The organism is Synechococcus sp. NB0720_010, from assembly GCF_023078835.1.
Classification (GTDB): Bacteria; Cyanobacteriota; Cyanobacteriia; order PCC-6307; family Cyanobiaceae; genus Vulcanococcus.
Genome location: NZ_CP090898.1, coordinates 109635 through 330644 on the forward strand (window position 1 = coordinate 109635; position 221010 = coordinate 330644).

The 221010-nt window shown below is 63.1% G+C and carries 234 protein-coding genes, 2 tRNA genes and 1 riboswitch (1 of these 237 cut by a window edge); of the genes, 126 read left to right on the forward strand and 110 right to left on the reverse strand.

Annotation, left to right across the window (positions count from 1 at the left end):
• The first annotated feature begins 57 nt into the window (after window positions 1-57).
• From LY254_RS00595 to asnB, 5 genes are all read left to right on the forward strand, one after another.
• Window positions 58-513, forward strand: a complete 456-nt coding sequence (locus tag LY254_RS00595) for a secondary thiamine-phosphate synthase enzyme YjbQ (RefSeq protein ID WP_371820478.1) — start codon at window positions 58-60, stop codon at window positions 511-513.
• Between the two features lie 3 nt (window positions 514-516).
• The gene (locus LY254_RS00600) at window positions 517-786 is read left to right on the forward strand and encodes a hypothetical protein (RefSeq protein ID WP_247477976.1); all 270 of its coding nucleotides are present in this window, start codon (window positions 517-519) and stop codon (window positions 784-786) included.
• Complete coding sequence (locus tag LY254_RS00605) at window positions 786-1064, forward strand: cupin domain-containing protein (protein WP_247477978.1); 279 nt, start codon at window positions 786-788, stop codon at window positions 1062-1064. Before LY254_RS00600 ends, LY254_RS00605 begins: the two co-directional genes overlap by 1 nt.
• A gap of 36 nt (window positions 1065-1100) precedes the next feature.
• Window positions 1101-1385 carry a 4a-hydroxytetrahydrobiopterin dehydratase gene (locus tag LY254_RS00610; RefSeq protein ID WP_247477980.1) on the forward strand — a complete coding sequence of 95 codons (285 nt, stop codon included), beginning with the start codon at window positions 1101-1103 and terminating at the stop codon, window positions 1383-1385.
• 77 nt (window positions 1386-1462) lie between these two features.
• The gene (gene asnB / locus LY254_RS00615; protein ID WP_247477981.1) at window positions 1463-3211 is read left to right on the forward strand and encodes an asparagine synthase (glutamine-hydrolyzing); all 1749 of its coding nucleotides are present in this window, start codon (window positions 1463-1465) and stop codon (window positions 3209-3211) included.
• Window positions 3212-3220: 9 nt separating this feature from the next.
• On the opposite strand, the gene clpB is transcribed toward asnB, so the two are convergent.
• From clpB to LY254_RS00630, 3 genes are all read right to left on the reverse strand, one after another.
• Window positions 3221-5839: an ATP-dependent chaperone ClpB gene (clpB, locus tag LY254_RS00620; protein ID WP_247477992.1), complete on the reverse strand. Its 2619-nt coding sequence runs from the start codon at window positions 5837-5839 to the stop codon at window positions 3221-3223.
• 136 nt (window positions 5840-5975) lie between these two features.
• Window positions 5976-6338, reverse strand: coding sequence for a hypothetical protein (locus tag LY254_RS00625; protein ID WP_247477994.1), 363 nt, complete (start codon window positions 6336-6338; stop codon window positions 5976-5978).
• A gap of 51 nt (window positions 6339-6389) precedes the next feature.
• Complete coding sequence (locus tag LY254_RS00630) at window positions 6390-6743, reverse strand: hypothetical protein (RefSeq protein ID WP_247477996.1); 354 nt, start codon at window positions 6741-6743, stop codon at window positions 6390-6392.
• 44 nt (window positions 6744-6787) lie between these two features.
• Here LY254_RS00630 and LY254_RS00635 point away from each other — a divergent pair, with 44 nt between their 5' ends.
• The gene (locus LY254_RS00635; protein WP_247477998.1) at window positions 6788-7018 is read left to right on the forward strand and encodes a hypothetical protein; all 231 of its coding nucleotides are present in this window, start codon (window positions 6788-6790) and stop codon (window positions 7016-7018) included.
• A gap of 282 nt (window positions 7019-7300) precedes the next feature.
• On the opposite strand, the gene petJ is transcribed toward LY254_RS00635, so the two are convergent.
• From petJ to LY254_RS00680, 9 genes are all read right to left on the reverse strand, one after another.
• Complete coding sequence (petJ, locus tag LY254_RS00640) at window positions 7301-7642, reverse strand: cytochrome c6 PetJ (protein WP_010316724.1); 342 nt, start codon at window positions 7640-7642, stop codon at window positions 7301-7303.
• A gap of 94 nt (window positions 7643-7736) precedes the next feature.
• The gene (locus LY254_RS00645) at window positions 7737-8735 is read right to left on the reverse strand and encodes an NAD(P)-dependent oxidoreductase (protein ID WP_247478001.1); all 999 of its coding nucleotides are present in this window, start codon (window positions 8733-8735) and stop codon (window positions 7737-7739) included.
• Window positions 8732-9790 carry a uroporphyrinogen decarboxylase gene (gene hemE / locus LY254_RS00650; RefSeq protein WP_010316726.1) on the reverse strand — a complete coding sequence of 353 codons (1059 nt, stop codon included), beginning with the start codon at window positions 9788-9790 and terminating at the stop codon, window positions 8732-8734. The genes LY254_RS00645 and hemE overlap by 4 nt, the downstream gene beginning before the upstream one ends.
• 26 nt (window positions 9791-9816) lie before the next feature.
• On the reverse strand, window positions 9817-12150 hold the full coding sequence (glgB, locus tag LY254_RS00655) for a 1,4-alpha-glucan branching protein GlgB (protein WP_247479949.1): 2334 nt from the start codon (window positions 12148-12150) through the stop codon (window positions 9817-9819).
• Window positions 12151-12217: 67 nt separating this feature from the next.
• Complete coding sequence (locus tag LY254_RS00660; RefSeq protein ID WP_247478004.1) at window positions 12218-12982, reverse strand: DUF3887 domain-containing protein; 765 nt, start codon at window positions 12980-12982, stop codon at window positions 12218-12220.
• Window positions 12983-13003: 21 nt separating this feature from the next.
• Complete coding sequence (locus LY254_RS00665) at window positions 13004-14551, reverse strand: CocE/NonD family hydrolase (protein WP_247478021.1); 1548 nt, start codon at window positions 14549-14551, stop codon at window positions 13004-13006.
• Window positions 14548-14832 (reverse strand): hypothetical protein, encoded by a 285-nt coding sequence (locus tag LY254_RS00670; protein WP_247478023.1) that lies wholly within the window; start codon window positions 14830-14832, stop codon window positions 14548-14550. Before LY254_RS00670 ends, LY254_RS00665 begins: the two co-directional genes overlap by 4 nt.
• 61 nt (window positions 14833-14893) lie before the next feature.
• Window positions 14894-15298, reverse strand: coding sequence for a DUF4332 domain-containing protein (locus LY254_RS00675; RefSeq protein WP_247478024.1), 405 nt, complete (start codon window positions 15296-15298; stop codon window positions 14894-14896).
• On the reverse strand, window positions 15295-15768 hold the full coding sequence (locus tag LY254_RS00680; protein ID WP_247478026.1) for a DUF2518 family protein: 474 nt from the start codon (window positions 15766-15768) through the stop codon (window positions 15295-15297). Before LY254_RS00680 ends, LY254_RS00675 begins: the two co-directional genes overlap by 4 nt.
• Window positions 15769-18918: 3150 nt before the next feature.
• Here LY254_RS00680 and LY254_RS13045 point away from each other — a divergent pair.
• The 8 genes from LY254_RS13045 to LY254_RS00720 all read left to right on the forward strand — a co-directional run bounded on the left by LY254_RS13045 (window position 18919) and on the right by LY254_RS00720 (window position 25875).
• The gene (locus LY254_RS13045) at window positions 18919-20217 is read left to right on the forward strand and encodes a translocation/assembly module TamB domain-containing protein (protein WP_371820544.1); all 1299 of its coding nucleotides are present in this window, start codon (window positions 18919-18921) and stop codon (window positions 20215-20217) included.
• 11 nt (window positions 20218-20228) lie between these two features.
• A complete protein-coding gene (locus tag LY254_RS00690) occupies window positions 20229-21116 on the forward strand; it encodes an ROK family protein (RefSeq protein WP_247478032.1) in 888 nt (295 codons plus the stop codon).
• 102 nt (window positions 21117-21218) lie between these two features.
• Window positions 21219-22460 (forward strand): glutamate-5-semialdehyde dehydrogenase, encoded by a 1242-nt coding sequence (locus LY254_RS00695; protein WP_371820545.1) that lies wholly within the window; start codon window positions 21219-21221, stop codon window positions 22458-22460.
• Window positions 22457-22828, forward strand: a complete 372-nt coding sequence (folB, locus tag LY254_RS00700) for a dihydroneopterin aldolase (protein ID WP_247478051.1) — start codon at window positions 22457-22459, stop codon at window positions 22826-22828. Before LY254_RS00695 ends, folB begins: the two co-directional genes overlap by 4 nt.
• 3 nt (window positions 22829-22831) lie before the next feature.
• Window positions 22832-23431, forward strand: coding sequence for a triacylglycerol lipase (locus LY254_RS00705; RefSeq protein ID WP_247478052.1), 600 nt, complete (start codon window positions 22832-22834; stop codon window positions 23429-23431).
• A gap of 76 nt (window positions 23432-23507) precedes the next feature.
• Window positions 23508-24212 carry a DUF6629 family protein gene (locus LY254_RS00710; protein ID WP_247478054.1) on the forward strand — a complete coding sequence of 235 codons (705 nt, stop codon included), beginning with the start codon at window positions 23508-23510 and terminating at the stop codon, window positions 24210-24212.
• 19 nt (window positions 24213-24231) lie between these two features.
• Window positions 24232-24777, forward strand: a complete 546-nt coding sequence (locus LY254_RS00715; RefSeq protein ID WP_247478055.1) for a hypothetical protein — start codon at window positions 24232-24234, stop codon at window positions 24775-24777.
• Window positions 24778-24780: 3 nt separating this feature from the next.
• A complete protein-coding gene (locus LY254_RS00720; RefSeq protein ID WP_247478057.1) occupies window positions 24781-25875 on the forward strand; it encodes an alpha/beta hydrolase in 1095 nt (364 codons plus the stop codon).
• Here the strand turns inward: LY254_RS00720 and LY254_RS00725 are convergent.
• The 6 genes from LY254_RS00725 to thrS all read right to left on the reverse strand — a co-directional run bounded on the left by LY254_RS00725 (window position 25864) and on the right by thrS (window position 34956).
• Window positions 25864-27252 carry a hypothetical protein gene (locus LY254_RS00725; RefSeq protein ID WP_247478059.1) on the reverse strand — a complete coding sequence of 463 codons (1389 nt, stop codon included), beginning with the start codon at window positions 27250-27252 and terminating at the stop codon, window positions 25864-25866. The genes LY254_RS00720 and LY254_RS00725 overlap by 12 nt on opposite strands.
• Before the next feature lie 38 nt (window positions 27253-27290).
• Entirely contained in the window at window positions 27291-29411 is a 2121-nt protein-coding gene (locus LY254_RS00730; RefSeq protein WP_247478062.1) for a M3 family metallopeptidase, read from the reverse strand.
• Window positions 29412-29473: 62 nt separating this feature from the next.
• Window positions 29474-31096: an NAD(P)H-quinone oxidoreductase subunit 4 gene (locus tag LY254_RS00735; RefSeq protein WP_010316748.1), complete on the reverse strand. Its 1623-nt coding sequence runs from the start codon at window positions 31094-31096 to the stop codon at window positions 29474-29476.
• A gap of 154 nt (window positions 31097-31250) precedes the next feature.
• Complete coding sequence (gene thrB, locus LY254_RS00740; RefSeq protein ID WP_247478072.1) at window positions 31251-32195, reverse strand: homoserine kinase; 945 nt, start codon at window positions 32193-32195, stop codon at window positions 31251-31253.
• A gap of 31 nt (window positions 32196-32226) precedes the next feature.
• Entirely contained in the window at window positions 32227-33231 is a 1005-nt protein-coding gene (gene glk / locus LY254_RS00745; RefSeq protein ID WP_247478074.1) for a glucokinase, read from the reverse strand.
• 6 nt (window positions 33232-33237) lie between these two features.
• Complete coding sequence (gene thrS / locus LY254_RS00750; protein ID WP_247479951.1) at window positions 33238-34956, reverse strand: threonine--tRNA ligase; 1719 nt, start codon at window positions 34954-34956, stop codon at window positions 33238-33240.
• A gap of 152 nt (window positions 34957-35108) precedes the next feature.
• Here thrS and LY254_RS00755 point away from each other — a divergent pair, with 152 nt between their 5' ends.
• Window positions 35109-35471 (forward strand): DUF2605 family protein, encoded by a 363-nt coding sequence (locus tag LY254_RS00755; protein ID WP_247478077.1) that lies wholly within the window; start codon window positions 35109-35111, stop codon window positions 35469-35471.
• Here the strand turns inward: LY254_RS00755 and LY254_RS00760 are convergent.
• From LY254_RS00760 to LY254_RS00780, 5 genes are all read right to left on the reverse strand, one after another.
• Complete coding sequence (locus LY254_RS00760; protein ID WP_247478080.1) at window positions 35462-36124, reverse strand: glycoside hydrolase family 104 protein; 663 nt, start codon at window positions 36122-36124, stop codon at window positions 35462-35464. The genes LY254_RS00755 and LY254_RS00760 overlap by 10 nt on opposite strands.
• A gap of 210 nt (window positions 36125-36334) precedes the next feature.
• Complete coding sequence (gene trpS / locus LY254_RS00765) at window positions 36335-37363, reverse strand: tryptophan--tRNA ligase (protein ID WP_010316758.1); 1029 nt, start codon at window positions 37361-37363, stop codon at window positions 36335-36337.
• Window positions 37364-37424: 61 nt separating this feature from the next.
• On the reverse strand, window positions 37425-37868 hold the full coding sequence (locus tag LY254_RS00770; protein ID WP_247478082.1) for a hypothetical protein: 444 nt from the start codon (window positions 37866-37868) through the stop codon (window positions 37425-37427).
• Window positions 37869-37887: 19 nt separating this feature from the next.
• A complete protein-coding gene (locus LY254_RS00775) occupies window positions 37888-38400 on the reverse strand; it encodes a hypothetical protein (RefSeq protein WP_247478085.1) in 513 nt (170 codons plus the stop codon).
• Complete coding sequence (locus tag LY254_RS00780; RefSeq protein ID WP_247479954.1) at window positions 38393-39322, reverse strand: cation diffusion facilitator family transporter; 930 nt, start codon at window positions 39320-39322, stop codon at window positions 38393-38395. Before LY254_RS00780 ends, LY254_RS00775 begins: the two co-directional genes overlap by 8 nt.
• A 191-nt stretch (window positions 39323-39513) precedes the next feature.
• Here LY254_RS00780 and LY254_RS00785 point away from each other — a divergent pair, with 191 nt between their 5' ends.
• From LY254_RS00785 to LY254_RS00800, 4 genes are all read left to right on the forward strand, one after another.
• Entirely contained in the window at window positions 39514-40833 is a 1320-nt protein-coding gene (locus LY254_RS00785; protein ID WP_247478087.1) for a YcjF family protein, read from the forward strand.
• 186 nt (window positions 40834-41019) lie between these two features.
• Window positions 41020-42096 carry a photosystem II q(b) protein gene (gene psbA / locus LY254_RS00790; RefSeq protein ID WP_010316763.1) on the forward strand — a complete coding sequence of 359 codons (1077 nt, stop codon included), beginning with the start codon at window positions 41020-41022 and terminating at the stop codon, window positions 42094-42096.
• Between the two features lie 154 nt (window positions 42097-42250).
• Window positions 42251-43051 (forward strand): PfkB family carbohydrate kinase, encoded by an 801-nt coding sequence (locus tag LY254_RS00795; RefSeq protein ID WP_247479957.1) that lies wholly within the window; start codon window positions 42251-42253, stop codon window positions 43049-43051.
• Window positions 43044-43235, forward strand: a complete 192-nt coding sequence (locus tag LY254_RS00800; RefSeq protein ID WP_029626273.1) for a hypothetical protein — start codon at window positions 43044-43046, stop codon at window positions 43233-43235. The genes LY254_RS00795 and LY254_RS00800 overlap by 8 nt, the downstream gene beginning before the upstream one ends.
• Here the strand turns inward: LY254_RS00800 and LY254_RS00805 are convergent.
• Complete coding sequence (locus tag LY254_RS00805; protein WP_010316767.1) at window positions 43193-43486, reverse strand: cell division protein SepF; 294 nt, start codon at window positions 43484-43486, stop codon at window positions 43193-43195. The genes LY254_RS00800 and LY254_RS00805 overlap by 43 nt on opposite strands.
• Before the next feature lie 87 nt (window positions 43487-43573).
• Here LY254_RS00805 and zupT point away from each other — a divergent pair, with 87 nt between their 5' ends.
• Both zupT and LY254_RS00815 read left to right on the forward strand, forming a co-directional pair.
• Window positions 43574-44449 (forward strand): zinc transporter ZupT, encoded by an 876-nt coding sequence (gene zupT, locus LY254_RS00810; protein ID WP_010316768.1) that lies wholly within the window; start codon window positions 43574-43576, stop codon window positions 44447-44449.
• 8 nt (window positions 44450-44457) lie between these two features.
• A complete protein-coding gene (locus tag LY254_RS00815) occupies window positions 44458-45618 on the forward strand; it encodes a DUF4336 domain-containing protein (RefSeq protein ID WP_247478090.1) in 1161 nt (386 codons plus the stop codon).
• Here the strand turns inward: LY254_RS00815 and LY254_RS00820 are convergent.
• Both LY254_RS00820 and lepB read right to left on the reverse strand, forming a co-directional pair.
• Window positions 45615-45962: a DUF760 domain-containing protein gene (locus LY254_RS00820; RefSeq protein ID WP_247479959.1), complete on the reverse strand. Its 348-nt coding sequence runs from the start codon at window positions 45960-45962 to the stop codon at window positions 45615-45617. The genes LY254_RS00815 and LY254_RS00820 overlap by 4 nt on opposite strands.
• 29 nt (window positions 45963-45991) lie before the next feature.
• Entirely contained in the window at window positions 45992-46573 is a 582-nt protein-coding gene (gene lepB, locus LY254_RS00825; RefSeq protein ID WP_247478092.1) for a signal peptidase I, read from the reverse strand.
• 113 nt (window positions 46574-46686) lie between these two features.
• On the opposite strand from lepB, the gene menD reads away from it, so the two are divergent.
• The 7 genes from menD (at window position 46687) to LY254_RS00860 (ending at window position 54258) form a co-directional block, all read left to right on the forward strand.
• A complete protein-coding gene (menD, locus tag LY254_RS00830; protein ID WP_247479962.1) occupies window positions 46687-48405 on the forward strand; it encodes a 2-succinyl-5-enolpyruvyl-6-hydroxy-3-cyclohexene-1-carboxylic-acid synthase in 1719 nt (572 codons plus the stop codon).
• A 7-nt stretch (window positions 48406-48412) separates the two neighbouring features.
• Window positions 48413-49243, forward strand: coding sequence for a 1,4-dihydroxy-2-naphthoyl-CoA synthase (menB, locus tag LY254_RS00835; RefSeq protein WP_247478093.1), 831 nt, complete (start codon window positions 48413-48415; stop codon window positions 49241-49243).
• Between the two features lie 49 nt (window positions 49244-49292).
• Window positions 49293-49898 carry a L,D-transpeptidase gene (locus tag LY254_RS00840; RefSeq protein WP_247478096.1) on the forward strand — a complete coding sequence of 202 codons (606 nt, stop codon included), beginning with the start codon at window positions 49293-49295 and terminating at the stop codon, window positions 49896-49898.
• A gap of 41 nt (window positions 49899-49939) precedes the next feature.
• On the forward strand, window positions 49940-51466 hold the full coding sequence (gene glgA / locus LY254_RS00845; protein ID WP_010316779.1) for a glycogen synthase GlgA: 1527 nt from the start codon (window positions 49940-49942) through the stop codon (window positions 51464-51466).
• A 101-nt stretch (window positions 51467-51567) separates the two neighbouring features.
• Entirely contained in the window at window positions 51568-52215 is a 648-nt protein-coding gene (locus tag LY254_RS00850; protein WP_247478100.1) for a hypothetical protein, read from the forward strand.
• A gap of 4 nt (window positions 52216-52219) precedes the next feature.
• Window positions 52220-53578, forward strand: coding sequence for a UDP-N-acetylmuramoyl-tripeptide--D-alanyl-D-alanine ligase (gene murF / locus LY254_RS00855; RefSeq protein WP_247478102.1), 1359 nt, complete (start codon window positions 52220-52222; stop codon window positions 53576-53578).
• 29 nt (window positions 53579-53607) lie between these two features.
• The gene (locus LY254_RS00860; protein WP_247478104.1) at window positions 53608-54258 is read left to right on the forward strand and encodes a Coq4 family protein; all 651 of its coding nucleotides are present in this window, start codon (window positions 53608-53610) and stop codon (window positions 54256-54258) included.
• Here LY254_RS00860 and glmU read toward each other — a convergent pair.
• Genes glmU through aroA form a run of 3 tightly spaced genes read right to left on the reverse strand, consistent with a single transcriptional unit; the run spans window position 54255 to window position 57808 of the window.
• Window positions 54255-55595 (reverse strand): bifunctional UDP-N-acetylglucosamine diphosphorylase/glucosamine-1-phosphate N-acetyltransferase GlmU, encoded by a 1341-nt coding sequence (glmU, locus tag LY254_RS00865; RefSeq protein ID WP_247478105.1) that lies wholly within the window; start codon window positions 55593-55595, stop codon window positions 54255-54257. The genes LY254_RS00860 and glmU overlap by 4 nt on opposite strands.
• Before the next feature lie 28 nt (window positions 55596-55623).
• Window positions 55624-56526, reverse strand: coding sequence for a tRNA (5-methylaminomethyl-2-thiouridine)(34)-methyltransferase MnmD (locus LY254_RS00870; protein WP_247478107.1), 903 nt, complete (start codon window positions 56524-56526; stop codon window positions 55624-55626).
• Entirely contained in the window at window positions 56501-57808 is a 1308-nt protein-coding gene (gene aroA, locus LY254_RS00875) for a 3-phosphoshikimate 1-carboxyvinyltransferase (RefSeq protein WP_247478109.1), read from the reverse strand. The genes LY254_RS00870 and aroA overlap by 26 nt, the downstream gene beginning before the upstream one ends.
• Window positions 57809-57895: 87 nt before the next feature.
• Here aroA and LY254_RS00880 point away from each other — a divergent pair, with 87 nt between their 5' ends.
• On the forward strand, window positions 57896-58147 hold the full coding sequence (locus LY254_RS00880) for a Nif11-like leader peptide family natural product precursor (protein ID WP_010316784.1): 252 nt from the start codon (window positions 57896-57898) through the stop codon (window positions 58145-58147).
• Here the strand turns inward: LY254_RS00880 and LY254_RS00885 are convergent.
• The gene (locus LY254_RS00885; RefSeq protein ID WP_247478111.1) at window positions 58144-58578 is read right to left on the reverse strand and encodes an Rrf2 family transcriptional regulator; all 435 of its coding nucleotides are present in this window, start codon (window positions 58576-58578) and stop codon (window positions 58144-58146) included. The two genes, LY254_RS00880 and LY254_RS00885, sit on opposite strands and share 4 nt — an antisense overlap.
• Window positions 58579-58581: 3 nt before the next feature.
• Window positions 58582-60147, reverse strand: coding sequence for a UbiD family decarboxylase (locus tag LY254_RS00890; protein ID WP_247478113.1), 1566 nt, complete (start codon window positions 60145-60147; stop codon window positions 58582-58584).
• 63 nt (window positions 60148-60210) lie between these two features.
• Between LY254_RS00890 and LY254_RS00895 the strand changes: the two genes are divergently transcribed.
• From LY254_RS00895 to sds, 5 genes are read left to right on the forward strand one after another with little or no spacing between them, the layout of a single operon-like run.
• Window positions 60211-60966: a 2-phosphosulfolactate phosphatase family protein gene (locus LY254_RS00895; RefSeq protein WP_247478126.1), complete on the forward strand. Its 756-nt coding sequence runs from the start codon at window positions 60211-60213 to the stop codon at window positions 60964-60966.
• 36 nt (window positions 60967-61002) lie between these two features.
• Window positions 61003-61821 carry a carbon-nitrogen hydrolase family protein gene (locus LY254_RS00900; protein ID WP_247478128.1) on the forward strand — a complete coding sequence of 273 codons (819 nt, stop codon included), beginning with the start codon at window positions 61003-61005 and terminating at the stop codon, window positions 61819-61821.
• Window positions 61822-61867: 46 nt separating this feature from the next.
• The gene (locus LY254_RS00905; protein ID WP_247478130.1) at window positions 61868-62947 is read left to right on the forward strand and encodes an N-acetylmuramoyl-L-alanine amidase; all 1080 of its coding nucleotides are present in this window, start codon (window positions 61868-61870) and stop codon (window positions 62945-62947) included.
• A complete protein-coding gene (gene murI, locus LY254_RS00910; protein ID WP_247478131.1) occupies window positions 62944-63780 on the forward strand; it encodes a glutamate racemase in 837 nt (278 codons plus the stop codon). The genes LY254_RS00905 and murI overlap by 4 nt, the downstream gene beginning before the upstream one ends.
• Before the next feature lie 50 nt (window positions 63781-63830).
• On the forward strand, window positions 63831-64802 hold the full coding sequence (sds, locus tag LY254_RS00915; protein ID WP_010316792.1) for a solanesyl diphosphate synthase: 972 nt from the start codon (window positions 63831-63833) through the stop codon (window positions 64800-64802).
• Between the two features lie 3 nt (window positions 64803-64805).
• On the opposite strand, the gene LY254_RS00920 is transcribed toward sds, so the two are convergent.
• Window positions 64806-65468 carry an HAD family phosphatase gene (locus LY254_RS00920; protein WP_247478133.1) on the reverse strand — a complete coding sequence of 221 codons (663 nt, stop codon included), beginning with the start codon at window positions 65466-65468 and terminating at the stop codon, window positions 64806-64808.
• 90 nt (window positions 65469-65558) lie between these two features.
• Here LY254_RS00920 and acs point away from each other — a divergent pair, with 90 nt between their 5' ends.
• Entirely contained in the window at window positions 65559-67529 is a 1971-nt protein-coding gene (gene acs, locus LY254_RS00925) for an acetate--CoA ligase (protein WP_247478135.1), read from the forward strand.
• On the opposite strand, the gene LY254_RS00930 is transcribed toward acs, so the two are convergent.
• Entirely contained in the window at window positions 67514-68239 is a 726-nt protein-coding gene (locus tag LY254_RS00930) for a DUF1350 family protein (protein ID WP_247478136.1), read from the reverse strand. The genes acs and LY254_RS00930 overlap by 16 nt on opposite strands.
• Entirely contained in the window at window positions 68236-68700 is a 465-nt protein-coding gene (locus LY254_RS00935; protein ID WP_247478151.1) for a peroxiredoxin, read from the reverse strand. The genes LY254_RS00930 and LY254_RS00935 overlap by 4 nt, the downstream gene beginning before the upstream one ends.
• Window positions 68701-68777: 77 nt before the next feature.
• Here LY254_RS00935 and LY254_RS00940 point away from each other — a divergent pair, with 77 nt between their 5' ends.
• Together LY254_RS00940 and LY254_RS00945 are read left to right on the forward strand one after the other, a co-directional pair.
• Window positions 68778-69686, forward strand: a complete 909-nt coding sequence (locus LY254_RS00940) for a 3'-5' exonuclease (RefSeq protein ID WP_247478154.1) — start codon at window positions 68778-68780, stop codon at window positions 69684-69686.
• Window positions 69687-69775: 89 nt separating this feature from the next.
• Entirely contained in the window at window positions 69776-70039 is a 264-nt protein-coding gene (locus LY254_RS00945; RefSeq protein WP_247478165.1) for a hypothetical protein, read from the forward strand.
• A gap of 78 nt (window positions 70040-70117) precedes the next feature.
• Here the strand turns inward: LY254_RS00945 and LY254_RS00950 are convergent.
• The 7 genes from LY254_RS00950 to LY254_RS00980 all read right to left on the reverse strand — a co-directional run bounded on the left by LY254_RS00950 (window position 70118) and on the right by LY254_RS00980 (window position 74002).
• Window positions 70118-70191 (reverse strand) — tRNA-Pro (locus LY254_RS00950).
• A 15-nt stretch (window positions 70192-70206) separates the two neighbouring features.
• A complete protein-coding gene (locus tag LY254_RS00955) occupies window positions 70207-70593 on the reverse strand; it encodes a hypothetical protein (protein ID WP_363155066.1) in 387 nt (128 codons plus the stop codon).
• Between the two features lie 42 nt (window positions 70594-70635).
• Window positions 70636-70818 carry a hypothetical protein gene (locus tag LY254_RS00960; RefSeq protein WP_247478182.1) on the reverse strand — a complete coding sequence of 61 codons (183 nt, stop codon included), beginning with the start codon at window positions 70816-70818 and terminating at the stop codon, window positions 70636-70638.
• Window positions 70818-71111, reverse strand: coding sequence for a hypothetical protein (locus LY254_RS00965; RefSeq protein WP_010316802.1), 294 nt, complete (start codon window positions 71109-71111; stop codon window positions 70818-70820). Before LY254_RS00965 ends, LY254_RS00960 begins: the two co-directional genes overlap by 1 nt.
• A complete protein-coding gene (gene msrA / locus LY254_RS00970; RefSeq protein ID WP_371820546.1) occupies window positions 71111-71848 on the reverse strand; it encodes a peptide-methionine (S)-S-oxide reductase MsrA in 738 nt (245 codons plus the stop codon). Before msrA ends, LY254_RS00965 begins: the two co-directional genes overlap by 1 nt.
• A gap of 55 nt (window positions 71849-71903) precedes the next feature.
• Window positions 71904-72158, reverse strand: coding sequence for a hypothetical protein (locus tag LY254_RS00975; RefSeq protein WP_010316804.1), 255 nt, complete (start codon window positions 72156-72158; stop codon window positions 71904-71906).
• 83 nt (window positions 72159-72241) lie between these two features.
• On the reverse strand, window positions 72242-74002 hold the full coding sequence (locus tag LY254_RS00980; protein WP_247478201.1) for an ABC transporter ATP-binding protein: 1761 nt from the start codon (window positions 74000-74002) through the stop codon (window positions 72242-72244).
• 140 nt (window positions 74003-74142) lie between these two features.
• Between LY254_RS00980 and LY254_RS00985 the strand changes: the two genes are divergently transcribed.
• The 9 genes from LY254_RS00985 (at window position 74143) to LY254_RS01025 (ending at window position 84624) form a co-directional block, all read left to right on the forward strand.
• A complete protein-coding gene (locus LY254_RS00985) occupies window positions 74143-74406 on the forward strand; it encodes a DUF3288 family protein (RefSeq protein WP_371820480.1) in 264 nt (87 codons plus the stop codon).
• A gap of 41 nt (window positions 74407-74447) precedes the next feature.
• A complete protein-coding gene (trpD, locus tag LY254_RS00990; protein WP_247478204.1) occupies window positions 74448-75476 on the forward strand; it encodes an anthranilate phosphoribosyltransferase in 1029 nt (342 codons plus the stop codon).
• Window positions 75477-75501: 25 nt separating this feature from the next.
• Entirely contained in the window at window positions 75502-76647 is a 1146-nt protein-coding gene (gene carA / locus LY254_RS00995; protein ID WP_247478207.1) for a glutamine-hydrolyzing carbamoyl-phosphate synthase small subunit, read from the forward strand.
• 101 nt (window positions 76648-76748) lie between these two features.
• On the forward strand, window positions 76749-77096 hold the full coding sequence (locus LY254_RS01000) for an STAS domain-containing protein (RefSeq protein ID WP_010316811.1): 348 nt from the start codon (window positions 76749-76751) through the stop codon (window positions 77094-77096).
• A gap of 49 nt (window positions 77097-77145) precedes the next feature.
• Complete coding sequence (locus LY254_RS01005; protein WP_010316812.1) at window positions 77146-77502, forward strand: ribonuclease III domain-containing protein; 357 nt, start codon at window positions 77146-77148, stop codon at window positions 77500-77502.
• 18 nt (window positions 77503-77520) lie between these two features.
• Window positions 77521-79170 carry a 23S rRNA (guanosine(2251)-2'-O)-methyltransferase RlmB gene (rlmB, locus tag LY254_RS01010; protein WP_247478210.1) on the forward strand — a complete coding sequence of 550 codons (1650 nt, stop codon included), beginning with the start codon at window positions 77521-77523 and terminating at the stop codon, window positions 79168-79170.
• A 53-nt stretch (window positions 79171-79223) separates the two neighbouring features.
• Window positions 79224-79469, forward strand: a complete 246-nt coding sequence (locus LY254_RS01015) for a DUF1816 domain-containing protein (RefSeq protein ID WP_247478213.1) — start codon at window positions 79224-79226, stop codon at window positions 79467-79469.
• Between the two features lie 48 nt (window positions 79470-79517).
• Entirely contained in the window at window positions 79518-80978 is a 1461-nt protein-coding gene (gene gatA / locus LY254_RS01020) for an Asp-tRNA(Asn)/Glu-tRNA(Gln) amidotransferase subunit GatA (protein WP_010316816.1), read from the forward strand.
• Window positions 80979-81084: 106 nt separating this feature from the next.
• Complete coding sequence (locus tag LY254_RS01025) at window positions 81085-84624, forward strand: DNA polymerase III subunit alpha (protein ID WP_247478215.1); 3540 nt, start codon at window positions 81085-81087, stop codon at window positions 84622-84624.
• Here LY254_RS01025 and LY254_RS01030 read toward each other — a convergent pair.
• The 3 genes from LY254_RS01030 to ruvA form a co-directional block, all read right to left on the reverse strand.
• On the reverse strand, window positions 84599-85030 hold the full coding sequence (locus LY254_RS01030; protein WP_247478217.1) for a PAM68 family protein: 432 nt from the start codon (window positions 85028-85030) through the stop codon (window positions 84599-84601). The two genes, LY254_RS01025 and LY254_RS01030, sit on opposite strands and share 26 nt — an antisense overlap.
• A gap of 1 nt (window position 85031) precedes the next feature.
• Window positions 85032-85301, reverse strand: coding sequence for a 30S ribosomal protein S15 (gene rpsO, locus LY254_RS01035; RefSeq protein WP_010316819.1), 270 nt, complete (start codon window positions 85299-85301; stop codon window positions 85032-85034).
• 62 nt (window positions 85302-85363) lie between these two features.
• Window positions 85364-86017 (reverse strand): Holliday junction branch migration protein RuvA, encoded by a 654-nt coding sequence (ruvA, locus tag LY254_RS01040; protein WP_029626278.1) that lies wholly within the window; start codon window positions 86015-86017, stop codon window positions 85364-85366.
• A 22-nt stretch (window positions 86018-86039) separates the two neighbouring features.
• On the opposite strand from ruvA, the gene LY254_RS01045 reads away from it, so the two are divergent.
• Window positions 86040-86519: a hypothetical protein gene (locus LY254_RS01045; protein ID WP_247479965.1), complete on the forward strand. Its 480-nt coding sequence runs from the start codon at window positions 86040-86042 to the stop codon at window positions 86517-86519.
• Here the strand turns inward: LY254_RS01045 and LY254_RS01050 are convergent.
• A complete protein-coding gene (locus LY254_RS01050; RefSeq protein WP_247478220.1) occupies window positions 86516-87391 on the reverse strand; it encodes a DMT family transporter in 876 nt (291 codons plus the stop codon). The genes LY254_RS01045 and LY254_RS01050 overlap by 4 nt on opposite strands.
• Window positions 87392-87437: 46 nt before the next feature.
• Here LY254_RS01050 and dnaG point away from each other — a divergent pair, with 46 nt between their 5' ends.
• Both dnaG and LY254_RS01060 read left to right on the forward strand, forming a co-directional pair.
• On the forward strand, window positions 87438-89534 hold the full coding sequence (gene dnaG / locus LY254_RS01055; RefSeq protein WP_247478222.1) for a DNA primase: 2097 nt from the start codon (window positions 87438-87440) through the stop codon (window positions 89532-89534).
• Window positions 89535-89654: 120 nt separating this feature from the next.
• A complete protein-coding gene (locus tag LY254_RS01060) occupies window positions 89655-89909 on the forward strand; it encodes a hypothetical protein (RefSeq protein WP_247478225.1) in 255 nt (84 codons plus the stop codon).
• A 4-nt stretch (window positions 89910-89913) separates the two neighbouring features.
• Here LY254_RS01060 and LY254_RS01065 read toward each other — a convergent pair whose 3' ends face one another.
• Window positions 89914-91191, reverse strand: a complete 1278-nt coding sequence (locus LY254_RS01065) for a Y-family DNA polymerase (protein ID WP_247478227.1) — start codon at window positions 91189-91191, stop codon at window positions 89914-89916.
• On the reverse strand, window positions 91184-91630 hold the full coding sequence (locus tag LY254_RS01070; protein ID WP_247478230.1) for a LexA family transcriptional regulator: 447 nt from the start codon (window positions 91628-91630) through the stop codon (window positions 91184-91186). Before LY254_RS01070 ends, LY254_RS01065 begins: the two co-directional genes overlap by 8 nt.
• A 52-nt stretch (window positions 91631-91682) precedes the next feature.
• On the opposite strand from LY254_RS01070, the gene LY254_RS01075 reads away from it, so the two are divergent.
• Window positions 91683-92879 (forward strand): choloylglycine hydrolase family protein, encoded by a 1197-nt coding sequence (locus LY254_RS01075; protein WP_247478232.1) that lies wholly within the window; start codon window positions 91683-91685, stop codon window positions 92877-92879.
• Between the two features lie 16 nt (window positions 92880-92895).
• Here the strand turns inward: LY254_RS01075 and LY254_RS01080 are convergent, their stop codons facing one another.
• Together LY254_RS01080 and LY254_RS01085 are read right to left on the reverse strand one after the other, a co-directional pair.
• Window positions 92896-93333, reverse strand: coding sequence for a hypothetical protein (locus LY254_RS01080; protein ID WP_247478243.1), 438 nt, complete (start codon window positions 93331-93333; stop codon window positions 92896-92898).
• Window positions 93334-93345: 12 nt separating this feature from the next.
• Complete coding sequence (locus LY254_RS01085; protein ID WP_247478246.1) at window positions 93346-93828, reverse strand: pentapeptide repeat-containing protein; 483 nt, start codon at window positions 93826-93828, stop codon at window positions 93346-93348.
• 137 nt (window positions 93829-93965) lie between these two features.
• Here LY254_RS01085 and LY254_RS01090 point away from each other — a divergent pair, with 137 nt between their 5' ends.
• From LY254_RS01090 to LY254_RS01130, 9 genes are all read left to right on the forward strand, one after another.
• Complete coding sequence (locus LY254_RS01090) at window positions 93966-94205, forward strand: hypothetical protein (RefSeq protein WP_010316837.1); 240 nt, start codon at window positions 93966-93968, stop codon at window positions 94203-94205.
• An 82-nt stretch (window positions 94206-94287) separates the two neighbouring features.
• Window positions 94288-94590, forward strand: a complete 303-nt coding sequence (locus LY254_RS01095) for a YraN family protein (protein WP_371820547.1) — start codon at window positions 94288-94290, stop codon at window positions 94588-94590.
• 38 nt (window positions 94591-94628) lie between these two features.
• Window positions 94629-95465 carry a 16S rRNA (adenine(1518)-N(6)/adenine(1519)-N(6))-dimethyltransferase RsmA gene (gene rsmA, locus LY254_RS01100; RefSeq protein WP_010316841.1) on the forward strand — a complete coding sequence of 279 codons (837 nt, stop codon included), beginning with the start codon at window positions 94629-94631 and terminating at the stop codon, window positions 95463-95465.
• A complete protein-coding gene (gene ispE, locus LY254_RS01105) occupies window positions 95458-96390 on the forward strand; it encodes a 4-(cytidine 5'-diphospho)-2-C-methyl-D-erythritol kinase (protein ID WP_247478248.1) in 933 nt (310 codons plus the stop codon). Before rsmA ends, ispE begins: the two co-directional genes overlap by 8 nt.
• Window positions 96391-96411: 21 nt before the next feature.
• Window positions 96412-96744 (forward strand): DUF3082 domain-containing protein, encoded by a 333-nt coding sequence (locus tag LY254_RS01110; protein ID WP_247478250.1) that lies wholly within the window; start codon window positions 96412-96414, stop codon window positions 96742-96744.
• 172 nt (window positions 96745-96916) lie between these two features.
• Window positions 96917-97900: a pyruvate dehydrogenase complex E1 component subunit beta gene (locus LY254_RS01115; RefSeq protein ID WP_010316850.1), complete on the forward strand. Its 984-nt coding sequence runs from the start codon at window positions 96917-96919 to the stop codon at window positions 97898-97900.
• 1 nt (window position 97901) lies between these two features.
• Entirely contained in the window at window positions 97902-99383 is a 1482-nt protein-coding gene (gene secD / locus LY254_RS01120; RefSeq protein WP_247478253.1) for a protein translocase subunit SecD, read from the forward strand.
• Window positions 99383-100360 (forward strand): protein translocase subunit SecF, encoded by a 978-nt coding sequence (gene secF, locus LY254_RS01125; RefSeq protein ID WP_247478262.1) that lies wholly within the window; start codon window positions 99383-99385, stop codon window positions 100358-100360. The genes secD and secF overlap by 1 nt, the downstream gene beginning before the upstream one ends.
• Window positions 100357-100554: a hypothetical protein gene (locus LY254_RS01130; protein WP_247478263.1), complete on the forward strand. Its 198-nt coding sequence runs from the start codon at window positions 100357-100359 to the stop codon at window positions 100552-100554. The genes secF and LY254_RS01130 overlap by 4 nt, the downstream gene beginning before the upstream one ends.
• Before the next feature lie 2 nt (window positions 100555-100556).
• Here LY254_RS01130 and LY254_RS01135 read toward each other — a convergent pair whose 3' ends face one another.
• The 4 genes from LY254_RS01135 to mnmH are packed head-to-tail and all read right to left on the reverse strand — an operon-like array spanning window position 100557 to window position 104117.
• Window positions 100557-101558, reverse strand: a complete 1002-nt coding sequence (locus LY254_RS01135) for an AI-2E family transporter (protein ID WP_010316859.1) — start codon at window positions 101556-101558, stop codon at window positions 100557-100559.
• Complete coding sequence (locus tag LY254_RS01140; RefSeq protein WP_247478265.1) at window positions 101558-102613, reverse strand: AI-2E family transporter; 1056 nt, start codon at window positions 102611-102613, stop codon at window positions 101558-101560. Before LY254_RS01140 ends, LY254_RS01135 begins: the two co-directional genes overlap by 1 nt.
• Window positions 102614-102662: 49 nt before the next feature.
• Window positions 102663-103031, reverse strand: coding sequence for a photosystem II reaction center protein Psb28 (psb28, locus tag LY254_RS01145; RefSeq protein ID WP_247478268.1), 369 nt, complete (start codon window positions 103029-103031; stop codon window positions 102663-102665).
• Window positions 103032-103055: 24 nt separating this feature from the next.
• Window positions 103056-104117 carry a tRNA 2-selenouridine(34) synthase MnmH gene (gene mnmH, locus LY254_RS01150; RefSeq protein WP_247478270.1) on the reverse strand — a complete coding sequence of 354 codons (1062 nt, stop codon included), beginning with the start codon at window positions 104115-104117 and terminating at the stop codon, window positions 103056-103058.
• Between the two features lie 97 nt (window positions 104118-104214).
• Here mnmH and LY254_RS01155 point away from each other — a divergent pair, with 97 nt between their 5' ends.
• Window positions 104215-104937 (forward strand): GUN4 domain-containing protein, encoded by a 723-nt coding sequence (locus LY254_RS01155; RefSeq protein ID WP_247478272.1) that lies wholly within the window; start codon window positions 104215-104217, stop codon window positions 104935-104937.
• A 61-nt stretch (window positions 104938-104998) separates the two neighbouring features.
• Window positions 104999-105388, forward strand: coding sequence for an ATP-binding protein (locus tag LY254_RS01160; protein WP_010316868.1), 390 nt, complete (start codon window positions 104999-105001; stop codon window positions 105386-105388).
• Here the strand turns inward: LY254_RS01160 and LY254_RS01165 are convergent.
• Window positions 105385-105717, reverse strand: coding sequence for a DUF6439 family protein (locus tag LY254_RS01165; protein WP_247478274.1), 333 nt, complete (start codon window positions 105715-105717; stop codon window positions 105385-105387). The two genes, LY254_RS01160 and LY254_RS01165, sit on opposite strands and share 4 nt — an antisense overlap.
• Window positions 105718-105726: 9 nt before the next feature.
• On the opposite strand from LY254_RS01165, the gene LY254_RS01170 reads away from it, so the two are divergent.
• Window positions 105727-105999: a hypothetical protein gene (locus LY254_RS01170; protein ID WP_010316870.1), complete on the forward strand. Its 273-nt coding sequence runs from the start codon at window positions 105727-105729 to the stop codon at window positions 105997-105999.
• Between the two features lie 10 nt (window positions 106000-106009).
• On the opposite strand, the gene LY254_RS01175 is transcribed toward LY254_RS01170, so the two are convergent.
• Window positions 106010-106324, reverse strand: a complete 315-nt coding sequence (locus LY254_RS01175) for a copper-binding protein (protein ID WP_247478276.1) — start codon at window positions 106322-106324, stop codon at window positions 106010-106012.
• Between the two features lie 42 nt (window positions 106325-106366).
• A complete protein-coding gene (locus tag LY254_RS01180; RefSeq protein ID WP_247478278.1) occupies window positions 106367-107422 on the reverse strand; it encodes a class I SAM-dependent methyltransferase in 1056 nt (351 codons plus the stop codon).
• A 189-nt stretch (window positions 107423-107611) separates the two neighbouring features.
• On the opposite strand from LY254_RS01180, the gene LY254_RS01185 reads away from it, so the two are divergent.
• Complete coding sequence (locus LY254_RS01185) at window positions 107612-107815, forward strand: hypothetical protein (RefSeq protein ID WP_247478285.1); 204 nt, start codon at window positions 107612-107614, stop codon at window positions 107813-107815.
• 54 nt (window positions 107816-107869) lie between these two features.
• Here LY254_RS01185 and glnA read toward each other — a convergent pair whose 3' ends face one another.
• Window positions 107870-109288 (reverse strand): type I glutamate--ammonia ligase, encoded by a 1419-nt coding sequence (glnA, locus tag LY254_RS01190; RefSeq protein ID WP_010316874.1) that lies wholly within the window; start codon window positions 109286-109288, stop codon window positions 107870-107872.
• 242 nt (window positions 109289-109530) lie between these two features.
• Here glnA and LY254_RS01195 point away from each other — a divergent pair, with 242 nt between their 5' ends.
• Together LY254_RS01195 and LY254_RS01200 are read left to right on the forward strand one after the other, a co-directional pair.
• Window positions 109531-110061: an allophycocyanin subunit beta gene (locus tag LY254_RS01195; protein ID WP_247478287.1), complete on the forward strand. Its 531-nt coding sequence runs from the start codon at window positions 109531-109533 to the stop codon at window positions 110059-110061.
• A gap of 54 nt (window positions 110062-110115) precedes the next feature.
• Window positions 110116-111306, forward strand: a complete 1191-nt coding sequence (locus tag LY254_RS01200; protein ID WP_247478289.1) for an alanine--glyoxylate aminotransferase family protein — start codon at window positions 110116-110118, stop codon at window positions 111304-111306.
• On the opposite strand, the gene LY254_RS01205 is transcribed toward LY254_RS01200, so the two are convergent.
• Window positions 111236-111784: a nucleoside deaminase gene (locus tag LY254_RS01205; protein WP_247478291.1), complete on the reverse strand. Its 549-nt coding sequence runs from the start codon at window positions 111782-111784 to the stop codon at window positions 111236-111238. The genes LY254_RS01200 and LY254_RS01205 overlap by 71 nt on opposite strands.
• 55 nt (window positions 111785-111839) lie before the next feature.
• On the opposite strand from LY254_RS01205, the gene LY254_RS01210 reads away from it, so the two are divergent.
• The gene (locus LY254_RS01210; RefSeq protein WP_247478292.1) at window positions 111840-113249 is read left to right on the forward strand and encodes a pyridoxal-dependent decarboxylase; all 1410 of its coding nucleotides are present in this window, start codon (window positions 111840-111842) and stop codon (window positions 113247-113249) included.
• A gap of 140 nt (window positions 113250-113389) precedes the next feature.
• Here the strand turns inward: LY254_RS01210 and LY254_RS01215 are convergent, their stop codons facing one another.
• From LY254_RS01215 to LY254_RS01225, 3 genes are all read right to left on the reverse strand, one after another.
• Window positions 113390-114964 (reverse strand): YcjF family protein, encoded by a 1575-nt coding sequence (locus LY254_RS01215; protein ID WP_247478294.1) that lies wholly within the window; start codon window positions 114962-114964, stop codon window positions 113390-113392.
• A gap of 61 nt (window positions 114965-115025) precedes the next feature.
• Window positions 115026-115475 carry a signal peptidase II gene (gene lspA, locus LY254_RS01220; protein ID WP_010316882.1) on the reverse strand — a complete coding sequence of 150 codons (450 nt, stop codon included), beginning with the start codon at window positions 115473-115475 and terminating at the stop codon, window positions 115026-115028.
• A complete protein-coding gene (locus LY254_RS01225) occupies window positions 115475-116047 on the reverse strand; it encodes a biotin transporter BioY (protein ID WP_247478301.1) in 573 nt (190 codons plus the stop codon). Before LY254_RS01225 ends, lspA begins: the two co-directional genes overlap by 1 nt.
• Window positions 116048-116102: 55 nt before the next feature.
• Here LY254_RS01225 and LY254_RS01230 point away from each other — a divergent pair, with 55 nt between their 5' ends.
• Window positions 116103-116321 carry a DUF3148 domain-containing protein gene (locus tag LY254_RS01230; RefSeq protein WP_010316884.1) on the forward strand — a complete coding sequence of 73 codons (219 nt, stop codon included), beginning with the start codon at window positions 116103-116105 and terminating at the stop codon, window positions 116319-116321.
• Here the strand turns inward: LY254_RS01230 and LY254_RS01235 are convergent.
• Window positions 116318-117601, reverse strand: a complete 1284-nt coding sequence (locus LY254_RS01235) for a pitrilysin family protein (RefSeq protein WP_247478302.1) — start codon at window positions 117599-117601, stop codon at window positions 116318-116320. The two genes, LY254_RS01230 and LY254_RS01235, sit on opposite strands and share 4 nt — an antisense overlap.
• On the reverse strand, window positions 117598-118947 hold the full coding sequence (locus LY254_RS01240) for a M16 family metallopeptidase (RefSeq protein ID WP_371820482.1): 1350 nt from the start codon (window positions 118945-118947) through the stop codon (window positions 117598-117600). The genes LY254_RS01235 and LY254_RS01240 overlap by 4 nt, the downstream gene beginning before the upstream one ends.
• Between LY254_RS01240 and LY254_RS01245 the strand changes: the two genes are divergently transcribed.
• The 11 genes from LY254_RS01245 to LY254_RS01295 all read left to right on the forward strand — a co-directional run bounded on the left by LY254_RS01245 (window position 118925) and on the right by LY254_RS01295 (window position 129718).
• On the forward strand, window positions 118925-119656 hold the full coding sequence (locus LY254_RS01245) for a phycocyanobilin:ferredoxin oxidoreductase (protein WP_247478306.1): 732 nt from the start codon (window positions 118925-118927) through the stop codon (window positions 119654-119656). The genes LY254_RS01240 and LY254_RS01245 overlap by 23 nt on opposite strands.
• Complete coding sequence (locus LY254_RS01250; RefSeq protein ID WP_247478308.1) at window positions 119656-120564, forward strand: HlyD family efflux transporter periplasmic adaptor subunit; 909 nt, start codon at window positions 119656-119658, stop codon at window positions 120562-120564. Before LY254_RS01245 ends, LY254_RS01250 begins: the two co-directional genes overlap by 1 nt.
• The gene (gene devC / locus LY254_RS01255) at window positions 120561-121748 is read left to right on the forward strand and encodes an ABC transporter permease DevC (protein ID WP_247478309.1); all 1188 of its coding nucleotides are present in this window, start codon (window positions 120561-120563) and stop codon (window positions 121746-121748) included. The genes LY254_RS01250 and devC overlap by 4 nt, the downstream gene beginning before the upstream one ends.
• Before the next feature lie 4 nt (window positions 121749-121752).
• On the forward strand, window positions 121753-122463 hold the full coding sequence (locus tag LY254_RS01260) for a DevA family ABC transporter ATP-binding protein (protein WP_247478311.1): 711 nt from the start codon (window positions 121753-121755) through the stop codon (window positions 122461-122463).
• A gap of 47 nt (window positions 122464-122510) precedes the next feature.
• A complete protein-coding gene (locus LY254_RS01265; RefSeq protein ID WP_006850288.1) occupies window positions 122511-122666 on the forward strand; it encodes a hypothetical protein in 156 nt (51 codons plus the stop codon).
• A 72-nt stretch (window positions 122667-122738) separates the two neighbouring features.
• Complete coding sequence (locus tag LY254_RS01270; protein WP_247478312.1) at window positions 122739-123671, forward strand: glycosyltransferase family 2 protein; 933 nt, start codon at window positions 122739-122741, stop codon at window positions 123669-123671.
• A 140-nt stretch (window positions 123672-123811) separates the two neighbouring features.
• Window positions 123812-124531, forward strand: a complete 720-nt coding sequence (gene rpsB / locus LY254_RS01275; protein WP_010316910.1) for a 30S ribosomal protein S2 — start codon at window positions 123812-123814, stop codon at window positions 124529-124531.
• 106 nt (window positions 124532-124637) lie between these two features.
• Window positions 124638-125294, forward strand: a complete 657-nt coding sequence (gene tsf, locus LY254_RS01280; protein WP_010316911.1) for a translation elongation factor Ts — start codon at window positions 124638-124640, stop codon at window positions 125292-125294.
• Between the two features lie 31 nt (window positions 125295-125325).
• Complete coding sequence (locus LY254_RS01285; protein ID WP_247478314.1) at window positions 125326-126546, forward strand: hypothetical protein; 1221 nt, start codon at window positions 125326-125328, stop codon at window positions 126544-126546.
• Between the two features lie 14 nt (window positions 126547-126560).
• A complete protein-coding gene (recG, locus tag LY254_RS01290; protein ID WP_247478316.1) occupies window positions 126561-128996 on the forward strand; it encodes an ATP-dependent DNA helicase RecG in 2436 nt (811 codons plus the stop codon).
• Window positions 128996-129718, forward strand: a complete 723-nt coding sequence (locus tag LY254_RS01295) for a M15 family metallopeptidase (protein WP_247478318.1) — start codon at window positions 128996-128998, stop codon at window positions 129716-129718. The genes recG and LY254_RS01295 overlap by 1 nt, the downstream gene beginning before the upstream one ends.
• On the opposite strand, the gene sir is transcribed toward LY254_RS01295, so the two are convergent.
• Complete coding sequence (sir, locus tag LY254_RS01300; RefSeq protein WP_247479971.1) at window positions 129707-131437, reverse strand: sulfite reductase, ferredoxin dependent; 1731 nt, start codon at window positions 131435-131437, stop codon at window positions 129707-129709. The two genes, LY254_RS01295 and sir, sit on opposite strands and share 12 nt — an antisense overlap.
• 174 nt (window positions 131438-131611) lie before the next feature.
• Between sir and glyS the strand changes: the two genes are divergently transcribed.
• Complete coding sequence (gene glyS / locus LY254_RS01305; RefSeq protein WP_247478319.1) at window positions 131612-133777, forward strand: glycine--tRNA ligase subunit beta; 2166 nt, start codon at window positions 131612-131614, stop codon at window positions 133775-133777.
• A gap of 161 nt (window positions 133778-133938) precedes the next feature.
• On the forward strand, window positions 133939-134964 hold the full coding sequence (locus tag LY254_RS01310; RefSeq protein ID WP_247478320.1) for a fatty acid desaturase: 1026 nt from the start codon (window positions 133939-133941) through the stop codon (window positions 134962-134964).
• A gap of 53 nt (window positions 134965-135017) precedes the next feature.
• Here the strand turns inward: LY254_RS01310 and chlP are convergent, their stop codons facing one another.
• On the reverse strand, window positions 135018-136382 hold the full coding sequence (gene chlP, locus LY254_RS01315; protein ID WP_247478322.1) for a geranylgeranyl reductase: 1365 nt from the start codon (window positions 136380-136382) through the stop codon (window positions 135018-135020).
• A gap of 195 nt (window positions 136383-136577) precedes the next feature.
• On the opposite strand from chlP, the gene LY254_RS01320 reads away from it, so the two are divergent.
• The 8 genes from LY254_RS01320 to ccsB all read left to right on the forward strand — a co-directional run bounded on the left by LY254_RS01320 (window position 136578) and on the right by ccsB (window position 145761).
• Complete coding sequence (locus LY254_RS01320; protein ID WP_247478325.1) at window positions 136578-137282, forward strand: D-alanyl-D-alanine carboxypeptidase family protein; 705 nt, start codon at window positions 136578-136580, stop codon at window positions 137280-137282.
• A gap of 16 nt (window positions 137283-137298) precedes the next feature.
• Window positions 137299-139809 (forward strand): U32 family peptidase, encoded by a 2511-nt coding sequence (locus LY254_RS01325; protein WP_247478335.1) that lies wholly within the window; start codon window positions 137299-137301, stop codon window positions 139807-139809.
• A 268-nt stretch (window positions 139810-140077) separates the two neighbouring features.
• Window positions 140078-141886 carry a translational GTPase TypA gene (gene typA, locus LY254_RS01330; protein WP_247478336.1) on the forward strand — a complete coding sequence of 603 codons (1809 nt, stop codon included), beginning with the start codon at window positions 140078-140080 and terminating at the stop codon, window positions 141884-141886.
• Entirely contained in the window at window positions 141883-142278 is a 396-nt protein-coding gene (locus tag LY254_RS01335; protein WP_247478337.1) for a DUF309 domain-containing protein, read from the forward strand. Before typA ends, LY254_RS01335 begins: the two co-directional genes overlap by 4 nt.
• Before the next feature lie 50 nt (window positions 142279-142328).
• Window positions 142329-142868, forward strand: coding sequence for a hypothetical protein (locus LY254_RS01340; protein WP_247478338.1), 540 nt, complete (start codon window positions 142329-142331; stop codon window positions 142866-142868).
• Entirely contained in the window at window positions 142865-143593 is a 729-nt protein-coding gene (lptB, locus tag LY254_RS01345) for an LPS export ABC transporter ATP-binding protein (protein WP_010316925.1), read from the forward strand. Before LY254_RS01340 ends, lptB begins: the two co-directional genes overlap by 4 nt.
• Complete coding sequence (locus tag LY254_RS01350; protein WP_247478339.1) at window positions 143590-144792, forward strand: LptF/LptG family permease; 1203 nt, start codon at window positions 143590-143592, stop codon at window positions 144790-144792. Before lptB ends, LY254_RS01350 begins: the two co-directional genes overlap by 4 nt.
• 54 nt (window positions 144793-144846) lie before the next feature.
• Entirely contained in the window at window positions 144847-145761 is a 915-nt protein-coding gene (gene ccsB, locus LY254_RS01355) for a c-type cytochrome biogenesis protein CcsB (RefSeq protein ID WP_371820483.1), read from the forward strand.
• 82 nt (window positions 145762-145843) lie between these two features.
• Here ccsB and rpe read toward each other — a convergent pair whose 3' ends face one another.
• Window positions 145844-146512 (reverse strand): ribulose-phosphate 3-epimerase, encoded by a 669-nt coding sequence (gene rpe / locus LY254_RS01360; protein ID WP_010316929.1) that lies wholly within the window; start codon window positions 146510-146512, stop codon window positions 145844-145846.
• A 239-nt stretch (window positions 146513-146751) separates the two neighbouring features.
• Here rpe and glpX point away from each other — a divergent pair, with 239 nt between their 5' ends.
• From glpX to LY254_RS01395, 7 genes are all read left to right on the forward strand, one after another.
• Entirely contained in the window at window positions 146752-147756 is a 1005-nt protein-coding gene (gene glpX / locus LY254_RS01365) for a class II fructose-bisphosphatase (protein WP_010316931.1), read from the forward strand.
• A gap of 86 nt (window positions 147757-147842) precedes the next feature.
• Entirely contained in the window at window positions 147843-149147 is a 1305-nt protein-coding gene (locus tag LY254_RS01370; RefSeq protein ID WP_247479974.1) for a glutamyl-tRNA reductase, read from the forward strand.
• Window positions 149148-149283: 136 nt separating this feature from the next.
• Window positions 149284-150579: a glucose-1-phosphate adenylyltransferase gene (locus tag LY254_RS01375; protein ID WP_247478340.1), complete on the forward strand. Its 1296-nt coding sequence runs from the start codon at window positions 149284-149286 to the stop codon at window positions 150577-150579.
• A 155-nt stretch (window positions 150580-150734) separates the two neighbouring features.
• Window positions 150735-152150, forward strand: a complete 1416-nt coding sequence (gene gndA / locus LY254_RS01380; RefSeq protein ID WP_247478341.1) for an NADP-dependent phosphogluconate dehydrogenase — start codon at window positions 150735-150737, stop codon at window positions 152148-152150.
• A 13-nt stretch (window positions 152151-152163) separates the two neighbouring features.
• Window positions 152164-152889: a 6-phosphogluconolactonase gene (pgl, locus tag LY254_RS01385; RefSeq protein WP_247478342.1), complete on the forward strand. Its 726-nt coding sequence runs from the start codon at window positions 152164-152166 to the stop codon at window positions 152887-152889.
• A gap of 23 nt (window positions 152890-152912) precedes the next feature.
• A complete protein-coding gene (locus LY254_RS01390) occupies window positions 152913-153464 on the forward strand; it encodes a CIA30 family protein (RefSeq protein WP_247478343.1) in 552 nt (183 codons plus the stop codon).
• A gap of 2 nt (window positions 153465-153466) precedes the next feature.
• Entirely contained in the window at window positions 153467-153850 is a 384-nt protein-coding gene (locus tag LY254_RS01395; RefSeq protein WP_247478345.1) for a hypothetical protein, read from the forward strand.
• On the opposite strand, the gene ilvD is transcribed toward LY254_RS01395, so the two are convergent.
• From ilvD to upp, 3 genes are read right to left on the reverse strand one after another with little or no spacing between them, the layout of a single operon-like run.
• The gene (ilvD, locus tag LY254_RS01400) at window positions 153847-155523 is read right to left on the reverse strand and encodes a dihydroxy-acid dehydratase (protein ID WP_247478347.1); all 1677 of its coding nucleotides are present in this window, start codon (window positions 155521-155523) and stop codon (window positions 153847-153849) included. The genes LY254_RS01395 and ilvD overlap by 4 nt on opposite strands.
• A gap of 42 nt (window positions 155524-155565) precedes the next feature.
• Complete coding sequence (locus LY254_RS01405) at window positions 155566-155862, reverse strand: hypothetical protein (protein ID WP_247478349.1); 297 nt, start codon at window positions 155860-155862, stop codon at window positions 155566-155568.
• A gap of 25 nt (window positions 155863-155887) precedes the next feature.
• Entirely contained in the window at window positions 155888-156559 is a 672-nt protein-coding gene (gene upp / locus LY254_RS01410; protein WP_247478351.1) for a uracil phosphoribosyltransferase, read from the reverse strand.
• A gap of 55 nt (window positions 156560-156614) precedes the next feature.
• Here upp and LY254_RS01415 point away from each other — a divergent pair, with 55 nt between their 5' ends.
• From LY254_RS01415 to LY254_RS01425, 3 genes are all read left to right on the forward strand, one after another.
• The gene (locus LY254_RS01415; RefSeq protein ID WP_247478353.1) at window positions 156615-157151 is read left to right on the forward strand and encodes a pentapeptide repeat-containing protein; all 537 of its coding nucleotides are present in this window, start codon (window positions 156615-156617) and stop codon (window positions 157149-157151) included.
• A gap of 5 nt (window positions 157152-157156) precedes the next feature.
• Window positions 157157-157305: riboswitch (cobalamin riboswitch) on the forward strand.
• 24 nt (window positions 157306-157329) lie between these two features.
• Complete coding sequence (locus LY254_RS01420; protein ID WP_247478355.1) at window positions 157330-157920, forward strand: HupE/UreJ family protein; 591 nt, start codon at window positions 157330-157332, stop codon at window positions 157918-157920.
• A gap of 2 nt (window positions 157921-157922) precedes the next feature.
• Window positions 157923-159029, forward strand: coding sequence for a GTP-binding protein (locus LY254_RS01425; protein ID WP_247478365.1), 1107 nt, complete (start codon window positions 157923-157925; stop codon window positions 159027-159029).
• On the opposite strand, the gene LY254_RS01430 is transcribed toward LY254_RS01425, so the two are convergent.
• A complete protein-coding gene (locus LY254_RS01430) occupies window positions 159026-159358 on the reverse strand; it encodes a hypothetical protein (protein WP_247478367.1) in 333 nt (110 codons plus the stop codon). The two genes, LY254_RS01425 and LY254_RS01430, sit on opposite strands and share 4 nt — an antisense overlap.
• 92 nt (window positions 159359-159450) lie before the next feature.
• Between LY254_RS01430 and purS the strand changes: the two genes are divergently transcribed.
• From purS to LY254_RS01445, 3 genes are read left to right on the forward strand one after another with little or no spacing between them, the layout of a single operon-like run.
• A complete protein-coding gene (gene purS, locus LY254_RS01435; RefSeq protein WP_247478372.1) occupies window positions 159451-159720 on the forward strand; it encodes a phosphoribosylformylglycinamidine synthase subunit PurS in 270 nt (89 codons plus the stop codon).
• Between the two features lie 3 nt (window positions 159721-159723).
• A complete protein-coding gene (purQ, locus tag LY254_RS01440; RefSeq protein ID WP_010316953.1) occupies window positions 159724-160377 on the forward strand; it encodes a phosphoribosylformylglycinamidine synthase subunit PurQ in 654 nt (217 codons plus the stop codon).
• Window positions 160374-161339 (forward strand): LD-carboxypeptidase, encoded by a 966-nt coding sequence (locus LY254_RS01445; protein ID WP_247478373.1) that lies wholly within the window; start codon window positions 160374-160376, stop codon window positions 161337-161339. Before purQ ends, LY254_RS01445 begins: the two co-directional genes overlap by 4 nt.
• A gap of 50 nt (window positions 161340-161389) precedes the next feature.
• Here the strand turns inward: LY254_RS01445 and LY254_RS01450 are convergent, their stop codons facing one another.
• A complete protein-coding gene (locus tag LY254_RS01450; RefSeq protein WP_010316955.1) occupies window positions 161390-161980 on the reverse strand; it encodes a peroxiredoxin in 591 nt (196 codons plus the stop codon).
• Window positions 161981-162133: 153 nt separating this feature from the next.
• Here LY254_RS01450 and LY254_RS01455 point away from each other — a divergent pair, with 153 nt between their 5' ends.
• Together LY254_RS01455 and rpaB are read left to right on the forward strand one after the other, a co-directional pair.
• Entirely contained in the window at window positions 162134-162466 is a 333-nt protein-coding gene (locus LY254_RS01455) for a hypothetical protein (protein WP_247478375.1), read from the forward strand.
• 110 nt (window positions 162467-162576) lie between these two features.
• Complete coding sequence (gene rpaB / locus LY254_RS01460; protein ID WP_247478376.1) at window positions 162577-163338, forward strand: response regulator transcription factor RpaB; 762 nt, start codon at window positions 162577-162579, stop codon at window positions 163336-163338.
• Here the strand turns inward: rpaB and LY254_RS01465 are convergent.
• From LY254_RS01465 to LY254_RS01485, 5 genes are all read right to left on the reverse strand, one after another.
• Window positions 163328-163507, reverse strand: a complete 180-nt coding sequence (locus tag LY254_RS01465; RefSeq protein WP_010316962.1) for a hypothetical protein — start codon at window positions 163505-163507, stop codon at window positions 163328-163330. The two genes, rpaB and LY254_RS01465, sit on opposite strands and share 11 nt — an antisense overlap.
• A 65-nt stretch (window positions 163508-163572) precedes the next feature.
• The gene (locus LY254_RS01470) at window positions 163573-164223 is read right to left on the reverse strand and encodes an alpha/beta family hydrolase (protein WP_247478378.1); all 651 of its coding nucleotides are present in this window, start codon (window positions 164221-164223) and stop codon (window positions 163573-163575) included.
• On the reverse strand, window positions 164220-164765 hold the full coding sequence (locus LY254_RS01475) for a hypothetical protein (protein WP_247478379.1): 546 nt from the start codon (window positions 164763-164765) through the stop codon (window positions 164220-164222). The genes LY254_RS01470 and LY254_RS01475 overlap by 4 nt, the downstream gene beginning before the upstream one ends.
• Window positions 164766-164812: 47 nt before the next feature.
• Window positions 164813-165301: a DUF3828 domain-containing protein gene (locus LY254_RS01480; RefSeq protein ID WP_247478381.1), complete on the reverse strand. Its 489-nt coding sequence runs from the start codon at window positions 165299-165301 to the stop codon at window positions 164813-164815.
• Between the two features lie 510 nt (window positions 165302-165811).
• Window positions 165812-166054: a hypothetical protein gene (locus LY254_RS01485; protein ID WP_247478382.1), complete on the reverse strand. Its 243-nt coding sequence runs from the start codon at window positions 166052-166054 to the stop codon at window positions 165812-165814.
• A 199-nt stretch (window positions 166055-166253) separates the two neighbouring features.
• On the opposite strand from LY254_RS01485, the gene LY254_RS01490 reads away from it, so the two are divergent.
• The 9 genes from LY254_RS01490 (at window position 166254) to LY254_RS01530 (ending at window position 171569) form a co-directional block, all read left to right on the forward strand.
• On the forward strand, window positions 166254-166901 hold the full coding sequence (locus LY254_RS01490; protein ID WP_247478384.1) for a C39 family peptidase: 648 nt from the start codon (window positions 166254-166256) through the stop codon (window positions 166899-166901).
• 113 nt (window positions 166902-167014) lie between these two features.
• Entirely contained in the window at window positions 167015-168025 is a 1011-nt protein-coding gene (gene arsB, locus LY254_RS01495) for an ACR3 family arsenite efflux transporter (RefSeq protein ID WP_247478385.1), read from the forward strand.
• A 254-nt stretch (window positions 168026-168279) separates the two neighbouring features.
• The gene (locus LY254_RS01500) at window positions 168280-168429 is read left to right on the forward strand and encodes a hypothetical protein (RefSeq protein WP_247478386.1); all 150 of its coding nucleotides are present in this window, start codon (window positions 168280-168282) and stop codon (window positions 168427-168429) included.
• A gap of 169 nt (window positions 168430-168598) precedes the next feature.
• Window positions 168599-168964, forward strand: coding sequence for an AbrB family transcriptional regulator (locus LY254_RS01505; RefSeq protein WP_247478401.1), 366 nt, complete (start codon window positions 168599-168601; stop codon window positions 168962-168964).
• 751 nt (window positions 168965-169715) lie between these two features.
• Complete coding sequence (locus tag LY254_RS01510; RefSeq protein ID WP_247478403.1) at window positions 169716-169901, forward strand: hypothetical protein; 186 nt, start codon at window positions 169716-169718, stop codon at window positions 169899-169901.
• A 152-nt stretch (window positions 169902-170053) separates the two neighbouring features.
• Window positions 170054-170470, forward strand: a complete 417-nt coding sequence (locus LY254_RS01515) for a hypothetical protein (protein ID WP_247478405.1) — start codon at window positions 170054-170056, stop codon at window positions 170468-170470.
• Window positions 170470-170790 (forward strand): hypothetical protein, encoded by a 321-nt coding sequence (locus LY254_RS01520; RefSeq protein WP_240789403.1) that lies wholly within the window; start codon window positions 170470-170472, stop codon window positions 170788-170790. The genes LY254_RS01515 and LY254_RS01520 overlap by 1 nt, the downstream gene beginning before the upstream one ends.
• Window positions 170791-170821: 31 nt before the next feature.
• Entirely contained in the window at window positions 170822-171277 is a 456-nt protein-coding gene (locus LY254_RS01525; RefSeq protein WP_247478407.1) for a hypothetical protein, read from the forward strand.
• Window positions 171278-171407: 130 nt separating this feature from the next.
• A complete protein-coding gene (locus LY254_RS01530) occupies window positions 171408-171569 on the forward strand; it encodes a hypothetical protein (protein ID WP_161971436.1) in 162 nt (53 codons plus the stop codon).
• A 38-nt stretch (window positions 171570-171607) separates the two neighbouring features.
• Here the strand turns inward: LY254_RS01530 and LY254_RS01535 are convergent, their stop codons facing one another.
• Genes LY254_RS01535 through LY254_RS01545 form a run of 3 tightly spaced genes read right to left on the reverse strand, consistent with a single transcriptional unit; the run spans window position 171608 to window position 172811 of the window.
• Window positions 171608-171880 (reverse strand): hypothetical protein, encoded by a 273-nt coding sequence (locus LY254_RS01535; RefSeq protein ID WP_247478408.1) that lies wholly within the window; start codon window positions 171878-171880, stop codon window positions 171608-171610.
• Window positions 171881-171885: 5 nt separating this feature from the next.
• The gene (locus LY254_RS01540; RefSeq protein WP_240789404.1) at window positions 171886-172113 is read right to left on the reverse strand and encodes a DUF3721 domain-containing protein; all 228 of its coding nucleotides are present in this window, start codon (window positions 172111-172113) and stop codon (window positions 171886-171888) included.
• Window positions 172110-172811 (reverse strand): DUF305 domain-containing protein, encoded by a 702-nt coding sequence (locus LY254_RS01545; RefSeq protein ID WP_371820484.1) that lies wholly within the window; start codon window positions 172809-172811, stop codon window positions 172110-172112. Before LY254_RS01545 ends, LY254_RS01540 begins: the two co-directional genes overlap by 4 nt.
• A gap of 58 nt (window positions 172812-172869) precedes the next feature.
• On the opposite strand from LY254_RS01545, the gene LY254_RS01550 reads away from it, so the two are divergent.
• Complete coding sequence (locus LY254_RS01550) at window positions 172870-173247, forward strand: MerR family transcriptional regulator (RefSeq protein ID WP_226424081.1); 378 nt, start codon at window positions 172870-172872, stop codon at window positions 173245-173247.
• A gap of 24 nt (window positions 173248-173271) precedes the next feature.
• Here LY254_RS01550 and LY254_RS01555 read toward each other — a convergent pair whose 3' ends face one another.
• The 5 genes from LY254_RS01555 to rppA all read right to left on the reverse strand — a co-directional run bounded on the left by LY254_RS01555 (window position 173272) and on the right by rppA (window position 178004).
• Complete coding sequence (locus tag LY254_RS01555; protein ID WP_371820485.1) at window positions 173272-174750, reverse strand: multicopper oxidase family protein; 1479 nt, start codon at window positions 174748-174750, stop codon at window positions 173272-173274.
• On the reverse strand, window positions 174747-175463 hold the full coding sequence (locus tag LY254_RS01560) for a glutaredoxin (RefSeq protein ID WP_247478412.1): 717 nt from the start codon (window positions 175461-175463) through the stop codon (window positions 174747-174749). Before LY254_RS01560 ends, LY254_RS01555 begins: the two co-directional genes overlap by 4 nt.
• 31 nt (window positions 175464-175494) lie before the next feature.
• Entirely contained in the window at window positions 175495-175905 is a 411-nt protein-coding gene (locus LY254_RS01565; protein ID WP_115070381.1) for a DUF411 domain-containing protein, read from the reverse strand.
• 60 nt (window positions 175906-175965) lie between these two features.
• Window positions 175966-177219: a cell wall metabolism sensor histidine kinase WalK gene (locus tag LY254_RS01570; protein WP_247478413.1), complete on the reverse strand. Its 1254-nt coding sequence runs from the start codon at window positions 177217-177219 to the stop codon at window positions 175966-175968.
• A gap of 74 nt (window positions 177220-177293) precedes the next feature.
• Window positions 177294-178004, reverse strand: a complete 711-nt coding sequence (gene rppA / locus LY254_RS01575; RefSeq protein WP_247478414.1) for a two-component system response regulator RppA — start codon at window positions 178002-178004, stop codon at window positions 177294-177296.
• Between the two features lie 107 nt (window positions 178005-178111).
• Between rppA and LY254_RS01580 the strand changes: the two genes are divergently transcribed.
• The 6 genes from LY254_RS01580 to LY254_RS01605 all read left to right on the forward strand — a co-directional run bounded on the left by LY254_RS01580 (window position 178112) and on the right by LY254_RS01605 (window position 185184).
• Complete coding sequence (locus tag LY254_RS01580; RefSeq protein WP_247478415.1) at window positions 178112-178687, forward strand: hypothetical protein; 576 nt, start codon at window positions 178112-178114, stop codon at window positions 178685-178687.
• Window positions 178680-181811, forward strand: a complete 3132-nt coding sequence (locus LY254_RS01585) for an efflux RND transporter permease subunit (protein ID WP_247478416.1) — start codon at window positions 178680-178682, stop codon at window positions 181809-181811. Before LY254_RS01580 ends, LY254_RS01585 begins: the two co-directional genes overlap by 8 nt.
• Window positions 181808-182977: an efflux RND transporter periplasmic adaptor subunit gene (locus LY254_RS01590; RefSeq protein WP_115070378.1), complete on the forward strand. Its 1170-nt coding sequence runs from the start codon at window positions 181808-181810 to the stop codon at window positions 182975-182977. The genes LY254_RS01585 and LY254_RS01590 overlap by 4 nt, the downstream gene beginning before the upstream one ends.
• Before the next feature lie 27 nt (window positions 182978-183004).
• Window positions 183005-184081, forward strand: coding sequence for a DMT family transporter (locus LY254_RS01595; protein WP_247478417.1), 1077 nt, complete (start codon window positions 183005-183007; stop codon window positions 184079-184081).
• 483 nt (window positions 184082-184564) lie between these two features.
• Complete coding sequence (locus LY254_RS01600; protein WP_247478422.1) at window positions 184565-184879, forward strand: hypothetical protein; 315 nt, start codon at window positions 184565-184567, stop codon at window positions 184877-184879.
• A gap of 137 nt (window positions 184880-185016) precedes the next feature.
• On the forward strand, window positions 185017-185184 hold the full coding sequence (locus LY254_RS01605) for a DUF2811 domain-containing protein (protein WP_363159692.1): 168 nt from the start codon (window positions 185017-185019) through the stop codon (window positions 185182-185184).
• A gap of 62 nt (window positions 185185-185246) precedes the next feature.
• Here LY254_RS01605 and LY254_RS01610 read toward each other — a convergent pair whose 3' ends face one another.
• From LY254_RS01610 to LY254_RS01645, 8 genes are all read right to left on the reverse strand, one after another.
• The gene (locus LY254_RS01610) at window positions 185247-186455 is read right to left on the reverse strand and encodes a hypothetical protein (RefSeq protein WP_247478424.1); all 1209 of its coding nucleotides are present in this window, start codon (window positions 186453-186455) and stop codon (window positions 185247-185249) included.
• Between the two features lie 303 nt (window positions 186456-186758).
• Window positions 186759-186832: transfer RNA gene (locus tag LY254_RS01615), tRNA-Met, on the reverse strand.
• A 54-nt stretch (window positions 186833-186886) separates the two neighbouring features.
• On the reverse strand, window positions 186887-187939 hold the full coding sequence (locus LY254_RS01620; protein WP_247478426.1) for a peptidoglycan DD-metalloendopeptidase family protein: 1053 nt from the start codon (window positions 187937-187939) through the stop codon (window positions 186887-186889).
• A gap of 155 nt (window positions 187940-188094) precedes the next feature.
• Window positions 188095-188568, reverse strand: coding sequence for a tRNA (cytidine(34)-2'-O)-methyltransferase (locus LY254_RS01625; protein WP_247478428.1), 474 nt, complete (start codon window positions 188566-188568; stop codon window positions 188095-188097).
• Between the two features lie 5 nt (window positions 188569-188573).
• Complete coding sequence (cobU, locus tag LY254_RS01630) at window positions 188574-189149, reverse strand: bifunctional adenosylcobinamide kinase/adenosylcobinamide-phosphate guanylyltransferase (RefSeq protein ID WP_371820486.1); 576 nt, start codon at window positions 189147-189149, stop codon at window positions 188574-188576.
• Window positions 189142-190287, reverse strand: coding sequence for a proton extrusion protein PcxA (pxcA, locus tag LY254_RS01635; protein ID WP_247478432.1), 1146 nt, complete (start codon window positions 190285-190287; stop codon window positions 189142-189144). The genes cobU and pxcA overlap by 8 nt, the downstream gene beginning before the upstream one ends.
• A gap of 7 nt (window positions 190288-190294) precedes the next feature.
• A complete protein-coding gene (gene psb32, locus LY254_RS01640) occupies window positions 190295-190939 on the reverse strand; it encodes a photosystem II repair protein Psb32 (protein WP_371820526.1) in 645 nt (214 codons plus the stop codon).
• 72 nt (window positions 190940-191011) lie between these two features.
• On the reverse strand, window positions 191012-191437 hold the full coding sequence (locus LY254_RS01645; RefSeq protein WP_247478435.1) for a tellurite resistance TerB family protein: 426 nt from the start codon (window positions 191435-191437) through the stop codon (window positions 191012-191014).
• Between the two features lie 96 nt (window positions 191438-191533).
• Here LY254_RS01645 and LY254_RS01650 point away from each other — a divergent pair, with 96 nt between their 5' ends.
• The gene (locus LY254_RS01650; RefSeq protein ID WP_247478437.1) at window positions 191534-192196 is read left to right on the forward strand and encodes a cofactor assembly of complex C subunit B; all 663 of its coding nucleotides are present in this window, start codon (window positions 191534-191536) and stop codon (window positions 192194-192196) included.
• Here LY254_RS01650 and lptC read toward each other — a convergent pair.
• A complete protein-coding gene (gene lptC, locus LY254_RS01655) occupies window positions 192129-193337 on the reverse strand; it encodes an LPS export ABC transporter periplasmic protein LptC (RefSeq protein ID WP_247478443.1) in 1209 nt (402 codons plus the stop codon). The genes LY254_RS01650 and lptC overlap by 68 nt on opposite strands.
• On the reverse strand, window positions 193337-194905 hold the full coding sequence (gene metG / locus LY254_RS01660) for a methionine--tRNA ligase (RefSeq protein ID WP_247478444.1): 1569 nt from the start codon (window positions 194903-194905) through the stop codon (window positions 193337-193339). The genes lptC and metG overlap by 1 nt, the downstream gene beginning before the upstream one ends.
• Before the next feature lie 73 nt (window positions 194906-194978).
• Here metG and LY254_RS01665 point away from each other — a divergent pair, with 73 nt between their 5' ends.
• Window positions 194979-196790: an FAD-dependent oxidoreductase gene (locus tag LY254_RS01665; protein ID WP_247478445.1), complete on the forward strand. Its 1812-nt coding sequence runs from the start codon at window positions 194979-194981 to the stop codon at window positions 196788-196790.
• A gap of 3 nt (window positions 196791-196793) precedes the next feature.
• Here LY254_RS01665 and LY254_RS01670 read toward each other — a convergent pair whose 3' ends face one another.
• The 3 genes from LY254_RS01670 to rpmG all read right to left on the reverse strand — a co-directional run bounded on the left by LY254_RS01670 (window position 196794) and on the right by rpmG (window position 199288).
• Complete coding sequence (locus LY254_RS01670; RefSeq protein WP_247478446.1) at window positions 196794-198587, reverse strand: ribonuclease catalytic domain-containing protein; 1794 nt, start codon at window positions 198585-198587, stop codon at window positions 196794-196796.
• Between the two features lie 237 nt (window positions 198588-198824).
• On the reverse strand, window positions 198825-199046 hold the full coding sequence (rpsR, locus tag LY254_RS01675) for a 30S ribosomal protein S18 (protein ID WP_010316983.1): 222 nt from the start codon (window positions 199044-199046) through the stop codon (window positions 198825-198827).
• Between the two features lie 47 nt (window positions 199047-199093).
• Window positions 199094-199288 carry a 50S ribosomal protein L33 gene (rpmG, locus tag LY254_RS01680; RefSeq protein ID WP_010316985.1) on the reverse strand — a complete coding sequence of 65 codons (195 nt, stop codon included), beginning with the start codon at window positions 199286-199288 and terminating at the stop codon, window positions 199094-199096.
• Between the two features lie 116 nt (window positions 199289-199404).
• Between rpmG and pheT the strand changes: the two genes are divergently transcribed.
• Entirely contained in the window at window positions 199405-201867 is a 2463-nt protein-coding gene (pheT, locus tag LY254_RS01685) for a phenylalanine--tRNA ligase subunit beta (RefSeq protein WP_247478447.1), read from the forward strand.
• On the opposite strand, the gene rlmD is transcribed toward pheT, so the two are convergent.
• On the reverse strand, window positions 201856-203232 hold the full coding sequence (gene rlmD / locus LY254_RS01690) for a 23S rRNA (uracil(1939)-C(5))-methyltransferase RlmD (protein WP_247478448.1): 1377 nt from the start codon (window positions 203230-203232) through the stop codon (window positions 201856-201858). The genes pheT and rlmD overlap by 12 nt on opposite strands.
• Window positions 203233-203340: 108 nt before the next feature.
• On the opposite strand from rlmD, the gene LY254_RS01695 reads away from it, so the two are divergent.
• The gene (locus tag LY254_RS01695) at window positions 203341-203835 is read left to right on the forward strand and encodes an allophycocyanin subunit alpha-B (protein ID WP_010316991.1); all 495 of its coding nucleotides are present in this window, start codon (window positions 203341-203343) and stop codon (window positions 203833-203835) included.
• Window positions 203836-204508: 673 nt separating this feature from the next.
• Here LY254_RS01695 and LY254_RS01700 read toward each other — a convergent pair.
• Both LY254_RS01700 and LY254_RS01705 read right to left on the reverse strand, forming a co-directional pair.
• On the reverse strand, window positions 204509-205573 hold the full coding sequence (locus LY254_RS01700) for a molecular chaperone DnaJ (RefSeq protein WP_247478450.1): 1065 nt from the start codon (window positions 205571-205573) through the stop codon (window positions 204509-204511).
• A 25-nt stretch (window positions 205574-205598) separates the two neighbouring features.
• Window positions 205599-207164, reverse strand: a complete 1566-nt coding sequence (locus tag LY254_RS01705; protein ID WP_247478451.1) for a DUF3370 family protein — start codon at window positions 207162-207164, stop codon at window positions 205599-205601.
• Between the two features lie 222 nt (window positions 207165-207386).
• On the opposite strand from LY254_RS01705, the gene LY254_RS01710 reads away from it, so the two are divergent.
• Window positions 207387-207521: a hypothetical protein gene (locus LY254_RS01710; RefSeq protein WP_363155472.1), complete on the forward strand. Its 135-nt coding sequence runs from the start codon at window positions 207387-207389 to the stop codon at window positions 207519-207521.
• On the opposite strand, the gene LY254_RS01715 is transcribed toward LY254_RS01710, so the two are convergent.
• From LY254_RS01715 to LY254_RS01735, 5 genes are read right to left on the reverse strand one after another with little or no spacing between them, the layout of a single operon-like run.
• The gene (locus tag LY254_RS01715) at window positions 207466-208149 is read right to left on the reverse strand and encodes a sigma-70 family RNA polymerase sigma factor (RefSeq protein ID WP_247478454.1); all 684 of its coding nucleotides are present in this window, start codon (window positions 208147-208149) and stop codon (window positions 207466-207468) included. The genes LY254_RS01710 and LY254_RS01715 overlap by 56 nt on opposite strands.
• Window positions 208150-208209: 60 nt before the next feature.
• Window positions 208210-209049, reverse strand: coding sequence for an ATP adenylyltransferase (locus tag LY254_RS01720; RefSeq protein ID WP_247478455.1), 840 nt, complete (start codon window positions 209047-209049; stop codon window positions 208210-208212).
• 36 nt (window positions 209050-209085) lie between these two features.
• Window positions 209086-209982, reverse strand: coding sequence for a PhzF family phenazine biosynthesis protein (locus LY254_RS01725; RefSeq protein ID WP_247478457.1), 897 nt, complete (start codon window positions 209980-209982; stop codon window positions 209086-209088).
• Between the two features lie 6 nt (window positions 209983-209988).
• Window positions 209989-210909, reverse strand: coding sequence for an NAD(P)H-dependent glycerol-3-phosphate dehydrogenase (locus LY254_RS01730; RefSeq protein WP_247478466.1), 921 nt, complete (start codon window positions 210907-210909; stop codon window positions 209989-209991).
• Entirely contained in the window at window positions 210906-211286 is a 381-nt protein-coding gene (locus tag LY254_RS01735; RefSeq protein ID WP_029626305.1) for a DUF2237 family protein, read from the reverse strand. The genes LY254_RS01730 and LY254_RS01735 overlap by 4 nt, the downstream gene beginning before the upstream one ends.
• 128 nt (window positions 211287-211414) lie before the next feature.
• Here LY254_RS01735 and LY254_RS01740 point away from each other — a divergent pair, with 128 nt between their 5' ends.
• A complete protein-coding gene (locus LY254_RS01740) occupies window positions 211415-211642 on the forward strand; it encodes a hypothetical protein (protein ID WP_010317004.1) in 228 nt (75 codons plus the stop codon).
• Window position 211643: 1 nt separating this feature from the next.
• Here the strand turns inward: LY254_RS01740 and LY254_RS01745 are convergent, their stop codons facing one another.
• Genes LY254_RS01745 through LY254_RS01755 form a run of 3 tightly spaced genes read right to left on the reverse strand, consistent with a single transcriptional unit; the run spans window position 211644 to window position 216478 of the window.
• Complete coding sequence (locus LY254_RS01745; RefSeq protein WP_247478468.1) at window positions 211644-211916, reverse strand: DUF4090 family protein; 273 nt, start codon at window positions 211914-211916, stop codon at window positions 211644-211646.
• 25 nt (window positions 211917-211941) lie between these two features.
• A complete protein-coding gene (metH, locus tag LY254_RS01750; protein ID WP_247478469.1) occupies window positions 211942-215553 on the reverse strand; it encodes a methionine synthase in 3612 nt (1203 codons plus the stop codon).
• Window positions 215554-215560: 7 nt separating this feature from the next.
• Entirely contained in the window at window positions 215561-216478 is a 918-nt protein-coding gene (locus LY254_RS01755) for a branched-chain amino acid transaminase (protein WP_247479693.1), read from the reverse strand.
• Between the two features lie 86 nt (window positions 216479-216564).
• On the opposite strand from LY254_RS01755, the gene cobN reads away from it, so the two are divergent.
• The gene (gene cobN / locus LY254_RS01760; protein WP_247478471.1) at window positions 216565-220254 is read left to right on the forward strand and encodes a cobaltochelatase subunit CobN; all 3690 of its coding nucleotides are present in this window, start codon (window positions 216565-216567) and stop codon (window positions 220252-220254) included.
• On the opposite strand, the gene LY254_RS01765 is transcribed toward cobN, so the two are convergent.
• Together LY254_RS01765 and LY254_RS01770 are read right to left on the reverse strand one after the other, a co-directional pair.
• A complete protein-coding gene (locus tag LY254_RS01765; protein WP_247478473.1) occupies window positions 220251-220784 on the reverse strand; it encodes a hypothetical protein in 534 nt (177 codons plus the stop codon). The two genes, cobN and LY254_RS01765, sit on opposite strands and share 4 nt — an antisense overlap.
• 27 nt (window positions 220785-220811) lie before the next feature.
• Window positions 220812-221010: the 3' end of a PHP domain-containing protein gene (locus LY254_RS01770; RefSeq protein ID WP_247478474.1), read on the reverse strand. 449 nt of this gene lie beyond the right edge of the window; only the last 199 of its 648 coding nucleotides appear in the window; its start codon lies off the right edge, out of view; it ends in the stop codon at window positions 220812-220814.

Here is a 221010-nt window from a genome sequence, read left to right on the forward strand (position 1 = left end):
GCCCTGGCTCTCCGTGGCTGATCGCTTTGACTGGAGCCGGGTTGCGCTGGATCAGTGATGGGCTTGCAGCAGGCGCTCGAGCAATTCGAGTTCAACAGCAGCGGCAAGGGGTTCTTGCGCATCGACCCTGAGCTGAACCGCTGGATTCGCTCCACGGGCCTGCGACAGGGCGTCCTGCATCTGAGTGCTCTCCACACCAGCTGCAGCCTGACCATCAATGAGAATGCCGATCCGCGGGTTCTCGATGACCTGGCGGCCTGGATGGAGGCCGTGGTTCCTCAGGTCGCCCATGGCGCCTTGGATGGCTCTGATTCCCTGCGCCGTTATCGCCATGACGACGAGGGGCCTGACGACATGCCCGCCCACATCCGCTCGGCGCTGACCAGCCAAACCCTCTCCCTGAGTGTTGTGGATGGGGAGTTGCTGCTTGGCATCTGGCAGGCGGTTTACCTCTGGGAGCACCGCTCGAGGCCCCAGCGCAGGCGGGTCGCGGCCCATCTGGTCGGGGAGTGAGTGATGACGCTTTCTCTTGAGGAACTGACCCTGGCGCTGACGCGCCTGCAACAGCGGGTGGAGACGCTGGAGGCGGAACTGGCATCCCTGCGTGGCCGGGACCTCTCGCCTTCAACCCAGTTGGCGCGGCGCAATGCCGAGCGACTGGCGGAGGAGGTGCGGCGCCGCAGGGAGACCACACCGGAGCCTGAGGAGGACACGGATATTGATCTGCTGATCGATCGCTTGCACGATCTGGCCCTTGAGAATGGCCCCAGTTCTGGCAGCCGTTGATGGCCTCATCAATCACCGTTGTCCATGGGCCTGAGCCTGCCCAGCTCGAGGCGTTGGGGGTGGAGCAGTGGCCGATCTGGAGCTGCGAGATCAGTTCCTTCCCCTGGACCTACGACGAGCAGGAAACCTGCCTGCTGCTGGAGGGGGATGTCACGGTGACTCCCGAGGGCGGTGAACCGGTGCGCTTTGGTGCCGGTGATCTGGTCACCTTTGCGTCCGGTCTCTCCTGCCACTGGGATGTGCATCAGCCTGTACGCAAGCACTACCGCTTCGGTTGAGGGGCGCCAGCCTGGGTGCAGTACTGGTGATGATTGATGGCTGCTGTTCCGCTGACTCCGGCTGAGATTGATCAGCTGCCGCAGCAGTTGCTCGGCTGGAGTCTGGTGGATGGAAAGCTGCACCGAGAGCTGGTCTTTGCTGATTTCAACGAGGCCTTTGGCTTCATGAGCCGGGTGGCCCTGATCGCCGAAGCCATGGGCCATCACCCGGAGTGGCGCAACGTCTGGAACCGGGTTGTCGTTGATCTCACGACCCATGACACCGGTGGGCTCTCCAACCTGGATCGGCAGTTGGCGCAGCGGATCAACGCGTTGCTTTGACCGTAGATTCACTCCACTGAGGGGCGCCTCGCATGTGCGGATTGGCAGGCGAACTCACGCGTGGATCGGCCGAGACCATGCCTCGCGCCCAAGCCGAGCGCATTGCTGAACTCCTGGTCCACCGCGGCCCTGACGATGCCGGGATTTGGCAGAGCCCGACCTGCACCCTGATCCACCGCAGGCTCTCGATTCAGGACCTCTCCCCGGCGGGGCACCAGCCGATGCAGTCCCCCTGCGGGCGCTATCGGCTGGTTTTTAACGGCGAGATCTACAACTACAAAACCCTGCGTGCCCAGCTGGAGGCCGAGGGTGAGACCTTTGTCTCCACGGGCGACACCGAGGTGCTCCTGCGGCTGTTGATCCGTGAGGGGGCCTCAGCCTTGCCTCGCCTGCGCGGCATGTTCGCGTTCTGCCTGTTCGACCAGGAGCGCCAGAGCGCCCTGCTGGGCCGGGATCCCTTTGGGATCAAACCGCTCTATCTCTACCGATCGTCAGACCAACGCCTGCTGTTCTCATCGGAGGTGCGGGCGCTGCTGCGCAGCGGATCAATCCCTCGTGAACTCAATGGGGAGGCGCTGCAGCACTACCTGATGTTCGGCTGCGTTCCCCAGCTCGGGACCTTGGTCGAAGGATTTAACGCCCTGCCGCCTGGCCATCTGGCCCGTTGGGCCAACGGCGCGTTGACGATTGAACGCTTTTGGCAGCCGCGCTTTGGGGAGGAGAAGGGCGACTCCTATGGCGCCTTGGTGGAGCGCACACGAACGGCCGTCAAGGAGAGCGTCGAAGCGCACATGGTCTCCGATGTGCCCGTGGGTCTGTTCCTCTCTGGTGGACTGGATTCATCGGCGATCCTGGCGGCCTCTGACCAACGGCTGACGACCCTCTCGATCGGTTTTGAAGAGGAGGCTTTCGATGAAAGTGTCCTCGCCGAGCAGGTGGCCCAACGCTTTGGTTCCGACCATCGCCGCCTCTTGTTGCGACGCGACAAGGCTTGGTCCCGTCTCCCGGCGTTCTTTGATGACCTGGATCAACCCAGCACCGATGGCTTCAACACCTACTGCGTTTCGGCTGAGGCGGCGGATGCGGGATTGAAGGTGGTGATGAGTGGCTTGGGGGGCGATGAACTCTTCGGCGGCTACCCGCTGTTCCAAACCGTTCCGAAGTTGCTGGCGTTGCGTCAACGGCTCGGGCCGGCCGCCTGGGCCGCCTCCCAGCTGATTCGGCCGATCAAGCGTGCCAAGCTCCAGCGCTTCTCGGACTACCTGGCCAGTCCGCCCGGTGTGCCCGCGGCCCACCGCTGCATGCGCACGATTTTTTCAGCCCGCGAGGCCTCCCGTTTGATCAAGCTCTGGGATCTCCCCGCTCCATCAACGCCTCCCCTGCATGAGGGGTTGGAGTCTGCAGCTCTCGCCGATCAGATCGCCTGGCTCGAGACGTCGAGCTACATGGGAGCGATGCTGCTGCGCGATAGCGATGCCCTCTCCATGGCGAGTTCACTGGAGCTTCGGGTGCCGCTGGTCGATGTCGCTCTCTTTGAGGCTCTCGCGCCCATCGCAGCCTCAGAGCGCTTGGCCCAGGGGAAGCAACTGCTGCGGGATGCCTTCCCGGAGGTGACGGCGGTTCTGCAGGACGCCCCCAAGCGTGGGTTTGTGATTCCCTTTGACCAGTGGCTCCGCTCGCCATCGGCTAGTAGCGGTCTTCCTCAACTGGATCTGAAGGCGGCATCGCGGCGGGTTGACCTCAGGCCCTGGGCGCGCCAGTGGGGACTGCTGGTTCTGGCCGATTGGTTGGAGCGCAACATGGGGATTGCGCTCCAACCCGGCTAGTTCGAGGGACTAGACCAACAGCGGCAGCTTGCTGGGGTCCACCTGCTGGAAGCGCAATGTCTCGCCTTCCACGTCGACTGCCACGTCGTGCCCGGCGCTGAATTGCCCCGCGAGGATCCCTTTGGCAATCGGAGTCTCCAGCTCCTTCTGGATCGCGCGTTTCAGAGGGCGGGCGCCGTAGACGGGGTCATAGCCAACTCCGGCGAGCCAGTCGAGGGCATCGGCATTGACCTGCAGCCCCAGCTTCTTGTCCTCTAGGCGCTTGGCCAGCCGCTGGATCTGCAGCTCCACGATCTGCCGCAGTTCCTCCTGCTTGAGGCTGTGGAAGATGATCGACTCATCGAGTCGGTTGAGGAACTCGGGGCGGAAGTGTCCGCGCAGGGCCTCATTGACTCGTGCTTCCATCTCGCTGTGGCGAGCGGGATCACCGGCGAGATCCAGAATCGACTGGCTGCCGATGTTGCTGGTCAGGATCAGGACGGTATTGGTGAAATCCACGGTGCGCCCCTGGCCATCGGTGACGCGACCGTCATCGAGGATCTGCAGCATCACGTTGAAGACGTCGGGGTGCGCCTTCTCCACCTCGTCAAAGAGGATCACGGCGTAGGGCCGGCGGCGAACGGCCTCAGTGAGTTGTCCTCCTTCCTCGTAGCCGACGTAGCCCGGAGGCGCTCCGATCAGACGGCTGACGGTGTGTTTCTCCATGTACTCGGACATGTCGATGCGCACCATCGCCTCCTCGCTGTCGAACAGCTGGGAGGCCAGGGCCTTGGAGAGCTCGGTCTTGCCCACACCGGTGGGGCCGAGGAAGAGGAAGCTGGCGATCGGGCGGTTGGGATCGCTTAAACCAGCGCGGGAGCGTTGGATGGCATCAGCCACGGCGGTCACCGCCTGCTCCTGGCCGATCACCCGGGTGTGCAGTTCATCCTCGAGCTGCAGCAACTTCTGCATCTCGCTTTGCACCAGCTTGGCCACAGGAATCCCGGTCCACTTGGCGATCACCTCAGCGATGTCGTCTTCAGTGACCTCCTCACGCAGCAGCGACTTGTCATCGCCCTCGCCCGTGAGTTCCTCTTCTTTGGCGGCAAGCTTCTTGTGCAGACCCGTCAGGGTGCCGTACTCCAGCTCGGCGGCCTTGTTGAGGTCGTAGCTGCGTTTGGCCTGCTCGATCTGCAGCTGCACTTGCTCGATCTCCTCTTTGATTGAGCTGAGCTCATCGATGGAGCCTTTCTCTTTTTGCCACTGGGCATTCAGGGCGCTTTGCTGCTCACTGAGGTCCGCGAGTTCCTTCTCCAGCCGCTCCAGCCGGTCCTTGCTGGCGGCATCGGATTCACGTCCGAGCGAGAGCTTCTCCATCTCCAGCTGCAGGATGCGGCGATCGAGTTCGTCGATCTGCTCCGGCTTGGAGGTGATCTCCATCTTCAGGCGCGCGGCGGATTCATCCACCAGGTCGATGGCCTTATCCGGCAGGAAGCGATCAGCGATGTAACGGCTACTGAGGACAGCAGCAGCCACCAGGGCGTTGTCGGCGATGCGCACGCCGTGGTGCACCTCGTAGCGCTCCTTCAGGCCCCGCAGGATTGAGACGGTGTCCTCCACCGTGGGCTGGTCGACAAAGACCTGCTGGAAGCGGCGCTCCAGGGCCGGGTCCTTCTCGATGTGCTGACGGTGCTCATCAAGGGTGGTGGCCCCGATGCAGCGCAGCTCACCGCGGGCGAGCATCGGCTTGAGCAGGTTGCTGGCATCCATGGCGCCACCGCTGGCACCGGCGCCGACCACGGTGTGGATCTCGTCGATGAACAGCACGATCTGTCCCTCGGAGGCCGTGACCTCCTTGAGCACAGCCTTGAGCCGCTCCTCGAATTCACCGCGGTACTTGGCCCCGGCGATCAGGGCCCCCATGTCCAGGGCAATCAGTTGACGGTTCTGCAGGGCCTGGGGGACGTCTCCATTGACGATCCGTTGGGCAAGCCCCTCGACGATTGCCGTTTTGCCCACCCCGGGTTCACCGATCAGGACGGGGTTGTTCTTGGTGCGGCGGCTGAGGATCTGAATCGTGCGGCGAATCTCCTCGTCGCGACCGATCACCGGATCGAGTTTTCCATCGCGGGCGGCCTGGGTGAGATCGCGGCCGTATTTCTCCAGGGATTCGTAGGTGCCTTCGGGGTTCTGGTCAGTCACTTTCTGGGATCCGCGAATCGCCTGAACGGCCTCTTTGAGCTGGGCGGCATCGCTGCCGGCCTGCTTGAGCAGTTGTTTGCCGCAGCGATCATCACTCGCCAGGGCGAGTAGTAAATGCTCAATGGCGATGTAGCTATCGCCGTAGGACTCCTTGAGGCCATTGGCTTGATCCAGGACGCTGTTGAGTCCTTTGCCGAGATAGACGTTCTCAGGCGGAGAGCTCAAGGAAGGCTGCCCTTCGATGAAGGCCTCGATGGTCTGGCTGAGGGTCCCCACATCCACCCCGGCCTTCTCGAGCACCCGATTGGCCAGACCCTGTTGAGCCAGGAGCGCGGCGAAGAGATGCTCGCTTTCCATCTGCTGCTGCCGGCGCTGCTGCGCGAGCTGCTGCGCTGCAACAACTGAGGCCCAGGCTTTCTCGGTAAACAGTTCGGCGGTGGGATGCATGGCGGTCCTCCCTCAACTGGGTGGTGACCAAACCGTATGGCGATTGTTTGGCTTTGAAGGAGGGGAGAACCGAAGTTGCAGCTTCGGTCCTCCACCCCTCGGGGATGCAGGCCGTCCGCTCCGGACGGTTTTCCGATCAGCGGGGCGAGCCGTTGTAGATGACGTTGCTGACCGTGCGGCCATCGCTTGAGATCTGGATCTCGGTTTCCGTGGTGGCGGGAGTGCCCTGCTGCTGCCAGCCGGGTGCACCGCCGAGGAATTTGAAGCGGAAGCCCTGGCTGTTGTTCTGCGTCAGGCAGCTGCCGCCGCCATCACCGGTGTTGAACATGCAGGCGGCGGGACGATAGACGCTCAGGCCACCGTTGTTATCCACGGCCCAGTTGCGGGCGGAATTGAGGGCCCGGACGTTGGCGGCGCTCACCTGGGCGAGGGCAGGAAGGCTGCTGAGTACAGCGGTCGTTGCGACCAGCACAGAGGTCTTCACCAGCGACTTGAACATGACCGTTGCTGCGGAATGAGAGGAGTCCTCCTCAGTGTGTCCAGAGTTTCTCTATTGGGCAGCCGGCAGGGTCAAGACACCACTGGTCTGGCTGCAGAGCCTGGTCGGGCAGCCGTCGGCTCCGTAGATCGCATCCGCCGGGGACAGACAACCCAGGCGGTTTTTCGCCGCAACGGCACTCGGTGCGATCCGTAGGGGTTGGAGTGCTGGCAGCTCTGGGTTGACCACCAGTCGGCAGCGCTTGGCCTCAAGGATGCGCAGCGCATTCGGCCCAATCGCAGCCGGTGTCCCCCCTCCTTGAATCAGTTCGAGTGGGGCGAAATTAGTGCTGGACTGGGCTTTGACCGTCGTCCCCAGCAGCGTCAGGCTCAGCAGCAGTAGCGGCCAGGCTCTCTCTCTCGCCATCATGGCTGGGTCCAGTGACTCCAGTCTGGTCAAGACACGCCGAGATGCCCGTCGATTCAGCAGAGCAAGAACCTTCCCGGTCTGAATTGGTGCAGCGGTTAGCCCAGGAGTCCTTCACCTTCGACGGCACAGCCCGCGACCCTGAGCGCAATTGCTGGCTTGTGGTGCATCGCCATCAGCACGGTTGCCTGCCGAGTGAATACGACATCCGCGAGGTGGATGAGGCGCTCTATCTCGAGGTGCTTGAGGCCCGGCGTGCTCTGGCTCAGTCCTGACTCCAGTGGCGCTCGGCGGTTTGTTGTGCACTGCCCGTACCGCCGTCAGCTGCATTTCTGAGCGGTGGAATCGCGGCGAGTTTCGAGCGCTTGAGAAAGTCCACGACCGATTGCTCTTGAGTCGTTCTGCTCCTCTCGTGGCCTGTGCGGTTGCCCATGGCGTTGGCTGTTGCGCATCGTTCACCCTCGCGCGCTCAGCCTTGTACGGCAACGGCTCTCGCCTTTAGCAGGCATAAAAAAACCGCCCCCGAAGAGGCGGTTTGGTCTGTGGGGTCTGAGAGATCAGGCCCAGCCGTTCTGGCTCTGGGACTCGACGTAGGCAGCGACGTCAGCGATGTCACCTTCGCTCAGCTTGCCGCCGAAGGCGGGCATGGCGTTCTTGCCATTGGTGACCTGGTACTGGATGGCCTCTTCGTGACCAGCGCTGTAGTTAGCGAGGTAGGACTCGAGGGCCTCTTTCTTGAGGGTGCGCTCTGCGTTCACCACGTTGCCGCCGCCCATGTGGCAAGCAGCGCAGTTCGCGGAGAAGATTTGAGCGCCGTGGTCGGCATCAGCGGCGAAGCTGGGGGAAGCACCCAGCACCAGCGCCAGGCAAAGGGCAATCAGGGAGAGGAGACGGCGCATCTGAGCTCGTGCAACCTGGCCAAATTAAGAGGCCGAAGTGGCCCTCGTCGCGTTTGCTGCAGAGGTTCGCAACATTTGAAACCTCCTGTTGTGATTAGCCCCGGTGTTTCAGCCCGGCGTCCTCGAAGACCGCCTCGAGCGTGGGCGCATGGCTCACCAAGCCAAAGCGCTCCGGAGGGCTGATCGGGTCGTGGACAAAGTGCCGCTGGCGGATCGAGAAACGATCCCAAGCATTCACTTCGATCCGCAGGAGCTTGATCAGGCCTTCAATCAGCCAACCCTGGAGATCCAGGCCAAATGGTGGGTACCAGGCGCGGCGCCAGCGGCAGAGGCGTCTGACGGTTTCATCCACCGTCACCATCGGCTGTCCCAGCACCAAGCGTCGGACGGCACCCTGGCCGACCTCTGGATTGGGCTGATGGGGATGGGTCGCCAGCTGGACGCAAACCCGGGCGATGTCGGCCGCATGGATGAAGTGGAAGCTGGCCTCGGCCCGCAGCCACTTGGCCAGCCAGAGCCAGCGGGCGCCTTCCTTCAGTCCGGCCGTCAGGTAGCTGGTGGGGAATTTGCCGCCGCCGTCCACCCGTCCGCCAAACACAAGTGTCGGGAACACCGCCACGATGCGCTGGGCTAAGGGATGCTGCTCCAGCTGCTCCAGGCACTGGGCTTTGGTTTGGATGTATTCGGTGCCGTAGGGCATCGCCTCCGGCAGCAGCTTCAGGTCCTTGTTGAGGATGCTCGCGGTGGAGAAATAGACCACCTGCTCCAGCACCTCTGGATTGGTGGCCGCCAGCATCTGCTTCACCGCCACCACGTTCACCTGTTGGGCCCGTTCGGGATCGCCCCAGGCGGTGGCGGTATGGATGATGCGGGTGGCCGAGGCGATCTGGGCGCGGTGGGGTTCCACATCGCGTAGGTCGCCCACCAACAGGGTGATGCGCGGATCGTTGGCCGGGACGGCGGTCAGCTTGCTGGGATCGCGAAGCCAGAGCAACAGCTCGGCGTCGCTCTCGCGGTAGAGCAGATCAGCGATGTGCTGGCCAACGCAGCCGCTGGCCCCAGTAATCAGGATCCGTGCGGGGGCCGAACTCAAACCGCAGCTCCGAGGCGGTCCATCACGGACTTGCCGGCTTCGAAGAAGAACTGACCGTTCTCTTCAGGGGTTCCAGGAAGGATGCCGTGACCCAGGTTCAGGATGTGCTTCCGGCCGCGGGCCTTACGCACGCAATCGTCGATGCGATCGCGGATCGCGTCTTGGCTGCCGAAGAGCAGGCCGGGGTCCACGTTGCCCTGAACACCGATGTGCTCGGGCATGCGGGCCAGGCCTTCGGCCATGTCCACGGTCCAGTCCAGGGAGACGATGTCCACACCGGTCTTGGCCATCCGCTCAATCACGCCAGCGCTGCCGGAGATGTAGAGGATGAAGGGGGTGTCGGGGTGGGTCTGCTTGACCAGGTCCACCACCTTCTTTTGATAGGGCGCGGCGAAGGTGTCGTAGTCAGCTGGGCTCAGCTGACCGGCCCAGGAGTCGAACATCTGCACCACCTGTGCACCGGAATCGATCTGGTAGCGCAGGTAGTTGGCGATCGACTCGGCGAAGTGATCCAGCAACTTGTGCAGGATCTGGGGTTCGCGGAAGGCCATGGCCTTGATCACCGCGTAGTTCTTGCTGCTCTTGCCCTCAACGACGTAGGCCGCCAGGGTCCAGGGGGCACCGACAAAACCGAGGACGGCAGCCTCGTTGCCCACGCTTTGGCGCAGGCGGCCCAGCACCTCACCCACAAAAGGCATGGTCTCAGCCGGGTTCAGGGGAGTCAGGGCCTCCACCTGAGCCATCGAGCGGATGGGGTCCTGGATTTGGGGCCCCTTGCTCTCGATGATGTCGAAGTCAATGCCCATGCCGGGCAGGGGCGTGAGGATGTCGGAGAAGAGGATGACGCCGTCGGGCTTGAAGGCGTTGAACGGCTGCATCGAGATCTCGTAGGAGAGATCCGGGTTCTCCGAGCGCTCGCGGAAGCTGGGGTATTTGTCGCGCAGGTCGCGGTAGATCTTCATGTACCGCCCGGCCTGGCGCATCATCCAGACCGGAGGACGCTCCACCTGCTCACCACGGGCGGCGCGCAGCAGCAGAGGGGCGTTGGAAGACATGAGGACCAGCGAAGGGGCCTTGGAACCTACCCGAGCAGACCCCCGATTGAGGCCTTCCAGGCGCCGGGTTCCGCCGCATCGTCATGAACTTCAGTCTCGCCGGCAGCCTGGCCCTCCTGGCTGCGCTTCTCATCCCGCTTGAAGACCAGCACCGACAGGGGGGGCAGGCAGAGATCGAGGGAGTTCTCGTAGCTGTGAATGCCCCACTCGTCGGTGAACTTGCCGCCGAGGTTGCCCAGGTTGCTGCCGCCATAACGGGCGGCATCAGTGTTCAACACCTCGGTGTAGAAGCCGCTCAGCGGCACGCCCACCCGGTAGTGCGAGTGGCTTTGCGGGGTGAAGTTCGCCACCACGACCAACCATTGGCCGGTCGTGCTCTCCCGGCGCATGAAGCTGATGACTGAATGACGGTTGTCATTGCAGTCGATCCATTGGAAGCCGTACTCCTCAAAGTCATCCCGCCAGAGAGCTGGTTGTGACTTGTAGAAGACGTTCAGGTCATCCACCAAGCACTGCAGGCCTTGATGGGGCTCGTACTGCAGCAGATCCCACTGCAGGTCACCCCAGACATTCCATTCGGCCCGTTGACCGAATTCCATCCCCATGAAGATGGTCTTCTTGCCGGGATGGGTCCACATGTAGGCCAGCAGTGCCCGGGTGTTGGCGAACTTCTGCCAGTCGTCCCCAGGCATCTTGTGGAGCAGGTTGCTCTTGCCGTGCACCACCTCGTCGTGGCTCAGGGCGAGCATGAAGTTCTCGGTGTAGGCGTACCAGATCGAGAAGGTGACGTTGTTCTGGTGGAACTGGCGGAACCAGGGGTCGAGCTCGAAGTAATCGAGCATGTCGTGCATCCAGCCCATGTTCCATTTGAGGTTGAACCCCAAACCGCCCATGTCCGTGGGCTTGGTCACCATCGGCCAGGTGGTGGATTCCTCGGCAATCGAGAGGGCCCCAGGGAAGTGCTGGAAGAGCACGTGGTTGGCCTGCTGGAGGAACTGAACCGCTTCGGTGTTCTCCCGCCCGCCGTGCTCATTGGCAATCCACTCGCCATCGGGACGCAGGTAATCCCGGTAGAGCATCGAGGCCACCGCATCGACGCGGATGCCATCGATGTGGAACTGCTCAAACCAATAGATCAGGTTGGCAACAAGGAAGTTGCGGACTTCGTTGCGGCTGTAGTTGAAGATCAGCGTTCCCCATTCCTTGTGCTCACCGATGCGGGGATCAGCGTGCTCATAGAGGTGGGCGCCATCAAAGAAGGCCAGGCCATGGGCATCCTTCGGGAAGTGCCCAGGAACCCAATCGAGAATCACGCCAATGCCTTCGGCGTGGCAGCGATCGACGAAGGCCCGGAATTCATCGGGCCGGCCAAAGCGGCTGGTGGGCGCATACCAACCCGTGACCTGGTAGCCCCAGGAGCCATCGAAGGGATGCTCCGAGATCGGCATCAATTCGATGTGGGTGAAGCCCCGTTCCTTCACATAGGGGATCACCCGATCGGCTAGCTCGGGGTAGGTCAGGAGGCGCGCGCCGGGCTTGAGGTCGGCGGCGGGGACGGGCGCACGGGCTTTGCCGTCGGCCTCGATGTAGGGCTGATCGGCGCTGGCGTGCATCCAGCTGCCCAGGTGCATCTCATAGACCGAGATCGGCTGGTCGAGGGGATTGCGGCTATCCCGCTCCTGCATCCAGCTGCTGTCCGCCCAGGTGTAACCCTCCAGGGCTTCGACCACCGAGCCGTTATCGGGCCTGACCTCGTGGCGGAAGCCGTAGGGATCGGCTTTTTGATAGCAGTGCCCCTGCTGGCTGCGGATCTCGTACTTGTAGATCTCGCCAGGCTTGAGCCCCGGGATGAACAGTTCCCAGCAGCCGCCCAGGCGCGACTGCATGGGGTGATGACGACCGTCCCAGCCATTGAAGTTGCCCAGCACCGAGACGCTGCGGGCGTTCGGAGCCCAGAGGCAGAACATCACCCCGGCGACACCATCGCGGCTCACCACATGGGCGCCCATCCGCTGCCAGATGTGGTGGTGGTTGCCTTCGGCAAAAAGATGGCGATCGAGATCGCCCATCCACTCGTCGCGGAAGGCCCAGGGGTCATGGGCGACGTGTTCGATGCCGCCGCGCTGCACCCGGACCTGATAGCCGCTGCCGGGGTTGCTGGGCAGCTCAGCCTCAAACACCCAGGGGTGATGGGGCGTTTCCATCGCCTGGGGGGCGCCTGCGCCGATCAGTTCAACCCGATCGGCCTCAGGCATCCAGACCCGGACCACCCATTGACCGTTGTCGAGGGGCTGTGGACCGAGGACAGCCTGGGGATGGTCATGGCGGCATTCCGCAAGGCGCTGACCGTCTTCAACCATCCACTCGAGCTGAGCCAGCACAGGACCTCAAGGCAAAGCGTGGCTGGGAGCTTAAGCGGGTTTTTGCCTAAGAAGCTGCAGCCGGTGCAGCAGGTTGTTCGGGGAAGTCGACGCCGGTGATTTGGTTCTCGTTGTTGAGGATCACGTAGAGGTTGTCGCTGAGGCGGTTGAAGTGAACATTCACCAGAACCAGACGCATCTCCGGCGTCGACTCCGCCTCAACGACGCGGTTGATGTTGACGAAGTTTCCGGTGATGCGCTGCAGCCCGAGCCACTTGCGCTGGAGGGCGTCAGGGGTGATCTCCTCCTGGAAGGAGGGGCTGAGGAAGCTTTGGGCCGTGATGAAGTTCCCCGTGCTCACGGCCTCGATGAAGCTCTTGGCCACCAGGCTCGTGGCATCGTCGGCACGGTCGACGTAGTAGCGGGAGAGTTTGCCCTCGCCATTGAGGACCATGAAGACCACGCGCTTACCGGCGCTGGTGTTCAGTTCCGCCTCGACGATGCTCTTGCCCATGCCGCTGCGAACACTCAGCAGGGTGTAGCCCAGGATCTTGGGCTGGGTGCGCATGGTGGCCGCGATCATCGAGGGGCTGGTGATCGCTTGCCGTTCAGCCGAAAACTGGGCGTAGCGGGCGTTGGCATCTCCGTCTTTAACGGCCTTCAAGATCCGGAGTGCCGCTGCCCTGGCCTGGTCCACGCTCAGCGCGCTGCCTTGGGCAATGGCCTTGGGCTGCGGATTGGACACCGCTTGCCCAGGCGCGGGGCTTGCCAACAGGCCAGACGTCGCCATGGCCAGGAGACCGGCGGAGAGCAGGCGCAGGTGGCGCGGCATTGCTGAGGCTCAAAGTGGGCCTCAGTTTGCCCCAACCATCGGAAGAATGCTGAGGGCTGCGTTGCCCAGCCTGAGGGACACCGTGATCACGCGATGGTTGGGGCCCGCACCGGAGCGGGGCTGCGAGCCATCGCCCGGATTCACGGCAATCTGAGGCCAAGCAGCCAGGGCGATCGACAGCCTGAGGGCACAGCCCGCGTCGACGTTCAGCAGCAGCGGCTGCAGTGAGACCGTGCGCCGCTGAGACACCTGGGCTGATGCGCCAAGGATGCGGGAGAACCCCGTTGAGAGCTGCTCAATCCGGCCATCGCCATGGCAGAGCGAGAGGGCGACGCAGAGATCAAACCCCGGTTGATCCGAGACAGCCTCCAGCTCCAATTGCGGTTGGCCAAACACCTCGGTCGGGCGATCAAAGCGGGCGCTGGTGAAACAGCCCACGTCGGTGCGTGCATCGAGATCACGTCGATCGACCAGGCCCGCATCCAGTCCGAGGTGTCCTCCGCGGCCGGCCATGGGGCGCCATGGGTCGTGCACGATCACCACCTCCGGAGAGGGAGTGGCGTCCTGGCGGAGTTGCCCTTCAGCGGCGAGGCCGTTGCTGGCCAGGGACCAGCGTTGGCCGCTGCACTGCCGTGGTGATCGCTGCTGCCAGGCGCCGGAGCCCATCTCCATCAACTGGGTTTCCGGCAACGGCTGGGCTGGGGGCCGTCCACAGAGGTGCTCCTGGAAAAAGTCCAGCTGCAGCTGATCTAGTCCCCCCTGCCAGTTCAGGTGACTCCAGGCGCCAATGCGCAGCAGGCTGGATCCGCCGGCAGCCGTGGAACGTCTCCAAAGATCCAGCACACCCCTGAGGTGGGGGTCATGCCACCCGCCAATCAGAAGCATCGGCCGCTGCCAGAGTTCCTCAGGCGGCTCGTAATGCCTCCAGCCCTCTGGACGCTCTGGGTCGCTCTTCAGCCAGCGCAGCCCCATGCCTGTGGGGTCGAAGCGCTCCAGCAAGTCCCAGCCTTCGCGCAAGAAGGATCCGCTCTCGAGGCTGCGGCGGATCTCCTCCCAGCCTTGATGATCCCCCTGCCGCTGGCAGCGTTGGGCGGCAAGCTGCAGCGCCCAGCCCAGGCCCAGGGCCCACCAATGACAGCCCCCCTCGCTGGCCCAATGCAGCCGTTCATCCAGGCCGCACATGGCCGGTGCAAGGGCATCCGGCAGATGCTCCGAGCCGGAGAGCAGTAGCTGGCTCAGTCCCTGGTAGGAGAAGCCGTAGGTCCCCACCTTTCCGTTGCACCAGGGCTGTTGGCGGATCCAGCGCAGGGTTGCGGTGGTGTCGCTGGCCTCCTGCTGGAAGCCGAGGAACTCCCCCTCCGAATCGCCGCGGCCGCGGACGTCTTGGACGAGAACGGCGAAGCCCCGCCTGGCGTACCAACTGGGGTGGGCGTAGGTGACGGTTGAGGCGATCGCCCGCCCGTAGGGCTGACGCATCAACAGGGAGGGCCAGGGACCTTGGCCCTCTGGCTTCCAGAGGGTTGACCTCAGGGCAGTCCCGTCAGAGCAGCGCAGCTGCTCTTGACTCACCGGACTTTCGGGCAATACAGGCCCACCACATAGGTGGAGAGGATCTCGGCGTCGGTGGTGTTCAGACCCTGCTGCTTGGCGACCAGGGCTGTCGCCTCAGGGGAGTTGTAAGAGATGCCCTTGGCGTTGAGAGCCTGCAGTTCTCCGCAGAGGGCCTTGGCTTTCTGGGGGTTCTGCTTGACCGACTCCAGCAGCGCAGAGTCCGCAAGTGCCGGAGCGGCCTGGATGAAACAGAGGGTTGCAGCGGCCAGGGACAGGCCGCAAAGGCGGAGGCGTGTCACTGAAAGGACTCCCGATGGATCTATTTGAGGTCGCCTGTGCTACAGCGCTGCGCGCTAGGGGTCACTTCGTCGAGCGACTGGCCGCCTGCGCCCGTTTGATCCAAGTTCGAATCAGGGCGGGTGTGATGCGTGCCGGGGCCATCCCAGTCAGCGAGCGCTCGAGGCGCCCCAGCTGGGTCAAGAGCTGCTGGGGCGATGCCGCCGCTAGGCCCTGACGATTGGCGATCCCCGCGTAGAGCAGGAGGGCCGCTTGGTAGGGCTCAAGATCGAGCTCCACCACCAGCTGGGCCTGACCGCGCAGTTTGCGCAGCTGACGTTCCAGCGCCCCACCCCGTCTGGAGAGCTGATCGAGGTCCCGATCGGAGAGGGCGGCAATCGCTGGCCAGCTTTGGATGCCGGCTTCCATCAGGACAGCCTGCTCCCTGGCGAAATGTGAGGGAAGCGGATAGGGGCTGCCTTCGCTCACCGCTTGGCGTTGACGCTCACTGTCACGTCGCCCGTGGCCCAATCGCGAACGGCGGTGGCCAGCACCACGGGGCGATCAACGCCATCGCCTTGGGGTTCGACCCGGCGGAGGCGGACTTCAACGGTGGGGTCCTTGCGGCCGCTGCCGCGTAGGTTGCGGGCGACCTGTTCCACGCTGGGTCCAAAGGTCTCGGCAGCGAGGTCCGCTGGTGCGGCTGCCACGACGAGATCAGAGCCGTTGTCGAAGACCACGGGAACACTGACGGCCCCCTCCACCAACAGCCGGGGCGCGTAGCTCACGGCAAAGGCCAGACAGGACAGCGAGAGGAGCACGGTGAAGCTGGTGACGCCCACCAAGCGGAAGCGGAAGCCCCAGCGGGCCAGAAAGGCCACCACGGTGATCAGCAGTAGTCCACCAGCGGCAATCCCCAGCCATTCGCCAGCCGTGAGCAAGAGGGGATCGGCGCGCATGGCGGATGTTCTGGATCAAGAAACACTCTTATATTGCGGCCTTCTCAGCCCCCGAGACCCACGGGCCCAGCGCGCCGCCGAAGGAATCCCAGAACGCGCGGCCCCGCGGCCTCTTCCCTGCCTGCCCTGCTGGCGGCCGCGGGGATCGCGCTGACTTGGTTTGGCCTCGATCGTGTCGCGGCCTGGCAGTACGGCCTGCGAAAGCCCTGGCTCGAGTTCCTCGCCAGTCGCTCCATGGGGCATCCCCTGGAGCTCGGTCCCTATCGCGGATTGCGGCCCCTCGGTCTGGCGGCCGGCGCCAGTCGCTTCACGCCGGGGCTCGACAACCCATCCACGATCGAGGCCCAGGCGGTTTCGGTCTCCCTGGACCCCCTGCGCAGCCTGCTGACCCGCAGCTGGGTGTTGCAGTTTCAAATTGATCGTGCCCGCGTTGACCTGCGGCGCAACAGCCAAGGCTCCTTCTGGCAACTGGGGCGTGTGCCTGCGGGGGGACAACCGCCCGCATTGACACTGCGTTATGGCTTGAGCGGCGGCCCCGCCCAGGTGCGCATTCACGGGGCGAAGGGTGAGTCGACGTCCCTGGCGCTGGAGGGATCCCTGTCGGTGGATTTGCGCCGGCGGCGTCTGGATACCAACACTCAGCTGCGCAGCCGTGAGGCGGGGCAGCTTCGCGTTGAGGTCCGCAATGACTGGCAACGCCAACGGCTGCAGTTGCAGCTTCAGCCCCAGGCGCTGAAGCTCGCCTCCCTCTTGCCGTTCCTTCCGGGTGAGGTCAAAGCCGATGTCAGGGGCGCGCTCAATGGCCGGCTGCGCCTGGAGCGCAGCGCCTCAACGAACCGCTGTCAGGGACAGCTGGATCTGACCGATCTGCGCTGGGCGCCAGGGGGGGCAATGGAGCCCTTGACCTCCGCTCGCTTGGATCTGCGCTGCAGTCCTCAAGGACTGCGCCTGGCCTCTTCCCCCCTGCGCTGGAGTGGTTGGCGCGGCCAGCTGCAGGGTGAGTTTCCCCTGGTGGGGGCACGGTCCAACCAGCTTCAGCTTCAACTCCAGGCCCGTGAGTCCAAGGCGGGCCACCGCTTCAGCGCCGCGCTTGCTGGGCCGCTGGCTGAGCTCCAGCTCCAACTCGATGGTCAGCTGGCCGGTGTGGCCGTAGCCAATCAACCCCCTCAGCCCTTGGTGTTGCAGGCCCAGGCTCTCCTGCGCAACCAAGCAGGCCTAAGCGCTGAGCTGAAGCGGTTGCTGCTTCGCCAGGGTGGCGGTGAGCTGGTGGCGAGCGGTCAGCTTTGGCCCAACCTCCAGCTCCGCAGTCGGACACTCAGCCTGGGACCACGTCAGCAGAAGGCCTGGGGCCCTGTCATTGGCTCGCGTCCGAACCTGCAGCTTGTGCTCAAGCAACTGGGCCCCTGGAGCAAGCCCCAACTGAGCCTTGAGCTCGAGCAACAGCGCAACCCGCTGCTGGGTTCGGTTCGCTCCCAGCTGATCTGGCGCCCCTCGGCCCTGCGGTTGGAGCGCTTCGAGTCGCCCTATCTGACGGCCCAGGGGCCGCTGCCGCTTGGGCGCACGCCGATGGACCTGGAGATTGACCTTCGGCGCTTTCCCCTGGAGCGCCTCTCTGCGTTGCTGGGGACAGAGCTGCGGGGGCAACTCAGTGCCTCGGGGGCACTCCGCGGTTCCCTGCAACGCCTTAGACCCGACCTCACTCTTCAAGCGGAGGCGCCTGGGCTCGGTCCGCTTGGTCTTGATGAGAACTGGGTTGGGACCTTCCAGGGCTTATCCCTGCGGCTGCAAGTCGAAAACAGCGCCGTTCCTGGAGTGTTGCAGGCGTGGCTGACCCCTGGCTGGCAGCTCAGCTCCCTCAGCCTCAAGAGGGCGGGCGGGGCGTTCGCCCTGACGGCGGGCAACCAGCGCTACCGCTGGAGTGCCGAGCATTTCCCCCTCTCTGGCTTTGACCTGGCCCTTTGGCCAGCGGCCGCACCCCAACCGTTGTCCGGTTACTTGAGCGGGCAAGGGGCCCTCGCCATGAAGCCCCTGTCCCTCGATGGTCAGCTCCAGGTTGATCAACCGCAGTTGCTTGGATTGTTCGGTCGCTCCCTGCAAGCCAAGGCTGCGCTTCGCCAGGGTCGCTTCAGCCTGGATGGCCAATGGACGGCCCTTGGCTACGGAACGGTTGGCATTCAGTTCAAAGGCCAACAGGCCGGCCCCCTCTGGCTGCGGTTGGAGGCTCGCCAACTCCAATCGCAAACCCTGCAGGAGCTGCTGGCCGCTGTCCCCCATTGGGGGGGACTCCCTCCGACGCCAAGTGGTCGTGCCTTTGATTTGGGCAAGCTGGTGTTCAACACCCAGGGCCTGTCCCTGGCGGATCAGCTCACGGCCCTGGCCCAAGCCCAGCGTCAGCGCCAGCGGGCCCAATCGGCGCAAACCAAAGCCGCACTGCAGGACCTGCGGGGGGTCTTGGATGCCGACTTCACCTTGAGGGGGCCATCCGCTGACCGTTTATTTGTCGACCTCGCGGCCCAAGGACACCTGTGGCTTCAGGGGACGGATCGCGATCTAGCGCTTACGGATCAGCCGACGGTTGTGCGTCTCCATGGGCCCCTCAACCAAGGGGGGGAGTTTGAGCTGGCCCATCTGCCACTGGCACTGCTGGCATTGGTCGCGCCGGTTCCAGAGGGTCTCCGGGGATCGCTTTCCAGTCGCGGTTCCTATCGCCTCGGAGGCCCCAAGCAGCGTCCAGCTTTTGAACTGAATTTGGCCCTGCAGAACGCCTCCCTCAATGGAGAGCGCTTGGCCCTCGAGCGCGGTGAGGTGACGTTGCAGAACAACCAACTCGCCCTCGATTGGGTCTTGCGCGGTGGTGGTTCCTCTGAGGTCGTGGATGTGCGTGGCACGGTTCCACTCTCGGCGTCATCGGATGCCCTCACATTGCGGATTGGTAGCCGCGGTGATGGTCTGCGCTTTCTCACGGCCCTCTCGGGTTCGGCGGTGCAGTGGAAGCAGGGCAGCGCCGACCTGGAACTCCTGGTGCGTGGCTCCTTGCTCCAGCCTGTGGCGAACGGCTTTTTGCGCTTCAGCAATGGGGTGATGCAGCTGGCCGATCAGACGGTCCGCGATCTCGATGCGGTCCTGCTGTTCGACTTCAGTTCCCTGGAGATGCAAAGCCTGAGCGCTCGCGTCGGCGACAAGGGGCAGCTCAGTGGCAGCGGAGATCTCAACCTCTTTGCCTCGGGTGAGGGTGCGCCAGCACGCCGTCTGAATCTCACTGTTAAGCAAGCCCCGTTCAAGCTGGCGCGGATGGCCGCCGTCGCCGACGGAACCGTTGAGATCGGCGGCAGCCTGCTGCGCCCCGTTCTGGGCGGTGAGCTCGCCCTGAGCCGCGGGGCGATCAACGTTCAGCCCGGTGAGCTCGCCACGGAAGACGCCCCCAGTAAGCCCACCAACGTTCCTGCCCTGCTGGAGTCCAAGTGGGACTTCAACAAACCCCTGCTCGTCATGGGGCGGCAGTTGGAGAGCTCCAGCAGCCAAGACCTGCGGGCTGCCCTGCCCAACTTGGGCTCCGTCAGCTTTGAGCGCTTCCGCTTGCGCTTTGGCCGCGATCTGCGGGTGGAAGTCCCCAACGTCCTGAACTTCGGTGTGGGTGGTTTGTTGACCCTCAATGGCCCCCTCGACCCCAAGATTCAGATCAGTGGCGTCGTACGGCTGCTGCGGGGTCGCCTTGGGCTGTTCACCACCACCTTCAGCCTCGATCCCGACGCCCCCAACGTGGCGGTCTTCACCCCCAGCCTGGGCCTGATTCCCTACGTGGACATCGTCTTGCGCACGCGGGTGTCCGACACCCTCTCGGCCTTCGGCGATGGCAGCAATCGCTCCACCATCTACGACTGGAGCACCAATGGCTCCTTCAACAACGCCTCCTTGACCCCCAACAGCTTTGATCAGCTGCAACTGGTGCGGGTGCGGCTCGAAGTCACGGGGCCTGCGGACCAGTTGGTCGACAACATTCGCCTCTCCAGTACCCCGCCGTTGCCTGAGGATCGATTGCTGGCCTTGATTGGCGGCAATTCCCTGGTGGGTCTGGTCGGTGGCAACGCTGGAGCAGCCGTCGCCACCGTGGTTGGACAGTCCTTGCTCTCCCCTTTGGTGGGCAGCCTGACGGAATTGCTGGGCCAGCGGCTTACCTTCGCGATCTATCCGGCCTACGTCTTACCGACGAACTACGACGCCGAATCCAACCGCTCCGGTCAGGTGCCATCGCAGCTGGTTCCCGTCACCGACATCGGCTTGGATGTGAGTGAGCGTTTCAACGCCTCTGTGCTGGCTGCTCCCAACCGCAGCGACATCCCGCCCCAGGTCACCCTCGGCTACCAGGCCAAGCCCTGGTTGGGACTACAGACCTCCATCGATGCGGAGGCCCGTTGGCAGACCCAGATGCAGGTCTTCTTCCGTTTCTAGCGGCCATCCCAATGAGCGAACTGATCGGAGTGGATGTGGGAGGGACGGCCATCAAGCTGGGCCGCTTCTCCAACGGCGGTGAGCTCCTGGCGGAGTTGGAATGCCCCACGCCGCAGCCGGCCATGCCCGGCGGAGTGGTGACGGCAATCGTCGATGCGGTCGCTGCCCTCGATCCCGATCGACGGGCCTCGAGGGTGGGCATTGGTTTGCCTGGACCGATGGATGCGGCGGCCCGGGTGGCTCGGGTCTGCATCAACCTGCCGGGTTGGCAGCAGGTGCCCTTGGCGGAATGGCTTGAGCCGCAACTCGGCCGGCGGGTGACCCTCGCCAACGATGGGAACTGCGCCCTGATGGGTGAGGCCTGGCGGGGTGCTGCGGTCGGCTACCGCGATGTCTTGCTGCTCACCTTGGGGACCGGCGTGGGTGGAGGAGTGCTGCTCAATGGTCAGCTCTTCACGGGTCAAGGCGGAGCCGCCGCTGAACCGGGACTGATCAGCGTCAACCCCGATGGCCCCGCCTGCAACAGTGGCAACCGTGGCTCCCTGGAGCAGTACTGCAGCATTGCCGGCCTGCGCCGGCTGTTGGATCAGGACCCTCAAACCTTGGATCGGCTGGCCCGTGCGGGCGACCTGCAGGCCTTGGAGGCCTGGCGGGAGTACGGCCGTTGGCTTGGGGTCGGCTTGAGTTCCTTGATCTATGTCCTCACGCCGCAGTTGGTGCTGATCGGAGGTGGTTTGAGTGCCGCCAGCGCCCATTTTTTGCCCCATGCCCTGGCGGAGGTGGAGCAGCGGGTCCAGGCCGAAAGCCGCCTGGGCGTTGAGATTCGCTGTGCTGCCCTTGGCAACGGGGCCGGGCGACTGGGGGCCGCGCGCTTGGCTCTGGAACGGCTGAATGATTGAGCCCGGCTGGGATGATGCTCACTCGAGCCCCAGAAGTGTGTGAACGTTCCCGATCCATCGCCTGAACTACTGCAGCGCGCTGGTGGCGTTCGAACCGCTGCGATGGCCCTGGGGCGTTGCAGTGATCAAGAGCGACGGCAGGCCGTCCTGGCGATGGCCGATGCCCTCGAGGCTGAGGCCAGCGCGATCGTCGCGGCCAATGCCGCTGATCTCGAGGCCGCGGCAGCCGCTGACCTGGCTCCCTCCCTGGTGGCCAGGCTGAAGCTGGATGCGAGCAAGCTGGCCGGCGCGATCGAAGGGGTGCGTCAGGTGGCCCAGCTGCCGGATCCCGTCGGCGTGCGCCAGATGCACCGGGAGCTCGATTCCGGCTTGGTGCTCGAGCGCCTCAGTGTTCCCTTGGGGGTCCTGGGGGTGATCTTTGAAGCCCGCCCCGATGCGGTGATGCAGATCGCCTCGTTGGCCATTCGTTCCGGCAATGGCGCCATCCTCAAGGGCGGCAGGGAAGCCAACCGCAGTTGCACGGCGATCCTCTCCGCCCTTCGCAGCGGATTGGCGGCCTCGGCGGTCTCCCCTCAGGCCCTGGAGCTGCTGACGTCCCGTGAGGAAAGCTTGGCCTTGCTCAAGCTCGATGGCCTGGTGGATCTGATCATTCCCCGGGGTTCCAACGAACTGGTGCGCTTCATTCAGGACAACACCCGCATTCCTGTCCTGGGCCATGCCGATGGGGTCTGTCACTTGTATGTCGACCAGGAGGTTGATGTTCCCCAGGCGATTCGTATTGCCCTGGACGCCAAAACCCAGTACCCGGCCGCCTGTAATGCGATCGAGACCCTGCTGATTCACCGCAGCAGCGCCGCGGCCTTCCTCGAACAGGCCCTGCCGGCCTTTGCCGAGGCTGGTGTGGAGTTGCGCGGGGATGCCGCCAGCCAGGCTTTGGGGGTTTCAACAGCAGCCGAGGAGTCGGACTGGCGGACGGAGTACTCCGATTTGATCCTCTCGGTCCGCGTCGTGGATGACCTGCAGAAGGCCCTGGATCACATCGCCCGCCACGGCTCAAGGCACACCGAGTGCATTTGCACCACCAATGGCGCAACGGCGGAGACGTTCCTGCGCAGTGTCGATAGCGCTGGGGTCTATCACAATTGCTCCACGCGCTTTGCCGATGGCTTCCGCTATGGCTTTGGCGCCGAGGTCGGCATCAGTACCCAAACCCTGCCGCCCCGTGGCCCCGTTGGCTTGGAGGGGCTGGTGACCTATCGCTACCTGTTGCGTGGTGACGGGCACATCGCCGCTGACTACGCCTCCGGCGCCCGCAGCTTCAGCCATCGCGATTGCCCCCTGTGAGCGGTAGCGATCGGATCGTGGTGCGGGACCTGCGCCTTTGGGCCCACGTGGGCGTGCTGCCCCATGAGCGGGAATTCGGTCAGTGGTTTGAACTCGACATCGAGCTCCGTTGGGATCTCAGTGACGCCGCCGCCCGTGACGATGTGACCGCGACCCTGGATTACAGCCGTGCCATTCAGGCCCTGCAGCGCCAGGCCAGGCAGCTGCGTTGTCAGACCTTGGAGCATTGGAGCGGCCTGATCCTGGATCTGCTCGAGGACCTCTACGGCCCGGTACCGATGGCGATCGAACTGCGCAAATGCCAGGCACCTGTCCCTGGATTTGGTGGCACGGTTGGCGTGCAGCGCAGCCGGCACCAGTCCGCCTGACCGATGACCAAGCGTCCTCTGGTGCTGCTGCATGGGTTGTGGGACACCCCCCGTTTGTTTCGCCGGCTCGAGCAGGCGCTGCTGGAGCGTCAGCCAGACCTGGAGCTCTTTGCACCCCACTTGCCCCATCGCCTGGGCGCCACGCCCATTCGTCAGCTCGCCGCGCAATTGGATCGCTTGATTCAAGGGCGCTTTGGCGCTGAGAGAGAGCTGGATCTCTTCGGGTTCTCCATGGGTGGTGTGATTGCGCGCACCTGGCTGCAGGAGTGGGACGGGGTTCGGCGAACGCGCCGTCTGGTCTGTTTAGGCAGTCCACAGCAGGGAACATTGACGGCGCAGTTGGTTCCTCGCTGGCCCTTGGCAGGCATTGCTGACATGAAGATCGGCAGCGCACTCCTGCGGGATCTCGATGCGGGGAAGCATCACTTGGATGGCTTGCAGTGCGTCAGTTTGTACAGCCGCACGGACATCACGGTGTTTCCTGGTTGGCGGGCGGTTCTGCCCCAGGGGCCGCGGCAGGCCTTGCCCGTTTGGACGCACCGGCAACTCATCGTGAATCCACGGGCGATCGCAACATTGGCTGAGGAATTGCTGGCGCCTTAGCCACAACATTTCCCATCACGGCCGTTGTCGCTCGAGGGAAGCGTGTCTATGGGTAGGCAAAGTTTGAAGGCCCTCTATGTGCTTTTCAGCCTCCGCCAGTTTCACGGCATCGGCGGTTTTGATGCCGTTGGGGCTCTACAGCACCCACGTCGCACAGAAGACAGGAAAACGGGATTACATCCCACTGGCGCTGGTGCCCTTTTTCTTTGGGGTCCAACAGTTTGTTGAGGGTCTGGAGTGGACCGCGATTGACCAAGGCGGAGTGGAGCCGCTGAGCACCCTGGCGGGGCTGGGCTTCCTCTTTTTTGCCTACTGCTTCTGGATGATCTGGATTCCCTGGAGCGCCTGGTCAATCAGTCGATCGACGGATTCCAAGGGGCTGCAACAACGGCTGCGCTGGGTCGCGATTGTGGCAACGGTCTTGGGCATTGCCTTCTACTTGCCCATTTTGTTTAACCCTCCCGCTCTGCAGCCTGCGGTCCACAGCAACGGTCGTCTGCTCTATGACGTCTCCAATCTGCACAGCATTATCCATAACTTCGTCAACACGGAGCCCGTGGGTGAGCTTGCGTATTGGGGCTTCATTGTTCTCCCCTTGATTGCTCTCTCTGATAAGGCCGTCAAATTGTTTGGGGTCCTGATCTTTGTCTCGATCTTCCTGACCTGGTTGACCTATAGCGCCACATTTAATTCGGTCTGGTGCTTCTATTGCGCTGTTCTTTCCATCTACGTCATCTGGATTGTTAACCGGCCGGCCTTGCGTGCTGCATCCGGCCGCTAGTTGACGGGGGAGTTGAAGCATGGGAGTCCAAGCAGCACTCGACGCTCTCGGTACTTGGCTCGTTCAAACCGACGTGGGCCTCGGTTTGTTGCTCGTGGTGGGACTGTCAATGTCCCTCTCCCATGTCTTTTCTCTCCTTGCCAATCGCCTCAATCGCCGCCAAATCATCATCCATCTGATTCTCGATGGCCTGATGCTTTCGGTGGCTTTCCTCTTAAGCAGCACCATTGACATGGTTCTGCTGGCCACAAGAGCCAGTGTTCCAGTCCACCCCAGTGCCTTTATTGATGGGGTGGCTGTGTGTTTGCTGCCGGCGGTCTTTTATTTGCTGGTGGCAGCGCCCTATGTCGGTGAAACCATCGGCTTTGTGATTTGGGTGCTGATGCACCTCAACGTGGTGTCGTTGTTGCATGTGCGCTTCGCTCTGCCCTACGGCGAGGCCTTGCTGCTGGCGACTCCTGGCTATGCCGTTGCCGTGTTGCTTGTCTGGTTGTTGTTCCGCCAGAGCTGGCAGGCGGGATACAGCACCCTGGCCTCCCAACTGTCCGATGCCCATGGGGCTTGAGTGATGAACCGGTCATCCCCCGCTCAGCAAGCGGCGATCCAAGCCCAGCAACACAGCACTCGCTCGAGGCTCACTTTCATTGTCCTGGTGCTCGCCTTGGGGCTGGGGGTGAGTTGGTTTGGTGTGGGCCATGTGCTCTTGGCCCTGCGCTCGGTCTTGGATTGGGCTGACATCAACCTGCTCTTGCGTTGGTCTGGCTTGCTGCTGTTGGTCTTGATTCCGACGGCTGGCATCTATTCCCTGGTGACGCAATTTGCCTTTTGGGAGGGCTGGTTGGAGGGGCTCCCGGATCCCACCGCCCTGTTCCCCACGTCCCCTGCGGCGGCTGAGCATCGCTGTTTTGTGGTGTATCTCGATGGGATTCACCAACTGGAGCGCGATCATCCGCCGCGGGTCTCGGCCTTTCTGCAGTTGCTGGATCAGCAGCTCAACCACTCCACCCGGTTGGTGAAGGGCTTAGAGGCCTACACAGTGCTGCCCGTGGCCCTGGCTCAAGACCTCGGCAGTGCCTGGTTTTGGCGTCGCTTGTTTGCCCTGCAAGAGGAGCATCCCAACGGCTGGATCCAGCTGTTGGCTGCCGTTTTGGTTCAAGCCAACAACGTGATCAAGGTGGGAATTTCCTCGGATCACCGCTACGGCCCGATCATGAATTACGAGCTGTCCCTCAAGATCGCGTTGCGGTTGGGGGAGGTCGGGTTTCGGCCTGATCAGGGCCAGCGCATCGTTCTGGTGGGCTACAGCGGTGGTGCTGAGATGGCGATGGGCGTCGCGGAATACCTCCGCCGCATTTGCCGTGCTCCAGTGAGCATCGTCAGCTTCTGCGGCGTGTTTAGTGGCAATCAACTGCTGAGCCAGCTCTCCAAAATCACAATGATCGTTGGGAGCCGTGATCCGGTGGCGGCCTTTGGCCGCATTGCCTATCCGGGGCGATCACCGTTGCTACCCCTTTCGAATTGGAATCGAGCCCTGAAGCACTCCCGCATCGAACGGCGGGAGATCGAGGGTATGAACCACAACGGTTTGAGTGGCCCGTTTGCTGAATTGCACCGCGAGGCCGTCGTTGAGCAGATCGTCCAGGCGATTGAGTCAGAGGACTAGGGCCTGCTGGGTCAACCGGAATGGGCTGCTTTGGGGTTGTGAGGCTTTGAGGCGCCGTTTGGCATCGCGGCTGCCCTCCGCAAAGCAAAAGCCATCGTGGGGCAGCTCTGTGAGGGCGCGGCAATAGCGCTCACGGGCCCTGTGCTGTGACTCGTGCTGTAGCTGCAGTCCACGGGCTCGCTGCAGGAGTCGTTCTCGCCAGATGGCCCCGAGCAGGCAGGGGAAGAGGTCGCAGCGTCCGTCCATGGCCTGTTGCAACACCGCAGAGCTATCGATGCAAAATCCCAAGGCCCCATATCCCCCAAGCCAGAGCGCATCGGCATCGCTCTGCTGGTTGTGTATCAAGGCCATGATGTCGCAGAGATCCATCACCTCGAGGAGACGTTCAGCGCAGAACGGCTCCCCCAAGTAGCGGATCGTTCCATTCTCTCGGTCGTTCTGCCAGGGACGATGGAGATCGTTGAGGGCTTCCCAACCGCAGAGCCCCTCGGTGCCCTGGTAGTACTGCAGGCGGATGAGATCGTTGCCCCGCCGCCATTCCAGCTCCAGACAGCTGTGGGGAAGCAAGCTCTGGATGTCCTGCTCCCCCTCCCCAAGCAGTCCGGTGCGGATGGGGAGGGCCAAGGGCACCTGGCTGCAGCCCTCTGGATTGGGCAGGCTTGCCCCAAGTCCAAAGCTGGCCACACTGGCGCGCAGCTGGGCCTGAAGGCTCCAGCCCTCTTGCTGCAACCGGCTGAACCAGGCCCTGCAGCTGCTGGCTCCATCGATTTGCCACTGATCCTGCTCCAGCGCGTTGGCTGCGAGGCGATTGAGCACGCGGGCGGCCAGTGCGTTGCGCTCTCGCTCGCTGGCGGACTGTTCATGCTGCAGTCCTGCGTTATGCCAGATGAGCCCGCCGCTGAGGCGCTCGGCCTCTGTGCTGCCTACTTGAGGGTCTGTTGGATCAGTGCTTGATGGATTGAGCCGAAGGAGCTGCTCCAAGCTGCTGGGCAGGTCGGCGTCCTGTTGCCCGCGCCAACGGCCCATGGCAGCGGCGTGTTCCCCATTGAGGAAGTGGGGAAGCGCATCGGCCACCGCCCCAAGCAGGGCCGGAGTGAGCAGTTCGCGCTCCACGAGTCCGCTCAGGGTCTGCAAGCGCTGGGGCAAATCTGCCGGAGCCAATTTCCAGCCCTTGGGCAACAGCCAGAGCAGCGGCAGCAACTGTGGCTTGTGGAGCTGGTGGGCGAGGCGTTTGAGCCAATCCGATCGGGTTAAGCCTGAGCGAAAGACGCTCTGATCCAGGGCGTCTTCAAAGGCGAGCAGCGGAACGCTGCAGGACCAGTCCGGATCCAGCTCCAGGGGATCGGCAATAGAGGCGAGGGGGGAGCCTGAAGCCATGGGGCGGCCCATCTCCCCCCATCCTGTAGGCCCTGGACTTAGACGGCTACCAGGCCGGAGTGGCGAATCAGAGCATCGCTACTGGGTTGACGCCCCCGGAAGGCCTCAAACACCTGTTTTGGGTCAAGGCTGCCGCCAAGGCTCAGGACCGTGTTGCGGAAGCGGCGACCGGTCTCGCGAATTTGGTCTTCGTTCTCCAGGCCGACGTCCTCAAAGGCTGCAAAGGCATCGGCACTGAGCACCTCGGCCCACTTGTAGGAGTAGTACCCCGCCGCATAGCCGCCGGCGAAGATGTGTCCGAAGGAGCAGAGGAACGCGTCCTCGTCGATGGGGGCCAGCACTGAGGTGGTGGTAGCGATCTCCCTTCGGAGGGCCTCCGGTGTCACATCGGACTCCGGCGTCCACTGGCTGTGCAGACGCAGGTCCACCAGGGCGAAGTGCACCTGACGCAGGGTCGCTGAACCGCCCATGAAGGTTCGTGCGGCCAGCAGTTTGGAGAATTCGCTCTCGGGTAGGGCCTCACCCGTTTGCCAGTGACGAGCCATTCCCATCAGGGTGGCGCGGTCATAGCACCAGTTCTCCATGAACTGGCTGGGTAGTTCAACGGCATCCCACTCGACGCCATTGATGCCGGCCGCCTGGGGGTGCTCCACGCTCGTGAGCATGTGCTGCAGACCATGGCCGAACTCATGGAAGAGGGTCTCGACCTCGTCAAAGGTCATCAGGCTCGGCGTCTCTCCGACCGGCGCACTCTGGTTGCAGATCAAGTAGGCCACCGGCAGGACCACGCTGCCGTCAGTGCCCTTGGAGCGCACCAGGCATTCATCCATCCAGGCGCCACCACGCTTGCTGCCCGGACGGCTGTAGGGATCGAGGTAGAAGCCAGCCACGGGTTGGCCTTGCTCGAGGATGCGGAAGAAACGCACATCCGGATGCCAGATCGGCGCCTCCCCATCGGCCGCCTCGATCCGGATTCCAAACAGTCGCTCGCTCAGGGCAAACAGCCCATCGAGCACCTGCGGTAGGGGGAACCAGGGCCGTAGGGCTTCGCTGTCGAGTTCAAAACTCTCCTGGCGAAGGATCTCAGCCCAGTAGCTGATGTCCCAGGGTTGCAACTCAGTCGCTTCTGGGGCGCCGTGGGCTTGGGCGCAGGTGGCAAGCGCCTGCAGTTCCTGCTGGGCAATCGGGTAGGCGGCGCCGCGCAGGTCCTCCAGCAGCGACTCCACGGCCTGCTCTGAATCGGCCATCTTCGAGGCAATGCTCAACTCCGCCCAGTTGGCAAACCCCAGCCGCTCCGCCTGTTGTCTGCGCAGCGTCAGGATCTCTTCGATCAGCGGCCAGTTGTTGAGGTCACTGCCGTCTTGACCTGAGGCACGGCTGACGTGGGCCTTGTAGACCTTCTCGCGCAGATCACGCCTGCGGCTGTACTTCATGAATGGCACGTAGCGGGGCATGTCCAGCCCCATCAGCCACGGCCCTTGCTCAGCACTGGCGTCCTCGTCGCCGGCCTGGCGTGCCGCTTGGGCCAACTGCCCCAGCAGGCTTGCCGGTAGACCTTCGACCTCGGCGGCGTCCGTCAGTCGCAGGGTCCAGTGGTTCGTGGCATCGAGCACATGGTTGCCGAATCGGGTCGAGAGTTCCGCCAAGCTCTGACTGGCACTGTTGAAGGCCTCTTTTCTGGCGCCACTGAGGCCGACCCCGCGCAGCTTCATGTCCCGAAGTTCGGCATCGAGAATCCGTTGTTGGGTGCCATCCAGGCCAGAGCGACCCGCCTCGAGTTGCTGCAGGGCGCGATAGATCACCTGGCTCTGGCCAGCACGGTTGCCGAATTGGACAACCGAGGCCTGTTGTCTGGCATGGGCATCCCGCAGCTCTGGGCTGTTGCAGACCCCGTTGAGGTGACTGACGACACCCCAGCTCCAGCGCAGCCGCTCACCCAGCCGCTGCAGTGGAGCCATCACATCGTTCCAGCTCAGCGTCTGGTTTTGCTCGAGTCTCTGGCCTAAGGACTGCTCGAGGGCCCCCAGTTCGCTTTCCAGGGCCTGCATCAACGCAGGGATGTGCTCGCTGACGGCGTCGGGGGTGATCGCTTCAAAGTTCGGCAGGCCCTCGCCCCGCAGGATCTCCGCTTGAGCGTTGGCAGCGCTGCTGACAGTCATCGTGGCTGAGGCAAGGGGCCTTGTTCGGCCCATTCCAGCTCAGGGACTGACGCTGCGGGGAATTAGCCGAGGGCGGGTAGCCGAAGGGCCACGACGGCGTGCTGCGCCAGGTCGTTGGCAAGGGCCGTGGTGGTCGCCTCATAGAGATCAATCGCCACTCGAGGCCAGAAGCCAATCACGAGGGTTGGGACGAGCAGGGTGAGTCCAATGACCAGTTCCCTCGGCTTCATGTCGCCCAGGACCGCCAGCGCCGGGATCCGGGGTCCAAAGAACACCCGTCGGCAGAGGCTCAATAGGTAGATCGGGGTCAACACCACACCGATGGCCGCCAGGACAACGGCGATCACCCGGAAGCCCACGGTGAAGCCGTCATTGCTCGTCACGCCAAGGAACACGGTGATTTCACTGACGAATCCACTCATGCCAGGCAGGGCCAGGGAGGCCAGGGAGCTGGCGACAAAAAAGGCGAAGGTGATCGGCAGAACCTTTGCCAATCCCCCCATGTTGGGGATCGAGAGGGTTTTGGTCCGCTCGTAGAACACGCCGGTCACGAAGAACATCGCGGCCGCGATCAGTCCGTGGCTGATCATCTGCAGCATTGCTCCGCTCATCCCCAGGCTGTCGATGGCACCGATGCCGAGCAGCACGAAGCCCATGTGGCTGACGGAGCTACAGGCGATACGCCGTTTGACGTTGTCCTGGGCCAGGGCGTTGAGGGCGCCGTAGACGATGTTGACGATGCCCAGAACGATCAGAGCGGGGGCCAGCTGCAGGTGGGCCTCCGGCAACATCTGCACGTTGAAGCGCAGCAGGGCGTAGCCCCCCATCTTCAACAGCACCCCAGCCAGCAGCATCGAGACCGGGGCATTGGCTTCTCCGTGGGCATCGGGAAGCCAGGTGTGGAGCGGGAACATCGGCAGTTTCACGCCGAATCCCACCAGGAATCCCAGGTAACAGAGCAGGCCGAAAAGGCCGCCTGGAGAGCGGGCAATCAGTTCGCTCAGGTTCAGGGTGAAGGGACCGTTGAGAGCCAAGGCCAGGCCGCTCAACAGGATCAACAGCGAGGCCGTCGCTGTGTAAAGGATGAACTTGGTGGCCGCATATTGACGCTGCTGGCCGCCCCAGATGGCGATCAGCAGATAGACGGGAACCAATTCGAGCTCCCAGGCCAGGAAGAAGAGCAGGAAGTCCTGGGAGAGGAAGACCAAGGCCTGGGCAGAGGCCTGCACAAGGAGCAAAGCGAAGTAGAGCCTGGTTTTGGTCTTGATGTTCCAGCTGGCGGCCACCGACAGCAGGGTGACCAAGCCAGAGAGCACCACCAGCGGTGCTGAGAGTCCATCGGTGGCGAGGGACCACTCCAGGCCGATGGCGGGAACCCAGGCGAAACGCTCAACCAGTTGCAGCCCCGCGATCGAGCCGTCGTAGTGCTGGCTGTAGACGTAGAGCATCAGCCCTAGGTCAGCCAACAGGGTCGTCAGCGCAACCGTTCGCGGGAGCTTGGGGTCCGTGCCATCACCGGGCAGGAGCATCACCAGTGGCGCGATCGCGATGGGAAGCAGAGCGATCAGGCTGAGCCAGGGAAAGGTTGTTGGCGCCGCCAGCATTCCCTGGGCGAGAGCGGAGTCACCAAACGCGGAGCCGGGAATCGCAGCGGACGCGGCCATCAGGGGCAGGTTGGCGTCCATCGCGTGCACGGCTTTTGGGTATCGAGGGCGATGTCCCGTATCTGGGTTCAGCCCTCTAGGGACTCAACCCTCCTCCTACGGGAGGTGCCTATCAAGGAAGAAATCTACCAGTGAGACCGATCTGGTCTAGGCATTTCTACTCAGGTTGAGTGGCCTAGGAGGGCAGGTGCTCCCAGCGGCTTCCAGCCTGGTGGAGCTGCAGCACCTGGGAGCGGGAGGCCACCCCCGCACCCTCCCAGGCCCGAACCATGGTTTTGCTGACGGCCACCGCCGAGTCTTCAGGGCAGAGGGCCAGGATGCTCGGCCCGGCGCCGCTGATGACGCAGCCCCAGGCCCCCGCTGCCATGGCGGCCTCGCGCACCTCCTGGCCCCCTTGGATCAAGCCCCAGCGATAGGGCTCGTGGATCCGGTCGTGCATCCCATCGGCGATCAGGTCGCCATTCCCGGTGCGTAGTCCCTGCAGCAGCAAGGTCAGGCATCCGAGGTTGGTCACGGCATCGGGAATGGAGATGGCCTTCGGCATGACCCGTCTGGCTTCGCTGGTGGACAGACGAATGGCCGGGATGGCCACCACCACCATCACCTTCGGGTCCCATTCGCAACGCACCACGCGCCAGCGATGGGAGGCGGCTCGAGCGGTCAGGCAGAGGCCACCGAGCAGTGAAGGAACCACGTTGTCCGGGTGACCCTCAATGTCGATCGCCAGCTCCAGCAGCTTCTCGCGACTGAGCTTCTCGCCGATCAGCGCGTTGGCCCCCATCAGGCCAGCCACGATGGCTGTGGCGCTGCTTCCCAGTCCCCGTGCTGGTGGAACCGCCAGGCGGACCCGCGCTTCGACAGCAATCGGCTCTTCACCTGCTTCTTTCCAGACCCGCTGGGCTGCGCGGTAAACGAGGTTGTCCGGGCCGCCCCGCAGGTGCGATCCCTCGCTGCCTTCGATCACCAGTTCAAACCGCTCGCCACTGCCTTCGATGCAGCGCATCTCGAAGCGGTTGTTCAGATCCAGGGCCGCTCCGAGGCAATCAAAGCCGGGACCCAAGTTGGCTGTTGTGGCGGGGACATCCACCACAACCCCCTGTCCAATGCGGGGGCGGGCCATGCGCTCTGTTCTGCTGGGGTCAGTGTCCCACTCAGGCGTTCAACAGCCGAGCCCGGCAAGCGGCACTGAAGAGTCCAGTCTCGCTGTCGATCAAGGCGTGGACAGGGATTTGTTCCACAACGGCGTTGAGCCGTCCTTTGTTCAAGAAGGCCCCAAGGAAGCGCTCTGAGCGCAACTCATCGAGCAGCTTGCCCGCTGTGCCACCTCCCAGCCAAAGCCCGCCATAGCAAAGGCTTTGCAGGGCAAGATCCCCTGCGCAGCTTCCGTAGGCCTCCAGCCAGAGATCCAGGGCTTTGCGGGCGAGGGGATCGCCAGCCGCGGCGGCCGCAGCGGTCGCCGCAGGCAACTCGGTGTCGGCCGTCTTCATCAGGGCATGGTTGCTTCCGTCGGGATGGGTGGCCAGGCGCCAGCGCATCACGTCGCCCAGTCCCGTGCCGCTCACCACCCGTTCAATCGAGAGGCGCGGCAGACCGAACTCGGCCATCAGCCAGGTCTTCAGTTGCCACTGCTCCTCGTTGCAGGGGGCGAATTCGCCATGGGAGGCCTCGCTGGCCATGGCCTGCAAGCCCCCTGCCGTGGGCACTCCGATCGCTACCCCCAGACCGGTCCCGGCCCCAAGAATCGCGATCGGCGCCTTGGGGTCGCCGCCGCCCGCAGCCGGCTGCCGCAGGGTCGTCTGTTGCTCTGGCTGCAGGTGAGGCAGCCCATAGATCAGAACGGCAAAGTCGTTGACCAGCTCGAGCACCTCGAGCTGGCAGGCGCGGGCCAGTTCCACCTCATCCAGCAGCCACGGGAGGTTCGTGAGTTTCACCCGGCCCTGGCGCACCGGACCCGCAATCGCGAAACAGGCCTGGCGAGGTCGCTCGAAGCAGGACGCCTCCCCGTCGAGGAAGTGATTCACCAGGGCCGAGAAATCAGCCCAATCGGCCGAGACGAAACGTTGACTGGCCTTCTGAATCAGTGCCGTTCCTTCGACGCTGTAGAGGCCCAGCAGGGTCTTCGTGCCGCCAATATCACCGGCTAGAAGCGTGGTCATCGGAGATCAGCGGGGGCTGATCTTGAGCCCCGCTTCCCGATCTTGATTCGCTTCCTTGGCAGCGGCCACAACGGTCTCCAGCTCGATGCTGCCCAGGTCGCCCTCCCGGCGGCTGCGCAGGCTGATGGTCCCGCCTTCGGCCTCCTTGGCGCCGATCACCCCCAGAACGGGGATCTTCATCTGTTCGCCATTGCGAATCAGCTTGCCCAGGCGGTCACCGGAGTGATCCACGCTGGCGCGTACGCCCGCCGCCTTCAGGGCCGCTGCGACGGATTCGGCGTAGCCGGCGACCTCATCGGTCACTGGCAGCAGGCGGATCTGCTCGGGTGCCAACCAGAAGGGGAAGTCACCGGCGTAGTTCTCGGTCATGATCCCGAAGAACCGCTCCAGTGAGCCAAAAATGGCGCGGTGGATCATGATCGGCCGCTGCCTGGATCCGTCCGCTGCCACGTACTCCAGGTCGAAGCGTTCAGGCAGGTTGAAGTCCAGCTGGATCGTGGAGCATTGCCACATCCGGCCGATGGCGTCCTCGATCTTGAGGTCGATCTTGGGGCCGTAGAAGGCACCACCGCCTTCGTCGATCTTGTAGGCCCATCCCTTGCGCTCCAGCGCTTCGATCAAGCCCTGGGTGGCGAGATCCCACACCGCGTCTTCGCCGATGGACTTCTCAGGCCGTGTGGAGAGGTTGATTTCGTAGTTGCGGAAATCAAAGGTCGAGAGGATCTGTTCGGTGAGATCCAGGATCGCCAGGATTTCGTCGCTGATCTGCTCCGGCAGGCAGAACACGTGGGCGTCGTCCTGGGTGAAGCCCCGCACCCGCATCAGGCCGTGCATCACTCCGGGGCGCTCGTAGCGATACACCGTCCCGAGCTCGGCCCAGCGGATCGGTAGCTCGCGGTAGCTGCGCAGGGTGCTGGCGTAGGTCAGCACGTGGAACGGGCAGTTCATGGGCTTGAGCTGGTACTCCCGCTCGTCCACCTGCATCGGGCCAAACATCGACTCGCTGTAGAAGTCGAGGTGGCCAGAGGTCTTCCAGAGGCTGATGTCAGCCACGTGGGGGGTGTAGAGCAGCTCGTAGCCGGCGTTGAAGTGGAGCTCCCGCCAGAGGTTCTCGATCAAGAGGCGCATGCGGGCGCCGCGGGGATGCCAGAAGACCAAGCCAGCGCCGGCTTCGTCCTCAATCGAGAACAGGTCAAGGTCGGTCCCGATCCGGCGGTGGTCCCGGCGCTTGGCTTCCTCTTGCCTGCGCTTGTATTCGCTCAGCTGTTCTGGGGTTTCCCAGGCGGTGCCGTAGATCCTCTGCAGCTGGGCGTTCTTCTCGTCGCCACGCCAGTAGGCGCCTGCGACGCTCTCAAGGTCAAAGGCCTTGGCGTTCAGTTCCTTGGTGTTGCTGACGTGGGGGCCTGCACAGAGGTCCCACCAGTCCTCGCCGAGGGTGTAAAGGCTGATGGGTTCTTGGATCCCGGCCAGAATTTCCAGCTTGTAGGGCTCGTTCTGGGCCTGGATCCGGCTTTCGGCCTCCGCTCGGCTCACCTCCAGACGCTCCAGCGGAAGCTTCTTGTTGATGAGCTTGATCATTTCCTTCTTGATGGCCTTGAGGTCGGCCTCCGTGAAGGGATCGGGGTTATCGAAGTCGTAGTAGAAGCCGTTCTCTGTCCAAGGTCCGATGGTCACCTGGGCCTTGGGGAAGAGGCGCTGGACCGCCATGGCCATCACGTGGCTCATGGAGTGGCGGATACGCAGCAGCTGGTCGCTCTCGCTGGTTTTGGGCAGGTGCACCGTGGCTGCAGGCTCGGCAGTACGGGTCGCGGTCACGGCAGCGGGATAGCAACCCCGATCCTACGCAGCGCAATTCAGACCATTACTAGGGTGTGGGGGTGAGCAACTCCCAAGAACCCCAGGCTGAGTCGGCCGAATTGCTCGACCACTTGCTCGAGTCACTCTTTGGTGACTTTCGCTATTGGTTCCAGCGCGGTTTGGTCCTTCTGGATCACGCCCCCGACCACCTGGTGCCACCGGTGGAACAGCGGGAGTTTCGTTCCGCCCTGGAGGAGGCACTTCAGGCGATCGCCGCCGCCAAAGCACTCCGGGCCGCCTGCTCGACCCCCATGGCCGTTGATATGGATGCCATGACCCCTTGGCATCGCCTGATGATGCGGGTCTGGAACCTCTCCGCCATGTTGCGGGTGGCGGGAGTGCCGCTTCCGGAGCAAGAGCGCCCCGATCCTCCTCAGGCCTGAGCCCAGCGGCTGCGCTTCAGTTGCTTGAGGTTGGATTCGTAGAAGTTGGCCAGTTCCGCAGCCTTCTTCACGGGTTGGCCGTAGGCGCTCAGTCCGTTGTGGCTAGGGAAGGAGGCCCACTCCTTGGACAGCACGGCCATTACCCCGCGGGTTAAGCCGCTGCGGTCGACTTGATCGAGTACACCGCGGCGATCCACCAGATACAGGGCCGCTTGGTCCTGGTTGTGGGGCTTGAAGCTGCGAAGGCTCAGTTTGTTTGCGGCTTCTTTCCAGGTGCCGGGCAGGAATTGATAGGCACCTGCGGCCGCGCTCGTGTAGCGCTTCACCACCACCAGATCAGGGTGTTTGGCCAGGCTGCTGAAACGCCCGCCGCCGTAGAGGGTGCGATAGCCCTCGGGGCCTTGTTTCCAGGTGCCCTCGGCGTAGCGAATGGTGTTGAGCAGGGCCCGGCGCTCCGGGGTGATCGCATACAGCTCTCCGTCCTCGGTCTTGCTGGCAGCCGCCACGATCTGCTCCAGTGACTGATCCACCTCGACTCCCTTGGAGGGAGCTACGAGGGGGCCAGCGGCCAGAAGCAGCAGACCCAGTGAGCAGGCCGGAGCGGCGGCACGACTGGGCTTGAGGGAATGCTGGAGCGAATGACGAATTGGCAAGCGGCACAACGTCGCAGTCCATTGAGACTGCTGGCTAGCCGAGTCCCAAGGTGAGACTTCCCGTCCGAACTGGACAAGTGCTGCCTCGATGTGCTGCAGGTTGATTTTTAGTTCTCCAGGGCGATTGGCGAGGTTTTTGGCTGGCCAATGCGCCGTAACGAATTAGCCACCTTTATCTTTCCTTCCGTTTTTGATTAGCGGCTTGGGGCCTCAGTTCGCCTTGAGGAAGCCCAGGGCCTCGCGGGTTCGCTCCAGAGTGGCCTGGGCCACAGCATTGGCGCGCTCGCTGCCTGCTTTGAGGACGCGGTCCAGTTCGGCGGGATCAGCGCTCAGGTCGTTGTAGCGCTCTTGAATGGGGCGCAGCGCTTCGACAAGTGTCTCGGCCAGTAGGGGTTTAAAGGTGCCCCAGCCCATCGCGGCGCACTCTGCAGCGGCTGCCTCACGACCTTTGCCGCTCAGCAGGGCATAGAGCCCCAAGAGGTTGTCGGTTTCGGGGCGCTCCGGGTTCCCAAATTCGAGGCCCATCACGGGATCGGTTTTGGCGCGCTTGACCTTCTTGGTGATGACCTCAGGCGAATCCAGCAAATTGACACGGGATCCTTCGTTGGGGTCGCTCTTGCTCATCTTGCTGCGCCCGTCGGTCAGGCTCATTACGCGGGCACCCTCCTTGAGGATGAGCGGCTCGGGCACCTTCAGGACGGGGATGGGCTCGCCTTCGGCATCCCGCGGGGCAAAGCGAGCGTTGATTCGCTGCTGGGCGATGTCTCGGGCCAGCTCCAGGTGCTGTTTCTGGTCCTCGCCAACGGGCACGAGGTCAGCGTCATACAGAAGGATGTCCGCCGCCATCAACACGGGGTAGTCCAGAAGGCCAACGGAGACCTGGTCCCCCTGTTTGACGGCCTTCTCCTTGAACTGGATCATCCGCTCCAACCAGTTGAGCGGTGTGACGCAGTTCAGGAGCCAACAGAGCTCGCTGTGGGCTGAGACATGGCTCTGGACAAAAACCGTCGCTTTCTCCGGATCGATTCCGCAGGCGAGATAGAGGGCGGCGGTGTTGCGCGTGTCACGGGCCAGGGCGGCCGCGTCATGGGGCACGGTGATCGCGTGCAGGTCCACGACACAGAAAAAGGTGTCGTGGGTCTCCTGCAGTCCGACCCAGTTGCGGATGGCTCCGAGCCAATTGCCCAAATGCAAGGCGCCAGTGGGCTGAACTCCGGACAGGACCCTGGCGCGTTGCATGCGAGCTGGCGAAATGTTCGCCGGATTCTGCCTGGAGGCAGGACCCGGCAGCGGCCTCGAATCAGGCCTCGGTGGTCTCTTCGGTGGTGGTTTGCTCTGTTGCCACTTCGGTGGTTTCCGACGCGGCTTCCTCGCTCACCGTCTCCTCTTCAGGGACCGCGGCTGCTGGTTTGGCGGGACGGGCAAACGGATTGGGGCGGTTGCCAGGGCGCTCATTGCGCTCGCCACGACGGTCAACCCGCTCGCCCCGTCCCCGGGAACCGGCACTGGCCTTCTGCTGGGCAACGATGTCGTCAATCCGGCCCTCTTCGATCAGCTGGGCCACGGTGCGCAGGGATAGGCCCAGGGCTGCCACGGTGGAACGGACGCCAAAGGCCTCTTGCACGGCGCGGGCGGCGCGCATCTCGTTATCGCTCAGGCGAATGCGGAACCCGCCACCTTCGCGAGGACCGCGGTTGCCTTGGGACTGCTCGCCCGAATTCCGTTGGAAATCACCGTCGGCCATGGCCGCACACCTGAAGAAGTCAGCGGCAAGTGTGCCCTACCGACAGTGAGGCCGGCCAGTGCCAAATCAGGCGATGGTGTTCTGGACTGCCTGCTCGGGCCAAGACCAGTACCGGCAAAGGATTTGGTCCCTCCGATTCGATGCTGCTTCGGTAGCGCGACAGCAGGTCGAGGTAGGCCTGCAGCGTCCAGCCATGGCAACCCTGATCTTGTGCGGCCCAAAAGCGTTGGAGCGCCTCAGAGCAGGCCACCTTCCCGAACTCATCCCAACATTGTTCTTCCGCTTCTGCGCTCGAGAAACCGGCGCGGATCAGGTTGCGGAAGCGAATCAACTCTGGGGCTTCACCACTGTTGTCGGGGGGTAAAACCGCGCTGAGCCTGCTGATGGGCAGGATCTGCAGCCGCAACCAGCAGCGCTCGAGCAGGGCAATGGGCCGATCGCCATCCCAGCGAGCCAACAGTTGTTGGCGGTCACTGAGATCGGCCAAGAGCTGCTGCTGATGGGGGGTGAGCCAGCGCAGGAGCTCAGCCATGGGTCCCCTGGAAGGTGATGGTGGATTCCGCGTACTCCCGCGGTTCCAGGTGGATTGTGCAGCGAACGGGTCCAAAGCGCCGCTCGAGATGCTCCTCCACGAGCTCGGTAATCCGATGGGCTTTTGGCAGGTCATCGGCATCCACCACCATGTGGAGCTCAATGAACACCCGCTGACCCAGAACCCCGCGGCTGGCGATGTCATGGACGTTGAGGACTCCAGGGACGCCCATCGCCGTCTCGTGGATGGATTCCGGTGCAATGGCGATTTGATCGACCAACCAGGGCAAGTTGGTCTTCAGCACCTGCCAGCAGACGCGGATCAAGAGGACGCAGAGCGGGATGGCCATCGCCACGTCCAGCCAGGTCTGCTTGAACAGAACGACCCCACAGAGACCGACCAGGACCACAACGGTTGTCCAGATGTCGCTGGTCGTGTGTTTGGCATCGGCTAACAGCAGCTGGTTGCTCAGGCGTCTGCCCTCACTGCGCTCGTATCCGGCAAGCAGCAGATTGCAGCCCAGGACGATGAGGAGCAGCAGCAGCTCCTGGCCATCCAGGCGGATTGGGGGCAGGCCCGAGCTGATGCGCTCGAGGGCTGTTCGCACGATCTCAAAGGCCGTCAAGCAGATGAAGCCGGCAATCGCCAAGGCTCCGATCGCTTCGTATTTGTCGTGGCCGTAGGGGTGATCGCGGTCCGGCTTGGGGTCCGAGAGGCCATTGGTGATCAGTCCCAGCAGGCTGGACAACCCATCGGTGGCGCTGTGCATGGCATCCGCCAGGAGCGCCAGGGATCCACTCAAGAGGCCAATGCTCAGCTTGAGCAGGGTCATCCCCACATTGACCCCGAGGGCGACCAGCAGGACCCGCCGGACCTCGGACCGGCGGTCGGTCCGCTCGTTGGTTTGGCCGGCTAGACCCATGGCCAAGGAGGCGCATTGCGGTCCTCCCACGCTATTGGGTCTGGGCATGGGTTAATAGCTGAGCTAAAGAGTTGGCGCGGCCGCCGAATTCAGGCTCCCCATTGACGGTTCCTCAGGTCTCAGCTGAATCCCCATCGCCGAGGCCTCTCGCACTGGGGGACGAGCTCAAAGCGCAGGTTCTGCGCCAAGGAATGCGGCATTGGCCCTGGCTTGCGGCAGCAGGCGGCGGTTGGATGGTGCTGGAGTCCCTCCATGGGCCCCTCTCCTCGCTGATGGGGTTGGGTGCCGCAGGGGCCGGCCTTTGGTTGCTTGGCGGACGCATGCGTCCAAGCGGTCAGCAACTGCCTCAGTCCTCCGAGGGTTGGCTTGAGCGCTGTGAGGCGGTTCTTGAGCAGTTCCAAGTGCTGCAAGCAGCCAGCGCTGAGGAGGGTCGTGCTCAGGCCAAGACCTTTGAGCTCCACCAGACTCAGCGCCGCTCTCAGCTGGAGCTGTTGCGTCAGCGCCAAGAGGAGACCTGCATTCAGCTGGCCCTGGTGGGGACCGCAGCGTGGAGCGCTTCCGAGCAGGAGCAGCTGTTGTGTCACTGCCCCTCTGTTCATCCACTTCGGGTGCATCGCAGTCACGCGCTGCCCTTGTCTCCTCAGTCCTGGCAGTGGCCGGAGGTGTTTCGCCACTGCGAGCTGCTGCTGTATCGACTCGATCTGCCCCTGACCGCGGCTGACCTGCGCTGGCTTGAAGCCCTGCCAGAGCAGCAGCGGGTGGGAATTCTGGTGCGCACGAAACCGGAGCTCGAGAGTTCCGCCCAGCTCCAGCAACTCGAGCAGCAGCTTCCCGTTCATCTGCGCGGGCGCTGTTGGCCGCTTGCGGCCCAGGAGGCCAGTGGCTGGCGAGACCTCACCTCCTGGTTCGCGGAATCCACACCGCTGAGCCGGGAGCGCAACCAACAACGCTGCCTGCAGGAGTTGCATGCGGCTTGGCAGCTTGAACTCGAGGGCCTGCGCCGCCAGCACTGGTCCCGTTTGCTGCAGCGCACCCAGTGGACCGTGGCGGCGGGCGTCGTTGTGGCGCCTCTTCCCAGCTTGGATCTGTTGGTGCTGGCCGCTGCCAATGGCTTGATGCTTCAGGAGATGGCCAGGCTTTGGAATTGCCCTTGGTCCCTTGAGCAACTGCAAGCCTCGGCGTCTCAGTTGGGCAAGGCGGCGCTGAGTCTGGGGGTTGTCGAGTGGAGCTCTCAAGCCCTGGCCTCGGTGGTGAAGTGGCACGGTCCGACATGGCTTGTGGGGGGTGCCATGCAGGCCCTCAGTGCCGCCTATCTGACCAGGGTTGTGGGCCGGGCGATGGCTGACTACATGGCTTTGGCCGCCGGTGTTCCCGAAGCGGAGTTGGATGCTCTCTTGCAGCGCCAGGCTCCCCTGTTGGTTGCCCGCGCGGCGGACGAGGAGAAACTGAACTGGAGCGCGTTTTTGGTATCTGCGCAGCAGTGGCTCAAAGAACAATCGGCCCCCGCCTAATCGCCAGGCCGCACAGACTCGATCGCTATACATAGCTTCATGAAGCCTTCATGAAGCTCTTCATGAACATTTTGGTTCTTTCCTGAATTTAATTTTTGCTCCAGGAAATGTTTTCTAGGGGCTCCTAGGTTTTGCAGGCCGCATCTGCGGCATTCGTACTCATTTGGCTCGATTGGGCCTTCCCCTATGACCACTGCTCTTCGTAAGAGCGGCTCCAGTTCTTGGACGCAGTTTTGCGAGTGGGTCACCAGCACCGACAACCGCATTTATGTGGGTTGGTTCGGCGTCCTGATGATTCCCTGCCTGCTGGCCGCCACCATTTGCTTCATCGTTGCCTTCATCGCCGCCCCGACGGTGGATATCGATGGCATCCGTGAACCTGTTGCCGGATCCCTGATCTACGGAAACAACATCATCTCTGGCGCTGTCATCCCCAGCAGCAATGCCATTGGTCTGCACTTCTATCCCATCTGGGAAGCCGCCAGCCTCGACGAGTGGCTGTACAACGGCGGTCCGTATCAGTTGGTGGTTTTTCACTTCCTGATCGGCATCTCCTGCTACATGGGCCGTCAGTGGGAACTCTCCTACCGCCTCGGCATGCGCCCCTGGATCTGCGTGGCCTATAGCGCTCCGCTGTCTGCTGCGTTTGCAGTGTTCCTGGTGTATCCCTTCGGTCAGGGCTCCTTCTCCGATGGCATGCCCCTGGGCATTTCTGGAACCTTCAACTTCATGTTGGTGTTCCAGGCTGAGCACAACATCCTGATGCACCCCTTCCACATGCTTGGTGTGGCTGGTGTCTTCGGTGGTTCCCTGTTCTCCGCCATGCACGGCTCCCTGGTGACCTCCTCCCTGGTTCGTGAAACCACCGAGAGCGAGTCCCAGAACTACGGCTACAAGTTCGGCCAAGAGGAAGAGACCTACAACATCGTGGCTGCCCACGGTTACTTCGGTCGTCTGATCTTCCAATACGCCTCCTTCAACAACAGCCGCAGCCTCCACTTCTTCCTGGGTGCTTGGCCTGTTGTCGGCATCTGGTTTACGTCCATGGGCGTCAGCACCATGGCCTTCAACCTGAACGGCTTCAACTTCAACCAGTCGATCCTGGATTCCCAGGGTCGTGTGCTGAACACCTGGGCTGACGTGCTCAACCGCGCCAACCTCGGTATGGAAGTGATGCACGAGCGCAACGCTCACAACTTCCCCCTCGACCTGGCTGCGTCCGAGATCACCCCGGTGGCTCTGACTGCACCGTCGATTGGCTGAGCCCCAACGGATCGGCTCCATTCCCAGAGCCCTCGCGTCAGCGAGGGCTTTTTTGTGTGCAGGCCCGCCTGGCTTTTGATGGAGTTCCAGCCGTTGTTCGTGCTTCGCTGTGTCCACCGACCCCGTTGTTTGGTCAGCACCGGAACTGCCGCCGATGCGTTTGGCCGTGGTTGGTCACATCGAGTGGGTGCAATTCCTGGCGGTTGATCAACTACCTCGACCGGGTGCCATTGGCCATGCGCTCCGCAGCCTGGAGGAGCCCGCCGGTGGTGGCGCGGTCGTGGCGGTGCAGATGGCGCGGCTGACCCAACAACCCGTTCAGTTCTTCACGGCCCTGGGGCGGGATGCGGTTGGGGAGGCCTGCGTGCAACGCCTCCAAGCCTTGGGTCTTGAGCTCCATGTGGCCTGGAGGGATGCTCCGACCCGGCGGGGCCTGAGCCTGGTGGATCCCGGAGGGGATCGGGCGATCACGGTGATCGGAGACCGCCTGAGCCCGTCCCTCAGTGATCCGTTGCCGTGGAAGGACCTGGCGGACTGCGATGGACTCTTCGTCACGGCGGCTGATGCGCCGCTCCTGCGCGCCTGCCGCGCCTCCAAGGTTCTGGCGGCCACACCGCGGGTCCGTCTACCCGTGCTGCATGAGGCCGCTGTTCCCTTGGATGCCCTCATTGGCAGTGGCCTGGATCCTGGAGAGGCGGTGGATCCCACGCAACTCACAACCGCGCCCCGGGCCTTGATCCGCACCGAGGGAGCCGCCGGAGGCCACAGCGTTCCAGGCGGCCGGTACGACGCGGCTCCGCTTCCAGGGCCCCTGGTGGAGAGCTATGGCTGCGGCGACAGTTTTGCGGCAGGTGTCGTGACGGGCCTTGCGGCCCAACGGTCGCTCGCTGATTCCATCAGGCTGGGCGCCCAGTGCGGAGCAGCTTGTGCAACACGCTTTGGCCCCTATGGCTAACCGACTTGGTCGCCTGGCCCTGCGGGTCCTCAGGGTGACGGCAAGCACCGCCTCGATCATTGAGCTTCTGCGCTCCGATTGGACCGGAGGTGTCTCGGCTGGGCTGGCCTGGCTGTTGTTCGTGCAGTTGGAGCGCCGGGTTCAGGCCGGTTCAACGCATGATTCCGAGGAGCCACTGAGCTGACTGACGCCGACCCCGGCCGGTGCACAGAGGTAGGTCCCATCACCCACACGCTCCATTTGGCCGTCCAGGGCATGGACGGCGCCGGCCACGAAATCGAGGATTCTCTGCGCTTCGCTGGGCTCCATTCCTTCGAGTTGCAGCACGACGCATTGGCGCTCCCGCACCGCTTCGACGGCATCGCTGGCCTGCTCGAACTGCCGGCAGCGCAGCACCGTGACCTGCGGGAGCCAGATTCCAAATGGCGTCTGCATGGCCCGCTCGTGCAGCGATGTCTGTGTTCTGCCCCATGTGGGGGCATCTGTCCAGGCGTTGCGGGTCGAGCCCGGGATTGTTGAAACGTGCCTGGATCGGCCGATCCGCCCACCAAGGGCCTCCTGGCCTGCGATCATCGAACCACCTTTGCCGAGGAGCCGGGCTTGGAAGCGCTGGACCACCAGGTACTGCCGGCCTTCCTGCTGACCCTCGGCGCAGGCCTGTCGACAGGGATCGGCAGTTGGCTTGGCGTGCTCAGCCGGCGCTTTAGCCCGGGATTACTGACGAGCGCCCTGAGCTTTTCTGCCGGGGTCATGATCTTCGTCTCCTTCGTGGAGATCTTCCCGAAGGCCCGCCAGTCCCTGACGCCTGCCCTGGGCACCAGCACGGCCTATCTCGTCACGGTTCTGGCCTTCTTTGCCGGGATGCTGGCTCTTGCGCTGATTGATCGCTTGCTCCCTTCGCACGAGTTGGCGATTTTGCCCTTGCGCGAAGGCTCCGATTCCTCGGCACTGATGCGCACTGGGCTGTTTTCGGCCCTGGCCATCGCGATTCACAACTTTCCCGAGGGGTTGGCGACCTTTGTGGCGGCGCTTTCTGAACCCCGGCTTGGCATTGGGATCGCCATCGCCATCGCCATTCACAACATCCCGGAGGGGCTCGCGGTCTCAGCGCCCGTGTATTACGCCACTGGTAGCCGAAGCAAGGCATTCTGGATTTCCTTTGCCTCGGGCTTGGCGGAACCAGTCGGAGCGCTGATCGGCTACGTCTTTCTGCGTACCTTTCTCAATGACGTGGTTCTGGGCCTGGTGTTTGCCAGCGTCGCCGGAATCATGATCTACATCTGCTTCGACGAGTTGCTCCCGGCGGCCCAGCGCACTGGCGCCAAGCACCACCTGATGATGTTCGGGGTCACCGCGGGGATGCTCGTGATGAGCATCAGCCTGGTGCTGCTGACCTGAAGCGCTCGATGGTTGCCGCTTCCGACCAGCGCTGGACTTGGTGGCCGTTGCTGCCCCTCTATCCCTACGGGCGCAAGCGCACGCTGGTGCGTGAGCTGATCCCAGACCAGCTCTGGAGTTTTGAGCAGCTTCAGGGTGTCTTTTACGTGGCGGTGCCCATCCGAATGACGGTGGTCCGTGTGCGTGGTGGCCTGATGCTCTATGCACCAGTCGCGCCCACCGTCGAGGTCCGTCAGGCCCTTCGCTCCTTGGAGGAGCGTTTTGGAGCGGTCCAAACGATTGTGTTGCCGACGGCCTCAGGGTTGGAGCACAAGCTCCCTGTCCCGCCGATGGCACGGGCTTTTCCCAAGGCGGAGGTCTGGGTCACCCCCGGTCAGTGGAGCTTCCCGATCAACCTGCCTGCCAGCTGGTTGGGCTTCCCGCGGGCGCGAACCCGGGTGCTTCAGGAGGATGGCTATCCCCACAGCGACGAGCTGGTGTGGTCGTCCTTGGGTCCGCTTGATCTTGGGCTGGGTCGCTTTCAGGAATTTGCCTGCCTGCATCAGGCCAGTGGCTCGCTGCTGCTGACGGACGCCTTGGTGGCCATTAACCCGGAGCCACCACCCATTTTTGATTTCGATCCCACCCCCCTGCTCTTCCATGCCCGTGACAGCGGCGATCAACCCCTAACGGACACGCCGGAACTGCGCCAAAAAGGTTGGGAGCGTCTTGCTTTGTTTGCTTCGTTTTTGCGGCCGGAGGCCCTGGAGGTTCCACCCCTCCGCGAGCTGTTGTCCAAGGCGTTTCAGCCGGGCTGCCGCTCAGCTCGGAGCTATTTCGGTCTGTTCCCGTTTCAGTGGCGCTCCAGTTCTCGCCTGGCCTTTGAAGCGTTGACGCAGCCGAGCGGCTCGCTTCTGGTGGCACCCGTGCTCGAGCGACTGGTGTTCCCTCGGGCGAGGCCCGTGGTGATTCGTTGGCTGCGGGAATTGGCGCAACTGCCCCAGGTGCGCTGGGTCGTCCCGGCCCATTACGACGCTCCCGTGCCCTGCTCCAACGAGCAATTGGGCCAGTTGGCCGATGCGTTCGAGCACAGGCCATGGGCCCCAAACGAGGGGGACTGGGACTACCTCGCCTCGATCGATCAGTTATTGGTGCGCTCCGGAGTGGTCCCGAGCGAAGAATCGGCCTAAAGCCTGAGTTCGCCGGGATCGGCGTCGGCGCCGTCGTCGTCGAACAGGGTCGCTTCTAGTTCCATGCGCTGCTCCATCTGGCGCAGGAAATAGCCAGTCATCATCGCCGAGGCGAGCAGGCCAGCCAGATGATCACGGCTGGCGGTGATCTTCACGTCGAATTGCTCACCGGGAATCATCCCCAGCAGCCCTTGGACGTTGTGCCGAATGATGTCCTGAATGTCGCCGCTGGCGGAGCGAGCCACGCGTTGCAACACGTCCGGGGATTGTTCCTGCAGGTACTGAATCAGCGAGTTGCCGCTGATCGGTTCGCTGTCGCTGGTCAGGAACTCCGGGTTGAACATTCCGGCGTGCTCCACGTCAGGGTTGCACCCTACCCCAGCTGATTGTCGGCCCCTGGGGCGGGGAACCGAATCAGGCCGGCGCGGTTCAGGGGCCAGTAGCGGAGCACCGCGGTGCCGATCAGATCCTGCTCGGGCAGTGGTCCCCAGACGTGGGAATCCAGGCTGGCATTGCGGTTGTCCCCCAGCACCAAGAGGTGGTGATCGGGGACGGTGACGGGGCCAAAGCTGTAGTCGATTGCTTCAGTGCGCCAGGGTTCCGCGACGGCTTCACCGTTGCGCAGCAGCTCCCCACCGCGGATTTCCACGACATCGCCGGGGTGGCCAATGACTCGTTTGATCAGAGCGGCCGCCGGGTCATAGCCCGCAGCGACGAGCTGCTCAGGGGCGCGGAAGACCACGATGCTTCCTAAAGGAACGCCAGACCCGAGTTTGGGTCTGATTTTCTCCACAAGAATCCTGTCCTGCAGTTGCAGGGTGGGGAGCATCGAACCCGAGGGGATCCAGCGGGGTTCGATCACGGCCCAGCGCAGCAGCAGTGCCAGGCCCAACCAGAGGAGGACAGATCTCCAGCCCTTCACCGCGGACCCGGGGGATTGAGGCGGAGTCTGCATTGAATCAGCGCGGGCCGGCATGATCGCCACATCCTGATCAATGGCCCGCCGCGGTGCCTCTTCCCCCTCCAGACCCCTGCAGTGCTGAGGCGAATCTCCGGGCTGCACTGGAGCTGTTGCTTGAGCTCAGACGCCAGGGGCTGCGGCGTCTGGTGCTTTGTCCGGGGAGCCGTTCAGCTCCCTTGGCCCTGGCTGCTGGACTGCTGGCGGAGCAAGGGTTGGAGCTGTTCTGTGGCGTGGACGAGCGCTCGGCGGCCTTTCTTGCCCTGGGCTTGAGCCGAGGCGATGGGATCCCTGCAGCCCTCGTAACGACCTCGGGGACGGCCGTGGCCAATCTGCTTCCAGCCGTGGTGGAGGCCGATTTCGGTGCGATTCCGCTGCTGGTGCTGAGCGCCGATCGCCCCGCCCGCTTGAAGGGTTGTGGGGCGAATCAGACGGTGAATCAAGAGTCGTTTCTTGCCTCCTCTTGCCGCTGTTTGCTTCAGGGGGATCCCCGGGGTCTGGCGGCGATGGAGCGCTCGGAACTGCGGGTGTTTGCCCAGCAGGCCTGGGCGAAGGCGCTGCTTCCCCCCTGGGGCCCGGTGCACTGCAATCTCCCCTTTGAAGAACCCCTGCATGCCCCGGCCGAGAGCATCAGCCGCCTGCAGAGCGAACTCAAGGCGCAGCCCCCTGATGCGGCCAGTGGCGAAGACCTGATTCCCTCTCTTGCGGCCGGGGCTGGAGAGGGTCTTCCCTTCGATCTCGATCGCCCAGGGGTGGTGATCGCCGGTCCCTGGCGTGGTCGCGCGGAGGACTTGCCGGGCTTTGCCGCTGCCCTGCAGCGCTGGCAGGCGCGGACGGGTTGGCCGGTCTTGGCTGATCCGCTCTCCGGGCTGCGGGGTTGGCCTGGCCTGAGCTGTGTTCTCAGCTACGACCTGTTCCTGGCAGAGGGCCATCAGCTGCCTTCTGCGCCACAACTGTTGCGCCTGGGGCCGGTGCCAGCGAGCCGTCGTCTGCAGGCCTGGATTCAGCGAAGCGCCGGCGTTCAGTTGTTGGTGAGTGAACAGGATCCGCGCAACCTCGATGCCTTGGGCACGGCCAGCCAGCATTGGCCCCATGGACTGGAGGCCTGGCTCGCTCAGCACCCCGCGTCCCGCTGGGACGCTCCAGTGGCTGCTGGTAACCAGCGGTGGCGCGACCTCTGGTGGGCGGCTGAGCAGCAGGTGCAGCAGCGTCTGGACCAGCTGCTCCCGGCGCAGGGGCTCTCGGAGCCAGGCTTGGCCCGGATCCTCAGTCGCGCTCTGCCAGCCGACTGGGGCTTGATGCTCGCCAGCAGCAGTCCTGTGCGGGACTGGGAGAGCTTCTCGGCCCCGGATTCCCCTTGCCGCAGCATTGATGGCTTCCGCGGTGCCTCGGGCATCGATGGGACGTTGTCCCTCGCTGCCGGTTTGGCTATCAGCAGAGGCCCCCTGGTGCTCTTGAGCGGTGACTTGGCCCTGCTGCACGACGCCAATGGCTGGCTTTGGCTGCAGCAGCTGCGAGAGCGTGGCGCCCAGCTGATGGTCGTGATGGTCGATAACGGCGGCGGCGGCATCTTTGAGCAATTGCCGATCCGTCCGGCCCTGGATTTCGAGCGCCTGTTCGCGATGCCACAAGCCATGGACCACCTGCGCTGGGCCGAGGGCTATGGCATCCCCGCCCAGCGCGTAGAGAGCCTGGAGGCGTTGCCCCAGGCGATGGCTTGGGCGCATGGGCAGACGCTCAGCCTTCTGGTGGTGCAAACCGATCGCCAGGCGGATGCGCAGTTGCGGCAAAGCCTGCGCCGCACAATGGTCGAACTCGCCACCCGCTGAAGCCGCTGTGCAGTGGATTCCCCAGGGCTCCTACGACGACATCCTGTTTGATCTCAGTGAGGAGGGCATCGCCCGGATTCAGATCAATCGCCCGGAAAAGCGCAACGCCTTTCGTCCAAAGACCGTCAGCGAACTCTTTGACGCGTTTTCACGGGTGCGGGATAACCCGCGGGTTGGGGTGGTCCTCTTCGGCGGGGTCGGCCCTGCCCCCGATGGTGGTTATGCCTTTTGTGCCGGCGGTGATCAGAGCGTCCGCGGTGACGGGGGCTACGTCGGTGATGACGGCCTGCCGCGGCTGAATGTTCTTGATCTTCAGCGCCTGATCCGCAGCCTGCCCAAGGTGGTGATTGCCCTGGTGGCTGGCTACGCCATCGGTGGCGGACAGGTGTTGCACCTGCTCTGTGACTTGAGCCTGGCGGCTGAGAACGCTCGCTTCGGCCAGACCGGTCCGCGGGTGGGCAGTTTTGACGGGGGCTTTGGCGCTGGTTATCTCGCCCGCGTGGTCGGCCAGCGCAAGGCGCGGGAGATCTGGTTCCTCTGCCGCCAGTACGGCGCCCAGGAGGCTTTGGAGATGGGTTTGGTCAATGCCGTTGTTCCCCTTGATCAGCTCGAACTGGAGGGAGTGCGTTGGGCGCGGGAGGTGATGCAGCACAGCCCGACGGCGATCCGTTGTCTGAAGGCGGCGTTTAATGCGGAGACCGACGGTCTTGCGGGCATCCAAGAACTGGCCGGGCAAGCCACCCATCTCTTTTATCGAACGGAAGAGGGGCAGGAGGGCAGAAATGCATTCCTGGAGAAGCGGTCTCCCGATTTTTCTGGCGCTGACTGGCTGCCGTAGCACAACTGAAGTCTCGTAGCTAGTCCTGGGTGAGACTGCTGCTTGGCTTGTGACCTTCTCCCGCTCGACTGGCCTCGCCCTCCTGGCGCCTTTGGCCTTGGCCCTGCTTCCGCAGATCGCTGAGGCACGCCAACCCGACCCCATTCCACCTCCGGCACCGGTCATTAGTGATGCGGTGGCCCTCTCCCGCATTCCGACCTCGCTGATGAATCAGGAGGGTCTCCACCTGGTGCTCGATCGCCAGACGCGGCAGTTGATGGTGATCAAGGACGGCCGGATGCTGCATCGCTACCCCGCCGCCGTTGGTACGGACGGTTGGGAAACGCCCGCCGGCAGCCATCGGGTTCTCGAGAAGGTGGCCAAGCCCGTTTGGCAGCATCCAGGCAATGGCTCCCAGGTCCCTCAAGGCCCGAAGAATCCCCTGGGTTCACGCTGGATTGGCTTCCATCGCAACTGCACCCCCAAAGAGAATGCCTGGGACGGTGAGCGCTATCTCAGCGTCAACGGCTGCACGGTGGCGGGCTTCCATGGCACGCCCCACCGCTGGACCGTTGGACGTGCGGTCTCCCATGGCTGCGTACGTCTCTACGAAGAAAACGTCCAGGAAGTGTTTGAGCTGGTCGAGGTCGGCACCTTGGTGACGGTCCTTCCCTAGAGACTGCCCGTAAAGTTGCGCCCACTTGCGATCCCATCGCCATGCGGGTGCTCTTTGCCGCGGCTGAATGTGCACCGATGGTGAAGGTCGGCGGGATGGGCGACGTAGTCGGCTCCCTCCCCCCGGCCCTGGCACCCCTGGGCCACGACGTACGGCTGATCATGCCGGGCTATGGCCGCCTCTGGAGCCTTCTGCAGATCCCGGCTGATCCCATCTGGCGTGGCCACACGATGGGCACCGATTTTGCGGTGTTCGAAACCCGTCATCCGACGAATGGCTTGCCCCTGTACCTGGTCGGCCACCCTGTCTTCGATCCGGAGCGGATCTACGGCGGCGAGGACGAGGATTGGCGTTTCACCTTCTTTGCCAGTGCCGTCTCGGAATTTGCCTGGCACCACTGGAAGCCCGACATCCTGCATTGCCATGACTGGCATACCGGGATGATTCCGGTCTGGATGCACCAGGACGCAGAGATCAGCACCGTCTTCACCATCCACAACCTCAAGTACCAGGGCCCCTGGCGTTGGAAGCTCGATCGGATGACCTGGTGCCCCTGGTACATGCAGGGTGACCACACGATGGCGGCGGCATTGCTTTACGCCGACCGGGTCAATGCGGTCTCACCGACCTACGCCCAGGAGATCCGCACGCCTGAGTACGGCGAGAAGCTCGACGGCCTGTTGAATTTCGTCAGCGGCAAGTTGCGCGGCATCCTCAACGGCATTGACCAAGACGCCTGGAACCCGGCCACCGATTCCACCCTGCCCGCGACCTTCACCCCTGATGACCTCTCGGGCCGCGCCGTGTGCAAACGGGCCCTGCAGGAGCGCATGGGCTTGGCGGTCAATCCCGACACCTATCTGATGGGTGTGGTGAGCCGTCTGGTGGACCAAAAAGGCATTGATCTTCTGCTGCAGGTGGCGGACCGGGTCCTGGCCTATTCCGACAGCCAGATCGTGGTCTTGGGGACCGGGGACCGGCACCTCGAGGCGGGGCTTTGGCAGATGGCTTCCCGCTATCCGGGGCGTTTTGCGGTCTTCCTGACCTATGACGACGCCCTCTCGCGCTTGATCTACGCCGGTAGTGATTCGTTCTTGATGCCGAGTCGGTTTGAGCCGTGTGGCATCAGTCAGCTCCTGGCGATGCGCTACGGCTCCATTCCGGTGGTTCGCCGCGTCGGTGGTCTGGTCGACACCGTCCCCCCGCACGACCCCAATGGCCACACCGGCACGGGGTTTGGCTTCGACCGCTACGAGCCACTCGATTTCTACACCTCGATTGTCCGCTCCTGGGAGGCCTATCGCCATCGCCAGAGTTGGACGGAGCTGCAGCGCCGTGCCATGCAGGCCAATTTCAGCTGGGATCGCTCAGCTCTGGAGTACGACCGGATGTACAAGGAGGTCAAAGGGGTCAAAGAACCGACCCCCGACGCCCAAGCGGTGGAGCAGTTCTCCCAGGGTCAGCAGGCCGATCCGAGCCGCCAGGGCCTTGACCAAGTGTCTGAGGCTGAGGCCGCTCCTGGTCTGCGCAATCCCCTCTCGCTTCTGCGCCGCCGGAGCAGCCGCTGAGTTCTCCTCCGCCCACGGAACGGCGCAGCAATCTGCCGGCGCCCTACAAGAACCCTTGGCTCTCCCTGGCCGAGGACCTTGGCGCCGTCCGCGGCGACCTTGTGCTCCGCTCCCGGGAACTTTGGCGACGCAATCGCCAGGGAAGCCTCTGGTCGCCGTCCTGGTGGCCGTCGGACCTCGCTCCCCTGTTCTGGCCGGCCCTTGCGCTGGTCTTGGCGGCACTGCTGGGGTCGGCCCTGGTCTTCCTCATGCGGGTCTGGCCCTCCGCACCCGATCCGGCAGCACCAGCTGCTCTGGTGGAGAGCGCTCCTGAGCCGCAGCAGTCCTCCGAGCTGACGAACGAGCCGGCGTTGATCGAGGCCCCTTCCCTCGTTGAGGAGCCGCCGGTTGAGCCGACCCAATCACTGGAGCCGAGCGAGCCGGAGGCCTCGGCGTTGGAACCTGAGGCTCTACAAGGGCCCTATGCCCCCGACCCTTTGCTTGAGCTGGTGCAGCGACCCGAGGCCGATGGATTGTTGGTCCAGGCTGAGGGCTTGCCTGACCAGTCCCTGCTGATCCTGCAGGTGCGGCCAGCCTTCCCGGCACTGACCCCGCAGGAGCAGCAGCGGCGCGCTGAGGTATGGCAGCTGTGGGCCAATCAGCTCGGCTACGAACACCTGGAGCTACGCGATTCCCGCTCTGGCCTCATCGCCCGAGATGCCCTGGTCGGTGAGGGCATGATCGTGCTCAGCGAATCTCCGTCCACCTGATCCGATGCAGCTCGGCGCTCTGATGGCCCTTTGGGGAGCCCCCCAAGGTGCCTCAACCGATTGGGATCCCGAGGCTGCCGTCGGCGAGATCTGCACCGACACCCGAACGCTATCGGGTGGTCAACTGTTCGTTCCCCTGGTGGGTGAGCGCTTCGATGGCCATCTGTTCCTGCCCCAGGCGTTGGCCGTTGGAGCCCAGGCTGCCCTTGTGCAACGGAATCGCCGTGAGCTGGTTCCAGAGGGTCTGCTCCATTGGCTCGTCGATGACAGCCTTGAGGCCTACCAGCAGTTGGCGTTGCTCCATCGCCAGCAGTTGCATTGCCCCGTGGTGGCCGTGACCGGTTCGGCGGGGAAGACCACAACGCGTGAATTGATTCGCTCAGCCCTGCTGCCTTTGGGTCCTGTTCAAGCGAGCCGTGGCAATGAGAACAACGACATCGGCGTTCCACTCACCCTCCTCAACGCCAGCGACCAACACCAGGCTGTGGTCGTCGAGATGGGCATGCGTGGCCTCGGCGAAATTGAACGCTTGAGCCGCGCCGCTGCCCCGGACGTGGCGGTGGTTACCAACATCGGGACAGCTCATATCGGACGACTGGGAAGCCGGGAGGCGATCGCCCAGGCCAAGTTGGAAATCACGGCCGCCCTGCGGGAGGACGGTCTGCTCGTGGTGCCGGCGGGCGATCCACTGCTCGAGGCGGCTCTGGCTCAGGTTTGGTCGGGTCGGGTCGCACGGGTTGCTCTGTCTGATGACGCCGGCGCCGATCAGGCCGATTGGATCGGTGAGCTCGATGAGCGCGCTGGGCTGATGCGCGTGGGGGGATCGCGTATTCACTTGCCCTTGGAGGGGCGCCACAACGCCCGCAATCTGCTGTTGGCCCTGGCCGTTGCTGCCGAGCTCGGGGTGTCAGCAGACGCATTGACCCAGATGAGTGTTGCGGTCCCGGGGGGGCGCAACCGGCGCCTGCAGATGGGCGGTCTGACGCTGTTGGATGAGACCTACAACGCCTCCCCCGAAGCTGTCTTGGCGGCCTTGGATCTTCTGGCGCGCCAGCCAGGCCGCCGCTTTGCGGTCCTGGGCACCATGCTGGAGCTCGGGCAGCAGAGTGTCGCCCTGCACAGCCAGGTGGCCGAGCGTGCCGCTGCGCTGCAGCTGGATGGTTTGGTGATCGTGGCCAGTGGGACCGAGGCTGAGGCGATGGCCCAGGCGGCAGCGCCCCTCCCTCGGGTGTTGGTCGTCGAGCGGCCAGAGGACGCCGCTGGAGCGCTTCAGCAATGGCTCCTGGCTGGAGACGTGCTGTTGCTGAAGGCCAGCCGTGGTGTTGCACTTGAGCGCTTGATTCCGCTGCTTCCAGAGGTCTGAGCCAATCTGGCCTCAACGCCGAGGTCAGCATGCAGTTCAATCTGAAGAGTCGCCTTCAGTCCCTCAAGCTGGTCTCGGGCTTGGCGACGTTTCTGAAACACCCCGATTCCCTCGAGGGGGTGTTCGCCGTGAGCCGCAGCCTGCAGAACAGCCCCCTCTCAGCGCAGATGTTTCGCCATCTGCTGGAGAACCCTGAGCTGGCGGCTTTGGTGGACTCCAACTGGCGTCCAGGGCCCATTGACTTGGATGCCCTCTTGGCCCTTCCCGAGGGGAGCCTGGGTCATGTCTATGCCCATCAGCTCCGCTCCCAAGGGCTGACACCAGAGAGCCTGATTGACCCCAGGCCGATCAGCTCTGCGGAGGATTACATCACCCACCGGCTGCGGGAGACCCACGACATCGTCCACGTGCTGACCGGATTTGGCACCGATGGTCCTGGAGAGTTGGGCCTCCAGGCCTTCAACCTGGCCCAGAACCGCTCGCCCCTGGCGGTGATGCTCATCTTTGGCGGGATGTTGAGCTGTTTGCAGAACGACGAACCGCTGGAGGCGCTGCTGGAGTCCCTCTCCCGCGGTTTCGAGATGGGCCTCAAGGCCCGCTGCCTCATCGCTCAGAAACTTGAGGATGGATGGGAACGCCCTCTGGCGCAATGGCGGCAGGAGCTGGACCTCCCCTCCTAGGACCAGTTCTCCTTGATCAGTTGCTTGGCGCGACCGAGCGCTAGGGAACCAGCGGGGACATCCTTGGTCAAGGTCGATCCGGCTCCAACCGTCACGTTGGCCCCCAGGCTGATCGGCGCGACCAGCACGGAGTTGGCTCCGGTTTTGCTGCCAGCACCAATCACTGTCCTGTGTTTGTTGACCCCGTCGTAGTTGGCGGTGATGGTGCCCGCTCCGACGTTGACGTTCTCACCGAGTTGGGCATCACCGATGTAGCTGAGGTGGTTGACCTTGCTGCCCGCGGCGATTTGGCTCTTCTTGATTTCGACGAAGTTGCCGATCCGGCAGTCCCGGGCCAATTCCGTACCAGGTCTGAGTTGGGCGTAGGGGCCAATCGTGCAGCGATCAGCGACGACCGCATCACGCACGACGGAGTAGAGGACCTCCACCTCTTCGCCAACGCTGGCGTTCTCGAGGAAGCTCCCAGGACCGATGCGGCAGCCACTGCCGACGCTGGTTTCTCCGCGGAAATGGCATTGCGGTTCCACGACGACATCCCGGCCGAAACGGGTGCCATCGCTGAGGGTGCAGCTCTCGGGATCGACAAAGGTCACGCCCTCGGCCATCCAGTGGCGCCGCAGGCGCTGCTGGATCACCGCTTCGCATTGCGCCAGTTGGTAGCGGTCATTGATGCCATTGATCTCGTCGGCATCGGCCACCTCCACGTGCATGGCGGGGCTGAGCATCGCCACGGTGTCCGTGAGATAGAGCTCCCCTTGATCGTTATCGGTTCTCAGTTGGGGGAGGACCGCAGCGAGCTTGCTCCAGTTGAAGCAGTAGATCCCGGCGTTGGTGAGGTTGTTGGACCGTTGCTCTTCCGTGCAATCACGGTGCTCGACGATGGCGGAGACATGGCCACTGGCATCGGCAAAGACGCGCCCGTAGCCGGTTGGGTCATCCAGCCTCGCGGTCAACAGGGTCACGGCCGCCTGGGAGTTGCGGTGGCGCTCGAGCAGTGCCGTGATCGTCTCCTCCCGCAGCAGCGGTACGTCCCCATTGAGGACCAGAAGTTCACCGTCAAAGTCCGCCAGGGGCGCCAGCAATTGCTGGACCGCATGACCGGTGCCGTTCTGGGGCTGCTGCAGCACAAACTCCAAGCCCCCGTGCTGGCTGAGGGACTGCTCGACGCGCTCGGCCTGGTGCCCGACGATCAGGATCTGGCGCTGGGGGTCCAGGGCGCGGCAGCTGCCGAGCACGCGCTCCACCAGTGTTGCTCCCGCCAGTGGCTGCAGCACCTTGGGCAGGTCGCTTTTCATCCGGGTGCCCTTTCCGGCGGCCAACACGGCAACGGCGAGCATTGGCAGGGGCGGGTAGCTGAGCGGGAATCTACTGGTGGTTGCCCGCAAGTCCCCAGCGCCGGCGCCAGGCGCTCGTGCCCTCCACGTTGCCCTCTCGCATCGCCCGGGCCTGGGCCTGTTGCCGCCGTTGAAGGATCGTCTTGCGGTCGAGGCAGAAGCCGGGGTCGCGGTAGGGCTCGGCGGCATTCGTGCCCAGATGCTCGATCTCCATCGGCGTGAGCGCTCGAAGCCGGGGCCCGGGGGGCAGGGGGGAGGGGCTGGCCGCGGTGCCGCCGCTCCAATCCTGTTTGTGCTGCTGCAGTCCGCAGGACGCTTCGATCGCTGCGAGTTCAAGGCCGGCCAGGCGCAGGGCCTGACGCACGGCCGCCGCACTGCAATAGGTCAGCAACCGGCCCTCGGGCTTGAGCAGGGAACCCAGGGCATCGAGAAATTCAACGCTCCAGAGCTGGGGGCAGCGACTGGGCGAGAACGCATCCAACAGCAACAGATCGAACTGCCCCTTCTGCTCTTCGACCAGCGGCTGGACCGCCAGCCTGGCGTCTCCCCAGAGCATGCCTGGGCTGCTGCAGAGTTCCTGAAGCCGCGCCACCGTGCCGGGTTGCCACTGCGCGCGAAAGGCAGGGCTCGCCAGGGCTTGGGCCAGGGGTTCGCGGTCGAGCTCGAGTCCCCACCAGTGCAGTTCCAGCCCTCGGCTGGCGCAGGCCTCAATCAGCGCAGCGGTGTTGCAGCCGGTGCCGACGCAGACATCCAGGACCCGAAGGCTGCTGCCCCGCCCCAGGCGCTCCAACCCTGCGGGTTCGACGAATTTCTCGCGTGCTTCCGTTAGGGCGCCGCGGCTGCTGTGGAAGGCTTCGCCGAACTCCGGGCTGAACAGGCTGAAACTGCCGTCGCCGGTGCTGCGGACCTCAAGCTTGAAGCCGTTCGAGGTCATCCCAGAAGCCCGGGTAGGAGACGGCGGCCGCTTCCGGTCGCGCGATCGTGGTCATGCCCGAGGCGATCTGGGCGGCGACGGCCAGGCTCATGGCGACCCGGTGATCGGTTTCGCTATCGACCTCGGCGCCGTGCAGCGTCACGCCGCCCTGGATGGTCATCCCGTCGGGGAACTCCTCGATCTGGGCGCCCATGGCTCCGAGTTGACGGGCCATGACCGCCAGACGATCGGTTTCCTTGACCCTCAACTCCTCGGCCCCCGTGACCCGGCTGGGACCTTCGGCGCAGCAGGCGGCCACGGCCAGAACAGGGATCTCATCCACCAGCCGGGGGATCAGATCGGCGCCAACGCTGAAGCCCTTCAGGGGGCCATGGACGACCCGCAGATCACCCACGGGCTCGCCTGCGACGTCCCGGGCATTGAGCACCTCGATGCGGGCTCCCATCTGCTCGAGAACATCAAGAATGCCGGTGCGGCTTGGGTTGAGGCCGACGTTTTCGATCGTCAGGTCCGCCCCGGGGGTGATCGCTCCAGCAACCAACCAGAAGGCGGCGGAGCTGATGTCCCCAGGCACAACCACGTCCTGCCCTTTGAGGCTCGAGCCCGGCACCACGGTCACTTCGGTTTGGCCTGGACCTCCAACGCTGAGGTCGGCGCCGAAGGCGCGCAGCATCCTCTCGCTGTGGTCCCGGCTCTGGACTGGCTCGATCACCGTCGTCGGTCCGTCCGCGGTGAGCGCCGCCAGAAGGATCGCGCTTTTGACCTGGGCGGAGGCCACGGGGGTGCGAATCGTGGCCCCTCTCAATTGACGGCCTTCGATCGCCAGGGGGGCGAGGTTTCCGCCTGCGCGCCCATGGATCGTGGCTCCCATCTCGGAGAGGGGACCGCCCACCCGCTTCATCGGCCGGCGCCGCAGGGAGTTGTCACCAGTCACAACGAAATGGCGACCACTGCGGCCCGCCAGCAGACCCAGCATCAGGCGCATGGTGGTACCCGAGTTGCCGCAATCCAGCACGCTCTCGGGTTCTTGAAAGCCATCGAGGCCGACGCCTTCGACGACCACGGTTTTGCCGGCTTCAATCGCTGAGACTTGAACACCCATCGCCCGCAGGCAGGCGGCGGTGCTCAGGGGATCCTCCGCGGGAAGCAGTCCTTCAATCCGTGTTGTGCCCTCGGCGATCGCGCCAAAGAGCAGGGCGCGGTGGGAGATCGACTTGTCGCCTGGGACCCGAACGTGGCCCTTCAGGCTGCGGCCGTTGCTGGTGCCCAGGGCGAGGGACATGGAGGAGGACTTGGTTTCAGCGAGCGTAGGAACTGATCGAAAACAGGCTCAACTCGCCAAACTGAGCACACCCCCGATCAAGGGTCCATGGCCGAGCAACTTCAGGCAGTCTTTGGCTTCCTCGCTCTGATTCAGGGCGACGCTGAGCTGCGGGCGCGACTCAATGAGGTCTGCACCGCCGATGAGGTGGCGGCGATCGCCAGCGCGATGGGGCACCCCTTTGAGGCCTCCACCTTGCTGGGGCTGTTTGAGCGCTGCAACGAAGCCCCCGTCGCTCGCTCCGGGCTGATGGATGAAAAGCTGATCCGCGTTTATCTCCAGCGGGACGCCCTGGCTTAACCCAGCATCAGGCCGCCCTCGTTGCTTAGGCATTCCTGCCAGCTCTGAAGGTCAAACAGGAGTTCTTGAAGGGTGAGCTGCTTGAGCTCGCGATCCAGGGCGGATTGCAGCCGCCGGCCCATGCTCTTGAGGACGTCCTGCTCGGCGCGGCTGCTGTCCCCGGGGGCGTCGAGCACCAGGGGGGCACCGACGGCCTTAAGGACCTCTCCTACGGGAATGGCCTCGGCGGGGCGGCTGAGGCGGTAGCCCCCCTGACGACCTCGCTTGGCCTCGACGAGTGCTGCGCGCCGCAGCTGCAGGAGCACCTGCTCGAGCATCGGGGCGGGCAGTCCCTGGGCCTCGGCAATCTCGCTAACGGAACACCACTGGTGGTTGACCATGGCGAGGTGCAGTAACGCCTGGAGTGCCTGCAGAGCGCTGCGCCGCAACATCGCTCAGGCCGGCCGTTGTAGCCGCTCGAGAACCTGCTCGAGCACATAGCCAAACAGCGCAGGGTCGGGTTCCTGTTGACCGACGTCGCCCAGGCCCAATTCCTCCCAGCGTTGATCCACGCGGCGCTCGAGTTCGGCGGGCCGTTGCAGTGGCTTGCCCCAGGGGTGGTTGCGCTCGGGGCCCACTTTGGTGGTGGCGTCGATCGCCAGCCGTCCCCCCAGTCCCAGCTGTTCGCTGGCGAAGTCAAGCGTGTCGAAAGGGGTGTTCTCCAGGACGAAGAGATCGCGCTGTGGATCCACAAGGGCACTGATCGCCCAGATCACCTGCCTTGGATCGCGAATGTTGATCGACTTATCGACGACGACGACGAACTTGGTGTAGGTGAATTGGGGCAGGGCGCTCCAGAAGGCCATGGCTGCCCGCTTGGCCTGCCCCGGGTAGGCCTTGTCGATGGCGATCACGGCCAGTTTGTAGCTGAGCCCTTCCATGGGTAGGAAGAAATCGACGATCTCCGGAATTTGCTGGCGCAGGATCGGCGTGTAGATCCGGTTCAGGGCGATGGCGAGCATCGCGTCTTCTTTGGGGGGCCGTCCGCTGAAGGTCGTGAAGTAAGTGGGATTGCGCCGTTGGGTGACGCACTGGATGCGCACCAGTGGTGAGGGTTCCACGCCTCCGTAGAAGCCCATGTGATCGCCAAAGGGGCCATCGGCCAGCTCCTCCCCTGGGGTGATCGTTCCCTCCAGAACGATTTCGCTGTGGCTGGGCACCTCCAGATCGAGGGTTTTGCATTTCGCCAGGCGAACCCCCTCACCGGCGTAGAGACCCGCGAAGAGCCACTCACTGAGTTGAACCGGGATCGGGGTCGCAGCGGCCATCACCAGCAGCGGGTGAACACCAATCGCGATGGCGATCTCCAGGGGTTTGCCCAGGGCAGCGGCCTTGCGCAGGTGGCGGGCGCCGCCACGGACGCTCAGCCAGTGCACGGTCATCGTGTTGATCGACTGCTGTTGCAGCCGGTAGACACCGACGTTGGGGGTGCCGGTCTCCGGGTCCTTGGTGATCACCAGGCCGAGGGTGATGATCCGGCCGGCATCACCGGGCCAGGGACGCAGCAGGGGCAGGCGATCGAGGTTGACGGCCTCGCCCTGAAACACCTCCTGCCGGCAGGGGGGGAGCAGGTCGAGGTCGGGTTTCGCCTTCAGGACATCCAGCAGGACCGAACCAAAGCGCAGGGCTTCCCGCGGTCCCTTGGGGGGCTTGGGCTGTTGCAGCAGGGCCAGGCGCTCGCCGAGGGTCTCGAGCTCCTCGGGTCGCTCCATCCCCATCGACCAGAGCACCCGCTCCAGGGTCCCCAGCAGATTGACCGCGACGGGGATGCTCGAGCCCTTGACGTTCTCGAACAGCAGGGCGGGACCGCCGCAGCCCAGCACCCGGTCGGCAATGGCCGCCAGCTCGAGGTCCGGGTCCACCGGAGCGCTGATGCGGCGCAACTGACCCCGAGCCTCCAGCAGCTCCAAAAAGCCCCTCAGATCACGTTGGGATCCAATGGCGTTGGCCGCAGATCCCATGGCGCTCTCAACTTTTCAACAGGTTCTGCCTACTGTGACGCACCCCCTTGAGTCACTGCGGCCGTGCAGATCTCCTATTTCCACACCTCGGAGAACGTTCCCAGCCTGCGCCCCGTGGCTGAGGGCGGCCCCGACGCGGCCGTGGTGATTGATGTCCTGCGGGCGACCACCACCATTGCCTGTGCCCTGCAAAGCGGTGCCGAGGCCATTCAGGCCTTCGCTGCGCTTGAGGCCCTGAATCAAGCGGCCGATGCCTGGGTCCCTGAGCGTTGCCTGCGCGCGGGTGAGCGCGGTGGTCAGCGGGTGGAGGGCTACGACTTGGGCAACTCTCCCCTGGCGGTGACCCCTGAGGTGGTCGGGGGCAAGCGCATCTTCATGAGCACGACCAATGGCACCCGCTCCCTGGAAGCTGTGAAGCCCGTGCCGCTCTTGGTGACGGCCTGTCTGCCCAACCGCACGGCGGTTGCCAAGCGCTTAATCGACCATGGGGTCGAGCGGGTTTGGGTCGTCGGCAGTGGCTGGGAAGGGGACTACTCCCTGGAGGACAGCCTGGCTGCCGGTGCCGTGATTTCAGCTGCGATGGAGTGTGCCGTCTCGCCCCATGTGGGGGTGCGCTGCGCCAACGATGAGGCCCTGGCGGCCCTGGCCCTTTGGCAGCAATGGCGCCATGACACCGAAACCTGCCTGCGGGCCGCAAGCCATGGCCAGCGTCTGATCGGTCTGGGTAACCATGACGCCGATTTCGCCTGTTGCGCGGCCGTCGACACGATGACCATGGTTCCCACCCAAACCAGCCCAGGGGTGTTGCAGGCCGCTTGATCCCCTTACAGTGGCCGCGGTGGCAAAACTCCAGCGTTGACAAGCTTTCTGGCGTCGGCAATCCAGCTCAACAGCAGCGCTGATCTCACCGCCAATTTCGCCGCCGCTGAAGAGCAGATTGAGCTGGCCGTTCGCCGCGGTGCCGAGTTGGTTGGCCTGCCGGAGAACTTCGCCTTCATGGGTGAGGACAGCCAGCGCCTCGAGCAGGCCGCGCTCATTGCAGAGCAAGCGCAGCGCTTCCTCATCACCATGGCGCGCCGCTACCAGGTGACCCTGATGGGTGGTGGTTACCCGGTGCCGGCGGGGGCCGGTCTGACCAGCAATCGTGCCCAGCTCGTGGCCAAGGACGGTCAAATTCTGGCCACCTACGACAAGATCCACCTCTTTGACGTCGATCTGCCCGACGGCAATACCTATCAGGAGTCAGCAACGGTTCAGCCCGGCAACACGCTGCCGCCTGTCGTCGAGGTTCCTGGCCTGTGCCGCATTGGACTCTCCATTTGCTACGACGTTCGTTTCCCTGAGCTCTACCGGCACCTGGCGGCTGAGGGTGCTGATCTGCTCTTCATCCCGGCGGCCTTCACAGCTTTTACCGGCAAGGATCACTGGAATGTCCTGCTGCAGGCCCGGGCGATTGAAAACACTGCCTATGTGGTCGCACCGGCACAAACGGGCCATCACGGCGGTCGTCGCCAAACCCATGGCCACGCCCTGGTGATCGATCCCTGGGGCACCGTGCTCTCCGATGCCGGGACCTCGGTGGGCCAGGCCGTTGCACCGATCGATGTGGGCCATCGCCAGCGGATCCAGGCCCAGATGCCGAGCCTTCAGCACCGCAAGCCAGCGCTCTTTTAAGGCGAGAGTTGTGTCGTTGCTGACGCTGCAACACCAAGTCAGGCGGTTGTCCCGTCTTGGGTTTGCCCTGTTGCTTCCCTGCGTCACGCTCCTCTCCGCCCTGCCGGCGAGGGCGTGGAGTGCCCTCTCGGCCTGGGGGATTAGTCGGGACGGTGTCCTGGAGCTGCGAACGCCGCCGGCCACCCGTCTCCAGGCCTTTTTTGAGGACGGCAATGGCGCTGTTGGCCCTCGCATTTGGGTGGATCTACCCGGTGCGCCTCAACGGTCCAGAACCCTGGTTGGCAATGGCGCGATTCGGGAGGTTCGGATTGGCCGACCCACCGATAACGCCACCCGTCTGGTCATTGAGTTCCAGCCGGGCACACGTCTCGATCCCCGCCAGATCAAGTTGGTCGGCACCGATGTCGATCGCTGGTCGATGGACTTTGGCCCCAGCGTCCGCGGGCTTCGGGCCATTGGAGAGGGCAGCCTTGAAAGGCCCCAGGGCCCCAGTTGGCGGGCGCTTCCCCCTCCCTCCTTGCAGCTTCCGCGCGGTCCGATTCCCAAGCTGGGGGATCTCCCCTCGGTTCCCCAAGGGCGCTACACCGTGGTGCTCGATCCAGGCCACGGCGGACCGGACCCTGGGGCGATTGGGATCAACAATCTGCGTGAGACCGATGTCGTTCTGGATGTGAGCCTCCAGGTGGCTCAGATCCTTCAGGCCAAAGGCGTTCGAGTCCTGCTCACCCGCTCCTCGGAAGTGGATGTGGATCTGCCCCCCCGGGTGGCTTTGGCGAACAACAACCGAGCCGATGTTTTTGTGAGCATTCACGCCAACGCTCTGCGCATGGACCGGCCGGACGTCAATGGCGTTGAGACCTTCTATTTCCAAGGTGGCCGCTCTTTGAGCCTGGCTCAATCGCTGCAGAACCAAATGCTGGCGGCTTCGCCTGGAACCCCGGATCGTGGTGCCCGCTCCGGCCGCTTCTTTGTGATTCGCCGCACGGTGATGCCCGCGGCCCTTGTCGAAATGGGCTTTGTCACCGGGCAGCTGGATGCTCCCCGTTTGGCCGATCCGACTTTCCGGCGGCGCCTGGCCGTTGCTATCGCTATGGGCATCCTCAACTACCTCGTGGCTTATCCATGAGCGGGGCCCCCATCGGTCTCTTTGATTCCGGCGTTGGTGGTTTAAGCATCTGGCGGCAGGTGGTTCACGCCTTGCCGTCGGAGTCGCTTCTTTATGTCGCCGATCAGGCGAATGTCCCCTACGGCCATCGCTCCGCTGACGAGATTCAGGCCAACAGCCTGGGAATTGCGGACTATCTCGTCGCCCAGGGCTGCAAGGCGATTGTGGTGGCCTGCAACACCGCATCGGCGGTGGCACTGGAACCCCTGAGGCAGCGCTTTCCCCAGCTGCCCATCCTTGGTCTGGAGCCGGCGGTGAAGCCAGCGGTCCAGCTCACCCGTTCCGGGGTGGTGGGGGTGATGGCGACACCGGCCACCTTTCAAGGGCAGCTCTATCGCGCCACCGTTGGGCGCTACGCCACAGCCGTACAGGTGGTCGAGCAGGTTTGTGTGGGCCTGGCTGAGTTGGTCGAGCAGGGGGATCTTGAGGGCCCGGACTGTGATGCCCGCTTGATGGGCTACCTCCAGCCGATGCTGGACGCTGGTGCCGACACGATTGTTCTGGGCTGCACCCACTACCCCTTCGTGATCGAGTCCATTCGCCGTTTGGTGGGACCCGCGATGGCGGTGCTGGATCCAGCGCCTGCCGTTGCGCGCCATCTCGCCGATGTCCTCGGCCAGGCCGGGCTGCTGGCCACGGATCCAGCCGGGGCCTTGGCGCCGCGCTTCGGCACAACGGCCGATCCCTTGGCCTTCAATCGGGCCCTTTCGCGTCTGGTGGGGGTGAGCAGCACCAGTCAGGCACTGATCTGGCAGCTCGGACCCGATCAAACCCGCTGTCTGACCCCCGCTTAGGCAGCGGTCGGAGGCAGGCGCCTTCTAGGATCTCCCCACCGCTGGGGGTCATGGCCACCGTTGCAGAGCTGCTACAGCCCGTCGAGTCCGATCTCGAGGCTCTGCTGAGTGATCTCCGCAGTCTGATCGGTGCTGGGCACCCGATTCTTCAGGCCGCTGCGGAACACCTCTTCAGCGCCGGTGGCAAACGGTTGCGCCCCGGCATTGTTCTCCTGATTTCAAGGGCCCTCGCGCCCCAGGGTGAGCTCACGAGCCGCCATCGCCGGCTGGCCGAGATCACCGAGATGATCCACACCGCCTCACTCGTTCACGACGATGTGGTGGATGAAGCGTCAACCAGGCGCGGCGTCGATACGGTCCACAGCCGTTTCAACCATCGGGTTGCGGTTCTTGCTGGCGATTTTCTCTTCGCCCAGGCCAGCTGGCACCTGGCCAACCTCGACAACCTTGAGGTGGTAAAGCTGCTCTCGCGCGTGATCATGGATCTCGCCGACGGTGAGGTGAAGCAAGGGCTTTACCGCTATGACACCGGCCAGAGCTTTGAGACCTACCTCGAAAAGAGCTACTGCAAGACGGCGTCCCTGATTGCCAACAGCGCCCGCGCGGCTGGCGTGCTCAGCGGTCTGCCGGAGGACCAACTCGATTGCCTCTATCGCTTCGGTCGCCAGCTCGGACTGGCCTTCCAAGTGGTCGATGACATCCTCGATTTCACTGGCAGCGACCAACAGCTCGGCAAGCCCGCGGCCAGTGACCTAGCCAGTGGCTACCTGACCGCCCCTGCCCTCTATGCATTGGAGGAACGTCCTGCCTTGGCGGGCTTGATTGAGCGCGAGTTCAACCAAGACGGGGATCTGGCTCAAGCCCTGGAGTTGGTCCGCGGCAGCGAGGCCATCCAGCGCTCCCGCACCCTGGCGGAAACGTTTGCGAATGAGGCCTACGAGGCCCTGAGCTTCCTGCCCCCGTCGGATTGCCGTACGGCCCTGCTTGAACTGCCGGAATTCGTGCTGAGCAGGTTGTACTGAGCTTCAGTTCAGCAGCGGTAAGACCTCGTCGAGGGAGCTGATCCTGTCAGTGATTTGGGCTGGGTAGAGCACTGGGTCTGCATCCGGTGCAGGCACGACGAACACACGGCAGCCCGCAGCGAGGGCTGCATGGGCCCCTGCCGGTGAATCCTCGAAGGCCCAGCTGTCCTTGCAATTCACCCCAAGTCGCTGGGCGGCGAGCTGAAAGACATCCGGATGCGGTTTGCCGCGTCTGAGCTCAGGGTCGTCTCCGTGGACCCGTTCTTCAATGGCCGCCAGCCAAGGGTGGGGCTTGGCTTTCAAGTTCACCGCCTCTTTTGAGCTGCTAGTGGCCAGGGCCATCGGTAGGCCCAACTCCAGGCAGCGACGGATCAGCGCCTGGGCGCCGGCCATGGGTCGCGCCTGAATCAAGAGGGCCTCGGCAATGGGCTGGCGAATGGCCAACAGCTCATCAACGCTTGGAACCAGCAGCTGGCTCGCGCGGATCCACTCACGCACCTGCTCAGCGCAATCCAGGCGCCGGCGTCCTCGCAGTTGCATCAGTTCTGGATCGGCCAGGGGGCGTCCGAAGTGATGGGCCGCCTGCTGCCAGGCCTGCGCATGCAGGGGTTCGGTGTCGAGCAGCAGCCCGTCCAGGTCAAACAGGCAGGCGGCGGGATGAGCCATGTCTCCATCCTGAACCCTGCAACAGCGTTACAGCGCTTCAGAGCAGCCTTTTTCCTCGCTTGAATGGCTCCATTGCGTTGTCGATGGGCCATGGCTGAGACCGGGATTGAGTCGGTGCTCAATGAGGCGCGGGTGTTTGATCCACCGGCCGCCCTGTCGGCATCCGCTCGGATCGGCTCCTTGCAGGCCTACCGGGACCTGGCCGCCCAAGCTGAAGCCGATCCCGATGGGTTCTGGGGTGAGGCTGCTCGGCGGGAGCTGCATTGGTTTAAGCCGTTCGAGACGGTCCTCGACTGGAGTAACCCACCCTTTGCCCGCTGGTTTGAAGGGGGGCAAACCAACCTGTCGTTTAACTGCCTGGATCGCCATCTCGATGGTCCCCGGGCCGACAAGACGGCCCTGATCTGGGAGGGGGAACCGGGTGATGTGCGGCGCTTCAGCTACCGCGAACTGCACGCGGAAGTTTGCAAAGCGGCCAATGCCCTGAAGGCCCTTGGCGTTGGTAAGGGCGACTTGGTGGCCCTGTACATGCCGATGGTTCCGGAGGCGGCCATCGCGATGTTGGCCTGTGCCCGTATTGGTGCGCCCCATTCCGTGGTCTTTGGTGGTTTCTCCGCCGATGCGCTGCGCGATCGCCTGATCGATGGGCAGGTCAAGCTCGTCGTGACGGCGGATGGGGGCTTCCGCAAGGACAAGCCGGTTCCCCTCAAGCCCGCCGTGGATGAAGCGCTTGCGGCAAAGGGTGGTGCTCCGAGTGTGGAGAAGGTTCTGGTCGTCCAGCGCATCGACTCGGGCTGTGCCATGGAGTCGGGTCGTGACCACTGGTGGCATGAGCTCGTGGATGGTCAGAGCAGCGATTGCGCGGCGGAGCCGATGGAGAGCGAGGACCGCCTCTTCGTCCTCTACACCTCCGGTTCCACCGGTAAGCCCAAGGGGGTGGTGCACACCACGGCTGGCTACAACCTCTGGGCTCACCTGACCTTCCAGTGGATCTTCGACATCCGTGAAGACGACGTCCACTGGTGTACAGCGGATGTGGGCTGGATCACCGGCCACAGCTACATCGTCTACGGCCCCCTCTCCAATGGCGCGACGACGGTGATGTACGAAGGGGCCCCTCGCCCCAGCAACCCCGGGGCCTTCTGGGAGCTGATCCAGAAACACCGTTGCACCATCTTCTATACGGCGCCCACGGCGATCCGCGCCTTCATGAAGAGCGGCCGGGAGGTGCCGGATCAGTACGACATGAGCTCCCTGCGGATCCTCGGCACCGTGGGGGAGCCGATCAATCCAGAGGCCTGGATTTGGTATCGCGATGTGATCGGCCGTGGTCGCTGCCCGATCGTCGACACCTGGTGGCAGACGGAGACCGGTGGGGTGATGATTAGCCCCCTTCCTGGGGCGACGCCGACGAAGCCAGGCTCGGCGACCCTTCCACTCCCCGGCATCCAAGCCGACATCGTCGACCACGACGGCAACTCCCAAGGAGCGGATCAAGGTGGCTACCTCGCGGTGCGTCGTCCCTGGCCAGGAATGATGCGCACGGTTCACGGCGATCCCGACCGTTTCCGCAAGAGCTACTGGGAGGAGATTCGCCCGGCCGATGGCTCCCACATCTACTTCGCCGGAGACGGCGCCCGCCGCGATGCCGACGGTTACTTCTGGGTGATGGGCCGGGTCGACGACGTGATCAACGTCAGTGGCCACCGTCTGGGGACGATGGAAATTGAAAGTGCTCTGGTCAGTCATCCCGCCGTGGCGGAATCCGCTGTGGTGGGTCGCCCGGATGACCTCAAGGGTGAGGGCATCGTTGCGTTTGTGACCCTTGAGGCCGGCCGTAGTGGTGATGACGCCTTGGTGGCCGAACTGCGGAGCCATGTGGGCAAGGAGATCGGTCCGATTGCCCGCCCAGATGTGATCAAGTTCAGCGACGCCCTACCGAAGACCCGCAGCGGCAAGATCATGCGCCGGATCCTGCGCTCCCTCGCCGCCGGTCAGGAGGTCAGCGGTGACACCTCAACCCTGGAGGATCGCTCCGTTCTTGATCAGCTGCGGGTCTGATCCGGGCTCGTCCACCACTGCAGCAGCTGATTGGCCAGTTGATCCAGTTCCCTCTGTCGGGCTGGATCATCGGCCCATCCCCCAAGCAGGTTCTGGCGTAGCCCTGCGCTGGCTGGGGTTAGGTGATCCCCGGCGCGCTCGAGCAACCGGGAGCGGTCTTGGCTGCGGTTTTGAAGCACCTGCAGGAGCCGAGGGCTCTGGTCCAGTTGGTCGCTTTTGAAGCGCACCAGCAGGTTGTTGGCTTGTCTGTAATTTTTGGCGATCAGTCGCAGGGTCTCCTCGGGGGAGGGGCTGAACTCGCTCGTGACCCCGAGGGCCCCCCCGAGCTCGGCGAGTAGGGGAACACTCCTCTCGGCGGAGAAGTTGTTGAAGCTCATCGCTGCCAAGGCGCTGCAGCCTCGACCGTTATCGGGCGCCAACAGGTGCAGCTTGCAGCCCAGGCTGTGGCCAAGTCTGAGCGGCGGGGGCTGATCGGGGTCCCTGCGCTGGCGGAAGCTCCTCCAGGCGTCATTGGCCTGTGCCTGATGGTCAAAGCCGGGGACATAGCTCCAGGCGTGGATGGCCATGCCCCGGCGCGCCAAGGCCTCGAGAAGCCGCCGATAGCTGATCTGCGGCGTCGCAGCGAGATAGCTGCCGCCAATGAACTCGATCAGCCCCCGCGGTTGGGGAGGGGTCCAGCACCAGAGGCTTCCGCGCTGGCGCCAGCTCATGCGGCCTGAAGGCGCTTGAGGCAGTCGAGGGCTTCACGGCGATGGGCCGGGCCATCGAGCAGGTTGTTGAACACGTGACGAACGACCCCGCTCGCGTCGATCACGTAGGTCACGCGGCCCGGCAGCAGTCCAAGGACGCCGGGCACCCCAAAGGCCTTGCGCAACTGGTTGTTTTGATCCACCAGCAGGGGATAGGGCAGGTTGTGGCGGCTGGCAAAGCGCTGATGACTGCTGGCGTTGTCGCCACTGACGCCCCAGACCTCCGCCCCTAAGGCCTGCAGGTCGGCATAGCTATCGCGGAAGGCGCAGGCCTCCATGGTGCAGCCAGGGGTGTCGTCCTTGGGATAGAAGAACAGAACCAGAGCCTTGCCCGCGAGTTGATCGCTGCGGCGCTCCACGCCGTTCTGATCCTGCAGCGCGATCAGGGGAGCGCGATCACCGCTTTTCAGGGCTTGGGCCAAGGCCGGTACAAGAGCTGCGCAAACCCTAGGGAGGGGCTGGCCAGGGCTGGGATTATGGGGCGACTGCAGAGGTGGGGATGACCAGGGGCGACGCGGAGATGGACGAACAACAGCCCCGTGCTGGCTGGGAGCAGGTGGATCTGCTCAGCCTGGTCAGTGGATCTGCCGCGGCGCCAGTCGTGCCTGAGCCTGCGCCGGAGCCGGCTGCGGAGACGGCTGTTGTTGCTGACCGGGCTGAGGCACCTGAGCCATCGCCTGCCGCGCGTCTCTCTGGTCCCAGTGGCCCCGAGCTGCTGTTGATCCTCGACACGGAGACCACCGGCCTCTCCCCGGCGGAGCATCGCTGCATTGAGGTCGGTGCGGTTCTTTTTTCGGTGCCGGATCGCTCGGTGTTGAGCCAGGTTTCGTTTTTGATGCCTTGCACCAGCAATGCCGCTGAAGCGGTGAATGGCATCGCCCCGGCCCTGACGCAACGCCCTCAGCCATGGCAGGCGGGTCTGGCCTGCTTCGAGGCCATGGTTGAAGCCGCTGACGTCCTCCTGGCCCATAACGCCGCCTTCGATCAGCAGTGGTTTGGTCTGGGCTCCCTGCCGGCACTCAGCAAGCCCTGGCTTTGCTCCATGGAGGACATTCGCTGGCCCCAGGAGCGTCAGCTGCGCTCTACGCCCTCGGTACGTGATCTGGCCTTGGCCTATGGCGTACCGGTTTGGGCGGCCCATCGGGCCCTCACCGATTGCATCTACCTGGCGCAGGTCTTTGAGCGTTGCGAGGACTTGGAGGACCTCCTTCTCCAGGCGATGGAGCCGCGCCGCCTCTACCGCGCTCGTCTCTCCTATGAAGAACGCCACAAGGCCCGAGAGGCGGGCTTCCGCTGGAATCAACCGGTGAGCGGAGCCTGGAGCCGGCGCCTGTCTGAACGGGAGGTGGCCCTATTGCCCTTCCCTGTCGTTCCGGTCGATGAGGCTGCGGAATTGCGCAGCGCCTGATTTGCTTCAACAAGAGGAAGCGGATCCACTCATTTCAAGGAGCAGCTGAGCCTTCTCTCCATCGTGGTGGGTGAGCTCTGGTCAGTTCCATGTCTGTGCATGCTCGCGGTCATCCCTCTAGGCCCTGCGCCCTGAGCAAGGTTCAGCGCTGGCAGCGCAGCCGCACCTGGGCCCGCTTAATTCGCGAAGCAGAAGCCCTCTGGCATGTGGATGTGCGCGAACTCCATCGTTTGGCTGCGCTGGAGTTGTCGCAGCTGCTGGAGGAGGTGCCGCCGGGATTGCGTCCCAGGGTGAACCGTTGGCTGCAGGGGTATCACGTTCAAACGCGACTGGAGCCCGATTCGAGGGAGTAAAGCCTCAGCTTTTTGGACCAAACACAAAAAAACCACCTCTGGGGGAGGTGGTTTTGGCGGAAGTTGCCGGTGATCAAATCGGAGCGGCGGGATTTGAACCCACGACCCCCACTACCCCAAAGTGGTGCGCTACCAAGCTGCGCTACGCCCCGGCGAGAAAGAAGCTATCACAGCGCTTTGCCGCGTTTCGAGCGGATTTTTCGAAGCATTCGCCGGGTCAGTTGATCGCGGTTCAGGCCCGCGTAGCCCCAGAGGCGCAGGGCGCGAGCGAGCTCCCTTAATTCCCGCAGATTCATCGAGGCCAGGCGCAATTCAGGCACCTTTTGCCAGGCGGTGGCGGTCGGCGGCAGAGCACTACCCACGCCGCCCGGCTTCAGGCTTGAGAGGGCACCGTCGGCCATCCACTCAGGCACCAGCACAAACAGAACGGCCAGCAGCCCGTAGAGCTCCACCAATCCGCGGGGAAGGGGGTGCAATTGCCGAGGGGCGTTGTTCTCAGCCGATTCGGTAATGGGTCTTGGCTCCGCGTCAGCGCCGGCGCCATTGTTCCGCAAGCCAGGCGTTCCCCCAAGGGGGGCAGAGCCAGAGCTGTCTGCCTAGATCAGGTCAGCCGGGCGCGCCTGAAGCGGTTTGGGGCGCTCCAGGGCGGGCTGCTCTTTCCAGAGCATCGGTGGCTCGGTGCTGGGCGCCAGGCGGACGTACCAAAACACCAGGGCAAAGACCAGCCCCAGGGTGGCCAGGATGCCAATGATCACGGTTCGATCCGGTAAGGGGCTCATCAGACCTGATCCACCCGTAGGCACTGCATCCGCATTGGCAGTTGCTCCAGCGTGAGCTCATCGCCACGCAGGATCATCTCCATGCCGTCACTGCTGTAGCGAACGCCAGGTTCGTTGCTCTGCAGCCGAAAAAAGGTTCTGCGGTATCCACCGCTGATGAGGGAGGCCTGGGATTGATTGCGCTCGATCACCAGCATTCCCTTGTCATGGCAGAGGTAGCGATCTTTGATCGCGTAGTCCTCCCACCAGGGGGACTGCATGGCCTGAGCCATCAACAAGGCGAGTCCGAACATCAAAGGCGAATTGGGCTGTTGTCTCCCCGCAGGACGCAGTGGCTGATGCTCCAGTCGTAGTTCTGCCAGACCGCCGCCGGGAGTTGGTAGTGACAGCCTTCCCACTGCTCATCGAGCAAGACCCCCTGGGGTTGTGCGGAGCAGTAGGGCCGGCTGCCTGGACGGGCCAGGTACTGCTGGTGATAGCCCTCGGCGAAGAAAAAGGGTTTGCCCAGGGCAATTTCCGTGGTGATGGCTCCTTTGCCGGAGCCATTCAGTAGCTGCTGGTAGCGATCAGATGAGGCCTTGGCGACCGCCAGGAGCTTGGGCTCGTTGACGTAGATCGATGAGCGGTACTGGGTACCGGTGTCGTTGCCCTGGGCCATCCCCTGGGTTGGGTTGTGGCATTCCCAGAAGAGCTTCAGGAGATCACTGAAATCAATGGCGTTGACATCCCAAACCACACGTACGACTTCGGTGTGACCGGTTCGGCCGGAGCAGACCTCCTCATAGGTCGGGTTCGGGGTGTAGCCACCGGCGTAGCCCACCGCGGTCGTGATCACCCCGGGCAAGCGCCAGAACCCCTTCTCCGCGCCCCAGAAGCATCCGCAGCCAAAGAGGGCTTCCTGCTGACTGGTGCTCAACGGAGCCTTCAGCGCTGTACCCAGGACCACGTGGCGATCCGCCGTCGCGATCGGATCGGAGCGTCCTGGTAGGGCCGCTTCTGGTGCAATCAGGTTTGTCTTTGATCCACCCATGCCCTGAAACAGTCCGAACACCACAACAGCCTTTGCTGGCCAGAGCCTAGGAAGTTCAACCCTCGCTCGAAGTCGACTCCAGGGCGATGTGATTCAGCAGGGTTGTGGTGAAGGTGAAGAGCAAAAACGGCAGGGACAGCACCAGGATCAGCCCAACGCCCACCAGGGCCACGATCGGTTTGCTGGCGCCCATGAGCGCGAGTCCGGCCGCCAGGCTGACAAAGATGACCAGCATCCAAATCAGGATCTGGCCGTAGATATCGCCAAAGGTCAGGGTGCAGCGCAGGCGGTAGGCAGAGCTGGTGAGCATGGGGGCGCTCAGCGGAGGCGTCCCTCCAGCTAAGCGAGCTCAAGCGGGCTTGTCCTGGGATGTTGCAAGAACGATGCGGTCCTTCAAGCCACGCGCGTGAGTTGTTCCTCCGCCTGTTCCCGCTCCCAGAGCCTGCGGTAGGTGCCGGCTTCCTCGAGGAGCGCGTTGTGGTGTCCCTGCTGCACCAGACGCCCCTCGTCCAGGACAAGGATTCGATCACAGGCCGCTGCCGCTGAGAGTTGGTGGCTGATCATCAAGATCGTTCGGTCCCGCTGGGCGCGAATCGAGCTCAGGATGTCGGCGGCCGTGTTGTTGTCCACGCTGGCCAGGGCGTCATCGAGCACCAAGAGCGGGGCTTGAACCAGCAGGGCACGACCCAGGGCTGTGCGCTGGCGCTGTCCGCCACTCAGGGTGATGCCGCGCTCCCCTACGAGGGTTTCGTAGCGATCGGGGAAGCCCCGCACATCAGCGGCCAGTCGCGCCTGCTCCGCTGCCTGTTCGATCCGTGCTTGATCCGCGTCTGGTTCTCCATAGCGGAGGTTGTCGGCGAGGCTCGCAGTGAAGAGGTAGCCCTCCTGGGGGACCAGGGCGACCTGTTGGCGGAGCTGCTCGAGGTCGAGGGCTGTGATGTCAGTCCCATCGAGGTACAACTGCCCTTCAGGCACGTCCACCATCCGGCCCAGGGCCCTGGCCAAGGTGGTTTTGCCGCATCCCACGGGTCCGACAACGGCCACGAGTTCCCCTGGGGCAAGGCGGAAGCTGACGTCCTCAAGGGTGTTGCGCTCCGCGTCGGGGTAACGCAGGGTGAGGCCTCGGGCTTCGATCCCGGCGGCTTGGCTGCCCGTCCGTTGAGGGACTGGCTTTGGTGCCTTAGGGGATTGGATGCGCGGCGTCCGGCGCAGCAGCTCTTCGACGCGCTCCAGGCTCACCTGGCCGGTCTGGAAGGTATTTAGCGTGAATCCCAGAAGGGCCGTCGGGAAGACCAGTCGCTCGACGTAAAGGATCAAGGCCACCAAATCCCCGATGGAGAGGCGACCGCTCTCCAGTTGCCCGCTGCCAAGGGCGAGCAGCAACAGCAAACTGACCGACGAGATGCCCTCCAGGAGAGGGAAGAGCGTGCTGCGGGTGCGGGCTAACTGGAGAGCGTCATCCCGGTAACGCTTGTTGCGCCGCTCGAAGGCCTCCCGCTCGGTGCGTTCTTGGCCATAGATCTTGATGGCGCTGATGCCGGAGAGGTCCTCCTGGATCAGATCGCTCAATTCACCGAGCGCTTCCTGCTGACGGCGCTGTTGCCGCATCATCCGGCCGCCGAAGAGTCGAACGGTGATCAACATCAACGGATAGAGCCCCACCGCCGCCAGGCTGAGCAGTGGGTCGATGGCGAGCATCGCCGGCAGTGTCAGGGCGTAGGCGAGGGCGGTGTTCGTGAGGCTGAGCACCGCAAAGCCCAGCAGGCGCCGCACGTTCTCCACATCACTGGTGGCTCGGCTGATTACTTCGCCGCTGCCGGTGCTCTGCACCCAACCGGGCTCCTGGCGGAGCATGTGATCGAAGATCTTCTGCTTCAGCTGGGCCTCCACCTGCCGGCCCACTCCGAAGACCAGCATTCGCGAGACCAGCCGGACGCCCCCCATGAGGGTCGCCAGCACGACGATGATTCCGGCCTGCCGCAGCACGTCGCTGTAGGTGAAGCCGTCCTGGAGGTCATCGATGACGCCCCGCACCATCAGCGGGATCGTGACGCTCAAGAGGTTGACGACCACTAGGGCGGCGACGCCCAGAAGCACCGTGCGCCGATAGGGCCGCAGGTAGCGCTGGATCAGTCCGAAGCGGATCGCCGCCATGGATCAAGGCAAGGTTTCGCCAACCTAGGCAGCGACCCCAGAACAGCGTTGTTGAGCGATGCTGTGCCGGCGCACCCTCAGTCGGCTCGATGGACGAGAACCAGCAGTCTCATCCTCTTTATGGAACCGAACGCGACCTGGTGGACCGGTTGTTGGCCACTGAGGCACCTGCTGATGCTGATCTGGTGGAGCTGGGTCGCCTGTTGATGCGTTACGAGGGATTTCCCGGGGCCCTGGATCTTCAGGAGGATCTCCAGAAGACTCTGCGTCTGTGGGGCTTAAGCCGCGAGCAACTGCATCAGCGCACTCGGGCGATCTGGGCTGGCGGCTATCGGCCGGGGGCTGAAGCGGCACCTCAGGCCGTCGGATCTGGTTTTGACACGTCCGATCAGGACAGTCCCTGACCTTTGTTTTTGCTAGAGACCACCTTCGTTCTTGCGTTTTGATGACAGCCCCCCAGTCCTGGTCGGCCCTTCTCGATCAACTCCTGCGCGGTGAGTCGTTGCAGGGATCGCAGGCACGCGATCTGATGGAGGCCTGGCTGTCTGAACAGCTCGAGCCCGTTCAAACGGGCGCCTTCCTCGCGGCCCTTCGCTCCAAGGGGATGAACGGTGAGGAGCTGGCGGCCATGGCTGAGGTCCTGCGCGCTGCTGCACCCCTGCCCTGTGCCCGGCCTGACCTTGAACTGGTGGATACCTGTGGCACCGGTGGGGATGGGGCCAATACGTTCAACATCTCGACGGCCGTTGCTTTTGTGGCCGCCGCCTGTGGGGCCCAGGTCGCGAAGCACGGAAACCGCAGTGCCAGCGGCAAGGTCGGCTCTGCCGATGTTCTTGAAGCGGTTGGACTGAACCTCAAAGCTTCAACCGACGTGGTGGTTCAGGCACTCAATGCTGCCGGCGTCACCTTCTTATTTGCTCCGGGCTGGCATCCCGCCTTGGTTGGACTGGCCCCCCTGCGCCGGGCCCTGGGGGTGAGAACGGTGTTCAACCTGCTGGGTCCCCTGGTCAATCCCCTCAGGCCGGACTATCAGGTCCTTGGTGTCGGAGCAGCGGAGTTGCTCGAGCCCATGGCCGATGCCTTAGCCCGCTTGGGCTGCCGCCGTGCCGTCGTGGTCTTTGGCCATGGCGGGCTCGATGAAGCATCCCTTTCTGGCCCGAGTGAGTTGCGTCTGATCCAGGACGGACAGGTGGAACGCCAGCTCTTGGATCCCCAGACGCTGGGCTTGAGCCTCGCTCCGATGGAGGCACTCCGGGGTGGAGAACTGGAGGACAACGCTCGGATCCTGGAGGCCGTGCTCCAGGGCCAGGGGAGCCAGGCGCAACAGGATGTGGTGGCCCTGAACGCGGCCCTGGTGATCTGGGCCGCTGGCTTGGCTGACTCCGTTGCGGCAGCCCTGCCTCTGGCGCAGGCCGCCATGGAGAGTGGAGCCGCCTACGCGCGGCTGCGCAGCCTCAGTCAGGCCCTGGCTTAGAACTCCCTTAAGGGAAGATGTCGGCATGAGCAGCTCACCCACCCCTCAACCAGCCCTTCTTGTGTTGGCTGATGGCCTGGTGTTGCGTGGCGAAGCCTTTGGCGCCAGAGCGACGGCCTTCGGTGAAGTGGTCTTCAACACCGGTATGACCGGTTACCAGGAGGTCATGACCGACCCCAGCTATTCCGGGCAGTTGGTCACCTTCACCTATCCCGAACTGGGCAATACCGGGGTCAACGGCAGTGATCAAGAGGCCGATGTCCCCCATGTTCGCGGTGTGATCGCCCGTCAGTTGGCTCCCACCCAGAGCAGCTGGCGCAGTGAAGGCAGCCTCGAGGCCTGGTTAGAGCAACACGGCGTGGTCGGTATCTCCGGCATTGATACCCGCTCCCTGGTTCGCCACCTGCGCGAGGGCGGTGCCATGAACGGTGCCATCAGTACTGACGGCAGCACGCCCCAGCAGTTGCTGGAGCGGGTCCAGGCGATGCCGTCAATGGCTGGTTTGAACCTGGCGAAGGACGTCTCCACCAGGGAGCCCTACACCTGGTCATCCCTTTGCACTGCTGCCTTCGATCAACGCCTCCAGGACAATCCCGCGACCCCGTACAAGGTCGTGGCGATCGACTTCGGCATCAAACGGGCCATCCTCGAACGGTTGGTGGCCCATGGCTGCGATGTCACGGTGCTGCCGGCCGACGCCACCTTGGAGCAGGTCCTCGAGCGCCAGCCTGAAGGTGTTTTCCTCTCCAACGGCCCTGGCGACCCCTCGGCTGTGACCAGTGGGATCAACCTGGCGAAGTCGTTGGTTGAGCAGGAGGCACTGCCCCTGTTCGGGATCTGCCTGGGGCACCAGATCCTGGGTCTAGCCCTTGGTGGAAGCACGTTCAAGCTTGGCTATGGCCACCGCGGTCTGAACCACCCGTGCGGGACCACCGGTGTGGTGGAAATCACCAGCCAAAACCACGGTTTCGCCTTGGACGCTGACTCGCTCCCGGCCGATCAGATGGAGGTCACCCATCTGAATCTCAACGATCGAACCGTGGCGGCCTTTGCCCATCGCCAGAAGCCGATCTTCGGGGTGCAGTACCACCCAGAGGCCAGTCCTGGCCCCCACGATGCCGACCATCACTTCGGCCGTTTTGCCGCGCTGATGAGCGAGCGACGGGGCTGATCGATCGCAGTTTGTTGCGGTCGTGCCCGTTTCGAAAACCCTCACTACACTGCGATCGCCAGTGACGTCAGAGGTCAGCAGCCATCACTGATCTGCAGCGATTGACCGTCTCTCTACGCGGTGGTTTTGAACAGCAGGACGGATGTCTCCTGTTCAGTTTCACCGGGCAGTTGGATGCTTACTCCGAGAAGCAATTTCTCGCCTTTATCAACGACCACCTCACCAGCACCCCGCAGCCGCTGGTGCTGGACCTGAGCAAGATCGATTTCATCGATTCCTCGGGTCTCGGAGCCCTGGTGCAGTTCGCTAAACACTGCAACGACCAGAAGATCCAGTTCTTAGTGGTCGGCAATGCCAGGGTCGTCCAGACGGTGAAACTGGTAAGGCTTGAGGAGTTTCTCCATCTCCAGCCAGACCTCAACACCGCCCTCGGAGCCATCGCCGCCTGATTCGGCAGCCTGGCTGACCCAACTCCAAGCACCGGGATGGCCCGGGGAGTTGGGTCCGCTTCAGCTGGCCTGGCTAGGGGATGCTGTCTGGGAGTTGCACCAGCGCATGCGCCGCTGCCGCCAGCCGGGACGCAGTTCCGATTTGCATCGAGCCGTTGTGGCGGATGTCCGCGCAGATGCCCAGGCGGAGGCCCTCGATCGCCTGCAGGAGAAGGGATTGCTCCAGGAGGCCGAACTGGAGTGGGTGCGGCGTGGACGCAATAAAGCGGGTCGTGGGCCCCGCAAGGGAGAGGCTGGTGTCTATGGCAAGGCCACGGGATTTGAGACAATGGTGGGCTGGCTCTTTCTGCAGAACCCCAGCCGCCTTGCACAGCTGCTGGCAGAACTCGAGGACGCCGACCGATAACCCCTTTGCCTGACAACCATGAGCCCCCGTTTTGATCGTCGTAAGGACCAGCGCTCGGGCCCAGGTGGAGGGAAGCCACCCCGCGGCGGCGGACGGTTTGCCGATGATCGATCCGGCGGCGAGCGTCGCGGCGACCGTTTTGGCGGCGAGCGTTTCGGATCGGATCGGGGTGGCAACCGCTTTGGCGGGGACGAGGCCGGCGGTGGACGTCCGGGATACCGCTCCGGTGGCCGTCCTGGAGGTCGTCCTGGCGACCGATCTGGTTTTCGTGGCGGCTCGTCCCGTCCGTTTTCTCCCCGCGGCGAATGGCGTCCCGACGGAGAGCAGCGCGGTGGTGGTGGCGAGAGACGTGAGCGCTTCTCCCGTTCGGAAGGCCGCCCCGATAGCCGGGGTGAGGCCTCCAGTCGGCCCGAGCGCCGCGGCCCGCGACCCCAGGGCCGCCCGTTTTTGAAGGGACGCTCCTCTGATCGCTTCCGCGACGAGGCTCAAGAGTCCGGCCGGGACGGTTACCGCCCTGGCGGCAAGGGGCGTTTTGGGGGTCGTCGCGACGAGCAGGGTGGCGGGCGCAAGCCGTTCTCCCGTGATCGCGACCAGGCCAAGCCCATCGCCGTCGAGGTTCCCGTTGGTGAGGCCGAACGGTTCAACGCCTATCCCGCCGATGATTTGATCTGGGGGCGCCATGCGGCCCAGGCCGCCCTGGAGAGCGGCCGTCCCGTGCACCGCATCTGGTGCACCCCGGAAATGCGTTTTCAGCCCCGTTTCCTTCAGTTGCTGCGGGAAGCCAAGTCCGGCGGCGTGCTGGTGGAGGAGGTCACCTGGTCGCGTCTCGGCCAGCTGACCAATGGGGCGGTGCACCAGGGCATCGTCATGCAGGCTGCGGCCGCCGACACCCTGGATCTGGGCACCCTGATCGATGGCTGCCGCGACCTGGGTGAGCCCCCGCTGCTGATGGCCCTCGACGGCATCACCGATCCCCACAACCTTGGGGCCATCGTCCGCAGCGCAGAAGCCCTCGGCGCCCATGGACTGGTGTTGCCCCAACGCCGCAGTGCCGGTCTGACCGGTTCCGTCGCCAAGGTGGCTGCTGGAGCCCTGGAGCACCTGCCCGTGGCCCGAGTGGTCAACCTGAACCGCGCCCTCGACAGTCTGAAGAACGAGGGCTATCGGGTGATTGGTCTGGCGGGAGAGGGCAGTGTTGCCCTGAGTGAGGCTGACCTGGACGGTCCCCTGGTGGTGGTGACTGGCTCAGAAGGGGATGGTCTCTCGATGCTGACCCGCAAGCACTGCGATCAGCTGGTGCGGATCCCGATCCGTGGCGCCACCCCCAGCCTGAACGCCTCGGTCGCCACCGCGATGGTTCTTTATGAGGTGGCCCGTCGCGGCTGGATGAAGCAGATCTCGGGGGCCGCGCCGGCCCCGCGGATCGTGCGTCCTCAGTTGCCAACGCCTGCCCCCCTGGAGCTGCCGGAAGAAGGCAGTGCAGAAGCGACCTCCGCCGTTCCCGAGGACGACATCGTTCTCAGTCCTGCTGAAGAGGCCCGTGCCGATCAGCTGGTGGCCGATGTGATGGCTGAGTTCCAGGTGGATTCAGCAGCGGTTGTTGAACAGACCGATGGGGCCGATGGGACGGATCCAACCGCGACGTTCTCCTCCGACATCAAGCTCTGAATGCTGCGCTTGCCCATTCCGGAGCCAGAATGGTGTTATCGCCTCCCGTCTGGATGACGCCCCTTCTTCGGCCTCTGCGCAGCATTGCCAATGGGTTTGGTCTGGCTTGGTGGGCCCGCGTTGAAACGAGGCGGCCGGATGTGACCTACTGGTTTGGTCCCTACATCCGGCGCAGCAGCCTTGAGGCTGCCCTGCCTCCTTTTCTGGCTGACCTCCGCAGCGAAGGAGCTGCTGAGGTCAACCACTCCCTGATCAAGACCCGGCGCGCCGAGCCCCTGACCATTGCGGCCGAGGGTTAGCTCACGGGTTGGCTGATAGCGTCAACCCTTGGTTTGGACCTGGGTTTGATGGGTATCGCCGAGTGGCGCGACCAGCTCAAAAGCGGCGATGTGTCCGCCCGTGAGCTCACGGACCATCACCTCAGCCGCATCGAGGCGGTTGAGCCCAGCGTTAAGGCCTACACCGAGGTCACGGCTGAACGGGCCCGTGCCGATGCCGACCGCATTGATGCCCTGAGGGCCTCTGGTGCTGAGCTCCCGCCCTTGGCGGGTGTTCCCCTGGCCATCAAGGACAACCTCTGCACCCGTGGGATCCGAACGACCTGCTCCAGCCGGATGCTGGAGAACTTCGTTCCCCCCTATGAGTCCACGGTGACCGATCGGCTCTGGGGTGCCGGCGCAGTCCTGCTTGGCAAAACCAATCTCGACGAGTTCGCCATGGGCAGCTCGACCGAGACCTCAGTCTTCGGCCCAAGCCGCAACCCCTGGAACACGGACAAGGTTCCCGGGGGCAGTTCCGGTGGCAGTGCCGCCGCCGTGGCAGCTGGTGAGTGTGTCGGTTCCCTGGGATCCGACACCGGCGGCTCCATTCGCCAGCCCGCCTCCTTCTGCGGGGTGGTGGGCCTCAAACCCACCTACGGCCGTGTCAGCCGCTATGGCTTGGTGGCTTTCGCCAGCTCCCTGGATCAGGTGGGGCCCTTCGCCAACAGCGTCTCGGATGCCGCCGAGTTGCTCCAGGTGATCGCCGGTGAGGACCCCCGCGATTCGACCTGTCTGAAGGCTCCCGTACCCGATTACCGGGCGGCCTTGACCCAACCGGTGGCGGGGCTGCGCGTGGGCATCGTGCGGGAATGTTTTGAAGCCGAGGGCCTGCACCCTGAGGTCAAGGCCTCGGTGATGGCCGCTGCGGCCCAACTCGAGGCCCTGGGCTGTGATCTCGTTGATGTCAGCTGCCCCCGCTTCAACGACGGCATTGCCACCTACTACGTGATTGCCCCCTCGGAGGCGTCCGCCAACCTGGCCCGCTACGACGGCGTGAAGTACGGCTACCGGGCTGAGGATGCCGCGAGCCTGGCGGAGATGACCTCCCGCAGCCGGGCCGAAGGCTTCGGTGACGAGGTCAAGCGCCGGATCCTGATTGGCACCTATGCCCTCTCGGCCGGCTACGTGGATGCCTACTACAAGAAGGCGCAGCAGGTCCGCACCCTGATTCGCCGTGACTTCGACGCCGCCTTTGGTCAGGTGGATGTGTTGCTCACCCCCACCTCACCCACCACTGCCTTTGGCTTCGGCGCCCACGCTGAAGACCCCCTGGCGATGTACTTGGCTGACCTGTTGACGATTCCCGCCAACATGGCCGGTCTCCCGGCCATCAGCCTCCCCTGCGGTTTTGATGGGGCTGGTCTGCCCATTGGCGTGCAGCTCATCACCGGTGTTCTTCAAGAGGAGCGCCTGCTCCAGGTCGCTTATCACTACGAGCAGGCCGCGCGCGTCATGGACAAGCGTCCCCAGGCGTCTTTGGTGCCCTGATCCCTAGTGGTGGCGTGCCGGGCTGAAGAAGTGGTGGCTTAGGCCCTGAATCTGGTGTTGCCGGCTTAGCCTGGACTCAGCCTCGGCTCCACCGCTTTCTTCGCGCTTGGCCTTCGTCCCCCTCCATAACCACAGCGACTACAGCCTTCTGGATGGGGCAAGTCAGCTGCCGGCCATGGTGAAGCGGTCTGAGGAGCTGGGAATGCCGGCGATCGCCCTGACCGATCACGGTGTGATGTACGGCGCGATTGAGCTGCTGAAGCTCTGCCGCAGCAGTTCCGTCAAGCCGATCATCGGCAACGAGATGTATGTCATCAATGGCTCCATTGATGACCCCAACCCACCGAAGAAGGAGCGCCGCTACCACCTGGTTGTCCTGGCCAAGAACGCGGTGGGCTATCGCAATTTGGTCAAGCTCACCAGCATCAGCCACCTGCGGGGCATGCGCGGGCGGGGCATTTTCTCTAGAGCTTGCATCGATAAGCCGACCCTCGAGCGCCATAGCGAGGGCCTGATCATTGCCACGGCCTGTCTGGGCGGTGAAATCCCCCAGGCGATCCTGCGGGATCGCCCCGATGTGGCCCGGGATGTGGCCCGTTGGTACCAGGGGGTCTTTGGCGACGACTTCTACCTCGAGATTCAAGACCACGGCTCCCCGGAAGATCGGATCGTCAATGTGGAGATGGCGAAGATCTCCAAGGAATTGGGGATTCCGTTGGTGGCGACCAACGATGCCCACTACCTCACCAGCAATGACGCCGAGGCCCACGACGCCCTGCTGTGCGTGCTGACGGGCAAGTTGGTCACCGATGAGAAGCGTCTTCGCTACACGGGGACGGAGTTCATTAAGAGCGAGCAGGAAATGCTCGGACTCTTCGCGGACCACTTGGAGCCCGAGGTGGTGGCCGAGGCCGTTGCCAATACGGCCCTGGTGGCCGAGAAGGTCGAGGACTACGACATCCTTGGGCGCTATCAAATGCCCCGCTTCCCAATCCCCGAGGGGCACACCCCGGTGAGTTATCTGCGGGAGGTGACCGAGCAGGGACTACGCGCGCGCCTGGGGCTTCCGGAGGGCAGCGGTTTCGAGGCCACCTATGGCGAACGCCTCGATTTCGAGCTCCAGGTGATGGAGCAAATGGGCTTTCCGACCTACTTCCTGGTGGTTTGGGACTACATCCGCTTTGCCCGAGACAACGGCATCCCGGTGGGCCCTGGTCGCGGTTCCGCCGCCGGCTCCTTGGTGGCCTACGCCCTCGGCATCACCAACATTGATCCGGTCACTAACGGTCTGCTCTTCGAGCGCTTCTTGAACCCAGAGCGCAAGTCGATGCCTGATATCGACACGGACTTCTGCATCGAGCGACGTGGTGAGGTGATCGACTACGTCACCGAGCGCTATGGCGAAGACAAGGTCGCCCAGATCATCACCTTCAACCGGATGACCTCCAAGGCCGTCCTCAAGGATGTGGCCCGGGTGCTGGATATCCCCTACGGCGATGCCGATCGTCTCGCCAAGTTGATTCCGGTGGTGCGCGGCAAACCCGCCAAGCTCAAGGAGATGATCGGTGAGGAATCACCCGCCCCTGAGTTCCGCGAGAAGTACCTCGGCGATCCCGCAGTGAAGCGCTGGGTCGACATGGCGATGCGCATTGAGGGAACCAACAAAACCTTTGGCGTCCACGCTGCGGGTGTGGTGATCGCCGCCGATCCCCTCGATGAAGTCGTTCCGCTGCAACGCAACAACGACGGTCAGGTGATCACCCAGTACTTCATGGAAGACGTGGAGTCCATGGGTCTGTTGAAGATGGACTTCCTGGGGCTGAAAAACCTCACGATGATCGACAAAACCGTCGATCTGGTGCAGCAGAGCTCAGGGGTCAGCATCGATCCCGATGCCCTTCCCTTGGATGACGAAGGCACCTTTGGCCTGCTGGCGCGTGGAGACCTGGAGGGCATTTTTCAGCTGGAATCCAGTGGGATGCGCCAGATCGTGCGGGACCTCAAGCCCTCCTCCCTGGAGGACATCTCATCGATCCTGGCCCTCTACCGACCGGGCCCGCTCGACGCGGGGCTGATTCCCAAATTCATCAACCGCAAGCACGGCCGCGAGGCGATTGATTTCGCCCACGCCAAGTTGGAGCCGATCCTGCAGGAGACCTACGGGATCATGGTTTACCAGGAGCAGATCATGAAGATCGCTCAGGATCTGGCGGGCTATTCCCTTGGAGAGGCGGATCTTCTCCGCCGGGCCATGGGTAAGAAGAAAGTCTCGGAGATGCAGAAGCACCGAGACATCTTTGTCAAAGGTGCAAGTGAGCGTGGTGTCGACGCCAAGATCGCCGATGAGCTCTTCGACCAGATGGTGCTCTTCGCGGAGTACTGCTTCAACAAGAGCCATTCCACCGCCTATGGCGCGGTGACGTATCAGACCGCCTACCTCAAGGCCCACTACCCCGTTGCCTATATGGCGGCGCTGCTCACGGTGAATGCCGGCAGCACCGACAAAGTGCAGCGCTACATCTCCAATTGCAATGCAATGGGGATCGAGGTCATGCCCCCCGATGTGAATGCCTCCGGGATTGACTTCACCCCCGTCGGCGATCGCATCTTGTTTGGCCTCTCGGCCGTGCGTAATCTCGGCGAGGGTGCGATTCGTGCCCTGCTGGAGGCCCGCAGCAGTGACGGTCCCTTCCAGTCCCTTGCCGATCTCTGCGATCGCATTCCCGGCACCACCTTGAACCGCCGCTCCCTGGAAGCGTTAATCCATTGCGGTGCCATGGACGCCCTCGAGCAGGAGGCCAACCGGGCTCAGCTGATGGCCGATCTGGATTTGATCGTTGATTGGGCCTCGTCCCGCGCCCGCGACCGCGCCAGTGGCCAGGGCAATCTCTTTGACCTGTTTGCGGCTCCAGCCAGTGGGGATGCAGAGGAGACCCAGGGGGGTGGATCTGACCTGAGCACCGCACCCAAGGCGGCACCGGTCAAGGACTATCCGCCCACCGAAAAGCTCAGGCTCGAGAAGGAACTGGTGGGTTTCTATCTCTCTGATCACCCGCTCAAGCAGCTGACTCGACCGGTCCAGTTGCTTTCACCCGTCGGCCTGGGTGGCCTCGAGGAGCAGGCCGATAAGGCGCGGGTCAGCGTCGTTGGCATGGTCTCAGGCCTACGCCCGGTGACCACGCGCAAGGGGGATCGGATGGCGGTCCTGCAGCTGGAGGATCTCAGCGGCAGTTGTGAAGCGGTGGTCTTCCCCAAGACCTACGCCCGCCTTTCGGATCACCTGATGGTCGATGCCCGGCTGCTGGTCTGGGCCTCCGTCGACCGGCGCGATGAACAGGTCCAGCTGATCGTGGACGACTGCCGTGTCATCGACGAGCTCCAGTTTCTCGTGGTGGAACTGGATGGACCGCAGGCCAGCGACATCGCCATTCAGCACAAGCTGCGGGAATGCCTGAACCAGCACCGCACCGAGAAAGACGAGGGAGGTGTTCGTGTCCCTGTCGTGGCGATGGTCAAGGACCAAAGCCAGGTGCGCTATGTGCGCCTGGGCCACCAGTTCTGCGTGCGCGACAGTCGTGCTGCCCTCAGCAGTCTTGAGGCCCAGGCCTTCCGGGCCCGACTCAGCTCGAAGCTGGTGGCCGCTTAACGGAGTTGCGCAGCCGGCTGATGTTCACGCCGATCTGCTCGAATCCCAGCAGGGTTCCCGCTGAGGTTTCCCAACTTGCTGACAAGACCCCGTAGCTCAATCCGAGCAGGCCCAACAGGAAAAATCCCCCAGACGTCACCAGGGTGGCGGCGGGGGGAATGTCCAGAATTCCACGGCTGACCACCACATAGCTCACGATGAAGGTGGCCATGCCCATCACCGTGGGAATGCCGGTGGCGATGCCCACCCGCCGCGCCATGCGATTGGCGACGGCCGGTGGAATGGCTTGTGGGTTGGTCGGCTTGGAGCGACCTTGGGCTGCTTTGGATTGGCTCGGGGGGACGCTTGGCGCGAGTCCGCCGCCGCCCTTCTGCGGGCGGGAGCGGTTTTTCCCCTCGTTTGCCATCTCAGCCGCGGATGCCGAGCTTTTTGATCAGGTCGGAATAGCGCTGCTCGCTGTTGCTGCGCAGGTAGCTGAGGAGGCGCTTGCGGCGGCCGATCATCTTCAGCAGACCCTGGCGGGATGAGAAGTCATGGATGTTGCCCTGCAGGTGACCACTCAGCTTGCTGATGCGCTCGCTCAGCATCGCCACCTGAACTTCCACGGAACCGGTGTCGGTGCCATGGGTCTGGTGAGCGTTGATTAGTTCCTGCTTCTTGGTGGTGTCGAGCGGCATGCGCGGCGTCTGGCCCTGACGGTGCAAACAACCAACTTACTGCCCCGTGGGACATCCAGGTCTCAGGCCACGTCGCGGGAGAGATAGCGCAGGCTTTCCCGCAGCCAGGCGTCGCCGTCCTCCCCAAGTTCAGGGCCCTGTGGGCTGATCGCCCGCAGGGCCCGGTTGATCTCCAGGGCTTCGTAGCCGAGCGCCGAAAGGGTGAGCTGAACCTCTTCCCGAACGCCCGCGGCCGGCCCCTCTCCGCTGTCGCTGACCTGCAGGTCGTCCGACTGGCTCAACTGCAGGCTTTCCCCGTAGCGCTGCTGGAGCCGGGTGCGCAGTTCCACCGAGAGCCGCTCGGCGGTGCGCTTCCCCACCCCCGGCGCCTGGCAGAGCTGGCGAAGATCGGCCTGCACAATTGCGCGCACCAGCTCCTCGCAGCTCAGTTGCCCAAGCAGCCCCAGGGCCATCTGCGGGCCGACGCCGCTGACGGCCACCAGTTCGCGGAAGAGATCGCGCTCATGGCGTGCACAGAAGCCATAGAGCGTCCAGCTGTCCTCGCGAATGACCTGGTGGACATGCAGGGCGGCCTCGGTGCCGTTTCCTCCGAGCTGATCCCAGTGGCGACGGGGCATCTGGACCTCGTAGCCCACCCCTGAGCAGACGAGCAGAACCCCGAATCGGTTGTTCAGGTGCCAGCGATCGGCGAGTTGCCCTTGCAGCCAGCCGATCATGGGGAGACGCTCACTGCCCGCCATGCTGCCCGGTCTGACCGCCCAGGCTGATCGCCTTGCACCACTTTCTCGCCTGTTGACCTGGGCTTTGGCCCTGCTGTTGTCATCCGTGTTGGCCCTCGGTCTGGGTGGATGTGGTGGTTCTGGTCAGCCTCCCCAGAAGGTGCTGCTCTCGGCTCTTGCGCTGCAGATCGATCTCACCCAGCGCTCCATCGCCGATGCCCTGACCCTGGACGCCTCTGGCCCACCCCAGGTCAGCCGGGTGCGGGTGGAATCCCAGGAGAGCCTCCCCATTGGCGGCGGCAAAGGCATCCATCTCACGGGGCGGTTTGATTGGCGCCTGGCCGGGGATCCCATTCGCGTCGACAGCGCTTTTGATCTGTATCTGCAGCGCGGTGAGCGGGGTCAGAGCTGGCGCTTGGCCCGGCCCAGTGGCAGTGAGGACGGCGCGACCCAGGACTGGTTGACCTATCCCCTTCCGCTGAAGGGTGAGCAGAGCTAGGCCGCTGGGCGTCGCTGCGGTTTCAGGCTCAGGAGCGTTGCAGCTAACACGAGCACTGCGGCCGTGGTGGTGTCGGGGTCCAAGGGTTCCTGGAAGAGCAGCCATCCCCACAGGGCAGCCAGCGGCACCTGGCCGTAGCTCATGGCCGTCGCTCGCGCCGCTGGCATCCCCAGTAATCCCTTGGTGATGCCGATCTGGCCCAGCTGGGTGAAGACCCCAACGCCGATTAAGGCCAGGAGTTCCCAGGTGCTTGGCCAAACCGGCTGCAGCAGCACCAGTGGCGCCGTCAGCACCAACCCCACCAGGGGGAAGTAAAAAACGATCACCAGGGGATGCTCGGTGCGGCCAAGGGCCCGCACGCTGACGTAGGCACAAGCCGACAACAGCGCTCCCGCCAGGGCCAGCAGCACGCCCCCCATGGGTAAGGGCGTGGCCTGAACCTGCAGTAATCGACTGCCGAGGGGCCCAAGCAGGCCCATGAGCTCCATCGGGTTGCTGAGGATCAGGACCGCGAGCCAGCCCAGCAGCGCGGCGATCCAAACCTTGGCCCCGAGTCTTTCCTTCAAGAGCAGCCAGGCCAGCAGTGCCGTGAAGGTGGGCTGCAGGTACTGAAGGACCGTGGCGGGTGCCAGGGGCAGTTGGGCCAGGGCTGCGAAGACGCAGAACAGAGCTCCCGTGCCGATGGCGCCCCGCAGGATCAGCAGCCCTTTGCGCTGTCCCCAGGGATCGAGACCGGCCTGCCGCAGCATCGCGACACTCAGCACCAGGCTGATGGCGGAGCGAGCCATCACCACCTCGGCCACAGGGATCCTGCCGCCCAGCGCTTTGACGCAGACCCCCATCAGGCTGAAGCTCAGCGTGCTGGACAGCATCCACAGGCCAGCCCTGCCATCCTGGAGCGTCACTTGCGCCCGGAGCGTGTCAGTCCCTCGCCTCCATCCCCGCACGATCGAGGCCGTTAAAGAGCGCGCTGACATCGTCGATGTGGTGGGCGAGCACGTTGTGCTCAAAAAGAAGGGCAGGGAATTCGTCGGGGTTTGCCCCTTCCACGACGACAAATCACCGTCGATGACGGTGTCACCGGCCAAGCAGTTCTACTACTGCTTCTCCTGTGGCGCCGGCGGCAACTCGATCAAGTTTTTGATGGAGTTGCAGCGTCAGAGCTTCAGTGACGTCGTCCTGGAGTTGGCGCGCAAGTACCAGCTTCCCGTGGAGACCCTGGAGGGTCCTCAGCAGGAACGACTGCGGCAGCAGCTCTCGCGCCGGGATCAACTCCACAAGGCCCTCTCCCTGGCTGCTGGATGGTTCCGCTCACAATTGCGCGCTCCGGAGGGCGCCGCGGCCCTTGACTACCTCAAGACCAGCCGTGGTCTTGATGAGGCCACCCTTGAGGCCTTTGGTCTGGGCTATGCCCCGGAGCGATGGGATGGTCTGCTGAGCCATCTCCAACAGGTGGAGGGACTCAGTCCTGAGCTATTGGAGGCGGCCGGGCTGGTGGTGCCACGCCGCGGCGGGGATGGCTTCTATGACCGCTTCCGCCATCGGGTGATGGTTCCGATCGCGGATCGCCAGGGCCGAATCATTGGCTTTGGTGGCCGCAGCCTCGATGGCGGTGAGCCGAAGTACCTGAACTCTCCGGAGACGGAGGTGTTTGAGAAGGGCAAACACCTCTTTGGCCTCGATAAGGCTGTCAATGCGATCCGCAAGGCCGATCGCGCGGTCGTGGTGGAGGGCTATTTCGATGTCATCGCCCTCCATGCCGCGGGCATCACCAATGCGGTTGCGGCCCTCGGGACAGCCCTGAGCAATCAGCAGATCACCCAGCTCTGTCGCTGCTGCGACGGCAAACGGCTGATCCTGAACTTTGATGCCGATGGCGCTGGTGTCCGGGCCGCCCAGCGCGCCATTGGCGAGGTGGAGCAGTTGGCCCTGCAGGGGCAGCTGGAGTTGCGGGTTCTCCACCTGCCGAGCGGCAAGGACCCCGATGAATTCCTCAAGCAGCACGGCGCAGGGGACTACCGCTCCCTGCTGGATCAATCCCCCCTCTGGCTCGATTGGCAGATCGACCAGGTCCTGCACGGCTGCGACCTCAGCAAGGCCGACCAGTTCCAAAAGGCGGTCACGGATCTGGTGGCGCTGCTGGGCAAGCTGCCCGCCAGCGCCGTTCGCTCCCGCTACCTCCAGCAGGTGGCCGAGCGCCTCAGTGGTGGCCAGGCGCGGCTCGCTCTGCAGTTGGAGGACGACCTGCGCCAGCAGGTCAAAGGTCAGCGCTGGCATGGGCGCTCCCGCCGCTGGGAGCAGCCCGGTGAGGCGGGCCTGCGGGAGCGGGCCGAGGCCGAGGTCCTGCGCCTCTATCTCCACTGCCCGGCCTATCGCGGTCCGATCCGCGCTGAGTTGCGCCGCCGCGAGCTCGATGACTTCGCCATCGCCCATCACCGTCAGCTCTGGGCGGTGATCAGCTCCCTCGAGGAAGACAACCTCGGTGTTGGCCGGCTGGAGGCGATCAACCGTGGCAGTGAGGCCGGTTCCGATCTCGCGGACCTCGATCTGCCGCGGTTACTGAGCGATCAGCTGCTCTTGGCGGATGATCCCGACTCAGGACTGCCAACGGAATTGCTCGCCCGCCTGACTCCCCTGCTGGAGCCCAGCGACGTTCAGCGACTCGCCCTCAGCAACCCATCCTTGCAATTGCGTGGTGCCACGGCAGCCCTCGAGCGGCAGCGCAGCGTCAAACGCTGTCGTCACCTTCTGGATGCCTGGAGCAGTCAACGACTGGAGACCCTCGAGCGCTGTATCGCCCGTCTGCTCGATGACAGCCAGCAGCCGGATCCTGTTCCCCAGGGCGCCAGCCAGGACATGGAGGCCCGCATTGAGGCCATGTTCGCTGAACTCAACAGCGATGCTCTGCGCTTTCAGGACCTCTATTACAACGAGCGCAAACACATCGATCACCTCGATTCCCAGCGTCGCGCCAGTTTTGAGGACGTGATTGTCCAGGACGCCCAACCGGCCTAGGGCCGCCTGTTCTTTCCCTACAGCTCTGCCATTTCCGCTTCAGCGCTGCTATCACCAATCTGAACCGTTCCGGCTCTTCCCCTGACTGACGCCCGTTTGCTCGTGACACGCGCTGCTGGTGTGGCCGTTTTGAGCGGCAGCACCCTGCTTGTTGCTGCGCCTGCTTCGGCGCAAAACATGGTCGTTCAGATCATTCAGAACCAGTGCGCCAGGGCGATGAATGCGGACTTCAAGGCCGCTGGCAAATCCCCCCCGCCGGGCATGGTTCAAGACACCTGCAACTGTGTGGCCCAACGCATCGAGCAGCGCGATTCCATCGAGGAGGCCAAAGCCTTCTGTGTGAAGCAGAGCACCGCCAAATACGGCGCCGTTTGACGGCCTAGCGAGCCCAGACGGTGGGCAGGTCGCTGAGTCGCGTGGTGGCGGCCCTGGAAAGCTGTTCCCGTCGCATCAGCCAAGCCGGCTGCAGTCCGCAGGCGGCCCATTGCACCGTTCCGCGGCCATGGCGGCGATTGAGCCGATCGATGCTGGCCATGAGCGCCTCCCGCCGCTGTTGCTCGGCGCCACTGAGCGGTTGCAGCAGGTGGTGTTGCAACTGCGCCTCGGGCTGCAGCTCCTGCAGCAAAATTCCCGCCTTGGCGAAGCGCTTGTAGGGCCGGTAGAGGCTGGAGATCATCTGGCTGGCGGCCCGCAGTAGAACCCCGGTGTCGTTGCTGGCGAGGGGCAGGCTGACGCTGGCGGCCTGGCTGTAGAAGCCTGGGGCAAAGGGACTGGTTCGTGCGAAGACTGTGAGTCGTCCGGCCCGTTGCCGTTGCCGCCTCAACTTCTCGGCGCCGCGGCTGACATAACTGGCGATGGCCTGGCGCAGTTCCTCTTCGGTGGTGACGGGCCGGCTGAAGCTGCGGCTGACGCAGGTTTCCTGTTTGTCCGCTGGTTGCTGCTCCAGCGGCAGGCAGCTGATGCCCTGCAGTTCCAATTGCAGGCGCAAACCCACCACCCCGGCTTTGGCCCGCAGTTCTCCGCTGGGCATGTCCCTGAGTTGCTGCGCCGTGCTGACACCCCGTAGCCGGCACCAGCGGCTCAGGCGTCGGCCGACCCCCCAGATCTCCTCCACCGGGGTTTCCTCCAGCCAGGCGGTGGTCTCCTCGGGTCGACTGAGGTCAAAGACACCAGCGTGTTGCCGTTCTCCCTTGGCGATGTGGTTCGCCACTTTCGCCAGCACTTTGCTGTTGGCCAGGCCGATGGCAATGGGCAGCCCCAGGTTGTGGCGGATCCGGCTGCGCAGGGCACTGGCCCAGGGAAGGAGGTCACCGCTTTTGGGCCTCGGCAGACGAACGAAGGCCTCATCGATCGAGTACACCTCCAGCTCGGCGACGAAGGGCTCCAGGCTGCTCATCAGCCGTTGGCTCATGTCGCCGTAGAGGGCGTAGTTGGAACTGCGCACGACCACGCCGTGCTGTTCCAGTTGCTCCGCGATCTGGAAGTAGGGCTTGCCCATGCCAATGCCGAGTTGCCGGGCCTCGCTGCTGCGGGAGACCACGCAGCCGTCGTTGTTGGAGAGCACCACGACGGGGCGCCCCAGGAGCGCGGGATCGAAGGCCTGCTCACAGCTGGCATAGAAGTTGTTGGCATCGATCAGCCCGAGGGCGTCAGCCATGGGCGGCGAGGCTGTGAATGGCGTGGATGGCGACACCCCAGATCTGCACATCGCCGCAGTGGTGCAGCTCCAAGGGGGGGTAGGCGCTGTTGGCGGCTTCGAGCCGCAGCCGCCCTTGGTGGCGAGCCAGGCGCTTCAAGGTGAAGGCGCCGTCGAGCACGGCCACCACGACATGGCCCGGCCGGGCCTCGAGGCTGCGGTCCACCACCAGCAGGTCGCCGTGCTGGATCCCGGCCCCGACCATCGAATCACCGCTCACCCGCAGAAAAAAGGTGCTGCTGGGGTGCCGGATCAGGGTCTCGTTCAGGTCGATGCCGACATCGATGTAGTCGTCGGCGGGGCTGGGGAAGCCGGCGGCCACGGTGCTGCTGGCCAAGGGAAGCGGCCGCCGCGGGCGCTCGTCCCGCAGCCCGCCGATCAGAACAACAGGGACCGACACGCACGCACCCGACACACCCCTTCAGGATAGTTCAGGTGTACCACTAGGGTTGATGTTGCCGTCTCCGTCCTGGATGGTCAGGGTGGTGGTTGTGCCTGCCCCTGGATCGATGGAGCGATGGATTCGCCGCCTGCGCCGGCCGGCTCACTCGCTCGTCGCCGCTCTGGCGGCTGCGGGACTGGGTGGGCTGACGGCTTCGCCTCTGCGGGCGTGCACCAGCTTTGTGCTGCGCGGATCCGATGGCGGTCGGGTCTATGCGCGCACGATGGAATTCGGCCAGCCGCTCAACAGCCAGGCCGTGCTGATTCAGCGGGGTACGCCACTGCGGGGCAATGGCCCCGATGGAGGGCAGGGCAATGGTCTGGCCTGGACCAGTCGCTACGCCGTGGTGGGTCTGAATGCCCTGGGACTCAAGGATGTCGTCCCCGATGGGATGAATGAAAAGGGCCTCGCCGGCGGACTGCTGTATTTCGCGGGCTACGCCAAGTTTCAAACGGTCCCGCCGGGGCAGACCCAGCGCTCAATCAACAGCGCGCAGCTGCTGACCTATGTGCTGACGAACTTCGCGAGCATCGCGGAGGTCAAGCGCGGCTTGCCCAAGATTTTGGTGAACGGCGCCAGCGTCCCGGCTTTCGGTGGACCGTTGCCGATTCACATGACCCTGCACGATCGCAGCGGCCAGAGCCTTTCGGTGGAATACATCGACGGGGCGCTCAACCTGATGGATAACCCCACGGGCACCTATACCAACGATCCGCCCTTCCCGTATCACCTGGCGGCAGCAGGGAACTACGCCAATCTGAGCGCGATGCCACCGCCGGAGATGCGCATCAACGGCTTGGCCTTACCCCCGGCCAGTACGGGCGCAGGTCTGCATGGCCTACCCGGAGATTTTCTGGCGACCTCCCGCTTCATCCGGGCCCTGACACTGAGTCGCTTCGCGCCCACCAACCTGAGCAGCCAGCAGCAGGTGGGGACGGCCTTCCGAATCCTGGGTCAGTTTGATTTACCGCCGGGAAGCGTGCAGTTACCGCCCGGGGGCGCCTTTGGGGGCGCCGGTGCCACGAGCACCTATGAGATCACCGAGTGGAGTGTTGCCGCTGATCAGCAGAACCTCGTCTATTACATCCAGACCTACGACAATCCAGATCTGCGCAGCCTTCGCTTTGATCGCCTGCCCTTGGATGGGGGAACGATTCAGGTGATGGCTTTGGATCAGCGTCCTCAGATCACTGAGCTCCGTCCCTGAGTCCCAGGGGTTGGTCTCAGCTCTCCTCGTCCCCTTCCAGCAGAAACTGCTGGAAGGCCACATAGAGATCCTGTTCTTCGCTGTTGGCGGGGCGCCGGCGCTGCTGATTGGGCAGGAGTTCCTGGGGTTTGCCCTGGGCTTGCAGGCCACCAGGGCTGCGGTTGGTTTGGCCTTGTAGGGATTGCAGCTGCTCCCGTTGGGCGGCTTGCCGTTTGCGCTCTTGATCGGCTTCCGCCTGGCGCAGGCGATCCATCAGATGGGGGGGGACCGTCCCGTCTTGGCTGGCCTTCATCAATTCCCCGAATAGCGCCTGGGGATCGGTCTCGGTCTCAACGCGATGGCGTTTGGCGGAGGCCCGCTTCGGCTCGACGCTGGACTCGGGTTTGGGAAGGGGCTTGGGGAGGGAGCGGCCGAGTTCTTGCAGGCGCTCCAGGCTGCGGGCATCGAAGCTCATGGCGTGCCGACCTCAGCTGCACTCAAGGGTGTCTTTGGTGACGCGACCGGTCACGGGGTTCGTGCCGCTGGCACTGGCGCAGAGGGTTTTCAGGACATCACCGCGGAAGGGCACGTTGGTGAAGTCCGCCCCATCGATCAGGACGTCCTTGAAGCGGGTGTTGAAGGCAAAGGCGTTCTCAAGGACCGCATTGCGCAGGTCCGTTCCCTCGAGGACGGCCGAGTCGAGGGTGGCGTCGCTGAGGTCCGCTCCGGCGAGGTTGGCGTCCTGGAGCTTGGCGCCGTAGAGGCTGGCGCCGCGCAGGTCGGCCCCGTGGAAGTCCGCTTCCCGCAGGTTCGTCAGATTGAAGGTCGCGCCATGCAGGTCGACTCCGGCGAAGTCGTGGCCGATCAACACCTGCTTGGCGTAGTCCATCGCCGCCTGTGCGGGTTGCGCCAGAAGGAGGATCAGCGCAAGCAGCGCTGAGGACAGCAGGGACCGGAAGAAGCGACGCATGGAGGAGAGCCGGTGCCTGGCAACCCTAGGCAGGGTGTCTGGGTGGGGACGGTTGGTTGTTCTCCTAACCTCACGACCCTCTCGTTTTTGGTTCACTGAGCGGAACGGGTCGAGCGATCGACCGCCAGTGCAGGCCCATGGGCAACCCGATCGACCGCGATACGTTTTTGGCCCGGGCCAGGGCGCGCTTCGGGGAGCGCTACGACTACAGCGGCATCCAATACAGAAGTTTTAAGTCGCCGATCAAGATCCGCTGCCGGGAGCATCCGGTCCGTCAGATCTCGATCACGCCCGAGCGTCACCTGGTGACCACGGGCGGCTGCAAGTACTGCCTGCGGCAGCTGCGCGGTCAGCTGCCATCCGTAGGGGAATCCTGAGGGGCAGTGCTGGCTGCAGGCGATCGGACGTTCTCCTTCACAACGGCAGGGCCACTGGGCTGAGCAGCGGGCGCTGCGGCTGCTGCAGGCCGCCGGTTGGCGCTTGCTTGAGCAGCGCTGGTGTTGCCGTTGGGGTGAGCTCGATTTGCTGCTCCACAAACCTGGGCGCCTGCTGTTGGTGGAGGTCAAGGGCCGATCCCGCTCGGGTCTGGACGCCTGGGGGTTGGCGGCCCTAAAGCGGCCCAAGCGGTTGCGGCTGGAGAGCAGCTTGATGCTCTGGTTGCAGTGGCATCCGCAGTATCAGGACTGCCACTGGGAATGGATCTGTGCCTTGGTCCCACTGCCCCCAAGCCGCCGGCCTGTGCGTTGGTTGCCTTGGCGCTGAGTGAAGCAATGTGGACGTAGGCCTGCGCCCGTCCTCTGATGTCCTTCGCGGCCCATCGCGCCCGCAAACGTTTTGGCCAGCACTGGCTGAAGGACCAGTCCGTGCTCGATCGGATTCTTCAGGCCGCAGAGTTGACCGCCGCTGACACGGTCCTCGAGGTGGGCCCGGGTCGAGGAGCCCTCACCGAGCGGCTCTTGGAGTCCTCCGCCCGCGCGGTCTGCGCCGTTGAGCTGGACCGTGATCTGGTGTCGGGCCTGCAGGAGCGCTTTGGTGCGAATCCGCGCTTCTCGTTGACCGAAGGGGATGTGTTGGCGGTGGAGCTGCCGGAGGCCACCGCCGTGGTCGCCAACATTCCGTACAACATCACAGGGCCCCTGTTGGAGCGCCTGGTCGGACGTCTTGATCGCCCAGCGCTGCAGCCCTATCGCCGTTTGGTGCTGTTGGTGCAGCAGGAGGTGGGTGAGCGGATTCGGGCCCGTCCCGGCAGTAGTGCCTATTCCGCCCTGAGTGTGCGGATGCAGCTCTTGGCGCGGTGCAGCACGGTCTGTCCTGTGCCCCCTCGCTGCTTCCAACCGCCGCCGAAGGTCATGAGTGAGGTGGTGGCCTTAGATCCCTTACCGCTCGAGCAGCGACTGGATCCAGCCCTGGCCAAAACGGTGGAGATGCTGCTGCGGCGCTGTTTCGCTGCCCGCCGCAAGATGCTGCGCAACACCCTCTCGGGCCTGGTGGAGGCTGAGCAGCTGCAGAGCCTGACCGAGGCCGCGGAGATCGGTCTGCAGCAGCGTCCCCAGGAGGTGGCACCAGAGCGTTGGGTGAGCCTGGCGGCGGGCTTGAATCGGCTCATCCCGGACTCGACGCAATCTCGCCATGGCTGAGCTGCAGGTCAGCGCCCCCGCCAAGATCAACCTGCATCTCGAGGTGCTGGGCCTTCGCCCTGACGGCTTTCACGAGCTGGCGATGGTGATGCAGACCCTGGATTTGGCCGACACGATCAGCCTCCGCCCGACGGCTGATGGGGCGGTGAGCCTGCGCTGTGATCGCTCGGACCTGCCGACCGATGGCAACAACCTGATCGTCAAGGCAGCTGAGTTGCTGAAGCAGCGGGTGGGACTGCCCGAGCTCGGTGTCGCAATGCACCTGACCAAACGCATCCCCATTGGGGCAGGGCTGGCGGGGGGCTCGAGCAATGGTGCGGCGGCTCTGGTGGGTCTGAACACGCTTTGGGGCTGTGGGTTCAGCGCTGAGCAGCTCTTGGCGATGGCCGCTGAGCTCGGCTCGGACATGCCGTTCTGCCTAGATGGCGGCACCCAGCTGTGCTTTGGCCGGGGCGAGGTTCTGGAGTCCGCAGGCCTGCCGGAGCCCCCTGCACTGGGGGTGCTGCTGATCAAGCATCCAGAGTCCAGCGTCTCCACCCCCTGGGCCTACAGGCAGTGCCGGGAGCAATTTGGAGCGGACTACCTCTCGACTGAGGCCGACTTTGAGCAGCGGCGCCAGGCCCTACGTGAGGCAGCGTTGTTGCAGGGATTGAGCGGCGGAGCGCCCCTGCCGGTGATCCGCAATGACCTCCAGAGGGTGGTGGAGCCGGAGGTGGCGAGCGTGCGGGAGGGATTGTCGATCCTGCGGCGGGCTGAGGCGGCCGCTGCGGTGGCCATGAGCGGCTCAGGGCCAAGCCTGTTCGCCTTGTTCGTCGACCGGGATGCCGCCGAAGCGGCGCAGCAGCAGTTGGCCGCTCCCCTGGCAGCCGCTGGCTTTGAGTCCTGGGTGTGCCGCTGCACGGGCTCTGGTGCCACGCTGGTCTGAACGCAGCACCATCCACCCCGCGTGAGTGAGACCCAAAGCGACAGCCAAGACCTCGCCAGCGCCAAGCAGAAACCGCGCAAGGGTCCAATCAGCTTCTTGAGCGGCTCCCTGACGAGCTTTGGCTTCGGCTGGCTTGCGCTGCAATTGGCCGGGAAGGTGGTGGGCTACTACGCCGACCATCCGCCCCAGTACGAGGCCCGCTTTGCCCAGAGCATTGCGGTCTTTATGAAGACCCTGGTGGTGGGGATGACCTTTCTGGCCACCTTCACCTTTGCCTTCATTGGATTGGGCCTGTTCCTGACATTTATCCGCAGCCTCTTACCGGGCTGGGAACAGGCGGAAGAAACCCCCTAGCCTTTGGCCACGGGCAGCCTGACGACGACATGACCGGCCACGACCTACAGCTGCTGGTGCTGCTCCTCTCACCAGGAATGCTGTTGTCAGTGTTGTTGTTGCTGACCTTCGCCGCAGGCGGTTGAGATAGGTTGGCCCCACCCCGGTCCAGTGCCGGACCCGCTTTTCAACCGTGGCAGAGACCCTTCTCTTCAACGCCCTGCGTGAGGCCATCGACGAAGAGATGGCGCGTGATCCCCATGTCTGCGTGATGGGGGAAGACGTCGGTCAGTACGGCGGTTCCTACAAGGTCACGAAGGATCTCTACGACAAGTACGGCGAACTGCGGGTCCTGGACACCCCGATTGCTGAGAACGCCTTCACGGGCATGGCCGTTGGTGCGGCGATGACGGGCCTTCGCCCGATCGTTGAGGGCATGAACATGGGCTTCCTGCTGCTCGCCTTCAACCAGATCTCCAACAACATGGGGATGCTCCGCTACACCAGCGGTGGCAACTTCACGATTCCCACCGTGGTGCGCGGCCCTGGTGGTGTGGGCCGTCAGCTGGGCGCGGAGCACAGCCAGCGACTCGAGGCCTATTTCCACGCGGTTCCCGGCATCAAGATCGTTGCCGTCAGCACCCCGACGAATGCCAAGGGCCTGATGAAGGCGGCGATTCGCGACAACAACCCCGTGCTCTTCTTCGAGCACGTGTTGCTCTACAACCTCTCTGAGGACATCCCCGAGGGCGACTACACCTGCGCCCTGGACCAGGCCGATCTGGTCAAGGAAGGAAGCGATGTCACGATCCTCACCTACTCCCGCATGCGTCACCACTGCCTGAAGGCCGTGGAACAGCTGGAGAAGGAGGGTGTGAGCGTGGAGCTGATCGACCTGATCAGCCTGAAGCCCTTCGACATGGAGACGATCTCCCGCTCCATCCGCAAGACCCACAAGGTCCTGGTGGTTGAGGAGTGCATGAAGACCGGCGGCATTGGCGCCGAGTTGATCGCCTTGATCACCGAGCACTGCTTTGACGACCTGGACGCCCGCCCGATCCGTCTCTCCTCCCAGGACATCCCCACGCCCTACAACGGCACCCTGGAAAACTTGACCATCATTCAGCCGCATCAGATCGTTGAAGCGGCCAAAGCCCTCAAGGCTGGCCAGGTCTGAAATGGCACGTCAACAGGGGTGGTTTGCCCTGATCTTGGCCCTGGCCTTCGCAGCCGGGGCTGTTCTTGCTTCGTTCCCACTGCAATTGGGTCTCGACCTGCGCGGGGGCAGTCAACTGACCCTTCAAGTCCTGCCGGCTGGAGCGATTCAGCGCGTGCAGAGCGAGCAACTGGAGGCCGTTAAGGACGTCCTGGACCGGCGCATCAACGGCCTGGGGGTGAGTGAATCCACCCTTCAGACCATTGGCGACGATCAACTCCTGCTGCAGCTGCCGGGTGAACAGGACCCCAGCCGTGCCGCCAAGGTCTTGGGCACCACGGCCCTTCTGGAGTTCCGCGCGCAGAAGCCAGGCACTGAACAGCAGATGAGCGGTCTGCTCAAGCTCAAGCGCCAGGCCCAAGCGGTTCTCAACCTGCGCCGCTCCAAGGACCAAGGTCAAACCCAAGCGGTCGACCTTGATGCCGATGGCCTGGCACAGCTCCTCAAGGACGCCGGCGTCAGTGCCCCTGCCGGCAGCACGGAGACCGAGCAGCTGGAGTTGTTGCTGGCGGCGGTCAACACCAAGATCGTCGACCTCTACGAGCCGGCCGCCCTTACCGGTAAGGACCTCACAGGTGCCGGGCGTCAGCAGAACCAGGCCGGCAGCGCCTGGGATGTCACCTTGAGTTTCAACACCGAGGGGGGCCGTAAGTTCGCCCAACTCACCCAGAGCATTGCCGGTAGCGGACGCCTACTCGGCATCGTTCTCGACGGCCGCTCCATCAGCGAAGCCAGTGTGGGGCCGGAGTTCAAACCCGCCGGCATCAGCGGCGGTGCCGCAAGCATCACGGGCAACTTCAGCGCCGAAGAGGCCCGCGACCTGGAGGTTCAGCTCCGCGGTGGTTCGCTGCCCTTGCCGGTGGAGGTGATCGAGCAGCGCACCATTGGCGCCACTCTCGGTAGCGAGAACGTCCAGCGCAGCCTTCATGCTGCCCTGCTGGGCTTGGCCTTGGTCGCCGTCTTCATGGTCGTCGTCTACCGCTTGCCCGGCGTTGTGGCCGTGGTTGCTTTGGCGCTCTATGCCCTGTTCAACCTGGCCATGTATGCCCTGATCCCCGTCACCTTGACCCTGCCAGGGATCGCAGGCTTCATCCTCTCGATCGGGATCGCTGTCGACGCGAACGTCCTGATTTTTGAGCGGGTCAAAGAGGAGTTGCGACGCGGGAACACCCTGATCCGCTCGATTGATGCGGGTTTCTCGCTGGCCTTCTCATCCATCCTCGATGGCCACATCACCGGTTTGATTAGCTGTGTGGCCCTCTTTGCGCTTGGCACTGGCTTGGTGAAGGGCTTTGCCGTCACCTTGGGGATCGGCTTGGTGCTCAGCTTGTTCACGGCTTTGACTTGCACCCGCACCCTGCTGCGTCTCTTGATGGGGTATCCCGCCCTGCGCCGCTCCAGCTACTTCTTACCCCAGACCCAGCTGCCAGCCCAGGCCTCCTGATGTCCGATTCCTCGACCTCCGTGGCCGCCACCGCGCCCCGCTTTCGCATCAGCCGCATCCGCCGCCAGGGCTGGCTTGCTTCTGGTTTGGCCGTTCTGCTCAGCCTGGTGGGGATGGCCTTGTGTTGGAGCAACCCCCGTATCGCCGCTCCCTTGAAGCCCGGTTTGGATTTCACCGGTGGAACCCAGGTGGAGATTCAGCGCAGCTGCAGCGGAGCGGACTGTGCGGGACTTAAAGCCGCTGAGGTGCGTCAGCAGTTGCGCATGCTCACGCTGCCGGAGGTCGGTGGTCAAGCGGCCCCCCAGCTGGTCAACGCTGGTGTGCAGGTGCTCGACCGCGGTCGTTCTGTTGATCTGCGCCTGCCGGACCTTGAGCCCGAGCAGACCCGGGCCCTGATCGAAGGTTTGGCCCCGGTGATTGGCACGGTGAACCCCCAACAGGTTGCGATCAACACCATTGGACCCACCCTTGGCTCCCAGCTGCTCAAAGGAAGCCTGATTTCCCTGTTGGTCAGCTTTGCTGCGATCGCGCTCTACATCAGCTTTCGCTACGACGGGGTGTTTGCAGGCTTGGCCCTGCTCTGCCTGGCCCACGACATCGTCATTACTTGCGGGGTCTTCGCCTGGTTGGGACTGATCAGCGGCATTGAGGTCAATTCCCTGTTTGCCGTGGCGTTGATCACCGTCGCGGGTTATTCGGTCAATGACACGGTGGTTGTCTTCGACCGCATTCGCGAGCAAAAAAGGGCTCTTCAGGGCATGAGCTTGCAGGAACAGGTTGATGTGGCGGTGGATGCCACCTTGACCCGCTCGCTCTACACGTCCTTCACCACCCTGCTGCCGTTGGTCTCGTTGCTGCTCTTTGGCGGCAGCAGCTTGTTCTGGTTCGCCGTGGCCCTGACCGTTGGCATTGGCGTTGGCAGCTGGTCCAGCATCGGTATTGCACCCACACTCTTGCCCGTTCTCTCGCGTCGATGACGCGATCCAGGCGGTTTTCTGTGCCATGGGCCCCGGTGGCGTTGGCACTCCTTGCCCTCTGGGATCTGCGCGCTGAGCTTCAGCTCCTAGCCGAGCACTTCACCTGGATCAGCTTGTTGATGATTCCCCGCTATCACTTGCTTGCGGTCACGGTCTTGATCTTGACCCCGAGCTTGATCCGCCAGCGGCGATAGCCCTAGGTCCACCGGTCCATGACCTGCTCCACCAGCACCCGTTGAGAGAAGACCTGGAGGACGACGACAAGCGGTAGGGCCAGCAGTACACCGGGTAGGCCCAGCAGTGCCCCCAGGCTGAGCTGCGCCATCAGCGCGACGGTGGGCAGCAGATTGACCGTTCGACTCAGGAGCAGGGGCGTGAGTAGAAACGCCTCGCCGTTCTGCAGCACCAGGCGAAGCACGATCACCTGAACGGCCAGGGTCGGCGAGATCAACAGCGACACAGCCACCGGTAGCAGGCTCGCCAGGGTGGGGCCGATTGTGGGCACAAAGGTCAGAAGGCCGCAGATCAGTCCGCTCAACAGGGCCAAGGGGACCTTCAAGGCTGCCAGGCCGGCCCAGGTCAGGAGGAACACCACCGAGGCCGAGAGCGTCATTCCCGCCAGCCAGCCCCCGAGGGCTTGGCGGCTTTCTGTCAGGAGGTTCTGCACCAGCGGCCGGCTGTGGGCCGGCGTCAGGGCCAACACCAGGCGTTGGTGACTGCGCGGATCGAGGACCAACAGGATCGCCAGCAGCCCCATCAACAGCAGCAGCACGGTGCCGCTGGCCGCGCCCCCGGCGAACCCAATCAGTTGGGCTCCAATGGGTTGCAACTTGTCGAGTGTGATCAGATCGGCGAGTCGACCTTCCAGACCCTCCAGGACGCTGACACCGCCCAGCAATTCCGAAAGGCGTGCAATCAGCGCTGGCACCAGCTGGGTCAGCTGATTGAGCTGCTCGAGCAATTCCGGCAGGAGTAAGTCCGTGAGTTGCCAGCTCAGAAGAGCCAGCACCATCAGCACCAGCAGGAGTGCCAGTGGCCGGCTGAGCCTCAGGCCTCGGCGCAACCAGCTCACGGGCACGTCGAGGGCGACAGCGAGGACGACGGCACCGAAGAGCACCATCAGGACCCAGCGCAGTTCCCAGGCCAAGAGCCCAAGAACCACAAGGGACAGCAGCAACAGCAAACTGCGTGGTGTCATCAGCGCTCAGCCATCGGGAGTTCCCAGCCGTTCAGAACGTCTTGGATCAGCACCTCGCGAACCAGGACCTGGAGGCAGACCGCCAGTGGCAGCGCCAACAGCAGTCCCAAGGGACCAAAGATCACCGTGAAGAAGAATTGGGCAATCAAGGTCAATCCAGGCAGCAACTTCACCTGGTGATGCATCACCGAAGGGGTGATCAGGTAGCTCTCGATGTGCTGAATCACCACATAAAGCAGCAGCACCAGCAGCGCTTTGACCGGTGAATCGAGCAACGCCACGGACATTGGAAAGACCGTGCTCAAGGTCGGTCCGATGTTGGGAATGATGTTCAGCAGGCCAGCCAATAGCGCGTTGGCGGCCACCAGCTTTACCCCCAGTAGTGACAGGCCGATGGCGGCCAAGACGCCGACGCAGAGCGAGCTGATCAGCACGCCGGCCATCCAACTGCTGAGGGCCTCACCGCAGAGCGTGAGAACGTCCCGGAAGCGTCGCCGATAAAACGATGGGACCAGCAGGATCGCGATTTCCCGGTAGGCCTGGGGTTGGATCGCCACCATCAGGCTGACAGCGACCACAAACAGGAGCTCCACAAGCCCGCTGCCCAGGTTCCCTGCAATCCCAAGCAGCTTCAGGAACCCCTCGGTCGGGTCAAGGCTGCCGGACCCCTGGCTGAGCCAGCTCTTCTGCAACCACTGCAGCGCCTCGCGGCCATAGAGCATCTGACTGCTCTGATCCAGGGTGCGGCGTAGCAGCTGCATCGCCAACTGCAGGGCTGCTGGAAGCTGCCGCAGCAGTTCTTGGAACTGGGCAACAAACGGTGGGACCACGACGGCGGTGGTCAGCACCACCACCACAAGCAAGCCCCCCAGGCTGATGAAGAGCGCCAGCGGACGGTTGCAGCGCAAGCGCTCTTGGGTCATACCCACCAGGGTGCAGATCGCCATGGCGAGCACCACGGCAGCAAAGACGAGGACGAGGACCTCCCGCAGGGACCACAGCAGCACCAGCGCCGCTGCTGTGGCAATCAATCCGAGCCACTGGCCGAATCGCAAAGGGGGAGGCCAACTCGTGTTGTTTTAGCGCCGATTGCGGCGATTGAATTCAGTTGGCGTCCTCTTCGCCAGCTTCGTCCTTTTTGTTCTGGGCAAAGCCGAGGTCATTGGCCTGGGCATAGCGCTCGGCAAAGCGCATGAACCGCTCGAAATCCTCGGTGGTTTTCCAGGTGTAGGTGGCCTCCAGGGCCGAAGGCTTGCCGTTGACGAACTTGGCGTTGACGTCGCGGGTCACCATCTGACCCTCTTCATCGAGCATGTACATGCCGCCGATGTCAGCCATGGTCTCTGGGGAGAGGGCCTGGGGCTGATCGAACACGAAGATCGCCTGACCGGTGCGACCATCCCGCGAACGGGTCATACGGATATCGGGCACGACCGGCTCATCCACACCGGGGAAAAACTGGATCGCGGCCATCGCCCGTTATCGCAAAGGCTGATCCTAGTGATGCTGCCCGGCGGATCTGGTTGCCGTTCCGCTTTCGATCAGTTGCTCGGCGGCTCCCTGCGCAGTGAGCCCCGCACAGTCGAGTCGCTCCCGTGGGCTTGGCTCTTCGGTTTGACCATGGCGCTCGAGCTCGTGGTCGTAGCAGCGGTCGTAGTAGTCCAGCATCTGCGCACAGGCGCCATGCCAATCCGCTTGCTCGATCGCCTCGAGGGCGGTTTTGGTGCGTTGGGGACCCAGGCGTCTGGCGATCCGTTGGGTGGCATCGGCAAGGGCCAGGGGGTCCTGGATCCCGTAGACCGCCACCAGCTGCTCCAGTCGCTCCTCAACCGGTCTTGTGATTTCCAGCAGCGGAGCCCCCTGCATCTGCTGCCAGAGCCCCGAGGGAATCCGGCAGCGGCCCACCTGCACGCTTTCGGCTTCAACCCAAATCTCTTGGGCCGAGCGGTGCTGCTGCAGCACTTCAGCGATTTTGTTTTCGAAGTGCTCCGTGGTCGGCTGGGCCGGCAAACCCAAGCCGCCAAAGCTGCTGCCGCGGTGATTCGCCAGTCCTTCGAGGTCCAGCACCGCCACGCCTTGTTCCGCCAGGGCCACCAGAAGGTCGGTCTTCCCCGTCCCTGTCCGTCCGCCGAGAAGGCGAATGGGCCAGGGCTGCTCCATCAGCGCGAGGACCCACTGGCGATAGCTCTTGTATCCACCCTCCAGCAGCAGAACCTCAAGATCGAGGGTTTCGGCTAGCCAGGCGATGCTCCCCGAGCGCATTCCGCCGCGCCAGCAGTGAATTTTCAGGGGTTGCCCTGGATGGCTTTTGCTGAGTGTCTGCAGCTTTTCCCCTAGGAAGGCCAGCTTTGGCCCCACCAGCGAGAGGCCGAGCTGCACCGCCGCAGTGCGCCCCTGCTGCTTGTGGCTCGTTCCGACCTCTGCACGCTCCTGGTCGCTGAACAGAGGCAAGTTCTGGGCCCCAGGGATATGGCCCTTTTCGAATTCAGCCGGGGCGCGGACATCCACCACCGGACCCGGGCCCTGCAGGAAAGCCTCAATCGATTGGCGCTCAGCCATGGCGATGATCCTGGGTGGGCTTCTTGCCGCTATGGGACTGCAATGCCTGACATAGTGGGCCAACGCTGTCGCACCAGCGTCAGGTCAGCCCGTCTCCATGCTCTCCGGACCACCCGTCACCACCACGGTCAGCGCTGACCAGTTGATCGAGCGCTTTCTGACGAGCGCTCCACGCCAACGGCGCTCCCTTCTGCCGCAAGTGCTGCAGCGCAGCAGTGAGTGCCGTCCTCTGATCGCCGATCAAATCGACCGCTGGGATGCCACTGGAGATGACTGGGCCTGCGGGACCCTGATCCAGTTGTTGGTCTCCGAGGACGACGCGCTCTCCCAGGCTTTTTGGACCCGTTTCCCAGAGGGCTGGCTCGCCGTGACCAGTGGCCAGGGCCTGGATTACGGCCCCCTGCAGTTGGCCTTGATTCGTCAGGACTTCGAGGATGCCGACCGTCTAACGAGCGTGCACCTGCGCCAGTTGGCCGGACCGGCAGCCGAAAAACGCGGCTACGTCTATTACTCCGAGGTCCCGCCGATGGCCTCCGTGGATCTTGAGAGTCTGGATCGCCTTTGGGTGACCTTCTCCCAGGCTCGTTTTGGTTTCTCCGTTCAACTGCGTTTGCTGCGCAGCCTGGGCAACCGCTGGGAGCAGCTTTGGCCGCGGATTGGCTGGAAGCAAGCGGGGATCTGGACCCGTTACCCCAAGGCCTTCACCTGGACCCTCGAAGCTCCGGAGGGGCACATGCCCCTGGTGAATCAGTTGCGGGGGGTCCGTCTGATGGATGCCTTGCTCTCTCACCCAGGGGTGCAACAACGCGTGGCGTCCTGAAGCACGGCGCTTCACTCGGCGGTAGGGTCAATCCGTTCGCTGTTCCCCTCTCCGGGGCTCTATGGCGCTGCGTTGGGCTGACTACATCACCCCATCGACCCTGCATCTCGCTCCGCTGCTGGAGCTGTTGCTGGAGCCGATTCAATGCGCCGAACAACAGGCCACGCTGCAGTTGGGCCTCCAGGAGGTCCTGGTCAATGCCGTGCGCCACGGCAATGGCAACGACCCCCTGAAGTGCGTTCGGATTCGCCGCATCCTCTCCCCCAGGTGGTGTGTGTTTCAGGTTCAAGATGAGGGACCTGGCCTGCCTGCCCAAGCCCGCGTCGCTGCGCTTCCGGATCGCCTGGATGCTGCGAGTGGCCGGGGCCTGTTCCTGATCCACCAGTGCTTCGAAGATGTGCGCTGGAGCCGCAGGGGCAACCGCGTCCAAGTGGCGATGCGCAGGGCCTAGTGGCCGTGCGTCGGGCAGCCGGGGTCCTTCAGCTCACCCTTGAGCCAGCCGAGGGCATGCTCCACCAGGGCCGTCGCCTGTTGCCTCTGTGCGCTCACGCCGGCTGAGGCCGGGCCGTTGGCTGGATCCAGCATCAGCACCAGTGCTGCTGTCAGTTGCTCGGCTGCCCGCCGTTGGGGCTGTGCCTTGAGCGCATGCCAGTCCTGGTTGCTGATGGCCAGCTTCTGATGCAATGCCTGCGCCAACTGCTGGCTCTCCAGGGGCCACTCCCGCGGATTTTGCTTCGCCTGTTGAGCCTGCACTGGACGGATCCGTTGGGACCAGGCCATCCTGACGCCATGCAACAGCGACCGCGCTCCCCCTACCAGCCGATCCGCTGGCTGCATCAACTGGCCAACCTGCTGGCCACCGTGTCGGCCGCTGAGCGCCTGGAACCCTCCGACGACAGCCTCCAGGCCCGTCGTTTGCGACAGCGGCTCTCAGCAGCCCAGCGACTGTTGGATCCGCTCCCAAGTCCGCTTCAGGCCACTCTCTGGAGTGAGCGGGTTGTTTGGCAATTCCTGCGTTGGGGCGGCGTGGGCGCCCTCATGGCCGTCCTGTTGAAGCGTTGAACCGTCACGTTCAGGCGGCGACGCGAATCAGCGAACGTCCGGTGGGGCTAGGAGCCTGTTCTTGACTGCTGCCCTCAGGAGTCAGGCCATCTGGACGATTCGCCTTGAGTCGCTCTCCCCTGAGCCAGGCGGCATGCAGGGCACGGCGGCGCCGGTCCTCTGCCAGAACCAGGCGATCAGCGGCTGCCGTCGGGCTCTCGCCAGCTCGCACCGGAGTCCGCAGACAGATTCCGAAGCCACGTGCTTCCACTTGAACTGCCCCCTCCATCAGCACGGTCTGGAAGGACCAGCCGTTGAGCCAGCGCACGTGAAAGGGGTTGCTCATCAGCAGACCCTATGGAGCGAGCGAGCAGTGGCAAGCCCTGTGTCAGGGCTTGGTGGCAGTCCAGACCCGGGTCATCAGATGGGATTGGGCACGAATTCCGCTGAATCCTGCTGCGCTCAGGCGAGCGTCGATGTCATCGCCGATGTAGTCGCGGTAGTACGGCTCATGGAACATCCGGCGGAAGTTGTCCATGGCGACTTCAAATTGCGGTGAGTCAGCCAGCTGGACGGAATCCGCAAGCACCAGGACACCACCAGGTTCCAGAACCCTGAAGCAGTCTTCGATCACGGCCTGACGCGCTTCGCCTGGCAGTTCGTGCATTAAGAAGACGCAGGTCACCCCCTGCATGCTCCCTTCTGCAAAGGGCATCGACTCGGCGTTGCCCTGGACCAGCTGGGGTAGTTCCGATGGACGTTGCGAGAGCCAGCGATTGGCCTGGCGCAGGTAGGCCGATGACAGATCCAGGCCCACGAGCTGCGCCTGGGGCAGGGCTGCTCGCAGTTGATGCAGGGTCCGGCCAGTACCGGTGGCGACGTCCAGAACCCGAAGGGAGCTGCTGGGTCTGTCACCGAAGGCGCGAAGGCCTTGGACCAACGGCTTGATCACCCGCCGGCGCATGGGATCGGCCGTGCCGTTGAACAGGATCTCGACCTGCAGGTCGTAGAGGGTCGCCGAGTGATCGCTCAGATAGCCATCGGTCTGATGGTGGAAGTTCTGCAGGTAGTAGTCGGGGTAGTTCTCGGTCTCGACGTTGGTGGGAAGGTCACGGACGTTGCGCTCGGAGCGCCTGGTCCAGGTGCTGGGCATGTCCAGCCAGACCAGGGGGTAGCGCGCGGCCCAATCGCCCCAGGGGGCATCAAAGAGCAAGTTGGTGGGATACAGCCCCGCTTCTGCTTCTTGCCAATCCAGGTCCAGCAGGGCCTTGTGGGAGGCCTGCAGGTCCCGAAGCATCTGCGGCGGAATGGGCAGGGTTTTGGGCGCTCCATCGGGCGCCACAATTTCCATCAGGCGTGTGCTGATCTCCTTGTGGGCGACCCCGACCAGGCTCTTGCCCTGCTGTAGGGCCTCGTAGGCGAGCTTGGTGACGGCGTCAGCCATGGGCGGGATGCCACTGATCTCATGTGGCACCTATTTCAGCCGATGGGATGCAGTCGCTGTGGACTTGTATCGGCTTGAACTCTGATCAAGATTGATGGAGATGCGCGCAAATTGGTAGCAACAGCTACAGAATGAATCTGTGAAACAGGAAGGAGGAAGTCAATGATCGATACCACCCCCTCTGCTCGTTTGAACGAGCCGCACTATGTCGCCTGGGTGCGAGAGCGCCAGCGTGCCGCCCGTCGGCTGAGCGGCTGGCTGTCTCAGCGCCGGGCCAAGCCCGACCTGGATCATGAGGAGCGGGTCGACGCTCAGACCTTGGTTTGGGCCCAGCGCCATGCCCATGAGCAACGGCTGCATGACAGCGCCATCGAGCAGCTGCGTCACAGCTGACTCGCCATCAAAAAGCCCCGGCCGAAGCCGGGGCTGCCATGAACGAGACCCTGATCAGGCGTCGTAGTACATGGTGAATTCGTGGGGGTGGGGCCGCTGGCGCAGCTGCTGCACCTCCTCGTACTTCAGAGCGATCCAGTTGTCGATGAAGTCTTCGGTGAAGACGCCACCGGCCAACAGGTATTCGTGATCAGCCTTGAGGGCTTCCAGTGAGCCGTTGAGGGACGCGGGAACGGTCGAGATCTTCGCCAGCTCCTCGGCGGGCAGTTCGAACAGGTCGACGTCGGTGCCATTGCCCGGATCGATCTGGTTCTTGATGCCGTCGATGCCGGCCATGAGCATGGCGGCAAAGCCCAGATAGGGGTTTGCCAGAGCGTCGCCTGAGCGGAATTCCAGGCGCTTGGCCTTGGGATTCATGCCGGTCAGCGGGATGCGGACGGCGGCGGAACGGTTGCCCTGGGAGTACACCAGGTTCACCGGTGCTTCAAAACCGGGCACCAGGCGCTTGTAGCTGTTGGTGGTCGGGTTGGTGAAGGCCAGGAAACTGGGGGCATGCTTCAGCAGGCCACCGATGTACCAACGGGCCGTTTGGGACAGGTTGGCGTAGGTGCCATCGCCCCACATCAGGGTGTCGCCGTTCTTCCAGATGCTCTGGTGAACGTGCATGCCGCTGCCGTTGTCGGCAAAGATCGGCTTGGGCATGAACGTGGCGGTCTTGCCGTACTTCTTGGCAACGTTGCGCACGACGTACTTGTAGATCATCACGTTGTCCGCCGCGGTGATCAGCTCGGCGAACTTCATTCCCAGCTCATGCTGGGAGGTGGCGACCTCGTGGTGGTGCTTCTCGATGGGCACACCCAGGGAGCCCATGGTGAGGAGCATCTCGGTCCTCATGTCCTGAAGGGTGTCGTTCGGGGCGACGGGGAAGTAGCCCTCCTTCAGTTGAATCTTGTTGGCGAGGTTGCCACCTTCTTCAACGCGATCGGTATTCCAGGGGTTCTCGATCGAGTCGACGCTGTAGAAGCTGGAGCCATTGGCGCTCTTGTAGCGCACGTCGTCAAAGACGAAGAACTCGGGCTCGGGTCCGAAGTAGGCCGTGTCGGCCAGGCCGCTGGAGCTCAGGTAGTCCAGGGCCTTCTGGGCCAGGGCACGGGGGCAGCGGGAGTAAGGCTTGCCACTACGCGGCTCCTGAATGGAGCAAATCAGGCTGAGAGTTTTGTGGCCGTAGAAGGGGTCGATCCAGGCGGTGTTTGGGTCGGGCACCATGGCCATGTCCGACTCGTTGATGGCCTTCCAGCCGCGGATAGAGGAGCCGTCAAAGGCAACGCCCTCAGTGAAGGCTTCCTCTTCAACCAGATCAGGGGTGACGGTGAGGTGCTGCCACTTGCCGTGGAGGTCAATGAACTTGAGGTCAATCAGTTCAATGCCTTCGTCCTTGATCTGACGGAGGACGTCCTGGGCGGTCTTGGCCATGACGCGTTGAAAATGGCTTGGTGGGTGCCGGCCTGTACCGGACGGCTCAGACCGTAGTGATCGGCGATGACCCCGCTTTGTATCGCCCGTAACCAAATGGAGGACTCATCGGCCTGTTTTGGACTCCTCCGCTGGTTTGAGTAACCGTTTCTGTCAACTTCTTCAAAACCTCGATCCAGCAAGGGATCTGGACGTTTGCCGGTGCTACGGTCCAACCCAGGTGCGTCGATCTCACACCCACAATGCGTGATGCCATCACCGGTCTGATCGGCCGTTACGACCAGCTCGGCCGTTATCTCGACGGCTCGGCTATTGACCGAATCGCCACCTATTTCTCTGAATCGTCGTTGCGTCTCGCTGCGGTTGAGCTGATCAACTGCGAAGCCGCTGAAATCGTCCGCGAGGCCAGCCAGCGCCTCTGGCAGTCGGATCCCGAGCTGTTGCTACCCGGCGGCAACGCCTACACCACTCGCCGCTGGGCTGCCTGCCTGCGGGACATGGATTACTTCCTTCGCTACGCCAGCTACGCCTTGGTGGCTGACGACAGCACAATCCTGAACGAGCGGGTCCTGAACGGCCTGGATGACACCTACAAGAGCCTCGGTGTCCCCACTGGTCCCACCGTTCGCAGCATCGCCCTGATGGCCGATGTGATTAGCGAGAAATTGCTCGATTCCGGTGCCGCTAGTGCGGAGCTCATCAACAGTGTTGTTCGTGCTCCTTTTGAGCACCTTTGCCGCGGCTTGGCTGATACCAACGTGCGCGCCCGCTGATTCGCTCGCACCTGCGACTGCGTAGTCTCAACCCATCCAGCCCCCTCCCAGGCCTTGGCTTCCATCTCATCAACCGTGTCAGATCGACATCGGCTGTCGCTTGCTCCGATTGATACTCCGGAGCGCTTGCTGCTGGGACCTGGCCCCTCCAATGCCCACCCGACGGTTCTTGAGGCCCTCAGCCGCTCGCCGATCGGCCATTTGGACCCGCTGTATGTCGCCCTGATGGGCGAAGTGCAAGAGCTCCTCCGCTACGTCTGGCAAACCGATAACCGCCTGACCCTGCCGATGAGTGGCACGGGATCGGCGGCTATGGAAGCCACGATCGCCAACATCGTTGAGCCTGGCGACACCGTCCTCGTGGCAGTTAAGGGCTACTTCGGTTTGCGTCTTCAGGACATGGCGGGCCGTTACCGCGCCAATGTCCAGACCATCGAGAAGCCCTGGGGCGAAGCCTTCAGTCTTGATGAGATCGAAGCGGGCTTGAAGCAGCACAAGCCCAAGGTCCTGGCGATGGTCCATGCCGAGACCTCAACGGGTGTCTGCCAGCCCATGGAGGGCATCGGTGACCTCTGCCGTCAGCACGACTGTCTCCTGCTGCTGGACACGGTGACCTCTTTAGGTGCAGTGCCCCTGTATCTCGATGAATGGAAGGTTGATCTGGCCTACAGCTGCAGCCAAAAGGGCCTGAGCTGCCCTCCCGGCCTCGGTCCCTTCTCGATGGGTCCCCGCGCCGAGGAGAAGCTGGCTGCCCGCAGCGGCAAGGTGCCCAACTGGTACCTCGACGTCAGCTTGCTGAATCAGTACTGGGGCAGTGACCGGGTGTATCACCACACCGCACCGGTCAACATGAACTTCGGCATGCGCGAGGCCCTGCGCCTGATCGCAGAAGAAGGTCTTGCGAACGTCTGGGCGCGCCACCGCCGCAATGCTGAGCGCCTTTGGTCAGGTCTTGAGAGGCTTGGGCTTGAACCCCACGTTCCCCTGGAGCTGCGTCTCCCCACCTTGACCACTGTTCGCATTCCAGAAGGTGTCGATGGCAAGGCCTTCACGACTCACCTGCTGAACAAGCACGGCATTGAAGTGGGCGGAGGCCTGGGTGCCCTCGCAGGCAAGGTCTGGCGCATCGGGCTGATGGGCTACAACAGTCGCGAAGAGAACGTGGATCTCCTGCTCAACCTGCTTGAGCAAGAGCTTCCGGCCTTCCGCTCTTCTGCGCCTGCCGCTGCTGCCGCCGCTGCTTGAACCAGGCCTCGAGCCTGCTCTTGCATTCCAGCTCCAGCACTCCGCCCATCACTGTCATGTGGTGATGGGCGCTCGGATCCGTCGCCAAGTTCAGACAGCCGCCGAGAGCACCGCGCTTGGGGTCATGGGCCCCAAAGATCACCTGTCCCATGCGCGCTTGCACCAGGGCGCCTGCACACATGGGGCAGGGCTCCAGCGTCACGATCAGGCTGCAGTCGTTAAAGCGCCAGTCGCCCCTCAGGCGTGCGGCTTGCTCCAAGGCCATTAACTCCGCATGCCCCAGGGGCCGTTGCTCCCGTTGCCTGCGGTTGACCCCCCAGCCCAGGGCCCGTCCATGGCCATCCAGCACGACGGCCGCCACAGGGATTTCACCCTTCTCTCCAACGGCCTCTGCCCGGCGCAGCAGCCGCCTCATCCAGAGTTCATGGCGCTGAGCTTCGTTCAACCCCGAGGTCGATTCGCAGGCTTCTTCAACCATGCCAGCACGGCGGGTCCGATGACACGGGACAATGGGCGCTGAACGCTCAGGGCCATTGGCTCAAGCCCAACCGAGCCAGCCGCAGCGCAGCGTTGCCTGCTTCCCGGATCCCCTGCGGGAGGATCCCGCGTTGGAAGCCTTCTTGAGCTCGGCCAGCACGCGTCTCTGCCAGTGGTGGTCCAGTGCCGCTGAGCGCTCGCCCTTGCCCCTGCTGAGCGTTCTTCCCGAGCCGGCTCCACAGCAACAGGGCCTGTCTGCTGAGGCTTTGCTTGAGGATCTGCAGCTGGTGATGGATGGGGCCTACAACCCCATCCACCCCGGTGCGATGGCCCACTTGGATCCCCCACCGCTCACCGCATCGGTGGCGGCTGATCTGGTCTGCGCTGGCCTCAACAACAATTTGTTGGCCGAGGAGCTCTCGCCAAGCCTGTCGCGGCTCGAGCGCAGCTTGACCCATTGGATGGCTGAACAACTGGGCCTCGGAGAGACGGCCGGTGGTGTCGCAGCCAGTGGCGGCAGCCTCAGCAATCTGATGGCCTTGGTCGTGGCTCGCCATCAGCTCGCCCATGGCGAGACCTCCGACTTGACGGTGTTCTGCAGCGCAGATGCCCACGTCTCTATCGGAAAGGCCCTGATGGTGATGGGCTTACCGAAGCAGAGTCTCCAGACCATCCAGACGGACGGCGCCGGCTGTCTCTGCCCCACGGCCCTTGCCGCTGCGTTGCAGTCGGCCGAGCAAGAGGGACGTCCTGTCCTTGCCGTTGTGGCCACCGCCGGAACCACGGTGCGGGGTGCCGTCGATCCCCTGGCGGCCATTGCTGATCTGTGCCGCCGCCACGGGGTCTGGCTGCACGTGGACGGCGCGATTGGCGCTGTGTTTGGCCTCAGCCAACGGCACAAACACCTGGTCCCCGATCTGGACCGAGCCGACTCCCTCACGGTGAATCCCCAGAAGCTCCTGGGTATCACCAAGACTTCCTCCCTCCTGCTGCTGAAGCGTCCTGAACTGCTGGCCTCCTGCTTTGGCACTGGCCTGCCCTACATGGAGCCCAGTTGGCTGGATGCCCATGGCGGTGAATGTGGCCTTCAGGGAACGCGGCCGGCCGAGATTCTCAAGCTCTGGCTGGGACTGCGTCAATTGGGTTTGGATGGCATCGATGCGTTGCTCCAGGGGGCCCTCCAACGGCGCGCCGCGCTGGAGCAACACCTTTGCGGGCTGCCCTTGCAGATCCGCAGCGGCCCATTGCATCTGTTGGCCTTCACCCCGAGTGCGATGGGGGCCAGCGAATCGGAGCGATGGTCGAGCCAGACCCGGCAGCAGTTGCTCGAACAGCAGTTGATGCTCTCCCGTCCCTTCTATGCGGGGAGGCATCACCTCAAGGCCGTACTCGGCAATCCCCACACCCGATCCACTGACCTGGCTGCCGTGGCCTCGGTCGTTCAGCGGTCGTTGACTTGCGTTTGAGATGAATCAACCGAACCCCCAAGGCCGCTGGGTCGCCATCGTGACCGGTGCCATCTCGATTCTGATCGCGGTGGCCTATCTGGCCTTCATCACCGTCCTGGATGCCCGTGGACCGATGCAGCCACCGCCGCCGGAGGCCTTCAGCGACGCTCGGGCCGTGGCGGCAGTTGCCCCTGCTTCCCCTGACGCTGCAGCGGTTCCACCACACGCTTCATCGCTGCCGACAGAAATGCATTGAGGGCGGATTCACGGCGGTTCAGGTCGTACTGACGCTGCACGACGTCCTGGATTCCGCCATCCCCCCAATCCTGATCCTGCTGGAAGTAGGTGATGAAACTGCGTCCGGCGATTCGAGTCAGCCAGCCTGCACCCACCGCCTGCACGGCACGGCTCAGCAGCAGCGCCGGAAGGTTCAGGCTGAGCGCGGCCCCGACCAGGCTGATGCCGCCCTTGATCAAGCCCAAGCTGGCCAGGGTTCGTCCCACGGAAACAGCCAGTTCCTGGGCCGAGGTTTTCGACAGGCTGACCCCATAGACGCGGCCGATTTCCATCACCATCTGGGCATTGACGGCGGCGGCCCCGAGCAAATCGATGCCCGGAAGCGGAGTGGCCGCGAGCACCCCGGCGCTGATCCAGCTGTAGCGATCGACGATCGACTCCGCATCCTGTTGCCGCTGCTCCGCCAGCAGACGGCGTCCCGCGTCGCTGAGCCTGCTGCTCTGCATCAGGATGTTGTCGGCAATCAGCTCCTCCCCGTCGCTGTGCAAGACCTGCGCGATCCTCCGCAGGAGCCGATCGATCTCCGGTGCTGGTTGCAGCGGTTGACCACCCGGCATCGGAACCGATTGGGGTGATGCACTGGCCGTCAGCACGTCTTCCAGTGCAATGCGGCCCTGGGTTCTGCGTCGAAGCAGCTCGAGGAGGCGTTTCTCTTCTTCTTCACCCCGCAGATCGCACTTGTTGAGGACCAGCAGCAGCCGTTTGCCCAAGCTGGCGAGCGCCGCAAACACCTCGAGCTCAGCGGCCCGAAGATCCCCATCGACAACAAGAAGTAGGAGATCGGCATTCGAGGCCTGATCGCGGGCAATCTGCTCGCGCTTCTGCCCCTCGATGCCCGCTTCCAAAATCCCCGGCGTGTCAACCAGTCGGATGCCTCGCTGCAGGTTGCGCAGGCGGAGGCGATAGCTCGTGGTTGTCGTCGTTGAACCCATGGCTGCTCCGACCTCGCCCACGACGTCGCGCAGCAGCGCCCGGATTAGGGATGTTTTCCCGGCGGAGCCGGTGCCAAACACCACGATCACTAAATCGCCGCGTTCCAGCTCTGCTGCAACCCTCTCTCGTTCTTGCCTGAGGGCCTCACGTTGGACCTCGTCCCGGATGCCCTGCAGGAGCGTCTCGATCCCTGCAAGGTTCTTTTGAGCTGCTTCCTTGCGGTTGACGGGAGCCTCAATCGACGCACTGGTGCGCGAACCGGGCTCTTGAAAGACCTTCCAGCCTGAGCGCCGGATGCTGTTGAACCAGGGCCAAGCAAAGCGAGCGATCAGCAGTGCTGCCCCGCCGAAGAGCAGCAGGCTGAAGGGGCCAACAAGCCAGCTCGGAAGCAGGTAGCTCAGCTGCCAGAGCAGATTGTTGACGGCCTGGAGCACGGCGGTGACGACCACCAAGACCCCGAGGGCCAGACCAAGCCAAAGCCAGATTCGACCAGGAGGTTTCACGCCAGCATCCCTTGTTGGAGGTCAAGGGCTCCTTGACCACGCGCTCCGATGATCCCCTTGATTAGTGCCTGCGCCAAGCGGGAAAGAGCGAGAGCGCTAGGCAAAGAACCGCGAGGTTGATGGCGACATCCGCGAGGTTGAAGATCGGGAAGGAGATCGGCACAAACTCCAGGAAGTCCACCACCCGCCCCAAGCGCCAGCGGTCGATTCCATTGCCAACGGCTCCCCCCAGCAAGAACCCCAGGCCCATGGCCTGCCAGCGATCCAGTGGACCGCTCGTCTGGATCCAGAACACAAGCCCCACGGCGACCGCGAGGCTGACCACTCCCAACAGGTTGGCGTTTCCCTCCAGCATGCTGAAGGCCGCACCGCTGTTGAAGACCAGCTGCAGTTGGAGCAGTCCTGGAAGCAGCGGACGAACGCCCACTCCGGCCAGATGGTCCACGGCCCAGGCCTTGCTGATCTGGTCCATCAGCACAACGGCGATGGCGATCCAGTAGCTCCGCTTCATCAACGGTCCAGCAACAACAGGCGTCGGGTCGGCCAGGCGAGAACGGCCACCGCACAACAGAGGAGCAGTTGGGGGAGCAGCGGCCCAAGGCTGTAGGTCAGCACCAACTGGGGCAGCTGTCCGCCCCAGCGCTGGAACAGCCCGCCGAGCAGGAGGTTGGCCAGGCCGCAACCCTGAAGGATCAACAGCCCCAGGACCGCTGCAGCCACAAGATTCAGCAGGTCATCCATGTCCTGCTGCTGGGCGAGGCGGCCGGTCAGCCAGGCAGCTGGTAGGAACCCAGCCAGATAGCCAAAAGCGGGATCGCTGAGGTAGCTCAACCCGCCGCCACCCTGAAAAACCGGGAGCTGGAAGAGCCCCAGGCTGATGTAGGCCATGCCGGCCAACATGGCCGGACGATGTCCGCAGACCAAGGCCGTAAAGAGCAGGGCTGGCACCTGCAAGGTCATGGGCAGGGGCACGAACGAGACGCCCTGGCTGCCTGGCCAAGGGATCGCGGCCTGAATCAACCCTCCACAGAGGATCAGCAGCAATCCAGCGAGGGCACCACTCCAGTTGGCAAGGGCGCGCACAGTTGGCCTCTCAGTGGGACCATCCTGCAGGAGAGTGGTGGTCTTGCAACGACCGATGTCCCAGGAATCCATCAGCGTTGGCACTCAGGTGCGTCTGCTGGCTCAACCCAGCTATCTCAAGACAGCCGACGCGATGTCGATGCTGCGCCCACCTGATTTGATCGACGCCGACGAGGTTGGCCAGGTGGTGGCCCTCAAGGCCTTGGATCAAGTTGCCGTCCGTTTCCGTCGCGGCACCTTTTTGCTGGAGCTCAAGCAACTGGAACCGGTTTAAGACCGGTTCAGTGGATGCCCCGTCCAGACCGCCGTTGCTGCCTCAATCGCGTCCTGCGGTCCGCAGAGGCTCAAGGACGGTCCCTGCAGCAGCGCCTGCGCTGCTTGGTGGAGATCGCTCGGCGTCAGCGCTTCAGCTTCGAGAAGACAGCGATCGGCAAAGTCGAAGGGCAGGCCATGGCCGAGGACCAGGGAGTGGCGATCGGCCACTTGGCTGCAGGTTTGGCGCCCTAAGGCCTCCTGACCTTTGAACTTCGCCTTGGCCAGCTGGAGTTGTGCATCACTGATGGGCTCCTCGAGCAGGCGCAGCCATTCATTGAGCAGCTCGCGGGTGGCTTCCTCAGCTCGCTCACTCGAGCTGGAGAGATGGAACACGAAGGGGGCATCCCCGAGGCGCGCGGGGTAGTGCACCCCCACGTCGTAGGCCAGGCCGTGTTCCTCCCGTAGGGCCACAAAGAGGCGGCTGGACATGCCGATGCCCAGGTGGCAATGCAGCAGCCGTAGGGCCAGGGCCTGCTCACTGCCGAGGGGAGCTGTGGTGGTCCCAAGCATCAAGACCAACTGCTCGGTCTCATCGACGTTGCTCGCCAGTGAGACCTGCTTGAGCCCGGAGGCTCCGGCCAGGCGCTTTGGTGCCTGGGTCCTCCAGCTCTGGCCCTCGAGCTGATGCAGCAACAGTTGCTCGGGCTCCGCTGGGATCTGGCCCGCCAGGACCATCACGGCACCCTCTTGCCCGAGCTGGTGGGTCATCTGCTCGAGTTGCGGTCGAGCCAATGCGCAGAGTTCGGCCTCAACACCCAGGGGGTCGTGGCCGTAGGGCCCTGAGCCGTAGAGCTGCTGACGCAGTTGATCGTGGGCGACCTGGAAGGGGTCCTCCTTCTGCCGCTGCAGGGTTTGCAGATTGAGTTGACGCTCGAGGGTCACCTGGTCCTCGACCAGCCACGGGCTGGTGACCATCTGCAGGACCAGCGGCAGCAAGAGAGCCGCGTCATCACTGGCGCACTTCAGGCTGATCAAGGTGCCGTCTTCGGCGGCCTCACAGCGCAGTCCTGCACCCCGGCCTTCAACGAGATCAGCCAGGGCGTCGCCACTGAACGGCCCGCAGCCCCGGCTCAGCACCCCCGCGAGCAGTTGGGAGGCTCCCCGCTGGCCAGTGGGGTCGGCGCTGCTTCCGCCGCGGATCCAGAGCTTGGCCGAGAGGATGGCTGGACCTGGACGCTCGATGAGCCAGAGCGGACAGCCGCCACTGAGCTCACGTTGTTGCACGCCGGCGCTCCTCATGCTGGAACCGCCTCCAACACAAAGGCCCGCTCCGGCTGCAGTTGGGGGACGACGTCCTGCACCAGGCGCTGTCCGTCCCATTCCTCGAGCCAGTCGAGCGGGGCTTGGAGGTTGTGCTTGCGATCCCACAGCGCGCTGTTGCCAACCATCGCGGCGACGGCGCTTGGCGCCTCCAGGCTGAAGCGGTAGCCGTTGCCGACCAATCGCCGGGCCCGCTCCACCTCGGCTTCGCTTGGGATCTCCTGCTGCAGTGCCTTCAGGACGCCATTGATTTCCGCTCGAACACGGCTGAGGTGTTCGGGCTCACAGACCGCCTCAAGCAAGACAAGGCAGCCGGACTCCAAGACGTTGAGATCGAGATCAACGCTTTCCACCAGACGAAGCTGCTCCCGCAGTCGCTCCACCAGGCGACTGCGCCGTCCCTCCGCCAACAGGGTGGTGAGCAGGTCCCCACCAACCACAGACATTTGGTCAGCTGCACCGGGCAGCGGCCAGGCCATTAAGAGCCTGGCGGCCTCCAGCCGGGGCAGTTCCAGTCGCTCTTCACCGGGCATGAACTGCAGTGGAGCAGGCCTTGCGTCGGCATCGGAGGGGACCAACTGCGCCAAGGCTGAGCACTGGAGTTGCTCTTCCAGTTGCAACGCCGCCAGCGGCCCTGCCACCGAAAGGCAACAACGATCGGCGCGGTAATGACGGGCGTGGAAGCGCGCCATGGCCTCCGGGGTGTGGCCAAGGAGTGCGTCCCGGTCCCCCAGGATCGCTTTGCCATAGGCGTGATCCAGGCAGCTTTGCTTGAGCAGCCGCTGAAAAGCCACTTCTTCCGGTTGGTCCTCACTCTGGGCGAGTTCCTCGAGCACCACCTGGCGCTCCATGTCGAAATCGCTGCGGTCCAAGCGCGGTTGAAGCACCAGATCAGTGAGCAGCTCCAGTGCTTCAGCGCAGGCTTCGGGCGGAATCAGGACGTGATAGTGCACGTCGTCGAAGCCGGTGGCTGCATTGCTGTTGCCCCCAAGCGCTTCGATGCGCTGGTCAAATTCACCGGCTTGAAGGCTGTGACTTCCTTTGAAGACCATGTGCTCGAGGAAGTGGGCGATCCCCGCCTCCCCGGGGGCCTCCACTCCACTGCCGGAGCGGCACCAAAAGTCAAGGCAGACCACAGGTGCATTCGGCAGATCGAGTTGCACCAGGGACGTTCCGTTGGCGAGCTGACCACGCTGCGGTTCAGGCAGCGGAGCGGTGTTCAGACCTGACAACGGATTGAGAACCTGTGGTTCGCCCCATTCTGCTGGCAGGATCGCCAGGACGGTCGCCGCTTCAGCCCCGATGAGTTCTGCTGCCCTCGGCATTCATCCGCTCGTTGACGCCCTCGCTGAGCGCATCCGTCAGCAGTGGTCCTCCTTGCCGGAGCTGCAGCCACTGGCGGTGGATCCCCAATTGGAGGCCATTAGCGGCAGCCTCGATGGGGAGGACCTCTTCATCCGCAATGAATTGCGCTCCAGCCGCGGTCTGCGCAAGTTGCACCTGGAAACCGCACGGCTTGGAGCCGGCCTGCAGATCCTCCACTGCGTCTTTTTCCCCGACCCCCGCTATGACCTGCCCGTCTTTGGGGCGGACATCGTTGCCGGCCGTGGGGTGGTCTCTGCTGCAATCGTTGATCTCTCGCCCGTGGATGGCGCCCTGCCGCAGGCGGTCCTTCAGCGTCTGGAGGCCCTGCCGAAGCGCGCGTTCAGCCAGGAGCGTGAGCTGCCTGAGTGGGGGACGATCTTTTCTCCCTATGTCCGATTTGTCCGTCCTGCGGATGCAGCGGAAGAGCAACGCTTTATCGAGCTGGTCAGTGATTTTCTGCGGGTGTTGGGTGAGGCCAGTGCAGAGGCTGTTCCTCAGCCCATCGATCACCCAGATACGGTGAGGCGACATAGCGGCCAGCTTTCGTATTGCCAGCAACAGAAGCGCAACGACAAGACCCGCCGCGTGCTCGAGAAAGCCTTCAATCCCGAGTGGGCCGATCGCTACATCGAGGAGTTGCTCTTCGACGATCCACTGCCCCTGCAGTGATGCTGCAGTGGCTGAAGCGATATCCCTGGCGAAGTGGCGGTGGAGCAGTGGCTCTGCTGCTGCTTGCCGTGGTGATTGGTCGTGCCCTGGACCGGCCCGCCCCGGTGCCTCCGGCCCCGGTTGTTCAACCCAGAATTGAATCCGTTTCGGCCCTGGGTCGACTGGAACCCGCCGGCGACGTCCGCAAGCTGGCCGCTCCTATGGGGTCGATGGGCGGCAGCCCCCGCATCAGCAGCCTTTCGGTCCAAGAAGGTGACCGGGTCAAGCGCGGTCAGATCCTGGCCACCTTTGATAACCGCCCCGGACTCTTGGCTGATCTCGCGGCGATCAATGCCCGTATTGGCACCCTGGATCGCTCGATCGCGATGCAGCGTCGTGAGGTGAGTCGCTACCGCGAAGCCTCCAGGGAAGGTGCCGCCAGCATGGTGCTCCTAGAGGAGAAGCAAGACGAGCTGGCGACCTTCGAAGGACAACGGCGTCAAGCCCTCGCTGAGAAGCGAGGCATTGAAGTGGACCTCAAGGACAGCCAACTCCGCTCACCCATTGATGGGACGGTATTGCGGGTCTATGCCCGTCCTGGGGAGCGTCCTGGTTCGGACGGCATCCTGTCGGTTGGCGCCAGTGACCGCATGGAGGCGATCGCCGAGGTCTACGAAAGCGACATCGGTCGGATTCGCCTGGGCCAGAGTGCTTCGTTGATCAGTGAAAACGGAGGCTTCAGCGGCAAGCTGAAGGCTGAAGTGCTGCGGATTTCACCGCAGATCCGGCAGCGGGATGTGCTCTCCACCGATCCCACGGGCGATGCGGACGCTCGCATCGTCGAAGTGCGACTCGCCCTGGATCCCGCCGATGCCAAGCGTGTGCAGCAGCTCTCGGGCCTGAAGGTCATCGCGCGCTTTGAGCCGTGAGTCTTCAGCGTTGGTTTGAGGGGATCTGGCAACGCCGGCGCATTCCCCTGGCCCTGCTGCTATTAACCCGGCAGCCAGTGCGTCTGGCTGTAGCGCTTGCGGGCATCAGTTTTGCCGGGATCCTGATGTTCATGCAGCTGGGCTTCCGTGACGGGCTGTTTGATGCCAGCGTCACGATTCACCGGCTGTTTGACGCCGATCTGGTGCTGATCAGTCCCCGGTCCACCAGTTCGGTGAGCATGGCCGGCTTCCCCAAGCGCCGTTTGGTCCAGACCATGGCGGCTCCAGAGGTGGAGGGGATCACGCCGGTTCACTGGAATTTGTTGCTCTGGCGCAACCCCGATACGCGGGGCACACGCTCCATCTTGACCCTGGGCTTTGAGCCCAATGATCCCCTCTTCACCGATCCTTCGCTGGCCCCAAAGGCGCGGGCGCTGACTCAAAAGGGGCGGGTTCTTTTTGATGAGCAGTCCCGACCGGAATTTGGACCGGTGGCCGAGTGGTTCCGTGAGGGGCGCACGGTGGAGAGTGAAATTGCCGGCAAGCGCGTCCGCGTGGCTGGTTTGGTGGGCTTGGGAACCTCCTTTGGAGCGGATGGAAATCTGCTGACCAGCTCGGAGACCTTCATCGATCTGCTTCCCAACACCCCGCCCGGGAGCATCGAGGTCGGCTTGGTTCGCCTGAAACCCGGAAGCGATCCCATCGCCGTCGCCCAACGTCTGCAGGCTCAACTGCCCAGCGACGTCAAGGTGCTCACCAAGCAGGGCTTTATTGATTTCGAGCAGAACTACTGGCGCACCAGCACCTCCATCGGCTTCATCTTCACGCTCGGGGCCGCCATGGGATTCGTCGTTGGCTGCGTGATCGTCTATCAGGTGCTCTATTCCGACGTGAGTGACCACCTGCCGGAGTACGCGACCTTGATGGCGATGGGCTACAAGCTGCCCAGCCTGCTTGGGGTCGTTGCCCGCGAAGGACTGCTGCTGGCCGCCTTTGGCTATCTCCCGGCCTATGCCGCAGGCCAGGGCCTCTATCTCATGGTGCGCTCTGCCACCCAACTGCCGGTGTTCATGGACTCCGCCCGCGCCATCACCGTGTTCAGCATGATTCTGGTGATGTGCATGGCGTCAGCAGGGCTGGCCATGCGTCGCCTGGCCGACGCCGATCCCGCAGAGATTTTCTGACCCGATGGCCACCTCCGCTGCAGTTGATCTTCGGGAGCTCTCCCATTTCTATGGATCGGGGACCATGCGGCGCCAGGTCCTCCAGGGCGTCAACCTGACCGTTGCGGCCGGCGAGGTCGTGCTGCTGACGGGACCCTCCGGCTGCGGCAAGACCACCCTGCTGACCCTTGTCGGCGCCCTGCGCTCCGTTCAAGAAGGATCCGTAGAGGTGTTGGGCCAACAGCTGGCCGGAGCCAGTCGCCGCGATCGTCAGCGGCTGCGCCGCTCGATCGGCATGATTTTTCAAGGACACAATCTGCTGCGCTGCCTGACGGCGGAGCAAAACGTGCAGATGGGATCGGACCTGCTGCCTGGCCTGAGCTACCGCGCCCGGCGTGATCAATCCAGGGAGTGGCTTCGGGCCGTGGGCCTCGGGGACGAACTGCATAAGTTGCCCCATGACCTCTCCGGCGGTCAGAAGCAGCGCGTGGCGATTGCCCGTGCCCTCGCAGCCCACCCGCGCTTGCTGCTCGCCGATGAACCCACCGCAGCGTTGGATTCGCAAACGGGTCGTGAGGTGGTGGAACTTTTAAGGCGTTTGGCCCGGGATCAGGGCTGTGCGGTCCTGATGGTCACCCATGATCCGCGGATCTTGGATATCGCTGATCGCCTGGTGCGCATGGAGGATGGCCGTCTGCTGGAGGCAGGAAAGCCCGCGTTATCCGTTCAGCACTGAGGGCGATTCAGTACTGTGGGGACTAACCCGAACTTCACGCCGTTTCGATGGCCAAACGCCGCAACCTCAAGAAGGAAAAGCAAGAGCGCAACCGCGCGTACGCCCGCAAGTTCAAAAAGCGGAAGATGCGTAACGACGGTCGCGGCGAAGGCGCAGGTAATGGCGTGACCGGCACCGCCAACAACGGCGGCGCTGCTGACTGATCAGCTCTCGCAATTTGACTGCTCTGGGATCCTGAGGGATCCCTTTTTTTTGCTCGAATCGTCGACCTGGCCATGTTCCTCAGCGTCGTCATCCCCACCTACAACCGTCTGCCGATTCTCGAGAAGTGCCTGCGTGCCCTCGAGAGCCAGCGACTGGCTGCACCGATCAGCAACTACGAGGTGGTGGTGGTGGATGACGGGTCCACCGACGACACCGTGGCTTGGTTGGGCCGCCATCAGGCCGATCTCCCCCATGTCCGCCTGGTCCAACAGGACCACGGTGGACCGGCTGAGGGGCGCAACCGCGGGGTGGATCACGCCCGTGGTGACGTGATTGTTTTTATTGACAGCGACCTGGTGGTGACGGAGGACTTTCTCCTGAGTCACGCCAGCCAGCTGAACCAGAGCTGGCAGGAGCGGGGCGACCGCCTCTGCTTCACCTATGGAGCGGTGATCAACACCGCCAATTTTGAAGATCCGACCAGCGAACCCCACAAGCTCCGCGATCTCTCCTGGGCCTATTTCGCCACCGGGAATGTCGCGATTGACCGTGAGGTTCTTGAGCGCAGTGGCCTGTTTGACACCCGCTTCCGGCTCTATGGCTGGGAAGACCTTGAGTTGGGCGAGCGGCTGCGGCAGATGGGCGTCGTGCTGGTCCGTTGTCCAGCTGCGGTTGGCTATCACTGGCACCCGCCCCTGAGCTTGGAGCAGGTCCCCCGCCTGATCGCCGTCGAGGGGGAGCGGGCCAAGATGGGTCTGGTCTTCTACAAAAAACACCCCACCCGGCGGGTGCGGTTCATCATTCAATTCACCATCCTCCATCGGGTGCTCTGGGAGCTACTGACCCTGGGTGGTCTCTTGAATGAGCGCAGCCTTCGGCCGCTGCTGGCTTGGCTGATTCGTCAGGGCCAAGCGGCATGGGCCATGGAGCTACTCCGGCTTCCTCTCAATCGCATCGGTGTCAGGGCGCTTTATGCCGAGGCTCGGGCCGCCGGTCTGCGCTGAGCAGAAGGCCCGTTTGGTAGTGTTTCCAGGCACTTTCAAACCGCACACCTGCGCGTTTCGGGTGATCAACCGGTGATTCAGGTTCGTCCTGTTCGGTGGATCCCTGGCAGGTGGAGGCAAACCCGAAACCTCAACACAACATGGCTGTCGTCACTCTCGCCGAAATGATGGAGGCGGGTGCTCACTTTGGGCACCAAACTCGCCGTTGGAACCCCAAGATGTCGCGCTACATCTACTGCGCGCGCAACGGCGTCCACATCATTGACCTCGTGCAAACCGCGGTTTGCATGAACAACGCCTACAAGTGGGTCCGCAGTGCCGCACGCAGCGGCAAGCGCTTCCTGTTTGTGGGAACCAAAAAGCAGGCCTCTGAGGTGATTGCCCTCGAAGCCAGCCGCTGTGGTGCTGCCTACGTGAACCAGCGCTGGCTGGGCGGCATGCTCACCAACTGGACCACGATGCGTGCCCGCATCGACCGCCTGAAGGACCTCGAGCGGATGGAGTCCTCCGGCGCCATCGCCATGCGTCCTAAGAAGGAAGCCGCAGTGCTGCGCCGCGAGCTGGACCGCCTGCAGAAGTACCTGGGTGGTCTCAAGAACATGCGTCGCCTTCCCGACGTGGTGGTCCTGGTGGACCAACGCCGCGAGACGAACGCCGTGCTCGAAGCCCGCAAGCTGGACATTCCCCTGGTGTCCATGCTCGACACCAACTGCGACCCCGACCTCTGCGACGTGCCCATCCCCTGCAACGACGACGCAGTGCGCTCCGTTCAACTGGTGCTCGGCCGTCTGGCGGATGCCATCAACGAAGGTCGCCACGGCTCCAACGAGCAAGCTGCCTACGACGACGTTCAGGCCTGATTCGTTCCTGACCCCAGTGGTTGATGCCAGGAGCTTCCCCCCGGGGAAGCTCTTCGGTGTTGGGCCCCTGTTTTGAATTTTCCCCTCTTCATCACCGCAACGCACCATGGCTGAGATCTCCGCCAAGCTCGTCAAAGAACTGCGCGATATGACCGGCGCAGGGATGATGGACTGCAAGAAGGCCCTCAACGAAACGAAGGGCGACAAGGACAAGGCCGTCGAGTGGCTGCGTCAGAAGGGCATTGCCTCCGCCGAGAAGAAGGCTGGCCGTGCCGCCGCTGAGGGCGCTATCGGTAGCTACATCCACACCGGTGCCCGCGTCGGCGTTCTGGTTGAAGTGAACTGCGAAACCGATTTCGTCGCCCGTGGCGAGATCTTCCAGGAGCTCGTGCGCAACGTGGCCATGCAGGTCGCTGCATGCCCCAACGTTGACTACGTCAAGGTCGAGGACATCCCCGCTGAAGTCGCCGAGCGCGAGAAGCAGATTGAGATGGGCCGCGATGACCTCGCCGGCAAGAAGGAGGAGATGAAAGAGAAGATCGTGGCTGGCCGTATCGGCAAGCGCCTGAAGGAGATGTCCCTCCTCGATCAGGCCTACATCAAGGACAGCGCCCTGACCGTCGACGAACTGGTTAAGCAGGTCTCTGGCAAGGTCGGCGAGAACATCCAGGTGCGCCGCTTCGTTCGCTTCAACCTGGGCGAGGGCATCGAAGTCGAGAAGATGGACTTCGCGGCTGAAGTGGCTGCCATGCAGGCTGCTTGATCGGGACTCGTCCCTTCAGCGCTCTGGTGCCGTGAGTCGTCCTCTGGATCCCAACACACGATCCCTGGACGAGGCCAAGGCACAACTCCTCTCGCTGCTTCAGCAGCAAGAGGAGTTCACTCCGGCCCTCTACCGCGACCTCGCCCTGTACCTGCAGGTTCTGCGGGATGGCCTGTTGCACAGCGTGCAGCAGGCCTGTTTTCATTTGGCGACCCAGGTGGTTCCTGAGCGCTACAACCAGCTGACACCAGAGCGCCGTCAGACGTTTCAGCGGCGTCTCCAAAGTTTGGTGAAACGCTCCTGTTCCCTGCTCACTGTCGAGCAGGTGATGGGTCTGGCCGCCCAGCAGGCCCGCAAGCAACAGCGCCGGCAGCTGCAGGAGCAGCAAAAAATTCTGCAAAGCATGCTGGAGGGCCAAGAAGAAGCCACCCCGAGCTCTCCGCCCGTTGAACGGCCTGCTGAGGCTCCATCGCCCCAGTCGATCAATCTCAGCCTGGATCTCCCCCTGGGGGCCGATCTGTTTGACCGAGGTGTGCCGGGATTGCCACCATTGACCCCGCGTCCTCGTGTAACCGAGGAAGACGAGGTTCCGTCTGCCGAGCCAGCTCCGCCTGAGGGAGATTTAGCCCTGCTTCAGTCCCTGTTCTCGATGGCCTCCGAGACCCTGTCAGCACGGTCCTCCGAGTCCGAGACCCCCGAGGTTGAGGAGTCTGGGGACGAGGTGGGCGATTCCGAAGGCCTTCCGTTCGAGAGCTTCGACTCGGACGTCGTCAGTTCTCATCTGCCTCGCGATCCCCTGCTTCAGGTGCGCTGGTGGGCCCATTTCGATCGTGCTCTGCGCCGACGTCTGCGCAACCTCTCCCATGCCATCAATGTGGAGATGATGCGCGTGGGTCTGGCGCAGGGCTTGCTCCCTTTGAATCTCCTGGATGCGGTCTTGGATGGACAGGTCGAGGCCCTGCCTGCGCCAGCCAATGTCCTGCGGATGGCTCTGCCTCTCACCCTGAATCCAGCGGCGCCCTCCCTCGCCCCGACCGAGGTCTTGACCCTGCTGTTGCGTGGTCCGGATCTGGAGTTTGAACAACCCCGTTTGCGCACCTGCCGTCAGCGCTTGGAACAGAGGCGCCGCACATTGCGCACAATGGCCAAGCGGTATCGCACCTGGCAGCGCCGGGTTAGTGCCCTCGAGGCAGAGCACCAGTGGTTTCAGGACAGCGCCCCCACCCAGAATCCAGCAACGGATCGCAGCTAGCGCTCCAGGCCTGGTTGCGTCCGCTGCAACAGGCGCTCCAGCTCGAGGCTGAGCGTGGTTTTGAGGACCTGCTCGGCCGCAAGGAGCGCTTCAGCAGCTTTCTGCAGCGAGCCCTGGCGGCGCCACCTGAGGAGCTCGATCGCCAGCGCTTCTCTGGCTTGGGGGAGCTGGCCGGTGACTTTGCTCGGTATGGCGAACTGAGCCAGTCCCGCCGTCAGAGCCTGGTGCGCCGCAGCCGCCAGTATCTGTTTGAACTGCAGAAGGTCCTTCAGCCGGTTCAGCCGGTCTCTCCCCCTCGACTGCGCCTGCTCTCCAGTGAGTCCCCAGGCGCTCCCCGTTCCCAGTCGATCCAACCGGATACCCCCTTGAGCGAGGTCCGCGGTGTGGGCCCAAAAAGTGCCACGCGCCTCGCTGCCTTGGATCTTTGGCTTGCCCGAGACCTGGTTCGCTACTACCCCCGCGACTACCTCGACTACGCCAACTTGGTGCGCATCGCCGGCCTCGAGCCCGGCAAGACGGCCACGATCGTCGCCACGGTGCGCCGCAGTCACAGTTTCACCAGCCCGCGCAATCCGAATCTCTCGATCCTCGAGCTCCATTTGGCCGACATCACCGGCCGGATTCGTGTTTCGAAGTTCTTTGCGGGGAAGCGGTTCAGCTCACCGGCTTGGCTTAAGGCCCAACAGCGCAACTATCCCGTCGGGGCCTCTGTTGCCATCAGCGGCTTGGTGAAGGAGACCCCCTACGGACCGGCATTCCAGGACCCCCTGATGGAGGTCCTGGAGAGTCCCAATGCCTCGGTTCGCAGTGACCAGATTGGCCGCCTCTTGCCTGTCTACGGCCTGACCGAGGGGCTGACGGCCGACCGCCTGCGCAATCTGATCCGTCCCGTGGTGGCGGCTGCAGGCCAATGGGGTGATCCGCTGCCGGCTTCGCTGCAGGCGCGGGAGGGCTTGGTCCCGCTGCCGGAGGCCCTGGTCCAGATCCATGGTCCGACGAGCCAGGCGTCTCTGAGCGAGGCTCGCCACCGTCTGGTCTTTGACGAGTTCCTTCTGCTGCAGCTGGGCTTGCTGCAGCGGCGCCGCCAGCTCACCAGTCGTCCCGCCCCTGCCCTGGCGGTTGAGGGTGACGCATTGCTCCAGGCGTTTTTGCAGCTGCTCCCCTTCCCCCTCACCGGAGCCCAGCAGCGCGTCTTGGCGGAGATCCGGGCTGACCTGCGGCGGGACCAGCCGATGGCCCGTCTGGTGCAGGGGGATGTCGGTAGCGGCAAGACCGTGGTCGCGATCGCTGCTCTGCTGACCGCGATTGATTCCGGCTGCCAGGGGGCCCTGATGGCACCGACGGAGGTGTTGGCTGAACAGCACTACCGCAAGCTCTGCGAGTGGCTGCCCCAACTGCATGTCACCTGCGCCCTACTGACCGGATCGACCCCCATGCGCCGGCGCCGCGCATTGTTGGCGGACCTGGCCAATGGAACCCTGAAGATGCTGGTGGGGACCCATGCCCTTCTGGAGGATCCCGTTCAGTTCCAGCGCTTGGGTCTGGTGGTCGTCGATGAGCAGCATCGCTTTGGCGTCCACCAGCGCAACCGCCTGCTGGACAAGGGCCTGCAGCCTCACCTGTTAACCATGACGGCGACGCCGATCCCAAGGACCTTGGCCCTCTCCATTCACGGTGATCTGGAGGTCAGCCAAATCGACGAGTTGCCGCCTGGCCGCACCCCCATTCGCACGAGCCTTTTGGCAAGCGCCGATCGCGACGAGGCCTATAGCTTGATTCGAGAGCAGGTGGCCCTCGGCCAGCGGGCCTATGTCGTCCTGCCCCTGGTGGAGGAGTCCGAGAAGTTGGACCTGCGCTCTGCCGTCGATGTGCATCAGCAGCTCAGCGAGCAGGTCTTCCCGAACCTCCAGGTCGGACTGCTGCATGGACGCATGCCCAGTGCTGAGAAGCAGGCGGCAATCACAGCCTTTGCGAGCGGCGAGACCCAGGTGCTGGTCAGTACGACCGTGGTCGAGGTGGGTGTGGATGTGCCCGAGGCCAGCGTCATGGTGATTGACCACGCCGATCGCTTCGGACTGGCCCAGTTGCACCAGTTGCGCGGACGCGTTGGCCGAGGGGCTGCGGCGTCCTACTGCCTGCTGGTGAATGACAGCAGCAATGTGCTCGCCCGGCAGCGCCTGGAGGTGCTGGTGCGCTCCAACGACGGCTTTGAGATCGCGGAAATGGACCTGCGCCTGCGGGGTCCCGGTCAGGTGCTGGGCACGCGTCAGAGTGGCCTGCCGGATTTGGCCCTCGCCAGCCTCACCGACGACGGGGAGGTGCTGGAGCAGGCCCGCCGCGTTGCCCAGGAGATCGTGGCGAAGGATCCTGACCTGGATCAACACCCCGGCCTTGCCAAAGTGCTGAGCGACCAGCGTCATCGGGTCGCCCAAGCTGCCCGCCTGAACTGATGCCCCTGCGGCCCTGGAGTGACATCGTCATCCGCGACTGCGCCGAGTCGCTTGCCGCCTTGCCTGCGGCTCTCTTTCGGATCGAACCCCACCCCTATGTCGCCGTTGGTGCCCCCTATGGCGAGGGTGCTTGTCCCTTTCGCCTCCGCACCGGAGTCATTCAGCGCCTCCTCCAGGCCCAGACGGTTTTAAGCACGGCTGAACCCGGCTACCGCCTGGCGATCTTTGACGCTTGGCGTCCGATTGCTGTCCAGCGCTTCATGGTGGACTACGCCATCGCCCAGGAGTGCAGCACCCGAGGCCTAAACCCCAGCTCGGCCAGCCCAGCCGTGGCGGCTGTCATTGACGAGGTGAGTCGCTTTTGGGCTCCGCCCAGCCTTGATCCTGCGACACCACCTCCCCACAGCACCGGAGCGGCGGTTGACCTCACCCTGCTGGATGGGGCGGGCGAACTCGTCGACATGGGTTCTGACATCGACGCGATCGGTGCTGTATCAGAGCCGCACCACTACCGCGCCGTTGCCGATGCGACGCCTGACGCTGTGGAGCGCCAACAGGCCCTCGAATGGGATCGACGGCGCCGACTCCTCGCTGATGCGATGGAATCGCAGGGCTTCGCCCAACACCCCAACGAGTGGTGGCACTTCAGCTACGGCGACCAGCTCTGGGCCTGGCAGCGGAGCCAGAGCGAGGCGATCTATGGCCGTGCGTCAGACGGCTGAGCGGACCAGCTCTTCAACGGACTGGCGGCCGAGCTTGGCGACATAGTCACCGAAGCTGCGGCGGCCGCCGGCGGCCTTCCAGCCCTTCAGCAGCGGTTCAATCGTGCTCTCGAGTCTCTCCAGCGGCATCCGCTCGAGGTAAGGCTCAGCCAGACGACTCAAGTTCGGTGTTCCACCAAGCCAGAGTTGGTACTGATTGACGCCATCACCCACCAGGCCCAGTTCAGCCATGTAGGGACGGGCGCATCCATTTGGACAGCCGGTCATGCGCACCAGGATTGATTTCTCAATCTCGAGGCGCCGAAGTTGTGCATCCAGCCGCGCCAGCACATCGGGAAGAATCCGCTCGGCCTCGGTCACCGCCAGCCCGCAGAGGGGGAGCGCAGGACAGGCAATGGCGTGACGCGCCAGTTGGTCCGGTGTTTCGGGCGTCTCAACGCCAATAGCGGCGAGGGCTTCTTTCACCGCAGCCCGCTGGGCCGTGCCGATGTTGCAGAGCAGCAGATCCTGGTTGGGGGTGAGACGAATCTCCAATTGATAGGTCTCCACCAGCTGGCGAAGGCCCCGCTTGAGATCGCCCGAGAGACGGCCACACAACAGCGGGATGCCGACGAACCACTTGCCGGCGCTGATGCGATGCCAACCCAGATAGTCCTCAAGCTTGGCTTTGGGCTCAAGTCGTAGACCCTTGATCGGGTGCGAGAAGTACTTCGCCTTGAGTTCTTCTTTGAACCAGCGAATGCCTTGATCGTGGATCAGGTACTTGAGCCGTGCGTGACGACGGTTGTTGCGGTCACCGTGGTCCCGTTGCAGGGCCAGGATCGCCTGAACCAGATCAAAAATGTGTTCAGCTGCCACATAGCCGAGGGGATCAGCTGTGCGGGCAAACGTCTCCTCCTTGTTGTGGGTGCGGCCCATGCCACCACCCACATAAACGTTGCAGCCACGGAGTTCGCCGTTGGCATCAGCAAAGGCCACCAGGCCGATGTCCTGGGTCAGCAGATCGACGGAGTTGTCCCCAGGTACCGTCACGGCCACCTTGAATTTCCGGGGTAGGTAGGTGCCGCCGTACAGAGGCTCCTTGGCGTCCCCGCTGAAGACACCCCCTTCCTGTTGCCGCTCGCGTGCCTTCTTCACGGGGCGGCTGGGTTTGATCCGGTAACTCAGATCGCCATCGACCCAGAGGTCCAGGTAGCTGCCCTCAGCGGCCTGCGGGCTGAGGACGTCAGCGATGTCGTTGGCTAATTGGCGGGCCGCTGGATAACCGCCTTTTTCGAAGGGGGCCGCCGGCGCCATGACGTTGCGGTTGATGTCCCCGCAGGCCGCCAAGGTCGAACCCATCGAGCGAACGATGGTGCCGATCACCTCCTTGAGATGTCCCTTCCGAATGCCGTGCATTTGGAAGGCCTGACGGGTGGTAGCCCGCAGCGTTCCATTGCCGAGGCGATCGGCCAGCTCATCCATCGCCAGATACAGGCCGGCCGGGATCCGTCCAGCGGGGCTGCGCAGGCGCAGCATCATCTGCCAGTCCTTGTCTTGACCCTTCTGCCTGTTTTCGCGGTTGTCCTGTTGATAGCTGCCGTGGAATTTCAGCAACTGAACGGCCCCGTCACTGAAGTGACTCAGGTCGTTCTGCAGCTCTGCAGCGAGAGGGTCCTTCAGGTAGTCGCTGTCGGCCTTGAGTTGCTCAAACTTGGTGCGCTCTGCGCCTGTGGCGATGGAAGGGGAAAACGTCCGTTCCTCGGGGCTCTTCTGCTCCACTTGCCCCACGGACTGCCCTTCGGCCACGCTTACGCACCACAAACAGTGATCTTTGAACGTAGCGAAGCGTCGACCGGGCTTGGCTTCGGAGCCGTTTCAATAAGCTGATCGGCTGCTGAGGCTGCCTGCTCCGTGTCCACCTTTCTGCTTGAGATCGGGACTGAGGAGTTGCCCGCGGATTTTGCGCGCCTGGCGCTGCCGCAGCTGGAGCAGGCGGTGAAGCGTGATCTGAGTGCAGCGCGACTGAGCTACGGCCAGGTTGAGACCACCAGCACTCCCCGTCGCCTGGTGGTCCAGGTGAGTGATCTGTCTGAATCAGCCCCCGATCTGCGCGATGAGCGCAAGGGGCCACCCGCAGCACAGGCGTTCAAAGACGGTGTCCCGACCCAGGCCGCCATAGGTTTCGCCAAGCGCTGCGGTGTTGATCCCGCTGCCCTTGAGGTGCGTGACACCCCCAAGGGTCCCTTTGTCTTTGCGGAAGTCCTGGAAGCCGGGCGCCCCGCCCGTGAGCTCCTGGCGGAGGCCATTCCCCAGTGGATTGCAGCCCTCCAGGGCCGTCGTTTTATGCGTTGGGGCGTGGGAGAAAGCCGCTTTTCCAGGCCCGTGCGTTGGCTAGTGGCGCTGCTGGGATCCGATCTGATCCCCGTCACCCTCTCCGGTAGCGACCCCGTCGTGCAGTCCGGCCAGACCAGCCGTGGCCACCGTCTCTACAGCGACGCTGTGGCGATCCCGTCGGCCGATGCCTACGCCGCTGCCCTGGCCGACGCCGGGGTGGTGGTCAATCGCTCTGATCGGGCGTCATTCATTCGCACCAGCGTTGAACGCAGTGCCGCCGTCTTGGATGCGGTTCCCGATTTACCCAGTGACCTCTTTGAGGAACTGACCGATCTCGTTGAGACCCCCCTGTTGATCGAGGGAAGCGTTGCGGACCATTACCTGGCTCTGCCCGCGGAGGTCTTGAGCACCGTGATGCGTGCCCATCAGCGTTACGTGCCCCTGTATCGCAAGGACGCGGATTCCGACCCCCTGGCCTTGGACGCCCGCAGGAGTTTGCTGGCGCGGTTCCTCTGCATTGGCAATGGCCTTGCCGAGGCCAGCGACACCGTCCGCCGGGGTAACGAACGGGTCCTGAAGGCCCGGCTGGCTGACGCTGAGTTCTTTGTCCAGGCCGACCGCGCCGTCGCCAGCGCTGAGCGGCGCGAGCAGCTCAAGCGGGTGACCTTTGCTGAGGGCCTGGGTTCACTCCTCGATCGCGTTGAGCGGCTCGAGTGGCTCACTGCCCTACTGGCCGAGCAGCTCGAGCTGCCGAACCAGGTGGCCGACCACGCCACCCGCGCGGCTCACCTGTGCAAGCACGATCTCGTCAGCCAGATGGTTGGTGAGTTCCCAGAGCTGCAGGGCGTCATGGGCGGCAAATATCTGCTCGCCGAGGGTGAACCCCGCGAGGTGGCCCTGGCTGTGCTGGAGCACTACCAACCCAAGGGGGCCGGTGATGCCCTGCCGAGTTCGGTGGCAGGTGCTGTGGTGGCCCTCGCGGAGCGCTTTGAACTCCTTCTGAGCATCTACGCCAAGGGTGAGCGTCCCACCGGTTCCTCGGACCCCTATGCCCTGCGCCGGGCTGGCAACGGCATCCTCCAGATCCTTTGGGATCAAGGTTGGAGCCTCAACATCAAGACGCTCCTGGAACGTGCGACGCAGCATTGGGCCAAGCTGCTTCCCCATTTCAAGGTCGATGCATCGGCATTAGCTCAGGAACTCTCCGAGCTCATGGGGCAACGCCTGCAGAGCCTGCTGGAGGAGGCCGCCATTGATTCCGATCTGGTTCAAGCCGTCGCTGGAGAAACGGTTTCTCTCGAGAGGCTCCTGGCCGACCCGGGTGATGCGCGTCAACGGGCTTCTCTCCTCCAGAGCCTGCGCTCTGGCGGCGAGCTCACCGCTGTCCAGGCCGTGGTCACCCGTGCTGCGAAGTTGGCCACCAAAGGGGATCTGCCTCAGACGGTTCTCTCGGCCAGCGCTGTTGTCGATGCAAGCCTCTTTGAGAAGTCCAGCGAAGCCGGGATGCTTTCGGTTTTGAACAGTCTGGAGCCCGTCGCCACCGGCAGTGATCCCGATCGCTACGCCCAACTGGCCCAGGGATTGATCGCTGGTGCGTCGGCCCTTGCGAATTTCTTTGATGGAGAGGACAGCGTGATGGTGATGGCTGAGGACGCATCGATCCGCGCCAATCGCCTCAATCTGTTGGGTGTTCTCAACAACCAGGCATCGGTTCTGGCTGACTTCAGCCGGATCAGTGGCTAACGCTCTGTAACAAGAGGTCTTAGCCTGTTTGCAACAAAGAGGCTGATCCGCTGACGACTTCCATCCGCTCAGCAGAGCTCGACAGGCCACTGAGTCGCGGCGATTTCTCCCTCGCTTCTTTTCGCCAGTCCAGCAACGCCAGAGCGCTCTGGCAGGTCCTCGTGACCGTTCTTCCCATTGCCTGTCTCTGGGCCGTCATTCCCGTTTGCGCGGCTGATCCTGGTTTGCGCTGGCTTTTGGTGCCGGTGCTGCTGGCACTGGTGTTGTTCTCTGCCCGCAGCTTCTCGCTGATGCATGACTGCGGCCATGACACGCTCTGGTCAACGCGATGGTGCAACCGACTGACGGGCTTTGGCTTGGGTTGCTTGAACGCCATTCCGCAGTTCCCCTGGTCCCGGGGTCATGCCTTTCACCACAAGCACAACGGCAATTGGGATGTCTATCGGGGGCCGTCGTCCCTTTTGACGGTGGAGCAGTTTCTCCAGTTGTCCCCTTCTGCCCAGTGGCGCTATCGCCTGATCCGCCACCCCCTGATGCTCTTTCCCGGTGGCTTCTTTTACCTGGTGATCCGTCCCAGGCTTCAGCTACTCCTCGGCTCAGCTGAATTCGCGGGCGCAGCACTGAACAAGGCCATTCGCTTCCCTAGGACGGGACCCTCCGGTTGGAAGCGCTTTGTTCTGGACTTTAAGTCCAGCCACTGGTACACCACAGGTGAATGGATGGACCTGGTCGCCAACAACGTCGTGGTTCTGACCAGTTGGGTTCTCATGGCTTCCTGGTTGGGCCTTGGGCTTTTTCTGAGCTGCTATTCCTTCGTGATGGCCTGCTCAGCGGCCATGTTTATCTGTGTCTTCTTTGTTCAGCACAATTTCCAGGGTTCTTACACCAGTGGAACCTCCGGTTGGAGTTATTTCAAGGGTGCCATTGAAGGCAGCAGCAACCTTGTGCTGCCAGCCATCTTGAACTGGTTCACGGCTGATATTGCTTTTCATTCTGTCCATCACCTTTGTGAACGCATTCCCAATTACAGACTCCGGGACTGCCACCGCTTCCATTCGCATTTACTGCAGAACTGCACCTATCTGACCCTGAAGGACATCCCCCATTGCTTTGACCTCATTCTTTGGGATTCCAAGGCCCTGGAGTTGGTCAGCATTGATCAAGCACTGAGCACCGCCTCGGCTTAAGCACAAAAAAAGGCAGTGGAGTAATCCACTGCCTTTTTTGACCAACCAGGTCCTTATTTGCCGCTCAACGCCGGCTCACGATCGGCTTTGGCTTTGGCCTTCTGGTTCCCGACGCGAATACCACCTTTGATGGTGCTCACGGCCAGCATGGCGTTGACCTCTCCGTCCTCGCGGACGGCGCTGGGAACGGGCTTGTAACCCTGCGGTGCCAGAGCGTTACCGCGGAGAACGGAGCCGAGGGTCAGCAGGGTCAGCTTGAGTTGCTGCCAGGGGTTCATCGCTACCACGCGCTTGTAGAGGTAGCTGTCGAACGTCAGGCGCTGAACGTCCTTGTCGTCGCACATCTCGACGAAGGCTTCACGGGCCGCGTCGTTGCGATAGAAGACGTTCTGGAGAATTTCGAGCACCTTGTAGGTGGCGCCGTACTGGCGATCCCACTTCTTGAGGTACTTCTTGAGGTCGGCTTCAGTCGGAACCCGCTTGCCGCCTTGGCTGGCCTCAACGATCTGCTCGGCGCACATCCGACCACTCTTGGCGGCGAAGTAGATGCCCTCACCGGAGCTCTTGGTCACATAGCCGGCGGCATCACCAACAAGCGCCATCCGGCCGACGACGCGGCGGGGACGGGGGTGCTCAGGAATCGGGTGGGCCTCAACTTTGATGACTTCGCCATTCACCAGACGCTTCTTAGCGCGCTCGCGAATGCCCTCCTGCAGGCTCTTAATCAGCGCCTGGTTTTCCTGCATGGTCCCGGTGCCGACCGCGACGTGGTCGTACTTCGGGAACACCCAGGCGTAGAAGTCGGGAGACACATCCGTGCCCACGTACATCTCGGCCAGGCTCTCGTAGTACTTCATCTCCTCAGCAGGCAGCTTGATGCGCTCCTGGAAGGCGATGGCCACGTTGTAGTCACCAGCATCCATGGCCTTGGCCACGCGGCTGTTGGCACCGTCGGCGCCAATGATCAGGTCCACCTCGAGACTCTTGGTCTCACCAGTGGCCTCACCCTCGCTGTAGTCGGAGTAGGTGAGGGTGTAGGGCCCCTGGCGGTTGGCGCCGGTGTCGATCTTGGTCACCAGACCGTTGACCAAGTTGGCGCCGAGTTCAGCGGCGCGGTCGCGCATGAAGGCATCCATGACCTCCCGGCGGCACATACCGATGTATTCGTTCTCGTTTTCGAGATTGATGTCCACCTCACGGTTGGAGGGGGAGATCATCTTCATGTTGCGGACCTTGCGGTCGATGATCGACTCGGGCAGGTCGAACTCCTCGACCATGCACAGAGGGATGGCCCCACCACAGGGTTTGGCGTTATCCAGCTTCCGCTCGAAGATCCAGGTCTCAATTCCCGCCTTAGCCAGAATTTCAGCAGCACAGGAACCACTCGGGCCGCCGCCCACCACCGCGACTCGCAACATCTTGAAACCCGCTCCGCCAGAAGGATGTTGACGCGAAGCTAACACCGCTTGATAGGCAACCGCTGGCAACTCCAGCGCGAGCTCGTAACATCACATAACCCCAGTTCCAACGGGAGTTCTCGCTTGCCTAGCCCCGGTCGTCAGACCAGCCAGTACCGGGCGGGCGCAAGCAAGGGCGGCGCTGAACCCTCCGGCATGGATGACATTCCTCTCGCCAGGCGCACCCTCTCCCCCAGCCTGCAGCGCAAACGTCGGACTCCCGTTGCCGTAGCCAGCGCCTCTGCAGCACTCGTTCTCGTTGCAGCTGTGGCCTATGCGTTGCGGGCTCCACTGCTGCAACGGTTGGCTCCCGTTCCCGTTGCCGGGCTGAGTGCCCGTCTGAGTTCCGACGGCCGCCTGCTCGGTCACTTCCCCTATCCCGAGGCGGAGGATTCCCAACTGATCAGTATTGGCCCAGGCGTGGCACTCAATGCCCAGGCGGCCGAGGCTCTGCGTCAGATGCGCCGCGCTGCTGATGCCGAGGGTGTGGACCTGCGGGTGCTCAGTGCCTTCCGCTCGATCTCCCTTCAAAAGCAGATCTTTTTTGAAGTCAAATCAGAGCGCAATCAAAGTGCTCGGGAACGAGCGCAGGTCAGTGCACCGCCCGGATTCTCTGAGCACAGCACGGGCTACGCCGTTGACTTTGGCGATGGTCGACGCCCCGAGACCCATCTTTCCCAAAGTTTCGATCGCACCGAGTCCTTTGCCTGGCTTGAGCGCAACGCCAATCGCTTTCATTTCGTCCTCTCCTTTCCGAAGGACAACCGTCAGGGCGTGAGCTACGAGCCCTGGCACTGGCGTTTTGAGGGATCCGCCGATGCGCTGAAGACCTTCGATGCCGCCGGCCGCTTCTCGGAGTAATCCATGGAACTGATGCATGGCTGAGGCCCCATTGCCGGAATTGCTGGCGCCGGCGGGTTGCTGGGAATCCCTCAAAGCGGCCGCCGTCAACGGTGCTGACGCGGTTTATTTCGGGGTCGAGACCTTCAACGCACGCCTGCGGGCCGAAAATTTCAAGGCGTCTGATCTCCCCGAGGTGATGGATTGGCTCCATCGCCGCGGCCTGAAGGGTTTCCTGACCTTCAACGTCTTGGTCTTCACCGACGAGCTCAGCCGAGCGGCGGAGTTACTGCTGGCCGCTGACGCTGCCGGAGTCGACGCTCTCATCGTCCAGGACATTGGCCTTGCCGCATTGGCCCAGCAGCTCACCCCGGAGCTGGCCATCCACGGCTCGACCCAGATGTCCATCACCAGCGCTGCCGGTGTGGCCATGGCCCAAGAGTTGGGCTGCCAGCGCGTGGTCCTGGCGAGGGAGTTGAGCCTCAAGGATCTGCAGCGGATTCAGCAGCAGCTGGTGAAGCGTCAGCTGGAGATGCCCCTTGAGGTCTTCGTTCACGGCGCCCTTTGTGTGGCCTATTCCGGCCAGTGCCTCACCAGTGAGGCCCTTGGCCAGCGCAGTGCCAACCGCGGCGAATGCGCCCAGGCCTGCCGGCTTCCCTATGAACTGATTGTTGATGGAGAAGAGCTGGACCTCGGCGAGCAGCGCTATCTGCTCTCACCCCAGGACCTAGCCGCCTGGGATCTGTTGCCGGAGCTGGTGGATGCCGGCGTGGCCAGCTTGAAGATCGAGGGCAGGCTCAAAGACCCCACCTATGTGGCCGCGGTCACCGACGCCTACCGCCAGGGTCTCGACCAGCTCTTTGGTGAGCGCACGCCTTTGGAGCAGTTAGAGCAGCGGGAGCTCCGGCGAAACCTGGAGTTGAGTTTCTCGCGCGGGCTCAGCACCGGTTGGCTCGCAGGCATTGATCACCGTCAGCTGGTCCATGGCCGCTGGAGCAAAAAGCGCGGCCCCTGGCTTGGGCGCTTGGAGCGTGTTGATGGGGACTGGCTGCTCTTCAAGGGCCGTCTGGATTGCAAAGCCGGTGACGGACTCGTGCTGGAGGTCCCCCATTCCGATCCCCTGTTGCCCCCTAAGGAAGTCGGGGGACGGGTGATGGCGATCGAGCCCAGGCCGAAGGGGGGATGCGCCGTGCGACTGGGTCCCAGGCGTGTTGATTTGCGTGGCTTGCGCCGGGGCAGTCCCTGCTGGCTGACGAGCGACCCCCAGCGGGAGAGCCGCTTTCAGCGCATGGCCGAGCGCTCCCTGGAGGAGCAGCGGCGCCCTTTGGTGTTGAAGGCCTCGGGCTCGTGCGGGACCGCCCTTCGGCTTGAGGTCGTGAGGGCGGCCGGTCTGTCGATCGAGGGATGCTTCGTTCTCAGTGAGCAGCCCCTCGCGCCTGCGCAGGGTCAAGCCTTAAACCGTGAACGCCTGGAGCAGCAACTCGGACGACTTGGCGGCACCCCTTGGCGTCTAGAGCAGCTGGAGCTGGAGCTTGAACCGGATCTCTTTCTTCCGCTTGCCCAGTTGAACCAACTGAGACGGCAACTGGTGGATCAGCTCGCACAGCAGGCCACTCCAGTCCCCCCAACGATCCGGGAGCCGCGCCCAGCGGCTGACCTCCTGGAGGCCTTGATTCCTCCCATTGCTGAGGCCGAACGGCTGGAGCCCCAGTTGAGCGTTCTGGTGCGTGACCTCGACCAGCTCGATGCCCTGAAGGATCTTCCAGTCGATCGGGTGATCGTTGATCTTGAGCATCCTGCGCACCTGCGGGAGGCCGTCAAACGCGGCAAGGGGTATTGGCCCGGCGGCCTCTGGTTGGCGGGTCAGCGGATCTGCAGGCCCGATGAGTCCTGGAGTCTGGAACCGCTGATTCGCGCTGAGCCGGACGGCTATTTGGTTCGGAATGTGGATCAGCTTGAGCGGCTCACGCCCCTGGCCCCCTGCCAGGGCGATTTCTCCTTGAACGTCGCCAACCCCATCACTGCCCGCTGGTTGATTGACCGCTGGGGCCTGGAACGGCTGACGGCGAGCTACGACCTGGCGTTGGATCAGCTGTTGGCCCTTGTCAGGACCTGTCCTCGCGAGGCCCTCGAGCTGACCCTGCACCAGCACATGCCGCTCTTTCATATGGAGCACTGCCTGTTTTGTGCCTTCCTCTCTGAGGGGCACGACCACACCGACTGCGGCCGTCCCTGTGAGCAGCATCAGGTTCTCCTGCGGGACCGCAGCGGCGCAGAGCATCCCCTGCGCGCTGATCTGGGTTGCCGCAATACCTTGTTCAATGCCCGTGCGCAGACCGCCGCTGAGGCCATTCCCCAATTCCTGGAGGCTGGCGTTCGCCACTTCAGGCTCGAACTGCTGCAGGAAACCGCCGCGGATACCCAGCGCCGTGTCGCCCTCTACCGCCAGGCCCTCAACGGAGAGATCAGCGGGCAGCTGGTCTGGCAGAGCGAACAGTTGGAAAGCCGCCTGGGGGTGACCCGCGGAACCCTGTCCGAGCGCCACTAGAACGGTTTGTTGCTGGGATAGATTGCGTTAACGCACCGAAGGGTTCTTTGGTTTTGGTGTGTGGTCGTTCGTCACGAACGCTCCAGACACATCAGCCACGCTGCAAGAGATACCGGCTTTGTTCGATCAGGTTTATTCCTGCGACGTTGCCCATGGGTTTCAGCCACCGTTCCCAAGCCAACGCCTGCTCTTGAGTTGAGCGTTGCGGCCGTTAGCTGCGGCGTGCTCCAGCCAGACCATCCCTGACCTCCTCCCTCGAGCCCCATCCATGAGCGGCGAGCATCCCGGAACACCGATCCGCAATATCGCGATCATTGCCCACGTCGACCACGGCAAAACCACCCTGGTGGATGCCCTGCTGGCCCAGTCGGGCATCTTCCGCGACAACGAGGCCGTCCCCACCTGCGTGATGGACTCCAACGACCTGGAGCGTGAGCGGGGTATCACGATCCTCTCCAAGAACACTGCGGTGGACTTCGAAGGGATCCGGATCAACATCGTTGACACCCCTGGTCACGCTGACTTCGGTGGCGAAGTGGAGCGCGTGCTCGGCATGGTCGACGGCTGTCTGTTGATCGTGGACGCCAACGAGGGGCCGATGCCCCAGACCCGTTTCGTGCTGAAGAAGGCGCTCGAGAAGGGCCTGCGTCCGATCGTTTTCGTCAACAAGATCGACCGCGCCCGCGTTGATCCTGAGCAGGCCGTCGACAAGGTTCTGGATCTGTTCTTGGAGCTGGGTGCCGACGACGATCAGTGCGACTTTCCCTACCTCTTTGGTAGTGGCATGGGTGGCTACGCCAAGCCCGACATGGCCACGGAGAGCGACAACATGCGTCCGCTCTTCGATGCCATCCTTCGCCACGTTCCGCCCCCGGTTGGCGACCCCGAGAAGCCCCTGCAGCTTCAGGTCACAACACTCGACTACAGCGATTTCCTCGGCCGAATCATGATCGGCCGGATTCACAACGGCACGATCAAGGGCAACCAGCCGGTCGCACTGTTGCGTGACGACGGCAGCGTCAAGCGCGGCCGCATCAGCAAGTTGCTCGGCTTCCAGGGCCTTCAGCGCGTTGAGATTGAACAGGCTCGCGCCGGTGACCTGGTGGCCGTCTGCGGCTTTGACGAGGTCAACATCGGCGAAACCATTGCCTGCCCTGACGAGCCCAAGGCGCTGCCCCTGATCAAGGTGGACGAGCCGACCCTGCAGATGACCTTTGTGGTCAACGACTCGCCCTTCGCGGGCAAGGAGGGCAAGTTCGTCACCAGCCGTCAGGTGCGTGACCGTCTGAATAAAGAGCTGCTGACCAACGTCGCCCTGCGGGTTGAGGACACCGACTCCCCCGATCGCTGGGCCGTCAGTGGCCGCGGTGAGCTGCACCTGGGCATCCTGATCGAGACCATGCGCCGTGAGGGCTATGAGTTCCAGGTCTCCCAGCCTCAGGTGATCTTCCGCACCATCGATGGCACCCCTTCGGAGCCCTTCGAAACCCTGGTGCTGGATGTGCCCGAGGAATCGGTGGGTGCCTGCATCGAGAAGCTCGGCGTCCGCAAGGCCGAGATGCAGAACATGGAGAACACCAACGACGGCCGCACCCAGCTGGAGTTCGTGGTGCCCTCCCGAGGCCTGATCGGCTTCCGTGGTGACTTCATCCGCGCCACCCGCGGCGAGGGGATCATGAGCCACTCCTTCCTCGACTACCGCCCGATGCAGGGCGATTTCGACACCCGTCGCAACGGCGTGTTGATCGCCTTCGAGGAAGGGACCGCGACCTTCTATGCCCTGAAGAACGCCGAGGACCGCGGTCAGTTCTTCATCACCCCTGGCACGAAGGTTTACAAGGGCATGCTCGTGGGCGAAAACAACCGTCCCCAAGACCTCGAGCTCAACGTCTGCAAGACCAAGCAGCTCACCAACATGCGCTCGGCCGGTGCAGAGGAACTCGATACCCTCCAAGCCCCGATGCAGATGACCCTGGAGCGGGCGCTGGAGTACATCGGTCCCGATGAAATGCTCGAGGTCACCCCTGAGTCGATTCGCCTGCGCAAACTGCCCGCGAAGAAGCCCGCAAAACGTTGAATCAGCCCCTCGACCCTGAGGAAACCAGCCTGACGCGCGATCCCCGTTTTGGGGAGGCCGTCAGGCTTTTCAATGCGGGTGAGTGGTACGCCTGCCACGACGGCTTTGAGGAGCTCTGGCATGAGACCCAGGGACCTTGCCGCCGCACGCTGCAGGGGATCCTCCAGATTGCGGTTGCCCACCACCATCTCGACCGCGGCAATCAACGCGGTGCCATGGTTCTCCTGGGCGAAGGCCTCGGCCGTCTACAGGGGGCAGGGCCGAACCAGTTCGAGCTGGCCCTCGACCCCCTGAGGCAGGTTGCCCGTGAACGCCTCTTGGCCCTGCACGAGAACCGCTCGCTTGAGGGCATCCCCTTGCCCGAACTCACACCCATTGATGCCGATTCCTGAAGGAACGCAGCGGTGCTCGGCGATAAGATGGATGTCACCGCGTTGCTGGAGTGGGTTTGGCCGCAGATCGCAGCACTGCCCGTCTCTGGTGCAGTGCCCTCGCTAGTCGCGCGGCAAGCCTTGGACTCTTGATCGGCGTCTGCGCCCCAGGTTGGGCTCAGCAGACCGTTCCGGCGGCTGAAGTCATCAGCGTTGAAGAGGTCGTCAGCGCAGAAGCGGGCGATGGTTCTGCTCCCATTCCCACCAAGCCCCTGCGGTTGAACACCGGCCTGGTGACGATTGAGTCGGACCAACAGCAAGCGGATCAACAGACCGGTGTGATCACCGCCAGTGGCAACGTCCGCATCGTCTATCCAGATGAGCGGGTCGTGGCCACCGCCCGCCAAGCTCAGTACTTCAGCAATGAGGGCCGGGTTGTCCTCAGTGGTGACGTCGACATCCTTCAGGACGGCGGCAATTGGCTGCGTGCTGAACAGGTGATTTACCTGGTGGACAGCGAGCGCATGCAGGCCATCCCAGCACGCGGTCAGCAGGTTTTTAGCCGTGTCGCTCTCCAGACCCTCCCCAGCTCGGGCCCCGCGAAGCCATGAGCCTGGTCCTTGATCGCGTCGCCTTGACCATTGGCGGCCGACCTTTGGTGAAAGAGGTCAGCCTCAACCTCAATCCTGGAGAGGTGGTCGGGTTACTGGGCCCCAACGGAGCAGGTAAGACCACCACCTTCAATCTGGTGACCGGTCTGCTGCGCCCTGATTCAGGGGCCGTGACGATGGATGAGACCTGTGTTGCCGACTTCTCTATGCCGGAGCGTGCCCGCTTGGGCATCGGCTACCTCCCCCAGGAAGCAAGTGTCTTCCGCAGCCTGAGCGTCCAGGACAACCTGATGTTGGCCCTCCAGGAAAGTGGAGCCCCCAAGGAACAGCGCCGTGATCGGGTCGAGCAATTGGTGCAGGATTTCCACCTGAAGCCCTTTCAGCACCGCCTCGGTTATCAGCTCTCAGGCGGTGAACGCCGGCGCTGCGAAGTGGCCCGTGCCCTGGCGGTCGGCGAAAGCGGACCCCGCTATCTGCTGCTGGATGAACCGTTTGCAGGTGTCGATCCCCTGGCCGTTGCCGACCTTCAGACCTTGATCGCCGGACTGCGGGATCGAGGCATGGGGGTGTTGATCACGGATCACAACGTTCGTGAGACCCTGTCGATCACCGACCGCGCCTACATCCTGACGGAGGGAAGCATCTTGGCCAGTGGCCCCTCCCGTGAGATGGCGAATGACCCCCTGGTGCGTCGCCACTACCTAGGGGAGGACTTCCGGCTGTGACGATCGCACCGACCTGGACCGAGCCCCTGCGCCGCCAGTCTCAAAAGCTCCAACGCCAGTGGAGAACCCTGCCTCTGCTGGATCGCTGGCTGTTTGCCGAGATGCTCGGCCCACTGCTCTTCGGCATCGCCGCCTTCACGGCCGTCTCCCTCTCGGTGGGTGTCGTCTTTGAGTTGGTCCGCAAGGTGGCCGAGGCAGGCCTGCCGCTCTGGGCCGCTGGCAAGGTCCTCGCCCTGCGCATGCCCGGCTTCTTGGTGCTGTCCTTCCCGATGGCCACCCTGATGGCCACCCTGTTGGCCTTTAGTCGCCTCTCGGGCAGTAGCGAACTCACGGCCCTGCGCAGCATCGGCGTGAAGACCTGGCGCATGGTCGTCCCCGCCCTAGTGCTGGCGGCCCTGATGACGCTCCTGACCTTCATGTTCAACGACGTCATTGTTCCAAGCGCCAACTATTCGGCCTCCAACGTTCTCGATAGCGCCCTCGGTCGCGCCCTCTCCGCCCAGACCGGAAAAAACGTTGTCTATTCGCGCTTTGGCCGCATTACTCCCAAGGAGCCCGGTGGCAATGCCGGAGAGGGACTGACCCAGCTCTTCTATGCCAAGGAGTTCAAAAACGGTGAGATGCAGGGCGTCACCCTGCTCGATTTCTCCCGTGAGGATCAGCAGCAGGTTTTGACCGCCAACACTGCGGTCTGGGACGAGAACAGGGCGATGTGGGAGTTCCGCAATGGCCGAATTCTGAACATCGATGCGGCCAATAACTTCACCACCTCAGCCAACTACACCAGTTACTACTACCCCTTCACCCGGGCTCCCCAGGATGTGGGCATGCTGCCCAGTGATGCGGCCCAGATGACCGTGGCCCAGGCTCGCCGCGCCGAGGCACTGCTGGTTCAAGCCGGTGATCAAAAGGAAGCCCGGAGGCTTCGGGTGCGGATCCAGGAGAAATTTGCCTTCCCGGCCATCTGCCTGGTCTTTGGCTTGATCGGCAGCAGCCTTGGGGTTCGCCCCAATTCCCGCACCAGCCGCAGTCAGGGCTTCGGCATCAGCGTTTTGCTGATCTTTGGCTACTACCTGATGTCGTTCATCTTCAGCTCCCTCGGCATCAAGGGAACCCTCTACCCCTTCTTTGCCGCTTGGTTGCCGGTTTTGATTGGCCTTGGTGGCGGTCTTGTGCTGCTTCGCAAGGCCAGCCGCTGACCTTGCCTTTGGCGCGGCAGACTGTTCGCCATCTTTGATCTCGTCAGCGGTTTCGTGACCGATCCGGTTCTTGCGCTTGGTCTTGCTGCCTTTGCGCTGCTGCTCCTGGCCCTTCCCCTGTCCTTTTGGAGCGTCAGTGGCGGAGGCCAGGGCAGCACCGTGGTTCGCCTCCTGGTGGCGACGGCCAACTTGGCTCTGACAGCGCAACTGGTGCTGCGCTGGTGGCAGTCCGGCCACTTTCCGATCAGCAACCTCTACGAGTCCCTTTGTTTCCTGGCCTGGGCTTGCACCTTGACCCAGTTGCTGGTGGAGCGGACCTATCGCTCACCGCTCGTGGCGGCGTCCGCTACACCCATGGGTCTGGGCTGCGTGGCCTTCGCCTCCTTCGCCCTGCCGGATCAACTGCAGCAGGCCGCCCCACTGGTGCCCGCCCTGCGCTCCAGCTGGCTGGTGATGCACGTCAGCGTGATCATGGTGAGTTACGCAGCCCTGTTGGTCGGCTCTTTGCTCTCGATGGCGGTGCTTTTTACCGATCGCGGGCAGGCCTTGGAACTTCGCAGCAGCTCCATCGGCAGTGGCGGCTTCCGCCAGGCCAGCCTTGCCGCCGACGGAGCCCCGGTTGATCTCTCATTGAGCAGCGCCTCTCTCTCCCTCAGTGAGCAGCTCGACAGCCTGAGCTATCGCACGATCACCGTTGGCTTTCTGTTGCTCTCCGTTGGCATCGTCAGCGGTGCGGTCTGGGCCAACGAGGCCTGGGGCAGCTGGTGGAGCTGGGATCCCAAGGAAACCTGGGCCTTGATCTGCTGGCTTGTCTATGCCGCCTACCTTCACACCCGCCTGAGCCGTGGTTGGCAGGGACGCCGTCCTGCTTTGGTTGCTGTGGCTGGCTTTGTGGTGATCTGCGTTTGCTACATCGGTGTGAATCTGCTGGGCATCGGCCTGCACAGCTACGGCTGGTTCTTCAGCTAAACCAGCACATCGCTGCTGCACCTTGGGCCACAAAAAAAGCCCCGGCTAAGCCGGGGCTTTTTCGTGCCATGGATTGGCTGGCTCAGGGGCGCTTGCTGTTGCGGATGCCGGTCATGGCATCGGCGTAGCTGGGCTGGTTGAACACGCCGGAGCCACTGACGATGGCGTTGGCACCGGCTTCGATCACCTTCCAGGCGTTCTCGGCCTTGATACCGCCATCCACTTCGATCCAGGGATCCAGGCCCTTTTCGTCGCACATCCGGCGCAGGTCACGGATCTTCTGCACCTGGCTCTCGATGAAGCTTTGACCGCCGAAACCAGGGTTGACGCTCATGATCAGCACCAGATCACAGAGCTCAAGGCAGTACTCGAGGGTGTCGATCGGGGTGCCGGGGTTGAGCACCGCACCGGCCATTTTGCCGAGATCTTTGATCTGGGCGAGGTTGCGATGCAGATGGGTGCAGGCCTCGACTTGCACGGAAATGATGTCTGCACCGGCCTTTGCGAAGTCGGGGACGTACTTCTCCGGCTCGACGATCATCAGGTGAACGTCCAGGGGCTTCTTGGTCACCGGGCGCAGGGCCTCGACGATCATGGGGCCGATGGTGATGTTGGGGACAAAGCGTCCATCCATCACATCCACGTGAATCCAGTCGGCACCGGCTTCATCCACCGCGCGCACGTCCTCCCCAAGCCGGGAAAAATCCGCGGACAGAATCGAGGGGGAGATCACCAGGGACTTGGTGCTCATGGGGCGCAACCGCGGCTGAACAGGGGCTGATTGTAGGAATCGCCATCACCCCTCTTTTTCAAAGGCTGCATCGGCTCGGCGCGCCGTGAAGCACTGATACAGTGAGCGGCGCTAAAAGCCCGAGAGGCCCTGCTGGCGCTGGACTTCCACTCATTGACTGGTTCTCACGGCCGTCAATGCAGGTCTCCAGAGCCCCAGAGCCCTTTCAGCGCTTCAACCCTTCCCATCGCCGGACCGCCGTGGATCGCACCCTGATTCAAGAAATTCTCGAGGTTGTTGAGCAGGCAGGCATTGCTTCCGCCAAGCTCACCGGCATGGGCCTGAAGAACGAGGCCGACGCAGCCGCCGTGGAGGCGATGCGTGAGCGCATGTACAAGATCCAGATGCAGGGCCGCATCGTGATCGGCGAGGGCGAGCGCGACGAAGCCCCCATGCTGTACATCGGTGAGGAAGTCGGCAGCGGCACCGGCCCTGGCGTGGACTTCGCTGTGGACCCCTGCGAAGGCACCAACCTCTGTGCCAACAGCCAGCGTGGCTCGATGGCCGTTTTGGCTGCCTCTGACCGCGGCGGTCTCTTCAATGCCCCCGACTTCTACATGAAGAAGCTGGCTGCACCCCCGGCAGCAAAGGGCAAGGTCGACATCAACAAGTCGGCCACCGAGAACATCAAGATCCTGAGCGAGTGCCTGGGCCTTCCCGCTGAAGAGCTGGTCATCGTGGTGATGGACCGCGCTCGTCACAAGGACCTGATCAAGGAGATCCGCGCCACCGGCGCCCGCGTCCAGCCCATCTCTGATGGCGACGTGCAGGCTGCCATCGCCTGTGGTTTCGCAGGCACCGGTACCCACTGTCTGATGGGTATTGGCGCTGCTCCTGAGGGTGTGATTTCCGCAGCCGCCCTGCGCGCCCTGGGCGGTCACTTCCAGGGACAACTGGTGTACGACCCCGCCGTCGCTCAGACCTCCGAGTGGGAAGGCCTGACCAAGGAAGGCAACCTGGCCCGCCTGGCCGAGATGGGTATCACCGATCCCGACCGCGTCTACGAAGCCAACGAACTGGCCTGCGGCGAGAACGTGGTGTTCGCTGCCACCGGCATCACCGATGGTCTGCTCTTCGACGGCGTGAAGTTCGAGAAGGACTGCACCCGCACCAGCTCCCTGGTGATCAGCACCCTGGACAACACCGCCCGTTTCACCACCACGGTCCACATCAAGGACGGAGCCCAGAGCATCGCTCTGCGCTGATCGCCCGATCAGCTCGAGCCGGGTCTCCTCTGGGAGGCCCGGCTTTCTTTTAGCCGTCCCTGTTGCGCACCCCCGGATCCACCTTCATGCACATCGCCGTCGTCGGACTCAGTCACCGAACGGCCCCGGTTGAGATCCGGGAACGTCTCAGCATTGCTGAGCAGAGCATGGAGGACTCCCTCCAGCGCCTGCGGGCGGACGAACAGGTTCTTGAGGCCTCGATTCTCAGCACCTGCAATCGGCTCGAGATCTACACCCTGCTTCGCAACCCTGAGCAGGGGGTTTCAGCCGTCGGTAGTTTTCTCAGTCAGCATTCCGGCCTTGAGCTCTCTGAGCTCATGCCCCACCTCTTTGCCTACCACCACGAGGAGGCCATCGGGCACCTGATGCGTGTCGCGGCTGGCTTGGATTCTTTGGTCTTGGGGGAAGGCCAGATCCTGTCCCAGGTCAAAAAGATGTACCGCCTGGGCCAAGAGCATCGCTCGATCGGCCCAATCCTGAACCGCCTGCTCAACCAAGCCGTCAGCACTGGTAAGCGGGTGCGTTCGGAGACCAACCTGGGGACCGGTGCCGTTTCGATCAGCTCTGCAGCCGTTGAGCTGGCCCAACTGAAGGTTGGACAAGCCCGTGGGATTGACGATCTCGTTCCCCTCGATCAGGAACAAATTGCGGTGGTTGGCGCCGGTCGGATGGCCCGACTGCTTCTCCAGCACCTTCAGGCCAAGGGAGCCAGGGGTGTTGTCCTGCTCAACCGAACCGTCTCCCGTGCCGAGGAGATGGCGGCGGACTTCCCCGCTCTGCCGGTGCAATGCCGGCCGCTCAGCGATCTCAATCACTGCCTGAGCACCTGTTCCCTTGTGTTCACCAGCACGGGTGCCGATGACCCGATCATTACGGCAGAGCGTTTGGGGCAATTGAACCGACGCTCCTCCTTGATGTTGGTGGACATCGGCGTGCCACGGAACATCTCAGCGGATGTCTCCGAGCTCAGCGGCATCGCTGCCTATGACGTGGACGACCTCCAAGAGGTGGTTGCCCGCAACCAGGAGGCGCGCCGTGAGATTGCCGCTGAAGCAGAGGGCATGCTTCATCAGGAGGGGCAACAGTTCATCGAGTGGTGGGATGGTCTAGAGGCGGTCCCCGTGGCCAACAGGCTGCGCACCCAACTCGAGGAGATCCGCGAGCAGGAGCTCCAGAAGGCACTGAGTCGGATGGGTCCTGACCTCTCCGCCCGCGAGCGCAAGGTTGTCGAGGCCCTGAGCAAAGGGATCATCAACAAAATCCTCCATGGTCCCGTCACGAAACTGAGGGCTCCCCAGCCCCGTCAGCAGCGGCACCAAGCGATGAAGGTCATCCAGGAGCTGTTCGAATTGGAGGACCTCCAGGGCTAAGCACCCCACCCGGTTTTTAAGGGATCACGGCTGTTCTGGGAAAAGCCGTACGAATTGCCGCCAATGTGCCCCAAAAGCCGTGGAGCGGCCTCAGTAATCGCTTAACGTCGCCGTGCTTTTGGCGTAGAGGGAAGCGATGAAGCGCGTTCTGGCGATCATTCTGGGCGGCGGTGCAGGGACCCGCCTTTACCCTCTGACCAAGATGCGGGCCAAGCCCGCCGTGCCCCTGGCTGGCAAGTATCGACTGATTGATATCCCCATCAGTAACTGCATCAACTCCGACATCAACAAGATGTACGTGTTGACGCAGTTCAACAGCGCTTCCCTCAACCGCCACCTCACCCAGAGCTACAACCTCTCCTCTGGCTTTGGTCAGGGCTTTGTCGAGGTACTGGCGGCCCAGCAGACCCCTGAGAGCCCCAGCTGGTTCGAGGGAACAGCGGATGCTGTTCGCAAGTACCAGTGGCTCTTCCAGGAATGGGATGTGGACCACTACCTGATCCTCTCCGGTGACCAGCTCTACCGGATGGACTACAGCGAGTTCGTCAACCACCACATCGCCACCGGCGCCGACATCAGCATCGGTGCTCTGCCGGTGGATGCCCCGCAGGCCGAAGCCTTCGGCTTGATGCACACCGACGAGAAAGGAAAGATTCGCGAGTTCCGCGAGAAGCCCAAGGGTGATGCCCTGAAGGAGATGTGGGTCGACACCTCCCGTCTGGGGCTCTCCCCAGAGGAAGCCGAGAAGCGCCCCTATCTCGCATCGATGGGGATCTATGTCTTCAGCCGCGAGACCCTGTTCGATTTGCTGGCGAAGAACCCCAGCGCCACGGACTTTGGCAAGGAGCTGATCCCTGCCTCCTTGGAGCGGGGTGACCACATCCAGAGCTACCTCTTCGATGACTATTGGGAAGACATCGGAACGATCGGTGCCTTCTATGAGGCCAACCTGGCCCTGACCGATCAGCCCAACCCGGCCTTCTCGTTCTACGAGGAGTCCTTCCCGATCTACACGCGTCCCCGTTACCTGCCCCCCAGCAAGTTGCTGGACTCCCAGGTGACCCAATCCATCATTGGTGAGGGTTCAATCCTCAAGGCCTGCAGCATCCACCACTGCGTCCTGGGTGTTCGCAGCCGCGTTGAAGAAGACGCTGTTCTTCAGGACACCCTGGTGATGGGCAACGACTTTTTTGAGTCATCCGCCGAACGCAATGCTCTGCGTCACCGCGGCGGAACTCCTGTCGGCGTCGGTCGCGGCACAACGGTTAAGCGCGCGATCCTCGACAAGAACGCTCGCATCGGAGACAACGTCACCATCGTCAACAAGGACAACGTCGAAGAAGCCGATCGTCCTGAACTGGGCTTCTACATCCGTAACGGCATCGTCGTCGTGGTCAAGAACGCGAGCATCCCCGACAACACCGTCATTTGATCGCCCAAGACGATTGAGTACCAAACCCTCTCTGCCTTTGCAGAGAGGGTTTTTTTTTGTTGGCAACTCAACCTGTTTCAGTGTTCGCCAACAACGGTTCACGCCGCTGAAAGACGCCGCCACACTGGTGACATTGGATCCATCTTCAAAGCTCCATGGACAAGGCCCATTTCGGCTTGATCGGTCTCGGTGTGATGGGCGAGAACCTGGTGCTCAACGCTGAGCGCAATGGCTTCTCCAGCGTGGTCTACAACCGCACCTATGCCAAGACAGAGGAGTTCCTCTCTGGGATGGGCGCCGGCAAGAACATCGTTGGCTCCACGAGCCTGGAGGACTTTGTCAGCAAGCTTCAGCATCCGCGCCGGATCCTGATGATGGTCAAGGCCGGTCCCGCTGTGGATGCGGTGATCAAAGACATCTCGCCCTACCTCGAAGCAGGCGACCTGCTGATCGATGGTGGGAACTCGGAGTACCACGACACCGAACGTCGTGTGGCTGAGCTCGAGAGCAAGAGCTTTGGCTTTATCGGGATGGGGGTCTCAGGCGGGGCCAAGGGAGCCCTCGAGGGGCCGAGCATGATGCCCGGCGGCACCAAGGCCTCCTACGACGCGATTGAGAGCCTCGTCTGCAAGATGGCGGCCCAGGTGGAGGACGGACCCTGTGTCACCTACATCGGTCCTGGGGGCTCTGGCCACTTCGTCAAGACCGTCCACAACGGCATTGAGTACGGCATTGAGCAGATCCTGGCCGAGGCCTACGACCTGCTCAAGCGGGTTGGGGGCCTCAGCGGCACACAGATGGCCGACATCTTTGGCCACTGGAACAGCACAGAGGAGTTGGCGTCCTATCTCGTTGAAATCACCGAGATCTGCCTGCGGACCAAGGACCCCGCCGATGGCAGCGACCTTGTGGAGAAGATCGTCGATCAGGCGGGCCAAAAGGGCACGGGTCTTTGGACCGTGGTGAGTGCCCTGCAGATGGGGGCACCGGTGCCCACCATCTACGCCGCCCTCAACGGCCGCGTGATGAGCTCGATCAAGCCCCAGCGCCAGAACGCCGAGGCGATCCTCCATGGCCCCGCGGTCCAATCCTTTGAGCTCTGCGGCAACGACGGGACTGGTCCGCTGATGGATGCCGTCGTCCTGGCCTGCATGGCGAGCTATGCCCAAGGCATGGAGCTTTTGCGCATTGCCTCAGCTGAGCATGACTACAACCTGAACATGCCCTCCATCGCCCAGATCTGGAAGGGGGGCTGCATCATCCGCGCGCGCCTGCTCAAGCGCATTCAGGACGCCTTCAATGCCAACCCGCAGCTGGTCAATCTCTTGATCGACCCTTGGTTCGCCGAGCAGGTGAATCGTCGCCTGCCGGGCCTCGCCAAGGTCGTTGCCGGCGCTGCGGAGGCGGGGATCCCTGTCCCCTGCCTGAGCAGCACCCTCGACTACATCAACAGCTACCGCACCGCCCGCCTGCCGCAAAACCTCGTGCAGGCCATGCGCGATTGCTTCGGCTCCCACACCTACCAGCGGGTCGACCAAGAGGGGACCTTCCACACCGAGTGGCTCGATTGAGAGGCAACCGTCCATGACGAGCTACCGCATTGAACGGGCAAGCGACGGCCACGCCCTGGCCCGCCTCGCTGCCCAGACCATTGCTTCCCATCTGGATCTAGCCCTCGACCAACGGGATCGGGCCCAATTGGCTCTCTCCGGTGGGAGTACCCCAGCGGTGGCCTACGGCCTACTGGGTCAGGAACACCTTCCCTGGGAGAGGGTGGATGTGTTCCTCGGCGATGAACGTTGGGTCGATTCCGAGGATGCCTCCAGCAACGCCCGCATGCTTCGGCAGACCCTGCTGAAGGAGGGGCCCGGCCGCAAGGCCGCCTTCCATCCGGTGCCGACGGTGAGCCTGCCGACCCCAGAGGAGAGTGCCGCCGCATTCGCGTCGGCCATCCAGAGGGTCTGTCCTGGTGAGCCGCCGATCTTTGATCTGATGGTTCTCGGCTTGGGTGAGGACGGCCATACGGCCTCCCTGTTCCCCGGCACCGAGGCGCCGACCATCACCGACCGTTGGACCACGGTCGGTCGCGGTAAGGGACTTGAGCGCATCACCTTGACCGCACCTGTGTTGAGTGCGGCCCGCCAGGTGATCTTTCTGGTGAGTGGATCAGGGAAGGTGCAGGCCCTCAGCCGCCTGCTGGATCCGAGTGAATCACCCGATCGGACCCCCGCCAAGTTGGTCACTCCCCGCAATGAGGTTCTTGTCCTGGCGGATGAGGCCGCGCTCGCGGGTCTGACTGCGGCAGGCTGACGCCGTTGCTTTGGATCGCATCCATGCTTGCGCCACTGGTCCTGGCACAGGGAGCTGATTTCCCTGGATGGCACACCCTCAACGACACGATCATGGGGGGACGCAGCCAGGGTCAGTGTCACTCCACCGCGTCTGGCTTGCTGATGGAGGCCGTCGTTGAACCCGAGGGCGGCGGCTTTGTGAGCTGCCGCTCAGCGGTGCTGGATCCACCGCTGGATCTCTCCTCCTACGGAGCCCTCGAGCTCGAACTCGATGGCGATGGTCGCCGCTACAAGCTGGCCCTGGCCAGCCGTGATGGGGTGGCCGGCCTCACGGAACTGATCCCAGGTGGATTGCGTTGGGTGGCGGAGTTCTCCACCCGGCCAAACGGCACCTCTGTGGTGACGATTCCCTTTAGTCGTCTCACCCCCAGCGTTCGGGCCACCCCCGTTGGCCTGCCCCTGCGCTTTGATCCCGCACGGGTGACCAGAATTCAGATCTTGCATTCCAAATTTGGAGACATGGGCGGCCGTAATCCCGGCTTCCGGCCCGGTGCCCTGCGCTTGCTGCTCCGCTCGATCCGAGCCGTGGCCTGACTGTGGACCTCGAACCCCTCCTGAGCGAATTGGCCAAGGCCGCCGATGTCTGCCTGAAGCCCTATCGCCATGCCCTGCGTTTCAGTGGCGAACCGCCCTCCACCGTCGGGGACTGCAGTGATTGCTGTCTCTTGATCGAAGCGCGCGACACCGATGGGGTTCGCCACCCGGATCGCGATCTCGAGCTGGAGATCTACCGCAGCGGCGACGAACTAAACCTGATGCTCAGCATGGTGGCCGATGAGCAGGCACCCATGCTTTGGCATGGCAGCCATCCCGTCTGGATGCAAGCGAACTCAGGGGAGCGCTGCGAACGCCCCAGCGCCGGCGCCCCCCTTGAAGCCCTCTGCAGGCGAATTCGCGCCTTGCTTGCTGGCGAGGCCTAGAGGTCAGGCTGGTCGGTCACAGCACCTTTGCTGCTGGAGCTCACCAGCCGGGCGTACTTACCCAAAACACCGGTCCGGTACCTCGGCTCAGGCTTGCTCCAGGCGGCCCGGCGGGCGGCCAGTTCGGCGTCATCAACATTGAGTTGGATCAGCAGTTGGCTGGCATCAACGGTGATGCTGTCGCCTTCCTGGACCAGACCGATGGTTCCGCCCACGGCCGCCTCGGGCGCCACATGGCCGACCACCAGTCCAAACGAGCCCCCGGAGAAGCGTCCATCGGTGATCAGGGCCACGGAATCCAGTAAGCCCTGGCCCACGATCGCGGCGGTGGGGCTGAGCATCTCGCGCATGCCGGGGCCACCCACGGGACCCTCCTGGCGCACCACCACCACGTCGCCTGGGTTGATCTGCTTATCGAGGATGGCGGCCAGGCAGGTTTCCTCGCTTTCAAACACGCGGGCGGGGCCGGTGATCACGGGATTCTTCACCCCACTGATCTTGGCCACGGCACCCTCTTCGGCCAGGTTGCCCTTGAGGATTGCGAGGTGCCCCTTGGCATAGAGCGGATTGCTCAGCGGCCGGATCACGTCTTGGCCGGCTGGGGGCACCGCGGGAACATCGGCGAGCACCTGTTTGAGTGTCTTGCCCTCGATCGTTTTGCAATCGCCGTGGAGCAGGCCGGCATCCATCAGCAGCTTCATCACCTGGGGGATGCCACCGGCCTGATGCAGGTCCACGGTCACGTAGCGGCCGCTGGGCTTGAGGTCGCAGATCACAGGCACCCGCTGGCGGATGGTCTCGAAGTCATCGATCGAGAGATCAACACCAGCGGTGCGGGCCACGGCCAGCAGGTGCAGCACCGAGTTGGTGGAGCCGCCCACGGCCATGATCACGCTGATGGCGTTTTCAAAGGCCTCGCGGGTCATCAGATCGCGGGGAAGGATGTTGGCCTTGATCGCCTCAGCCAGCACCTCCGCGCTGCGGGCAGCGCTATCGGCTTTTTCAGGATCTTCGGCAGCCATCGTGGAGCTGTAGGGCAGGCTCAGGCCCATGGTTTCGAAGGCCGCACTCATCGTGTTGGCGGTGAACATGCCGCCGCAACTGCCGGCGCCAGGGCAGGCGTTCTTCTCAATGGCCGTGAGCTCCTGCTCGTCGATCCGTCCACCGCTGAACTGACCCACCGCCTCAAAGGCACTCACAACGGTGAGGTCACAGGCGCCGAGCTTTCCGGGTTTGATCGTGCCGCCGTAGACAAAGATCGAGGGGATATTCATCCGCGCCATGGCCAGCATGGCCCCAGGCATGTTTTTGTCGCAGCCGCCGATGGCGAGCAGCGCATCCATGCTCTGACCGTTCACAGCTGTCTCGATTGAATCCGCGATCACCTCGCGGCTCACCAGGGAATACTTCATCCCTTCGGTGCCCATCGAGATGCCATCACTCACGGTGATGGTCCCGAACATCTGGGGCATGGCACCCGCCGCGTGAGCCGCATCCTCAGCCCGGCGGGCCAGATCGTTGAGGCCCAGGTTGCAGGGCGTGATCGTGCTGTAGCCGTTGGCGATGCCGATGATCGGTTTGTTGAAGTCAGCGTCTCCAAAACCGACAGCCCGCAACATGGCGCGGTTGGGGGAGCGCTGAATGCCCTGGGTGATCGCGGCGGAGCGAAGCATGGCTGCGGGGTTGTCTTCCCAGCAACCTACCGAGGAGCCCTGTCAGCTCTGGGGGCTCAGCCCCTCGAGCTGCCTACGAACGTCTTCGATCGCTTGGTTGAGCTCTTGAACCTTGTCCTGAAGTTCAACCTCTCGGACCACCGGGCGGTCGCTATTGGGGTCAAAGGCTTGATCGTCGTGATCGGCCAGCCGACTTAGGCGCAGGCTTCGCTGTTGCCGGGTGTTTTGCTGGCGCCGCTCAGCCTCGGAATACAGCCACCAGGCAAAGCCAGCGGCACCGATCACAGCACCAACCAAGAGGGTGCTCAGAGAACCTGAACCGCCGTCTCGGTTGGACATCGCGTGGACCTTCTTTGAAGTTGCCTCAGCCTACGAAGCCTGACTGCGGCCTGCCATACAGACGGTCACCAGCGTCACCTAAGCCAGGAACGATGCGCTGCTGATCGTCCAACTCGGCGTCGATACAGCCGGTGTAGATGGTCAGATCGCTGTAGCGCTCACCGAGGGTTTTCAACCCGGGACTGGCGGCAAGTGTGGAGATCACCCGCACCCGTTGGCCAGTCACCCCCTTGGTCTCCAGCTGTTCGAGCACGTTCAGGAGCGTTCCAGCAGTGGCCACCATGGGTTCAAAGACCAGCACCCCTGCATTGGCGGGGATGGTCTCCGGAAGACCGTTGAAGTAACACCGGCAGCGACCGCTGGCCTCATCCCGTTGCAGGCTCATGTGGGCGACGGCAGCGCTAGGGATCACCGACTTGGCTCCGTCCCATAGCCCCAATCCAGCTCGGAGGATCGGCACAGCCAGTACCGGAATCGATCCGTCAACGATGGTCCCTTCCGTCTGGGCGAGTGGTGTCTGCACCTGCACCCGCTGGTAAGGAATCCAGTCCCGCATGGCCTCATAGGTCAACCATCGACCCAGTTCGGCCATCGCCGTTGCAAAGAGGGGCTGAGGGGTCTCTCGATCCCGCAACACGGTCAACCAATGGCCAATGAGGGGATGGGGAGGGACCACCACCCGAAGGGTCTTGCTCATCGGTCGCGCTCCGGTATCCGCCTGCAATAACTTGAGCGCCCAAGTTAAAGCTGCAGTGCGGAACCTCGTTGCGCTCGTTCAGTTGCTCGTGGCCCGCTCACTGAGCGCGCTCGCCCTCGGCGTTGTTCTGCTGCTGGCCTCTGTTCTTCCAGTGGCCTCCCCGGCCTTGGCGATTACCGCCCCCGAACTACGTGGTCAGCGCAGCGCTCAGGACCTGCAACCGGACATGCACGGCCGAAACCTTCAGCAGCAGGAGTTTCTAAAGGCCTCCATGGAGGGGTTTGACCTCAGTGAGACCGACCTGCGCGGGGCCGTGTTCAACACCGCCAATCTGCAAAACGCCAACCTCTCGGCGGCTGATCTCGAGGATGCCGTGGCCTTCGCCACCCGCTTTGACAACGCTGACCTCAGCGGTGCGGTCTTTCGCAACGCGATGCTGATGAACAGCAAGTTCACCGGCGCGGTCATCGAAGGCACGGACTTCACCGACGCGGTTCTGGACCTGCCGCAGCAGAAGGCCCTTTGTGCCCGGGCCAGCGGCGTCAATCAACGTACGGGTGCCGATACCCGCGAAAGCCTGGCCTGCCGTTAATCAGCGCTTAGGCTCAGTGCTCCGGTTCTTCGGGGGATCAGCCCGAGGAGGAAACGGGGAAAGTCCGGTGTAATTCCGGCGCTGTCCCGCAGCTGTGAAGAGTCCTGTCCCTAGGGCTCCAGTCAGAACGCCCGCCGGTTCACTCCCATAAATCACCTGGCGCGGACCAGTCCTATTGATGTTCAAGCGTTTCGGGGCCCCTGCGCTCCTGCTGGCTTCCCTCTCTGTCGCGCCAGCTCTGGCCCATCACCCGATGGAGTCCATGGCGCTGGTTCCCTCACCGGTGAGTGGATTGATCAGTGGTCTGGCCCACCCGCTGCTGGGGCCTGACCATCTGCTCTTTCTGATTGCCCTGGCCCTGGTCGGCTTTCAACGCTCCATGCGTTGGACCATGGCGTTGCTGCTCGTGGGCCTCAGCGCCACGGCACTGGGTCTTTGGTTGCCCGGTCTGCCTGGCGCCGAGGCACTGGTCTCCCTCTCCCTGGTGGTCGAGGGCCTCGTGATCGTGGGCCGTCTTCCTGCCCTCAGCTTGATTCCCGCCTTCGCTCTGCACGGTTATGTGCTCAGCGCCTCGGTGATTGGCTGGGAGTCCACCCCCATTGCCTTCTACCTGCTGGGTTTGTTGCTCAGCCAAGGCGCTCTGTTGACACTCTCTCTCGTTGGCCTGCGTCGCTTCAGCCAGGGGCTCCCGTTGAGTCAGAAACAGCTCCTCGCCGGTGTGATGGTTGGCATCGGCGCCGCCTTCACCTGGACCGCGCTCGTCGCCTGACCATGACTGTGGTACCCGCATCACGCCTCCCGGTCACGGTGGTGACCGGGTTTCTTGGCGCCGGTAAATCGACACTGTTGCGTCAGCTTCTGGTCTCCAGTGGACTGCGGCTTGCCGTTCTGGTGAACGAGTTTGGTGAGGTAGGGATCGATGGCGATCTGATTCGCAGCTGCGGCTTTTGCCCTGAGGATGAGCTCGACGGACGGGTCGTTGAGCTGGCCAACGGTTGCCTCTGCTGCACCGTCCAGGACGAGTTTCTGCCGGTCATGCAGCAGTTGCTGCAGCGTGCTGACCAACTCGATGGAATCGTCGTCGAAACCAGTGGCCTCGCCCTGCCCGTGCCCCTGGTGCAGGCCTTCCGCTGGCCTGAGATTCGCACCAAGACCCGTGTGACGGGCGTGGTGACCGTTGTCGACGGTGAGGCACTGAGTGGCGGAAGTGTCGTTGCCGATCCCAGTGCCCTCGAGGCCCAACGACAGGCCGATCCAAGCCTGGATCACCTCACTGACATCAACGCGCTCTTCGACGATCAGCTCGAGGCCGCCGATCTCGTGCTGATGAGCCGGGCGGATTGCTTAAGCGAGGAGGCCGTCGACCGTCTCCGCCGCCGCTTGAGCGACCAGGTCCGCAGCGGCGTGTCTGTTCTGCCCATGGCCCGCGGCGACGTTCCAGCGGCTCTGCTGATGGGACTCGATCGCCCCGAACACGCCGACGATCATCACCACGACCACGACCACGATCACGATCGCGATCACGATCACGATCACGATCACGATCACGATCACGATCACGATCACCACGACCACACCCACGTGGCGATGGAATCGCTCGCCTTCCAGTGGCAGGGAGTGACCAGCAAAGCCCAGCTCGAAGCCCTGTTGCCGGCTTGCATTACAGACCAAGGCCTGCTGCGTCTCAAGGGACGGGCTTGGCTGCCTGGTAAAACCCACCCGCTGCAGATTCAGGCGGTTGGCCCGCGTCTGGAGTGTTGGTTTGACAGCGGTTCGCGGCTGGAGCGCCCCAACGACGACGGTCTGGAGCTTGTCGCCCTGGGCCTGTCCCTCAAGGGTTCAGCCCTGAAGGATCAGTTGATCGCCGGTTTGGGCTAGTCCAGCGGCAAGGCTCCTTTGGCGCAGATGCCCCCCCAGCAGAGGGCCTGCTCAGATCTCCAGTGGGGCTGAACAAGCCGGGGCTCTCTTGCCGCATCCTGAAGTTCGATCTGTCCCCTTCCATCGTGGTGAAAGTCCAGTCGGCGCCCACCGACCTGGAGCCACCAGTGCTCCCCGAGCCGTTCAACGGTCAGCGTGCAGGGCTGCCAACGGGCCGATTCGAGCTGGCATTCGAGCGGAAGGGAAAAGGGTTCCTCCCCTCTGGCGACCTGGGCGGTCAGGAGTGCCCAGGCTGTCAGCAGCCCAGTCAGCAGCGGCAAGCGATCCACGGCGACCCCTTAGGACCCCCTCCAACCTGACCACAGCCGGGTCTAGCGTCAGCCGGCCTGCCAAGATTTAACAAACCCCACCTAGAGCTCAGGTGCCCGTCTTCTCTGCCCGTGTGTTGGTCTCCCTGAGGCCCTCCGTGCTCGATCCCGCTGGTGAAGCCACCCGAGCCGCCGCCTCACGCCTGGGTGTCGATGGCATCGGCAAATTGCGGATCGGTAAGGCCGTGGAGGTGGAGCTTGAGGCTCCTGACGCCCAGACCGCCCGTCAGCAGTTGGAGCTGTTGAGTGACCGGTTGTTGGCCAATCCCGTGATCGAGGACTGGACCCTCGAGCTCAAGGACGACCCCAGCGCTGGAGCCTGAGCCATGACCCTTGGTGTCGTCGTTTTTCCTGGCTCCAACTGTGACCGGGATGTCCAGTGGGCAGCCCAGGGCTGCTTGGGGATCGAAACCCGCTTCCTTTGGCATGAGGAGCGGGATCTGAGTGGTCTTGATGCCGTGGTGATTCCAGGCGGATTCAGCTACGGCGATTACCTGCGCTGCGGAGCTATTGCGCGCTTCGCCCCTGTGCTGGAGGAAGTCGCGGCCTTCGCGAAGCGCGGCGGTCGCGTGCTGGGAATCTGCAATGGCTTCCAGGTGCTGACCGAGATGGGCCTCTTGCCAGGCGCCCTGACCCGTAACCAGAAACTCCACTTCATCTGCGAGCCCACGGATCTTCGCGTTGAGCCGGGTCAGTGCAGCTGGCTTCAGGGCTACAGCAGCGGCGAGGTGGTGAATTTCCCTATCGCCCATGGAGAGGGGCGCTACCAGGCCGCTCCCGATGATCTCAAGGCCCTTGAGGACCAAGGCCAGGTGGTGTTGCGCTACTGCCGCAATCCCAACGGCTCTGTCGCCGACGTGGCTGGACTGACCAATGCCCAGGGCAATGTGCTCGGCCTGATGCCCCACCCCGAACGGGCCTGTGACCCAGCGACCGGTGGGGTCGATGGACGCCGTCTGTTGGCCAGCCTGTTGGGATGAAACCCTGGCGCCGCCGTGAGCTGCTCCTTGGGGCACTAGCGGCAGCGGTTCCCCTGGCTGTCCGCTCCCGAGCAGCGACGCAGCGCGGCCCGGCACCGTTGAAGCCGGGAGCACGGATTGCAGCGCTCGCACCAGGCACCTGGCTTGAGCGAGAGGATCCGACGTTGGAGCTCCTGCGGCGGCGCTGCCGGCAGGAGGGTTGGAGGCTTCTCACTCCGCCTGAACTCTTGGGCCAGTGGCGTTGGTTCTCCGGGACGGATGAGCAGCGCGCCTCCTCCCTGCGGCAGGCCTGGCTCGATCCCTCCATTGATGCACTGTTCTTGGTCGGGGCGGGCTGGGGTAGTGCACGCGTGCTCGAGCAGGGCTGGTCCATCCCGGCCACCCCACGCTGGTGTGTTGGGTTTTCAGATTGCTCAGCGGTTCTCCTCGCCCAACTCGCCGCAGGCAGTTGCGGTGGGGTGCATGGCTGGTTTGGCGGATCGGACCTTCAGTGGGAACGCCTGTCTTCTCTGCTCAAGGGGAGGCCTGTGGCATCCCTTCAGGGCCGGCGTCTACGGCCAGGCATCGCCCGCGGAGCACTGGTGGTGAGCAACCTCACCATTGCCACGAGCTTGATCGGTACGCCTTGGCTTCCCGCCCTGCGGGACAAGATCTTGGTGCTGGAGGACACCGGTGAAGCTCCCTATCGCGTCGATCGGCAGCTCACGCAGTGGCGCAGCTCAGGGTTGCTCGATGGTGTGCGGGGGATTGGCCTAGGGCGCTTCAGCTGGGCTGAGGACGATGTCTTGCCAGGGGACTTCTCAATGGAGGAGATCCTCGAGGAGCGGCTCGGCAACTTGGGTATCCCGCTGGTGCATCAGCTACCAGTCGGCCACGGGCGGCCCAACATGGCACTTCCCCTCGGCGTTCCAGCGCAGTTGGACGGTGCGACAGGGGAACTGAGCCTGGCAGCCCCTGATTGAACATAAAAAAGGGGGCCTCTCGGCCCCCGTAGAACGATGGGAACTGGGGATCAGTTCACAGCAGCGAAGAACTCCTTGCTCTTCACGGGATCGGGGTTCATGGTCTTCTCGCCAGGGGTCCAGTTGGCGGGGCAGACCTCGTCGGGGTGGTTGCGGATGTGCTGGAAGGCCTGGAGCAGACGCAGGGTCTCGTCAACGCTGCGGCCGACGGGCAGGTTGTTGATGGTGCTCTGCATGATCACACCATCGGGATCGATGATGAACAGACCGCGCAGGGCCACACCGGCTTCCTCGTCCAGCACCTCGTAGGAACGGGCGATGTCCTTCTTCAGGTCAGCGACCAGGGGATAGGCAATGTCGCCGAGACCACCGTTCTTACGGTCGGTCTGCACCCAGGCGAGGTGGGAGAACTGGCTGTCCACGGAGACGCCCAGTACTTCACAGTTACGGCTGGAGAACTCGCTGTAGCGATCGGAGAAGGCCGTGATCTCCGTCGGGCAGACGAAGGTGAAATCCAGGGGATAGAAGAACAGCACCACGTACTTGCCGCGGTATGAGGAGAGGGTCACCTCCTTGAATTCCTGATCGACCACTGCAGTGGCGGTGAAGTCAGGAGCCTGAAGACCGACGAGCCTCGACATAATCCGTGAAATGATTGGTGGAGACAGGGATTAGACCCAACGTTTCGGTTAACCCGAACCCGGATCGACTTCCAGTTGTCACCGCAACAATTTATCACGCTTCTCCTGCACCCGCGCTGCCCAATAGGCTGAGGGTCTTACAGACCAGCGCTCATGGCTTGGGATCCGTCGCTGCTGCGGAAATACAACACCACCGGCCATTTTCGGCTACTGAACCAGCTCCGCGGGGAGTTGAAGGACCAACCGATCCAGCGGCCACTGCCCACGACCCGTCCAGAGGCGACCCGGCGTAATCCAATCCGTCGCCGCTCCGAGGCGGACCAACCAAGCGCCTCCCCTCAGGCGAGCTCGCCGGCCCCCAGTCGGACCAGTTCGAATCGTTTCCGCCGTCAGGCCGAGCCCACTCCGCAGCCTGCGATTACGAGCTTTGACCCGATCGTGACGGTGCCCGTTCTGCTGGATGCCTTCACAGAACAGGACAACTAAGCAGTCAGGGACAGTCCCGCTGCGGCTTCGTTACAAAGCCTGTTGTTCCTTCATAAACGGGAACCCTCTCGGCTATTCGTTGATTCAGAACAGCATCTGATCCCCTCTTGATGACTGAAGCGACGACGACCGCTCCCCTCAAGATCCTGGTCGCAGATGACGAAGAGAACATTCGTCGAATCCTTGAGACCCGCCTGGTGATGCTTGGTCACGAGGTGACCCTTGCCGAGAACGGAGCCCAGGCACTCGAGCATTTCCGCGCATCAGAACCGGATGTCGTGGTTCTCGACGTGATGATGCCGGAGCTCGACGGTTTTGCCGTGACCGAGCGCATTCGTGCCCAGTCGGAGGTCCCGATCATCCTGTTGACCGCCCTCGGCGATGTGGCAGACCGGATCACGGGTCTGCAGCTTGGCGCCGACGACTACATGGTGAAACCTTTCAGCCCGAAGGAGCTGGAGGCGCGAATTCGCTGCGTCATGCGGCGCGTCAGCTCTGTTCAGGCCAATGGGGTGGCCGGGCCCGGCCGCACGGCCCATGTGGTGGTCGTGGGTGACCTCAGCATCGACTTCAACAAGCGTCAGGCCCATCGGGGCGATGAGCGCATCCGACTGACCGGCATGGAGTTCAACCTGCTGGAGCTTCTGCTTAGCCGGTCTGGCGAACCGATCAGTCGCCTGGACATGCTGGAGAAGGTCTGGGGCTATAAGCCCGAGCGCTCCTCCGACAGCCGAGTGGTGGATGTGCACATCTCCCGGCTGCGGGCCAAGCTCGAGGATGATCCCGAAAACCCGGAACTGATTCTCACCGCTCGGGGCTTGGGCTACATGTTCCAGCGCATTCCCCAGGCGCTCGAGACCCTCAGCGCGTAAAGCGAACCCGATAGGCCCCATGGCTGGGGCCGAAGTGGTTCATCAAGGCATCCCGAGCTGCGTAGTGCAGTTCCTCAAGGTTGCTGGAGCGAATGCTCAGCTGCGGTTGCTCACTTTGGGCTTGCAGGTTTTCAGCTGAGCAGGAAACGCGAAAGACGACCTCGCGCATTGTTCGGTGGCCGTGTTGGCTCCACAAGTGTTGGCCACACTGCCCTTGTTCTTCCGTCGCCTGGGCTACCCGCGCTGGTGATGGGTCATGAAGTTCTGACAGTGGTCGATGGCGGCCTGCAAGTTGTCTGACTCAGTGAGTCCGGAGGCCTTGGTGGGCTTAAAGCTGTGATCTCCGCTCTGCAACCAGGTCAACTCCACCGACGCGGCCAGTGGATAGCGCTCCACTTCCTCACGGCGTCCAAAGCTGTCCCGTTCCCCCTGGAGAATGAGGCACGGGGAGTGCATGACCTCGAGATGGTCGGTGCGCAATGACTCTGGTTGTCCTGGGGGATGGAAGGGATAGCCAAGGCACAGGCAACCCTGGACGTCGCTCAGCGTGTCGATGAGCAGGCTGGCGATGCGCCCTCCGAGGGACTTCCCAGCGATGAACAGATTGGCGCCCTCTTGCCGCTGTTGTTCGCGGATCACCTCCTCGCGGTAGGCATCAAGGAGTTTGGGGAGTCGATCTGGTCCACAACGTCGACCCAGCTCCCGACTTCGCTGCATGTAGGGGAACTCGAAGCGCACCACCCGAACACCGCAATTGCCGATGCCTTCGGCCACGGTGTTCATCCAGGGGCTATCCATCGGTGCGCCTGCACCGTGGGCAAGAAGGAGTGTGGTGTTGGCCGTCTCGGGTCCATTGATCAGCCTCGCTCCATCGTCACGGGTCATGGCACCAGGAGGGAGCGGGCGTGTTCCGTCAGTGTCGCAAGGCCTGCCGTGCTGTTTTGGATGACCAGGTCGGCTTGCGGTTTCAAGGGAAGAATGAATTCCCTTTCCCCGGGCAGCGTCTCCAGCACGGTCTGCCGAATCACATAGGCCAAGGAATGCCCGCGTTCACGGCGATCACGCAGTAGGCGTCGCCAGAGGCGCAGCGGCATCGTGAGCTCCAGATAGACCATCGATCGCAGCAGCGGCTCCTCCAGCAGGAGCTGGGGACCAAAGGCCCCCTCGAGAACAATCAGGTCATAGGCCTGAATCAAAGGCTCGTGCCGGGCCTGGTGGCTGACCATGTCGTAGCGGCGAAGGCTGGTGGCGTCCCCCCTGCAGAGCTGCTCCAGATCAGCAAGCAGAGCCTCGGCATCAATTCCGGCAGGCGTGTCGTAGCCGTAGACCGCATCCGGGGTCCATTCGTGCCAGTAGTAGTCATCACAGGACAGTGGCAACACCCTGATGCCGTCACTCTCCAGAAGGTTCTGCAGGGCTCGCGTCATGCTGGTTTTCCCGGCAGCGGACGGGCCGCAGAGACAGAGAAGAGGGATCACTGCTTCAACAAGCCAGAGAGAAAACTGCTCAGCTGGAACCCACTGGGGTAGCTGACATCACCCACCACCCATGATCCATCGGCGGTCTGCTGCATCTGCAGAGAGAGCCGTTGTGGAGTCTCGGAGAGACGTCCTTTCAGACCCGTAAACACCGCGACATCGGCACTGTCGCCGCTGCAGCCCACCACGAGCACGTTGTGGGTGTAAACCTGCGTGCCACTGAAGGGATCGAAATCCAAATAGCCACGCCCCTCACCTGGGTTGAGCTGATAGGCAGCGCTCAAGTCCTGGTACAACGCTGGGCTGAGAAGGTTTTGGATGGACTTCAGCTCAGGGCGCCCCGGTGTGTCCTGCCGTCCGATTTGCCAGCGATACAGCTGAGTGATGGGCGTCTCGATGGCCGGTGAGCAGCTGCAGGCCAGTGCGCTGGAAGGCGCCAGCGCCACGCAGGCCAAGAACGGCAAGACCTGTCGGAATGCCTGCATCACTCCCCGGTTTAACTGGCCAGACCCTAGGCGTGGAGTGAACGCAGACAGCAAAAAGCCCCGCCGAAGCGAGGCAATAAGCGATGGCTCGGGGGAGACTTGAAGGGTTATGAATCTCGAGAAGTTGCTCGATATCCCTTGCTACCAATGGTGTGATCTTGAGGACTTTGCACGGGACTTTGCACGGGACTTTGCACGTTTGCCAAATCTTGATTTTGAGAAACACGGTCTCAAAGCTGTCTCATTGCTGTTGGATCTCGTTTTTATTCGGCCTGTAGACGCATAAGGACACGCTGTTCATGCCAGAGAGTGCTTGAGCGCGGAGCCAGTGGATTGGCCTTGCGAAAATGATGTCCTTGCCGGAAGTAACCGGCTGACTTCAACCGTTGGAGGGTCACACGGTGGAGGCTCAGATGCTCCGCCATCTGGCGTGTACAGATCCACTGGCGACTGAGTCACTCTTCATCGGTTGGCGGCAGCTGCCAGAGGCTATTGGCGCGCGTTCCGCCCTCAAGGCCGCCCCTCACCTCGACCACTCAACGAGCTCCGAAGGGCTAGGCCCGCCAGGATGCTCAGGCCCTGGCTGACGGCCTCATCAATGCGGCCCTGGGGGCGACTGCAGAACACCGAAACGGGTGGCTCTGGAGGAACGGTTGCTGGGGGAGTGTTCTGCTGTTGCTCGAGAGCTGGCAAGCCATTGCTTCGCAGATAGAGCCAGCTCAGGGCCGTGCAATTGAGTAGATCGAAGGCCAAGGTTGCGCCCTAAAAGCTAAGGATTCCGGCGGAGATCCAAACCACTAGCCGGCGTGAGTTCATCTGCTGGAGTCCTGGGAGAGCGAAGGGTTCCGAGCGCTGCATCCGGAACCCTTCAAGCTCGTCTGCTCCCGCGCATTGTCTGAACCGATCCAGCTGCTCTCAGCGGTCCGCCATTTCCAAGAACTGCCGCACCAATGTGAGGACTTGGGGCCTGCTGCAGGACAGCCTCACACCAGAGCAGCTGGAGCTGTTCGCCGCACACTTTCGAGGCGGGCGGACACCAGGGCTAATCCAGTTGCCCGTTCCGTACCTGAGCCAGAACGACAGCGCCACCGATCAGGGCCATCGGATGTGTTTCTCCTCGAGTTGCGCCATGGCCGCTGCCTTCTTGAAACCCGGCGCCATGCAAGGCTCCGGCCAGCTGGATGATCAATACCTGTCCTTGGCGCAACGCCACGGCGACACCACTGACGCCAGCGCTCAGGTGAAAGCGCTGCAGAGCCTGGGGCTACAGGCGCGGTTCAGAACGGATGGCTCCATCGACCACCTGATCGAGCAGTTGCAGCGAGGGATTCCTTGCCCGGTGGGTTGGCTGCACAAAGGACCTGTCTCTGCGCCCTCCGGTGGTGGCCACTGGAGCCTGGTGATCGGCTGGGATCCAGCCAAGCGCCAGCTCCTGATGCATGACCCCAATGGGGAAGCCGATCTCGTCAACGGTGGTTATGTGACGACCGCAATTGGGAGCGGAACTGCCCAGCGCTACTCCGAGCGCAACTGGGGGCGCCGCTGGATGGTGGAGGGAGCCGGAACCGGCTGGTGGATACAACTAAACAGCGTGACCTGACAAGTAGTTGTGAGTTGATGGCCGCAAAATATCTAGGCTCTATTCGTCGCTGGCTAGTCGTTTTCGACCTACAGCCCGCCGCACAATTCCCAGTGAACCCCGTTGCTGAGTCCATGGGCATCTTTGAGCGTTTTCTGAGCCTTTGGGTTGCCCTTGCGATTGCCTCCGGAGTGGGGCTTGGCGCAGCTTTCCCCGGGTTCGCTCAGGCGCTCGCAGAGCTTCAGGTTGCGGGCATCAATCTGCCGATTGCTCTGTTGATCTGGGGCATGATTTATCCGATGATGCTGGCGGTCGATTTCGGCTCCCTGAACGGGCTCAAGCGTCAGCCCAAGGGATTAATCGTCACGATTGTGGTGAACTGGCTGATCAAACCGCTGTCGATGACGGCGATCGCCTGGCTGTTTATGCGTGGCCTTTTCGCGGCCTGGATTCCAGGGGAGCTGGCTGATCAATACATCGCCGGAATGATCCTGCTTGGCGTGGCACCGTGCACGGCGATGGTGTTTGTGTGGAGCCGCCTGAGCGATGGAGACCCGAACTACACCCTGGCTCAGGTCGCCATCAATGATCTGATCATGGTGTTTGCCTTCGCACCAATTGCCGCTCTGCTACTTGGCGTCAGCAAGGTTCTGGTGCCATGGGACACGCTGATCACCGCTGTCGGCCTGTTCGTCGTGATCCCCCTAGCGGCAGGTTGGCTCACTCGGATGTTGCTGCGCTCCGACACGCGGATCACACGCTTGGAGGCAACACTCAAACCCCTTGCAATCGTGAGCCTGATCGCCACCGTCCTACTGCTGTTCATGGTTCAAGCCAGCGCGATCCTGGGCAATCCGCTGGCGATCGCCCTGATCGCCATTCCTCTGATCGTGCAGACCTATCTGATCTTCTGGATCAGCGCCCAGTGGATGCGCTTGTGGCGCCAACCCCATGCGATCGCAGCGCCTGGAGCGATGATCGGCGCCTCTAACTTCTTTGAGCTGGCCGTGGCCGTAGCGATCAGCCTCTTCGGCCTCAACTCTGGTGCTGCTCTGGCCACCGTGGTCGGTGTTCTGGTGGAGGTTCCGGTGATGCTCTCGCTGGTGGCGATCGCCAATCGCAACGCACGATTGTTCCCCTTTTAGCCGGCTGCAGCATGCTCGCGCTCGTCCTGCGCGCTGGAGTCGCATTTGAGCCCATCTGCCATGGCTAAGCCCAGCGGTCGTTCCGCAGTACTTCTTACTTCTGATCCGGAGCGATCCATCCAGATCGAGGGAAGCTCAGGCAGGTCGAAGGAGCCGGAAACGGCTGGTGGATTCAGTTCAACCCCGGGACTTGATCAGGGCAGCGGGGAACACTTTCTGCAGTTGCTCCGAGTCCCTTGACCTACACCCCAGCCATGACAGCCATCCCCCTGCACAACGATCACCACGTGCGAGTCGGCCTGGAAGCCCAGCTACGCCAGTTCTGGGCCATGTACAACGCCCTGCCTACAGAAGCCAACCGCTATCACCTGGTGCAGCTAGAGCGTTTGCTGCAGAGCATTTAAGTGGCGGATCCAGAGTTCAGGGTGTTACAACAGAACCACTGCAGAGGATGACAACCTGCAATCCCGTCGAGGTCTCTTGAGGCCTCTTTGTTATACAAGCGATTGGGCTTATCCAGCTCGCGGAAGCTAGTCAGGCGAGTTATTTTCAAGCCGTTGATTCTTGACGTCCATGCTCACCGGTTCTGACCTGCTCGCCAAAGTCAAGGAACTGGGCGATGTTTCCAAATCAGACCGCGTGCGCAGCTGCGGCTATGTCAGCACCAAGAAAGATGGCGGCGAGCGCCTCAACTTCACTGCCTTCTATGAAGCCTTGCTTGAAGCCAAAGGCTTGAGCCTGGGCAACGATGGCGTGGGCCGGGTCAAGGGTGGCCGCAAGCTCAGCTACACCGCCACCGTGCAAGGCAACGGCAACCTCCTCGTGGGCAAGGCTTACACCGCGATGCTCGACCTCAAGCCCGGCGATGAGTTTGAGATCAAGCTCGGCCGCAAGCAGGTGCGGCTGATCCCCGTGGGTGGTGTGGACGAGGAGGAGTGAGGCTCTTTTGGCATCATGAGTATTGATGGCACGAGCTGGCGGTGAACGCTCAGCGAGATCAAGTATCGATCTGGTGCTCCTGAACGCAGCACCCCTCTGAGTGCCAAGTCTCCCTGACCCTGGTGCGCCTGAGAACCCTCGGCCTACCCGCCGGGGGATCCTATTGCGACACGATGTTCGGGAAGAGGAACCGTTGCGCGGCCACCGCTCATCGCCAATCGGCGTAAAGTGAAATTGAGGGGAGGAGCGGTAACCACCCCGACATCTCTGCCTCCAACAGAGTCCGGCCAGGGATCACCCGAGCCGGTGCGCACAACGGAGGTGCGCTCGAAATGCGTCAAACACCAGCACAAACCTTGTCCTCGACGGCGCGGCGTGAGCGCCATCCCGTAGAGCTTGAGTCATATGCCACCAACAAACTCCCCACCGTCCAAACCTGGGCTGCATAACCCAGGCGGAGTGAACAACTGATCAGGCCAAGCCTTGAGCATCTCTGCTCAGTGCCGTCACTCGGCCATTCGATCCCTGCCGCGACACGGCAGGGAGACAACCACGGGGTCAAACCCATCGAGATCGTTGAACCACAGGCACCCGACCGGAGGGCACCCCAACTGCCAAGGTGACCATCCGCAACCGGTGATAAGGCGCCCGCTACGGGGCGCCTTTTTGATGGATGGCGCCTGCTGATCCGCAGCAGGACCCGCCTCAGTGGAGAACAGAGCCTTGGATGGACGCAGCGACGCGATCGACAATGTCTGCCACTCATCACAAGTTCATGCCGAAGTCAGACCCGGAGAACGCGACGACCTGGGAACCCGATGAGGAGCGCAAGCTCGATCACAAGCAAACCCATGCAGATCAGGCAGAAGAACCCGACCATGGGCGCCATGCGATCGATCGCTCTAGGCCTACTAGCTTCGTGCGCAAAAGCCGCTGATCAGGCAGGTCAGGCCGGGGCTGCATCAGGAGTTGGGCGGCCTTATTGATGGCGTACTCGAGAACGGCATCGGGCAGGCGCGGCAAGAGGGTACTGATGGCGGCAGCCGTGCGATCAAGAAGGTCGATGTGTGAGAGGTCTGGCGAGAGCAGTTGAGCCAGTCGAGCCTGCTCAAGGGTTGCAGCAATGAGCAGACGGATGTCGATGAGATCGGCGCGAACGTGCAGAAGTCGGTTCAAGAGATCACCGGCAAGTACGCCGCCCAGGGCATCACGGTGGACTTCACCCTCTTTGGTCACCTGCACGCCAGCGCGATCGGCGACTACCACGCCCGCAACGCCTCCCTGGTGGGCAGCAACGCCTACTCAGAAGCAGGTCTGAACTTCTGCAGCAAGGCCGCCCAGAACGTCCATGTGGTGACACCCGGAACCATCGACGGGATGAAGGTCGACCTGCAGGACGTGTCCGGCATTGAGCCCTATCCCTTCGCTGCCGAATGGGAGGCCTACTGCCCCAAGAGCGAGCGCAAGCTCCACACCCCCTCTGTCGTCTATCAGGTCGTCGTCTGATGTCGCATCCCATCTCCACCCACGGCTGCTCCTGCCGCCAGCAACCTGAGCAACTCGATCTCCAGCGCACGCTGCTCCAGACGATCACGGGCCTGACGCAGCTGTTGAGCCAACTCAACCAGCCCACTGCGGCGGTGGCTCCGGTGGCGGTGCCAGCTCCCCGCGGCAACGGCCTTTGGGATGAGTTGTCGGTCGTTGAACTGCGTTCACTGCTGCGCAGCTATCCGATCGATCGCAGCTCGCTGCCGGCGCCGATCGAACTCCTGCGCCGCTCAGAACTGATCGAAGCCCTCCATCAGATCCAGACCATCGTCCGCTGAACACACCACAGAGAGATCTATGACTGCAACCTTGACCGCCCCTGTCCTTGGTGAACCCAGCCCCGGCTCAGCTGAGGCTCTCGTACTCCTGGCAGCAGCTGGTGTCCTCCCAGCCGAAGCTGGAGTGGAGGACCCTCGCTTCTCCGCCGAGTCCATCACCACCTGTGTCTCCCGCCTGCTTGAGGTGAAGCACCAGCAGGAGCTCTTGGCTCACGAGCAGAAAGAACTGAATGAACAACTGCGCCTGGCGCACCTGCGCGGTGATCTGCGCTCCCATCTGCCGGCCGGCAAAGACGGCCAGGGCTATCAGATCACTCCCGATCTGGTGCTCAACCGCCGCGCCGGCCGTAAGCAATGGAGCTATTCGATCGGCTGCAAAGAGATCGAGTGCCAGCTCAAGGCACGCCAGAGCTACGAACAGCAAATCGGGATCGCCAGCTACAGCGTCGGCGCGGCATTCTGGGACATCAGAGCCGGCAGGGGTTGACGCCTGACAGCAGACCTCTGGCTCTCCTCCGCCCTGGGCTATGGCTCGGGGCTTTTTGCTGTAGATGCCCCTCCTCAGGGCGACAAGAAGCAGCAGAGTTTCTATAACGCCCCCAGTGGATACGGCTGCCATGGGACTGCTCTACGAACTGCTGATCGACTCCGCCGATGGCACCACCACCGTGCGGATCGAGGCCGACAGCCGCGAGGAAGCACTGGGAAACGGCCAGGAGCTCTTCCCGGGCTGTCGCCTCGCACTGGTGAATCCCGAGCCGGGAGAACAGAACGGTTGATGTTGTAGAGCTGCCGTTGGGTTGGCAATCTCGGTGGTTCAGGCTCGCCTCGGCCTTGAGAACCAGAGACTCAGCCCGGAGAGGATCACCACCAGAGTGAAGATGCCGAGCAGAATCGAGTAGTACGGCTGCAGATTCAACGGTCCGAAGCGTCCGGTGTGAATCTTGAGTAGCCAGAAGGCATCCACGCCCTGCTCCAGCAGGAGGCTGTAAAGCGAGCCGCTGGCGGCCGTGAGCAACAGCGGTGCCGCTGCCAGTGGAACGAGCAGTCGATGCAACCGCCGAGCCCGGTGTTGCAGAGAGCGGGGCATGGGCGTCACTCCTCGCGCAGTTCCTTGTGCAGCATCGCTTCGTTGCTGCAGGGCATCCAGCGGCCGTTGTTGTCGTGCACCCCATCACAGCCGAGCTGCTTGGCCCGTTGCTCGGCCTCGGATCGGGTCGAGTAGAGCCCCTTGGAGTGGGCCCAGCTGGCTTGAGGAAGTAGCAGTGTGGCGCTGAGCAGCACTGTGACAATGGTGCAGCGCTGGGGGACTGGGCTGATCACAGTGAAAACAGAGCGTCGTACTTGTAGTAAGCCGGTTTGTTGAGACCGTCACGCCGAAGCATGCGGCGCAGCTCGATGATTTCGCGGCGCTGGGTCACGATGATCTGGCGCGCCAGCCGCAGGATTGTGGGGTTGGTGGATTTATCCAGGGCGTCGTGCGCCATCTCCAGTGCACCGCCGTGGTGCTGAATCATGCCCTCAAGAAACCAGTTCACCCGGGTTTCAGGGCTGGGGGCCGATCCGCTCATCTGCATCGCCGTGATCTGTGCGGCGCTCATCCGCCGCAGGGCTTCCAGGCTGTTGGGATTGCCACCGGGAGGCAGCATCACTGGATACACCGGAGCCTGGGGATACCAGGCTTTGCGCCACTGCCCCATCGCCTTGATCTCATTGCTCTGCTCATTCCAGATGCCGTTGGCCAGGGCTCCCACGCCCGGTGAACCAATGTTGAATACGAATTCACTCATGCGCAGCGCACCGATGTGGTGCTGCACCATGGCGTCGATCCAGCGCAGGTCGTAGGTGCTGCCTGCAGGGCCCACCGAATGGTCATGCCCATGGTGCGGCTGTTGGCTCGGTTGCCGTTGATGGTGGTCGTGGTTGTGATCGTGACCTGAGTGATCCATCGCCGGCTGTGCCACGGACACGGCCGGTAGCCAGAGGGAGGCAAAGGCAACCAGAGGAAGAAGGCGACGCAAGTCGGACAGCACGAGTCCAGATAGTGTCTGGTCTCCCATTACAGGAGAGTCAATCCCCGTGACGGCTTCGGATGCGTTGCTCAAGATCGGTGCGGTGGCGGAGCGCAGTGGCGTTTCGGTGAAAACGATCCGCTTCTACTGCGACCAGGGCCTGCTCCAGCCGGTGGCGCGCTCTGATGGGCGCTACCGCCTGTTCGACGACTCGGTGTTTGCCGAGCTGGCCTTGATCCGCCGTCTGCGGGCCATGGATCTACCGCTGGCGACGGTTGGCACTGTGCTGGGTGCACGGCGATCCGGGAATTGCACCTGCAACGATCTCCAGGCCACGATCCGCGGCAAGCTCACCGAGATTCAGCAGCGCGTCCACGAACTACAGAGCCTGGAAGCCGAACTCAACACGATGCTGAACACCTGGGAGCGCTGCGGCGGCCGTTGATGCGTTGCGCGATCAGCGCAGTGCTCAGGCTTCGATCAAGATGTTGCCCATCATGCCGAGCTCCTCGTGATCGAGGATGTGGCAGTGATACACGCTCTTGCCAGCAAAGTCGCTGAAGCGGGTGCGCACGCGCACGGTTTCGCCAGGGCGCACCAGCACCACATCCCGCCAGGCCCGGTAGGGCTCAGGCCTGCCATTGCGGCTGATCACCTGCATCGGATTCACATGCAGATGGAAGGGGTGATCCATCACGCCTGTGTTCAGCAGCTCCCAGTCCTCTGTGTCTCCCAATTGCACGCGCGTGTCAATGCGCCCATGGTTGTAGCTCTGGCCGTTGATCAAAAAGGCCATGCCCATGCCTGGTGCCATGCCGTGATTCATCACAAATCGGCGCGTACGCAGCGGGCTGGGGAGCTCCTCCACCGCTAAGAGCTGCTGCGGCAGAGGCTGCGGCGCTACAACGCCATTGGTGCTCACCGTTGCGATGACATCAGCTTGTTCCTGGCCAGACACCGCTCTCCCCATGCCCATACCCATACCCATGCCCATACCCATGCCCATACCCATGCCGCCCATCATTGGGCGCCCCAGGCGCCTGTAGGGGAGGTTGTTCAAGCGAAACCGACCACCTTCGGGAGCCACCTGCACCAACACATCGGCACGCTCGCCGGGCACCAGCAGCAACTCCTGCAACGGCAGTGGTTGCTCCAGTGCACCACCATCAGTGGCAATCAGATGCATGGTGTGACCCTCCAGCGCCAGTCGCCAGAAGCGGGCATTGGAGGCGTTGAGAAGGCGTAGGCGCAGCAAGCCGCCGGCTGCAACCTGCAGCTCGGGCTTCACCTGGCCGTTCACGCTCAGAATCGAGCCTTCTCGGCCAAGCATCACACCAGAACCGGAGCGCTGGTTGGCGGCTGGAAGATCCTTGAGCACAAGCACTTCTTCCTGGGCCGCCTGCACTTCAGGGATGCGATCGAGATCGCCTCTCACCAGCAGCGCACCACCCAGGCCACCAAACACCTGGTCAGCCACCGTTCCATGGTGATGGGGGTGGTAGTAGAAGAGGCCCGCCGGGTGATTGTCCGGCAAGGAGAAGCTGCAGCTCTGTCGCTGGCCAGGAGCAACCCTCAGGAACACATTGTCGGCTGCTCCGCTGGGTGGAATGTGCAGGCCGTGGTAGTGCAGATTCGTTGGCTGAGTCAGGCGGTTGTGCAGCTGGATCCGCACCGCATCACCAGGCTGCAGTTCAAGCTGGGGGCCAGGGAGTAAGCCGTTGTAGGTGAGTGCCCGTCCTGATGTGCCAGGGATGCTGATGGACGTTTCCTGCGCTACCAGATCCAGCTCCAGCAGGCCAGCTTGAGAGCGCACTGGCGACGTCGCCGCCGCGTTGATGCTCCTCCGTGGATCTGGGGCCCAGCCATGGCAGCCATGGCGCAGAGCCGCGACTGAGGCTGCTGCAGTGCCACCGGCTGCCAGGGCGAGAAAGGAGCGCCGGCTGATCACAACGCACCCCCAGAAGCAAGAGCCATCACTGGCTGAATCAACATCGCCAAACCCATCAGCCCCATGATCAGATTCTCAGCGAAGCTCACCACCCCCAGCGGTGTGCGGGAGTTGCCGCCCACGCAGGCACAGTTCAGTGCCAGGTGATCGACGAACACGGCTTTGCCGACGGAGACCATGCCCATCACACCGAGAAGCACTGCTGTCACGCCAATCACAGCTTCAAGGCCCATACTCTCGGCCGATTGCAGCATCCCAAGTCCCACCAATAGCTCAACAGCGGGATACAGTTTTCCCCAGGCCTGCCAACGCTGCGTGAGCAGGTCATATTTGCGGAAGCTTGCAGCGAATGCCGCAATATCCATCAGCTTGAGCATCGCCAACAGGCAGATCGCCAGGCCCATGTAGCCCCGGATTTCGCCCCCTAATGCCAGGTTGATCAACAGAGCGCTCAGGAACACAGCGATCACTGGTGCGTAGGACACCTCTGCTGTTTCCGCGGTGACACCAAGCCGTTTCGCCAGCTCGGTGTAGCCCCCAATGCGCTCCGCGCCGGCAAACACCTGCGGCGTGGTGGTCACACCGTGGGCATGCTTGAAGGCTTCCACCTCCGCCTGGCTGCGCAGAGGATGATCCTCAAACGGAATCCCCTGGGCGCGCAGGAGCTGAAGCGCGCGCTGCCCCCACGGACAGGCATGCTCGGGCGTCTCCATCCTGTAGAGACGCACAGCGCTGAGTTCCGGCTTAGCCATCACCCTCCACCGTCTGGAAGGCTTGGGTCCGGCCGGATTCGGTGAAGGTGAACACCGTGTAGCTCTCTGTCTTGAACGGTGATTCCATGCCGGGCGAACCGAGCGGCATACCGGGTACGGCAATTCCGGCCACCTGTGGGCGTTCCTTCAGCAGCCGCTGAATCGCCGACACTGGAATATGACCCTCAACCGTGTAACCCCCAATCCGGGCGGTGTGACAGGACTGCAGCTGAGGTGGAACGCCGTAGCGCTGCTTGATGCTCGCAAGGTTGCTCGTCACGTAGTCCTTCACTGTGAAGCCGGCTTGCCTGAGGTGGTCCAGCCAGCCTTTGCAGCAGCCACAGCTTGGGGAGCGATAGGCGGAAACCACCGCAGGCACAGGTATGGCGGCGACTGGAGGCATCAACAGAGGCACAGGAGGACGGCGACTGCTTCCACCGTAAACACTCCAGTCGGTGGAGAGTCAATGGGGTGGCTCAGCCGCCGGAATCTCCAGGGAGAAGCAGCTGCCGCATCCAGTCCTGGAGTGCACCTGGATTGCTGCGCGATGGCGGACGGCGATGGCTTGCGCGATGGCCAGCCCCAGCCCACTGCCACCCTGGAGGCGTGAGCGAGACGGATCCAGTCGCGTGAAGCGATCAAAGATTCGGCCCTGCATCTCCTCAGCGATGCCAGGTCCGTTGTCGGTGATTGAAAGCTGGAAATGGCGACCCTGGTGCTTCAGGGAGACGTCGATCGCGCCACCTGCTGGGCTGTGCTGCATCGCGTTGCTCAGCAGATTGATCACAAGCCGGCTGAGTTCTGTCTCCGCCCCAAGCACCTTGGCACTGGACATCCATGACGTGTGAATCAGGCTCACCTGAGCAGCCGCAGCTGTCTCTGAAAAATCCTCCATCACATCGGCCGTGATCTCGGCGAGATCACACACCGTTGCCGGCTCCCGCTCGCAGGGTCGTTCAAGGCTGGCGAGCAACAACAGGTCGCCGATCAGGTTCTGCAGGCGCCGGCCCTGGGCCAGCACCCGATCCCAGCGTCCTGTCTCCACCACTGCCATCAAGTTGGCCAGCGGGGTGCGTAATTCGTGGGCCACATCGGCGCTGAACTGCTCCTGTCGCTGATAGGCCTCCAGTAATGGTGCCATCGCCAATCCAGCCAGCCACCAGCTGGCAGCGCCCATGGCCAGCAGCGCAACGAGGAAGACAGCATGTCCCAACCACACCAGCTGTTGTGCTTCCCGGTCCAGATCGTTCAGGCTGTGTGAAATCTGAAGGAATCCCCAGACGGGTTCTCTGTTGCTGTTGGAGTGATGCAGATGAATGGAGTAGGTGAGCCAGCGCCGGCCAGCGGGTTCTTGCGTGAGCTGCCAACCTTGATCAGCCGCTGGCGGGAGCAGGATCGGAGCCCCGGGGGAGCTGGCCAGCAGAGCACCGTTGGGATCGAGAACACGCAGCTTGTAGCGGTCGGAATCGGTGGCACTGATGGCATGGCGTTCAACCAATGAATCCGGTGCCTTGCAAGGCTCTCCTGCAATACAGAGGCCCGGTAGAACCGAAACAAGTGCGGGCGTGGGCCGGGCCGCCTGCGGCAGCAGGACAGGCTTGAGACTGTCGTGCAGGGTGCCGGCAAGAGCTTGCAGTTCACGCCGGATGGCGCTGTCCTGGCTCTGCAGCAACAGCCGTCCCATCGCGAACCCCGCGCCGTAAAGGAGTGCACCCATCACCAGCAAGGAGAGTCCCGCCAGTCTCAATCGAGCTTGAAATAACAGGCGATGCGCTGGCGTTTGGATGGTCATCACAGCAACACCGCAGCATGCGGGTTCAGCCGATACCCCTTACTCGGTATGGTTTCAATCGGAGAAGCAAGCCCATGAGAAGCAAGCTTGCGCCGCAGCAATCGCACCTGGGCGGCAACAACATTGCTGATGGGATCCTGCTGCAGATTCCACAGTTGGTTGCGCAAGCGTGAGCCGGAAATCACCTCACCGGGGTGTTCCAGGAAATAGCTCATCAGTTGCTGCTCTTTCGTGGAGAGCTCAATGCAAACCTCAGCTGCGGCTGTTGCCACGAGCAACTGCCCCGCGGCGAGATCCAGCCGGAAGCAACCGGCTTCCAGGAGCGGCGCCCGATAGCTGGGCTGTCGCCGCTGCAACGCCCGTACCCGTGCGAGCAGCTCCTCCATCGCGAAGGGCTTGCTCAGATAGTCGTCCGCGCCGACATCCAGGCCCTCAACCCGGTCGGCTGTTTCGTTACGGGCCGTGAGCAGCAAGAGCGGTAGCGCCAGGCCCCGCGATCGCGTTCGCCTGCACAGATCGAGGCCGCTGAGCTCCGGGAGCATCCAATCAAGAATTCCCAGGTCGTAGTGGGCCTGATCACTCCCCAGAAGCACCCAGCCGTCCTGACCGCTGACGCAGTGATCCACCACATGGCCCTGGCCCTCCAGGACTGCCTGGATGGATCGCGCTAGATCCATCTCGTCCTCCACCAACAGGATCCGCATGGGCATCGGCGTGGCGGATCAACAGGGCACAGATCTTAGTGAGGGCAGTGGATTTCATCTGTTTTTCATCCCGGTTGTGCCAACTTCCGCCTATCCAGTGCTTCCCCAGGCCTTTGCTTCCCCGAATCCTGCAGCTGGCGGCCAGCGCCAGCCTTGCTGCCACAGCCTTACTCGCAGCGCCCATCGCCACGCCCCTGGCCCTGGCGCATGTGGGCCATGGCGATGAATTTCAACAGCAGGGCGAGGCGCGGCAGGTGCGCCGCAACGCCGACACCGATGCCTTGCTGGGGGTGGCCACGGCGACGCCGGAAGACGGGCCGGATGGGCTGTCGGTTCCCTCCACCGCCCTGGTCGACGCCAACGGCAAGCCACTGCTGTTCGTGCAGACCCAGACCACCTACGACCCCGTGCTCGTGGTGACGGGGGGCAGGCAGGGCGACCGGGTTGTGATCAGCGAGGGCCTTGATCCCACCGACGAGGTCGTGATCTCCGGCGCCCTCTCGCTCTACGCGGAATCGAAAAAGACACAACAGGCTGAGCCGGCAGCAGACAACAAACCCGCTCCGCAACAGGAGCGCACAATGGCGAGCGAGTCCGCTCTGCCCGTCCCGGCCCTAGCAGCTGGCGCTGCTGTGGTGCTCGCCTCTGGTGCCATCTGGCTGACCCGCCGCAGGAAGACGGATGCTTGAGCGGTTGCTCAACACAACGCTGCGGTTTTCGATCGCTCGCCGCTGGCTGATCGTTGCCGCAGCCATCGCCATCAGCCTCTGGGGCCTGCTGGCGGTGAGCCAGATGCCCCTGGATGTGTTTCCCCCCTTCGCGCCGCCGCAGGTGGATGTGCAAACCAGCGCCGCTGGGCTCTCACCAGAGGAAGTGGAAACCCGCATCACGCTGCCGATCGAATCGGCAGTGAATGGCATTGCCGGGGTGGAGACCGTGCGCTCCTCCTCCAAGCCGGGTTTGTCGATGGTGCAGGTGGTGTTCAACCAGAACGCCGACATCTACCGCGCCCGCCAATCCGTGGCGGAGCGGCTGCAACAGGTGAGCGCCCAGCTGCCCGCCAACGCCGACGCTCCCGAGGTCTCCCCACTGGTCTCGCCACTGGGCACGATCCTGCAGGTTGCCTTCACGGTGACCGGCGATGGCGCCACATCGCTCATGGATCTGCAGCAGCTGATCCTGCGCTCTTACCGCCAGTCAATCCTGGCGGTGCCCGGCGTCGCCCAGGTCACGATCTACGGCGGCGATGAGCAGCAGTTTCAGGTGCTGCTTGATCCCCAGGAGCTGCAGGCTCAGGCTGTCTCGCTCCAGGCGGTGATGGAGGGTGTTGGCTCGGCGATGGCTACCAGCCCTGGGGGCTTCCTGATCGGGGGTGGCCAGGAGCGGTTGATTCGCCCCCTGGCTCAGGTTACGCAGGTGAGTGATCTCGCCGATGCGGCGGTGCAGAGCGAGCAGGGACGCCCGGTACTGCTCTCCACCTTGGGCCAGGTGAAGCGCGGTGTGGCGCTCAAACGCGGTGATGCCAGTTTCAACGGAAATCCCGCCGTTGTGCTGATGGTGATCAAGCAGCCCGATGTGGATACACCCACCGTGACTCGGGCGGTGGAGCAGCGGCTGACTGAGTTGAACCGCACGCTGCCTAACGATGTACAGGTCCAGACCACATTTCGTCAGAGCAATTTCATCGATAGTGCCATCCGCAATGTGAGCGAGTCGCTGCTCCAGGGGGTGGTGATCGTTTCGGTGGTGATCGTGCTGTTTCTCATGAACTGGCGCGCCGCCGTGATCAGCCTCAGCGCCATTCCGCTGTCACTGCTGATTGGCCTGATGTTGATGAAGAGCCTGGGCCTGGGCATCAACACCATGACCCTGGGTGGGCTGGTGGTGGCGATCGGTTCGGTGGTCGACGACTCGATCGTCGACATGGAGAACTGCTATCGGGGGCTGCGCCGCAACCGGGCCAGCGACACGCCCAAATCGCCCCTGCAGGTGGTGTTCGACACCTCGGTAGAGGTGCGCCAGCCCGTGCTGTTCTCCACCGTGATCATCGTGGTGGTGTTTGCGCCGATCTTTTCGCTCACCGGCGTGGAAGGGCGCATCTTTGCGCCGATGGGCCTGGCTTATCTTCTCTCCATCGCGGCCTCAACATTGGTGGCGGTGACCCTGTCACCCGCGTTGTGCGCGATCCTGCTTGCGCCTGCGGAGCTGCCAGAGGAGAACACCTGGCTGGCTAACCAGGCCGAGCGGCTCTACCGCCCGATCCTGGATCTAGTCCTGCGCTCACCCCAGCGGGTGCTGGCGATCGCACTGGCCCTGATCGTGGCAACCACCCTGATCTTGCCGGCCTTGGGGCGGGTCTTTCTTCCGGAATTCCGCGAAAAGTCATTGGTGAATTCGATGGTGTTGTATCCAGGTGTGTCGTTGGAGATGACCAACCGAGCGGGGCTTGCACTGACCCGTTCCCTGCAAGACAACCCTTTGTTTGAGTGGGTGCAGGTGCGCACGGGCCGCGCTCCCGGTGATGCCGATGGGGCCGGCGTGAACCTGGCTCATGTGGATGTGGAACTGAGCGATCAAGCCATGGCCAATCGGCCCGCTGCCATCGCCGAGCTGCGGCAGGCGTTTCAGAAGCTGCCCGGTGTGGCGCCCAACATCGGCGGCTTCATCTCGCATCGCATGGATGAGGTGCTCTCGGGGGTGCGCAGTGCCATTGCAATCAAGATCTACGGCACCGATTTAGGCGAACTGCGCCGCATCGGTGAGGCGGTGGAGAAGGCCATCAAACCCATTGATGGAGTGGTGGATCTGCAGTTGGAACCGCAGCTGCCGATTCCCCAGGTGCAGATCCACTACGACCGCCCGCTCGCGGCGGCGCTCGGGCTCACGGTGGAGGAGCTGTCGCAAGCAGTGGAGATCGCGCTCAACGGCAAGGTGGTGGGCCACGTGGTGGAAGGGGGTGTGCGCAGCGATGTGCTCGTGCAGCTTCAGGAGAATGCTCGCCAGAACCTGGAGGCCATCCGCTCGTTGCCGGTGGCCTTCAGCAATGGCATGACCGTTCCTCTCGGCAGTGTTGCCTGGGTTGAGGAAGGTCTGGGGGCCAACATCGTCAACCGAGAAGATGTTTCCCGCTTGATTGTGGTCTCGGCCAATGTCAACGGTCGGCCCCTTGGCAGTGTGGTGAAAGATATTCAGCGCACCATCACCCGGGATGTGCGTTTACCTCAGGGCTACACCATTCGCTATGGCGGTCAATTTGAATCAGAAGAGCGGGCAACCGCGTCTCTGGTCTTCTACAGCGCTGTTGCCGCAGTGGTGATCGGTGTGCTGATGGTGATTTCGGTGAAATCAGTGCCCGCCACAGTGGCGATCATGCTCAACCTGCCCCTGGCCCTGATCGGAGGTGTGGTGGCGGTGTTGCTCACGGGAGGAGTGCTATCGATCGCCTCGTTGATCGGCTTCATCACGCTGTTTGGCATCGCCGTGCGCAATGGGTTGTTGCTGGTGGACAACTACAACCGCCGCCACGGCGCAGGGCAACCCCTGGGCGAGGTGATCCGTGAGGGAAGCCTGGAGCGCCTCAACGCCATCCTGATGACAGCCCTCTCCTCGGCACTCGGAGCCTTGCCTCTTGCACTCGCTTTCGGGGCCGGGAATGAAATCCTGCAACCGTTGGCTGTGGTGGTGCTCGGTGGATTGATCACCTCCACGGCCCTGACCCTGCTGGTGCTCCCGGCGCTCTATGCACGCTTTGGCCATTGGCTGCTGCCCGCCCGCGACGGTTCGGCGTCGTCTCTTGCCTCTCTCCCGTCATGAACCTGAGCCTTAACCACCTCACGCATCACCTGCGCCAACCCGGCGTGCTTCTTCCTCTGGCGATCTCCGCATCTCTGCTGGTTGGAATCGGTGTGGGTCGCCAGAGCAGCCGGCCGGTCTCTGCGCCATCGGTTGCGGCGATGGACCGTGCGGATGCCAATGGCAGCGTGGCTCTCAGCGAAGACCAGCTTCGGCGATTGGGATTGACCACTGTTCGCCCCGAACTGAGCTCGGGCACGGAACGTCCGATCACTGGTTTTGTTGAAGCAGCAACATCGTCGCGCTCAAGCGTGGGGATGCCTGTGGCGGGACGTGTTTTACGTCTGATGGTGTCACCGGGCACCCGTGTTCGTGCTGGCGAACCGATCGCTGAAGTCCAAAGCGCTGATGCGGCTGCTGTACGCGCCGATGCCGATGCAGCGCAGGCCACGGCGCACTCGCTCGCATACCTGTACCGCCTTGCCGAACCCATGGCACGGCAAGGTGCACTCTCGACCCAGGAGCTGGAAAGCCGCCGCATCGCCAGCGTTACAGCCGCGACGACAGCCAGGGCAGCCGCTGCCAAGGCTTCAGCGCTAGGGAAGCCTGATGATTCAGGGCGTCTGTTGATTCGCAGTCCAATTGCCGGTCAGGTCACTGCTGTGAGCACCTCACCCGGTGCCGTCCTGTCTGTGGGGGAAGACGTGGCCCAGATCAGTGATGTCACAGGGGGTGAGCTTCGCTTCCTCGTGTCACCGGGACTCGCCACGAACATCAGGACCGGACAGCTGCTGCGCGTTCGAGCGGGAGCTCAGACGCTGCAGGCACGGGTGATCGCTGTGGCACCTGATGCGCAAACCGCCGGGCGCGTGATGCTGCTCCGCGCGCAACCTATTGATGCTCAACTCCCACCGATCGGAACAGCTATCACGGCCTTTGTGCAGATCCCATCCTCCGAGCAACGGTTCATTGTTCCGCAGGATTCCATTGCCCTGATCAATGGATCACCGGTGGTCTTTCGCTATCAACGGGGGGCTGTGGAACAGGTTGCTGTGGTGGTGGCCCAGCAAACGGCGGGGCAAGCGGAAATCCTTCAGGGTGTTCGTCAAGGTGATGTGCTCCTGAGAGGCAACACGCAGATGTTGCGCAACGCACTGGATGCTTCCAAGGACAGCAGCCAGAACTGAGTGAAGTTCAGCAACCCGATCAAACCGATGGCATCCTTGAGATGCGGTCAACTCTCTGGCTTCGCTGCGGCCGTGCTGTTCGGATGCAGCGCCCCACTGATCAGTACGTTCACGGCCAGCGGTTCGTCCCTGAGCATTGCCGGGTTGCTCTACGCAGGGGCGACTCTGGCTCTGGCGATTGTTCGGCTGATGAAAGGCCGAACCCAGGATGAAAGCCCCCTCCAACGGCGTGATGCGCCTGCCTTGGCTGGGTTGATCCTTCTGGGCGGGATCGTCGGGCCCGTTGCCCTGGTTCACGGCCTGGCGCGGTTACCAGCCGCATCGAGTTCACTGTTGCTCAACCTTGAGACCGTCTTCACCCTGGCCATCGCTGTTCTGGTGGGGCGTGAACATCTCGGCAAACGCGGCGCTGCGGCAGCAGCGCTCACCATCGCTGGGGCCATCGTTCTTTCGGATGGATCACTCGGCGGTGTCAATGCCACCGGAGCTGCCCTGATCGCTCTGGCGACCCTGGCCTGGGGGATCGACAACAACCTCAGCCAACGCCTGAGTCTGCGCGATCCGATTCAGATTGCCACCGTCAAGGCACTGGGTGCATCGCTGCCCATGCTCGTTCTTGCCTGGGTCCTGGGGCATCCCTTTCCACCTGCCACCGTCTGCGCGGCCTTGCTGCTTGTCGGTGCACTGGGCTACGGCCTTTCGATCTGGCTGGATCTCCTGGCGTTGCGGGATCTGGGTGCAGCGCGGGAAGCCGTGATCTTTTCCACAGCGCCTTTTGTGGGCGCCTTGTTTGCGCTTGTGGTGCTGCGTGATTCCTTCACGCTGAACCTGAGTGTTGCCGCCGGATTGATGGGGTCAGGCGTCGTTCTATTGCTGAGGGAAGAACACAGCCACTGGCATCAGCATCATGCGCTGCGCCACGACCATCGCCACTGCCATGACCTAGCAGCAGGCGATCTCCACCACGAGCACGAGCACAGCCCGCAGGAGCTCGAGGGGATGGACACCGATCACCCCTTCTGGCATGCCCATGAACACGAGCATTCCCAAACCGCCCATGCACACCCGCATGTGAGCGATGTTCACCACAGGCATCCACATTGAACAAGCACCATGCCACCAGAAACCCCCGAGCAATGCCCGAGGGTCAAGGGTGAATCACCATTCCAATGGCAATGATCGGTCGAAGCTGCTGGCGTTGGCACCTGGGGCCGAACGTTCCAGGTGTGGGTTGCTTTGATCTCCTGGGGCACCTGTGGCGGCGCAAACGGAGTGTCGATCAGTCAGGCGTACAGAGTGAGGCGGCTTTTGATGCCCTTCCTCGACATGCCCGGCTGAACGACCCGCCCACGGTTGGGTGAAGACTGTTGGAGCAGGGGCCTGCAGTCAGCGTGCTTCTTGTGCTGCTCGGGTGGGGTGTCAGCCATCGGTGGCGCCTCCTTGTGTTGGTCTCTCCAGATTCACTGACCCTGCGGGCATCTGCAATCCGAGTAAGCACCCATTGCCTCGCGGTCGCTGGTGCACAAGAGTTGAGGTTTGGACAGTGGATTGCGGACGGAACCCTTCTGGGTTGTTTCCTCGTCCCGCATGGACTTTTTCAAGCGTCTCGTTCTTGGTGCCAGGGCTCTACTGCCCCTGGTCACCCCCCATCTCCCCCAGGCCTCGGCGCCTTGTCAGCACACCCTCGAGGCCTTCGAGCAGGGTGACTGGCTCGCTGAGCTGGACCTACTGCAATTGGGTCAGAGCCTGCAGCTCAAGGCACTGCGCTGCGGCGGCTACGACGGCCATGCCTTTGACCTGATGGTCGCCATCGCCGATGTACTGGAGGCCGATCACGGCTGGAATTTTGAGCAATCGGAGGCCTGGCTGACGCGGATGGGGCTGTGGGAGGAGGAGCTCTAGACCTCGTCTTGACTGCCTCTGCCCCGCGCGCGTCAAGGTCCATTCGCGTCCAATCGGGCTGTGATCGCAATTCCTTTCTTTTGACGTTTGGCTGGTCTCCGTGCGCTGATGGGTCGGTGCTTGTTCTGAGGTGGTGGTTGGCTGAGGTTCCTGATGCAATGGCACCACACATCAGTGTGGAAAACCAATTGCCGGCCGATCTCTTCGACGCGATGGTTTCTTTCATTGAGCGCCACCCCCAATGGGATCAATACCGGCTGATGCATTCGGCCGTTTCCGGATTCCTCTTTCAGCAGGGCTGCTAAGAGAACCCGGTCGTGCGTCACTACCTCGACGGGCTCTTCCGCAAGCCAGATGAAGTCACGCGTTAGCCCGCTGAGGTCGATACCAGACCCGCCGCTTTCAGCTTGCGGGCCATCTCCAGAAGATCCGGTGTGATGTCATCCGGTAGCGCCACTGGTGCGGTGTGGGACTGGATCGCGTTCACCGCCACCCCCTGACCTCTGCGTCGCTGCAGCGCTTCCTTACGCCGACTGGAGCTCAGCCAGCGGAGATAGATGCGGCGATGCACATCCACGCCATGGCCCATCCAGGTGGCCATGTCGTCGTCAAAAGCCTCCGCTGTCTCGACCGAGGTGGCACAGCGAATGGCGTAGGCGTGACGCAGGTCATACGGCCGAACCCAATCCATCCCTTCTCCGTCCGCGATCGGGGCCCAAAGCTTCTTCAGACCCTTCCGCTGGAATTCCTTGTAGAGCGCGTTCGAAACAGCCACATTGTTCACGGCGATCTTCACGCCGGAGACCTCCGCAAACCGCACCTTCCAGCGGGCGTTGAGTTGGCCGTGGACTTGGTCCCAGTTCTCCCGCAGGCCGTAGCGCTCCACCCAGGCCTCCGGGATGGCAGGAGCGAAGTGCTCGCTGGTCTTGGTCTTCATGTCACCGGGGATGCTGATCCAGCCCTGGCGATCGATCCCCTCGGCGTGCCAGAGCTCGTGGGGACGGAGGCCGTAGGTGGCGATACAGCCGAACACCCATTGGTGAAATGGCTCCAGGCGGTCCAGCCAGTGCTGGAGGTCCTCATCAGTCGGAATGACCCGCACCCGCATTGAGGACGCCTTGCGGATCTTCTCCGCGGCCCCTTTGGGTCGCATGTCTCTGAGGCGTTGCAGCTCGGCCGTCAGGTCCATCTGCCCACTGCGATGAATCTGGGAGAGCGTCTCGATTCGACGGTTGAAGCTCTTGAGCTGGAGGCGTGGGTCGTGTTCCAGCACCCAGGCCTGAAGTCGCCTGGCTTCGACGGGGCCTCTGAACTGGGCAATCCTCTTGCGCAGATCATTGATGGAGTGGGCCCGGCTGCCCTCTTTGCAGATCCGAAGCTTGATATCGGCAATGCAGGCCTCCGCCAGCTCGGACCAGTCAGACCCGCTGGCAACAGTTCGGCGGCTCTGTGGCGTCGGCCAACTGCCTTGCCGATGGCCCTGGATGCAGAGATCGCGTGCTTCCTCGATGTCGTCTCGACTGCACCAGCGCTTCGGCTTGAGCGAAAACTCGTTGACCTTACGACCGCCTTCCATCTCGCGTACGTAGATGTATGGGCTGGCTGCATGCCTACGCAGCCGGAAGCGCGAGTGGCGGATCTTCAGCTCATGGACGCACTGTTCCCAGAAGGGGGCTGGTTGCAAACCGGTCTCACTCATGGCTCGGGTGCGCCGCAGGACCCTGTGAGTGTTCCCCAGAAACGTGCTGAGTAGTCAGCACGTTTTGGCTACAAGCAGCCCCAAGTCGTCACAAGTGGCTCAGAATGGTCCCGGCTGTGGAATCCCTGAAAACCCAGTCCCAGACAGCAAAAAGCCCCGCCGAAGCGAGGCAATAAGCGATGGCTCGGGGGAGACTTGAACTCCCGACCTTGGGGTTATGAATCCCACGCTCTAACCAGCTGAGCTACCGAGCCGCGGTGAGGTGATTGTAGAGGATCGCCGTGCCGAAACCCTGTTCGCAGCTGCGATCAGGCCCTAGGGGGAAGCATTTGAAGCGGATTCACCGCTCCACGGCCGGCGGGGATGATTTCGAAGTGCAGGTGGGGACCTGTACTCCGCCCGGTGCTGCCCATCAGGGAGATCACCTTGCCCTGGGGCACGACCTGACCAGCACGAACCAAGATCCTGCTGTTGTGGCCGTATCGGGTCAAGGTTCCGTCGGCATGCCGCAGCTCAACGAGATAGCCGTAGCCACCGCCATGCCAGCCAGCGGAGACCACCTGACCTGATTTCGCAGCAACGATCGGCGTTCCGATGTTGTTGGCAATGTCGATGCCGCGATGCATCCGTCCCCAACGCCAGCCATAGCCGGAGGTGAAGATGCCCTTGGTGGGCCAGACCCAGGCACGGTCATTAAAGTTCTCTCCGTCGCCGAACCCAAAGTCGGGTTGGTCGGGCCAGCTCAGACCACCGGAGCCAACGGGCTTCAGACCAAGCACCATGCGGCTGCGCCCTGCATTGGCCTGGGCGATACGGATTGGGGTGCCAACAACCAGCTGGGCTCCCCGAAGACCGGGGTTCAGCTTCAGGAGTTTCTGAATGCTGAGGTTGTAGCGCTGGGCCACCTTGGCCAAGGTGGTGTCACCCCGTCGGATGCGAGCGGTCTCACTGGGCTCTGGCGGTGCCTCAAGGGGTGGGGTGCGCCGCAGTTCAGACGTGTCAACGGCGGCAACCGTTTTGACCTGCTTGATGGCGGTGCTGGGGAGAACCATCCATTCACTGCGGCCAAAGACGTGATCGGCCTTGACGTCGTTGAGCTGGCTGATCAGCGTCTCGTCCTGCGCCAGCTGACTGGCGAGGTGCTTGAGGGTGATGGCTTGACGGGCTTTGACCCAGATCTTCTCGGAGCTGGGCCTGGTCTCAGCGGCAGCAATCAGGTCTGCACTGATGGCGGGTGGAGCTGAGAGCTGAGGAAGCATCCCTGACTTGGAGTCGGCCAGGGAGGGGGCGACAACGGTGCCGGCAGCCCCAAGGGCTGCAGTGCTGGCTGCCGTCGTCAGTAGAAAGTGAACAGGCTTCATCCAGTTTGGCCAAAGGTCAAAGCCCGGTGGAGAAGCCAACATCCTCCGGACGGCGCGAGATTAACGACTGGCCGGTACCCGCGCAAGTCATAAGGGTCAACTTCTGGGTCGACCACAACTCAATCTCGATCTGAGACCCCTTGCCCTGCAGTGGGTTAGCCCACTTCGAGTTGCCTGAGTGCCTCGAAGAGAACAACACCCACCGATGTCGCGAGATTCAGACTTCGCACCCCGCCGCCCTGGTCCACCGAGCCCGGCATGGGGATCAAAAGTCGCTGGTCCACGTGCTCTAGGAGCTCCCCGGGCAGGCCGCTGCTCTCACGGCCAAACAGCAGCCAGTCATCCGCTCGGTACTGAATGCGGTGGTACGGCTCGCTGGCGTGGCGACTGAGGGCGAGCAGGCGGCCGCCGCGCTGACGCCGCGTCTCGAGGAACTGCTCCCAGTTGGCGTGGTGCTCCAGTTGAACCCAGGGCCAATAGTCGAGACCGGCCCGCTTCAGGGTTCGGTCATCGATCTGAAAGCCCAAGGGCTCGATGAGATGCAGTTCGGTGCAGGTCGCTGCGCAACTGCGGGCCACGTTCCCCGTATTCGGTGGAATCTCCGGTTGAAACAGCACCACCCTGGGCATGGCATCTAGCGCGGGACGGGGATACCGAGCTCGTGGAGGTTCAGGGCTCGGCCGCTGACCACGAGCCAAGCCTCATGGCTGATCGCGGTCAACCGTTGTTGCAGGTCCCCCATCCTGTCGCGGAAGAGCCCGCCGATGGCCGTGGCAGGAACCACGCCCCAACCGACTTCCTCCATCACCAAGATCACAGGCTCATGCTGCTGTTGTAATTGGTTTAACAGGGCCGTGCTGCACTCCTGCCACTGCTCAGCAGAGGCCTCCAGGTGTTGGGCGAGCCAGGTTCCCAGGGCGTCGATCAACAGGAGCCTGGGCGCCTGGCCATCAGCGGGTGGAGTGAGACCAGAAAGCGCAGCGGTCAGGTCGGCACCGACTTCCAAGGTCTGCCACCCAGAGGGTCTGCGGTCTTGATGGTCTCTGATCCGTTGTGCCCAGCGTTCGTCATCGCCAGGAGGCTGTCCGGTCGCGAGGTAGAGAACTGGGCCCGGGTGGAGCGCAGCGAGATGTTCGGCCCAACGGCTTTTGCCACTGCGGCTGGGTCCAGTGACAACCACCAGACCCGCAGGCTCGGCGGGGCTAGCCACCACCGTTCATGTTTTTGAGGGTGGCCACGGCCGATGGAGAAACGCGGTTGAGGTAGCGGAAGATCCAGTACTTGAAAATCGTCGCCAGCACCACCGGGAAGGTGGCAATAAACAGAAGGATGAAGTTCTCTTCCGCGGGAAGGCCCAGGTGATGGGCGATCCCATCGAGCAAGACGGTCCATCCTTCGGGGCTGTGGAAGCCAACAAAAATGTCCGTGAACAGGATGATGGCGAAGGCCTTGGCGCTGTCGCTCAAGCCGTAAACGGCCTCATCGAGAAAGCCCCGCAGCACCTGAAGGTCCCGGCGGCCAAACAGGCAGACCAAGACAAAGCCAACAAGCGCCGCCAGGTCGGCCAGGACATTCTTTGAAGCTTCGATGCTTTCTGCATCCGCTTCATCCTTGAGGGCATTGGCCCGGCGGGCCAGGGCGGATTGAATCTCCTCTGGGGAGGGAGGCTGTTTCCCTTCCAACAGAGCCTCAAACTCGAGCTCCTGTTGATACAGCCTCAACTTGGCGACGGCCTTTTCTTGAAGGTGGGGCTTGGTGTAATTGAGGAAGGGAATCTCTGGTGCATAGCGATTCATCAGCGGTGAGATCACCAGACTCCGGCTGGCCTGTTGAATCACCAGCGGCACGAGAATCAACAGAAGCAGCACACGCAGGGACACCAGAGTGGAGTCCCGGCGGCGGCGGAAACCAGCCACCAAGGAGGCTTCGGCCTCAGGGTCGAGCTGGCGGCGGACCCCATCAAACACACCCAGCAGGCTGCGGGGCAGCATCTCCGGGGACCGGGACATGGCTGGAGCGGTGCTGCGTCCTCGGCCGTAGCGGGAGACAACGCTCTCCACAAGCTGCAACTGTCTGAGCTCTTGGCTATCGAGCTCGGAACGCTTCGGGGCGACATCCGCCAGGTTGTCCTGGGCAACCTGCAGGGCTGCGCGAAAGCGGCGCAGCATCTGGGCCTTGGCGGATTGAGGGATGCTCAGTTCGATCTCAGGACGAACTGGGCGGTCGTTGTAGTACTCAAGCTCGAGGCTCTGAATCAGGAGCGCGGCTTCGTAGGCCCTCTCGAGGTTGTTGCTCAGATCGTGGGTGCTGGCCCGATCAAAGCTTCCAATCCAATCGGTCAACCCCATGGCGATCTCAGCGGGAGAAGACCCACCAGGTGATCATTGGCACCAGGGTGCCAACCACCAGCAAAACGACAACCCAAAGGAAGGCGTTGCTGGACTCGGTTTCTTCCTTGGTTGGAATATTGGTTTCAACTGGCATGCGCTCCACAAGCTGTGGCGGACCGGGATCTTCGCCCCCGTTGAGCACGACTTCGAGTCGGCTTAGGGCGTCGAGGCTGGCTTGCCTGTAGCGGGAGCCCTCCCTCAGGGGAAGTCCCATGGTGCTGATGGCCGTGCTGGAGAGCAAGGTGGAGGGAAGTTGCTCAAGCAGAGCTGGACTGGCAACGACGGCTGCACTGTTGTTCTGCGCCTCAATCAGGAGCAACAGCAAGCCATCGCGGCTGGCCTCGTCCTGCCACTGCTGCAGAAGTTCCTCGCCGAGGGTCTCCAGGCTGACGCCGTAATCCAGGCGCCTCAGGGTCACCAAGCGGGCATCCACCCCCAACTCCGAGAACTGCTCGAGGCGCTGGTTGACATCACCGCTGGCGGCGCGACTCAGCACATCGGCACTATCCAGCACGTGGCTGCTGGGACGCTGCACAGGAAAGTCGGCCAATCCAGTGGCGAGTGCTGCCGATGGCGCGATCAGGCTGGTGAGCGCCAGGGCAGCGGCCATCACCAGAGACCAGAGCTTTCTGCGGAGGACGTGACGCACCAGCGAACGCTTAAACCTGGGCACAGTCTGCCCCTAGCTGGCCAAGCTGTCGCGATGCAGCAGGGAGATCACCTCAAGGATTGATGCACTTCGTGCTGGCTCAAGGCCAAAGGCGTCCCGCAATTGATCCAGGAAGGTCAGTTCGGCTTGGGTTTCGATGTGATCGGCGTGAATGAGGTGGGCCGCAACGGCCAGGGCCGTTTCCCGTTGTTCCATTGAAAGGAGGGGGGTTGCCTGCAGGATCAGCTCCGCACAACTGCTGGCCCTGAGTTGCAGCAACACCCGATCCAGCAGTGCACCCATGTCCTGATCGCTCAGCCTGCGGAAGGGTTGGCGATATTCCAGTTGTTGGCGCAGGGCCCTGGCCTCAACAGCACTCAGTTCCCCATCGGCTGCAATCGCAGCGAGGGCCACGGCAGCGAAGGCCTCTGGCGCTGACGTGAGCTCGGGCTGGCCCATGGTCCCTGCGGAAGATGCCCCATTTGAGCGTCTACCCGCGCCATGTGGAGGCGGATGTGAGCCTGTGACAACGTGAGGGGGCAAAGCGCCGACACCGTGCCTCTTCCAGCTCGCGTCTGCTTGCTCATTGGCATTGTCGGTCTGCTCTTGTGTGTCGGCAATCAGCTCAGCGCGTCTGAGTTGAGCCCTGCGTTGGAGAGGGCGGGGGTGTTGAGCAGCCTGCTCTCGGTTGGCTTGATGCTGGTCGCTGTCCTCTGGACTAGGGCCGCTCCGCTGGCCCCAGATCGGGTGGCGTTAGTCGGTGAGCAGGGCCTGGAGCTCGCAGCCGAGCTGCCCGATTCCCTCCGTCAAGAGTTTGGCTGGGGCAGTCAAATGCTGTTGACCGCGACCCCGGCGGCCTCACTGTTACTGCTCTGGCGCGGGCAGGTGCTCCTGCGACGGGGGGTGCTCGACTCCAGCCCCTTTGAGCCAGGCCCGATTTGCGAGCGGGCTTGGGCAACGCAGAAGGCGATCAACCTGGTGAACCTGGCGCTCTACCCCGGTCGTGATGAGTTCAAGGGACTCCCCGAGAACACTCCAGCGCTCATCATTCAACCGATCGCTGAGGATGGACTGCTGCTGGTGGCGGGATGGTCGCCGCGTTGCTTCAGCCGCAGCGATGAGAGCTGGATTGAGGGTTGGAGCTTGAAGCTCAGAACGCAATTGGAGCAGGAGCTCGCTTCTTTCCCCCTCCCCCTTGGCCCTTCGGCGGAAGGGTGAAACGGGAATTCACCCGTTCTCCGGGGGAACTGAAGACAGCGGTTCCGTCGTCACCGATCTTTCCTTCCAAGCGCTTGGCCCGGGTGACCTGCTTGTACGTGTCGCGTTTGAGCAGCACCTGATCGGTGGCTACAAACCGCCCACTCGGCCAGTTCCAGAGACACCGCATGGCCGTCAGCCGCTCACCAGGCTGTTCCAACTCGCAGCCACGGGAGACCTTCACATCACTCTTCTCCAGATCGACCGTGAAGCGATCTCCCTTGGCTTTCAGGGCATTGAACTGACCCGTGAAGGGTTGGTCGCTGCTGAGCAACTGATCATTGATGGCCCAGCGGGTTTGCTTGGCGTCGAGCCAACCCTTGCCATCGGCGCGGCGCACCTGCACCGGAGCGACCAGGTCCACATAGCCCTGGCGCAAATTGCCGCGTAGCCCCTGGGCGGTCAGGACAAGGCTGGGCGCTGGCTTTTCGTCCTTGGCTGGAGCCGGCTTGGGTTGCTCGAACTGCTCACCGCGCACCACCGCAGGTGCGGTGAGATCGCCCCGCTCCGGCTTCCAGTCGACCCACTGGGCTTTGACTTTCAGAGGGAGCGGAGCGGGTGTTTTGGCGTTGCCTGCTTTGCTGTGTCCGTCTTGCCAGTGCTCAAGCACGGGGGCACCGCGGAGCTCGACCAGGTCACGCTTGATGAAGTACTGAGCCGTTTCCGCACTGATGCGGGACCGGCGATCGAGGGCCACGGGCCTCTGGTCGATGACCATCAGCTCCTGGCGCGGTAACCAGCGGGCGGTGTCCCCGGTGATCTCAACCGGTTCCCCGCCCAGCAGGGTGATACGGACGGTTCCCTCCAGCTGGATGGCTTGGCCATCGCCGATCACGGTGCCCCGCTCGGCAGCAATCAAGATGCTTGGCTCACCGCGCCGAAAGACCGTGCCCCGGGGCCTCAGTGCCTGGGCCAATTTGCGCTGGATGTCGTAGCGAGCCTCTGGACTTTTGAGCTCCCACGCCGGGGCTCCCTTGGGGTCCTGCTGACGCAGGTCCAAGGCACGGAAGGAAAACGGTTGGCTGCCTTGCCGGGTCGCTGTTGAGCAGCCGACCAGCAGACAGACGGCACTGAGCTGCAGTGCTCGGTTGATCCGAACCATCAGAGCGGATCCTCCAGTTCCAGGCGTGCCATCACCGGGGAGGGCTCAGGCAGCGGTGCTCCGCTCTGGAGTCCACCCCAGCTGAGCTGCTCCAGCCAGGCCGAGCTCACCTGGGCCGTCGCATTGGAATCGGGAATCGGTTGCCCGAGTTGATGCAGCATTCGCCCGGAGAGATCGGGCAAGAGGGGTGCCATCAGCAGGGCCACGAGCCGAGCGGCTTCGAGCACGGCATAGAGGTCGTTGGCCACCTGCTCCCGTGTGCCCTCCTTCTTCATCAAGCTCCAGGGCGCCTGATCATTGAGATAGCCATTGGCGCTAATCGCCAGTTGCAGAGCTGCCTCGGCCGCCGAGCGGAACTCCAGGTTCTCTAGTGCTGCCAGGCTGGCGTCCTTGGCCTGTGCTGCCGCCTGGGCCAGGGGATGGGTGCTGGTCCTGGCCTGATCGGCTGGAGGTACGGCTTCATCGAACCAACGGCGAGCCATGGAGCTCGTGCGGTTCAGCAGGTTGCCGATGGTGTTGGCCAGGTCGTTATTGACCAGATCGGTGAAGCGCTGCTGCTGGAAATCCCCGTCCTCACCAAAGGGGATGTCGCGCAACAGGTACCAGCGCACGGCATCCCGGCCGCAGCGCTCGAGCAGGTCGGCCGGGTCGAGCACGTTGCCGAGGGATTTCCCCATCTTTTGACCCTCGCGGGTCAGAAAACCATGGCCAAAGACCTTGGCCGGCAGGGGGAGTCCAGCCGAGAGCAGCATGGCCGGCCAATAGACGGCATGGAAGCGAAGGATGTCCTTGCCGATCACGTGCACCGAAGCGGGCCAGCCCCTGGAGATCGCTGTGTCGAGATCAGCTGCATCGCCCTCTTCGAGCAGGGCAGTGATGTAGCCCAAGAGCGCATCGAACCAGACATAGAAGGTGTGACCCTCATGGCCTGGCACGGGGATTCCCCAGGGCAGGTTGATCCGTGAAATCGAGAAATCCCGCAGCCCTTGCTTGACGAAGTTTTCGACTTCGCGGCGGCGGCTCACCGGCTGAATAAAACCGGGTTGGCTGATCAGGGCCTCGATCTGCTCTTGATAACGGGAGAGGCGGAAAAACAGGTTCAGCTCATCACGCCATTCCAGCGGTTTGCGGTGGATCGGGCACTCCGGATCCTGGGCCTCATGGGGGTCGTCCTTGAATTCCTCGCAGGCCACGCAGTACCAACCCTGCTGCCGGCCTTCGACGATGTCTCCGCTCGCCTCGACCCGCGCAAAAAACTGCTGGACGACCTGGCGGTGCCGTGGATCCGTCGTGCGAATCAAGCGGTTGTTGCTGATCTGCCAGCGATCCCAGAGCTCTCGGTACTGGGCACTCACACCGTCGCAATGGGCCTGCGGGGTCAGGCCTGCCGCCTCGGCCGTGCGCTGAATCTTCTGGCCGTGCTCATCACAGCCGGTGATGAACAGCACCTCCTCACCCTTCAGTCTCTGGAACCGGGCCAGGGCATCGCAGGCCAGGGTCGTGTACGCGCTCCCCAGGTGGGGCTTGTCGTTGACGTAGTAGAGGGGTGTGGTGAGGGTGTAAGTCATCGGCGGGATCCTACGCAGCCCTTCCCGATCGTGCCCTCAGCTGCGAGCCTGGGGCTGACTCCTCCATCCAGGCATGCCAGCCCGCATTGATTCCGCCCCGGTGGTGGTGTGGGGAGGTGGAACCGGTGGAGTGGCTGCGGCGATCCAAGCGGCCCGCGCCGGCGCTCCGACCGTTCTGCTCACGCCTGGTTCATGGCTGGGGGGAATGGTCAGTGCTGCCGGGGTCTGTTGCCCTGATGGCAACGAGCTGAGTCCCTGGCAAACCGGCCTCTGGGGGGCCTTTCTACGGGGAATGGCGGAACGGGAGCCAGAGGGCCTGGACCAGAACTGGGTCAGCTGTTTTGGCTTTCGCCCGACCCAGGCCGAGGCCCTGCTGCAGCAGTGGGTGCAGGAGCTCCCCAACCTCACCTGGCTGACGGGTTGCCGTTGTCTGGCGGTGAACCGTTCCGAGCGGCTGGTGCGCTCCATCGAGATTGAACGTGATGGCCAGCGGCAACAGCTGGCCTGCAGCGTCCTGATTGATGGCAGTGACCGGGGCGACCTCCTGCCCTTCTTGGATCTCCCCTATCGCTTGGGCTGGGAACCCCAGGAGCTCTGGGGTGAACCCAGCGCCCCCAGTGCAGAACGACTCGCCACGGAGTCGTTCTTTGAACGGCAGCCGGTGCAGTCGCCCACCTGGGTGGTGATGGGACAACTGCATGGGGAAAAGCCAGCCCAGGCCTTACCGGAGAAGCCGCTACTGCCCGCTCCGTTTGAGCAGGCCTGCCAAGCGTTTGGGCTGGAACGCACGCTCACCTATGGGCGGTTGCCTGGGGGCCTGGTGATGCTGAACTGGCCTTTGCAAGGCAATGACTGGCATCAGGGTTTGGCCCGTGCCTTCAGCAACCAGGCGGACGCCGAAGCGGAGCTGGGGCGAGAGATGCAGGCCCATAGCTGCAGCTTTGCGGCGGAGTTGATGGAGCTCTGCTCCGGTTGGCTCAGCTTGGGCGATGCCTTTCCGCAGGATTCAGGCAGTCCTGACCCTGCCCTGGCGGCCATGCCGTACTGGCGAGAAGGGCGGCGAATGGTGGGCCGCAGCACCGTCATTGAGCAGGATCTCCTTCCCGAACGATCGGGCCGCTCGATTTCAACTCTGCCCCGCAATCAAGAGGGACAGATCAGTTCCATTGCCGTTGGCAATTACGCCAATGACCACCACTACCCAGGGGATGACTGGCCCCTGGCTGCCAAGAGCTGCCGCTGGGGTGGGCGTTGGAGCGGCACGCCGTTTTGTGTTCCCTACGAGGCCCTCCTGAGTGCCGATCTCGACAATCTTCTGGCCGCCGACAAGGCCTTCAGCAGCTCCCATATGGCCAACGGTGCCACGCGCCTGCAGCCAGTGATTTTCAACATTGGTCAGGCCGCGGGTGCGGCTGCCGCCCTGGCATTTGAACGCGGTGGCGTTCCCTCTGACCTCCCGGTGATTGACATTCAGGAGCGCCTGATTGCCGACCCCGTTGCGCCAGCTGGGGTCATTCCCCTCTGGGACACCCCCTTCAACCATCCCGATTGGGCTACGCGTCAGTGCGCCGTTCTTCAAGAACCAGGACGGTTAAGTGGATCTGGCTCATGGCAGGGAGCCAGCTCTGGCGCCGCCCTACCGGCTCCATCGGCCATTGATCGAGCTCGTGTGCACGTCCAAGGAACGATTCGTCCCATGGGGGATGGTTCCTATGCCGTTGATTTGGCAGAAGCAACGTGGGGCCGCAGTCGCTGGTCTGTGATCACGCTTGAACCCTGCGTCGATCAGTGGCTTGAACAACTCGATGGCCCCAGGCAGGTGGAACTGCTGGGCTGCTTCAACCCCTGGGGGCCTTGGCTCAGAGTCTCCGCTGTCTCGCCCTAGGTCTTAACTGGCCGACGCCACGAGTCTCAGCTGATCCTGAAGAGAGTCGACCGATTGGATGCGCAGCAGCAAGGCGTCCCCCGGGGTTGCGTGGCTTGGGCATTCCGCAGCCAGATCCATCGCCAGCTCATCGATGCGAACCAGGCCAAGATTGTCCTGTGGCCGTAGCCAGCGCAGAAACTGAGCTCGCCACTGCTGGCCCTTCTGTCCTTCAAACCAAACCTGCTGCCAATGCCGCTGGTCTTCTCGGGAAATAGCGATTCCCTCGCGGATGGCGGCATCGACCGCGTTCACCAACTCCTGCAGGGCGTCTTCCGAGAGCGGCTCCTTCGCGGCCAACTGGCGCTGAACGAGCAGATCGCCATAGCGCCGGATCGGTGACGTGGCCTGCACATAGGCCGGAAGCCCGAGGCTGAAATGGGCCGCTGGCTTGGTGCCCATCAAGCCGCGACTCAAGCAGCGCTTGATCGCTGCGAAGCGAACGGCTCCGTCTGGAAGGGCGTCCAATTCCGCTTGTCCTGGGAGTTCAGCAGGCAGCTGACTGCGATAAGGAAGGGCGATTCCCCTGTCCTGTCCGAGCTGAGCAGCGACGGCACCGGCAAGGATCATCGCTTCGGCCACCATCTGGCGCGAGTTGCTCGGTTCGGTGACCTCGAGCTGGGCCAGTCCCTCCCGGGCTCGAATCCGGCCTTCAGGCAGATCCATTTGCAGTGCCCCTTGTGAGAGTCGCCAGCGCCGCCTGGCATTCAGCAGGGCTTCCAGATCAGCAAGATCGCTGTCCTGCGGTGGGGCCAGTTCGATCAGCTCATCGGCATCGTCATAACTGAGTCGATAGATCGGCTTGACCCAGCTGCGCACCATGCCGTAGTCCGACAGGGATCCGTCCTCGTTCAGCTCGGCCCAGGTGCTCCAGGCCGCCGTGCGGCGTCCGGCCCGCAGGCTGAAGACCCCGGTGGAGAGCTTATCGGGAAACATCGGCACATTGCCCTGGGCCAGGTACAGGCTGCTGGCCCGCTTGCGCGCCTCTAGGTCGAGGGGCGAGCCAGCTGGAATCAATCGCCCTGGATCGGCCACATGGATCCAGATCCTTGTCCGGCCAGCGGCAGTTTTCTCGATTGCCAGACCGTCATCGATGTCGCGGGTGTCGTCATCGTCGATCGTCACGCAGCGTTGCTGGCAGAGGTCGACCCGAGTCGGGTCGCTTGGCTGCGCCTGCTCAGCCTCTACCTCTAGTCGTTGCGCTTCCAGGACAAGCGACTCTGAAAACCCTTCACTCCAGACCGTCCCGGCCAGGGAGAGGAGCTGGTGGGGGTCCCATTGACCCAAGTCCACCAATAGATGACGCAGTTGGGAGCGCTCTTGCGTCAGATGCAGCAGCGACAGGCTCTGACGCAACCCATCCGGGAGCTCAGACAACTCACGGCGTCCACTGGCCGTCTCCTTCAGCAGCTCGAGCCACTGCAGATGCAGGGCGCTGCACTGATCTGCTGTTGTTGGTTGGCGCCTCTTCAGCAGTTGAAGCCAGCGCCGTTCTTCCTCTTCTGCAATCGCCTTGAGACGTCGTTCGCGACGCAGTGGCTTCAGCTCATCCAGGGTGCGGGCCTGAACATGGCCTTGTTTCCAACGGAACCACTGCTGACCACCCACTAGGGCCAGCCAACAGGCACTCAACTGGAGCGGTTCAGTGTTGCCATAGAGCAGATCGCAAAACTCCTGCAAGCTCACGGCTTCGCCGGAGTCCTTCAGCAGGAGCCATGCGGCCCCCCAAGCGGAGGGGCGTGGTTTGGCCGCTGCCACTCGGTCGTTGTTGAGGGCCCATGGAGAAGCCCCCAGCCGCTGCGGCGCTGACGCACCACTGGGCAGGGGGCAGATGAGCTCAAGGTGTCGTTGTGGGACAACCTGTTGCTTGGAGTCAAATCCAACCTTGAGCCGCGCTTTGCTGCCCTGGATGGATTCAACGATGGCAAGTTGAGGCGAGCGGGACTCCTGCAGACCGACGAGATCGCCGCTGTGGAAGACCGCAACGCTCAGGGATCAGCCCTCGGGATTCACGAAGGGCAGGAGAGCCACAATCCGAGCGCGCTTGACCGCGTTGGTCAGATCGCGCTGCTGCTTGGCGGTGAGGCCAGTCAGACGACGGGGCAGGATTTTGCCGCGCTCGGTGATGAACTTCTTGAGCAGATCGACATCCTTGTAGTCGATCGGTTCACCGGGCTTAATCGGTGAAAGGCGTTTCTTGAAGAAGGAACTAGGCATGACTGAACGGAGGAGAAATGCAGAACGCGGAGATCACGCCGCCGAGATCACTTGATCTCTTTGTGGACCGTCGACTTGTTGCAGTGCGGGCAGAACTTCTTGAGTTCAATCCGTTCAGTGGTGTTGCGGCGGTTCTTCTGGCTGGTGTAACGAGACACGCCAGGGGACCGCTTGGCGGGGTTGGACCGGCATTCCGTGCACTCGAGAGTGATCACGATCCGGACGCCCTTGTTCTTAGCCATAAAGGACGTTGCGCCGCTTGTGCGATGCGATTGGACAGTGGACAACCATACCTTGTCGCCTGACCTGGCCTGGTGTCTTGCCTCTTTAAAGTCGACGCTCTGTTTGCCCGTGTCAGATGCAGGTCTCGCTCCAATGGCTCCGGGAGCTGGTGGCCTGCGATCTGGCACCGGACGTTCTCGCTGAGAACCTCTCGATTGCCGGCTTCGAGGTGGAGGAGATTACCGATCTGGCCGCCCGTGCAGCAGGGGTGGTGGTTGGTTTTGTTGAGCAGCGGGAACCCCACCCGGACGCCAACAAGCTGAGCGTCTGCACGGTCTCAGTCGGCGCTGAAGCTCCGCTACAGATCGTCTGTGGAGCCAAAAATGTGCGCGCCGGCATTCACGTCGCCGTCGCCACCGTCGGGGCCTACCTGCCGGCCGTCGATTTAAAGATCAAGCCCGCAGAGCTGCGCGGGGTCGCCAGCAGCGGAATGATCTGCTCGCTCTCAGAGCTCGGGTTGGCCGATAGCTCGGACGGAATTGTTGTTCTCGAGGAGGCCCTTGAGTCCCTTCCGGCCATCGGCAGCCCGGTTGGCCCCCTTTTTGGTCTCGACGATCAGGTCTTGGAGTTGGCGATTACCGCCAACCGCCCCGATGGTCTCTCGATGCTCGGCATCGCCCGCGAGGTGGCTGCACTGACTGGGGCAACCCTCAACCTGCCGTCCGCAGCACCGGTGGTCAGCTCCGAGGCACTGCCTGTGGGAGCCGATGTTCAAGACCGCATCGAAGACGGCGGCCTGTTCAGTCTGACCGCCCTCTCGGGCCTCAAGGTCGGCCCCTCGCCCCGTTGGCTCCAGAGCCGACTCGAGCGTGCTGGTCTCCGGCCGATCAACAACGTCGTGGACATCACCAACCTGGTGATGCTGGAGCAGGGACAGCCCCTGCATGCCTTTGATGCAGATCGACTGGCCCAATTGAGCGAAGGCCAGCTCGACCCAGCGGCGATCGATCTCCGCGCTGGCCGTTCTGGCGAAGCCTTTACGACCCTCGATGGCAGCGACCACAGCCTCAGTGAAGACGCCTGGGTCGTGAGCTACGCGGACCACGCGATTGCCCTGGCCGGTGTCATGGGCGGTGACGCGTCGGCTGTTCAGGAGAAGACCACATCGATCTGGCTCGAGGCGGCGATGTTTGCTCCCCAGACCGTCCGCAAGAGCGCCCGCAGCTTGGGGCTGCGGACCGACGCCAGCAGTCGCTTTGAAAAGGGCCTGCCGCTCGAAGTCACCCTGTCTGCCGCCGACCGCGCCGTGGCCTTGCTGCAGGAGATCTGCGGGGCCCAACTGGACGGTCGCTGGCTGCATCAACGTGTCGAGGGAGCCAAGCCGCCACTCGAGCTACGCCGCGACGCATTGCATAACCTCCTCGGTCCTGTGGTCACGGCCGATGGCGAGGAGATCGATCTAGAGGACGCGGAGATCGAGCGGATCCTCGAGGCCCTGGGCTGCAGCCTTCAGGCCGGCGAGGAGGGTTGGTTGGTGCAGGTTCCGCCTGCCCGGGCCATGGACTTGCAACGGGAGGTGGATCTAATTGAGGAGGTTGCCCGCTTGGTGGGCTACGACCGTTTCGCCAGTCACCTGCCGGACCCTATTGCCCCGGGGGGGCTGACCCCGCTGCAGGAGGCCGAGCGCCGGCTGCGCCGACTCTTGGCTAGCGCTGGTCTCCAGGAGGTCTGCAGCCTGTCCCTCGGCCCTGCCAAGGTCAACCGTCCGGGTGCTGATCCCAGCCGCCGCGTCGCCCTCGCCAATCCGTTGTTGGCCGACTACAGCCACCTGCGCGACAGCCTGGTCGATGACCTGCTTTCGGCGGCGCAGCGCAACCTGAAGGCTGGTCGTAGCGGTTTTTGGGCCTTCGAGATTGGCAATGTGTTCGATGCCAAGGCCCAGGGTTCACCGCAAAGCCAACACCTCGCTGGTGTGATCTGTGGTTCCCGTCAGGCCGAGCTCTGGAGCCAAAGCGGCAAGCCTCAAGCGCCTGATTACTTCAGTGCCCGTGGTGTTCTCCAATCAGCACTCGCCGCCCTGAAGCTGCCCTTGGAGGACAGGCGGTTGAGTGATCATCCGCTGCTCCATCCCGGCCGTGCAGCCCAGATCGTGGTTGAAGGGCGGCCACTGGGGTATTTCGGTCAGATCCATCCGGCCCTTGCGGAGCAGTTCGATCTACCGGCCACCACTTATCTCTTCCAATTGGAGGTTGGCGCGCTGTTGAGTGCGGCGACCCGGCGCAATCGCTGGCAACCCAGCTTTGCCCCCTTTGCCACGGTGCCCGCCTCCGAGCGCGATCTCGCCCTGGTGGTCCCAACGGACACCGCCAGCGCTCAGCTGTTGAATGCGATCCGCAAGGCGGGCAAGCCCCTCCTGGAGCAGGCTGAACTGGTGGACCGCTACGACGGGGAGCAGGTCGCGCAAGGCTCCTGCAGCCAGGCGTTCCGCTTGCGCTATCGGGATCCCAAGCGCACGCTCAAGGACACCGAGGTCGACGAGGCGCACGAGAAAATCCGTGCGGCCCTCGCAAAGCAGTTCGGTGCCCAGCTACGCGGCTGAACCGCTGTGGGTCAGTAGGGCCAGGGTCTCGACATGGCTCGTCTGAGGGAAGAAATCAACTGGTTGAACCGTCTCAAGGCGGTAGCCGCCTTCTTCACCGCAGAGTTGCTGTAAGTCCCTCGCCAGGGTCGAGGGATTGCAGCTGATGTAGGCCAACCGATCTGGAGTGCCATCAAGGATGGCGCCGAGCGCCTCGGCACTCAGTCCCTTGCGGGGCGGATCCACCAGGAGGGATCCGGTCATCTTCAACCGCTCGGCCAGCACCGCGGCCACGTCAGCCTGTTCAAAAAAGGCGGTCGTGATCCCGTTGCGTTCGGCATTGGCCGTGGCTTGGCTGACCGACAAGGGATGCACCTCAAGGCCCAGAACCTTCAGGCCAGAGCGTGCCAAGGGCAGGCTGTAGGTCCCGATTCCGCTGTAGGCGTCGATCACCGTTGCGCTCTTCCCTGCAGCAAAGAATTGCCGCAGTGGTTCAACCAGCCGCTGCGCTTGGGCTGTGTTGACTTGAAAGAAGGTGTCAGCTGCGATGCGCAGCTCAATGCCATCAAAGATTTCAAGTAACCAGGCGCGTCCAGCGATCAGGTCAGTCTCTGGGCCCATCACGACGTTGGAGGCCTTCGGCTGAACGTTGAGCCCGACCCCGACGACCTCCGGCCATCGCTCCATCCAGCGTTGGGCCAGGGACTCAAGTCCCTTGAGTTGCCGGTGGTTGCTCACCAGCGTGATCAGGATTTCCCCCGTTGCTGATCCCACCCGTAGGGCCAAGTGACGAAGCCCACCTTTGGCGCTGAGGTTTACATCAACGGGCCAGCCGGTCTTCTCCAAATCCTTCTTGATGGGCTCAATCAAGGCATCGACCCTTGGATCAAGGACCGGGCAGTGATTGAGATTGACGATCTTGTGGCTGCCGCGTCTGTAGTAGCCCGCCCTCAAGCGGCCGTCCTCCGCGCGCTCCAGTGGGATGAGGGCGCGATTTCGGTATCCAAAGCCCTGCTCACAGCCCCAAACCGGCTCAACGCTGGTCTCCAATTTGGCCAGCCGGCTGAGGCTCTGCTGCACCAGGTCCCGCTTCAACTCCAGCTGCATCGCACTGGAACAGTGCTGGAGGCTGCAGCCTCCACAGCGCTCCGCAAGGATGCACGGCGGCTTTTCCCGTTCGGGACTCGCCTGACTGACCTCCAACAGATCAGCCTCCAGATGCCGCTTGGCACAACGGCGCACACGGGCTTGAACCGTTTCACCAGGCAGTGCCCCGGGGATAAACACAGCGGTTTCCATCCAGCGGCCCACGCCCTGGCCCTCATGGCCCAGCCCTGTGACCAGGACCTCGATGGTTGAGCCCAACTGCACCTTGCTTGCTGCCATCACCCGCTTGCCGTCCTTCTTTGACCCTATCGGTGCGTAAACACCTGCTCAGAGCGGGGCTTTTCAGCGCTTGTCCTGGATACAGTGGCTGGGTCAATGGTGGTTTCGATGAGCGTCGTACGCGATCTGATCCTTCAGGCAGACGATCAGCTCCGCTATCCCACCGGCGGTGAGCTGCGCTCCATGGTGGAGTTCCTCTCCACCGGCTCTAATCGCCTTTCCGTTGTCCGGATCCTGACTGACAACGAAAAGAAGATCGTTGACGAAGCCTCGAAGCAGCTCTTCAGCCGTAAGCCCGAATACGTCGCACCTGGCGGCAACGCCTACGGCTCTAAGCAACGGGCCCAGTGCCTGCGCGACTTCGGCTGGTACCTGCGTCTGGTCACCTACGGCGTCCTGGCTGGGAGCACCGAGCTGATTCAGAAGATTGGCCTCGAGGGTGCTCGTGAGATGTACAACAGCCTCGGTGTTCCGATGCCCGGCATGGTCGAATCCATGCGTTGCATGAAGGAAGCCGCTCTGGTGCTGCTCAGCCAAGAGGATGCTGCCGTCGCCGCTCCTTACTTCGATTTCTTGATTCAAGGAATGCAGACCCCCTGCTGAGCTTCATCCCTCTTGAGTCATCGGCCGGCACACGCCGGCTTTTTTCATGCTCACTCACAGGATTAGATATGTCGCTCTTATCCCGGATGAGACGCGTGCATAGTCTCAGCGCGCTGGTCTAATGGGTTGCCTGAGACTCATTCTCTGCGCGACCGAAAGGGTGAGAAACAGCGCGACATTGCTAGTCCCATCATCTCCTCATCACAAGACCTGAACTGCGTCTCAGGCGTGCCGACTGAAACACTCCTCGAATGCCTCTGGCTGGACTTGCGCAGACTTTTACCGAAGCTCTTCTCGTGGGTCGCAGTGGCCTTCCAGGCCTAGACCCTCAGTAGGACCAATAGGAGACGATCGAGTTGGTTTTGCCGGAAAACACCGGAAATGAGCCGATACCCAGAAGGAATCAGCCGCGTACCTGTGTCTATAGCAGGTACGCGTCTTTTGGAAAGCAGGCCTGAACTGATTTCTTGAGCGTTGTCCATAGTGTTGGACAGTGCTGGTGAGATGCGAGGACATCGCCTGAATGCTCGGTCTTGTGCAGGCTGTCAATCGTTGCCTCGTGCAGCCAAAACAACGACAAATGCCTATCTATAAAGAACTAATCCACACTGCTTTAGCGTCTGAGAATCGTCGCATTTTGGGACTGGCCACGAGTCTCGTCTGCGACCTGTGATTAGGCAATGTCGCGATAGCGCTCCTTGAGGAACTGGTAGGCCTCGTTGAGGCGACGCATCGCATCAGCTGATCCGCCGGCATCAGGGTGATGGCTGACGGCTTGGGTGCGGTAGGCCTCCCTGATCTCCCGCAGGCTGTAGGGGCGATCGGCGACCGTGGCGAGCTGGAGCATCTTCAGGGCGCTGTGCACCGTCATGCTGTTGTCGATGGCATCAAAGGAGGTGCTTCGCTTGCTGCGGCTTCGGTGACGCTGAACGAAGCGTGTGATCAAGCTCGGAACACGTGCGGCCAGCGTTGATCCACCAAAGGGGTCCTCAAGGATTCCCGCAGCAACGATCACGCGCTCAAGGGTCGGGGTCCCCTCCTCCCACTCGGGCGCATAGGAGAACATCACCTGTTGAACCAGGTTCCAGCCGAAGGGACGTCCGTCGCTGTCCCCCGATTGCGGCCAGATATCCCGGCCCAGCCAGACCATGGCCGCTTCCAGCGCAGCCTCCGTTGGCGCTTGGCCGTAGACCTCGCTCCAGTGCGAGGCGACCTGTTGCATGGCTTGTTCCAGTTCAAGCCGGTGGATCAGGGCCAACGTGGCGTCAGGCGTTGCCGCGCGGGGAGGCGCGTCGAGGGTTTGCTTGACGCGCTTGGCTTGCTTGCGCACGAAGCCGGGAAGCTGAATGCCGCCTGTGGCGGCAGGAGGCTCCGGGGACCCCTCCCGCAAAACCTCACTGCTCTCGGATGAGACATGGCTCTGGTCTCGCTGTGCGACTAAGCCTGAGTGCACGAGAACAATTGAAAGGTCTTCGTCGAGGGGAATGGGTCTCTGCTCTTCTTCGAGCTCGAGTGAGTCCCGTTCCTCCCCCTCCGGAGTCTTGTGAGGCTGCGATTGCGAGGAGTCGTCCTGGTCTGCGTCCTCGTCCTGGGATCCCCTGACTTCCTGAAGTAGGCGTTCAACCGTGGCGCCGCGGCTGCGCAAGCCGAGCTGACCTTTCAGCCCGTCGATCCAGTCCAAAAGCTCCTCGCTGAGTTCCAGCGAGATCCGCCGTTTGTCGGTCTCTCGCTGGCTCACTCAGGTTCGGGAACTGTTGTTGAGGTTATCGACCCAACAGGGAGTTCATCATCTTTTGTTGGGCCTCGACAGCCTGCTGATAGCGGAGCATCAAGCTCTCACTCATGCGTGTCGGGTTGATCACTGCGGCAGAAACGCCCTCCAGATTGGGAAGTGCCGGTGGGGGCTCAACCCATTGCGGGGGAGCGACGACCGGTGGCGCGACCGGCCTGATCGTCACAGGCTCAAAGACTGGTGACTTGATCGCCGCTACGGGAACCTTGGGTGGGCTTTGTTTTGTGGCGGCAGCAGCGACCGCAGTCATCGTCTCCCGTTGTTTGAGATTGGCCAATTGCTGGTCCGAAACCACGCTCAGCAGGTGCCCAGGGGTTGCATCCGCTGGATAGACCAGGCTGACCTTGATGGGATTGCTCTGACCCGGCCGTAGATAAAGGTCGGCAATGGGGAGGCTTTCGCCGGACTTCATCCCGACGTGGACCTCTTGGTATCCATCGGATGTTTCGATGCGGATTGAGCCGCGGAAGGCGGTGAATTTGCCTCGGCCATTGATCGTGGGATGGCTGAGCACCAACTTGTGGGGGCCTGTGCCCGTGAGATTCATGGTGACGTCAAAGCGCACCCCGTAGGTCCCGACGTTGTTTAACGAGGAATCAACCATTCGGGTGACCAGGGGATTGATCTGAACTTCCCCGGTGCCGAAATGGTGGCGGTTGGTGCTGGTGAGGGGCACGTGCAGTGCACCTTGCTGGAGGTCATGGGACACGCTTGCGGTGTATTCGTCGCCAACGGCGACGCCCGCCACCCGTGAGAAGACCGTGCCGTTTTCAATTTGGCGAATCCGGCTGAGGTAAACCCGACCTGGTGCCAAACGCCGTTGATCCAGGACAGCGATCAGATCTGCATCGGACTGGGGATCCTCGGCGGCCACCACAGCCATCTGGAACGGTCCATCGCTTCGTCCCTTCAGCAGTCCGTTGGCAATGCCCTTGGCTGGGAGTTGAGTGCTGAAGAGAACAATCCTGCTGCGGGCGGGGATGGTGATCTCATCGGCCAGTCTCCGGTCCAGCTTGCCGCGCAGCATTTGCACGGCTGTCGCGTCCCCTGGCCCGGTGTTCCATGGGCGATGGCCGAGAGGCTTCACGCCCATCAGATTGTCGGACTGGTAGGGCGCTTCAAAGCTGTTGCGGACAGCCCCTTTCTCAAAGCGAATGTGAACGGGCTGACTGCTGGGGTTGATCAGCAGGGTGGCCAGGGTGAGTTCACCGCGGCGTCCACCACCGCTACCCATGCGGCTCTTGTCATTCGGGTAGTACTTGTGGTGAACGTGAAGGCCGAACTCACCGTTAAAGGTGTAGGTGGCGTTGGCAAGGGGTTGTCCCGTCTCCGCCGCAATGGTCTGTCCGGGTGTTGTCGTCACCAGGATGCCTGGTCCATGCACCTCCTCCGGTTGGTTGGAGTGCAGGACCGGAACGGTGTTGAACGCACCCTGCAGCGGCCGGGCCTGCTGGCCGGCCATCAAGGCCACATCGGCTTGAGCCGGGATAGGGGCGATCAACACGCCGCCAACGAGAGCAATTGCGAGGGGTCTCATCAGACCTATGGGACCAACTGCTCTCAACGTGCGAATGATTGGCGGTGGGGTGCGTTGCTGCTCCGAATTCTTTTATCTCCGGCTGATCGAAATCAACACAGAGGCTGATGCTCCTGCCGCCTGTCGCGGCAAACCACTGCTGCTGGCTAGAACGATTGAACTCAAGCATTCTCCATGATTCCTCCGTTCTTTGCTTGCGCTGATGCAGGTTCTCCGGCCCAGATGCGTCGCCGTCACCAAGAGCGCAAGCATCAGATGTTGACCTTCTGGCGCGACGGTCTGGAGCGTCAGCTGGCGGCGATCAATGCGGCCCTGAGCACCCTCGAGCGCCAAATGCAGGATTCCAGCGAGTCCTGAGCTCCTCCAGTCCAGCGTGAAGCCTGCGCCGGACCGTTGCGGAGCTGATCCCCAGCAGACCAGCGGTCCGGCGCAGGCTGTAGCCCTCCAAGACCACAAGCTCCACAACCTGACTGTGGCGTTGCTGGATCGACGCCAACCAGGACTGCGCCATTGCCCGTGGCAGCAACGGGTCGGTCTCGTCGTCCATGGCTGCAATCCCCTCACAGCGCTCAGGGTCAAGCCAATCGAGCCTCTCTAGCTGTTCGGCCTGCTGCAGGACACGCAAGGCTGTCTCACTCCAGCCCAGTCGGCGGCCCAAGCCCACTGTTGCTTGGTTGCCAGTAGCGGCCTCAATCTTGTTCAACTGCGCTAACCGATCCTGAACAGATCGGGGCAAGCGCACCAGCCGGCTGTTGTCTCTGAGGTGCCGAAGGATTGCGCCGCGGACAAAGGGCTTGGCATAGGCACCAAGGCTGCGGTCAGGTCCTGGCTGAAACCGCGCTGAGGCCCTGAGGAAACCGACCCAGCCAGCCTGGATCAAATCGTCGACGGGTTCCCTGCAGCGCTGGGCGTAGTGCCGTGCTGTTCCGAGGACAAGACCGCGATGCCGCTTAACTTCTGCGGCCTGCTCCCGCGTGGTGGGCATGGAAACAAGGTGTGCTTGCTTCAGCAAAACCTTGACCCGTCCCCCGCGTCGTCGGTGAATTCACCGAGGTTGAGCCACCGTTCGCAGCAGCTCCAAAGGACCATGGCGCTCGAGCCAATCCCGATCGGAGCCGTTCGTGAGCAGTAGGTAGCCAGCAAAACCAAGGGCATTCACGCTGAACCCCGCCGCGTGCTCCCTGGTGCGGGCCACGGTCATGAACCAGTCGGGGCTGATCAGCACGTTGTAGGGAGCTCCTGGGTGCTCGGACATCGACGGTTGCCCAAGACCCAAGCTCTCCGTTTGCTCGAGGTAGAGGCGCTCGAGTTCCGCCGCCGCTTCAGCCCCAGCCGGTGCGGTCCGGTGACTCACGCGATAGCGCCAGGGCCAGGGAGCTTCCAATCCGTCCAGTTGGGCCCGGATAGCGCTGTCGAGGGGACAACAGACCTCAGACGGCTCCCGCGGCAGCAGCTGCAGGTGGCGATGGGGCTGGCTCGCCCCGGCTTCGGGGCAACTATTGAAAAACCAAAGACCACTGGTGCAGGCATCCACGGCCGCGAGTTGCCTCCAGTCGGCAGGCTCAAGCCATCCGGCCTGCGGCCTCCACTGTTGGGTGATCAAGAGCAGGTGGCCCCGTTGGACGGGGAACTTGTTCAACAGCAACAGGTGGCTGCTTCCGAGTCGTTCCACCTCCAGGCGCTGATCCCAGGGAAGAAAGGGATTTGGCTTGGGCCCCTCCCGGCGCAGATGTTTCGGTGTGGCCGATTCCAGTCGGCGAATGACGAATGGCTCGCAGCGCGCCAGGCCTTCCAAAGCGGTATCCAGGGGGATCAGCGCACCGTTGGCTTCAGCCACGTCGCTGCAGCGCAGCGCTGCTGTGCCGTAGCGCCCCAGAACGCCCATCTCCTTGACCAAGGCCAGATCTGATTAAAGCGCCACTCAGTCCTGACTGCAGACGCTCCAGTCGCCTGGAACATGCCCTGGAGGGCCGGTTGCGACTGAGCCTGACCAGAGGACATGGCCCAGACCACTGAGGCGCACGCGGTAACCCTCCTGGAGCTCACAGCGCATCCCGCCGCAGCGGGCCGAGGGCTGCCAGCCGTGCAGGGTGGACTTGCCGAGCGCATCGGCCCACCAGGGCGCGACGAGGGCATGGGCTGAACCCGTTACCGGATCCTCCTCAATGCCGAGGCCTGGGGCAAAGAAGCGCAGCTGGTAGTCGCAGGTCTGGCCAAAGAGCTCAGCGGAGCTCCCGGCCTGCATCACCACCAGACCTTGACGATCAGCCCCTTCGAGGCGCTCACTCACCCCCCGGAGCTCCCGCAGGATCAGCGCGCTGTCCACGAGTACGACGCGATAGCCCAAGTTCGAGCGCCAGTAGCCCAAGACGTCGCTGTCCAGAACCTGCCTCAGATAGCTCGGTGCCTGCTCATGGATGAGGGGTTCGCTGGGCAGCACCAGGGAGGCAGCTCCCGTCACCTGCGGATCAACGCGAACCGCTAAGCCACCGCTTCGGCTCGCCAGGCGGAGCTCGTCTCCTACTGGAACCAAGTTCCAGTGCTGCAGGGCCAGGGTTGCGGCCAGCGTTGCATGGCCGCAGAGGGGCACCTCACAGGTTGGTGTGAACCAGCGAATGCACCACTGCTGCCTGGGGTTCAGCCAAAGAAAGGCCGTCTCAGATTGCTTCAAACTGCCCGCCAGGGCCTGCATCCACTCTGGGCTGGCCGCCTCCTGCAGTTCCACCACCGCTGCGCCGTTGCCGCACAGGGGACCATCAGCAAACGCCTCGATCAGCAGAGCCCGCCGCGCCGTTGGATCGGAAGGAAGCTCAGGCATCCAGCGCTAGGCCTGCTCATCACGAAGGGACCGCTGCATTAAGGCATGAACCGCCTCTTGGGGGCTACTTCGGCCGTCTGCCGTACGCACCACCTGCTGGCAGATCGGTAGGGACCAGCCGTGGCGCTCGCCCAGTGCCGCAACAGCCTGGGCAGTCTTGAATCCCTCGACAGTGGCGCCAACGCTGGCTTGGGCTTCGCTGGCACTGGCCCCTCCCGCCAGGGCCAAACCAAAGCGGTAGTTCCGGCTGAGGGGGCTGTTCGCTGTTGCCAAGAGATCACCCAGACCCGCCAACCCGTAGAGGCTGCCCTGCTCTCCCCCCAGGTTCTGAATCACCAGTCCCATCTCCGCCATCCCCCGGCAGAGCAACGAGGCCTTGGCGTTGGCTCCGAGCTGCAGGCCATCGCAGATCCCAGCCGCGATCGCCATCACGTTTTTAAGCGCACCCGCGAGTTCCACTCCAAGCGGATCGGCACTGGCATAAAGCCGCAGCTGATCGGAGCTGAGCTGCCGCTGCAGCTGCTGAACCCGATCGAGGTCCACCCCGGCCAAAACACTCGCCGCCGGGCAGCCCTGGGCCAATTCAGTCGCAAGGTTGGGACCACTCAGCACCAGAGGGTTGAGCTCGGGATTAGCGGCCTGCCAGATCTGACTTGCGGTGAGCTGGGTCTCGGGGTCGAGCCCCTTGCTACAGCTCAGCAGCGGCACTCGCAGGTCCCAGCCCCCAGCCAGGTCTGTGGCCAGCTGCTTGCTCCCTGCAAGGGAGACGGCCACCAGCACCAAATCAACACCGCGTATCGCCTCGAGAGGGGACCCTCCGCTGCGGCGACTCCAAACCCTGATCTGGTGCCCCTGGCGGCTGAACAGATCAGAGAGGGTCTGCCCCCAAGCCCCAAGGCCCAGGACACCGATGCTGAGGGGGGTCACTGGTCCGCCGCGTGGGCCTGAAGCAGCTCGAGGGGAATCACGTCCAGGCTGGAGTCCTCACAAGCTGCGAGGCGGACGGGTGGGGCCATGCCGTCTTGGTAGGCCTCGAGCCAACGGGCTGCACAGACGCACCAATGGTCACCGGGTTTGAGCCCGGGGAAGCCATAGGCGGGCATCGGGGTCGTCAAATCATTCCCCTGAGCCTTCGAGTAGCTGAGGAATTGTTCATTGACGACGCAACAGACGCTGTGACGCCCCAAATCCGCTGCGTTGGTGCGGCAGCTGCCGTCGCGAAACCAGCCAGTCATCGGGTCACATCCACACTCCTGCAACGGTTCTCCAAGAACGTTGAGGGACGTGGTCTCAGCTGCGTTCATCGTTGGGTTGTGCCCGGTTTCAGCCGGTGAATGACGTCAATTCTGACGAAGGAGTGGAAAAAAACCCCCGGGGAGGTTGACGGGATCGGGGGGTAAGGCGTTAAAGGTCATTCAGCCAACCCCCCTACATGAGCTGGGACTTCACCGAAGACGGCGCCTTCCTGGCCCTTTGCGATGCCTTCAAGGAGAGCGGCGAGAGCTCTGCCATTGAGTTCTTGGCCAACGGCGAGGGCGCATTCCACTTCCAGGAGTTAGCTCAGAACGCGGCTGGAGAGGGTGTCGATCTATCGGACTCCTCTGACCTCGAGGAGTTCCAACAGGAAGTGATCGACACCATGGAAAATCTCTGCGGCTGATTCAGCCGTAGAAGAAGGCGACCTCTTTGTCCTTCAGGCCATCCCAGCCAGCCGCCTTGAGGCGTGCATCGAGGGTCTGTTGGTCAAAGTGCTTCGAGCCGGTTTTAACCACACGGTTCCGCATTGATTTTTTGACGCCGCTGCGGGCCCGTTGACACTCCAGATCCATCACCTCGTTGTAGAGGGCCAGCATCTCCTGAGGGATCGGGCTTCCATCGAGATCAATGCCTGAGGCGATTGCAGCATCGACGCCGCCAGGTCCGGCAATGGCCATCGGTCAAGGGTGAGGGGCCCTGACCCTAAGCGGAGAAATAGCGAGCCTGGCTGTGCAGGGCGACCAGAGCTGTGGTGCTCTGCTCGGGCTCCAGTTGGTCGCTCTCGTCCATGCTCAACCCAATGCGATCCGTACCCAGCCAGGTGAGCTGTTGACGGGAATCCGGGACGTTGGGGCAGGCGGGATAACCAAAGGAGTAGCGACTGCCGCGATAGCGCTGAGCTAAGACATCGCGCAGGGGCATGTCTGCGGGGTCCGGATAGCCCAGCTCGCTGCGAATGCGGGCATGGACCCATTCGGCCAAGGCCTCTGCCATTTGAACGCCAAGTCCATGGAAGTACAGGTAGTCGCTGTACTGATCGCCCTTGAAGAGCTCCTGGGCGAATTCAGTGGCCCGCTCACCCATGGTCACCGCCTGCATCGGCAGCACGTCTGTGGCCCCGGGGGCGAGGTCGCGATAGAAATCAGCGATGCAGTAGCGGTTGCCTGATCGCTGGCGCGGCAGCTCAAAGCGTCCGAGCTCCTGGTCGTGTTGCTCAGGGTTAAGCACCACAAGGGCATTTCCATCGCGGCCACAGGGGTAGTAGCCATAGGCCACCCGAGGGCTCAGCAGGGCCTCATCGATGCAGCGCTGCTTCCAGTGGGCGAGGACCGGCTCAGCCTTCTCAGCGAGCATGGCCTCATAGTCCTCGCGGGACTGTCCTTGGGCCTTGCGCAGTTGCCACTGCCCGGCGAAGAGGGCATTGCGATCCAGGTAGGCGAAGACAGATTCGATGTCGATCGCGTCTTCCCGCAGGACCTGACTTCCCCAGAACGGAGGGGTGAGGGCTGGCTCTTCAGGGACGGCTTCGGAGCGTTCCGTTGAGACGGGAGTTAGCGCAGCGGGAGTCGATTCAGCCGCTGCCTTGCCGCCAGAGCCCTCTGGCTGACCGTCAGATTCGCCAGCATTGTCCAGACCAAGGCCCTCGGGAATCGCACCCAGGAACCCCTTGGCGTTGTCCCACTGCTCATCCGCTTTGGCGGTCACGAGGGCATCCATGAACCGCAGGTCAGCAAACGCATCGCGGCCGTAAATCACCTGACCGGCATAAACCTCACGGCAGTCCTTATTGACAAAGCGAGGGGTTAACGCAGCACCACCAAGGATCACAGGGACATTGATCCCTGCCTCATTGAACGCAGCCAAGTTGTCCTTCATGAAGGCCGTTGACTTAACCAACAACCCACTCATGGCAATGCAATCAGCGTTGTGCTTCTGCTGCGCCTCAATGATGGCCTCGACGGGCTGCTTAATGCCCAGGTTGATCACCTCGTAGCCGTTATTCGTGAGGATGATGTCAACGAGATTCTTGCCGATGTCATGGACATCGCCTTTGACAGTGGCAATCAAGAACTTCGCTTTCGCTGAACTCTCACCCTCCACCTTGTCCATTAATGGCTCCAGGAAAGCCACTGCAGACTTCATCGTCTCGGCACTCTGAAGCACAAAAGGCAACTGCATTTGGCCGGAGCCGAAGAGTTCACCTACCACCTTCATCCCATCAAGCAGGAAGGTGTTGATGATGTGCAGCGGTTTGTAGGTCTCAAGCGCAAGACGCAGGGCATCCTCAAGGCCAATGCGCTCGCCATCGATGATGTGCTGCTTGAGCCGCTCCTCAACCGGAAGGTCTGCCAAGGAGGGACCGGAGGCGCGGGCTTCCTTGGTGGACACGCCCTCGAACAGCGTGGTGAGCTCCGTCAGCGGGTCATAGACGCAGACGCCGTTCTCAAAGCGCCTGCGGTCATTGATCAGATCGCGGCAGACCTGCTGGTGCTCCTCACTGATCTTGATCAGGGGGAGGATTTTCGCAGGGCTCACGATGGCCGCATCCATGCCCGCCTCACAGCAGTCGTGCAGGAAGACGGAGTTCAGAACGATGCGAGCCGCAGGTGACAGGCCGAAACTGACGTTGCTGACACCGAGAACCACATGGACGCCCGGGAGGTTTTCGCGAATCATGCGAATCGCCTGGACGGTGGCGAGGCCGTTCTCACGGTCCTCTTCGATGCCCGTTGAGATGGGCAGCGCTAGAGGGTCGTAGAAGATTTCATGGGCTGGAATGCCGTATTCCAGGGCGTCCCGGTAAGCGCGTTGTGCGATGGCGAATTTGCGCTCTGCGCTGCGGGCCATCCCCTCCTCATCAATAGTGCCGACCACCACACCAGCGCCATAGTCACGCGCCAGTTCCAGCACTTTGAAAAAGCGCTCGTCACCGTCTTCGTAGTTGGTGGAGTTGAGGATGCACTTACCACCGGCCACCTTCAGACCGGCTTCCATCTTTTGCCACTCCGTGGAGTCAAGCATCAAGGGAAGGTTGACGTTGGTGACCAGACGGCTCACCAAGGCGTGCATATCGGCCTCGCCATCACGGCCGACATAGTCGACATTGACATCGAGAACGTGGGCGTTCTCCTTGACCTGCCCCCGGGCAACGGAAACCAGACCATCCCAATCCTCTTCCGCCAGCAACTCCCGGACCTTCTTGGAGCCACTGGCATTCAGTCGCTCACCAATGATCAGGAAGGAGTTGTCCTGCAGATAGGGGGTAACGCCGTAGATCGAACTGGCGGAGGGTTCGTACTGCAGGGCTGGCCGTGGAGCATCGGCATCCGGCTCAGTGCTTCCACGCACGCTGCGCTCTGCAGGCTGCAGTTCAGAAGCGAGCTCCGCCAGGGCGCCGATGTGGGCGGGAGTTGTGCCGCAGCAGCCACCGATCACCTGGACACCAAGGTCCTCGACGAAGTGCATCAGCTGCATCTTCATCTCGGTGGGCGTGAGGCGGTAGTGCGCCACACCGCCAATGTTTTCGGGCAATCCCGCGTTGGGGATACAGCTGACGACGAAGGGGCTGTGGGCCGAGAGGTAGCGAACGTGCTCCTTCATCTGCTCAGGGCCCGTCGCGCAGTTCAGGCCAAGAACATCGATTGGAAAGGGCTCAAGGATCGCCACGACAGCAGCGATATCCGATCCCACCAGCATCGTGCCGGTGGTTTCCATCGTCACGCTGACCATCAGTGGACGCCGTTCGCCGGTCTTGGCAAAGGCCTGTTCAATCCCCTGGAGGGCCGCCTTGATCTGCAGGACGTCCTGACAGGTCTCAACGATGAACAGGTCGACATCGCCTGCGATCAGGCCCTCGGCCTGCTCCGCAAAGGAGTCGCGCATCTCATCGAAGCCGATGTGACCCAGGGTTGGCAGCTTGGTTGTCGGCCCCATCGAGCCGGCGACAAACCTGGGCTTCTCAGGCGTTGAGTAGGCCGCCGCCATCTCACGGGCCAACTCCGCGGCCCGCTTGTTGAGCTCAAAGGCCTTGTCCTGGATGTCGTACTCGGCCAACACCGTTGAGGTCGCCCCAAAGGTGTCGGTCTCGATCACATCACAGCCCGCTTCGAGGAACTGACGATGGACCGCCTGGACCGCATCCGGACGCGTGAACACCAGGTTTTCGTTGCAGCCCTCAAGGGCTAGGCCGCCGAAGTCATCGGCGGTCAGATCCATCTGCTGAAGCGATGTTCCCGTTGCGCCGTCAAACACCAGCACTGGCCGTGCGGGGCTGTGCAGGCGCTCTAGAAAACCGATGCGTTGTGTGGTGAGCATCAACCGATCAACCGTCCAGGCGAATGCGGGTGACCCAATGGTCAAAGGCGGGATCACGCCCTTCCGTGATGGCGGTCAGGCGATCGCGAATGGCGGTCATCACCGGACGCTCAGCACTGAGTTCAGTGGTTTCCACACGACGAATCGGCGTCACCTTAGCGGCCGTACCGCTGAGGAAGACTTCATCGGCAATGAATAACTCGCTCTTGTCGACGGGACGCTCCAGGGTGGGGATCCCCATCGCCTTAGCCAGCTCCAGAACACTGGATCGGGTGATGCCCTCAAGAATGTCCTGATCGACACCTGGTGTGATCAGCACACCATCGCGAACGAGGAACAGATTCATGCCACTGGCCTCGCTGACCTTGCCGCGGCTGTTGAGCAGCAGAGCCTCATCAAAACCGCTCTTGACGGCCTCTGTTTTGGCGAGGGAACTGGTGATGTAGGCGCCGCTGATTTTGCCGCGCAGGGGCAGGGAGCGATCTTCTTGGCGGGTCCAGGAGCTAATCCGGCAGCTCACCCCCTCAGGGGAGAGATAGTCACCGAGCTCGAGTCCGTAGATCAGGAAATCGGTCTCAATGTTGTGCAGTCTCGGGGCAATCCCCAGGTCACTTGTGTAGACGAAGGGACGCAGATAGACCGGGCAGGTGGGGCGATTGGCGCACAGGAACTGATGGATCGCGCTGTGGATCGTGTCTTCGCTGAGCTCTGTTAGTAGGAGACGCGCGCTCTGACTTAATCGGCGGGCGTGGCGATCGGCCCGGAACAGAAGAATCTCATTGGCATCGGCAGGATTGGGGATCGCCCGCATTCCGCCAAACGCACCGGTCCCATAGTGCAGGGCATGGGTCGCCACCGACAGCGTGGCCTCCGCAAAGGGCACACACTTGCCACCGAACCAGGCGAAGGGCAGGAACTGATGCATGGGGTCGGTGGGGGCGGCCACAGCTGCAGACGATCCTCTCACTGCTGGGTGCCCAAGCGCGAGTGCTGAACCAGCAAGATGGAGCAATGCACCGTCTTGCGGCTGTCCCTGGTAGCCACAGCCCTGATGACGGGGTGACCTACGTGGAGCAACCCGGGGCGGAGCTGGTGTTCCTCTCCAGCGCCGACACCGACTTGGCTGCCCTGTCGGCCTGCCTGGATCAGCACAGTTGTCCGGCAGGAGCGGCTCGCCAGATCCAAGGACTCAACCTGGCCAGCCTGCAGCACCCAGCGGTTCTCGATCACTACATCCGCACCAGCCTTGGCGGCACGCAGCTGGTGTTGATCCGACTGCTTGGCGGACGCGGGCACTGGAGTTATGGCCTCGAGCAGTTCCGGCAGTGGGCCTCTGCAGACTCCAAACGAGCGCTGGTCGTTCTGGCGGGGACCGCCGATGAGGACGAGGCCCTTGCCAGCCTCAGCAGCGTTCCCGCTGAACTCGCCACAGCCAGCAGCCGCTGCCTCCGGGAAGGGGGTACATCGAATCTTCTGGAGGTCCTGGGCTCCCTTGGCCACTGGCTCGATCACGGCCAGCTGCAGCTCCCCCAAGTCCACGCCGTTGAGGACCCGAAAGCCCACGACTGGCGTGACGATCTCGGACCGCGTGTCGGTGTCATCCTCTACCGGGCGCTCCTGCAGTCCGGTGATTTGGCCTTGCCCGAGGCCCTGCTCGACTCCCTCAGAACACAGGGGCTCGCCCCGCGGGCTCTCTGGGTCAGCAGCCTTAGGGACCCAGGGGTCCAGCGAGGAACCCTGGATCTGCTCCAGCGCGAGCAGGTGGCGGCTGTGGTCTGTACCACCTCCTTCGCCTCCGTGCAGTTCGCTGAAGCAGGGCTCGGTGCCCCGCTGTGGGACGCGCTCGGTGTTCCTGTCTTCCAGCTGCTCTGCAGCACCCAAACGCAGGAGGCTTGGAGCGCCAGTCCCATTGGTCTGTCCTCCCTGGATCTGACCCTGCAGGTGGCGATGCCGGAGCTCGACGGTCGCATCAGCACACGCGTTGGAGCCTTTAAGGAGCTGACCAGAGCTGATGCGCGCTTGGCCACAGCTCTGCATCGCTATCTACCGGAGCGGGAGCGGCTCGATTGGGTTGCGCAATTGGTGCAGCGCTGGTGCAGCCTGCGCGAGACCCCGGCGTCCGATCGCCGTCTGGCCTTGGTGCTGGCGAACTATCCAACCCGCAATGCGCGATTAGCCAACGGCGTCGGGCTCGACACCCCAGCCAGCGCTGCGGCGATGCTGCATTGGCTGAAGCAAGCGGGCTATGGACTACCGGAGCAGCTGCCAAGCGACGGAGACGGCCTGATTCAGGCGTTGCTCGCCGGACGGACGAATGACCCTGAAAGCACTCACCTGAAGGCCCTAGATCACCTTCCCCTTGCCGACTACCTGGCTTGGTTTGACGGAATCCCCGCAGCAGCTCGCAGCCGCCTGGAAGCCCAATGGGGTTCACCAAAACAGGATCCGTCGCTGGAGAAGGAGGGCTACCCCATCCATGGCCTGCAATACGGCCATGTGGTGGTGATGATCCAGCCGTCCCGGGGTTACGAGAGGGACCCAAGCCTCAGCTACCACTCCCCGGATCTGGTGCCGACCCACCAGTACCTGGCCCACTACCTCTGGCTGAACCATTCCGCAGCGGTCCAGCTGGTCTGCCATGTGGGGAAGCACGGCAACCTCGAGTGGCTTCCTGGAAAGGGACTTGGACTCTCGCCAGGCTGCTTCCCGGAACTGGCCTTAGGCCCGGTCCCCCACCTCTATCCGTTCATCGTCAATGACCCGGGTGAGGGCTCCCAGGCCAAGCGCCGTGCCCAGGCGGTCATCCTCGATCACCTCACCCCACCTCTTGGTCGTGCAGGACTCCATGGCGACTTGCGGGAACTCGAGGCTCTGATTGATGAGTACTGGGAATCCGTACAGCTAGGCAGTGCTCGGAGCGAGACGCTCCGCAGCGCGATCCTGACGCAACTGAGCCGCAGCGAACTCAGCGACGTCTTGGCCGCGGGCGACGCTGCGGATCCCCTCGATGCCGCCGACGGCTACCTCTGTGAACTCAAGGAAGCCCAGATCCGAACCGGTCTGCATCGCTTCGGCTTCCTTCCTGAGACGGAGGCCCTCGCTGAACTGCTGGCCTGTCTGGCCCGTCCCCCCCAGGAGGGTGGTCTCGGTCTAACCCAGGCCCTTGCCCTCGATGCGGCCTTGCAGCTGGACCCCTGGAGTGACCCAGAAGAATCCCCCCTCGAGCCCGTCGATCAGCAGCGGCTACTCGCCCTCGGCGTCAGACACCCCAGGGTCTGCGGGGATGCCATCGCCTGGCTTGAAGATCAGGCGCTTGATCTCTGCCGCTCACTTCTGGGCGAAGTGCACAGCCACGAGGCCGTCGGGCAACACACCGAGCACGTGCTGGAGCGTCTTGGCCAACGGCTCGTGCCGAATCTGCTTGGCTGCGGTGAGGCCGAGCGCACGGCCTTTCTGCGTGGTGTAGCAGGTGATCGGATCGCGGCAGGGCCCTCCGGTGCCCCCACCCGTGGACGGCCGGATCTCTTACCGACGGGCCGCAATTTCTACAGCGTTGATTTGCGCGGGCTGCCGACGGAAGCAGCCTGGGACCTGGGTCGACGTAGCGCAGAACTCCTGCTCGATCAGCATTTGATGGAGGAGGGGGAGCCCCTTCGCCATCTCGCCCTGTCGGTCTGGGGCACCAGCACGATGCGCAATGGCGGGGAGGACATTGGCCAGGCCCTGGCCTTGCTGGGCGTCCGCCCGGTCTGGGATGGACCCAGTCGCCGGCTGGTGGACCTGGAGTTGATTCCCCTCTCGGCCTTAGGTCGGCCCCGGGTGGATGTGACCCTGCGGATCTCAGGACTCTTCCGAGACGCCTTTCCCCAGCTGGTGGCGTGGGTCAACCGCGCCACGGCTCTGGTGGCTGCAGCCGATGAATCGGCTGAGGAGAACCCGCTCGCGCAAGCCGCGCAAAGGGATGGTCATGCCTGGCGGGTCTATGGCTCAGCCCCTGGGGCCTATGGAGCGGGCCTTCAAGGTCTGATCGACAGTGGTGACTGGGAGGGGCGTGGTGATCTGGCCGAGGCCTACCTGAATTGGGGCAGCTGGCGCTACGAGGGTGATGGCACTGGTGCCCTGCGCATTGCCTCCGACCGGGATGGTTTTCAGCAGCGCCTCTCGTCAGTCCAGGTCGTGCTGCAAAACCAGGACAACCGTGAGCATGACCTTCTGGATTCCGATGACTATTACCAGTTCCAGGGCGGGCTGAGTGCTGCGGTCGAGTCCGTTCGTGGTGTCGCACCAGCGGTTTGGTTCGGGGACCATTCACGCCATCAGCGGCCCCGCATCCACCGCCTGGAGAAGGAGTTCGACAAGGTGCTCCGCTCCCGCGTTCTCAATCCGCGCTGGATTGAAGGCATGCAACAGCACGGCTACAAGGGTGGCTTCGAGATGGCCGCCAGCCTCGATTACCTCTTCGCCTACGACGCGAGCACCGGTCGGGTTCCCGACTGGAGCTACGGCTCAATCTGCCAGCAGTGGCTTGAATCTCCCGAGGTTTTGGAGTTCCTGAAAACCCACAACCCTTGGGCCCTACGGGACATGGGCGAACGCCTGCTTGAGGCCCATCACCGCGGGCTCTGGAGCGGGGCACAAAAAAACCAGCTCGCGCATCTGCGTGAGCTGGTCTTGAATGCGGAGGCGCTGATCGAGGGTTAGAGGTCCTTGACCCAGCCCTTGAAGGCACCAATGTCCCCGGGCTTCGCCGTGCTCGTCGGGCTGGTGGGCTGTGCTTCGGCCTGCTGAGCTTTCTCTTGCTGCTTCTGGGCGTTGATGGCGGCAGGGCCACCGGGGACGTTCACGCCGACGGAGGAACCACGCTTGCGCTCGTCCAGCTCGGCCTGGCTCATCGGCTCGCAGAACGTCTTCTTGACTTCCTTCGGGATGCCACCCGTCAGATCGGTCTGCACCTCAGGTTTTTTCGGGTCACCAAGCCCATCAGATTTGATGACACGACGGGCCGTCATCGAGGCGACCTCGTCAACGATTTCCTTGCTCCCAGGGCTGGCAGCGGTGCCGGGGAAGGTGCGACGGATCGTGTTCGACTGACGCATGAAGTCGACATTCCCCATGCTGCTGGAGGAATCGGCGTCGAGGAAGAACGCTTCCTCCTTCTTCTTCGCTGGCTCCCGCTTGGTCAGGGGAGACTGCGACTGGTTATTGCCGAGCAGGCGATCAAACAGGCCCATCGCAAGGGTTCAGGATCTCCGGAAACCCTAGCGGCCACAAAGCTCGAACCCATGGGTATCGGTACCGCAACTTCGCAGAAGTGCGTGTTTGGTCAGAAGTTCTGAGACCGAGTCGCACACCAACGGCGTCGGACGCCATTGCGGCTGCATGTCGTAGTCGTAGTAGGCCTCGGCCCCATCGAACCCCAGATCTGCGGCAGCGGGGATCAATCGCTGAAACGGCAGT

Excerpts from the sequence above, each read along its gene's own strand:
- LY254_RS00595 (WP_371820478.1), top strand. The coding sequence starts at position 58 with ATGGGCTTGCAGCAGGCGCTCGAGCAATTCGAGTTCAACAGCAGCGGC.
- LY254_RS00600 (WP_247477976.1), top strand. The coding sequence starts at position 517 with ATGACGCTTTCTCTTGAGGAACTGACCCTGGCGCTGACGCGCCTGCAA.
- LY254_RS00605 (WP_247477978.1), top strand. The coding sequence starts at position 786 with ATGGCCTCATCAATCACCGTTGTCCATGGGCCTGAGCCTGCCCAGCTC.
- LY254_RS00610 (WP_247477980.1), top strand. The coding sequence starts at position 1,101 with ATGGCTGCTGTTCCGCTGACTCCGGCTGAGATTGATCAGCTGCCGCAG.
- asnB (WP_247477981.1), top strand. The coding sequence starts at position 1,463 with ATGCCTCGCGCCCAAGCCGAGCGCATTGCTGAACTCCTGGTCCACCGC.
- clpB (WP_247477992.1), bottom strand. The coding sequence starts at position 5,839 with ATGCATCCCACCGCCGAACTGTTTACCGAGAAAGCCTGGGCCTCAGTT.
- LY254_RS00625 (WP_247477994.1), bottom strand. The coding sequence starts at position 6,338 with ATGTTCAAGTCGCTGGTGAAGACCTCTGTGCTGGTCGCAACGACCGCT.
- LY254_RS00630 (WP_247477996.1), bottom strand. The coding sequence starts at position 6,743 with ATGGCGAGAGAGAGAGCCTGGCCGCTACTGCTGCTGAGCCTGACGCTG.
- LY254_RS00635 (WP_247477998.1), top strand. The coding sequence starts at position 6,788 with ATGCCCGTCGATTCAGCAGAGCAAGAACCTTCCCGGTCTGAATTGGTG.
- petJ (WP_010316724.1), bottom strand. The coding sequence starts at position 7,642 with ATGCGCCGTCTCCTCTCCCTGATTGCCCTTTGCCTGGCGCTGGTGCTG.
- hemE (WP_010316726.1), bottom strand. The coding sequence starts at position 9,790 with ATGTCTTCCAACGCCCCTCTGCTGCTGCGCGCCGCCCGTGGTGAGCAG.
- glgB (WP_247479949.1), bottom strand. The coding sequence starts at position 12,150 with ATGGTTGAAGACGGTCAGCGCCTTGCGGAATGCCGCCATGACCATCCC.
- LY254_RS00660 (WP_247478004.1), bottom strand. The coding sequence starts at position 12,982 with ATGCCGCGCCACCTGCGCCTGCTCTCCGCCGGTCTCCTGGCCATGGCG.
- LY254_RS00680 (WP_247478026.1), bottom strand. The coding sequence starts at position 15,768 with ATGCGCGCCGATCCCCTCTTGCTCACGGCTGGCGAATGGCTGGGGATT.
- LY254_RS13045 (WP_371820544.1), top strand. The coding sequence starts at position 18,919 with ATGCAAAGCCTGAGCGCTCGCGTCGGCGACAAGGGGCAGCTCAGTGGC.
- LY254_RS00690 (WP_247478032.1), top strand. The coding sequence starts at position 20,229 with ATGAGCGAACTGATCGGAGTGGATGTGGGAGGGACGGCCATCAAGCTG.
- LY254_RS00695 (WP_371820545.1), top strand. The coding sequence starts at position 21,219 with ATGGCCCTGGGGCGTTGCAGTGATCAAGAGCGACGGCAGGCCGTCCTG.
- LY254_RS00705 (WP_247478052.1), top strand. The coding sequence starts at position 22,832 with ATGACCAAGCGTCCTCTGGTGCTGCTGCATGGGTTGTGGGACACCCCC.
- LY254_RS00710 (WP_247478054.1), top strand. The coding sequence starts at position 23,508 with ATGTGCTTTTCAGCCTCCGCCAGTTTCACGGCATCGGCGGTTTTGATG.
- LY254_RS00715 (WP_247478055.1), top strand. The coding sequence starts at position 24,232 with ATGGGAGTCCAAGCAGCACTCGACGCTCTCGGTACTTGGCTCGTTCAA.
- LY254_RS00720 (WP_247478057.1), top strand. The coding sequence starts at position 24,781 with ATGAACCGGTCATCCCCCGCTCAGCAAGCGGCGATCCAAGCCCAGCAA.
- LY254_RS00725 (WP_247478059.1), bottom strand. The coding sequence starts at position 27,252 with ATGGCTTCAGGCTCCCCCCTCGCCTCTATTGCCGATCCCCTGGAGCTG.
- LY254_RS00730 (WP_247478062.1), bottom strand. The coding sequence starts at position 29,411 with ATGACTGTCAGCAGCGCTGCCAACGCTCAAGCGGAGATCCTGCGGGGC.
- LY254_RS00735 (WP_010316748.1), bottom strand. The coding sequence starts at position 31,096 with ATGGACGCCAACCTGCCCCTGATGGCCGCGTCCGCTGCGATTCCCGGC.
- thrB (WP_247478072.1), bottom strand. The coding sequence starts at position 32,195 with ATGGCCCGCCCCCGCATTGGACAGGGGGTTGTGGTGGATGTCCCCGCC.
- glk (WP_247478074.1), bottom strand. The coding sequence starts at position 33,231 with ATGACCACGCTTCTAGCCGGTGATATTGGCGGCACGAAGACCCTGCTG.
- thrS (WP_247479951.1), bottom strand. The coding sequence starts at position 34,956 with ATGAGCCACGTGATGGCCATGGCGGTCCAGCGCCTCTTCCCCAAGGCC.
- trpS (WP_010316758.1), bottom strand. The coding sequence starts at position 37,363 with ATGCAACGCGCCAGGGTCCTGTCCGGAGTTCAGCCCACTGGCGCCTTG.
- LY254_RS00770 (WP_247478082.1), bottom strand. The coding sequence starts at position 37,868 with ATGGCCGACGGTGATTTCCAACGGAATTCGGGCGAGCAGTCCCAAGGC.
- LY254_RS00775 (WP_247478085.1), bottom strand. The coding sequence starts at position 38,400 with ATGGCTGAGCTCCTGCGCTGGCTCACCCCCCATCAGCAGCAGCTCTTG.
- LY254_RS00780 (WP_247479954.1), bottom strand. The coding sequence starts at position 39,322 with ATGGGTCTAGCCGGCCAAACCAACGAGCGGACCGACCGCCGGTCCGAG.
- LY254_RS00785 (WP_247478087.1), top strand. The coding sequence starts at position 39,514 with ATGCGGCATTGGCCCTGGCTTGCGGCAGCAGGCGGCGGTTGGATGGTG.
- psbA (WP_010316763.1), top strand. The coding sequence starts at position 41,020 with ATGACCACTGCTCTTCGTAAGAGCGGCTCCAGTTCTTGGACGCAGTTT.
- LY254_RS00795 (WP_247479957.1), top strand. The coding sequence starts at position 42,251 with ATGCGTTTGGCCGTGGTTGGTCACATCGAGTGGGTGCAATTCCTGGCG.
- LY254_RS00800 (WP_029626273.1), top strand. The coding sequence starts at position 43,044 with ATGGCTAACCGACTTGGTCGCCTGGCCCTGCGGGTCCTCAGGGTGACG.
- LY254_RS00805 (WP_010316767.1), bottom strand. The coding sequence starts at position 43,486 with ATGCAGACGCCATTTGGAATCTGGCTCCCGCAGGTCACGGTGCTGCGC.
- LY254_RS00815 (WP_247478090.1), top strand. The coding sequence starts at position 44,458 with ATGGTTGCCGCTTCCGACCAGCGCTGGACTTGGTGGCCGTTGCTGCCC.
- LY254_RS00820 (WP_247479959.1), bottom strand. The coding sequence starts at position 45,962 with ATGTTCAACCCGGAGTTCCTGACCAGCGACAGCGAACCGATCAGCGGC.
- lepB (WP_247478092.1), bottom strand. The coding sequence starts at position 46,573 with ATGCAGACTCCGCCTCAATCCCCCGGGTCCGCGGTGAAGGGCTGGAGA.
- glgA (WP_010316779.1), top strand. The coding sequence starts at position 49,940 with ATGCGGGTGCTCTTTGCCGCGGCTGAATGTGCACCGATGGTGAAGGTC.
- murF (WP_247478102.1), top strand. The coding sequence starts at position 52,220 with ATGCAGCTCGGCGCTCTGATGGCCCTTTGGGGAGCCCCCCAAGGTGCC.
- LY254_RS00860 (WP_247478104.1), top strand. The coding sequence starts at position 53,608 with ATGCAGTTCAATCTGAAGAGTCGCCTTCAGTCCCTCAAGCTGGTCTCG.
- glmU (WP_247478105.1), bottom strand. The coding sequence starts at position 55,595 with ATGCTCGCCGTTGCCGTGTTGGCCGCCGGAAAGGGCACCCGGATGAAA.
- LY254_RS00870 (WP_247478107.1), bottom strand. The coding sequence starts at position 56,526 with ATGACCTCGAACGGCTTCAAGCTTGAGGTCCGCAGCACCGGCGACGGC.
- aroA (WP_247478109.1), bottom strand. The coding sequence starts at position 57,808 with ATGTCCCTCGCCCTGGGCACCAGCAACGGCCGCAGCCTGAAGGGCCAC.
- LY254_RS00880 (WP_010316784.1), top strand. The coding sequence starts at position 57,896 with ATGGCCGAGCAACTTCAGGCAGTCTTTGGCTTCCTCGCTCTGATTCAG.
- LY254_RS00885 (WP_247478111.1), bottom strand. The coding sequence starts at position 58,578 with ATGTTGCGGCGCAGCGCTCTGCAGGCACTCCAGGCGTTACTGCACCTC.
- LY254_RS00890 (WP_247478113.1), bottom strand. The coding sequence starts at position 60,147 with ATGGGATCTGCGGCCAACGCCATTGGATCCCAACGTGATCTGAGGGGC.
- murI (WP_247478131.1), top strand. The coding sequence starts at position 62,944 with ATGAGCGGGGCCCCCATCGGTCTCTTTGATTCCGGCGTTGGTGGTTTA.
- sds (WP_010316792.1), top strand. The coding sequence starts at position 63,831 with ATGGCCACCGTTGCAGAGCTGCTACAGCCCGTCGAGTCCGATCTCGAG.
- LY254_RS00920 (WP_247478133.1), bottom strand. The coding sequence starts at position 65,468 with ATGGCTCATCCCGCCGCCTGCCTGTTTGACCTGGACGGGCTGCTGCTC.
- acs (WP_247478135.1), top strand. The coding sequence starts at position 65,559 with ATGGCTGAGACCGGGATTGAGTCGGTGCTCAATGAGGCGCGGGTGTTT.
- LY254_RS00930 (WP_247478136.1), bottom strand. The coding sequence starts at position 68,239 with ATGAGCTGGCGCCAGCGCGGAAGCCTCTGGTGCTGGACCCCTCCCCAA.
- LY254_RS00940 (WP_247478154.1), top strand. The coding sequence starts at position 68,778 with ATGACCAGGGGCGACGCGGAGATGGACGAACAACAGCCCCGTGCTGGC.
- LY254_RS00945 (WP_247478165.1), top strand. The coding sequence starts at position 69,776 with ATGTCTGTGCATGCTCGCGGTCATCCCTCTAGGCCCTGCGCCCTGAGC.
- LY254_RS00960 (WP_247478182.1), bottom strand. The coding sequence starts at position 70,818 with ATGAGCCCCTTACCGGATCGAACCGTGATCATTGGCATCCTGGCCACC.
- LY254_RS00965 (WP_010316802.1), bottom strand. The coding sequence starts at position 71,111 with ATGTTCGGACTCGCCTTGTTGATGGCTCAGGCCATGCAGTCCCCCTGG.
- msrA (WP_371820546.1), bottom strand. The coding sequence starts at position 71,848 with ATGGGTGGATCAAAGACAAACCTGATTGCACCAGAAGCGGCCCTACCA.
- LY254_RS00975 (WP_010316804.1), bottom strand. The coding sequence starts at position 72,158 with ATGCTCACCAGCTCTGCCTACCGCCTGCGCTGCACCCTGACCTTTGGC.
- LY254_RS00980 (WP_247478201.1), bottom strand. The coding sequence starts at position 74,002 with ATGGCGGCGATCCGCTTCGGACTGATCCAGCGCTACCTGCGGCCCTAT.
- trpD (WP_247478204.1), top strand. The coding sequence starts at position 74,448 with ATGACAGCCCCCCAGTCCTGGTCGGCCCTTCTCGATCAACTCCTGCGC.
- carA (WP_247478207.1), top strand. The coding sequence starts at position 75,502 with ATGAGCAGCTCACCCACCCCTCAACCAGCCCTTCTTGTGTTGGCTGAT.
- rlmB (WP_247478210.1), top strand. The coding sequence starts at position 77,521 with ATGAGCCCCCGTTTTGATCGTCGTAAGGACCAGCGCTCGGGCCCAGGT.
- LY254_RS01015 (WP_247478213.1), top strand. The coding sequence starts at position 79,224 with ATGACGCCCCTTCTTCGGCCTCTGCGCAGCATTGCCAATGGGTTTGGT.
- gatA (WP_010316816.1), top strand. The coding sequence starts at position 79,518 with ATGGGTATCGCCGAGTGGCGCGACCAGCTCAAAAGCGGCGATGTGTCC.
- LY254_RS01030 (WP_247478217.1), bottom strand. The coding sequence starts at position 85,030 with ATGGCAAACGAGGGGAAAAACCGCTCCCGCCCGCAGAAGGGCGGCGGC.
- rpsO (WP_010316819.1), bottom strand. The coding sequence starts at position 85,301 with ATGCCGCTCGACACCACCAAGAAGCAGGAACTAATCAACGCTCACCAG.
- ruvA (WP_029626278.1), bottom strand. The coding sequence starts at position 86,017 with ATGATCGGCTGGCTGCAAGGGCAACTCGCCGATCGCTGGCACCTGAAC.
- LY254_RS01045 (WP_247479965.1), top strand. The coding sequence starts at position 86,040 with ATGCTGCCCGGTCTGACCGCCCAGGCTGATCGCCTTGCACCACTTTCT.
- LY254_RS01050 (WP_247478220.1), bottom strand. The coding sequence starts at position 87,391 with ATGCTGTCCAGCACGCTGAGCTTCAGCCTGATGGGGGTCTGCGTCAAA.
- LY254_RS01065 (WP_247478227.1), bottom strand. The coding sequence starts at position 91,191 with ATGGCTGACGCCCTCGGGCTGATCGATGCCAACAACTTCTATGCCAGC.
- LY254_RS01075 (WP_247478232.1), top strand. The coding sequence starts at position 91,683 with ATGTTGCCGTCTCCGTCCTGGATGGTCAGGGTGGTGGTTGTGCCTGCC.
- LY254_RS01080 (WP_247478243.1), bottom strand. The coding sequence starts at position 93,333 with ATGAGCTTCGATGCCCGCAGCCTGGAGCGCCTGCAAGAACTCGGCCGC.
- LY254_RS01085 (WP_247478246.1), bottom strand. The coding sequence starts at position 93,828 with ATGCGTCGCTTCTTCCGGTCCCTGCTGTCCTCAGCGCTGCTTGCGCTG.
- LY254_RS01090 (WP_010316837.1), top strand. The coding sequence starts at position 93,966 with ATGGGCAACCCGATCGACCGCGATACGTTTTTGGCCCGGGCCAGGGCG.
- rsmA (WP_010316841.1), top strand. The coding sequence starts at position 94,629 with ATGTCCTTCGCGGCCCATCGCGCCCGCAAACGTTTTGGCCAGCACTGG.
- ispE (WP_247478248.1), top strand. The coding sequence starts at position 95,458 with ATGGCTGAGCTGCAGGTCAGCGCCCCCGCCAAGATCAACCTGCATCTC.
- secD (WP_247478253.1), top strand. The coding sequence starts at position 97,902 with ATGGCACGTCAACAGGGGTGGTTTGCCCTGATCTTGGCCCTGGCCTTC.
- secF (WP_247478262.1), top strand. The coding sequence starts at position 99,383 with ATGTCCGATTCCTCGACCTCCGTGGCCGCCACCGCGCCCCGCTTTCGC.
- LY254_RS01130 (WP_247478263.1), top strand. The coding sequence starts at position 100,357 with ATGACGCGATCCAGGCGGTTTTCTGTGCCATGGGCCCCGGTGGCGTTG.
- LY254_RS01135 (WP_010316859.1), bottom strand. The coding sequence starts at position 101,558 with ATGACACCACGCAGTTTGCTGTTGCTGCTGTCCCTTGTGGTTCTTGGG.
- psb28 (WP_247478268.1), bottom strand. The coding sequence starts at position 103,031 with ATGGCCGCGATCCAGTTTTTCCCCGGTGTGGATGAGCCGGTCGTGCCC.
- mnmH (WP_247478270.1), bottom strand. The coding sequence starts at position 104,117 with ATGGCTGAGCGCCAATCGATTGAGGCTTTCCTGCAGGGCCCGGGTCCG.
- LY254_RS01155 (WP_247478272.1), top strand. The coding sequence starts at position 104,215 with ATGCTCTCCGGACCACCCGTCACCACCACGGTCAGCGCTGACCAGTTG.
- LY254_RS01160 (WP_010316868.1), top strand. The coding sequence starts at position 104,999 with ATGGCGCTGCGTTGGGCTGACTACATCACCCCATCGACCCTGCATCTC.
- LY254_RS01165 (WP_247478274.1), bottom strand. The coding sequence starts at position 105,717 with ATGGCCTGGTCCCAACGGATCCGTCCAGTGCAGGCTCAACAGGCGAAG.
- LY254_RS01170 (WP_010316870.1), top strand. The coding sequence starts at position 105,727 with ATGCAACAGCGACCGCGCTCCCCCTACCAGCCGATCCGCTGGCTGCAT.
- LY254_RS01175 (WP_247478276.1), bottom strand. The coding sequence starts at position 106,324 with ATGAGCAACCCCTTTCACGTGCGCTGGCTCAACGGCTGGTCCTTCCAG.
- LY254_RS01180 (WP_247478278.1), bottom strand. The coding sequence starts at position 107,422 with ATGGCTGACGCCGTCACCAAGCTCGCCTACGAGGCCCTACAGCAGGGC.
- glnA (WP_010316874.1), bottom strand. The coding sequence starts at position 109,288 with ATGGCCAAGACCGCCCAGGACGTCCTCCGTCAGATCAAGGACGAAGGC.
- LY254_RS01195 (WP_247478287.1), top strand. The coding sequence starts at position 109,531 with ATGCGTGATGCCATCACCGGTCTGATCGGCCGTTACGACCAGCTCGGC.
- LY254_RS01205 (WP_247478291.1), bottom strand. The coding sequence starts at position 111,784 with ATGGTTGAAGAAGCCTGCGAATCGACCTCGGGGTTGAACGAAGCTCAG.
- lspA (WP_010316882.1), bottom strand. The coding sequence starts at position 115,475 with ATGAAGCGGAGCTACTGGATCGCCATCGCCGTTGTGCTGATGGACCAG.
- LY254_RS01230 (WP_010316884.1), top strand. The coding sequence starts at position 116,103 with ATGTCCCAGGAATCCATCAGCGTTGGCACTCAGGTGCGTCTGCTGGCT.
- LY254_RS01235 (WP_247478302.1), bottom strand. The coding sequence starts at position 117,601 with ATGAGGAGCGCCGGCGTGCAACAACGTGAGCTCAGTGGCGGCTGTCCG.
- LY254_RS01245 (WP_247478306.1), top strand. The coding sequence starts at position 118,925 with ATGAGTTCTGCTGCCCTCGGCATTCATCCGCTCGTTGACGCCCTCGCT.
- LY254_RS01240 (WP_371820482.1), bottom strand. The coding sequence starts at position 118,947 with ATGCCGAGGGCAGCAGAACTCATCGGGGCTGAAGCGGCGACCGTCCTG.
- LY254_RS01250 (WP_247478308.1), top strand. The coding sequence starts at position 119,656 with ATGCTGCAGTGGCTGAAGCGATATCCCTGGCGAAGTGGCGGTGGAGCA.
- LY254_RS01260 (WP_247478311.1), top strand. The coding sequence starts at position 121,753 with ATGGCCACCTCCGCTGCAGTTGATCTTCGGGAGCTCTCCCATTTCTAT.
- LY254_RS01265 (WP_006850288.1), top strand. The coding sequence starts at position 122,511 with ATGGCCAAACGCCGCAACCTCAAGAAGGAAAAGCAAGAGCGCAACCGC.
- LY254_RS01270 (WP_247478312.1), top strand. The coding sequence starts at position 122,739 with ATGTTCCTCAGCGTCGTCATCCCCACCTACAACCGTCTGCCGATTCTC.
- rpsB (WP_010316910.1), top strand. The coding sequence starts at position 123,812 with ATGGCTGTCGTCACTCTCGCCGAAATGATGGAGGCGGGTGCTCACTTT.
- tsf (WP_010316911.1), top strand. The coding sequence starts at position 124,638 with ATGGCTGAGATCTCCGCCAAGCTCGTCAAAGAACTGCGCGATATGACC.
- LY254_RS01295 (WP_247478318.1), top strand. The coding sequence starts at position 128,996 with ATGCCCCTGCGGCCCTGGAGTGACATCGTCATCCGCGACTGCGCCGAG.
- chlP (WP_247478322.1), bottom strand. The coding sequence starts at position 136,382 with ATGTTGCGAGTCGCGGTGGTGGGCGGCGGCCCGAGTGGTTCCTGTGCT.
- LY254_RS01320 (WP_247478325.1), top strand. The coding sequence starts at position 136,578 with ATGGATGACATTCCTCTCGCCAGGCGCACCCTCTCCCCCAGCCTGCAG.
- LY254_RS01325 (WP_247478335.1), top strand. The coding sequence starts at position 137,299 with ATGGCTGAGGCCCCATTGCCGGAATTGCTGGCGCCGGCGGGTTGCTGG.
- typA (WP_247478336.1), top strand. The coding sequence starts at position 140,078 with ATGAGCGGCGAGCATCCCGGAACACCGATCCGCAATATCGCGATCATT.
- lptB (WP_010316925.1), top strand. The coding sequence starts at position 142,865 with ATGAGCCTGGTCCTTGATCGCGTCGCCTTGACCATTGGCGGCCGACCT.
- rpe (WP_010316929.1), bottom strand. The coding sequence starts at position 146,512 with ATGAGCACCAAGTCCCTGGTGATCTCCCCCTCGATTCTGTCCGCGGAT.
- LY254_RS01370 (WP_247479974.1), top strand. The coding sequence starts at position 147,843 with ATGCACATCGCCGTCGTCGGACTCAGTCACCGAACGGCCCCGGTTGAG.
- LY254_RS01375 (WP_247478340.1), top strand. The coding sequence starts at position 149,284 with ATGAAGCGCGTTCTGGCGATCATTCTGGGCGGCGGTGCAGGGACCCGC.
- gndA (WP_247478341.1), top strand. The coding sequence starts at position 150,735 with ATGGACAAGGCCCATTTCGGCTTGATCGGTCTCGGTGTGATGGGCGAG.
- pgl (WP_247478342.1), top strand. The coding sequence starts at position 152,164 with ATGACGAGCTACCGCATTGAACGGGCAAGCGACGGCCACGCCCTGGCC.
- LY254_RS01390 (WP_247478343.1), top strand. The coding sequence starts at position 152,913 with ATGCTTGCGCCACTGGTCCTGGCACAGGGAGCTGATTTCCCTGGATGG.
- ilvD (WP_247478347.1), bottom strand. The coding sequence starts at position 155,523 with ATGCTTCGCTCCGCCGCGATCACCCAGGGCATTCAGCGCTCCCCCAAC.
- LY254_RS01405 (WP_247478349.1), bottom strand. The coding sequence starts at position 155,862 with ATGTCCAACCGAGACGGCGGTTCAGGTTCTCTGAGCACCCTCTTGGTT.
- upp (WP_247478351.1), bottom strand. The coding sequence starts at position 156,559 with ATGAGCAAGACCCTTCGGGTGGTGGTCCCTCCCCATCCCCTCATTGGC.
- LY254_RS01420 (WP_247478355.1), top strand. The coding sequence starts at position 157,330 with ATGTTCAAGCGTTTCGGGGCCCCTGCGCTCCTGCTGGCTTCCCTCTCT.
- LY254_RS01425 (WP_247478365.1), top strand. The coding sequence starts at position 157,923 with ATGACTGTGGTACCCGCATCACGCCTCCCGGTCACGGTGGTGACCGGG.
- purQ (WP_010316953.1), top strand. The coding sequence starts at position 159,724 with ATGACCCTTGGTGTCGTCGTTTTTCCTGGCTCCAACTGTGACCGGGAT.
- LY254_RS01445 (WP_247478373.1), top strand. The coding sequence starts at position 160,374 with ATGAAACCCTGGCGCCGCCGTGAGCTGCTCCTTGGGGCACTAGCGGCA.
- LY254_RS01450 (WP_010316955.1), bottom strand. The coding sequence starts at position 161,980 with ATGTCGAGGCTCGTCGGTCTTCAGGCTCCTGACTTCACCGCCACTGCA.
- LY254_RS01455 (WP_247478375.1), top strand. The coding sequence starts at position 162,134 with ATGGCTTGGGATCCGTCGCTGCTGCGGAAATACAACACCACCGGCCAT.
- rpaB (WP_247478376.1), top strand. The coding sequence starts at position 162,577 with ATGACTGAAGCGACGACGACCGCTCCCCTCAAGATCCTGGTCGCAGAT.
- LY254_RS01465 (WP_010316962.1), bottom strand. The coding sequence starts at position 163,507 with ATGCGCGAGGTCGTCTTTCGCGTTTCCTGCTCAGCTGAAAACCTGCAA.
- LY254_RS01470 (WP_247478378.1), bottom strand. The coding sequence starts at position 164,223 with ATGACCCGTGACGATGGAGCGAGGCTGATCAATGGACCCGAGACGGCC.
- LY254_RS01475 (WP_247478379.1), bottom strand. The coding sequence starts at position 164,765 with ATGACGCGAGCCCTGCAGAACCTTCTGGAGAGTGACGGCATCAGGGTG.
- LY254_RS01480 (WP_247478381.1), bottom strand. The coding sequence starts at position 165,301 with ATGCAGGCATTCCGACAGGTCTTGCCGTTCTTGGCCTGCGTGGCGCTG.
- arsB (WP_247478385.1), top strand. The coding sequence starts at position 167,015 with ATGGGCATCTTTGAGCGTTTTCTGAGCCTTTGGGTTGCCCTTGCGATT.
- LY254_RS01500 (WP_247478386.1), top strand. The coding sequence starts at position 168,280 with ATGACAGCCATCCCCCTGCACAACGATCACCACGTGCGAGTCGGCCTG.
- LY254_RS01505 (WP_247478401.1), top strand. The coding sequence starts at position 168,599 with ATGCTCACCGGTTCTGACCTGCTCGCCAAAGTCAAGGAACTGGGCGAT.
- LY254_RS01510 (WP_247478403.1), top strand. The coding sequence starts at position 169,716 with ATGTCTGCCACTCATCACAAGTTCATGCCGAAGTCAGACCCGGAGAAC.
- LY254_RS01520 (WP_240789403.1), top strand. The coding sequence starts at position 170,470 with ATGTCGCATCCCATCTCCACCCACGGCTGCTCCTGCCGCCAGCAACCT.
- LY254_RS01530 (WP_161971436.1), top strand. The coding sequence starts at position 171,408 with ATGGGACTGCTCTACGAACTGCTGATCGACTCCGCCGATGGCACCACC.
- LY254_RS01535 (WP_247478408.1), bottom strand. The coding sequence starts at position 171,880 with ATGCCCCGCTCTCTGCAACACCGGGCTCGGCGGTTGCATCGACTGCTC.
- LY254_RS01560 (WP_247478412.1), bottom strand. The coding sequence starts at position 175,463 with ATGGAGACGCCCGAGCATGCCTGTCCGTGGGGGCAGCGCGCGCTTCAG.
- LY254_RS01565 (WP_115070381.1), bottom strand. The coding sequence starts at position 175,905 with ATGCCTCCAGTCGCCGCCATACCTGTGCCTGCGGTGGTTTCCGCCTAT.
- LY254_RS01570 (WP_247478413.1), bottom strand. The coding sequence starts at position 177,219 with ATGGGTGCACTCCTTTACGGCGCGGGGTTCGCGATGGGACGGCTGTTG.
- rppA (WP_247478414.1), bottom strand. The coding sequence starts at position 178,004 with ATGCCCATGCGGATCCTGTTGGTGGAGGACGAGATGGATCTAGCGCGA.
- LY254_RS01585 (WP_247478416.1), top strand. The coding sequence starts at position 178,680 with ATGCTTGAGCGGTTGCTCAACACAACGCTGCGGTTTTCGATCGCTCGC.
- LY254_RS01590 (WP_115070378.1), top strand. The coding sequence starts at position 181,808 with ATGAACCTGAGCCTTAACCACCTCACGCATCACCTGCGCCAACCCGGC.
- LY254_RS01595 (WP_247478417.1), top strand. The coding sequence starts at position 183,005 with ATGGCATCCTTGAGATGCGGTCAACTCTCTGGCTTCGCTGCGGCCGTG.
- LY254_RS01600 (WP_247478422.1), top strand. The coding sequence starts at position 184,565 with ATGGACTTTTTCAAGCGTCTCGTTCTTGGTGCCAGGGCTCTACTGCCC.
- LY254_RS01610 (WP_247478424.1), bottom strand. The coding sequence starts at position 186,455 with ATGGAAGGCGGTCGTAAGGTCAACGAGTTTTCGCTCAAGCCGAAGCGC.
- LY254_RS01620 (WP_247478426.1), bottom strand. The coding sequence starts at position 187,939 with ATGAAGCCTGTTCACTTTCTACTGACGACGGCAGCCAGCACTGCAGCC.
- LY254_RS01625 (WP_247478428.1), bottom strand. The coding sequence starts at position 188,568 with ATGCCCAGGGTGGTGCTGTTTCAACCGGAGATTCCACCGAATACGGGG.
- pxcA (WP_247478432.1), bottom strand. The coding sequence starts at position 190,287 with ATGGGGTTGACCGATTGGATTGGAAGCTTTGATCGGGCCAGCACCCAC.
- psb32 (WP_371820526.1), bottom strand. The coding sequence starts at position 190,939 with ATGGCCGCTGCCCTGGCGCTCACCAGCCTGATCGCGCCATCGGCAGCA.
- LY254_RS01645 (WP_247478435.1), bottom strand. The coding sequence starts at position 191,437 with ATGGGCCAGCCCGAGCTCACGTCAGCGCCAGAGGCCTTCGCTGCCGTG.
- lptC (WP_247478443.1), bottom strand. The coding sequence starts at position 193,337 with ATGGTTCGGATCAACCGAGCACTGCAGCTCAGTGCCGTCTGTCTGCTG.
- metG (WP_247478444.1), bottom strand. The coding sequence starts at position 194,905 with ATGACTTACACCCTCACCACACCCCTCTACTACGTCAACGACAAGCCC.
- LY254_RS01665 (WP_247478445.1), top strand. The coding sequence starts at position 194,979 with ATGCCAGCCCGCATTGATTCCGCCCCGGTGGTGGTGTGGGGAGGTGGA.
- rpsR (WP_010316983.1), bottom strand. The coding sequence starts at position 199,046 with ATGCCTAGTTCCTTCTTCAAGAAACGCCTTTCACCGATTAAGCCCGGT.
- rpmG (WP_010316985.1), bottom strand. The coding sequence starts at position 199,288 with ATGGCTAAGAACAAGGGCGTCCGGATCGTGATCACTCTCGAGTGCACG.
- pheT (WP_247478447.1), top strand. The coding sequence starts at position 199,405 with ATGCAGGTCTCGCTCCAATGGCTCCGGGAGCTGGTGGCCTGCGATCTG.
- rlmD (WP_247478448.1), bottom strand. The coding sequence starts at position 203,232 with ATGGCAGCAAGCAAGGTGCAGTTGGGCTCAACCATCGAGGTCCTGGTC.
- LY254_RS01695 (WP_010316991.1), top strand. The coding sequence starts at position 203,341 with ATGAGCGTCGTACGCGATCTGATCCTTCAGGCAGACGATCAGCTCCGC.
- LY254_RS01705 (WP_247478451.1), bottom strand. The coding sequence starts at position 207,164 with ATGAGACCCCTCGCAATTGCTCTCGTTGGCGGCGTGTTGATCGCCCCT.
- LY254_RS01710 (WP_363155472.1), top strand. The coding sequence starts at position 207,387 with ATGCGTCGCCGTCACCAAGAGCGCAAGCATCAGATGTTGACCTTCTGG.
- LY254_RS01715 (WP_247478454.1), bottom strand. The coding sequence starts at position 208,149 with ATGCCCACCACGCGGGAGCAGGCCGCAGAAGTTAAGCGGCATCGCGGT.
- LY254_RS01720 (WP_247478455.1), bottom strand. The coding sequence starts at position 209,049 with ATGGGCGTTCTGGGGCGCTACGGCACAGCAGCGCTGCGCTGCAGCGAC.
- LY254_RS01725 (WP_247478457.1), bottom strand. The coding sequence starts at position 209,982 with ATGCCTGAGCTTCCTTCCGATCCAACGGCGCGGCGGGCTCTGCTGATC.
- LY254_RS01735 (WP_029626305.1), bottom strand. The coding sequence starts at position 211,286 with ATGAACGCAGCTGAGACCACGTCCCTCAACGTTCTTGGAGAACCGTTG.
- LY254_RS01740 (WP_010317004.1), top strand. The coding sequence starts at position 211,415 with ATGAGCTGGGACTTCACCGAAGACGGCGCCTTCCTGGCCCTTTGCGAT.
- LY254_RS01745 (WP_247478468.1), bottom strand. The coding sequence starts at position 211,916 with ATGGCCATTGCCGGACCTGGCGGCGTCGATGCTGCAATCGCCTCAGGC.
- metH (WP_247478469.1), bottom strand. The coding sequence starts at position 215,553 with ATGCTCACCACACAACGCATCGGTTTTCTAGAGCGCCTGCACAGCCCC.
- LY254_RS01755 (WP_247479693.1), bottom strand. The coding sequence starts at position 216,478 with ATGCATCAGTTCCTGCCCTTCGCCTGGTTCGGTGGCAAGTGTGTGCCC.
- cobN (WP_247478471.1), top strand. The coding sequence starts at position 216,565 with ATGCACCGTCTTGCGGCTGTCCCTGGTAGCCACAGCCCTGATGACGGG.
- LY254_RS01765 (WP_247478473.1), bottom strand. The coding sequence starts at position 220,784 with ATGGGCCTGTTTGATCGCCTGCTCGGCAATAACCAGTCGCAGTCTCCC.